Source organism: Nocardioides caricicola, assembly GCF_039541135.1.
GTDB classification, from domain to species: domain Bacteria; phylum Actinomycetota; class Actinomycetes; order Propionibacteriales; family Nocardioidaceae; genus Nocardioides; species Nocardioides caricicola.
Window position 1 is genome coordinate 55,216 of sequence record NZ_BAABFQ010000008.1, and the last position, 225,176, is coordinate 280,391.

224 protein-coding genes and 1 tRNA gene (2 of these 225 only partly in view) are annotated in these 225,176 nt (G+C 71.6%); 84 read left to right on the forward strand and 141 right to left on the reverse strand.

Going from position 1 to position 225,176, the window contains the following annotated elements:
• The 11 genes from ABD875_RS17845 to ABD875_RS17895 all read right to left on the reverse strand — a co-directional run.
• Window positions 1-6 carry the beginning of a uracil-DNA glycosylase gene (locus ABD875_RS17845; RefSeq protein WP_345180661.1) on the reverse strand. The gene continues 834 nt to the left of window position 1, outside the view, so only the first 6 of its 840 coding nucleotides appear in the window; the start codon lies at window positions 4-6; its stop codon lies off the left edge, out of view.
• Window positions 3-917, reverse strand: coding sequence for a Ppx/GppA phosphatase family protein (locus ABD875_RS17850; protein ID WP_345180664.1), 915 nt, complete (start codon window positions 915-917; stop codon window positions 3-5). The genes ABD875_RS17845 and ABD875_RS17850 overlap by 4 nt, the downstream gene beginning before the upstream one ends.
• Window positions 914-1,393, reverse strand: a complete 480-nt coding sequence (locus tag ABD875_RS17855; RefSeq protein WP_345180666.1) for a DUF501 domain-containing protein — start codon at window positions 1,391-1,393, stop codon at window positions 914-916. Before ABD875_RS17855 ends, ABD875_RS17850 begins: the two co-directional genes overlap by 4 nt.
• Window positions 1,394-1,424: 31 nt before the next feature.
• Window positions 1,425-1,886 (reverse strand): FtsB family cell division protein, encoded by a 462-nt coding sequence (locus ABD875_RS17860; protein ID WP_345180669.1) that lies wholly within the window; start codon window positions 1,884-1,886, stop codon window positions 1,425-1,427.
• Window positions 1,887-2,009: 123 nt separating this feature from the next.
• Window positions 2,010-3,287: a phosphopyruvate hydratase gene (eno, locus tag ABD875_RS17865; protein ID WP_345180671.1), complete on the reverse strand. Its 1,278-nt coding sequence runs from the start codon at window positions 3,285-3,287 to the stop codon at window positions 2,010-2,012.
• 92 nt (window positions 3,288-3,379) lie between these two features.
• Window positions 3,380-5,422 (reverse strand): ATP-binding protein, encoded by a 2,043-nt coding sequence (locus ABD875_RS17870; protein ID WP_345180674.1) that lies wholly within the window; start codon window positions 5,420-5,422, stop codon window positions 3,380-3,382.
• The gene (locus ABD875_RS17875) at window positions 5,419-5,799 is read right to left on the reverse strand and encodes a response regulator (RefSeq protein ID WP_345180676.1); all 381 of its coding nucleotides are present in this window, start codon (window positions 5,797-5,799) and stop codon (window positions 5,419-5,421) included. Before ABD875_RS17875 ends, ABD875_RS17870 begins: the two co-directional genes overlap by 4 nt.
• Window positions 5,800-5,835: 36 nt before the next feature.
• Window positions 5,836-6,432 carry a nucleoside triphosphate pyrophosphohydrolase gene (locus ABD875_RS17880; protein ID WP_345180678.1) on the reverse strand — a complete coding sequence of 199 codons (597 nt, stop codon included), beginning with the start codon at window positions 6,430-6,432 and terminating at the stop codon, window positions 5,836-5,838.
• Entirely contained in the window at window positions 6,432-7,103 is a 672-nt protein-coding gene (locus ABD875_RS17885) for a hypothetical protein (RefSeq protein ID WP_345180681.1), read from the reverse strand. The genes ABD875_RS17880 and ABD875_RS17885 overlap by 1 nt, the downstream gene beginning before the upstream one ends.
• A gap of 28 nt (window positions 7,104-7,131) precedes the next feature.
• Entirely contained in the window at window positions 7,132-10,677 is a 3,546-nt protein-coding gene (mfd, locus tag ABD875_RS17890; RefSeq protein WP_345180683.1) for a transcription-repair coupling factor, read from the reverse strand.
• Between the two features lie 85 nt (window positions 10,678-10,762).
• Window positions 10,763-13,342, reverse strand: coding sequence for a hypothetical protein (locus ABD875_RS17895; protein ID WP_345180686.1), 2,580 nt, complete (start codon window positions 13,340-13,342; stop codon window positions 10,763-10,765).
• A 216-nt stretch (window positions 13,343-13,558) separates the two neighbouring features.
• Between ABD875_RS17895 and ABD875_RS17900 the strand changes: the two genes are divergently transcribed.
• Window positions 13,559-14,194, forward strand: coding sequence for a hypothetical protein (locus ABD875_RS17900; protein ID WP_345180688.1), 636 nt, complete (start codon window positions 13,559-13,561; stop codon window positions 14,192-14,194).
• Here the strand turns inward: ABD875_RS17900 and ABD875_RS17905 are convergent.
• From ABD875_RS17905 to pstC, 8 genes are all read right to left on the reverse strand, one after another.
• Window positions 14,173-14,922, reverse strand: a complete 750-nt coding sequence (locus ABD875_RS17905; RefSeq protein WP_345180690.1) for a lytic transglycosylase domain-containing protein — start codon at window positions 14,920-14,922, stop codon at window positions 14,173-14,175. The genes ABD875_RS17900 and ABD875_RS17905 overlap by 22 nt on opposite strands.
• A gap of 6 nt (window positions 14,923-14,928) precedes the next feature.
• Window positions 14,929-15,732 (reverse strand): phosphate ABC transporter ATP-binding protein, encoded by an 804-nt coding sequence (locus ABD875_RS17910; RefSeq protein WP_345181415.1) that lies wholly within the window; start codon window positions 15,730-15,732, stop codon window positions 14,929-14,931.
• 128 nt (window positions 15,733-15,860) lie between these two features.
• Entirely contained in the window at window positions 15,861-17,396 is a 1,536-nt protein-coding gene (locus ABD875_RS17915) for an Ig-like domain repeat protein (RefSeq protein WP_345180693.1), read from the reverse strand.
• 70 nt (window positions 17,397-17,466) lie between these two features.
• Window positions 17,467-18,387 carry a sortase domain-containing protein gene (locus tag ABD875_RS17920; protein ID WP_345180695.1) on the reverse strand — a complete coding sequence of 307 codons (921 nt, stop codon included), beginning with the start codon at window positions 18,385-18,387 and terminating at the stop codon, window positions 17,467-17,469.
• The gene (locus ABD875_RS17925) at window positions 18,384-20,948 is read right to left on the reverse strand and encodes a hypothetical protein (RefSeq protein ID WP_345180697.1); all 2,565 of its coding nucleotides are present in this window, start codon (window positions 20,946-20,948) and stop codon (window positions 18,384-18,386) included. Before ABD875_RS17925 ends, ABD875_RS17920 begins: the two co-directional genes overlap by 4 nt.
• On the reverse strand, window positions 20,945-22,570 hold the full coding sequence (locus ABD875_RS17930) for a substrate-binding domain-containing protein (protein WP_345180700.1): 1,626 nt from the start codon (window positions 22,568-22,570) through the stop codon (window positions 20,945-20,947). The genes ABD875_RS17925 and ABD875_RS17930 overlap by 4 nt, the downstream gene beginning before the upstream one ends.
• Complete coding sequence (pstA, locus tag ABD875_RS17935; RefSeq protein WP_345180702.1) at window positions 22,567-23,790, reverse strand: phosphate ABC transporter permease PstA; 1,224 nt, start codon at window positions 23,788-23,790, stop codon at window positions 22,567-22,569. Before pstA ends, ABD875_RS17930 begins: the two co-directional genes overlap by 4 nt.
• The gene (gene pstC, locus ABD875_RS17940; RefSeq protein ID WP_345180704.1) at window positions 23,790-24,812 is read right to left on the reverse strand and encodes a phosphate ABC transporter permease subunit PstC; all 1,023 of its coding nucleotides are present in this window, start codon (window positions 24,810-24,812) and stop codon (window positions 23,790-23,792) included. The genes pstA and pstC overlap by 1 nt, the downstream gene beginning before the upstream one ends.
• A 376-nt stretch (window positions 24,813-25,188) precedes the next feature.
• On the opposite strand from pstC, the gene ABD875_RS17945 reads away from it, so the two are divergent.
• The gene (locus tag ABD875_RS17945) at window positions 25,189-25,653 is read left to right on the forward strand and encodes an FAD synthase family protein (protein ID WP_345180705.1); all 465 of its coding nucleotides are present in this window, start codon (window positions 25,189-25,191) and stop codon (window positions 25,651-25,653) included.
• On the opposite strand, the gene ABD875_RS17950 is transcribed toward ABD875_RS17945, so the two are convergent.
• Window positions 25,623-26,816, reverse strand: a complete 1,194-nt coding sequence (locus ABD875_RS17950) for a glycosyltransferase family 4 protein (protein ID WP_345180707.1) — start codon at window positions 26,814-26,816, stop codon at window positions 25,623-25,625. The genes ABD875_RS17945 and ABD875_RS17950 overlap by 31 nt on opposite strands.
• Before the next feature lie 186 nt (window positions 26,817-27,002).
• Here ABD875_RS17950 and ABD875_RS17955 point away from each other — a divergent pair, with 186 nt between their 5' ends.
• The 7 genes from ABD875_RS17955 to ABD875_RS17985 all read left to right on the forward strand — a co-directional run bounded on the left by ABD875_RS17955 (window position 27,003) and on the right by ABD875_RS17985 (window position 35,384).
• Complete coding sequence (locus ABD875_RS17955; protein WP_345180709.1) at window positions 27,003-27,770, forward strand: CDP-alcohol phosphatidyltransferase family protein; 768 nt, start codon at window positions 27,003-27,005, stop codon at window positions 27,768-27,770.
• A complete protein-coding gene (locus ABD875_RS17960) occupies window positions 27,767-28,915 on the forward strand; it encodes a DUF1972 domain-containing protein (RefSeq protein ID WP_345180711.1) in 1,149 nt (382 codons plus the stop codon). The genes ABD875_RS17955 and ABD875_RS17960 overlap by 4 nt, the downstream gene beginning before the upstream one ends.
• Window positions 28,916-28,923: 8 nt before the next feature.
• Window positions 28,924-30,171, forward strand: coding sequence for a hypothetical protein (locus ABD875_RS17965; protein ID WP_345180712.1), 1,248 nt, complete (start codon window positions 28,924-28,926; stop codon window positions 30,169-30,171).
• On the forward strand, window positions 30,168-31,388 hold the full coding sequence (locus ABD875_RS17970) for a hypothetical protein (RefSeq protein WP_345180714.1): 1,221 nt from the start codon (window positions 30,168-30,170) through the stop codon (window positions 31,386-31,388). Before ABD875_RS17965 ends, ABD875_RS17970 begins: the two co-directional genes overlap by 4 nt.
• Window positions 31,385-32,026 (forward strand): arsenate reductase/protein-tyrosine-phosphatase family protein, encoded by a 642-nt coding sequence (locus ABD875_RS17975; protein WP_345180716.1) that lies wholly within the window; start codon window positions 31,385-31,387, stop codon window positions 32,024-32,026. The genes ABD875_RS17970 and ABD875_RS17975 overlap by 4 nt, the downstream gene beginning before the upstream one ends.
• Window positions 32,023-33,522 (forward strand): glucosamine inositolphosphorylceramide transferase family protein, encoded by a 1,500-nt coding sequence (locus ABD875_RS17980; protein ID WP_345180718.1) that lies wholly within the window; start codon window positions 32,023-32,025, stop codon window positions 33,520-33,522. The genes ABD875_RS17975 and ABD875_RS17980 overlap by 4 nt, the downstream gene beginning before the upstream one ends.
• Window positions 33,523-33,677: 155 nt before the next feature.
• Window positions 33,678-35,384 (forward strand): right-handed parallel beta-helix repeat-containing protein, encoded by a 1,707-nt coding sequence (locus ABD875_RS17985; RefSeq protein ID WP_345180720.1) that lies wholly within the window; start codon window positions 33,678-33,680, stop codon window positions 35,382-35,384.
• A gap of 61 nt (window positions 35,385-35,445) precedes the next feature.
• On the opposite strand, the gene ABD875_RS17990 is transcribed toward ABD875_RS17985, so the two are convergent.
• From ABD875_RS17990 to ABD875_RS18000, 3 genes are all read right to left on the reverse strand, one after another.
• Window positions 35,446-37,068 carry a tyrosine-protein kinase domain-containing protein gene (locus tag ABD875_RS17990; RefSeq protein WP_345180722.1) on the reverse strand — a complete coding sequence of 541 codons (1,623 nt, stop codon included), beginning with the start codon at window positions 37,066-37,068 and terminating at the stop codon, window positions 35,446-35,448.
• Window positions 37,069-37,121: 53 nt separating this feature from the next.
• The gene (locus ABD875_RS17995; protein ID WP_345180724.1) at window positions 37,122-40,619 is read right to left on the reverse strand and encodes a PKD domain-containing protein; all 3,498 of its coding nucleotides are present in this window, start codon (window positions 40,617-40,619) and stop codon (window positions 37,122-37,124) included.
• A 203-nt stretch (window positions 40,620-40,822) separates the two neighbouring features.
• On the reverse strand, window positions 40,823-41,470 hold the full coding sequence (locus tag ABD875_RS18000; protein WP_345180726.1) for a hypothetical protein: 648 nt from the start codon (window positions 41,468-41,470) through the stop codon (window positions 40,823-40,825).
• Between the two features lie 187 nt (window positions 41,471-41,657).
• Between ABD875_RS18000 and ABD875_RS18005 the strand changes: the two genes are divergently transcribed.
• The 5 genes from ABD875_RS18005 (at window position 41,658) to ABD875_RS18025 (ending at window position 47,069) form a co-directional block, all read left to right on the forward strand.
• Window positions 41,658-42,689 carry an LCP family protein gene (locus ABD875_RS18005; RefSeq protein WP_345180728.1) on the forward strand — a complete coding sequence of 344 codons (1,032 nt, stop codon included), beginning with the start codon at window positions 41,658-41,660 and terminating at the stop codon, window positions 42,687-42,689.
• A 97-nt stretch (window positions 42,690-42,786) separates the two neighbouring features.
• Complete coding sequence (locus ABD875_RS18010) at window positions 42,787-43,488, forward strand: ANTAR domain-containing protein (protein ID WP_345180730.1); 702 nt, start codon at window positions 42,787-42,789, stop codon at window positions 43,486-43,488.
• 217 nt (window positions 43,489-43,705) lie between these two features.
• Window positions 43,706-44,395, forward strand: coding sequence for a response regulator (locus ABD875_RS18015; protein ID WP_345180732.1), 690 nt, complete (start codon window positions 43,706-43,708; stop codon window positions 44,393-44,395).
• A 112-nt stretch (window positions 44,396-44,507) separates the two neighbouring features.
• Window positions 44,508-45,962, forward strand: a complete 1,455-nt coding sequence (locus ABD875_RS18020; RefSeq protein WP_345180734.1) for a sugar transferase — start codon at window positions 44,508-44,510, stop codon at window positions 45,960-45,962.
• A 348-nt stretch (window positions 45,963-46,310) separates the two neighbouring features.
• Window positions 46,311-47,069: an AfsR/SARP family transcriptional regulator gene (locus tag ABD875_RS18025; protein ID WP_345180736.1), complete on the forward strand. Its 759-nt coding sequence runs from the start codon at window positions 46,311-46,313 to the stop codon at window positions 47,067-47,069.
• A 2-nt stretch (window positions 47,070-47,071) separates the two neighbouring features.
• Here ABD875_RS18025 and ABD875_RS18030 read toward each other — a convergent pair whose 3' ends face one another.
• Window positions 47,072-47,776, reverse strand: coding sequence for a helix-turn-helix transcriptional regulator (locus ABD875_RS18030; protein ID WP_345180738.1), 705 nt, complete (start codon window positions 47,774-47,776; stop codon window positions 47,072-47,074).
• Between the two features lie 569 nt (window positions 47,777-48,345).
• Here ABD875_RS18030 and ABD875_RS18035 point away from each other — a divergent pair.
• A complete protein-coding gene (locus ABD875_RS18035; RefSeq protein WP_345181418.1) occupies window positions 48,346-49,743 on the forward strand; it encodes a sensor histidine kinase in 1,398 nt (465 codons plus the stop codon).
• Complete coding sequence (locus ABD875_RS18040) at window positions 49,715-50,416, forward strand: LuxR C-terminal-related transcriptional regulator (protein ID WP_345180740.1); 702 nt, start codon at window positions 49,715-49,717, stop codon at window positions 50,414-50,416. Before ABD875_RS18035 ends, ABD875_RS18040 begins: the two co-directional genes overlap by 29 nt.
• 22 nt (window positions 50,417-50,438) lie before the next feature.
• Here ABD875_RS18040 and ABD875_RS18045 read toward each other — a convergent pair whose 3' ends face one another.
• The 4 genes from ABD875_RS18045 to ABD875_RS18060 form a co-directional block, all read right to left on the reverse strand.
• Complete coding sequence (locus tag ABD875_RS18045) at window positions 50,439-50,837, reverse strand: VOC family protein (protein ID WP_345180742.1); 399 nt, start codon at window positions 50,835-50,837, stop codon at window positions 50,439-50,441.
• A 104-nt stretch (window positions 50,838-50,941) separates the two neighbouring features.
• Window positions 50,942-51,721: a 3'(2'),5'-bisphosphate nucleotidase CysQ gene (locus tag ABD875_RS18050; RefSeq protein WP_345180744.1), complete on the reverse strand. Its 780-nt coding sequence runs from the start codon at window positions 51,719-51,721 to the stop codon at window positions 50,942-50,944.
• Between the two features lie 10 nt (window positions 51,722-51,731).
• Complete coding sequence (pth, locus tag ABD875_RS18055) at window positions 51,732-52,331, reverse strand: aminoacyl-tRNA hydrolase (RefSeq protein WP_345180746.1); 600 nt, start codon at window positions 52,329-52,331, stop codon at window positions 51,732-51,734.
• Between the two features lie 49 nt (window positions 52,332-52,380).
• Entirely contained in the window at window positions 52,381-53,049 is a 669-nt protein-coding gene (locus ABD875_RS18060; RefSeq protein ID WP_345180748.1) for a 50S ribosomal protein L25/general stress protein Ctc, read from the reverse strand.
• Window positions 53,050-53,221: 172 nt separating this feature from the next.
• On the opposite strand from ABD875_RS18060, the gene pepN reads away from it, so the two are divergent.
• Window positions 53,222-55,576: an aminopeptidase N gene (pepN, locus tag ABD875_RS18065; RefSeq protein WP_345180750.1), complete on the forward strand. Its 2,355-nt coding sequence runs from the start codon at window positions 53,222-53,224 to the stop codon at window positions 55,574-55,576.
• 6 nt (window positions 55,577-55,582) lie between these two features.
• Here the strand turns inward: pepN and ABD875_RS18070 are convergent, their stop codons facing one another.
• The 3 genes from ABD875_RS18070 to ABD875_RS18080 form a co-directional block, all read right to left on the reverse strand.
• A complete protein-coding gene (locus ABD875_RS18070) occupies window positions 55,583-56,563 on the reverse strand; it encodes a ribose-phosphate diphosphokinase (protein WP_345180753.1) in 981 nt (326 codons plus the stop codon).
• A gap of 19 nt (window positions 56,564-56,582) precedes the next feature.
• Window positions 56,583-58,058: a bifunctional UDP-N-acetylglucosamine diphosphorylase/glucosamine-1-phosphate N-acetyltransferase GlmU gene (glmU, locus tag ABD875_RS18075; RefSeq protein WP_345180755.1), complete on the reverse strand. Its 1,476-nt coding sequence runs from the start codon at window positions 58,056-58,058 to the stop codon at window positions 56,583-56,585.
• 1 nt (window position 58,059) lies between these two features.
• Window positions 58,060-58,138 (reverse strand) — tRNA-Gln (locus tag ABD875_RS18080).
• Between the two features lie 142 nt (window positions 58,139-58,280).
• On the opposite strand from ABD875_RS18080, the gene ABD875_RS18085 reads away from it, so the two are divergent.
• The 4 genes from ABD875_RS18085 to ABD875_RS18100 are packed head-to-tail and all read left to right on the forward strand — an operon-like array spanning window position 58,281 to window position 63,540.
• Window positions 58,281-59,378: an ATP-dependent DNA ligase gene (locus ABD875_RS18085; protein ID WP_345180757.1), complete on the forward strand. Its 1,098-nt coding sequence runs from the start codon at window positions 58,281-58,283 to the stop codon at window positions 59,376-59,378.
• Between the two features lies 1 nt (window position 59,379).
• A complete protein-coding gene (locus ABD875_RS18090; protein WP_345180759.1) occupies window positions 59,380-59,937 on the forward strand; it encodes a hypothetical protein in 558 nt (185 codons plus the stop codon).
• Between the two features lie 52 nt (window positions 59,938-59,989).
• Window positions 59,990-60,841, forward strand: a complete 852-nt coding sequence (locus ABD875_RS18095; protein ID WP_345180761.1) for a hypothetical protein — start codon at window positions 59,990-59,992, stop codon at window positions 60,839-60,841.
• Window positions 60,838-63,540 (forward strand): stealth conserved region 3 domain-containing protein, encoded by a 2,703-nt coding sequence (locus ABD875_RS18100; RefSeq protein WP_345180763.1) that lies wholly within the window; start codon window positions 60,838-60,840, stop codon window positions 63,538-63,540. Before ABD875_RS18095 ends, ABD875_RS18100 begins: the two co-directional genes overlap by 4 nt.
• Window positions 63,541-63,544: 4 nt before the next feature.
• Here the strand turns inward: ABD875_RS18100 and ABD875_RS18105 are convergent, their stop codons facing one another.
• Entirely contained in the window at window positions 63,545-64,402 is an 858-nt protein-coding gene (locus ABD875_RS18105; protein ID WP_345180765.1) for a sulfotransferase, read from the reverse strand.
• Window positions 64,399-65,502 carry a sulfotransferase family protein gene (locus ABD875_RS18110; protein ID WP_345180768.1) on the reverse strand — a complete coding sequence of 368 codons (1,104 nt, stop codon included), beginning with the start codon at window positions 65,500-65,502 and terminating at the stop codon, window positions 64,399-64,401. Before ABD875_RS18110 ends, ABD875_RS18105 begins: the two co-directional genes overlap by 4 nt.
• A gap of 90 nt (window positions 65,503-65,592) precedes the next feature.
• On the opposite strand from ABD875_RS18110, the gene ABD875_RS18115 reads away from it, so the two are divergent.
• Entirely contained in the window at window positions 65,593-65,994 is a 402-nt protein-coding gene (locus ABD875_RS18115; RefSeq protein WP_345180770.1) for a PGPGW domain-containing protein, read from the forward strand.
• Here the strand turns inward: ABD875_RS18115 and tsaE are convergent.
• The 4 genes from tsaE to ABD875_RS18135 are packed head-to-tail and all read right to left on the reverse strand — an operon-like array spanning window position 65,960 to window position 70,425.
• Complete coding sequence (gene tsaE / locus ABD875_RS18120) at window positions 65,960-66,907, reverse strand: tRNA (adenosine(37)-N6)-threonylcarbamoyltransferase complex ATPase subunit type 1 TsaE (RefSeq protein ID WP_345180773.1); 948 nt, start codon at window positions 66,905-66,907, stop codon at window positions 65,960-65,962. The two genes, ABD875_RS18115 and tsaE, sit on opposite strands and share 35 nt — an antisense overlap.
• On the reverse strand, window positions 66,904-67,947 hold the full coding sequence (locus ABD875_RS18125) for an alpha/beta fold hydrolase (RefSeq protein WP_345180776.1): 1,044 nt from the start codon (window positions 67,945-67,947) through the stop codon (window positions 66,904-66,906). The genes tsaE and ABD875_RS18125 overlap by 4 nt, the downstream gene beginning before the upstream one ends.
• A complete protein-coding gene (gene alr / locus ABD875_RS18130) occupies window positions 67,944-69,038 on the reverse strand; it encodes an alanine racemase (RefSeq protein ID WP_345180778.1) in 1,095 nt (364 codons plus the stop codon). The genes ABD875_RS18125 and alr overlap by 4 nt, the downstream gene beginning before the upstream one ends.
• Before the next feature lie 16 nt (window positions 69,039-69,054).
• Window positions 69,055-70,425 (reverse strand): NAD(P)H-hydrate dehydratase, encoded by a 1,371-nt coding sequence (locus ABD875_RS18135; protein WP_345180780.1) that lies wholly within the window; start codon window positions 70,423-70,425, stop codon window positions 69,055-69,057.
• Window positions 70,426-70,551: 126 nt separating this feature from the next.
• On the opposite strand from ABD875_RS18135, the gene ABD875_RS18140 reads away from it, so the two are divergent.
• Window positions 70,552-71,478: a hypothetical protein gene (locus ABD875_RS18140; RefSeq protein ID WP_345180783.1), complete on the forward strand. Its 927-nt coding sequence runs from the start codon at window positions 70,552-70,554 to the stop codon at window positions 71,476-71,478.
• Between the two features lie 34 nt (window positions 71,479-71,512).
• Here ABD875_RS18140 and ABD875_RS18145 read toward each other — a convergent pair whose 3' ends face one another.
• Both ABD875_RS18145 and glmS read right to left on the reverse strand, forming a co-directional pair.
• Window positions 71,513-71,863 carry a holo-ACP synthase gene (locus ABD875_RS18145; RefSeq protein WP_345180784.1) on the reverse strand — a complete coding sequence of 117 codons (351 nt, stop codon included), beginning with the start codon at window positions 71,861-71,863 and terminating at the stop codon, window positions 71,513-71,515.
• Window positions 71,860-73,704: a glutamine--fructose-6-phosphate transaminase (isomerizing) gene (gene glmS / locus ABD875_RS18150; protein WP_345180787.1), complete on the reverse strand. Its 1,845-nt coding sequence runs from the start codon at window positions 73,702-73,704 to the stop codon at window positions 71,860-71,862. The genes ABD875_RS18145 and glmS overlap by 4 nt, the downstream gene beginning before the upstream one ends.
• Before the next feature lie 41 nt (window positions 73,705-73,745).
• On the opposite strand from glmS, the gene coaA reads away from it, so the two are divergent.
• Complete coding sequence (gene coaA / locus ABD875_RS18155) at window positions 73,746-74,723, forward strand: type I pantothenate kinase (protein ID WP_345180790.1); 978 nt, start codon at window positions 73,746-73,748, stop codon at window positions 74,721-74,723.
• On the opposite strand, the gene ABD875_RS18160 is transcribed toward coaA, so the two are convergent.
• Genes ABD875_RS18160 through rplM form a run of 6 tightly spaced genes read right to left on the reverse strand, consistent with a single transcriptional unit; the run spans window position 74,709 to window position 79,317 of the window.
• A complete protein-coding gene (locus ABD875_RS18160; protein ID WP_345180792.1) occupies window positions 74,709-75,257 on the reverse strand; it encodes a DUF8017 domain-containing protein in 549 nt (182 codons plus the stop codon). The two genes, coaA and ABD875_RS18160, sit on opposite strands and share 15 nt — an antisense overlap.
• A 29-nt stretch (window positions 75,258-75,286) precedes the next feature.
• Window positions 75,287-76,090 carry an ABC transporter permease gene (locus ABD875_RS18165; protein WP_345180794.1) on the reverse strand — a complete coding sequence of 268 codons (804 nt, stop codon included), beginning with the start codon at window positions 76,088-76,090 and terminating at the stop codon, window positions 75,287-75,289.
• On the reverse strand, window positions 76,087-76,980 hold the full coding sequence (locus tag ABD875_RS18170; RefSeq protein WP_345180796.1) for an ATP-binding cassette domain-containing protein: 894 nt from the start codon (window positions 76,978-76,980) through the stop codon (window positions 76,087-76,089). The genes ABD875_RS18165 and ABD875_RS18170 overlap by 4 nt, the downstream gene beginning before the upstream one ends.
• Before the next feature lie 4 nt (window positions 76,981-76,984).
• On the reverse strand, window positions 76,985-78,331 hold the full coding sequence (gene glmM / locus ABD875_RS18175) for a phosphoglucosamine mutase (RefSeq protein ID WP_345180799.1): 1,347 nt from the start codon (window positions 78,329-78,331) through the stop codon (window positions 76,985-76,987).
• 11 nt (window positions 78,332-78,342) lie between these two features.
• Complete coding sequence (rpsI, locus tag ABD875_RS18180; RefSeq protein WP_345180801.1) at window positions 78,343-78,843, reverse strand: 30S ribosomal protein S9; 501 nt, start codon at window positions 78,841-78,843, stop codon at window positions 78,343-78,345.
• A gap of 30 nt (window positions 78,844-78,873) precedes the next feature.
• Window positions 78,874-79,317, reverse strand: a complete 444-nt coding sequence (gene rplM / locus ABD875_RS18185) for a 50S ribosomal protein L13 (RefSeq protein WP_345180803.1) — start codon at window positions 79,315-79,317, stop codon at window positions 78,874-78,876.
• Between the two features lie 279 nt (window positions 79,318-79,596).
• Between rplM and ABD875_RS18190 the strand changes: the two genes are divergently transcribed.
• Window positions 79,597-80,886, forward strand: coding sequence for a citrate synthase (locus tag ABD875_RS18190; protein WP_345180806.1), 1,290 nt, complete (start codon window positions 79,597-79,599; stop codon window positions 80,884-80,886).
• On the forward strand, window positions 80,886-81,518 hold the full coding sequence (locus ABD875_RS18195; protein ID WP_345180808.1) for an HAD family hydrolase: 633 nt from the start codon (window positions 80,886-80,888) through the stop codon (window positions 81,516-81,518). Before ABD875_RS18190 ends, ABD875_RS18195 begins: the two co-directional genes overlap by 1 nt.
• On the opposite strand, the gene ABD875_RS18200 is transcribed toward ABD875_RS18195, so the two are convergent.
• Window positions 81,490-84,042: a choice-of-anchor A family protein gene (locus ABD875_RS18200; RefSeq protein ID WP_345180811.1), complete on the reverse strand. Its 2,553-nt coding sequence runs from the start codon at window positions 84,040-84,042 to the stop codon at window positions 81,490-81,492. The genes ABD875_RS18195 and ABD875_RS18200 overlap by 29 nt on opposite strands.
• 106 nt (window positions 84,043-84,148) lie before the next feature.
• On the reverse strand, window positions 84,149-85,372 hold the full coding sequence (locus ABD875_RS18205; protein ID WP_345180813.1) for an MFS transporter: 1,224 nt from the start codon (window positions 85,370-85,372) through the stop codon (window positions 84,149-84,151).
• A gap of 61 nt (window positions 85,373-85,433) precedes the next feature.
• Here ABD875_RS18205 and ABD875_RS18210 point away from each other — a divergent pair, with 61 nt between their 5' ends.
• Window positions 85,434-85,955, forward strand: a complete 522-nt coding sequence (locus ABD875_RS18210; protein ID WP_345180815.1) for a MarR family winged helix-turn-helix transcriptional regulator — start codon at window positions 85,434-85,436, stop codon at window positions 85,953-85,955.
• 79 nt (window positions 85,956-86,034) lie between these two features.
• On the forward strand, window positions 86,035-87,270 hold the full coding sequence (locus ABD875_RS18215) for a S1C family serine protease (protein WP_345180817.1): 1,236 nt from the start codon (window positions 86,035-86,037) through the stop codon (window positions 87,268-87,270).
• A gap of 92 nt (window positions 87,271-87,362) precedes the next feature.
• On the opposite strand, the gene ABD875_RS18220 is transcribed toward ABD875_RS18215, so the two are convergent.
• The 3 genes from ABD875_RS18220 to ABD875_RS18230 are packed head-to-tail and all read right to left on the reverse strand — an operon-like array spanning window position 87,363 to window position 90,928.
• On the reverse strand, window positions 87,363-88,373 hold the full coding sequence (locus ABD875_RS18220; RefSeq protein ID WP_345180820.1) for a GNAT family N-acetyltransferase: 1,011 nt from the start codon (window positions 88,371-88,373) through the stop codon (window positions 87,363-87,365).
• Entirely contained in the window at window positions 88,370-90,055 is a 1,686-nt protein-coding gene (locus ABD875_RS18225; RefSeq protein ID WP_345180822.1) for an ABC-F family ATP-binding cassette domain-containing protein, read from the reverse strand. The genes ABD875_RS18220 and ABD875_RS18225 overlap by 4 nt, the downstream gene beginning before the upstream one ends.
• A gap of 42 nt (window positions 90,056-90,097) precedes the next feature.
• Window positions 90,098-90,928: a hypothetical protein gene (locus ABD875_RS18230; RefSeq protein ID WP_345180824.1), complete on the reverse strand. Its 831-nt coding sequence runs from the start codon at window positions 90,926-90,928 to the stop codon at window positions 90,098-90,100.
• 67 nt (window positions 90,929-90,995) lie between these two features.
• Between ABD875_RS18230 and ABD875_RS18235 the strand changes: the two genes are divergently transcribed.
• The 3 genes from ABD875_RS18235 to ABD875_RS18245 all read left to right on the forward strand — a co-directional run bounded on the left by ABD875_RS18235 (window position 90,996) and on the right by ABD875_RS18245 (window position 95,056).
• Window positions 90,996-92,120: an alpha/beta hydrolase family protein gene (locus ABD875_RS18235; RefSeq protein WP_345180826.1), complete on the forward strand. Its 1,125-nt coding sequence runs from the start codon at window positions 90,996-90,998 to the stop codon at window positions 92,118-92,120.
• A gap of 37 nt (window positions 92,121-92,157) precedes the next feature.
• The gene (locus ABD875_RS18240) at window positions 92,158-93,126 is read left to right on the forward strand and encodes a phosphatase PAP2 family protein (RefSeq protein ID WP_345180828.1); all 969 of its coding nucleotides are present in this window, start codon (window positions 92,158-92,160) and stop codon (window positions 93,124-93,126) included.
• Between the two features lie 82 nt (window positions 93,127-93,208).
• Window positions 93,209-95,056, forward strand: a complete 1,848-nt coding sequence (locus ABD875_RS18245; RefSeq protein WP_345180829.1) for an FG-GAP repeat domain-containing protein — start codon at window positions 93,209-93,211, stop codon at window positions 95,054-95,056.
• 13 nt (window positions 95,057-95,069) lie between these two features.
• On the opposite strand, the gene ABD875_RS18250 is transcribed toward ABD875_RS18245, so the two are convergent.
• The 5 genes from ABD875_RS18250 to ABD875_RS18270 form a co-directional block, all read right to left on the reverse strand.
• Complete coding sequence (locus tag ABD875_RS18250) at window positions 95,070-95,486, reverse strand: hypothetical protein (protein ID WP_345180831.1); 417 nt, start codon at window positions 95,484-95,486, stop codon at window positions 95,070-95,072.
• Between the two features lie 2 nt (window positions 95,487-95,488).
• Window positions 95,489-96,154: a GntR family transcriptional regulator gene (locus tag ABD875_RS18255; protein WP_345180833.1), complete on the reverse strand. Its 666-nt coding sequence runs from the start codon at window positions 96,152-96,154 to the stop codon at window positions 95,489-95,491.
• Between the two features lie 2 nt (window positions 96,155-96,156).
• Window positions 96,157-97,200 carry an L-glyceraldehyde 3-phosphate reductase gene (gene mgrA / locus ABD875_RS18260; protein ID WP_345180835.1) on the reverse strand — a complete coding sequence of 348 codons (1,044 nt, stop codon included), beginning with the start codon at window positions 97,198-97,200 and terminating at the stop codon, window positions 96,157-96,159.
• A gap of 76 nt (window positions 97,201-97,276) precedes the next feature.
• Window positions 97,277-98,446, reverse strand: coding sequence for an HNH endonuclease signature motif containing protein (locus ABD875_RS18265; RefSeq protein ID WP_345180837.1), 1,170 nt, complete (start codon window positions 98,444-98,446; stop codon window positions 97,277-97,279).
• An 881-nt stretch (window positions 98,447-99,327) separates the two neighbouring features.
• Window positions 99,328-99,933 (reverse strand): TetR/AcrR family transcriptional regulator, encoded by a 606-nt coding sequence (locus tag ABD875_RS18270; RefSeq protein WP_345180840.1) that lies wholly within the window; start codon window positions 99,931-99,933, stop codon window positions 99,328-99,330.
• A 7-nt stretch (window positions 99,934-99,940) separates the two neighbouring features.
• Here ABD875_RS18270 and ABD875_RS18275 point away from each other — a divergent pair, with 7 nt between their 5' ends.
• The 11 genes from ABD875_RS18275 to ABD875_RS18325 all read left to right on the forward strand — a co-directional run bounded on the left by ABD875_RS18275 (window position 99,941) and on the right by ABD875_RS18325 (window position 110,577).
• Window positions 99,941-100,732, forward strand: a complete 792-nt coding sequence (locus ABD875_RS18275; protein WP_345180842.1) for an SDR family oxidoreductase — start codon at window positions 99,941-99,943, stop codon at window positions 100,730-100,732.
• Window positions 100,732-101,520 (forward strand): SDR family NAD(P)-dependent oxidoreductase, encoded by a 789-nt coding sequence (locus ABD875_RS18280; protein ID WP_345180844.1) that lies wholly within the window; start codon window positions 100,732-100,734, stop codon window positions 101,518-101,520. Before ABD875_RS18275 ends, ABD875_RS18280 begins: the two co-directional genes overlap by 1 nt.
• Window positions 101,517-102,542: a phosphotransferase family protein gene (locus tag ABD875_RS18285; RefSeq protein ID WP_345180847.1), complete on the forward strand. Its 1,026-nt coding sequence runs from the start codon at window positions 101,517-101,519 to the stop codon at window positions 102,540-102,542. The genes ABD875_RS18280 and ABD875_RS18285 overlap by 4 nt, the downstream gene beginning before the upstream one ends.
• Before the next feature lie 3 nt (window positions 102,543-102,545).
• Window positions 102,546-103,775: an acyl-CoA dehydrogenase family protein gene (locus ABD875_RS18290; protein ID WP_345180849.1), complete on the forward strand. Its 1,230-nt coding sequence runs from the start codon at window positions 102,546-102,548 to the stop codon at window positions 103,773-103,775.
• On the forward strand, window positions 103,768-104,946 hold the full coding sequence (locus tag ABD875_RS18295; protein ID WP_345180851.1) for an acyl-CoA dehydrogenase family protein: 1,179 nt from the start codon (window positions 103,768-103,770) through the stop codon (window positions 104,944-104,946). The genes ABD875_RS18290 and ABD875_RS18295 overlap by 8 nt, the downstream gene beginning before the upstream one ends.
• Window positions 104,943-105,962 carry an acyl-CoA dehydrogenase family protein gene (locus ABD875_RS18300; RefSeq protein WP_345180853.1) on the forward strand — a complete coding sequence of 340 codons (1,020 nt, stop codon included), beginning with the start codon at window positions 104,943-104,945 and terminating at the stop codon, window positions 105,960-105,962. Before ABD875_RS18295 ends, ABD875_RS18300 begins: the two co-directional genes overlap by 4 nt.
• Window positions 105,963-105,966: 4 nt before the next feature.
• Window positions 105,967-107,118, forward strand: coding sequence for an acyl-CoA dehydrogenase family protein (locus ABD875_RS18305; protein WP_345180855.1), 1,152 nt, complete (start codon window positions 105,967-105,969; stop codon window positions 107,116-107,118).
• 9 nt (window positions 107,119-107,127) lie between these two features.
• Window positions 107,128-108,063 (forward strand): alpha/beta hydrolase, encoded by a 936-nt coding sequence (locus ABD875_RS18310; protein ID WP_345180857.1) that lies wholly within the window; start codon window positions 107,128-107,130, stop codon window positions 108,061-108,063.
• 422 nt (window positions 108,064-108,485) lie between these two features.
• Window positions 108,486-108,890, forward strand: a complete 405-nt coding sequence (locus ABD875_RS18315; RefSeq protein ID WP_345180859.1) for a hypothetical protein — start codon at window positions 108,486-108,488, stop codon at window positions 108,888-108,890.
• Between the two features lie 143 nt (window positions 108,891-109,033).
• Window positions 109,034-109,438 (forward strand): YciI family protein, encoded by a 405-nt coding sequence (locus ABD875_RS18320; RefSeq protein ID WP_345180860.1) that lies wholly within the window; start codon window positions 109,034-109,036, stop codon window positions 109,436-109,438.
• On the forward strand, window positions 109,438-110,577 hold the full coding sequence (locus ABD875_RS18325; protein WP_345180862.1) for an RNA polymerase sigma factor: 1,140 nt from the start codon (window positions 109,438-109,440) through the stop codon (window positions 110,575-110,577). Before ABD875_RS18320 ends, ABD875_RS18325 begins: the two co-directional genes overlap by 1 nt.
• Here ABD875_RS18325 and ABD875_RS18330 read toward each other — a convergent pair.
• The 3 genes from ABD875_RS18330 to ABD875_RS18340 are packed head-to-tail and all read right to left on the reverse strand — an operon-like array spanning window position 110,537 to window position 112,701.
• Window positions 110,537-111,229 carry an alpha/beta fold hydrolase gene (locus ABD875_RS18330; RefSeq protein ID WP_345180864.1) on the reverse strand — a complete coding sequence of 231 codons (693 nt, stop codon included), beginning with the start codon at window positions 111,227-111,229 and terminating at the stop codon, window positions 110,537-110,539. The two genes, ABD875_RS18325 and ABD875_RS18330, sit on opposite strands and share 41 nt — an antisense overlap.
• Window positions 111,230-111,277: 48 nt before the next feature.
• Window positions 111,278-111,493, reverse strand: coding sequence for a hypothetical protein (locus tag ABD875_RS18335; RefSeq protein ID WP_345180866.1), 216 nt, complete (start codon window positions 111,491-111,493; stop codon window positions 111,278-111,280).
• Window positions 111,493-112,701: a PucR family transcriptional regulator gene (locus tag ABD875_RS18340; protein ID WP_345180868.1), complete on the reverse strand. Its 1,209-nt coding sequence runs from the start codon at window positions 112,699-112,701 to the stop codon at window positions 111,493-111,495. The genes ABD875_RS18335 and ABD875_RS18340 overlap by 1 nt, the downstream gene beginning before the upstream one ends.
• 157 nt (window positions 112,702-112,858) lie before the next feature.
• On the opposite strand from ABD875_RS18340, the gene ABD875_RS18345 reads away from it, so the two are divergent.
• The 6 genes from ABD875_RS18345 to ABD875_RS18370 are packed head-to-tail and all read left to right on the forward strand — an operon-like array spanning window position 112,859 to window position 118,300.
• Window positions 112,859-113,632, forward strand: coding sequence for an ABC transporter ATP-binding protein (locus tag ABD875_RS18345; RefSeq protein WP_345180870.1), 774 nt, complete (start codon window positions 112,859-112,861; stop codon window positions 113,630-113,632).
• Window positions 113,629-114,336 (forward strand): ABC transporter ATP-binding protein, encoded by a 708-nt coding sequence (locus ABD875_RS18350; protein WP_345180871.1) that lies wholly within the window; start codon window positions 113,629-113,631, stop codon window positions 114,334-114,336. The genes ABD875_RS18345 and ABD875_RS18350 overlap by 4 nt, the downstream gene beginning before the upstream one ends.
• Window positions 114,337-114,347: 11 nt before the next feature.
• Entirely contained in the window at window positions 114,348-115,226 is an 879-nt protein-coding gene (locus tag ABD875_RS18355) for a branched-chain amino acid ABC transporter permease (RefSeq protein ID WP_345180872.1), read from the forward strand.
• Window positions 115,223-116,266: a branched-chain amino acid ABC transporter permease gene (locus ABD875_RS18360; protein WP_345180874.1), complete on the forward strand. Its 1,044-nt coding sequence runs from the start codon at window positions 115,223-115,225 to the stop codon at window positions 116,264-116,266. Before ABD875_RS18355 ends, ABD875_RS18360 begins: the two co-directional genes overlap by 4 nt.
• The gene (locus tag ABD875_RS18365; protein ID WP_345180876.1) at window positions 116,263-117,612 is read left to right on the forward strand and encodes an ABC transporter substrate-binding protein; all 1,350 of its coding nucleotides are present in this window, start codon (window positions 116,263-116,265) and stop codon (window positions 117,610-117,612) included. Before ABD875_RS18360 ends, ABD875_RS18365 begins: the two co-directional genes overlap by 4 nt.
• Before the next feature lie 22 nt (window positions 117,613-117,634).
• Window positions 117,635-118,300 (forward strand): maleylpyruvate isomerase family mycothiol-dependent enzyme, encoded by a 666-nt coding sequence (locus tag ABD875_RS18370; protein ID WP_345180878.1) that lies wholly within the window; start codon window positions 117,635-117,637, stop codon window positions 118,298-118,300.
• On the opposite strand, the gene ABD875_RS18375 is transcribed toward ABD875_RS18370, so the two are convergent.
• Window positions 118,297-118,905, reverse strand: coding sequence for a class I SAM-dependent methyltransferase (locus ABD875_RS18375; RefSeq protein ID WP_345180880.1), 609 nt, complete (start codon window positions 118,903-118,905; stop codon window positions 118,297-118,299). The genes ABD875_RS18370 and ABD875_RS18375 overlap by 4 nt on opposite strands.
• Entirely contained in the window at window positions 118,898-119,698 is an 801-nt protein-coding gene (gene truA / locus ABD875_RS18380) for a tRNA pseudouridine(38-40) synthase TruA (protein ID WP_345180883.1), read from the reverse strand. Before truA ends, ABD875_RS18375 begins: the two co-directional genes overlap by 8 nt.
• Before the next feature lie 41 nt (window positions 119,699-119,739).
• Here truA and ABD875_RS18385 point away from each other — a divergent pair, with 41 nt between their 5' ends.
• On the forward strand, window positions 119,740-121,395 hold the full coding sequence (locus ABD875_RS18385) for an NAD(P)/FAD-dependent oxidoreductase (protein WP_345180885.1): 1,656 nt from the start codon (window positions 119,740-119,742) through the stop codon (window positions 121,393-121,395).
• Here the strand turns inward: ABD875_RS18385 and ABD875_RS18390 are convergent.
• Window positions 121,392-122,264, reverse strand: coding sequence for a carbohydrate kinase family protein (locus ABD875_RS18390; RefSeq protein WP_345180887.1), 873 nt, complete (start codon window positions 122,262-122,264; stop codon window positions 121,392-121,394). The two genes, ABD875_RS18385 and ABD875_RS18390, sit on opposite strands and share 4 nt — an antisense overlap.
• A gap of 22 nt (window positions 122,265-122,286) precedes the next feature.
• On the opposite strand from ABD875_RS18390, the gene ABD875_RS18395 reads away from it, so the two are divergent.
• Window positions 122,287-122,634 carry a GntR family transcriptional regulator gene (locus ABD875_RS18395; RefSeq protein ID WP_345180889.1) on the forward strand — a complete coding sequence of 116 codons (348 nt, stop codon included), beginning with the start codon at window positions 122,287-122,289 and terminating at the stop codon, window positions 122,632-122,634.
• A gap of 126 nt (window positions 122,635-122,760) precedes the next feature.
• Here the strand turns inward: ABD875_RS18395 and rplQ are convergent, their stop codons facing one another.
• From rplQ to infA, 7 genes are all read right to left on the reverse strand, one after another.
• Complete coding sequence (gene rplQ / locus ABD875_RS18400; protein ID WP_345180891.1) at window positions 122,761-123,360, reverse strand: 50S ribosomal protein L17; 600 nt, start codon at window positions 123,358-123,360, stop codon at window positions 122,761-122,763.
• Window positions 123,361-123,434: 74 nt separating this feature from the next.
• Complete coding sequence (locus tag ABD875_RS18405) at window positions 123,435-124,451, reverse strand: DNA-directed RNA polymerase subunit alpha (protein WP_345180893.1); 1,017 nt, start codon at window positions 124,449-124,451, stop codon at window positions 123,435-123,437.
• Between the two features lie 112 nt (window positions 124,452-124,563).
• A complete protein-coding gene (rpsD, locus tag ABD875_RS18410) occupies window positions 124,564-125,172 on the reverse strand; it encodes a 30S ribosomal protein S4 (protein WP_345180895.1) in 609 nt (202 codons plus the stop codon).
• Window positions 125,173-125,204: 32 nt separating this feature from the next.
• The gene (rpsK, locus tag ABD875_RS18415) at window positions 125,205-125,612 is read right to left on the reverse strand and encodes a 30S ribosomal protein S11 (RefSeq protein WP_243058866.1); all 408 of its coding nucleotides are present in this window, start codon (window positions 125,610-125,612) and stop codon (window positions 125,205-125,207) included.
• Window positions 125,613-125,677: 65 nt separating this feature from the next.
• Window positions 125,678-126,052: a 30S ribosomal protein S13 gene (gene rpsM, locus ABD875_RS18420; protein ID WP_243058867.1), complete on the reverse strand. Its 375-nt coding sequence runs from the start codon at window positions 126,050-126,052 to the stop codon at window positions 125,678-125,680.
• 229 nt (window positions 126,053-126,281) lie between these two features.
• On the reverse strand, window positions 126,282-126,395 hold the full coding sequence (rpmJ, locus tag ABD875_RS18425) for a 50S ribosomal protein L36 (RefSeq protein WP_004008316.1): 114 nt from the start codon (window positions 126,393-126,395) through the stop codon (window positions 126,282-126,284).
• 29 nt (window positions 126,396-126,424) lie between these two features.
• Entirely contained in the window at window positions 126,425-126,646 is a 222-nt protein-coding gene (gene infA / locus ABD875_RS18430) for a translation initiation factor IF-1 (RefSeq protein ID WP_011757309.1), read from the reverse strand.
• Between the two features lie 263 nt (window positions 126,647-126,909).
• On the opposite strand from infA, the gene ABD875_RS18435 reads away from it, so the two are divergent.
• Together ABD875_RS18435 and ABD875_RS18440 are read left to right on the forward strand one after the other, a co-directional pair.
• A complete protein-coding gene (locus ABD875_RS18435) occupies window positions 126,910-127,956 on the forward strand; it encodes a glycosyltransferase family 2 protein (RefSeq protein ID WP_345180902.1) in 1,047 nt (348 codons plus the stop codon).
• Window positions 127,957-127,965: 9 nt separating this feature from the next.
• Window positions 127,966-129,009, forward strand: a complete 1,044-nt coding sequence (locus ABD875_RS18440; protein WP_345180904.1) for a glycosyltransferase family 2 protein — start codon at window positions 127,966-127,968, stop codon at window positions 129,007-129,009.
• Here the strand turns inward: ABD875_RS18440 and ABD875_RS18445 are convergent.
• From ABD875_RS18445 to rpsJ, 26 genes are all read right to left on the reverse strand, one after another.
• The gene (locus ABD875_RS18445; protein WP_345180906.1) at window positions 129,006-130,037 is read right to left on the reverse strand and encodes an LLM class flavin-dependent oxidoreductase; all 1,032 of its coding nucleotides are present in this window, start codon (window positions 130,035-130,037) and stop codon (window positions 129,006-129,008) included. The genes ABD875_RS18440 and ABD875_RS18445 overlap by 4 nt on opposite strands.
• A gap of 28 nt (window positions 130,038-130,065) precedes the next feature.
• A complete protein-coding gene (locus ABD875_RS18450; protein WP_345180909.1) occupies window positions 130,066-131,061 on the reverse strand; it encodes a TerC family protein in 996 nt (331 codons plus the stop codon).
• Between the two features lie 152 nt (window positions 131,062-131,213).
• Window positions 131,214-132,032, reverse strand: a complete 819-nt coding sequence (gene map, locus ABD875_RS18455; RefSeq protein WP_345180911.1) for a type I methionyl aminopeptidase — start codon at window positions 132,030-132,032, stop codon at window positions 131,214-131,216.
• Window positions 132,033-132,036: 4 nt separating this feature from the next.
• Entirely contained in the window at window positions 132,037-132,612 is a 576-nt protein-coding gene (locus ABD875_RS18460) for an adenylate kinase (RefSeq protein ID WP_345180913.1), read from the reverse strand.
• Window positions 132,613-133,926 (reverse strand): preprotein translocase subunit SecY, encoded by a 1,314-nt coding sequence (gene secY, locus ABD875_RS18465; RefSeq protein WP_345180915.1) that lies wholly within the window; start codon window positions 133,924-133,926, stop codon window positions 132,613-132,615.
• Between the two features lie 165 nt (window positions 133,927-134,091).
• Window positions 134,092-134,532 (reverse strand): 50S ribosomal protein L15, encoded by a 441-nt coding sequence (gene rplO / locus ABD875_RS18470; RefSeq protein WP_345180917.1) that lies wholly within the window; start codon window positions 134,530-134,532, stop codon window positions 134,092-134,094.
• A gap of 1 nt (window position 134,533) precedes the next feature.
• Entirely contained in the window at window positions 134,534-134,716 is a 183-nt protein-coding gene (gene rpmD / locus ABD875_RS18475; RefSeq protein WP_085873116.1) for a 50S ribosomal protein L30, read from the reverse strand.
• The gene (rpsE, locus tag ABD875_RS18480; RefSeq protein ID WP_243058874.1) at window positions 134,716-135,333 is read right to left on the reverse strand and encodes a 30S ribosomal protein S5; all 618 of its coding nucleotides are present in this window, start codon (window positions 135,331-135,333) and stop codon (window positions 134,716-134,718) included. Before rpsE ends, rpmD begins: the two co-directional genes overlap by 1 nt.
• A 34-nt stretch (window positions 135,334-135,367) precedes the next feature.
• Window positions 135,368-135,751: a 50S ribosomal protein L18 gene (gene rplR / locus ABD875_RS18485; RefSeq protein ID WP_345180923.1), complete on the reverse strand. Its 384-nt coding sequence runs from the start codon at window positions 135,749-135,751 to the stop codon at window positions 135,368-135,370.
• 2 nt (window positions 135,752-135,753) lie between these two features.
• Entirely contained in the window at window positions 135,754-136,293 is a 540-nt protein-coding gene (rplF, locus tag ABD875_RS18490; RefSeq protein WP_345180925.1) for a 50S ribosomal protein L6, read from the reverse strand.
• 28 nt (window positions 136,294-136,321) lie between these two features.
• Complete coding sequence (gene rpsH / locus ABD875_RS18495; protein WP_345180927.1) at window positions 136,322-136,729, reverse strand: 30S ribosomal protein S8; 408 nt, start codon at window positions 136,727-136,729, stop codon at window positions 136,322-136,324.
• 70 nt (window positions 136,730-136,799) lie between these two features.
• Window positions 136,800-136,985: a type Z 30S ribosomal protein S14 gene (locus ABD875_RS18500; RefSeq protein WP_011757321.1), complete on the reverse strand. Its 186-nt coding sequence runs from the start codon at window positions 136,983-136,985 to the stop codon at window positions 136,800-136,802.
• Window position 136,986: 1 nt separating this feature from the next.
• Window positions 136,987-137,559, reverse strand: coding sequence for a 50S ribosomal protein L5 (gene rplE, locus ABD875_RS18505; RefSeq protein WP_345180929.1), 573 nt, complete (start codon window positions 137,557-137,559; stop codon window positions 136,987-136,989).
• Window positions 137,559-137,921 carry a 50S ribosomal protein L24 gene (gene rplX, locus ABD875_RS18510; RefSeq protein ID WP_345180932.1) on the reverse strand — a complete coding sequence of 121 codons (363 nt, stop codon included), beginning with the start codon at window positions 137,919-137,921 and terminating at the stop codon, window positions 137,559-137,561. The genes rplE and rplX overlap by 1 nt, the downstream gene beginning before the upstream one ends.
• A 2-nt stretch (window positions 137,922-137,923) precedes the next feature.
• Window positions 137,924-138,292 carry a 50S ribosomal protein L14 gene (rplN, locus tag ABD875_RS18515; RefSeq protein ID WP_017932847.1) on the reverse strand — a complete coding sequence of 123 codons (369 nt, stop codon included), beginning with the start codon at window positions 138,290-138,292 and terminating at the stop codon, window positions 137,924-137,926.
• A 144-nt stretch (window positions 138,293-138,436) separates the two neighbouring features.
• Window positions 138,437-138,706 carry a 30S ribosomal protein S17 gene (rpsQ, locus tag ABD875_RS18520; protein ID WP_243058880.1) on the reverse strand — a complete coding sequence of 90 codons (270 nt, stop codon included), beginning with the start codon at window positions 138,704-138,706 and terminating at the stop codon, window positions 138,437-138,439.
• Window positions 138,703-138,945: a 50S ribosomal protein L29 gene (rpmC, locus tag ABD875_RS18525; RefSeq protein WP_345180937.1), complete on the reverse strand. Its 243-nt coding sequence runs from the start codon at window positions 138,943-138,945 to the stop codon at window positions 138,703-138,705. Before rpmC ends, rpsQ begins: the two co-directional genes overlap by 4 nt.
• Window positions 138,945-139,364, reverse strand: coding sequence for a 50S ribosomal protein L16 (gene rplP, locus ABD875_RS18530; protein ID WP_345180939.1), 420 nt, complete (start codon window positions 139,362-139,364; stop codon window positions 138,945-138,947). The genes rpmC and rplP overlap by 1 nt, the downstream gene beginning before the upstream one ends.
• A gap of 3 nt (window positions 139,365-139,367) precedes the next feature.
• Window positions 139,368-140,213, reverse strand: a complete 846-nt coding sequence (rpsC, locus tag ABD875_RS18535; protein WP_345180941.1) for a 30S ribosomal protein S3 — start codon at window positions 140,211-140,213, stop codon at window positions 139,368-139,370.
• Window positions 140,213-140,635 (reverse strand): 50S ribosomal protein L22, encoded by a 423-nt coding sequence (gene rplV, locus ABD875_RS18540; protein WP_345180943.1) that lies wholly within the window; start codon window positions 140,633-140,635, stop codon window positions 140,213-140,215. Before rplV ends, rpsC begins: the two co-directional genes overlap by 1 nt.
• The gene (gene rpsS, locus ABD875_RS18545) at window positions 140,632-140,913 is read right to left on the reverse strand and encodes a 30S ribosomal protein S19 (protein WP_343909183.1); all 282 of its coding nucleotides are present in this window, start codon (window positions 140,911-140,913) and stop codon (window positions 140,632-140,634) included. The genes rplV and rpsS overlap by 4 nt, the downstream gene beginning before the upstream one ends.
• A gap of 5 nt (window positions 140,914-140,918) precedes the next feature.
• Window positions 140,919-141,755 carry a 50S ribosomal protein L2 gene (rplB, locus tag ABD875_RS18550; RefSeq protein ID WP_345180946.1) on the reverse strand — a complete coding sequence of 279 codons (837 nt, stop codon included), beginning with the start codon at window positions 141,753-141,755 and terminating at the stop codon, window positions 140,919-140,921.
• 29 nt (window positions 141,756-141,784) lie between these two features.
• Window positions 141,785-142,090, reverse strand: coding sequence for a 50S ribosomal protein L23 (gene rplW / locus ABD875_RS18555; protein ID WP_243058887.1), 306 nt, complete (start codon window positions 142,088-142,090; stop codon window positions 141,785-141,787).
• On the reverse strand, window positions 142,087-142,668 hold the full coding sequence (gene rplD / locus ABD875_RS18560; protein WP_425576199.1) for a 50S ribosomal protein L4: 582 nt from the start codon (window positions 142,666-142,668) through the stop codon (window positions 142,087-142,089). Before rplD ends, rplW begins: the two co-directional genes overlap by 4 nt.
• 203 nt (window positions 142,669-142,871) lie before the next feature.
• Complete coding sequence (gene rplC / locus ABD875_RS18565; protein WP_345180951.1) at window positions 142,872-143,528, reverse strand: 50S ribosomal protein L3; 657 nt, start codon at window positions 143,526-143,528, stop codon at window positions 142,872-142,874.
• Window positions 143,529-143,539: 11 nt separating this feature from the next.
• A complete protein-coding gene (gene rpsJ / locus ABD875_RS18570) occupies window positions 143,540-143,848 on the reverse strand; it encodes a 30S ribosomal protein S10 (RefSeq protein WP_008360994.1) in 309 nt (102 codons plus the stop codon).
• 386 nt (window positions 143,849-144,234) lie between these two features.
• On the opposite strand from rpsJ, the gene ABD875_RS18575 reads away from it, so the two are divergent.
• From ABD875_RS18575 to ABD875_RS18605, 7 genes are read left to right on the forward strand one after another with little or no spacing between them, the layout of a single operon-like run.
• On the forward strand, window positions 144,235-145,359 hold the full coding sequence (locus ABD875_RS18575) for an NAD(P)H-dependent amine dehydrogenase family protein (protein ID WP_345180954.1): 1,125 nt from the start codon (window positions 144,235-144,237) through the stop codon (window positions 145,357-145,359).
• Window positions 145,356-145,847: a carboxymuconolactone decarboxylase family protein gene (locus ABD875_RS18580; protein WP_345180956.1), complete on the forward strand. Its 492-nt coding sequence runs from the start codon at window positions 145,356-145,358 to the stop codon at window positions 145,845-145,847. The genes ABD875_RS18575 and ABD875_RS18580 overlap by 4 nt, the downstream gene beginning before the upstream one ends.
• Window positions 145,848-145,870: 23 nt before the next feature.
• Window positions 145,871-146,992 (forward strand): hypothetical protein, encoded by a 1,122-nt coding sequence (locus ABD875_RS18585; RefSeq protein ID WP_345180959.1) that lies wholly within the window; start codon window positions 145,871-145,873, stop codon window positions 146,990-146,992.
• Window positions 146,989-147,588, forward strand: a complete 600-nt coding sequence (locus ABD875_RS18590) for a DUF4129 domain-containing protein (protein ID WP_345180961.1) — start codon at window positions 146,989-146,991, stop codon at window positions 147,586-147,588. The genes ABD875_RS18585 and ABD875_RS18590 overlap by 4 nt, the downstream gene beginning before the upstream one ends.
• Complete coding sequence (locus ABD875_RS18595) at window positions 147,585-148,682, forward strand: DUF4350 domain-containing protein (RefSeq protein ID WP_345180963.1); 1,098 nt, start codon at window positions 147,585-147,587, stop codon at window positions 148,680-148,682. The genes ABD875_RS18590 and ABD875_RS18595 overlap by 4 nt, the downstream gene beginning before the upstream one ends.
• On the forward strand, window positions 148,679-149,644 hold the full coding sequence (locus ABD875_RS18600) for an AAA family ATPase (protein WP_345180965.1): 966 nt from the start codon (window positions 148,679-148,681) through the stop codon (window positions 149,642-149,644). Before ABD875_RS18595 ends, ABD875_RS18600 begins: the two co-directional genes overlap by 4 nt.
• Window positions 149,641-150,933, forward strand: coding sequence for a DUF58 domain-containing protein (locus tag ABD875_RS18605; RefSeq protein ID WP_345180968.1), 1,293 nt, complete (start codon window positions 149,641-149,643; stop codon window positions 150,931-150,933). Before ABD875_RS18600 ends, ABD875_RS18605 begins: the two co-directional genes overlap by 4 nt.
• Here ABD875_RS18605 and ABD875_RS18610 read toward each other — a convergent pair.
• Window positions 150,930-151,925: a stage II sporulation protein M gene (locus ABD875_RS18610; RefSeq protein WP_345180970.1), complete on the reverse strand. Its 996-nt coding sequence runs from the start codon at window positions 151,923-151,925 to the stop codon at window positions 150,930-150,932. The two genes, ABD875_RS18605 and ABD875_RS18610, sit on opposite strands and share 4 nt — an antisense overlap.
• Window positions 151,926-151,947: 22 nt before the next feature.
• Between ABD875_RS18610 and ABD875_RS18615 the strand changes: the two genes are divergently transcribed.
• The 6 genes from ABD875_RS18615 (at window position 151,948) to ABD875_RS18640 (ending at window position 157,988) form a co-directional block, all read left to right on the forward strand.
• Window positions 151,948-152,679, forward strand: a complete 732-nt coding sequence (locus ABD875_RS18615) for an alpha/beta fold hydrolase (RefSeq protein ID WP_345180974.1) — start codon at window positions 151,948-151,950, stop codon at window positions 152,677-152,679.
• Between the two features lie 5 nt (window positions 152,680-152,684).
• Complete coding sequence (locus ABD875_RS18620) at window positions 152,685-153,494, forward strand: RDD family protein (RefSeq protein ID WP_345180976.1); 810 nt, start codon at window positions 152,685-152,687, stop codon at window positions 153,492-153,494.
• Window positions 153,491-154,192, forward strand: a complete 702-nt coding sequence (locus ABD875_RS18625) for a tetratricopeptide repeat protein (protein ID WP_345180979.1) — start codon at window positions 153,491-153,493, stop codon at window positions 154,190-154,192. The genes ABD875_RS18620 and ABD875_RS18625 overlap by 4 nt, the downstream gene beginning before the upstream one ends.
• A gap of 329 nt (window positions 154,193-154,521) precedes the next feature.
• Window positions 154,522-155,922, forward strand: a complete 1,401-nt coding sequence (locus tag ABD875_RS18630) for an ABC transporter substrate-binding protein (RefSeq protein WP_345180981.1) — start codon at window positions 154,522-154,524, stop codon at window positions 155,920-155,922.
• A gap of 186 nt (window positions 155,923-156,108) precedes the next feature.
• A complete protein-coding gene (locus ABD875_RS18635; protein WP_345180984.1) occupies window positions 156,109-157,071 on the forward strand; it encodes a carbohydrate ABC transporter permease in 963 nt (320 codons plus the stop codon).
• Window positions 157,071-157,988, forward strand: coding sequence for a carbohydrate ABC transporter permease (locus tag ABD875_RS18640; RefSeq protein WP_345180986.1), 918 nt, complete (start codon window positions 157,071-157,073; stop codon window positions 157,986-157,988). Before ABD875_RS18635 ends, ABD875_RS18640 begins: the two co-directional genes overlap by 1 nt.
• A gap of 9 nt (window positions 157,989-157,997) precedes the next feature.
• Here the strand turns inward: ABD875_RS18640 and ABD875_RS18645 are convergent, their stop codons facing one another.
• Complete coding sequence (locus ABD875_RS18645; protein WP_345180989.1) at window positions 157,998-159,338, reverse strand: GH1 family beta-glucosidase; 1,341 nt, start codon at window positions 159,336-159,338, stop codon at window positions 157,998-158,000.
• A gap of 47 nt (window positions 159,339-159,385) precedes the next feature.
• On the opposite strand from ABD875_RS18645, the gene ABD875_RS18650 reads away from it, so the two are divergent.
• A complete protein-coding gene (locus ABD875_RS18650) occupies window positions 159,386-160,405 on the forward strand; it encodes a LacI family DNA-binding transcriptional regulator (protein ID WP_345180991.1) in 1,020 nt (339 codons plus the stop codon).
• Here the strand turns inward: ABD875_RS18650 and trmB are convergent.
• On the reverse strand, window positions 160,377-161,102 hold the full coding sequence (gene trmB, locus ABD875_RS18655; protein WP_345180993.1) for a tRNA (guanosine(46)-N7)-methyltransferase TrmB: 726 nt from the start codon (window positions 161,100-161,102) through the stop codon (window positions 160,377-160,379). The genes ABD875_RS18650 and trmB overlap by 29 nt on opposite strands.
• A gap of 18 nt (window positions 161,103-161,120) precedes the next feature.
• Between trmB and ABD875_RS18660 the strand changes: the two genes are divergently transcribed.
• On the forward strand, window positions 161,121-162,461 hold the full coding sequence (locus ABD875_RS18660) for an aspartate aminotransferase family protein (protein WP_345180994.1): 1,341 nt from the start codon (window positions 161,121-161,123) through the stop codon (window positions 162,459-162,461).
• On the opposite strand, the gene ABD875_RS18665 is transcribed toward ABD875_RS18660, so the two are convergent.
• The 8 genes from ABD875_RS18665 to ABD875_RS18700 all read right to left on the reverse strand — a co-directional run bounded on the left by ABD875_RS18665 (window position 162,458) and on the right by ABD875_RS18700 (window position 170,798).
• Complete coding sequence (locus ABD875_RS18665; RefSeq protein WP_345180996.1) at window positions 162,458-162,835, reverse strand: DUF4190 domain-containing protein; 378 nt, start codon at window positions 162,833-162,835, stop codon at window positions 162,458-162,460. The two genes, ABD875_RS18660 and ABD875_RS18665, sit on opposite strands and share 4 nt — an antisense overlap.
• A gap of 210 nt (window positions 162,836-163,045) precedes the next feature.
• Window positions 163,046-164,239 (reverse strand): elongation factor Tu, encoded by a 1,194-nt coding sequence (tuf, locus tag ABD875_RS18670; RefSeq protein ID WP_345180998.1) that lies wholly within the window; start codon window positions 164,237-164,239, stop codon window positions 163,046-163,048.
• A gap of 68 nt (window positions 164,240-164,307) precedes the next feature.
• Window positions 164,308-166,368 carry an elongation factor G gene (fusA, locus tag ABD875_RS18675; protein WP_379187277.1) on the reverse strand — a complete coding sequence of 687 codons (2,061 nt, stop codon included), beginning with the start codon at window positions 166,366-166,368 and terminating at the stop codon, window positions 164,308-164,310.
• A gap of 135 nt (window positions 166,369-166,503) precedes the next feature.
• Complete coding sequence (gene rpsG / locus ABD875_RS18680; protein WP_243058911.1) at window positions 166,504-166,974, reverse strand: 30S ribosomal protein S7; 471 nt, start codon at window positions 166,972-166,974, stop codon at window positions 166,504-166,506.
• Window position 166,975: 1 nt separating this feature from the next.
• On the reverse strand, window positions 166,976-167,350 hold the full coding sequence (rpsL, locus tag ABD875_RS18685) for a 30S ribosomal protein S12 (RefSeq protein WP_345181002.1): 375 nt from the start codon (window positions 167,348-167,350) through the stop codon (window positions 166,976-166,978).
• Window positions 167,351-167,513: 163 nt separating this feature from the next.
• Window positions 167,514-168,815 (reverse strand): MFS transporter, encoded by a 1,302-nt coding sequence (locus ABD875_RS18690; protein WP_345181003.1) that lies wholly within the window; start codon window positions 168,813-168,815, stop codon window positions 167,514-167,516.
• 12 nt (window positions 168,816-168,827) lie between these two features.
• Window positions 168,828-169,262, reverse strand: coding sequence for a MarR family winged helix-turn-helix transcriptional regulator (locus ABD875_RS18695; RefSeq protein ID WP_345181006.1), 435 nt, complete (start codon window positions 169,260-169,262; stop codon window positions 168,828-168,830).
• A 93-nt stretch (window positions 169,263-169,355) separates the two neighbouring features.
• On the reverse strand, window positions 169,356-170,798 hold the full coding sequence (locus tag ABD875_RS18700) for an NCS2 family permease (RefSeq protein ID WP_345181008.1): 1,443 nt from the start codon (window positions 170,796-170,798) through the stop codon (window positions 169,356-169,358).
• A gap of 48 nt (window positions 170,799-170,846) precedes the next feature.
• Here ABD875_RS18700 and ABD875_RS18705 point away from each other — a divergent pair, with 48 nt between their 5' ends.
• A complete protein-coding gene (locus ABD875_RS18705) occupies window positions 170,847-171,128 on the forward strand; it encodes a DUF2530 domain-containing protein (protein WP_345181010.1) in 282 nt (93 codons plus the stop codon).
• Here the strand turns inward: ABD875_RS18705 and ABD875_RS18710 are convergent.
• Entirely contained in the window at window positions 171,125-171,919 is a 795-nt protein-coding gene (locus ABD875_RS18710; RefSeq protein WP_345181012.1) for a DUF3027 domain-containing protein, read from the reverse strand. The genes ABD875_RS18705 and ABD875_RS18710 overlap by 4 nt on opposite strands.
• A gap of 41 nt (window positions 171,920-171,960) precedes the next feature.
• Here ABD875_RS18710 and ABD875_RS18715 point away from each other — a divergent pair, with 41 nt between their 5' ends.
• Window positions 171,961-173,304: an MFS transporter gene (locus ABD875_RS18715; protein ID WP_345181014.1), complete on the forward strand. Its 1,344-nt coding sequence runs from the start codon at window positions 171,961-171,963 to the stop codon at window positions 173,302-173,304.
• A gap of 4 nt (window positions 173,305-173,308) precedes the next feature.
• Here ABD875_RS18715 and ABD875_RS18720 read toward each other — a convergent pair whose 3' ends face one another.
• From ABD875_RS18720 to ABD875_RS18765, 10 genes are all read right to left on the reverse strand, one after another.
• A complete protein-coding gene (locus tag ABD875_RS18720; protein ID WP_308194137.1) occupies window positions 173,309-173,701 on the reverse strand; it encodes a cold-shock protein in 393 nt (130 codons plus the stop codon).
• Between the two features lie 56 nt (window positions 173,702-173,757).
• Complete coding sequence (gene larE / locus ABD875_RS18725) at window positions 173,758-175,167, reverse strand: ATP-dependent sacrificial sulfur transferase LarE (protein WP_345181019.1); 1,410 nt, start codon at window positions 175,165-175,167, stop codon at window positions 173,758-173,760.
• Between the two features lie 4 nt (window positions 175,168-175,171).
• The gene (locus ABD875_RS18730) at window positions 175,172-176,446 is read right to left on the reverse strand and encodes a TolB family protein (RefSeq protein ID WP_345181021.1); all 1,275 of its coding nucleotides are present in this window, start codon (window positions 176,444-176,446) and stop codon (window positions 175,172-175,174) included.
• On the reverse strand, window positions 176,443-176,925 hold the full coding sequence (locus tag ABD875_RS18735) for a SigE family RNA polymerase sigma factor (RefSeq protein ID WP_345181024.1): 483 nt from the start codon (window positions 176,923-176,925) through the stop codon (window positions 176,443-176,445). Before ABD875_RS18735 ends, ABD875_RS18730 begins: the two co-directional genes overlap by 4 nt.
• An 80-nt stretch (window positions 176,926-177,005) precedes the next feature.
• Entirely contained in the window at window positions 177,006-178,607 is a 1,602-nt protein-coding gene (locus tag ABD875_RS18740) for an AMP-binding protein (RefSeq protein WP_345181026.1), read from the reverse strand.
• 9 nt (window positions 178,608-178,616) lie between these two features.
• A complete protein-coding gene (locus tag ABD875_RS18745) occupies window positions 178,617-179,174 on the reverse strand; it encodes a dihydrofolate reductase family protein (RefSeq protein ID WP_345181028.1) in 558 nt (185 codons plus the stop codon).
• A 64-nt stretch (window positions 179,175-179,238) separates the two neighbouring features.
• Entirely contained in the window at window positions 179,239-179,652 is a 414-nt protein-coding gene (locus tag ABD875_RS18750) for an SRPBCC family protein (protein WP_345181030.1), read from the reverse strand.
• 50 nt (window positions 179,653-179,702) lie between these two features.
• Complete coding sequence (locus ABD875_RS18755) at window positions 179,703-180,692, reverse strand: RDD family protein (RefSeq protein WP_345181032.1); 990 nt, start codon at window positions 180,690-180,692, stop codon at window positions 179,703-179,705.
• Window positions 180,689-181,621 (reverse strand): FHA domain-containing protein, encoded by a 933-nt coding sequence (locus tag ABD875_RS18760; protein ID WP_345181034.1) that lies wholly within the window; start codon window positions 181,619-181,621, stop codon window positions 180,689-180,691. Before ABD875_RS18760 ends, ABD875_RS18755 begins: the two co-directional genes overlap by 4 nt.
• A complete protein-coding gene (locus tag ABD875_RS18765; protein WP_345181037.1) occupies window positions 181,618-182,373 on the reverse strand; it encodes a PP2C family protein-serine/threonine phosphatase in 756 nt (251 codons plus the stop codon). Before ABD875_RS18765 ends, ABD875_RS18760 begins: the two co-directional genes overlap by 4 nt.
• A gap of 24 nt (window positions 182,374-182,397) precedes the next feature.
• Here ABD875_RS18765 and ABD875_RS18770 point away from each other — a divergent pair, with 24 nt between their 5' ends.
• The 5 genes from ABD875_RS18770 to ABD875_RS18790 all read left to right on the forward strand — a co-directional run bounded on the left by ABD875_RS18770 (window position 182,398) and on the right by ABD875_RS18790 (window position 189,746).
• Window positions 182,398-184,644, forward strand: a complete 2,247-nt coding sequence (locus ABD875_RS18770) for a helicase-associated domain-containing protein (protein WP_345181039.1) — start codon at window positions 182,398-182,400, stop codon at window positions 184,642-184,644.
• Between the two features lie 16 nt (window positions 184,645-184,660).
• Window positions 184,661-185,188 carry a CGNR zinc finger domain-containing protein gene (locus ABD875_RS18775; RefSeq protein WP_345181041.1) on the forward strand — a complete coding sequence of 176 codons (528 nt, stop codon included), beginning with the start codon at window positions 184,661-184,663 and terminating at the stop codon, window positions 185,186-185,188.
• 33 nt (window positions 185,189-185,221) lie between these two features.
• Window positions 185,222-186,862, forward strand: coding sequence for a DNA repair helicase XPB (locus ABD875_RS18780; RefSeq protein ID WP_345181044.1), 1,641 nt, complete (start codon window positions 185,222-185,224; stop codon window positions 186,860-186,862).
• 178 nt (window positions 186,863-187,040) lie between these two features.
• Complete coding sequence (locus ABD875_RS18785; RefSeq protein ID WP_345181047.1) at window positions 187,041-188,210, forward strand: RtcB family protein; 1,170 nt, start codon at window positions 187,041-187,043, stop codon at window positions 188,208-188,210.
• 183 nt (window positions 188,211-188,393) lie between these two features.
• The gene (locus ABD875_RS18790; RefSeq protein ID WP_345181049.1) at window positions 188,394-189,746 is read left to right on the forward strand and encodes a TrpB-like pyridoxal phosphate-dependent enzyme; all 1,353 of its coding nucleotides are present in this window, start codon (window positions 188,394-188,396) and stop codon (window positions 189,744-189,746) included.
• Here ABD875_RS18790 and ABD875_RS18795 read toward each other — a convergent pair whose 3' ends face one another.
• A complete protein-coding gene (locus ABD875_RS18795) occupies window positions 189,747-190,424 on the reverse strand; it encodes a hypothetical protein (RefSeq protein WP_345181051.1) in 678 nt (225 codons plus the stop codon).
• Between the two features lie 65 nt (window positions 190,425-190,489).
• On the opposite strand from ABD875_RS18795, the gene ABD875_RS18800 reads away from it, so the two are divergent.
• Complete coding sequence (locus ABD875_RS18800) at window positions 190,490-190,870, forward strand: hypothetical protein (protein WP_345181054.1); 381 nt, start codon at window positions 190,490-190,492, stop codon at window positions 190,868-190,870.
• Here ABD875_RS18800 and ABD875_RS18805 read toward each other — a convergent pair.
• Window positions 190,867-193,587 (reverse strand): alpha/beta hydrolase, encoded by a 2,721-nt coding sequence (locus tag ABD875_RS18805; protein WP_345181056.1) that lies wholly within the window; start codon window positions 193,585-193,587, stop codon window positions 190,867-190,869. The two genes, ABD875_RS18800 and ABD875_RS18805, sit on opposite strands and share 4 nt — an antisense overlap.
• Window positions 193,588-193,664: 77 nt before the next feature.
• On the opposite strand from ABD875_RS18805, the gene serA reads away from it, so the two are divergent.
• Window positions 193,665-194,879, forward strand: coding sequence for a phosphoglycerate dehydrogenase (serA, locus tag ABD875_RS18810; protein ID WP_345181059.1), 1,215 nt, complete (start codon window positions 193,665-193,667; stop codon window positions 194,877-194,879).
• Between the two features lie 56 nt (window positions 194,880-194,935).
• Window positions 194,936-196,237 carry an MSCRAMM family protein gene (locus ABD875_RS18815; RefSeq protein WP_345181061.1) on the forward strand — a complete coding sequence of 434 codons (1,302 nt, stop codon included), beginning with the start codon at window positions 194,936-194,938 and terminating at the stop codon, window positions 196,235-196,237.
• Here ABD875_RS18815 and ABD875_RS18820 read toward each other — a convergent pair.
• Window positions 196,227-196,601, reverse strand: a complete 375-nt coding sequence (locus ABD875_RS18820; RefSeq protein WP_345181063.1) for a nuclear transport factor 2 family protein — start codon at window positions 196,599-196,601, stop codon at window positions 196,227-196,229. The two genes, ABD875_RS18815 and ABD875_RS18820, sit on opposite strands and share 11 nt — an antisense overlap.
• A gap of 69 nt (window positions 196,602-196,670) precedes the next feature.
• On the opposite strand from ABD875_RS18820, the gene ABD875_RS18825 reads away from it, so the two are divergent.
• A complete protein-coding gene (locus ABD875_RS18825; RefSeq protein ID WP_379187057.1) occupies window positions 196,671-197,279 on the forward strand; it encodes an HD domain-containing protein in 609 nt (202 codons plus the stop codon).
• 54 nt (window positions 197,280-197,333) lie between these two features.
• On the opposite strand, the gene ABD875_RS18830 is transcribed toward ABD875_RS18825, so the two are convergent.
• Together ABD875_RS18830 and ABD875_RS18835 are read right to left on the reverse strand one after the other, a co-directional pair.
• On the reverse strand, window positions 197,334-197,591 hold the full coding sequence (locus tag ABD875_RS18830; RefSeq protein ID WP_345181066.1) for a DUF4031 domain-containing protein: 258 nt from the start codon (window positions 197,589-197,591) through the stop codon (window positions 197,334-197,336).
• Window positions 197,588-198,295: a copper homeostasis protein CutC gene (locus ABD875_RS18835; RefSeq protein ID WP_345181068.1), complete on the reverse strand. Its 708-nt coding sequence runs from the start codon at window positions 198,293-198,295 to the stop codon at window positions 197,588-197,590. The genes ABD875_RS18830 and ABD875_RS18835 overlap by 4 nt, the downstream gene beginning before the upstream one ends.
• A gap of 73 nt (window positions 198,296-198,368) precedes the next feature.
• On the opposite strand from ABD875_RS18835, the gene ABD875_RS18840 reads away from it, so the two are divergent.
• A complete protein-coding gene (locus ABD875_RS18840; protein WP_345181071.1) occupies window positions 198,369-198,713 on the forward strand; it encodes a hypothetical protein in 345 nt (114 codons plus the stop codon).
• Here the strand turns inward: ABD875_RS18840 and ABD875_RS18845 are convergent.
• Complete coding sequence (locus ABD875_RS18845) at window positions 198,710-199,429, reverse strand: GntR family transcriptional regulator (RefSeq protein WP_345181072.1); 720 nt, start codon at window positions 199,427-199,429, stop codon at window positions 198,710-198,712. The genes ABD875_RS18840 and ABD875_RS18845 overlap by 4 nt on opposite strands.
• Window positions 199,430-199,582: 153 nt before the next feature.
• Between ABD875_RS18845 and ABD875_RS18850 the strand changes: the two genes are divergently transcribed.
• The 4 genes from ABD875_RS18850 to ABD875_RS18865 all read left to right on the forward strand — a co-directional run bounded on the left by ABD875_RS18850 (window position 199,583) and on the right by ABD875_RS18865 (window position 204,507).
• Entirely contained in the window at window positions 199,583-200,359 is a 777-nt protein-coding gene (locus ABD875_RS18850) for an ABC transporter ATP-binding protein (protein ID WP_345181075.1), read from the forward strand.
• A 10-nt stretch (window positions 200,360-200,369) separates the two neighbouring features.
• Complete coding sequence (locus ABD875_RS18855; protein ID WP_345181078.1) at window positions 200,370-202,910, forward strand: ABC transporter permease; 2,541 nt, start codon at window positions 200,370-200,372, stop codon at window positions 202,908-202,910.
• 38 nt (window positions 202,911-202,948) lie between these two features.
• Complete coding sequence (locus ABD875_RS18860) at window positions 202,949-203,557, forward strand: alpha-ketoglutarate-dependent dioxygenase AlkB (protein ID WP_345181081.1); 609 nt, start codon at window positions 202,949-202,951, stop codon at window positions 203,555-203,557.
• Window positions 203,558-203,652: 95 nt separating this feature from the next.
• On the forward strand, window positions 203,653-204,507 hold the full coding sequence (locus tag ABD875_RS18865; RefSeq protein WP_345181082.1) for an aldo/keto reductase: 855 nt from the start codon (window positions 203,653-203,655) through the stop codon (window positions 204,505-204,507).
• A 96-nt stretch (window positions 204,508-204,603) separates the two neighbouring features.
• On the opposite strand, the gene ABD875_RS18870 is transcribed toward ABD875_RS18865, so the two are convergent.
• Window positions 204,604-205,164, reverse strand: a complete 561-nt coding sequence (locus ABD875_RS18870; RefSeq protein WP_345181084.1) for a LemA family protein — start codon at window positions 205,162-205,164, stop codon at window positions 204,604-204,606.
• A gap of 37 nt (window positions 205,165-205,201) precedes the next feature.
• Window positions 205,202-206,968: a DUF2207 domain-containing protein gene (locus ABD875_RS18875; RefSeq protein ID WP_345181086.1), complete on the reverse strand. Its 1,767-nt coding sequence runs from the start codon at window positions 206,966-206,968 to the stop codon at window positions 205,202-205,204.
• 67 nt (window positions 206,969-207,035) lie between these two features.
• On the opposite strand from ABD875_RS18875, the gene ABD875_RS18880 reads away from it, so the two are divergent.
• Window positions 207,036-208,379, forward strand: a complete 1,344-nt coding sequence (locus tag ABD875_RS18880) for an MFS transporter (RefSeq protein WP_345181090.1) — start codon at window positions 207,036-207,038, stop codon at window positions 208,377-208,379.
• Here ABD875_RS18880 and ABD875_RS18885 read toward each other — a convergent pair.
• From ABD875_RS18885 to ABD875_RS18965, 17 genes are all read right to left on the reverse strand, one after another.
• The gene (locus tag ABD875_RS18885; RefSeq protein WP_345181092.1) at window positions 208,360-209,040 is read right to left on the reverse strand and encodes an SRPBCC family protein; all 681 of its coding nucleotides are present in this window, start codon (window positions 209,038-209,040) and stop codon (window positions 208,360-208,362) included. The genes ABD875_RS18880 and ABD875_RS18885 overlap by 20 nt on opposite strands.
• Window positions 209,040-209,894, reverse strand: coding sequence for an FAD binding domain-containing protein (locus ABD875_RS18890; RefSeq protein ID WP_345181094.1), 855 nt, complete (start codon window positions 209,892-209,894; stop codon window positions 209,040-209,042). The genes ABD875_RS18885 and ABD875_RS18890 overlap by 1 nt, the downstream gene beginning before the upstream one ends.
• The gene (locus ABD875_RS18895) at window positions 209,891-212,320 is read right to left on the reverse strand and encodes a xanthine dehydrogenase family protein molybdopterin-binding subunit (RefSeq protein ID WP_345181096.1); all 2,430 of its coding nucleotides are present in this window, start codon (window positions 212,318-212,320) and stop codon (window positions 209,891-209,893) included. The genes ABD875_RS18890 and ABD875_RS18895 overlap by 4 nt, the downstream gene beginning before the upstream one ends.
• The gene (locus ABD875_RS18900; protein WP_345181099.1) at window positions 212,317-212,787 is read right to left on the reverse strand and encodes a (2Fe-2S)-binding protein; all 471 of its coding nucleotides are present in this window, start codon (window positions 212,785-212,787) and stop codon (window positions 212,317-212,319) included. Before ABD875_RS18900 ends, ABD875_RS18895 begins: the two co-directional genes overlap by 4 nt.
• 40 nt (window positions 212,788-212,827) lie before the next feature.
• Window positions 212,828-214,138 (reverse strand): FAD/NAD(P)-binding protein, encoded by a 1,311-nt coding sequence (locus tag ABD875_RS18905; protein ID WP_345181101.1) that lies wholly within the window; start codon window positions 214,136-214,138, stop codon window positions 212,828-212,830.
• A gap of 31 nt (window positions 214,139-214,169) precedes the next feature.
• Window positions 214,170-215,399 (reverse strand): transcriptional regulator, encoded by a 1,230-nt coding sequence (locus ABD875_RS18910; RefSeq protein ID WP_345181103.1) that lies wholly within the window; start codon window positions 215,397-215,399, stop codon window positions 214,170-214,172.
• A gap of 34 nt (window positions 215,400-215,433) precedes the next feature.
• Entirely contained in the window at window positions 215,434-216,267 is an 834-nt protein-coding gene (locus tag ABD875_RS18915) for an alpha/beta hydrolase family protein (protein ID WP_345181105.1), read from the reverse strand.
• A 212-nt stretch (window positions 216,268-216,479) separates the two neighbouring features.
• Entirely contained in the window at window positions 216,480-216,809 is a 330-nt protein-coding gene (locus ABD875_RS18920; protein ID WP_345181107.1) for a cupin domain-containing protein, read from the reverse strand.
• On the reverse strand, window positions 216,806-217,978 hold the full coding sequence (locus ABD875_RS18925) for an XdhC family protein (protein ID WP_345181109.1): 1,173 nt from the start codon (window positions 217,976-217,978) through the stop codon (window positions 216,806-216,808). The genes ABD875_RS18920 and ABD875_RS18925 overlap by 4 nt, the downstream gene beginning before the upstream one ends.
• Window positions 217,971-219,068, reverse strand: coding sequence for a vWA domain-containing protein (locus tag ABD875_RS18930; RefSeq protein ID WP_345181112.1), 1,098 nt, complete (start codon window positions 219,066-219,068; stop codon window positions 217,971-217,973). Before ABD875_RS18930 ends, ABD875_RS18925 begins: the two co-directional genes overlap by 8 nt.
• Entirely contained in the window at window positions 219,065-219,937 is an 873-nt protein-coding gene (locus ABD875_RS18935) for an AAA family ATPase (RefSeq protein ID WP_345181114.1), read from the reverse strand. The genes ABD875_RS18930 and ABD875_RS18935 overlap by 4 nt, the downstream gene beginning before the upstream one ends.
• Window positions 219,938-219,951: 14 nt before the next feature.
• Window positions 219,952-220,494 (reverse strand): nucleotidyltransferase family protein, encoded by a 543-nt coding sequence (locus tag ABD875_RS18940; RefSeq protein ID WP_345181117.1) that lies wholly within the window; start codon window positions 220,492-220,494, stop codon window positions 219,952-219,954.
• Entirely contained in the window at window positions 220,491-221,126 is a 636-nt protein-coding gene (locus tag ABD875_RS18945) for a hypothetical protein (protein ID WP_345181119.1), read from the reverse strand. The genes ABD875_RS18940 and ABD875_RS18945 overlap by 4 nt, the downstream gene beginning before the upstream one ends.
• Entirely contained in the window at window positions 221,123-221,638 is a 516-nt protein-coding gene (locus tag ABD875_RS18950) for an RNA polymerase sigma factor (RefSeq protein WP_345181121.1), read from the reverse strand. Before ABD875_RS18950 ends, ABD875_RS18945 begins: the two co-directional genes overlap by 4 nt.
• Before the next feature lie 150 nt (window positions 221,639-221,788).
• Window positions 221,789-223,414 (reverse strand): chaperonin GroEL, encoded by a 1,626-nt coding sequence (gene groL / locus ABD875_RS18955; protein WP_345181124.1) that lies wholly within the window; start codon window positions 223,412-223,414, stop codon window positions 221,789-221,791.
• A 229-nt stretch (window positions 223,415-223,643) separates the two neighbouring features.
• The gene (locus ABD875_RS18960; protein WP_345181126.1) at window positions 223,644-224,522 is read right to left on the reverse strand and encodes an ATP-grasp domain-containing protein; all 879 of its coding nucleotides are present in this window, start codon (window positions 224,520-224,522) and stop codon (window positions 223,644-223,646) included.
• A gap of 24 nt (window positions 224,523-224,546) precedes the next feature.
• A protein-coding gene (locus tag ABD875_RS18965; RefSeq protein ID WP_345181129.1) for a LacI family DNA-binding transcriptional regulator crosses the window boundary here: on the reverse strand, window positions 224,547-225,176 show its 3' portion. It continues 390 nt past the right edge of the window; 630 of the gene's 1,020 nt are visible here — the last part of the coding sequence; the start codon falls outside the window, past its right edge — the gene reads right to left on this strand; the stop codon is at window positions 224,547-224,549.

Here is a 225,176-nt window from a genome sequence, read left to right on the forward strand (position 1 = left end):
GCTCACGGGCGCGCCCTGAGCGACCAGGCGATCCCGTCGAGGATGTCGGACTCGGAGACGACCAGCTCGGACGCGCCGGCGCGGCGCAGGACCTGCGCGAGGATCAGCGCGCCGGCGCCGATCACGTCCGCGCGACCGGGGTGCATCGACGCGATCGCGCGCCGGGAGTCGTGGGTCATCGAGAGCAGCAGGTCGACGGTGGCGAGCACCAGCCAGGTCGGCAGCACCACCTGGTCGACGGCGGCCCGGTCGTACGCCGGCAGGTCGAGCGCGACCGCGGCCAGCTGGGTCACGGTGCCGGCGACCCCGACCACCGTGGTGGCCGCGGACGGGTCCACCCCCGCGGCGTCGAGGTGCTCGTCGATGTCAGCCCGGCACGCCGCGACCTGCCCGGCGGTCGGCGGGTCGGCGTGCAGGTGCCGCTCGTGGAGCCGGACCGAGCCGATGTCCATCGAGACGCTCGCCCCGGGTCCGCTCCGGCCGAGGATCAGCTCCGTCGACCCGCCGCCGATGTCCACGACCAGCACGGGACCGGTGGGCGCGTGCCGGAGGTTGCGGATCGCGCCGTCGAACGCGAGCGCGGCCTCCTCCGCCCCGGACACCACCTCGGGCTCGACGCCGAGCCGCTCGCGGACGCCGGCGACGAAGACGTCGGCGTTCGCGGCGTCCCGGGTCGCCGACGTCGCGACGAAGCGCACCCGCTCCGGAGGGACGTCGTACGACCGGATCAGCTCGGCGTACTCGTCGATCGCGCCGAACGCCCGCTCCAGCGCCGCCTCGGCGATCACCCCGGTGCGGTCGAGGTCCTGGCCGAGCCGGACCATCCGCATCTCCCGGACGTCGACGTCGGGCAGCGCGCCGATCAGCAGCTTGACGGTGTTGGTGCCGCAGTCGATGGCAGCGACCCGGCCGCTCATACGCAGGGCCCGGACTCCCACCAGGCGCCCAGCCGGTCCAGCACCTCGTCGCCGAGCGGGTTCACGCCGCGGCCCATCGCCAGGGACTGCCCGGCCAGCACGTGCAGGCACTTCACCCGGTCGGGCATGCCGCCCGCGGAGATGCCCTCGATCTCCTCGACGTGGCCGAGCGTGGCCCGGAACTCGAGGTAGGCCTCGTGCGCCGTGCGGTACGCCGCCGCCAGCTCGGGGTCCTCGGCCAGCCGGTCCTGCATCTCCTTCATCACCCCGGTGCCCTCGAGGGTGCCGATCCGAGACGCCGCCCGCGGGCAGGTCAGGTAGAACGTCGTCGGGAACGGCGTGCCGTTGGGCAGCCGCGGCTCGGTCGTCGCGACGTCGGGGTTGCCGCACGGGCAGCGGTGCCCGATGGCGTGGATGGCGCGCGGCTCCCGGCCGAGCTGGGCTTCGATGGCGGAGACGTCCTGCGGGTCGATCACCCGCCGATTCTCGCAGGCCGGCCTGGCAGCCTCAGTCGGTGCCGTCGATCCGGTTGAGTCGCGTCGCGGGCTCCGGGTCCGGCTTCGGCGGGTGGCCGGCCAGCTCGACCGACTCCCAGGCGGTGTCCCACCACGCGGTCGGGGGCTTCTGCGCGACCGTGGACGGGTCGGTCAGCGAGGTCTCCTGCTCGAGCGGCTCGCCGTTCTCGTCGAGGACGACGTACGCCGTCTCCCCGGGCATCACGAAGTTCAGCTCGCGCGCCTGCTGCCGGACGTAGGCCGGGTCCTCCCAGCGCCGCTTCTCGCGCTCGAGCTCGCTGATGCTCGCCTGGCGCAGCGCGATCTGGTCCTTGAGGTCACCGATGTGGTCCCGCTGCTGGAGGTAGGCGCGCATCGACGACGCGTAGCTCACCGCCAGCACGGACACGACGAGGACCAGGATCGCCGCGCGGCCGGTCAGCCGGGACCGGCGCGGGGCGTCCGCCGGGGCCACCGCCGCCGCTGCGACCGGGTCGGGTCGCTGCGGCGTGCGGCGGGGCCCACGGCGTCCATGGGGTCCTCGGGGTCCGCGCGAGGGCGTACGACGGGACTCGGAGGGCATGCCTCCTAGGTTCGCTCAGGCACCGTACCGAGGGAACGCCGACGCGCCGGAGTAGCGCGCTGCATCTCCGAGCTCGTCCTCGATCCGCAGCAGCTGGTTGTACTTCGCGACCCGGTCCGAGCGCGCCGGGGCGCCGGTCTTGATCTGGCCGCAGTTCACCGCGACCGCGAGGTCGGCGATCGTGGTGTCCTCGGTCTCACCCGAGCGGTGGCTCATCATGCAGCGGTAGCCGCTGCGGTGCGCGAGCTCGACGGAGTCGAGGGTCTCGGTCAGCGTGCCGATCTGGTTGACCTTCACCAGCAGCGCGTTGGCCTGGCCACCGTCGATGCCGCGCTGGAGCCGCTCGACGTTCGTGACGAACAGGTCGTCGCCGACCAGCTGGGTCTTGGTGCCGAGCTGGTCGGTGATCGCCTTCCAGCCGTCCCAGTCGTCCTCGTTGAGCGGGTCCTCGATCGAGACGATGGGGTACGACGCCACCAGGTCGGCGTAGTAGGCGGTCATCTCCTCGGCGGACTTGGTGCCGCCCTCGAAGGAGTACGCGCCGTCGTTGTAGAACTCCGACGCGGCCACGTCCATCGCCAGCGCGATGTCCTTGCCGAGCGTCAGGCCGGCGGCCGAGACGGCCTCGGCGATCAGGTCGAGCGCGGCGCGGTTGCTGTCGAGGTTCGGCGCGAAGCCGCCCTCGTCGCCCAGGCCCGTGGAGAGGCCCTTCTTCTTCAGCACCGACTTCAGCGCGTGGTAGACCTCCGCGCCCTCGCGCAGCGCCTCACGGAACGACGGAGCACCGATCGGGGCGATCATGAACTCCTGCACGTCGACGTTCGAGTCGGCGTGCGAGCCGCCGTTGAGGATGTTCATCATCGGGACCGGGAGCAGGTGGGCGTTCGGGCCGCCGACGTAGCGGTAGAGCGGCAGCTGGGCCGAGTCGGCCGCGGCGCGGGCGACCGCGAGCGAGACGCCGAGGATCGCGTTCGCGCCGAGGTTGGCCTTGTTGGGGGTGCCGTCGAGCTCGAGCATCGTCTGGTCGAGCAGCCGCTGGTCGTCGGCCGCCAGGCCCTCGACCGCGGGGGCGATCGTCTGGATGACCGCGTTCACGGCCTTCTCGACGCCCTTGCCGCCGTAGCGGTCGGCACCGTCGCGCAGCTCGACCGCCTCGAAGGCGCCCGTGGACGCCCCGCTGGGGACCATGGCGCGGGCGAACGCGCCGTCGTCGAGGAGCACCTCGACCTCGACCGTGGGGTTGCCGCGGGAGTCGAGGATCTCGCGCGCGCCGACTGCTTCGATGGATGCCACGTCTGTGCTCCTCCGGATGGGAATCTCAGGCCGTCACTCAGCCTAGTGCGCGGCGGTGGCGGCCCACACGCGGCGTCCGTACGAGACAGCGCTCAGGCCGGGTCGGCGGCCGGGAAGCTGACGCACATCGTGGTGCCGCCGCGGTCCTCGTTGTCGCGGGCCAGGGCGGTGCCGCCGTGCCGCTCCACGATCCGCTTCACGATCGAGAGGCCGAGCCCGCTGCCGCGGTAGCCGTCCTGGTGCGCGCGGTGGAACGTGTCGAACACGCTCTCGTGCTGCCCGTCGGGGATACCGATGCCGTTGTCCGAGATCTCGACCTCGACCATCGGGGCGACCTCGCCGTCGACCCGGCGCGCGTGGACCTCGATCCGCGGCTGCACCCCGGGCGCGACGTACTTGACGGCGTTCCCGATCAGGTTGTCGACCACCTGGCGCAGCAGCACCGGCTCGGCCAGCACCGCCGGCAGGTCCGGGTCGACGGTGATCACCGGCTCCGGCAGGTCGCGCACCCGGCTCGCCTCGATCCGGCCGCGCGCGACGTCGGTCGCGACGGCAGCCAGGTCGACGCGCACCGGCGTGATCGTGAGGTCGCGGGCGGTCGTGTAGGCGAGCAGGTCGCTGATCAGGTGCTGCATGCGTTGCGCCGCCCGCTGGATCCGGTCCAGCCGCTGCACCTGGGTGTCGACGTCGACCTGCGCGCCGGCCCGGGCCTCCTCGAGGAGCGCCTCGGACCAGCCGTCGATCACCGTCAGGGGGTTGAGCAGGTCGTGGGCGACGACGCCGGCGAACGACGCCAGCTCGTCGCGCTCGCGGCGCTCGGCCGTGACGTCGTGGAACAGCACCACCACCAGCGGCGGGTCCGTGCCCGGCAGCGGTCGCGTGCTGACCTCCATCTGGCGCACCCCGCCCGCCTGCGGGTTGCGCAGGACGACGTCCACCTTGTCCAGCGAGCTGCCGGTGCGGGCCAGCTCGAGGGGGCTCTCCTCGGGAGTGATCGGGCTGCCGTCGGCGTGCCGGAGGCCGTAGGCGTCCACGTCGATGTGACCGTCCGCGTCACGCCGCGGGTCGCCGAGCAGCGTCTGCGCCGCCGGGTTGCGCAGCACCATGGTGCCGTTGGCGTCGATGACGGTGACCCCGTCGGTCATGGTGTCCACGATCGTGGTGACCATCGTCGCCTGCTCGGTCGCGTTGCGCTCCGAGCGCACCAGCCGGTCGCTCAGCTGCAGGATCTCCCCCCGGCCGACCGAGAGCGCGAGGGTGAGCACGACGATCATCGCGACGTACGACTGCAGTGCGAGGGCGCGGGTGTGCGGGTCCTCGATCGGGACGAACGGGCCCTCGTTGAGCACGGTCGCCACGGTGACCGCGGCGCTCAGCAGGAGCGCGTGGGCGCTCGCGACCCCCAGCGCGTAGCGCGCGCCGGCCCACACGCAGACCGACAGGACCAGGAACGGCAGGGGCACGTCGGTGCTCACGAGGAAGACCAGCCAGAGGGCGACGGCGCTGAACGCCGCCAGTGCGACCAGCTCCACGGGACCGTGGCCCCGGATCGGGCCGACGGCGTCCGGCGCCTGCTCGGGGGTGCTGGAGCGGACGTGGTGGCGGGCGAGCAGCGCGAGGGGGAACACCGCGACGATGCCGGTGCCGTTGCGCAGCACCCACGAGGCGACCGACTTCCAGCTCGCGTCCGTGATCGAGGTGACCGCCGCCGGGCCCAGCGCGGCGGACACGAGCGCCGAGAGGTACGCCGCGGCGAGCAGGTAGCCGAAGTCGCGGAGCCGGTCGATGCCCGGCGGAGGCTCCTCGCCGAACCCCCACCACTGCGGGCACCACCGGGCGATGAGGACGCCGAAGACCACCACCTGGACCACGTTGGCCAGGCCGAAGCCGAGCGCCAGCGACGCGCTCGCCCCGGTCGCGGCGTTGACGGCGACCGCGAGCACGAACAGCACGGCGAGGTCGAGCGTCGCCCACCGGGACCAGCCATTGACCGCGAGCCACGCCGCGGCGACGCCGGCGGCCGGCCACACGAGCGCGGTGTCGGTGCCCTCGAGGACCGCCTGCCGGCCCAGGGCGGCGGCGATCAGGAAGTAGCACGCGAACCCGAGGAGGTCGAGGAGGCGGACCCGGGTCACTCCGGGCTGCCTTCCGTTCCGAGGGCTCGTCGTACGGCGGCACGGAGGTCGTCGGCGTCGAACGGCTTGGCGACCCGTTCGTGCCCGGTCCTCGCGATCCGCTCGATGACCTGGCCGGTCCACTGCACGGTCACGAAGACCGCGGGGACGCCGGGCCACTCCTGGACGATCTCGTCGAGCAGGGTGACGCCGTCGGTGTCGGGGAGCGCGTAGTCCATCAGCACCAGGTCCGGACGGTAGTCGGGCTCCCCCGCGCGCAGGTCGGTGAGCCGGGCCCGGTCCGGGACGCCGCGGAGCTCGTGGCCCTCCCGCAGCAGGCAGTGCGCGATCCAGTCACGCACGTCCTCGTCGTCCTCGACGATCAGCACCCGGGCCACACGACGACCCTAGGGCAGAAGTAAAGAACCCGCCCGCTACAGCAACCGGCGGACGGCGTCGCGCAACGCCTGCTCCGGGTCCACCCCGCTCACGCGGGCCTCGGCGACCAGCGCGAGCAGCCGGTCCCCCAGGTCGTCCCCGGGATGCACCTCGGTCCCCGCCCGCTCCAGGCGGTCGAGCACCTTGTCGGCGTACAGCAGCGCGGGCAGCGTCGGCGGGATCCCGTCGGTGACCGAGGAGCGCTGCTTCTCGCTCGCCTTGATCGCCTCCCACGCCTCGTTGATCTCGTCCGGCGTGCCGCCCGCGGCTCTCTGCTGACCATCGGGGGCGAATACGTGCGGGTTGCGGCGGTGCATCTTCGCCGTGACGTCGGCCGCAACGTCGTCGATCGTGAACTCGCCGGCCTCCTCGGCGATCACTGCGTGGAAGTAGACCTGCAGCAGCAGGTCCCCGAGCTCCTCGCGCAGGTGCGCGGGGTCACCGGTGTCGATCGCCTCGAGCGTCTCGTGGGTCTCCTCGAGCAGGTAGCGCGCGAGCGAGCGGTGAGTCTGTCCGGCCTTCCAGCTGCACTCGGCCCGCAACCGGCGCATCACCTCGAGGAACTCGAGGAGCGGCTCGCCGGACCCGGGCATCAGCCGCAGCGCTGCGACACCGGGAGCGCGGCGCCCGCGGCCGGGTCCGCCTCGGCGGCCTGGCCGGCCTTGGCCACGTCGCTGACGGCGAACGAGATCGTGGTGTCCGCGGGCGCCATGGTGCCGTCCTCGATCGACACCGCGTAGCGCGGGTCGATGCGCACGTCCTGGTCGTCCAGCCAGCTCGCGAACGCCTCGTGGCCGGCGGCCGCAGCGGCCTCCGGGTCGTCGTCGCCGACTTCCTCGATGCCGACGGCCAGCTCCACGGCGGCGACGTACGGCCGGGCGAGGTTCACGCGGCGCACGGCGTCCTGCTGCTCGGGCGAGAGGCCGGCGATGCTCTGCTCGAGCGAGTCCGCCGCGTCCTGGTACGACGGGTCGGGCTCGACCCCCTGCGCGGCCGCGAACTGCTCGCCGGCCTCCTGGAGGGCGAGTGAACCGGCGACCTGGGTGTCCACGACGGAGTTCGCGACCGCCTGGCCCTCCTCGAGCTGGGTCTCGACCGCGGAGCAGTAGTCCGCCGCCGTGTCGTCGACCTCGTTGGTGGTGATCGTCGTGTCGGCGACCCGGGCGGCGACACCCGGGTTGAACGCCGGGACGGAGCCACAGCCGGTCAGCAGCAGCGCGGCCGCGGCCAGTCCGGCCAGGCTGCGCACACGGGTCGGGGTCACGCGTTCTCCTTCAGTCGGTCACTCGGTCCTACGTCACGGGGTCGATGACACTGTCGATCACCTGCCGGGCCCATTCAAGCAGGGCGATGCCCGTGATCGGACGCCCTCCCACCACGGCCGTCTGCGGACGCGGCACGAGGATGGTGCTGACCGGCGCCTTCACGATGGACTTCGGGTACATCCGGTTCAGGCGCACGACCCGCGACTCGGGCAGGTCGACCGGCGCGAACCGCACGTTCTTGCCCGCGATCGTCACCTCGCCGACGCCGGCCTTGCGGGCCCGGGCCCGGAACCGGGCGACGAGCAGCAGCGAGGTGACCTCCTGCGGCGGGTCGCCGTACCGGTCCTGGAGCTCCTCGTTGATGAGGTCGACGTCCTCGTCGGAGCGGACCTCCGCCAGGCGCTTGTACATCTCCAGCCGCAACCGCTCGCTGGGGATGTAGTCGTGCGGCAGGTGCGCGTCGACGGGGAGCTCGATGCGGACCTCGTCGAGCTCGGGCTCGGCGTCGCCGCGGAACTCGTGCACGGCCTCACCGACGAGCCGGACGTACAGGTCGAAGCCGACGTCGGCGATGTGACCGGACTGCTCGCCTCCGAGCAGGTTGCCGGCGCCGCGGATCTCGAGGTCCTTCATCGCGATCGCCATGCCGCCGCCGAGGTCGGAGTGCTGGGCCAGCGTCGCGAGGCGCTCGTGGGCGGTCTCGGTCAGCGGCTTCTCCGGCGGGTAGAGGAAGTAGGCGTAGGCGCGCTCGCGCGAGCGACCGACGCGGCCGCGCAGCTGGTGCAGCTGCGAGAGGCCGAGCATGTCCGCGCGCTCGATGATCATTGTGTTGGCGTTCGAGACGTCGAGGCCGGACTCGACGATCGTCGTGCAGACGAGCACGTCGAAGCGCTTCTCCCAGAAGTCCAGCATCACCTGCTCGAGCTGGTGCTCCCCCATCTGCCCGTGCGCGGTCGCGACCCGGGCGTCGGGCACCAGCTCGCGGATCCGCGCGGCCGCCTTCTCGATCGAGTTCACCCGGTTGTGGATGAAGAAGACCTGTCCCTCGCGCAGCAGCTCCCGGCGTACGGCGGCGATGACCTGGCGGTCCTCGTAGGCGCCGACGTAGGTGAGCACCGGGTGGCGCTCCTCCGGCGGCGTGGTGATCGTGGACATCTCGCGGATGCCGGTGATCGCCATCTCCAGGGTCCGCGGGATCGGGGTCGCGGACATCGACAGCACGTCGACGGAGGTGCGGAGCCGCTTCATCTGCTCCTTGTGCTCCACGCCGAAGCGCTGCTCCTCGTCGACGATGATCAGCCCGAGGTCCTTCATCCGGATGTCGGGGTTCAGCAGCCGGTGCGTGCCGACGACGATGTCGACGGTGCCGTCCTGCAGGCCCGCGATCACCTCGCGCGCCTCGGCGTCGGTCTGGAACCGCGACAGGCCCTTGAGCACGACCGGGAACCCGCTCATCCGCTCGGAGAACGTGCTGAGGTGCTGGGTCACGAGCAGGGTCGTCGGCACCAGCACGGCGACCTGCTTGCCCTCTTGCACCGCCTTGAACGCCGCGCGCACCGCGATCTCGGTCTTGCCGTAGCCGACGTCGCCGCAGACGAGGCGGTCCATCGGGACCGTGCGCATCATGTCGCCCTTGACCTCGTCGACCGTGGTCAGCTGGTCGGCGGTCTCCTGGAACGGGAACGCGTCCTCCAGCTCACGCTGCCACGGGGTGTCCGGCCCGAACGCGTAGCCCTTCGTGGCCTGGCGCGCGGCGTACAGCTTGATCAGCTCGGCCGCGATCTCGCGGACCGCCTTGCGCGCCTTGTTCTTCCGCTTCGTCCAGTCGGCGCCGCCGAGCCGGTCGAGGGACGGCTGCTCGCCGCCGACGTACCGCGTCACCTGGTCGAGCGCGTCGGCCGGGACGTAGAGCCGGTCCGGCGGGCCGCCGCGCTTGGAGGCGCCGTACTCGAGCACGAGGTACTCGCGGACCGCTCCCCCGACCTCGCGCTGCTTCATCTCGACGAAGCGGCCGACGCCGTGCTGCTCGTGGACCACGAAGTCGCCGGCGCTCAGCTCGAGCGGGTCGATCTGGCGCTTGCGCCGGGTCGGCATCTTGCGCATGTCGCGCGTGGATGCCCGCTGGCCGGAGATGTCCTCGCCGGTGAGCACGACCAGCCGGTTGGTCTCGTCGACGAGGCCGTGGGCGATCGCGCCGCAGCTGATCGTGACCACCGCGTCGTCGAGGTCGGCGGCGGCGCCGATGTCGTCGACGACGCGCGCCGGGACGTCCTGCTCGCCGAGCACCTCGCGCATCCGCTCGGCCGGACCGTGCCCGGAGTGCAGCACCACGACGCGGTGACCCGCGCGCCGCCAGCGGTCGATGTCGGCGATCGCGCGGTCGACCTCGCCGCGGTAGGGCTCGACGGACGTGGCCGCGACCGGGCGCGAGGGCACGGCGCCGACGTCGTCGGCCTCCAGGACGCCCTCGGTGTCGATGCCGAACGGGCTGATCGTCCACCACGGCTTGCCCTGCGCGATCGCGTGGCCACGCACGTCGGCGATCTCGCGGTACGACGCCGCGCCCAGGTCGATCGGCGCCTGGCCACCGCCGGCGGCCGCCGCCCAGCTGGCACCCAGGAACTCCTCGCTGGTCGCGACCAGGTCGTGGGCGCGGGTGCGCACCCGCTCGGGGTCGAGCACCAGCACGTGGGTGTCGTCGGGCACCAGGTCGACCAGCAGCTCCATCTCGTCGACGAGGACCGGCGCCAGCGACTCCATGCCCTCGACCGCGATGCCGGCGGCGATCTTGTCGGTGAGCTCGAGCAGCTGCGGGTGGGCGCGGCCGATCTCGGCGGCGCGCTCGCGGACCTCGTCGGTCAGCAGCAGCTCGCGGCACGGCGGCGCCCACAGCCGCTCCTGCTTCTCCAGCGTGCGCTGGTCGGCGACCGCGAACGAGCGGATCTCCTCCACGTCGTCGCCCCAGAACTCCACGCGCAGCGGGTGCTCCTCGGTCGGCGGGAACACGTCGACGATGCCACCGCGGACGGCGAACTCGCCGCGCTTCTCCACGAGGTCGACCCGTGAGTAGGCGGCGGCCGACAGGCGTCGTACGACGTCCTCGAGCGGAGCGGTGTCGCCCGGCTCGAGCTCGACGGGCTCGAGGTCGCCGAGGCCGCGCACCTGGGGCTGGAGCACCGACCGCACCGGCGCGACCACGACCTTGAGCGGGCCGTTGGTGGGGTCGGTGCCCGGGTGCCGGAGCCGGCGGAGCACCGCCAGCCGGCGGCCGACGGTGTCGCTGCGCGGGCTGAGCCGCTCGTGCGGCAGCGTCTCCCAGCTCGGGTAGTAGGCGACCAGCGCAGGGTCGACGAGGTCGCCGAGCGCCTCGACGAGGTCCTCGGCCTCGCGGGAGGTCGCGGTCACCGCCAGCACGGTCCGACCCTCGCGGACCAGGCCGGCGACGACGTACGGCCGCAGCGCCTCGGGTCCGGTCAGGTCCAGGGCGCGGACCGACCCGTCACGGGCGTCGGCCATCGCCTGGGTGAGGGTCGGGTCGGCGAGGACGGCGTCGGCCAGGCCGGAGAGGTGCATGGAGGCTCCCAAGGACAACACGAGTGCCCCCAGCCAGGTGTGGCAGGGGGTAGCCCGACGAGTCTACGGCCGCTCGCCGACAGCCTCACTCGTGCGTCTGAACCCCGCCGGCGTCCTCGTTGCACTCGATCTGCGGCGGCTCCTCGCCGGGGAACGCCATCAGCGACATGGCGGGCAGCTGTGGGCCGCTCATGTCGAACGACAGCGCGGAACGGCGGCGCTCCTGGCCGCCCCGCGTGCGGTAGACGTATCCCGGCGCGCTGGTCACACCGACCGTGAAGAGGCACTCATCGAACCGGGCGATCTCGTCCACCGGCTCGGCGAGGTCTTCGACGTCCTCACGCAGGGAGGCGATGTCCTGGCGGAGCTCGCGCCCCGGGCGGTCGGCGTCCTCGCCCGGGTCGGTGCCGCACTCGCCCGGCCCGAACGGATGGTCGCGCCCACGGAAGGCGAGCACCTGGTAGTCCGGGTCGTCCCACTCGCTGTGGTCGAGGTCGACGGCTGGGTAGTGGACCCGCACGAACGGCCACAGCCCCTGGTCGACCAGGTAGCCGAGGTCCTGCTCGTCGTCACCGGACTCGGTCAGCGGCAGCCAGGAAAGGCAGGACTCCCACGCGTCGAAGCGCTCGGTGCGGGCTTCGACGACCTTCGCCAGGCGCTGCAGGCGGCGCACCTGGGCCGCCAGGCTCCGGTGGCCGGGGCGGGCGTCGTCCCCGGCGCCGTTCGGGTCAGCCGGCGCGCTCAGGCACCGGCGTGCGGTCGACAGGCGGAGCACGTACCACCGGGGCCGCTGCTTGCCGCTGTGCCGGACCAGGGCGGACCGGGCGTGGAGCCCGGTGCCGTCACGCTCGTCGTACAGGAATCCCCACCGGTTCCTCGCGTCTCCGGCCCGGTCGACACCGACCCGCGTGGTGCAGCCGAGCAGCACCTCGAACCGACGCGACTCGCGGTCGAGCTGCCGGAGCCGGCGACCGAGCCGATCCAGTGCTCCGCGCGTCCCGCGAGGTCGCTCCAGCCGCACCGCAGGTCGCTCCGACGCCGTCGCCTTGGCAGGCGGAGCCTCCGGCCCCAGCGGCGGTACGTCGGGTCTGCGCACCGACGGTGTCACCGCGCCGGACTGCACTGCGCCGGACTGCACTGCGCCGGACTGCACCGCGCCGATGTCGCACGCGACCCCGTCGTCCCGCACGGCGCCCAGGGCGTCGCGCCGCAGCACCTGCTCCCAGTCGACCCAGCCGTCCAGCAGCTGGCCGGCGGGCAGCGGGTCGGGCAGCTCGCCGACGCACGACCCGCTCGGGATGCGGTCGATGACCGGGCTGCCCGGCCGAGGCACCAGCACGTAGCCCAGCGGGTGGGCGTCGACCTGCTCGACCTGCGGGTCCTCGCCCACGACGTCCGTGGGATGGTCCAGCTCGCACGAGCTCGTGGCGGAGAAGTGGTTGTACCCGCGGGAGACGGCTCCGTAGACCCGGCAGCTGCGCGACGTCGGGATCGTGTCGCCGGTGACACCCTCGGTGGTCGGCGGGCCGATGATCGAGGCGAAGCTGTCGAGCCGGCCGGCCGATCCGATGTCGCCGCCGACCGAGGCGATGTTGCCGAGGAGCGTGGACCCGATGATCGTCGTCCGGCCGGCCGAGAGCGTGCCGCCGCCGTCCCCCTCGGCGTAGTTGCGCGACACCGTCGAGTTGACCAGGACCAGGTCGCCGCGCGCCCAGATGCCACCGCCGGCGTGCGCCACCGCCAGGTTGCGGCCGACGGTCGAGTTCACGACCAGGACGTCGGCCTCGCCCGAGATCGCACCGCCGCGGTCGTCGGCGCGGTTGCCGTTGAGCGTCGAGTCGTAGACCGCGACGTCGCCGTCCAACGTGAAGATCGCACCACCCGGGCCGTCCGCGTCACTGCCGTCGATGATCGAGTCGACGACCGTCACGTCGCCGTCCTCGTCTGCGTACAACGCCCCACCGTCGCCGTCGGTCGTGTTCCCGTCGACCCACGAACGGACCAGCAGGATGTCGCCGGTCGTGGCGATGGCGCCGCCGGATCCGTCGACGAGGTTCGTGCTCAGCACCGAGTCGTAGACCTGGACGCCGCCGCGGCGCGCGTAGACGGCGCCACCGTCGTCGTTCGCCAGGTTGCCGTTGATCCGGCAGCGGTGCACGGTCACCCGCCGCATCGAGAACACCCCGCCGCCGGGCTCCTCGGCCAGGTTCTGCTTGATCACGCAGTCCTGCAGCACGATCTCGCCGCGCGAGGTGAGCGCGGCGCCCGGACCGTCCGAACCGCCGCGGGTCAGCGTGACGTCGCGGATGTCGAGCCAGCCGGTCCCATCCTGGCGGAGCACCCGCTTCTCGAAGCAGGTCTGCCGGATCGTGTGGCCGTGGCCGTCGAGCAGCATGGGGTACGGCGACTCGCGCATCGGGTCGCCCCGGACGCAGTCGCGCAGCGCGATGTCCGCGCCGAGGTCGATGCGGGTGCGGGTGGGGTCGGCCCAGGCTCGGCGGAGCTGCGGCTCGGTGGTGACCACGGCATCAGACCGCGCAACCGCCGCTCGCGCCGCGGCACCCGGCTCCGAGCGTGCCGCCTCGGTGCCGTCCACCGGTCCCAGGACCACGAGGGCGACACACGACAGGACGATCCCGAGGACGCCCACCAGGCGCCACAACACTGATTCAACATAGGTCGGGGGCGTCCCGATGTGCTTCAGCCACGCGGGTCGGCCGGACGGCCCGGGCGACCTTCGCGTCGGCGAGGTCCTCGATCGCACGGGTCAGCGCGTTCACGAGACGCGGACGCCGGACCTACGGTTCCGACTACTGATCGGTTAGTAAGTCCAGCTGTGGATGGACGCGGCCGGACGCTGCGGGCCGGGTATCGATGGCGCATGACCACGTCACCGGACGCGCGCATCCCCTCACCGAGATCGCCGTTCCTCATTCCGGACTCCGCGCACCCGTTCGACATCTACACGGACGCGGTCGTGCACCTGCTCGCCGACCGCGGGATCGATCGACTCAGTGTCCGCGCCATCGCGCGCTGGATGGGGGTGACGCCTGCCGCAGTCCTGCAGCGACACTCGCAGGCGCAGATCCGCGAGATCGTGGTCGCCCGCTTCGGCTGGCGCTGGGTGGAGTGGAGCTGTCCGCGGCGCGACAGCGGCCTTCCTGCGAGGCTGCCGACGTCCGCGGACGAGTGCCACGGGGTCCGCGTCTGGCAGGCACTCGGTGAGATCTCACGGGGCGCCGCGCTCGCCGGCCACCCGGCACCGCAGTCCCGACTCGAGCAGGCCCGACGTGACGAGGCGGAGGCCGTCGCGGTCTCGCTGACACGGCTGATCCGACGTCGACCGGACCCGCGCGAGACCGCCGGCGTCCTCGCGCTCGTGTCCGGACTACGCGCCGAGATCGCGGCGGCCGGCTCGGTTGTCACCAGTGATGTCGCGGCCGGCATCCTCCGCGACCACGTCGAACGACTGCGTCAGGACGGCGGTGTGCCCGGTCAGCCGGTTCGCTCGGCGTAGGCCGTGGCGGCGGTGTGGACGGCGTCGATGTACTCCTGGGCGTGGTTGTAGGAGAACACCGCGTCCGCCCAGCCCTGGCCGCTGGTGAGGTCGTGGCCGTCGGCGCAGAGGTAGCCGACCGCGGCCATCGCGGCGTCGTCGAGGTCGTTGGGGTCCTCGGCGCCGTCGCCGTCACCGTCCGCCGCCCAGGTCTCCCAGCTCGACGGGATGAACTGCAGCGGCCCGACGGCGTGGTCCCACGCCGGGTCGCCGTGCCACTGGGTGCTGGACGGGCTCGCGGGGATCGCCGCGAAGCCCTTGCCGTTGAGAGCGGGCCCGAGGATCGGCTCCGAGGAGTGCCCGTCGTCCCCGAGCGTGCGCCCGTCGATGGTCCCGTGCTGCGACTCCACCCAGCCGATGCCGGCGAGCGTGGTCCAGCCGATGTCACACCCGTTCGGAGCGGCCAGCTGGGCGTTCGCATAGGCGCGTACGGCGGGCGCGGGGATCCCGGCCTTCTCGGCGGTCTGCTGCACCCACTGCGGGTCGACCTGCGCGGGGCCGGACCGCTGCGCCGGCCGCGAGCTCCCCGCGGAGCCCTGCTGGAGGCTGGGCGAGGGTGCCGCGACGTACGGCTGGTCGGCGACGACCACCGCCCGCGACGACAGGATCGTCTGCGAGGCGAGGTAGCCGAGACCGGAGACCAGCAGCAGCGCCGTGGCGAGCGACGCGATCAGGCGAGCAGAGACCATCCCTGCTTATCCGAACCGGCCGTGCACGTAGTCGCTGGTCCGCGGGTCCTGCGGGTTCTGGAACATGGCATCAGTATCCCCGTGCTCCACAATCACGCCGGGGGTGCCCTGCGAGGCCAGGAAGAACGCGCACTGCGTGGAGACCCGCGCCGCCTGCTGCATGTTGTGGGTCACGATCACGATGGTGACCTCGTCGGCGAGCTCCTTCATGGTCTCCTCGATCACCCGGGTCGAGGTGGGGTCGAGCGCCGAGCAGGGCTCGTCCATGAGCAGCACGCGCGGCTTGATCGCCAGCGAGCGGGCGATGCACAGCCGCTGCTGCTGTCCGCCGGAGAGACCGCCGCCGGGGGCGTCCAGACGGTCTTTGACCTCGTTCCAGAGCCCGCCCTTGCGCAGGCAGGACTCGACCAGCTCGTCGCGCGCCGAACGTGACGCCCGGGTGCCCGTGAGCTTGAGGCCGGCCAGCACGTTCTCGCGGATCGACATCGCCGGGAACGGGTTCGGCTTCTGGAACACCATCCCGATCGCGCGACGGGCGTCGATCAGGCGCTTGTCGGGGTCGTAGATGTCCTCGCCGTCGAGCAGCACCTCGCCGGCCAGCTGGGCCGACGGCACCAGCTCGTGCATGCGGTTCAGGATCCGCAGGAACGTCGACTTGCCGCACCCGGACGGGCCGATCAGGGCGGTGATGCCGCCGGCGGGCATGGTCAGCGACACCCGGTCCAGGACCTTGTGGGTGCCGAACCACGCGGTGATGTCGCGGGCCTCGAGCTCGGCCAACCGGCCGGGCGTGCCGGGGACGCCGGGCATCACCGTGGTGTCGTCGGTCGCAGTGCTCATAGTCGTTCCTCTGGGCTCATGGTCGTTCCTCCGGGCTGCTCCGGAAGAGTGCCGCGCGCCGGCCCGCCTGGGAGGAGGCGGACCGGCGCGGCAGGGTGCTACTTCTTGGTGATCGTGAAGCTCTTGCTCGCGCCGGCCACGGCGGCACCGCCGTTGTAGACCGCCTTGAGCTTGTTCTTGCCCTGGGCGAGCTTCACCGTGAACGTCGCCTTGCCGCCGGACAGGGCGGTGGTCTTGAGCTCGGTGCTGCCGCGCATCAGCGTCACGGTGCCCGTGGCGGTCGCGCCGTCACCGGTGACGGTGATGGTGCCCTTGACGCTCTTGGCCTTGGTGCTCGCCGGGAACGACTCCGAGACCGACGCCGAGGTCTTCACCGTCACGGTCGCCTCGTCCTGCGAGGGCTCCAGGGTCGAGTCCGGGCCCGGGTCGAACACCGCGGTGTAGGTGTGCGCACCGGGCGAGACGCCGGTGGCCGTGTAGGTCGCGGCCCCCGAGACCAGCGGGACGTTCGACGCGATCTCGGTCGCGCCCTCGAAGAAGTCAACCGAGCCGGAGGGCGAGGTGGAGGCCGAGACGTTCGCGACGAGCTTCGCCGAGTTCGCCTTGGTGCTGGTCGCCTCCAGGACGGTCTCGGTGGCGACCTGCTCGTTCAGCGTGAAGTTCGACGTCGCGTCACTGGTGGCCTGGCCGCAGACGCCGCCGTCCGCCGGCGTGGCGAGCTGCTTGAAGCCGGCCGCCTCGATCAGCGGGCGCATCTCGGTGGAGCACAGCGCGCCGTTCTCGCCGAACGCCTCCTGGATGAGGGCGTTGCCGAGGTCGGCGCCGCGGACCACGTTGTACAGCGCGCGCTTGGCGCTCCACCCGGTCTCGAGCCGCAGGGTGGTGCCCAGCAGGCCGGCGCGACCCTCGGAGAACGGCGCGATCGCGTTCGGGTCGCTCTTGATCTTGGAATCGTCGTGCTCCTGGACCTCCTGGACGCTCGCGGCCAGGGTGACCGCGGTGCCACCGTTCATGGCGGTGAGCTGGGAGGTGAAGAACGACCGCGTGCCGGAGCCCGACTGCGGGATCTTCGGGGCGATCACGCCGGACTTGCTCGGGTCGATCTGCGACCAGTTGGTGATGTCGCCCTTGTAGATGCCGACGATCTGCGCCGGGGTGAGGCTGGCGGGCGCGTTCGACGGGGTGCTGTTCGAGACCGCCATCACGAGGGTGTCGAGTGCGAACGGGAAGGACTTCAGGCCCGCCTGGGTCTCGCTGGCGCTCTGCGCGGACGACGACCGCGCGAAGTCGACGTCGGTGTTGTTGCCCGCACCGAAGAGCGTGGCCTTGCCCGCGCCGGACCCGTTCGGGCGCGGCTTCGCGCCACTGGGCAGCGGGATGTTGCCGCCACCCGTGGCCGCGAACGTCGCGATCTTGGCCGAGTGACCGCCGGTGTTCCAGGCGTCCGCGAACAGCTTCATCGCGTGCTGGCTGGTGTCCGACCCGACGCCGATCAGGTCACCGGTGGTCGCCACGAAGGTGGTGTCGTCGGGGTCGACGACGTCGGCGGCGTGAGCGGTGCCCGCCGAGAGGGAGATGGCGCTCGTTGCGAGGGCCGCCGAGGCGACGCCCGCGAGGATCTTGCGTACAGACATCCTGTTTCGCTTCCTGTGATGGGTGATGCGGGTTGATGGGTGTAGCGGCAAGCAGGTGCTATCGGTGTGGTCAGATCAGGTTGGGCAGCAGACGCATCACCACATCCGTGGTTGCCCAGGACAGCGCGAGCGCGAGCGGGCATGCGACCACCCACACGAGCGCCGTCGACCATCGCTGACGTGCGGCGACGACCCCGAGGGTCAGCGCCAGGAGCAGGGCGAGGCAGAGGGCAAGCAGCGGCAACGCGCTCTTGTCCGTCCCCATGGCCAGCTCCGACTCGGGTACCACCGCGGGCCGGCCCGGTGGTGCGGGGAACGCCTTCTTCGTCTCGGCGTCCACGTACACGGTGTTCTCGGGCGCGATGGCGCCGAAGCGGCCGCTGCCCTCGGCGGTGACCAGCGTCAGCCGGCCCGCCCCTTCGGCCACCGGCTGCGGCAGCGGGTCCCCGGCCCGGCGGACCCCGAGGACCTCGAACACCTTCGTCCCCTGAGCGTTGACGACGGTGATCTCGTCGCCGGTCTGCAGGTCGGTGATGTCGGCGAACGGCCCGCCGTACGTCGCCGCGCGGCCGTAGACGACCGAGGTGCCGGCCTGTCCGGGCAGCACCGTGTCGCGCCGGTGACCGGGTCCCACCAGGGTGTCCCCCGACGCGGTGCCCTCGACCACGACCTGCTCGAGCCCGATGCTCGGGATGGTCAGCAGCGCGACGGGGTCACCGACCGGCACCACGGGCCCGATGGGCGGCGCCTTGTCCGGCGGGCCGGCGAGCACGTGGCGCAGCTCGTCGTACAGCAGGTCCTGGGCACGGTGCTGCGAGATCGAGCCCAGGAACAGCAGCTGCGCGGCCATCCAGAGGCAGACGATGGCGATCATCGTGAACGCCGACGACATCACGGCCGCGGCGGCGTCCGCTCCCCGCGGCGGTCCGGCCGGGGCCTGCGGGGACCGGCGCTTGGGCGACGCCTTCGGCTTCTCGATCGTCACGGTCATCGCCGCCACCTCAGGACCGGCCCGGCGACGCGCAGCACGGTCGCGACCACGCAGCCGACCGCGCCGAGCAGGATCAGCAGCGGCAGCAGGCCGCCGGCCAGCGTGGAGTCCACCGGCTGTGTCGCCGGCATCGCGATCGGCTCGGCCGGCCCGGTCGGCACCGCCGACGGGCTGGCCTCGGCCGACGGCACGTCGTCGATCGGCACGTCGCCCGGCGGGACGACCGACCCGTCGGATCCGCCCTCGCCGCCACCACCGCCGGTCGGGCCGGTCGGGGTCGGCTCCTTCTGCTCCTCCACGGCGTCGGCCACGTCCTGCGCCTCGTCGTAGAGCTTTGCGGTGACGCCCGTCTTCTCGATCGGGAGGTAGCCACCCGGGAGCTGGCCGTTGCCGCTGCCGGGACGCTGGCCCTCGGAGACCGAGACCCGGATGAACTGCGCCACCTTGGCCGCGTCCTCCTCCGGGAGGTTCTGCAGCCTGGCCGCGGTGTAGACGATCATCGTGCCCGGGTAGGCCTCGCTCGACCGCCGTACGTCGGCCTGGTCGATCGCGAACGGGTGCGCGGGCTTCGACTGCTCGGCGAGCTTGACCGCGGCGCCAAGCGAGCGTTGGTTGGGCGCGACGTACGTGCCTGGCTCGGTCTCCAACGCCGCGGAGCGCAGACCGTAGCGCGCCGCGTCGCCGAGGCTGACCAGGCCGAGCATGAACCGGGAGCCGAACGACTGCCGGTCGATGCGGCCGAGCTTGTAGGTGCCGGTCCCGGTGTCGAACTCGCAGCGCGTCGAGACGTACGGCCAGGCGTCGAGCAACGCCTCGGCGATCTTGCGCAGCGTGGTCACCGGCGCCGCGAGCTGGCTGAAGTAGACGCCGGGGTTGTTCTGCCGGCAGTCGCTCTCGGTCTTCGGGACGTAGGTGTCGAGCAGCGGCCAGTCCGCACGCGGGAGCTCGAGGTTCTTGTACCGGGGGTTGACCACCATCCCCCACGGGTCCTTCTCGCCACGCATGAAGGCCATCGCGTCCCGGTCGTGCGCGATGTAGTCGGTGACCTGCTCGATGATGTCGGAGTCGTTGGACAGCGACAGCAGCGTCGCCGCCGCCTCCTGGCTGGTCTGGCTGAGCCCGGGGTTCAGCTTGATGAACTCCGGGTCGTTGACGATCGAGAGTGGGTTGTCGCCGATCCCCGGGTGGCCGCGGCCGAGGTCAGATCCCAGATAGGACTGGGACATCAGCTTCGCGAGCAGCCGCGCGTTGAGCTTCAGGTCGGTGAGCTCGCCGGCGTTGTCGGGCTTGTCGATCTGGTAGCCGATGGCGAAGCCGGTGACCGCAGTGGGCGCGTAGCCGACCGGGTCACTGCCGCGCTGCTCGTGCTCGGACGAGACCACGGCGGCCGCGCCGCCGCCGGACTCCATCAGGTTCCAGCCCGCCGCGTCGGACATCTGGTTGAGCTGGAACTTGAAGCGCGACTTGTCGAGGCAGTACGCCGGCGCCCACTGCAGCGCGGCCTGCGCCAGCAGCTCGGAGCCGTAGAAGCCCGTGGGCGGTCGGGGGTCGAGGACGTCGCAGGCGTCCGGCGGCAGGCCGAACGTGATCGGGATGGAGAACCGGTTCTTCCAGTTCGAGGCCGACCACCACAGCGCCGGCGATACCGCCTGATCGACGCCCTCGTTGGCGAAGTTGCTCGAGCCGGCCGGGAAGCGGCCGCCCTTGCGGCAGGCCTGGTCCGAGCGGGTCATCGGCTCCGACGGCCGGTCGCAGCTGAGCCCGACGATCGGGATGACGACGACCGAGCAGGCGACCTTGTGGCTGCAGCCGAGGGACTCGTTCTCGACGTCGCTGCGGACCTCGAACTGGACCTCGCCGGTGCCGTCGGTGTCGGTGAAGGCCGCGATCTCGGCAGGCGGCGCCGCCGTACCCACCGCCGCCTCGGGCGGCATGTTGCCCGCATCGCAGGCGGGGAACGTGGTGCCCTTCGCGGCGACGAACGGCGTCAGGCGGGTGTAGTAGCCGGTGACGTCCGCGGTCGGGCACACCGCAGCGCCCGGGAACGGGTCCATGCCGGAGAGTCGACCCTTGTCGGCCGGGTCGGCGGCTGCGTCGTGGATCCACGACGCCTCGCCCTCGGCCCGGGTGATCTGCGAGCGCTGCGCGACCGACCCGGTCCAGCAGGTCTCGGGGCGCAGCCGCTTGGCCTTCGGGAGCGACGGGTCGTCGACACCGCGGCACTGCATGATGACGACCGGGTACTCCTGGTTGAGCCCGTTCTCGCCGTACGGGTTGCCGGCTCGGCCACCGCTCGGCTGCGCGCCGCTCCAGCTGATCTCGATCCGCTGGCGCCCCCGCAGGTTCTTGGTCTGGTCGGCCTCGACGGTGACCTCGTAGCTCGGGAAGGAGTACGTCGAGCCGTCCGCCTGCACGAACGTGCGGGTGAGCGTCTTGGTCTGGCTCCAGCCGTCGGCCTTGGCCCGGGCCGGGACGTCCGGCGCACCGGCCTGGCTCGCAACGGCGCCGGACGGGACGGCGATCGCCGTGGCCAGCAGCACCAGGGCCAGCAGCCGCTTCACGGCCGGACCACCTTCGCGGCCGCCGACGCACGCCTTCGGCGCAGCGTCATCACGTACATGCCGGGCAGCAGCACCAGCGCCACCAGCTCGAGCACCGCCAGCCATCCGAACGTGCGCTGGTCGACCGCGCGGTTCGCGGCGAGCTCGGTCGGGTTGGCGTAGATCGCCTCGCCCGACGTCGAGCCGTCCGCCGCGCCCACGACCTCGCCGGTCTCCGGGTCGATCGCACCGGGCGCGTCCCCCGCGGCGGCTCCACCACCCGTGCCGCCGGCGCCCCCGGAACCGCCGTCGCCGGCCGGTGCGTCCGGGTCGTCGGTGGACGGCGTGTTGGTGCCGGTGGCGGTGCCGCACGGCCCCTGGCCCACCTTGTCGCACGCGGCCGGCTGCGGTGCCGTCTGGGCGAGCACGTTGTTGTTGAGGTTCTTGCCGTCGAACGTGGGGTTGTTGCACGACCGCACGTCCCGGTTGTTCAGGTCGACGTCCGGGTCCGCCGCCCTCAGCTTCGCGAGCTGCTCGAAGCCGGCCTGCACGAGGTTCAGCGGCAGCGGCGAGTAGCCGTACGACCCGGCCTTGCTCTGCCCGGCGCACAGCGAGTAGTACATGAAGTCCGCGAGCGTCTGACGCTTCGCGGTCGACATGCGCGGGTCGTCCTCGCCGGTCGGGATGATCATGTAGGAGTACGACGAGATCGGGTACGCCCGCGGGTCCGGGTTGTCGTAGACGCCGTCGAGGATCTGGGTGAGGTACAGCTGGCTGTTCTTGTCCCGGTTGATCTGCGCCTTCGTCAGCGCGACCGCGGTGTTGTACTGCGTCGGCTCGACGAAGTAGCCCGCCTTGTTGAGCACCTTGACGACCGGGTAGTCGGCGTTCAGCGGGTAGGAGTACTCGACGTACCCGATCATCCCGTTGCCGGCGAAGCCCTTGATCGTGTTCATCACCTGGTCGGAGCCGGCCTGGCTGACCATCCGGGTGCCGCTCTTCTTCGGGTAGTACGACGTGAGCCCGGAGCGACCGAAGTACGGGCGCCAGATGCTGGGGTACTGCTTGTCCATCCAGGTCGTCAGCTGCGCGGTCGTGCCCGAGCCGTCGGAGCGGACGACCGGCGTGATCGCCAGCGACGGGAACTCGCGGCCGTTGTTGTCCTTGGTGATCGCCGGGTCGTTCCAGTTGGTGATCTTGTTGGTGAAGATCTTCGCGATCGTCTCGCCGGACAGCCGGAGGTTGCGCACCAGCTGGCCGCCCACCTTGAGCTGGTAGGTGAACGCCGTACCGCCCGCGACGATCGGCAGGTAGGCGAACTCGCGCCCGTTGCTGGTGTCGGCCTGGCCCTGCTCGTCGGTGCCCTGGTACGGGATCTCGGAGATCGCGAAGTCGGTGCTGTCCTGCGAGAAGTCCTTGCGCCCCTTGGTGGAGCCGCCGCCGGTGTAGACGACCTTCATGCCGTTGGCGTCCACGTCGGCGATCCACTGCTGGACGATCAGCTCGGACCAGGTCGAGCCGGTCCCCTCGATCTGGGCGTACACCGTCGCGCGCGCCGTGCCGGGCATGGAGACGATGCAGGCCAGGGACAACACGAAGGCCACGAGGGTGCGCAGCGTCGAGCTCCTGGAAGGGCGGGTCACGGGTTCTCCTCGGTTCGGGCTGCAGGCTGGACCGGACCCATCTCCACGAGCGGGTCGGCCATCACGAGGTCCACGGCCGGGCGCGAGCGCCGGCCACGTCGGCTCTTGGTGCGGCGCGGCCGGGCGACCAGGCGGGCGGTGATGAAGAGGATCAGGACGATCGCCATCAGCACGGTCGCGGCCGCGAAGGCACGCGTGATGGCGTTGGGCTCGCCGCTGCGGACGGTCGTGTAGATGAACAGCGGCAGCGAGTTCATGACGCCGTCGGTCGGGCTGGTGACCAGGAACGGCGCGGCACCCGACGTGAGCAGGACCGGGCTGGTCTCGCCGATGCCGCGCGCGACGCCGAGGATGCAGGCGGTCGCCAGACCGGGCCGCGCGGTCGGGAGCACGACGGTCCAGACGGTCTTCCAGCGACTGGCGCCGAGCGCGAGGCTGGCCTCGCGCAGGCCGTCGGGCACCACGCGCAGCACCACGTCCGCCGCGCGGGCGATGATCGGCAGCATCATCACCGCGATGGCCAGGCTGGCGGCGAGGCCGGAGCGGGGGAAGCCGAGCGCGACGATGAACGTCGTGTAGATGAAGAGGCCGGCGACGATGGACGGCAGTGCGGTCATGGCCTCGACGACCGTGCGCACGATGCGGGCGAACCTGCCGCCGACCTCGGTCATGAACACCGCGGTCCCGATGCCGAGCGGCAGGGTGATCGCGATGGCGATGCCGAGCTGCATGAGGGAGCCGACGATCGCGTGCGCGATGCCGCCGCGGTCGAACGGGTCCTTGGGGCCCACCCCGGACATGTCGTCGAGGTAGAAGTTCAGGTGCAGCAGCGGCCGCCAGCCGCGCATCACCACGAACACCATCGCGCTCACGAGCGCGGCTCCCACCACCACGGCGCCCGCGGTGAGGATCGCGCCGGCGAGCCGGTCGCGCACGTCGACCAGTCCCCCAGTCATGGCCGCGGTGACCGCGGTGACGAACAGGCCGAAGCCGAACCACGTGATCACGAACCACGCCAGGCCCGGGAGCGGCAGCAGCTGCTGGGTCACCAGCCAGGCCATCCCGAACGCGGAGACCCAGGAGCCGATGCGGACGAACTTGTCGTCGACGGTCATCCGCCCCAGCGAGCCGCGCGGTACGGCGGGTGCCGCGTCCTCGTCGTACCGGGGCAGGTGTGTCGTGCCGACGACACGAGCGCCGGCGGGAGTCGTGAGAGTCATCAGGCGTCCGTCCCGGCGCCCGAGCGGCTGCGGTTGACGATGACGGCGGCGAGCGTGTTGATCAGCAGCGTGAGCAGGAAGAGCACGAAGCCGGCGGCGAGCAGGGCCGAGAGCTGGGTCCTGCTCGCGTCGCCGAAGCGGCCGGCGATCAGCGCGCTGATGCTGTTCGTGCCGAGCTCGAGGAAGTTCAGCTTGAGGTCGAACGACGGCGAGATGATCAGGAGCACGGCGATGGTCTCGCCGAGCGCGCGGCCGAGGCCGAGCATCGTGCCGCCGATGATGCCGCCGCGACCGAAGGGCAGCACGACCGAGCGCACCATGCCCCACTTGGTCGCGCCGAGCGCGAGCGCCGCCTCCTTCTCACCTGGCGGGGTCTGCGAGAACACCTGCCGCATCACCGCGCACGACATCGGCAGCACCATCATCGCGACGGCGATGCCGGCGCAGAAGGCGCTGGCGGTGTAGCGGCTCGCGTCCCACACCGCGGCGTCCGGGTCCGCGCTCGGGACGTCGAAGATCGGGATCCACCCGAGGTTGCGGTGCAGCCAGAGCGCGAGCTCCGCGGCGTGCGGCATGACGAGGAAGAAGCCCCACAGTCCCCAGATGATCGAGGGCACGGCGGCCATCAGGTCGACGAGCGAGACCAGCGTGGCCTTGACCGACGCGGGTGCGTACTCACTGATGTAGAGCGCGGTCGACAGTGCGAGCGGGAACGCGATCGCCATCGCGACCAGGGCGACGGTCACGGTGCCGGCCAGGACCGAGGCGATGCCGACGACGTCGGCCTCCGGGTTCCACTGCGTCTCGGTGAGGAAGCCGATCCCGTAGTTCTTCCAGGTCGGGTACGCCTGCCACCCGAGGAACAGGCCGACCCCGCCGATGATGACGAGGACGGTCGCGCCGACGGCGCGGGCGGAGTGCACGAAGACCGCGTCGGCGCCGGTCGCCTTGCGCGAGATCTTGCGCGGACGGACGGTGTCGACAGCCGGATCGGCGGCGTCGGCCACAGGCAGGGTGGTCACTCGGTACTTCCTGGCGATGTGCTCTGGTCGAGCGGGTGGGCGAATCGCCTGAAGTTTCAGGAGGGTTCCGAAACGATTGGCCCTGCCTCGGTGAACGAGGCGCGAACAGCGCCGCCTCCTTTGCCCAACACATCGCCCGCGCTCGGCGCCGGTAGCCCGAACGGGCCATGCCGGCCGCTGATCCGTAGTCAGGCCGGGCCACGTGGCGTCGTTCACCCACCGTTCACGAGCCGCGAGGAGCGCCGGGATCTCCTCATCTGTCTTGGGTATCTGCCGCCGTGGGCGACCGACCCGGTCCTGACGGTTCCTACGTTCGGGTGCGGGAGCCCGGGCTCCATCGCCTGCACGGGCCACCCCGGGTTGGAGGGAACGACCGATGACCAGAGTGGTGGGGTATGCCCCCGGTGCGTACGACCTGTTCCACGTGGGGCACCTCAACGTGCTCAAGCACGCCCGAAGCCGGTGCGATCACCTGATCGCCGGGGTCGTGTCCGACGAGATGTGCCAGCTCACGAAGGGGATCACCCCGTTCGTCAGCCTGGCGGAGCGACTGGAGATCGTCCGCCACATCGACTTCGTCGACGAGGTGCACGCCGAGACCGTCCCCGACAAGCTGGACACCTGGCGGCTGCTGCGCTTCGACCGGATCTTCAAGGGCGACGACTGGCGGGGCACGTCGAAGGGCGAGCGGCTCGAGCACGACTTCGCGTCGGTCGGGGTCGAGGTCGTGTACTTCCCCTACACGGTCCACACGTCGAGCACTCGGCTGCGACGCGCCCTGCAGGGCCTCGGTGACGAGCTCGAGCTCTCCTACACCGCGGCCGACGCCGGACGCGGCTGACCGGACCGTTCGCCGATGGCCTCGCGGACGACCGCGTCGATGTCGGACCGGTAGCGGTCGGATCCGAAGTGCGCCACCGCCGAGCGCCGCCCGGCGTCGGCGAGGCGGTCCGCTCGCGCGATGTCGCCGAGGAGCTCCTCCAGCGTGTCCGCGAGGGCCCCGACGTCCTGGGGCGGGACCAGCAGTCCGGTCTCACCGTCGGCGACGGTCTCGCAATGGCCCTGCACGGCGGTCGCGACGACGGGACGTCCGGCGAGCTGGGCCTCGACGACGGCGTTGCCGAAGGACTCGCCGAGCGATGGGGCCACCAGGACGTCCGCGCCCTCGAGCGCGGACCAGATCGGCGCGCAGTACCCACCGAAGCGCACGGCACCGCGGAGGTCCGGCTGGTCCGCGCGCGCATGCAGTCCGGCCACGTACGTCTCCTGCCCGGGACCGGGGGTGCCGTACAGGCTGACCTGGACGTCGTGGCCGCGGCGGCGCAGCAGCGCGACGGCCTCCAGCGCGACGTCGGGTGCCTTGCGTGCGGAGAGCCTGCCGACGACCGCGAGCTGCCAGGGCGAACCCTCCCGGCGCGTGCGCGGCGCGGCCGGAAGCGCTGCAGGGGGACCGTCGACGCCGTTGTGGATCACCCGGACGCGTGCACCCAGCCGCGGTACCGAGCCCAGCACCACGTCCTCGGTCGACCGGCTGTTGGCGACCACGGCGTCGGCCAGCAGCAGCGGCAGGGCCAGCGCCTTCCGGACGAGCGGTGGGTCCGCGGCCTCGGCCTCGTGCACGTGGCAGAGGGTCGGGACGCCGGCCAGCCGGCCGGCGAGCAGCCACCACGGGAGCGTCACCGTGTTGACGTAGACGATGGCGGGTCGCTCGCGGCGCAGCAGGGCCCTCATCCGGGGCAGCGCCCGCACACAGGCCAGCGCGAGCGCGGTCAGGCCCGAGGGCGACGCGGCCGCGCGTCGCAGCACCGGGAAGTCGAGCACCCGTACCTCGGCCCCCAGGTCGAGCAGCGGCTCGACCAGCGGGCCGTCGGAGGGCGCCGCGACGACGACCCGCCAGCCGTGCTCGACAAGGCCGGCGACGCTCTCCTTCATCTGGAGGTCCGAGCCGTACCGGTCGGCTGACGGGTTGGCGACCAGGACGGTCCCGCGGTGAGGGGGGTGCACTCACCCATGAACCACGCCGCCCGGCCGACGCCGCCCGGGAGATCCGGTCCTATCCCCAATTCTGGCTACCTCCTCCGTCATCGGCGTGGACCGGCCTCGGCTCGACCTACGTTCCGTCGACGAGCCAGTGGGCGCCTCCGTGCGCCCCGAGCCGTCACCGAGCCCTCGACCTGACAGGACACCCACGTGACCGCCACGACCACACCGAACCGGGTCCGACCCCGGCGTGGCTATCGTGCCGACCTCGCAGCGCTGGCGGCCGCCCAGAAGCCGTCCCAGGGCACCGCCGCCTACTCGCGTCTCGTGAACCGGCCGGTCGCCCGCCGGGTCGCGGCGGCGGCGCACCAGACCGGCCTGACGCCCAACTCGGCGACCGCGATCAGCGCGACGCTCTCGGCGGCGGCGCTCGCGCTGGTCGCGCTCCAGGAACCCAGCTGGCCGTTGGGCATCGGGGTCGCCGTCCTGCTGGCAGCCGGGTACGTCATGGACTCCGTGGACGGTCAGCTGGCGCGCCTGCGCGGGCGCGGGTCGGTGGCCGGAGAGTGGCTCGATCACACCGTCGACTGCGTGAAGACCTGCGCCCTGCACCTGGTGGTGCTCATCTCGGTCTATCGGTTCGTCCCTGCGGCACCGGACGTCGTGCTCCTGCTGCCGTTGGCCTTCCTGGTCGTCGACGTGACGTGCTTCTTCGGGATCCTGCAGCTTCCGCACCTCCGGGCGCAGAACGGCGGCACGAGCTCCGGACCGGCACGCGTCGAGGGACCGTGGCGGACGTGGCTCATCCTGCCGACCGACTACGGCACGTTCTGCTGGATGTTCGTGCTGCTCGGAGCACCTGCGGCCTTCCTGACCGTGTACGGGCTCATGTTCGCGGCCAACGCCGCGCTGCTCGCGCTGGCCTGCCGCAAGTGGTGGCGCGAGCTGCGCGCTCTCGACCTGAGAGCGTCGGCATGAGGATCGCGCTGCTGGGGACGCGTGGTGTGCCGGCGCACTACGGCGGGTTCGAGACCGCTGTCGAGGAGATCGGCCGGCGTCTGGTCGACCGAGGTCACCAGGTCACGGTGTACTGCCGCGGGGCCGAGGACACCCGTCGGCGCAGCCACCTCGGCATGGACCTGGTCCACCTGCCGGCCTTGCACCGGCGGTCGTTGGAGACGCTCAGCCACACGGCGCTCTCGGTGGGTCACGTGCTCACGCACCGGACGTACGACGCCGCCATCGTGTTCAACGCGGCCAACGCCCCGTTCCTGCCGGCCCTCCGGGCGCGTCGGATCCCGGTCGCGGTGCACGTCGACGGCCTGGAGTGGCAGCGCGCGAAGTGGGGACGCGGAGGTCGCGGCTACTACCGCTGGGCCGAGGCTCTGTCGGTCCGGTGGGCCGACACCCTCATCGCGGACGCGCAGGGCATCGCCGACTACTACCGGCACGAGTTCGGCGCGAGCAGCGAGCTGCTGGCCTACGGCGCCCCGATCCAGAGTGCCCCGCGCGCGCACCGCCTGGCCGAGCTCGGGCTGGCCGCCGGTGGCTACCACCTGGTGGTCGCTCGCTTCGAGCCCGAGAACCACGTCGCCGAGATCGTCGCCGGCTACCGCCGGTCGGCGGCCCGGCTCCCGCTCGTGGTCGTCGGGTCCGCGCCGTACGGCGACCACTACACGGCGCTGGTCCGTGAGCAGGCGGCCGACGACGCCCGCGTGCGCATGGTCGGCGGCGTCTGGGACCAGGAGCTCCTCGACCAGCTCTACGCCGGGTGCGCGACGTACCTGCACGGGCACAGCGTGGGCGGGACGAACCCCTCGCTCCTGCGCGCCATGGGCGCGGGTGCGGCCGTGATCGCGTTCGACGTCGTCTTCAACCGTGAGGTGGTCGGGCCCGACGGCACGTTCTTCGCGTCCCCCGACGACCTGCCGACGGCACTGCTCCAGGCCGAGTCGTCGCCCGAGGCACGTAGCGCGCGCGGCGAGCGGCTCCGCTCGCGCGCCGCCACGCGGTACCAGTGGGGCGAGGTCGCCGACGGCTACGAGGCGCTCCTCAAGCGGCTGGCCGCCGGTGAGTCCGTGCGAGGAGAAGCGAGTGGACGACGTGGCCGGACAGACCGATGAGGCTCCGGATGCCCCGCTCGCTGGGTGCGGTAGCCGGCCAGGTGACGCTCGCGTTCGGCAGCTTCGTCGTCCAGCTCATCGCCGCCCGGGCCCTCGGACCCGAGGGGTTCGGGGTGTTCGCGCTGCTGTTCGGCGCCATGGTGATGGCCACGGCCCTGTCCACCGGACTCGTCGGTGACTCGCTCACGGTGCTGGACCGGCACGATCCGGTCCTGCGCTCCGCGCTCGCCAGGACCGCGGCGGTCGTCGTCGCAAGCGCCACGGTCGCCGGCGTGCTCCTGGGGTCGTTCCTGGTCGGCCTCTCGACTGGCGACTGCGCAGCACTGGCCGCCGCGACCGGGGCCTTCCTGACGGCCGATCTCGGGCGCCGCATGCTCATGGCCGTCCTGCGGTTCTGGCACCTGGTCGTCGTCGACGGCCTCGGCTTCCTGGCGGCGATGGTGGCGCTGACCGCCTTCGCGGCGGCCGGGACCGTCTCGCTCGGCGACGTGCTCCTCGCCCTGGCCGCCGGCCAGGCCACGGCGTGCGGCGCCGCCCTGGCCTGCCTGCCGGCCAGGGAGCGCGCCCGACCGGTGCTCCGGCGGGGCGGCGGCGTGCGCGAGGTCTTCGGCTTCGGCGGCTGGCGTGCCGCCCAGCAGTTCGTCCGCCCCACGACCCTCAACGCGACCCGGGTCGTGGTCCTCGCCGCGGCCGGGGCCGTTGCCGTCGGTCAGCTCGAGGCCGCCCGCCTGCTGGTGGCACCGGCGATGCTGCTGGTGCAGGGCCTGGGCTCCTACCTCTTCGCGACGTACGCCGCGGACCGTTCGCTCCCGCTCGCCGCGTCGCTGCGCCATGCCGACCACGGTGCCGCCGCCATGCTCGCCGGCGCGGCCGCCGTCACCCTCGCCGTCACGTCCGTGCTTCCCGCCGTCGGGCCGCTCCTCGCGCCCGGCTACGACCTCTCGATGCTGGCCGTCCTCGGCTGGGGGACGTACGCCGCCTCCTGTGCCGCGGTCCTCCCCTACGGCAGCCTGGCGGCGGTGCGGGGCCGCCCCGCCGCCGTCCTGCTGGTGCGCGTGGTCGACTCCGTGCTCGCACTCGTGGCGGTCGCCCTCGCCCTGCTCGTGCTGGGCGCTCCCGCCGGAGCCGTGCCGTGGCTGCTGGCCGCGGGCTCGTTCGTGGGCGGGGTGTTGTGCCGCCAGCTGCTGCTGGTCCCGCGCCTGCCCGCGTCCGTCGAGTCGGCCCGGGCGCCTGCCGCGATCGCGAACGCGCCATGACGACCACCCTCACCGTCGCTCCGCCCGCCACGCTCCCGGGCCAGGTCCTCGTCTCGCCCTTCCGGCGCCCGCCGCTGCGGTTGCTCGTGGCCCTGTTGATGATGCTGGTCTCCTGCGTCGCCTGGCGGCGCGGGGTCTACTACTCCGGCGGCCTGGACGTCGTCGTGGCCGCCAAGGGTGCACTCGGCATGGTCGCCCTGCTGCTCGCGTGGACCGCACCCCGCACGGGGCCGCCCTGGTCCCAGCTGCGCGCCGGTCCGGTGCCCTGGCTGTGCCTGTACCTCGGCGTCTCCTCCGTCGGCGCGCTGATGCACGGGACCACGCTGCCCACTGCCGTCCTCGCGGCCCGTGTCGTCCTGCTCACCGTGACGATCGTGCTGCTGGTGCGCGCCTACCCCTGGGCGACGTTGCTCAGCACCCTCACCTCCGCGATGCTCCTGCTCGCGGGCGTCGGCGCCGTCACGGGTGTCGGCTCGTTGGCGTCCGGGCGTCTGTACGGCGGCATCCCCCCGCTGAACGCCAACGAGATCTCGCTCCTGATCGGCGTCCCCCTGGTCTGCATCGTCTGGCGCTGCGTGAACCACGCGGCCACGGTGCTCGAGATCGTCTCGGTGCTCCCGCTCCTCGGCGTGATCTGGTTGACCGGGACCCGGACCGGGCTGGCCGCGCTGGTGCTGTCGTTCCTGCTCCTGGCCACGATGGCCCCGCGGATCCCGGCCTGGTTGCTGTCGGTCTGTGTCCTGTGCCTTCCGGCGGTCCTCTACGTCATGTTCTTCACCCCCCTCGTGTCGACCTACGCGACCCGGGGCGACGCCGCGAGCACCTTGACGCTGAACTCGCGCACGGTGGCCTGGCAGGCCGCCCTCGACTACGCCGACAGCGGTACCACCCAGCTCGTGGGTGTCGGGCTCTCGGTGAAGGAGATCCCGGTCTCGGCGATGTACCGCAGCACCCAGATCCTGGACAGCACCTGGGTGTCCGCGATCGTGCAGGCCGGTTGGGCCGGGACCGCCGTGCTCGTCGTGATGACGTTGCTGACGCTCGCGCGATCGCTCACCCTGCCGAACCCGCAGCGCGCCCTCGTCTTCGCCGTGCTCGTGCTGCTGGTCGTCCGCAGCGTGCTCGAGAGCGGCCTGTTCGACGCCTCGGCCGCGTTCATCCCCTTCCTCTGCTTCAGCCTCGCCATCCAGAGACCACCGCCCCCGGAGGGACCATGACGTTCACCATCCTGATCGCCTGCTCGGCCAACGTGTGCCGATCGCCGCTCGCCTCCGCCGTGCTCGCCCACGCTGTCGCGCTGGAGCAGGTCGACCGGTCGGTCTCCGTCGTCACCGGCGGGCTCGAGGCCATCGCCGGGCAGCCGGCCTGCCCGGAGATCGCGCGCATGGCGGAGGCACGAGGGCTCCACTCGAGAAGCCTGGTCCGGCACGAAGCCAGCATCTTGACGCCGGACGAGATCGGGGCGGCCGACCTCGTGCTCACCGCCGACCGGCGGGCCCGGTCGGGGGTCATGAAGCGGATGCCGTTCGCGACCGGCCGCACGTTCACGATCCGCGAGGCCGCCCAGCTCGGGGCGGCCGCCCTCCCCGAGGTTCGCGGCCACACGCTCGACGACCGGCTGCGGTCGTACGTCGCCGCGATGAACGACGTGCGCGGGTTGAGCGAGCTGCCCCGCACCCGCCGCATGGTCGTGCTGACCAGCCCGTGGCGGCGGCTGGCGGTCCACGCCCACGACATCCCGGACGCGCACCAGGGCGAGCGCGCCCCTCATCGCGCCGTCTACTCACTCACCGCCTCGAGCTCCAAGCAGGTCGCCCGCGATCTCTCCACGTGCGCGCAGGTCTCGGTGGGGTGAGCCCGATCGACGTCGAGATCCTGCTCCAGGCCGAGGCCGTCCGGGCCTGGCACGTCGACGCCGTCGACGCGCTCCCCGTCGACGAGGTCCGGGTGACCCTCGTGACCGACGGGTCGACCTGGGGCCGCGACGTCGACAGCCTGTTGCGCCGCGAGCGACGTCTGGGCGACCTCAGCGCCCGAGGTTCGGACCTCCTACCGCCGGGCTCGTCCCCGGGCAGGCACGCCGCCGAGGACGCCGTCGTCACCCAGGAGGTCCGGTCCGGCACCCGGATCGACCTGAGCGGCGGGCCGGTCCGGCCGGGCTGCTGGACCCTGACCTTCGACGACCGTCCGGGCGAGGACGCCGCCGTCCAGGCCCTGCTGGCGAACCGGTTCCCGGTGGTCCGCGTCGTCGACGAGCACGGGCGGGTCATCGTCGAGGGCCGGCCCGGCAGTGAGGTCCCCGGCCTGCTGGCCGCGGCGCTCGACGACGTGCTCGCCGGCTGCGTCCAGCTGCTGGTCGCCGCCGTCGCCGGCCACCCACTGCGGTTGCCTGCGGAGCCCGGCGGTCACGACGCCCCCGGGACCGGCGGCGTGCCCACGCCGAAAGCGCGAGCCCGCCGGGCCTGGGCGGCCGCGGTCGCCCGGCGGGTCTACCGGAGGCTGTACCGCAGCCCGCACTGGCGGGTCGGGTGGCGGTTCACGGAGGGCCCCGGCGTCCTGGCCACCGGGGGCCTGGCCGGGGAGCGGTGGCGCGACCTCCCGGACGACGGCCGGCACTTCTACGCCGACCCCTTCCCCATCGAGGTGGACGGCCGGACCTACCTGTTCGTCGAGGACTACGACCACCGGCTCGGCCGGGGGGTGATCTCGGTCCTCGAGTTCGACGGCCAGGGCCCGGTCGGCACGCCCCGCCCCGTGCTGGAGCACGACGTCCACCTCTCCTACCCCGTCGTGCTGGAGGACGACGGACAGCTGTGGATGATCCCCGAGACGTCGGCCGCCGGCACGGTCGAGCTGTACCGGGCCACCGAGTTCCCGGACCGGTGGGAGCTCCACTCGGTCCTGCTGAGTGACCTCGACGCCAACGACACGACCCCGTTCCGCCACGAGGGGCGCTGGTGGCTCTCGGCGACGGTCCGCCACGGCGGGTCCTGCTCGGACGCGCTGCACCTCTGGTACGCCGACCGGCTGGCCGGTCCCTGGGTCGCACACGCCGGCAACCCGGTGCTCGTCGACATCGCCAGCGCCCGGCCGGCAGGCCGGCCCGAACGCCACGGCGGACGTCTGCTCCGGCCCGTGCAGGACGGCCGCCGGGGGTACGGCGCAGCCCTGGCCGTCGCCGAGGTCGTGACCCTCGATCCCGCCACCTTCGTCCAGCGCGTCGTCGCCCGGATCCCGCCCGACCCGTCCTGGCCCGGGTCCCGGTTGCACACACTCAACCGAGCCGGCCGGCTCGAGGTCGTCGACGGCTCGGCCCGCTCGTCCCGGCTGCGCCACCGGAGCCGCCGCTGAGCAGTCCTGGACGAGCACCGGTTTGACAAGCCGGGACCAGCGGTGAAAGGTTCCCCGAGTCCTGGGGGACATGCATGCCGCCACCTGCTCGTTCTGAGGTGTGCTCAATGTCGGTATCGAACTCGTCGACGTCTCCTGTCCTGCTCGGGTCCATCGTGAGTGGGGCCCTTCTCGCGCTCGTTGCCTCGACGCTGCCGCCCGCGGCCGCCCAGGCATCCGCCCCCGACTCGCCCCGGGCCCGCACCCTCGTCGTCGGCCCGCACGGCAGCGACTCCGCCGCCGGCACGCCGAGCGCACCGCTGCGCACGATCGGCGCGGCGATCTCCCGCGCAGGCTCGGGCAGCACGATCGTCGTACGCGGTGGCCAGTACCACGAGTCGTTGACCATCCCCTCGGGCAAGCGGCTCACCATCGAGGCCGCACCCGGCGACCGGCCGTGGATCGACGGATCCCAGCCGGTGCACGGCTGGCGGGCCACGGCGGACGGGTTCGTGCACCACGGGTGGCGCGCGTCGTTCGACTCCAGTCCGACCTACACCTGGGGTGCGTCGGACGGGACCGACCCGGGCTGGTCGTTCGTCAACCCGCAGCGACCGATGGCCGCGCACCCGGACCAGGTCTGGATCGGTGGGGCAGCGCAGCGCCAGGTCTCGTCACGTGCGCAGCTCCGGCCGGGCGCCTTCTTCGTCGACGAACGCGCCGACCGCCTCTACCTCGGGTCCGACCCGGCGGGGCGGGACGTGCGTGCCAGCACGCTGGCCACGGCGCTGGCCATCCGGGCCTCCGGCACCACGATCCGGGGCATCGGCGTACGCCGCTTCGCTCCGTCGGTCCCGCACATGGGAGCGGTCACCGTCGAGGCCAGGGACGTCACGCTCGCGCGCGTCTCCGTGCGCGGCAACGCGACCACCGGCGTGCACGTCATGGCTCCGGGCGTCGCGCTGCGTCACGTGTCGCTCGTCGACAACGGCATGCTCGGGCTCAGCGCGACCTACGCCGACGGCCTGCGGCTCATGCACGTGCGGGCCCAGGGCAACAACACCGAGGGCTTCAACCACGCCCCGGTCGCAGGCGGGATCAAGATCGGCCGGACCCGCGGGGTCCGCGTGGTCGGTGCGACGGCCACGGGGAACGACGGGACCGGGCTGTGGTTCGACGAGTCCACCCAGGGGATCCGGGTCCTCGACAGCGTGGTGCGGGACAACGACCACCACGGCATCTCGCTGGAGATCTCGGACAACGCGCGCGTCGTCGACACCGTCATCGCGGGCAACACCGACGACGGCGTCAAGGTGAACAACACCAGCCGCGTCGGGCTGTGGAACAACACCATCGTCGACAACGGGCGACCGGTGAACATCGTCCAGGACGAGCGCGACGGCTCCGACCCGGACGTGCCGGGGCACGACCCGCGCCGGCCCGTGCCGGCGCCGGGGCTCACCTGGATCAACTCCGACGTCAGCGTGCACAACAACATCCTGGGACGCGGGCAGGCCGACGCGAACTGCCTGCTGTGCGTCGAGGACTACTCGGGCCGGTTCAGCGCCGCCGAGCTGGGCGTGCGCGCGTCCGGCAACGTCTACGCCCGCGCCAACCGCTCGGCCCCGAACTGGGTCGTGGTGTGGTCCCGCGGTGCCGGCAACCCGGCGGTGTTCACGTCGGTCTCCGAGTTCGCTCGCACGACCGGCCAGGAGCGGCCGCACCTGGCCGTCGTCGGCCGGCCGGCGGTCACGCGTGACCTCGGCGCGACCGCAGTGGTGAGCAGGGCCGCCGAGCGGGTCGCCCAGCCGCTGCCCGCCGCGCTCGCCCGGTCGCTGGGCCGGCCGGCCGGCGTACGCCATCTCGGCGCGTGGGTCGGCTGACCTCGGCTCGCGCTTCCGCCTGACAGTCCGATCCACCGCCGGTGCTCCTCGTGGTCGACGTTCAGGCCCCGCAGCAGCACGATCCGCCCGTCGACACGCAGGCGGACGTCGGCGAGATACCGGTTCGCGTTGGCCAGCACCCGCGGGCCGACGCCGAGACGGACGCCGAGCCCGCGCTGGGCAGCACGAGCCGACCGTGGCCGTCCCCGAGCCAGAAGCCCGAGCCCTTCCCAGCGCGGTCGGCCTCGACCACCACGGGCTCGACGAGTGTCTCGACCGCCGGCTCTACCGGAGCCTCGGAGGTGAGGGGCGCCAGCTCGACCCGGTCGTTGCCGAGGTCGGAGGTGTAGTCGTGCTCGACCTCGCGACGGCGCCTCCGCTCGTTGGTGACCACGCTGCCGAGCAGGGCGAGCCGTGAGCGGCGGAGCGTCTCGAGGCACTGGATGACCTGGTCCCGACGGGTGACCGACGACCGGATCACCAGCACGACGCCGTCGACGTGGCGGCCGAGGACCACCGCGTCGGTGACCGACAGCAGCGGTGGGGTGTCGTAGATGACGACGTCGAAGCGGTCCCGGAGGATCCCGGCCAGGCTCGCCATCGGGGCGGACCCGAGCAGCGCCGCCGGGTCCGGTGGGAGCGAGCCGGCCGGCAGCACCGTCAGCATGTGGTGGTTCCACGGGACCAGGACCTGGTCGAGGTCACGCTCGCCGACCAGCACGTCGGAGAGGCCGACGCTGCCGTCGAGACCGAGGAAGCGCGCCACGGCGGGACGACGGAGGTCGGCCTCCACGAGGCAGACCGACGCGCCGGACTGCGCCCAGCTGATCGCCAGGTTGCAGGCGACCGACGTCTTGCCCTCGCCGGCAAGGGAGGAGGTCACCGCGAAGTGGCGCAGCTCGCGGTCGACGGTCGCGAACTTCAGCGCCGTCCGAACGGTGCGGTACCGCTCGGCCGCGGCGGAGCGCCAGTCGAGGGCCACCAGCGGGCGCCGCCGTACGGAACGCTGGTACAGCGTGGAGCCGAGCGGCGACATGTCGGTGAGCGCGCGGACGTCGTCCGCGGTCTTGATCCGCTTGTCGAGGTAGTGACGCAGCACGGCGAGCACCAACCCGATCGCGAGGCCGGCGACTCCCCCGAGCAGGAGGTTCAGCAGCACCCGCGGCGACGACGGTTCGGTGGGGACGGCGGCCGGTCGCGCCAACGACACGGTGACGTTGGAGACACCGCTGTCGCGGGGGGTCTCGAGCTGCTCGATCACCAGCCCGAGGCGGACCGAGATCGCGTCCGCCAGCTGGCGGGCCAGCTCGGGGTCGGCGTCGGTGACGGAGACGTCGAGCAGCACCGTCTCCGGCGCGCTGCTCACCGTCACCTGCGCGCCCAGCTCGGCCACCGAGCGATCCAGCTCCAACCGGGTGATCACCGGCTGGAGCACGTCGGGGCTCCGGACCAACGGGGCGTAGGACTTCACGCGCTGCACCGCGAACTGAGACCCCTGGAAGATCTCGCCCTGCCCGCTCCCGTCGACCCGCTCCGCGACCGTGACGAAGGACTGCGCGGTGGCGGTGTACCGGGTCGGCGCCAGCGCGCTCACGACGCCGGCGGCGAGCAGCCCGAGCAGCAACCCGGCCACCCAGATCCGCCACCGGCGTTGGAGCAGGACGAAGTACTCCGCGAATGTCATGCCGACAACCCCTTGATCCCCATGGTGTTCCTCACTTCCGCGTGCCGGTGCTCCTACGCCGGTCCGGCGACCAGGTCGTCGAAGAGGCCGAAGACCGGAGCGTTGGTGGCCGATCCGGACAGGTAGGTCCGCAACCCGATGTGGCCGGCGCTCTGCAGAGCAGCGGCGCTGTCGTTGACGGAGACGTTCCACCCGGCCGGCTCGGTGCTCCCGATCGCCCACACCTTGGCGCGGACCGTGGTCGGCGAGGTGCCGGTGGCCTGCACCCGCAGGTTCACCAGGTCACCAGCTCCGACGGTCAGCCCGGCCACGGTCTGGCTCTGCAGGAACGTGTCGGTGCCACCGACGTTCCGGCCGAGGGTCACGGACACGGCGCCGCTCGACAGGAACCGGACGTCGGTGAAGTACCGGTCACCGTTGGCGAGCCGCCGCGGCTGAGCGGTGAGGTAGATCCCACCACCGGTCGCGGCCTTGTCCGCCCCGACCTTCACCCGGAGGTCGGTGCTCGTGGACGAGACACCGGTCAGGGCCATCGCCGGCCCCGAGCCGGCAGAGCCCATCCGGATCCGTCCGGACCCGCCGGTCACCGAGAAGTTCGTCGCGGTGCCGGACCGGGTCCAGGCGCCACCGGTCTCGGCGCTGCCCCACCCGTCGACGACCGTGCGACCGAAGGCGTCGACCGCGAACGGCGTCGGCCCGGACGTCACCAGGACCTGCTTGGTCACGGTGCCGGTGGCGCCGCCGTCGTCGGTCACGGTCAGCGTGACGTCGTACGTGCCCCCCGTTGCGTAGGCATGCGACGGATTCGGCTCCGTCGAGGTGTCGCCGTCACCGAACGACCAGGCGTACTCCTCCACCGTGCCGTCCGCATCCGTCGCGCTCGACGTGAAGCTCGCGGTCAGTCCAGCCGCCGACGAGCTGAAGTCGGCCACCGGCGCCTGGTTGGGAGCTGGCGCGACCGTGACCTGCTTGGTCACGGTGCCGGTGGCGCCGTCGTCGTCGGTCACGGTCAGCGTGACGTCGTACGTGCCTCCCGTTGCGTAGGCGTGGGACGGATTCTGCTCCGTCGAGGTGTCGCCGTCACCGAACGACCAGGCGTACGACTCCACGGTTCCGTCCGCATCCGTCGCGGCGGCCGTGAACTCGGCGCTCAGGTTCGTGACCGCAGCGTTGAAGTCCGCGACCGGCGACTGGTTCGGCGGCGGCACGTTGGACCCGGCGGCGTGGTGCGCGGCGATCTCACCGGCACTCAAGGCCCGGTAGTACACCGCGATCTCGTCGAGATCGCCGTTGAAGAACGCGTTCGTCGGGGCGGTCGGCCAGTTGTTCAGACCGTCACCCCCGATCCGCCAGTACCCGAGGGCGAGGTGCTCGCCGACCTTGACGTCGGCCCGCTCGGCGACCACGGCGCCGTCGAGGTACAGCTTCATGCCGGCCGGGGAGAGCGAGGCCGCCACGTGGTGCCAGAGGCCGTCGTTGTAGCTGGCGGGGCTGGTCACGACCTGGCGTGTCGCGTTGGGCTTGACCCCGAACAGGACCTGGCCGGCGTTGTTGAGATAGATCTGCCGGTCCATCTTGCTGGAGTTGCGGTCGCTGCGGTTGCCGCGACCGATGATCTTGCCGCCACCCACCGTGGTCTTGAACCAGCCCTCGAGCGTGAACACGTCGGGCGGGCTGTCCTGCACGGTCGTGTAGGCGCGCGTCGTGCTGGTTCCCGGGAACCGCGTCGCCGTTCCGGTGTCGGCCGCCAGCGCGCTGGGCACGCCGAGGGTCGGGCCGGCGGTGATCGTCAGCGGCTGGAAGCCGGCCGAGTCCGCCAAGGTCGTGCCCGTGGTGTCGTCGAGGCGCCACCAGTGGGTGGGCTCGCTGTTGTCCACGGCCTGCACGTACGGTCCGTCGCTGCCGGCGGACGCGACCGTGACGTCGGTCCACGGGGAGTTCGCGATGTTGCCGAACGGGTCGGTCACCGCCACGCGGTAGCGATGGGTCGAGCCGGGTGCCAGACCGGTGTCGGTGAAGCCCATGCCGTACGGGTTCCACCAGTGCGCCCGGACCGAGCGGGTGTGGATCAGCCCGGCGCCGCTCTGCACGTCACGGTAGACCCGGTAGGTGAGGTAGTCGTTGTCGATGTCCTGGTTGGTCGCCCAGCTGATCCGGACCTTGCCGGCCTCGGTCGAGCGCAGGTTCAGCGGGTAGGTCGTGTTGAACAGGCTCGGGCCCTGGTCGTTGGGCGCCAGGCCGGGTCGGGCGAAGCGCACCAGGCCCTGCTGGTTCTGCCCGTTCACCCGAGTGAACTCACCGGCCATCGAGATGAAGTCGGCGTTGCCGGTGACGCTCCACGGCCCCTGGATCTGGCCGGTGTAGGTACCGGCGTTCAGGTTCGGGTACCAGGTGAGCATCGAGGAGCGCGGCTGGCCCTCGAAGTTGTAGTAGCGGCCCTGGTCGGGCTCCCACGTCGCGGTGCCCGTGACGTCCCGACCGAACGCGATGCCACGGAAGTACGGATAGTCCCCGACCCCGCCCGCGCCCTGCCGGACGCCGTCGATGTTCTCGCAGTAGTGGGCGTGGCTCGCGGCGTAGATCACGTCACCTTGCGCGTGCAGCGAGTAGGTGTCGCCGTGGCAGTCGTTGGCCCAGTGCACAGCGCCGTCGTTCCACGACGCCGCGAACGTGCCCTCCCAGGTGCCGCCCGCGCGGCCGAACGTGTAGCCGCCTCCGTAGATGTAGTCGTCGTCGGCGGTCAGCGTGGTGATCGCACCGTTCTCCGTGCCGTTGCGGACGATGTTGTTCGCGAGGAACGGCAGGCTGGCGCCGGTCGAGGCGTCGACCATGCCGAGGCCGTAGCCCGGGTTGGAGGAGCCGTTGAGCGCGGTGAACGCGCCACCCACGGCGAGCTTCGTGCCGGCCGGGTTCAGCGCCAGCGCCCAGACGTCGCCGCCGGTCGCGGCCGGTGTCCAGTTGAGCAGGGCGCCGTTCGAGGCGTTGAACGCGGCCAGGCCCTGCCGGATCTGGGTGCCGACGTCTTGGAACTCGCCGCCGGCGTACACCGTCGTGTTGGTCGCGACCAGCGCGTTGACGTGGTAGTTCACCGGCGGGTTGAAGGTCTCGAGCAGCGCTCCGGTGGTGGCGTTGAACGCTGCGATGCGGCGGTGGGAGAGCCCGTTGACGGTCGTGAAGTCGCCGCCGACGTAGATGCGTGACCGGTCAGGCGAGACCGCTACGGCCTTGACCTGGGCGTTGAACGACGGCGCGAACGAGGTCACCAGCGCGCCGGTCCGGATGTTGTACGCCAGCATGTTGTTGCGGGTGACACCGGTCCCGCCGGCCCCGGCCGGCCGAGCGGTGGTGAAGCTGCCGCCCGCGTAGACGATGTCCCCGACCATCGCCTGGGACCAGACGACGCCGTTGATCTGGACCGTCGGCAGGGCGTCGGCTGCCACCGTGACCGGAGTCTCCGGGCTCTGCGGGTCCTGCGGTGCCGAGTCCGCCCACGCCGGACTCGGCACGACGCCGACCCCGGCCAGGAGCAGGGCCGCTGCAAGCAGCGGCAACAGCAGCAACCGCCTCCACCCCTGACCGGGACGCTTCTCCCCGGCAGCACCACGAACTCGATCCATCTCCGCCACCATCCACTCAGTTGTCGCCCGCGAACGTGAAGGAGGGCATTGACCCCCCACGTCGAGGAACGTAGGAACCTGCGACCCCGCGGACCGTCCGTCGGCGTCGCCGTACTCGAAATTGGGGGTACCGCCGCTCATCGGACGGAGCCCTCGAAGGAGACCGCCGGAGCGGTGCCGGTGTAGCTCACGACGGCCCGGACCCGACCGCGCGCCTCGACCGGGATCGCGAACACGTACCGCGCCTCGGCCGTCGCGCCGGGCTCGAGGGTGCCGCCGAACACCTGTTCTCCCGGTCCGCTCAGGGTGACCGCCGGAGTCTCCGCGGCGCCGTACGTCACGGCGACCACGACGGTCTCGAGCGAGATCGGCTCGGCGCCGTCGTTGTCGAGCGCGAAGCTCAGCCGGACCGCCGGGCCGGCGATCTCGCCCGGCCCATGTGCGACGCCGGCGACGTCCTCCACCTGCGTCACGCTCAGGGTGAGCCCGGACCCGAAGTTCCCCGTCGCGTCGAAGGGCACCGGGGCTCGCGTGCGCATCTCTCCTGCCGGCACGACCTCGAGCGATCCCGGCTCGGGAGCTCCGGTCGGGCCCGAGGACGGGGCGGCGCCCGGGGTGGGCGCCGACGCGGCGGCGCTCGGCGACGCGGTCGTCGTCGGCGCCTCCGGCGACGACGACGGCTCCGCGGAAGCCGCCAGCGCCAGGACGGCGACGACACCTCCCAGGAGCACGACTGCAACGGCGACGGTCCACCACCGTCGGTCACGTCCGGCGATCAGCTGCATGTGGCTCTCCTTTGACGAGCGGCCGCACCCCGGCGGCCGTCTCGCCTCCACCACAGCCCCAGCCCGGTCGACGCGGCCCGGACCCGCCGCGACATCCCCAACCTTGGGGATGGCTCCGATCGAGTGACGCAGCAGCGCCCGACGCACCCCATCGTCCGAGACGGGAGGACTACCGACGGGGGGACCCATGGCCACACGACTGGCTCGCACCATCCGCCGCGGCCTGGTCGCCCTGGTCGTCTGCGTCGCGCTGACCACGCTGCTGGCCGTCACCGCCATGGGCTACCTGCACCACCGGATCGACGAGGTCGACCGGATCGACGGGGTCTTCGACGACCTCGGTCCGCGGCCCGAGCGGGTCACCACCGGCCCGGCCGTCGAGGCGATCAACGTGCTGCTGCTCGGGACCGACCGGCGCTCGGAGGTGGCGACCACGGGTGACGCAGCCCGGGCTGCCGACTGGGTCCCGGGGGCGCAGCGATCCGACGCGATGATGCTGGTCCACATCAGCGCCGACCGCGACCACGTCCTGGTGGTCTCGCTTCCCCGCGACTCGTGGGTCGAGGTGCCCGGCCACGGCATGGCCAAGATCAACGCGGCGTTCTCCTGGGGCGGCCCGTCGCTCGCCGTCCAGACCGTCGAAGGACTGACCGACGTTCGCATCGACCACGTCGCCGTCATCGACTGGGAGGGCTTCCGGGAGCTGACCGACGCGGTGGGCGGCGTGACCGTAGAGGTGCCTCAGACGGTGCACGACTCCGCACGGGGTGTCACCTGGACCGCGGGCGAGCACCTGCTGGACGGCCAGGAGGCGCTCGACTACGTCGGACAACGCTATGGCCTTCCCGGCGGTGACCTGGACCGGGTACGCCGGCAGCAGGCCGTTCTCGCGACGCTGGCCGAGGAGTCGCTCGAGCTGCGTCGCAGCCCCACGCTGGTCCTCGACTTCGTCGGCATGATGACCCGACACGTCTCGGTGGACGACGACTGGAGCACGAGCGAGCTCACGTCGCTCGCGTGGTCGCTTCGCGGCGTCGGTGCCGACGACGTCCAGTACCTGACCGCGCCCGTCAGCGGCGTGGGGTGGGCCGGAGACCAGAGCGTCGTCTGGCTCGACCACCCGGCAGGCGCCGAGCTGTGGCGCGCGATCAAGCTCGACCAGGTGGACCGCTCGACGGGCCGGAACGGGAGCTCGGACCCGTCTAGCGGCGTTCGTTGAAATCTCACGTTTCACCGACGAGCGAGCTCTGCGCGGTATAGGAAGTGACCAAAGGTCGGGGGACCTTCGGGGGCGGGGAACGACAGTGGCGACTGCCATGTCACAAGGCGACTCTGATGCACTGCTCGAGCTCCATCGCGCCCTGGGGGAGGTCGTCGCAGACCTTGCGGACGCGGGCGGGTTCGCGCACGCCGGACGGCTGGTTGCCGACTTCGGCGTCCAGCATCTCGGTGCCGACATCGCTGCCGTGTCGCGGCATCTCCGCCGGGGCGGGCTCGACCTCGTCGCTGCCACCGACGACATCGGCGCCGAGCTCGTCGCCCTGCGCGTGCGAGACCCCGACCTCCCGGGCGGGAGGCCGCTGGCGGAGGGCGAGATCGTCCAGGTGCCGCGGGCCTGGCATCCGCTCGCCGCCGACCTGGGCCTCGAGTCGGCCCTCCTGGTCGGTCTGCCTCAGCTCAGCAGCGGGCCGGCCGCCCTCGAGCTGTACTCCTCCGAGCAGGACGCGTTCGCGAAGACCAGGTCGGAGATCTCACGCCTTGCTCGCGTGGCCGGCACTGCGCTGCGCTTCGCCGAGCGACGGGTCAACCTCGAGGACGCCCTGCACACGCACGACATCATCGGCCGCGCCCAGGGCCTGCTCATGGAGCGGTACCGCCTCACCGGCGACCAGGCGATGTCCTACCTCCGCCGCCACTCCCAGCAGTCGCAGCAGCCGATCCGCGAGCTCGCCGCCCACCTCGTCGGGCAGCACGAGACCGAGGCCGGAACGGCGCACCACGGCGCCGAGGCCGACTGACCGCACCTGGATTTGACGGTTCTTTCACACTTTTTTCGCGCGTCGGTGCCTGAATGGAGCGGCACCAAGGGGGAGGCGTGATGCACATCGATCTCAGGACCATCCATCGAGCACCGGCCTGCGCGCATGCGGAGGGGCCGCACGACGCCGAGCCGCACCCACTGCTGGCCGGCGAGGAAGCCGCAGGCGCGCTGCCCCGGCCTCGAGGAGCGGCATCGTGCCTCGCGGTTCCGGACTGACCCGCATCACGATCGTCGAGGACCACGACCTGTTCGCCGAGGCGCTCGAGATGGCGATCGTCCTCCAGGGACACGACGTCCGGCGGGTCTCAACCGCGGGGGCATCGACCGAGGCTCTGCTCAGGTCCGTCCTCCGACAGCGTCCGCAGATCGCCATCCTCGACCTCGACCTGGGTGCGGCGGCCGACGGCGTCGACCTCGTCAGGCCGCTTGCCGGTGCCGACGTCGCCGTCATCGTCGTGTCGGGGACGACGGAGGACTCCCGGCTGGGCGAGTGCCTGCAGCTGGGCGCCCGCGGTGTCGTCGCCAAGTCATCAGCTCTCAACGCGATCCTCGGCGCCATCCGGCGGGTCGCCACAGGCCTCCCGGCGATGCCCCGCGAGGAACGAGACCAGCTGCTGGCGACGTACCGGCACGAGTGCGCCGACGTCCGGGACACCCGTGCCGCGCTGGCGACCCTCAGCCGTCGCGAGAGCGAGGTGCTCGGCGCGCTGATGACCGGCGCCACGGTCACCGACATCGCACACACGTCGTACGTGTCGGATGCGACGGTCCGCACCCAGGTGAAGGCCATCCGCAGCAAGCTCGGAGTGTCGTCGCAGCTCGCCGCCGTCGGTGCGGCGAACCGCGCCCGCTGGCAGCCTCCGCCGCGTCCGCGCACCGGCTGACTCCCCCATTTGGTGGATTCTCCCGTCGGGACCGGGCCGGTGACGGCCCGCGTTCCTACGGTGTGGGCACGCCCGCCGGCCGTGCGGCTGCGCCAGCGCGAGAGAGGTGTCCATGGTCTCCACCGCACCGTCGCCCACCACCGAGTGGCCGGTCCCGCACGAGGCCGCGATCAGGGTCGTCGACGGTCTGCGGAGGCCCCTGCTCCGTACGGCGGGCCGGGCCCGGCCGCGCACGCGCCCCACCCGTCTGGGCCAGGTCGCGGCAGCGCTCGTCGTCGACACGACGGCCGGCGTGCTCGCCGCCGTCGCTCTCGGGTGGACCGACCTGACCCTCGCCGCGTTGTGGGCGGTCGTGGTGGCGATCGCGACCCGGAACGCCCGGCACCCCACCACGTCCGTCCGCGAGGTCGCCCGGCAGGTCGCCGGAGCGGGCCTGGTGCTCGTGTTCCTCGCGGTCGCCCTTGCCGGTGCGCTGGGCCGTGACGTCACCCCGGACACGCTGGTCGCCTTCGCGGTCCTGACGAGCGCGGTGGCGCTCGCGTACCGCGGGCTCGCGAAGAGGATCGATGTCCGGGACCCGTCCCGGACCTTGCGCGTCGTGGTGGCCGGACACCGCCACGGTGTCGAGCAGATGCTCGCCGAGCTGGACGACGCGGGCTCGCCGGTCACGGTCGTCGCGGTGTGCCTGACTGGGCACAAGGGCGGCACCGGCCTCGGCGTGCCGGTCTCGGCCGGCCTGGACGCGTTGTCGGACTGCGTGGAGGAGCACGGCGCCGACGCGGTCATCGTGGTGCCGTGCCGCCAGGTCGATCCTGCGCAGCTGCGACGGCTCGGGTGGCAGCTCGAGCGGGAGCGGACCCAGCTGTTCGTCGGCGCCGGGATTCGCGACCTCGGGCCCGCCCGGGCCCGTCTCGGGCACGCCGGACCCATGCCCTTGATCCAGGTGCGTCCTGCCTGCCTGTACGGCGGCCGTCGCCTCGCGAAGCAGCTGTGGGAGCGGTCGACGGCGGCCCTCGCGCTGGTCGCGCTCGCGCCGCTGCTGCTCGCGATCGCGGTGCTGGTGCGCCTCGAGTCCCCGGGGCCGGCGCTGTTCCGGCAGACCAGGGTCGGCCGCGACGGGAGGCAGTTCACGATGCTGAAGTTCCGGACGATGTGCGTGGACGCCGAAGCTCGCCTCGCCGCGCTCACCGACCAGCAACCCGGGGACGGCGTGCTCTTCAAGCTGCGCTCGGATCCTCGGGTGACCGCGGTCGGACGGGTGCTGCGCCGCTACTCGCTGGACGAGGTGCCTCAGCTCGTCAACGTCCTCCGCGGCGAGATGGCGCTGGTCGGTCCGCGCCCGCCCTTGCCGAGCGAGGTCGACCAGTACGACGTGGACGCCCACCGGCGGCTGGCCGTGACCCCTGGCCTGACCGGTCTGTGGCAGGTCAGTGGACGGTCCGACCTCTCGTGGGACGAGTCGGTGCGCCTCGACCTCCGTTACGTCGAGAACTGGTCGCTCGGCCTGGACATCGCGATCGTCCTGCGCACCTTCGGCGCGGTCCTCGGCCATCGCGGCGCCTACTGACGACAGCGCCGATCCTCAATCCTGGGGATGCGGCCACCTGTCGCCAACGGCGATGGTGAAGGTGTCGAAGGAGGGAGTCCCGACACCCGAGTCGGCTCACCAGTCGCGCAGCAGACAGGGTTTCTGTCCGGCTGCCCGAAGCGGCACCGGCATCCGCGCCGGCATGTCCCCCACTGGCGGCGGGCGGAGGGATCGGTGGCGACTGGTGAGTCCCGTCTGGGCCGTTGGTCCTAGTACCTACGGGCAAACGGTCTCGCCCAGAAGGGTTACCCGCATCCTCCGATACGGGTACACGATGAAGTGCGGTCAGAAAGGTGCTGCGTTCTACAACCCTGTGGGGGGCGCACCATGCTCATCTCTCAATCGATCCGCATTCGCCTGCTCGGCGGTCTCACCGTCGTCAGACCGGACGGCACGACCGTCCCCACCGACCAGTGGCGCACCGGCAAGACGATGGATCTGCTGCGCCTGCTCGCGCTGGCCGACGGCCGGCCGGTGCGTCCGCAGACCCTGGTCGAGCTGCTGTGGCCTGCTGCCACGCCCGAGCGCGGCAGGGGCAGCCTGCGGACGGCCAGCAGCCAGATCCGCCGGACCATCGGGACGAACTGCGTCGTACGGCAGCCCGATGGCCTGCGCCTCCTGGACGCATGGGTGGACGCGGTTCGCTATCTCGAGGCCACCGCCCGCGTCGCCCACGCGGCCCGGTCGCAGCAGCACGCTCGCGTCCTCGAGGTCGCCCGTGCCGCCGAGCAGCTCTATGCCGGAGACTTCCGGGCCTACGACGACGACAGCGCCTGGGCCGTCGCCGAGCGCGACCGGATCGCCGTGGCCAGGCACGAGCTGCTCTGCGACGCCGCGTCCAGCGCCCTCGCCCTCCGCCTCACCCGCGAGGCCGCGGCCCTGTCCACCGAGGCCATCCGCGTCAACGAGACCTCGGAGACCGCGCATCGGCTGCTGATGGCCGCGCAGGCCGGACTCGGCGAGACGGGGACCGCCCTCCGCGTGTTCGAGACCTACCGGGCCAGGCTGGCGACCGAGCTGGGCGCGGACCCGTCCCGCCAGACCCAGGAGCTGCACCTGCGGCTGCTCCGGGGGGAGACCGCCTGAGCTCAGCTGCCGCCCGGCCAGTCGTCGGCGTCACCGTCGGCGTCACCGTCGATGCCCGCACTCGCCGCCTCGAACTCCGCCACAGCAGCCAGCTGCGTCCGGACGTCGAGCTTGCGCAGGACCGCGCGGACGTGGCTGCGCACCGTCGACTCGCTGACGTCCAGCTGGGCCGCAATGCCCTGCACCGGCTCGCCCGCGTGCATGAGCTCGAGCACCAGGAACTCCCGCGGGCTCAACGACCGCACGCTGCGAACGGCGGTGAGGCGAGCCCGCTCAGCGGTGTGCCAGGCCGCACGCAGCGCGGCCATCTCGCCGGCGTCCATCAGGCTCTCGCCGGCCACGACCCTGCCCACCATCAGCCGCACCTCGTTGAGGGTGGACGCGCTGGGGTACACAGCCACGGCGCCGGCATCGAGCATCGCTCCCCACAACGGGCCCCGAGGCGCCCCGGTCAGCACCAGCCACGGTGCGCGGACGGAGTGGATCATCCACCGGGCCTGGACGAGCCGCCAGCGGGGCTGGAGGTCGCAGAGCATGACTCCCACGTCGATGGGGTCCTCGACGCGGGGAACCGGTACCCACGGCGCCGGCTCCGTCCGCCACCGGACGCCGGTGACGCGCATGCCTGGAGTGACCAGCGCCGCGCTGACGGTGTCGGCGATCAGCGACTGGTCTGCCGCTACCGCAACGTGACACTGGGTTGGCATGTGCCAAGCCTCTCTACTGACGCGCACACGCTGCGTCGAAGGCGCTCTCCCGGATGGCATGACCCCGTCATCCTCTGGTGACCGGTCGGTTCTGTCGGCGGTTCGGCTGCGCTCCCCCTGAAATTGGGGACCGGCCGGCCGAATCGGCCCCCGGCGCCTCCCGGTCGCCGATCGTGGGTCTCGTCGCCGGCCCCGGCGGTCACGGCGTGCTTCGACCCGTGAGGCGTAGCGCCTCGGACCTGCCCCCATCAGGTGCCGTCGAGGTCCCCGAGGTCGAGATCGACCGGGTCCGGCGACACCACGACACCGGCTGTCGGACGGCCGTCACCAATTTGGGGTAACGAGTCCGGGACCTCCGCAGACCCCCGCCCACCCGAATTTACGGTCGCTGCGATGGGGTGCACGACGCGGTCGAGCCGAACGGGACGGCCACCGGTCGCGGGCGAGGACACCCAGGGGGCACGTGGTGTACGACGGGGGTGAAGTGCATGACGCACGGAACAGAAGGTCGACAACGTCCGGACGGGATCTGGTGCTGGGGGGCGATCGCCGCCGCACTCCTGGTGACGATGGTTCCTCAGCTCGCCGTCCAGGCCATCGTGCCCTCGGCGCGCAACGCCGGGGACGCGGCGGCTACGGCCGCGCTGGTCGTCAACATCGTCGTGGTGACGAGCGGCGTCTACATGTACCTGCACCACCGGTTGACGAGATCTGACAGCACCGCCTGGCTCGCAGCCGGGCTGATCTTCGTGGGCGGTTACGGGCTCACGGTCACGGGCCTGGAGACCTCGCTGACCGGCGGGCGGCCGCTCGCGGCGCCGCTCGTCGTTGCCGACATCGTCCTCGCCCTGGCCCTTCTCACCATGGTCCTGATCTCGGAGCGGATCACGCTCTCCGTCGACCCGGCCGCTCTCGGACTCGTCCTCGGCTCGGCGGGATCCGCGCTGGCGATCGTCATCGGCGCGGCGGCCAGCCAGTTCACGGTCTCGCGCAACGCGACCGCGCTCCTCACGATCCCGCTGGTGGTGGCAGGAGTGCTCCTCGCCACCGAGGTACGACGGCTGGCGACGTTGCCCCGGTGGGCGCGGAACCGCCTCGCGGTCGCGATCGCTGCCCTGTTCCTCGGCCGCGCGTGCCTGGTGGCGGCCAACCCGAGCGACACGGCCGTCAACCTCCTCGCGGTGCTCGTGTCGACCACGGCCGCCGTGCTGTTCATGAGCACGTCCATCACCACGCTCGGCACGGCCATCAACGACGACCGCCTGGTGATCACGGCCCTGCAGGACCAGCTCGCGAGCACGGCAGCCCACGCTCGGGTGGACCGCGAGCGGCTGCACGAGGTGCGCGGCACCATCGCGGGCATCGCCTCGGCGTCGCGGCTCATCCACCACGAGCCGCCCCTGCCTGGTCCCAGCCGAGAGATGCTCGAGGAGATGCTCGAGCGGGAGTCGGCACGCCTGCAACGACTCGTGCACGACGCGACACCGGGACCGCTGGGGCTGGTGTCCGTCGATGACGTGATCCGGCCGCTCGTGGTCGCCCGGCGTGCCCAGGGCCAGACGGTGACCTGGCGCCCGAGTGGTCTCCAGGTCTGGGCGCGCGAGGACGACCTGACGGCGGTGCTCAACATCCTGCTCGAGAACACCGCGAAGCACGCGCCGGATGCGACCGTGGACGTCTTCGTCCACCAGTCCGACGGCACGGTGGACGTGGTCGTCGCCGACACGGGACCGGGGGTGCCGGAGGGACAGCGAGAGACGCTGTTCCACCGCGGCGTCCGAGGCCCGGAGTCCTCCGGGCACGGTCTCGGTCTGCACGTCGCGCGACGGCTGATGGTGCGCGGCGGCGGATACCTCCGGCTCGACCCCACCTGGCGCTCGGGCACCGCGTTCGTCGTCGGGGTCCGGCAGGTCACCCACCTGGCCGAAGGGTCCTGTGATGACACAGCCCGCGTCGTCGCGCAGTAAGGTCCGGATCCTCCTCATCGAGGACCATGCCCTCTTCGCCGAGTCGCTCGACCTCAGCCTCACCATGGAGGGGTACGACGTCCGCCGGTACCCCGTGCCGACCAAGCCGAGCTCGACCGGACCGCTGATCTCCACGGTGCTCCGGCTCCGCCCGCGGGTCGTGCTCCTGGATCTCGATCTCGGGGGTTTCGGCGACGGCGCCGAGCTGATCAACCCGCTGGCCCGGACCGGAGCGAACGTCGTGGTGGTCACGGCGTCGACCGACCTCGCCCGGTGGGGAGAGTGCATCCGCAACGGCGCTCGCCGGGTGATCTCGAAGACCCAGCCCCTGAACGAGATCATGTCGGTCGTCCGGAAGATCTACCAGGGGCTCCCGGTCATGAACCACGAGGAGCGGGAGGACCTGCTGCGGATCTGGCACGCCGAGCGCAGTCAGCAGCAGCTGGTCCGCAACCGGCTCGCCATCCTCACGACCCGCGAGCGCGAGGTGCTCGGCCAGCTGATGGAGGGCCGGCAGGTGCGCGACATCGCGCGCGAGCGGTTCGTCTCCGAGGCGACGGTCCGCACCCAGGTCAAGTCGATCCTCGCCAAGCTCGAGGTGAGCTCCCAGCTCGCGGCCGTCGGGCTCGCCCGCGGCGTCGGGTGGCTGCCGCCGAAGGTCGACGCGGACTGACGCTCGCCGCCGGACGTACGGGTCAGCCCTGTGCCGCGAGCTCGGCCGTCGACCGCAGGATGCAGAACTCGTTACCATCCGGGTCGGCGAGCGTCACCCAGCCGGAGCCCGGGCCGTGGATGCCGCGGTGGTCCTCGACGACCGTGGCGCCGTGGGCGAGCAACGTCTCGAGCTCGGCGTCGCGGGACTCCACCCGCGGCCGGATGTCGAGGTGCACCCGGTTCTTGACCGTCTTGTCGTCCGGGACCTCGATGAACAGCAGCTGGTGGCCGGTCTCGGGGTCGCGGATCATGCACTCCTCGTGGCCCGGCAGGTTCGGGTCGCCCTCGATGTCGACGTACCCGAGGACGGGCTTCCACCACTCGGAGAGCTCGTAGGCGTTGCGGGCATCGATGGTCGTGTGCGAGATGAAGGCAGTCATGCCGCCAGCCTGTGGGCCGGTCGGGAGGGGATCAACCGGATATCGGTCGGGCGCGGGCTGGCCGAGGCGGCCGCCGGGGCGCGCGGCCCGACCCCGGTGGGGCACTACTCGTACCCGTGCTCCTTGACGAACGCCACGATCCGCTCGGCCAGCTCGGGCCTGCAGACGATGAGGTCCGGGAGGTAGACGTCCTCCTGGTTGTACTCCAGCGGCGTGCCGTCGATCCGCGAGGTGAACAGGCCGGCGGCGCGGGCGACCGCGACCGGGGCGGCGGAGTCCCACTCGTACTGGCCGCCGGCGTGCACGTAGGCGTCGGTGATGTCGCGCGCGACCGAGATGACCTTCACGCCGGCCGAGCCCATCGGCACCAGCTCGGCGTCCAGCTCCTTGGCCAGCGCATGCACGAACGCCGGCGGGCGCGAGCGGGAGACCGCGATGCGCGGGCGCTGCGCGGTCGAGGGGGGTACGACGGGCGGCGTACCGGTGTTGAACGTCTCGCCGAGCGCGGGCTGGGCGACGGCGCCGGCGACCAGGTCGCCGTCCTGCCACAGCGCGACGTGCACGGCCCAGTCGTCGCGGGGCACCTCGGAGAACTCGCGGGTGCCGTCGAGCGGGTCGACGATCCACACCCGGCTGTTGTCCAGACGGGCCTTGTCGTCCTTGCCCTCCTCCGACAGCACGGAGTCGCTCGGCCGGTGCTCGGCGAGCAGCTCCATCAGCAGCTCGTGCGCGGCGCGGTCGCCGGCGTCCTTGAGCTCGCGCCCCTCGAGGCCCTCGCCCCGGACTTCGAGCAGCCGCTCCCCGGCGACGGTCGCCAGCCAGGAGGCGAGCACGTGGTCGTCGGTGGCGGCCTCGGCCGGCGGGGTTCCAGGGGCGAACGTCATGAGGGAGACCTTACGAGTTGAAGTTCTGCTGCGTGCGCTCGAGTCCATCGGTGATCAGCGACTCGACGGCGTCGGCGGCCTTGTCGACCTGGAACGGCAGGATCTTGCGCTCGGCCGAGGAGTAGTCGGAGAGCACGAAGTCGGCGACGTCCTGGCGGCCCGGCGGCCGGCCGATGCCGACGCGGACCCGGTAGAAGTCGCCGGTGCCGAGCGACGACCGCATCGAGCGCAGCCCGTTGTGCCCGTTGTCGCCGCCGCCGAGCTTGACCCGCATGGTGTCGAACGGGATGTCGAGCTCGTCGTGCACCGCGACGATCCGCTCGGGCGGGACCTTGTAGAACGCGGCGAGCTGCTTGACCGGGCCGCCGGTCTCGTTCATGTAGCAGCGGGGGCGCGCGAGCACGACCCGCGGTCCCGGCGTCCCGGGCGCGCCCAGGCGGCCCTCGACCACGTCGGCGCGGCCGGACTTGTGGGCGCGGAACGGCGAGCCCATCCGCGTGGCGAGCTCGTCGGTGACGAGGTAGCCCACGTTGTGGCGGTGGCCGGCATAGGTCGGGCCGGGATTCCCCAGCCCGACCACCAGCCACACGGATGCAGCAGCGTCGGTCACGGAATCCCGGCCCTCTCTACGAAACAGGTGTGCCCAAGAGACCACGGAGCTACTCCGCGGCGGGCTCCTCCGAAGCAGCCTCCGCGGCGGGCTCCTCGGCAGCCTCGGCCTCGGGGGCGTCGTGCTCGATGCCGGCCTCGGCCTCGGCCTCCTCCAGCTCGGCCTCGAGAGCCTCGGCGGAGATCTGCTCGGTGATGTTGACGATCAGCGTCTCCGGGTCGAGGAGCAGCGTGCTGCCCGACGGGAGCTTCAGGTCGGAGGCGTGGATCTGGGTGCCGGCGGCGGCGCCCTCGATGTCGACCTCGATGAACTCGGGGATGTGGGTGGCCTCGGCCTCGAGCTGGATGGTCGTGGTCTCGGTGACGACCAGGGTCTCCTTGGCGGCGTCGCCGTTCAGGTGGACGGGGACCTCGACGGTGACCTTCTCGCCCTTGACGACGGCGACGAAGTCGACGTGCTCGAGCACGCGGCGGATCGGGTCGACCTGGACCTGCTTGGTCAGCGCGAGCTGGGTCTTGCCGTCGATGTCGAGCTCGAGCAGCGCGTTGGCGCCGCCGTGCTTGAGCGCCATCATCGTGTCGTGGCCCGGCAGGGTGAGGTGGATCGGCTCGTTGCCGTGGCCGTAGACGACCGCGGGGATCTTGTTCTCGCGACGGATGCGGCGGGCCGCGCCCTTGCCGAACTCGGTGCGGGTCTCGGCCTTGATCTTCTCGGACATGGGGAATGCTCCTCGTTCGGTGCTGGCTGCTTCGAATGTCTCGGGGCCTCGGCACTGCAGATCGCAGGAGGCGCACCCGGAGGTTCAGCCAGCCCTGTCGATCACGGAGCTCTCACTCCCTCGCCGAGGCAACTGCAGAAGCCTACTGGGCATCCGCCCGTAGGGTCGAATCGTGAGCCTCACCCTCGACGAGGCCCGGGCCCGGGCCGCTGTCATCTCGGACGTCTCGTACGCCGTCGACCTCGACCTCACCGATCCGTCGGCGGACCGGTTCGGCTGCCGCACCACCGTCCGCTTCAGGGCCAGCGCCCCCGACACGTTCCTCGAGCTGACGGCGGCCACCGACCTCGAGGTGACCCTCGACGGCGCGCCCGTGGATCCGGCGTACGACGGGCGCCGGCTGCACCTCACCGGCCTGGACGGTGCTCACGAGCTGACCGTGCAGGCTCGGCTGCCGTTCGTGACCGACGGCGAGGGCCTGCACCGGACCGTCGACCCCGCCGACGGCGAGACCTACCTCGGCGCCTACCTCGGGCTCGACGTCGCGCAGCGGCTGTTCGCCTGCTTCGACCAGAACGACCTCAAGGCACCGGTGACGATCAGCGTCGCGGCGGACCCGTCGTGGACGGTGCTCGCCAACGGGCGCGCGGTCAGCGAGAGCGGCGGGCACTGGGAGTTCGCGCCCACACCGCCGATCCCGGTCGCGCTGGTGTGCGTGGTCGCCGGGCCGTGGCGGTCGGTGCGCTGGGAGCACGCCGGGCTGCCGTTCGGCTGGCACGCCCGCGCCTCGCTGGCGACCGAGCTGGCCCGCGACGCCGACGAGCTGCGCGCGGTCACCGAGGCCTGCTTCGACCACTACGCCGAGATCTTCGAGGAGCCCTACCCGTTCGACTCGTTCGACCAGGTCCTGGTCCCCGGCCTCAACTGGGGTGCCCAGGAGCAGCCGGGTTGCGTGATCTACCGCGACGAGATGCTGCCGGTCGGCCGGGTGCCCGAGGACCTGCGGCTGCTGCGCGCCTCCGTCGTCGCCCACGAGATGGCGCACATGTGGTTCGGCGACCTGGTGACGATGACGTGGTGGGAGGACTCCTGGCTCCAGGAGTCGTTCGCCGACTACCTGGGCTACCGGGTCGCCGAGGAGGCGGGCGGGTACGTCGGCGCCCTGCTCGGCCACGAGGCCGGCCGCAAGCCCGCGGCGTACGACGCCGACGAGCGCCGCTCGACCCACCCGGTCGCGGCGCACCCCGAGGACGTGCCCGACGTCGCCGCGGCGGCCACGATCTTCGACTCGATCTCGTACGCGAAGGGCAACTCCGTGCTCCGCCAGCTGGTCACCTGGCTCGGCGACGAGACGTTCCTGCGCGGCGTGAACACCTACCTGACCCGGCACCGGTTCGCCAACGCCACCCTCGCCGACTTCGTCGCCGCCCTCGACGAGGCGTCCGACCGCGACGTGCGCGCCTGGGTCGAGGTGTGGCTGCGGCAGAGCGGCTTCGACACGATCCGCGTCGAGCGGGACGGCGACGTACCGGTCCTGCACCGCGACGGCGTGCGCCCGCACCGCTTCCGGGTCACCGCGCTCGACGGCACCAGCACGTACGTCGACCTCGCGGACGACCCCGTCCCGCTACCGCAGCTGGCCGGGCTGGCGGTGGTCCCGAACAGCCACGGCGAGACGTTCGCCCGGATCGTGCTCGACGAGCAGTCCTGGGACGCGGTGGCCACCGGGCTCAGCGGGATCGAGGACGACCTCACCCGCAGCGTGCTCTGGACGATGCTGTTCGACCAGGTCCAGACGCGTGACCTCGCGCCGCAGGACTTCCTCGCGCTCGTCGAGCGGCACCTGCCCGCCGAGCGCAGCCCGTCGCTGGTGTCGACGATCGTCACCCGCACGCTCGGCCGGGTGCTGCCGCTGCGGGTGCCCCACGAGTCGGTGGCCGAGGCGCATGCGCTGATCGCGGCGGCCTGCGCGACACCGACCGACGACCCGGACCTCGCGCAGGCGTTCGCGGGCGGCTTGGTCGCGACCCAGAGCGACCCGGCGCTCCTGCGGGGGTCGCTCGGCTCCCTCACGCCCGCGCTCCGGTGGCGCGCGGTGCGCCGGCTGGCCGAGGTCGGCGCCGCCGACGTCGAGCTCATCGAGGCCGAGCGGCGGCGGGCGCCCGGCCTGGCCGCCGACCTCGGCGCGGCCGCAGCGCTCGCCGCCCGGCCGACCCCGGCCGCGAAGGCCGAGGCGTGGGCGGTCGCTTCCGACCCGGCGGTGGGCAACCGGATGTTCACCGCGGTGCTCGGCGGGCTCTGGTCGGCGCAGCAGGCCGACCTCATCGCGCCGTACGTCGACCGCTACCTGCGCGAGGCACCCTCCTGGAGCGAGCGCGGCGCGGGTTTCGCGCAGGTCGTCGGGCAGGCGCGTCCGACGCTGCTGCTCACCGACGCGCAGCGCGCGCTGCTGCACGAGCAACTGGCGGGCGAGCTGCCGACCGTGCTGCGCCGGCAGTGGTCCGACTGGGCGGACGACCTCGGCTGACCCGGGCTAGGAGGCCCCGTCGAACATCGAGGTGACCGAGCCGTCCTCGAACACCTCGCGGATCGCGCGCGACACCAGCGGGGCGATCGACAGGCAGGTGAGCTTGTCGAACTCGCGGTCGGGCGTGAGCGGCAGCGTGTTGGTGACGACGACCTCGGCGGCCGGGCTGTTCTTCAGCCGGTCCACGGCGGGGTCGGAGAGGATGGCGTGGGTCGCGGCGATGATCACGCCGGCGGCGCCGTCGGCCATCAGGGCCTCGGCGGCCTTCACGATGGTGCCACCGGTGTCGATCATGTCGTCGACGAGCACGCACATCCGACCGGTGACGTCACCGACGACGCGGTTCGCGACGGTCTCGTTCGGGCGGTCGGTACGCCGGGTCTTGTGGATGAACGCCAGCGGCGCACCGCCCAGGCGGGCCGACCAGCGCTCGGCGACCTTGATCCGGCCGGCGTCCGGGGAGACCACGGCGAGCGGCTGGTTGCCGTACTTCTCCTTCACGTAGTCCGCGAGGATCGGCAGCGCCATCAGGTGGTCGACCGGGCCGTCGAAGAAGCCCTGGATCTGGTCGGCGTGCAGGTCGACCGTGATCAGCCGGTCGGCGCCGGCGGTCTTGAACAGGTCGGCCATGAGCCGCGCCGAGATCGGCTCGCGGCCCTTGTGCTTCTTGTCCTGGCGGGCGTAGCCGTAGAACGGCATGACCACGGTGATCCGCTTGGCGGAGGCGCGCTTGAGCGCGTCGACCATGATCAGGTGCTCCATGATCCACTCGTTGATCGGAGCGGTGTGGCTCTGGATCACGAACGCGTCACAGCCGCGTACGGACTCCTCGTAGCGCACGTAGATCTCGGAGTTCGCGAACTCGTACGCCGACTGCGGCACCAGGTCGGTGCCGAGCAGCGCGGCGACCTCGTCGGCGAGATCAGGGTGGGCCCGACCGCTGAAGACCATCAGATTCTTCTCGGTGGTCTTCTTGTATCCCGTCACGGTAGGGATTCTGCCCCCGTCAGCCCGGGTTGCCCAACTCTGTCCGTTCGTGAGTCGTGTCTCGTTCACCCGACGCTTGTGCGGCAGCCGCCTCGGCGGCGTTCGCCTGGGCGGTGCCGGCCCGCTTGGCCTGGGCCCAGCCCTCGATGTTGCGCTGCGGGCCGCTGGACACCGCGAGCGCGCCCGGGGGCACGTCCTGGCGCACGACGGTGCCCGCTCCGGTGCCCGCCCCGTCGCCGATCGTGACCGGCGCGACGAACGTGTTGTTGGAGGCCGTGCGGGCGTGCTTGCCGACGGTCGTGCGGTGCTTGTTGACCCCGTCGTAGTTGGCGAAGATCGTGCCGGCGCCGATGTTGGTGCCCTCGCCGATCTCCGCGTCGCCGACGTACGACAGGTGCGGCACCTTGGCGCCGTCGCCGATCGCGGCGTTCTTGGTCTCGACGAAGCCGCCGATCTTGCCGCGTGCGCCCAGCAGGGTGCCGGGTCGCAGGAACGAGAACGGCCCGACGTTGGCCTCCTCGCCGATCACGGCGAGCTCGCCATGGGTGCGTACGACGCGGGCCCCCGCGCCGATCTCGCAGTCCTTGAGCGTGCAGTCGGGCCCGACCACGGCGTCCTCGGCGACGACCGTCGTGCCGAGCAGCTGCACGCCCGGCAGGATCGTCACGTCCTGGGCCAGCACGACGTCGGCGTCGATCCACGTCGTCGCCGGGTCCATCACGGTGACGCCCTCCTGCATCCAGCGCTCCACGATCCGGCGGTTCAGCTCCGCGCCCATCTTGGCGAGCTGCACCCGGTCGTTGACGCCCTCGGTCTGCATCACGTCGTCGATCGGGTAGGCGCCGACGGTCAGGCCGTCCTCGCGGGCGATCGCGATCACGTCGGTCAGGTAGTACTCGCCCTTGGCGTTGTCGTTGCCGATCCGCGGCAGCGCGGCGAGCAGGAACTCCGCGTCGAACGCGAGGATCCCGGAGTTGATCTCGCGCACCTCACGCTGCTGCGGGGACGCGTCCTTCTCCTCGACGATCGCCTCGACGTCGCCCTCCGCGTTGCGCAGCACCCGGCCGTAGCCGAACGGGTTGTCGACGATGCCGCTCAGGATGCTCACCGCGCCCTGCGACGCCTCGTGCTCCGCGACGAACCACCGCAGCGAGGCCCCGGTCAGCAGCGGGGTGTCGCCGTACGCCACCAGGACGGTGCCCGACAGCTGCCCGGCCGCCTCGGCCGCCATCCGCACCGCGTGCCCCGTGCCGAGCTGCTCCTCCTGCACCGCCAGCACCAGGTTCGGCTCCAGCGTCAGGATGTGCGCCTCGACCTGCTCGCGCTGGTGCCCGACCACGGCGACGATCCGCTCGGGCTCGGTGGCCCGGGCGGCGGCGAGGACGTGCCCGATCATGGTGCGCCCGCCGATCCGGTGCAGGACCTTCATGGTCTTCGACTTCATGCGGGTGCCGCCGCCAGCAGCGAGCACGACGACCGTCAGGTTGTTCACCATGCTCCCCGGGTAGGAGTCGAACCTACGTCGCTAGTCCTGATTCAAAGTCAGGCGGGCCCTGCCGGCAGACCAACCGGGGAATGTTGCGGCTACAGGCTAGAGGGTGGTTTCGAGGCTCGCTCCGCTCGCACCTCAACCACCGTCCACCCACGGTGGTTGAGGTGCGAAGGCGCCCTGGCGCCTGAGCCTCGAAACCACCACCGGTACGGCTAGCCTCGGAACGTGGACCTCCCCGTCATGCCTCCGGTTCAGCCCATGCTCGCGAAGTCGGTCAAGGGCATCCCGGACCCGGCCAAGTTCGGCGGCCTGAGCTTCGAGCCGAAGTGGGACGGCTTCCGCTGCCTGGTGTTCAAGGACGGCGACGAGGTCGAGCTGGCCAGCCGCAACACCAAGCCGCTGACCCGCTACTTCCCCGAGGTCGTCGCGGCGATGCGGGAGCAGCTCCCCGAGCGCTGCGTGCTCGACGGCGAGCTGTTCGTCGCGGTCGGGGACCGTCTCGAGTTCGAGGTGCTGCAGGAGCGCATCCACCCGGCCAAGTCCCGCATCGACATGCTCAGCGAGAAGACGCCGGCGTCGTACGTCGCCTTCGACCTGCTGGCCCTCGGCGACGAGTCGTACGCCGACCGGCCGTTCGCCGAGCGGCGGGCGGCGCTGGAGCAGGCGCTCGCCGGACTCGACGGCCCCTGCTACCTCACCCGCACCACGACCGACCCCGCGCAGGCCGAGGAGTGGTTCCACCAGTTCGAGGGCGCCGGCCTGGACGGCGTGGTGGCCAAGCCGCTCGGGGCGGCGTACCAGCCCAACGCCCGCACGATGCTGAAGATCAAGCACGAGCGGACGGCCGACGTGGTGGTCGCCGGCTACCGCGAGCACAAGACCAGCACGCCCGAGCGGCCGCTGCTGGGCAGCCTGCTGCTCGGGCTGTACGCCGACGGCGACCTCCAGCACGTCGGGGTCAGCGCCAGCTTCACGGAGAAGCGCCGGGCCGAGCTGTTCCAGGAGCTGCAGCCGCTGGTCGTCGACATCGCCGACCACCCGTGGGGGCGCTGGCAGGAGTTCCTGACCGCGAACCCGGACCGGGTCCCGGGCACCCAGAGCCGCTGGAGCCAGGGCAAGGACCTGTCGTTCACGCCGCTGCGCCCCGAGCTCGTGCTCGAGGTCGCCTACGACCACATGGAGGGCCGCCGGTTCCGGCACACCGCCCAGTTCCGGCGCTGGCGCACCGACCGAGACCCGGAGTCGTGCGGCTACGAGCAACTGGACGAACCGGTCTCCTACGACCTCGCTAGGATCCTGGGCGTCGACCAGGGAGGTCAGTGAAATGTCCGAGAACAGCACCGAGGACTACGCCGTCGTCCTGCTCATCGAGCAGGCCCTCACCGCGCAGGACGCCGCCCAGGTGCACTCGCTGCACGAGGGCCTGGACGGGCCGGTGGTCTACCACGTGCTCCTCCCGCTCGAGGACGCCGCGACCCGGGTCGAGTCCGCGATGGGCTCGCTGACCGCCGGCGACATGCTCGCCACGCCGACGATGCCGATGAGCGAGGCCGACCTGGAGGCGGTCCGCAAGGACTGCCAGGACCGGTCGACCGCCGAGCTCGACCAGACCCTCGCGGCCCTGCGCGCCAGCGGTGCGACCGCTCGCGGGGAGGTCGTGACGGACCCGCCGATCGACGCGCTTGCGGCGAAGGTCACCGAGGTCGACGGCCGCGAGGCGATCATCCTGACCCGCCCGCACGTCGTCGCCGAGTTCTTCCACGTCGACTGGACGTCGAAGGCCCGCCGCCGGCTCGGGGTCCCGATCCTGCACCTGCTCGAGCACGAGACCTTCGACGAGCAGGCCGAGGGCTACGGCAACGAGGGCATCACCGGACTCTGAGGACCTGCTCCGCGCCGCTACCATCGCTGGGTTGCTGGCGGATGGAGGTCCGGTGAAGTTCACCCAACGTCTCGGGGACGGGGCACGCGCGGTCAACCGCGCGACCCGCAGCCTCGGCCGTGATCTCGTCGGCGGCCCGGAGGCCGTCTACGCGCGCGTGCTCGACGGCGAGCACCTCTGGGTCGCGGTCGACGCCGCCACCGGCCGCCCCGCGCTGCGCGATCCCGCGTCCGGGGAGATCGTCGAGGCGACCGCCCTGCCCGGCGAGGACCCGGCGTACGCCTCCGCGCGCTGGCGCCTCGACGACGTGCTGCCGCCCGCCGAGGACGCCGAGCTGCAGCTCGTCGCGCTCACCGGCGACGGTGCGAAGCCGACCCGGCTGCGCCCCGCCCCGCCGCACCCGGAGGGCAACCTGCGGGTCCCGCCCACGCCGGACGGCCGCTGGCGGTTCCTCGTCGAGCCCGACGCGCGCGGCCTTCTGCGGGTACGCCGCAGCAGCGCCGCCCACGTCGCCAGGCTGACCCACATCTCGGTGGACGGCGACGCGGTGCGCGTGGTCGTCAGCCCGCCGGTGGCGGGCCTCGAGCCCCGGCTGCACTTCGTGGCGAAGGACGACCTGGTCGCCCACAGCGTCCCCGCCGAGACCGCCGGCGGCGAGATCGTCGCCCACGTCCGGGTGACCGACCTGCCGGCCACCGCCGGTGGCTACCGGGTCGCGGTCGGCCCGCTCACCGAGCCGGTCACCGTCGTCCGGCTGCGCAACGACATCCACATCACCGAGCCGGCCAACGTGCTGCTCCCCCATCTCCTCGACCCGGAGACCGAGGCGATCGCCGGCCGGTTCCTGTACACGACCCAAGGGGTGCTGCGCCTGATGCGCAAGGACGCGGAGACCGTCTCGTGAAGGTCACGTTCTTCCTGCTCAACCTCGACGGCGTCGGCGGCACCGAGCGCTCGGTGATCACCCAGGCGAACGCCCTCGCCGGTCTCGGTCACGACGTCACGATCCTCAGCGCCCTGCGCACCGCCGACTCGCCCCACTACGCCGTCGACGCCGCCGTGCGGATCCGGCAGCTCGTCGACGCCCGGGACCCCGAGGCGCCTCGCGTCGAGGCGGCCGGCATCAACGGCGCGCTCGCCGCGACGCTCCACCTCACGCCGTCGCTGCTGGTGCCGGCCCGGTGGGACGTCCAGTTCAGCGCCCTGACCGACGCGATGTACGAAGCCGTCGTCCCGACCCTCGACGCCGACGTCGTCGTCACGGTGACGCCCGGGCTGCTGGCGATCGCCGTCCAGCTGCTCCCGGACCGCGTGGGACTCGTGCACCAGGAGCACCGGTCCTCGTCCGACCGGACGTCCGGCCTGGAGCCCCTCCTCACGTTCGCGCCCCGCGCCGACGTGGTCGCGCTGCTGACCACCAGCGCGGCCGACTGGCTGACCGAGACGCTCGGCCCGGTCGCGCCCCGCACGGTCGTCGTGCCGAACCCGCTCCCCCAGGGCTTCAAGCCCCGCTCCACCCTCGAGACCAAGCTGATCGTGGCCGCCGGGCGCTTCGTGTGGGAGAAGCAGTTCGCCAAGCTCGTCGAGGCGTTCGCGGAGATCGCCGCCCAGATCCCCGAGTGGCGGCTGCGGCTCCTCGGCACCGGGCCGCAGCGCCTCGAGCTGATCCGGCTGATCCGGCGGCTCGGGCTCTGGGACCGCATCGAGCTGCCCGGGCAGAGCGCCGACATGCCGTCCGAGTGGGCGGCGGCGAGCATCTCGGCCCTGACGTCGCGCAGTGAGGGCCTGCCGCTGGTCGTCCAGGAGGCGATGGCCGCCGGGGTCCCCGTGATCTCGTTCGACAGCCCGTCCGGCTCCCGCGCCGTCATCCGGCACGAGGCCAACGGGTTGCTGGTCGGCCCCGACGCCCGCGCCGGCATCGCGACGGCCCTGCTCCGGCTCGCGACCGACGACGAGCTGCGGCACCGCCTGGGCGCCGGGGCGCTCGCGAGCTCGCAGCAGTACGCGCCGGAGACGGTCGCCCGGCAGTGGGAGCAGGTCTTCGCCGACGTCGTGGCCCGGCGCTCGCGCGGCCCGCAGCGCGTGACGCAGCGCGCGACCGAGCTCGCCACGTCGCCCCACACCGGCCGCCCCGCGCCGACCGCGTCCACCGACCTCACCCCCGCCCAGGCGCGCCACCGCGCGATGTCCTGGGCCGTCGAGGTGGCCCAGCGCGCCTCCGGCCGATGGTTCGCGATCCCGGCCCACGGCGACTCGCCGGCCACCGTCGTGGTGCCGATGGCCGACCGCGCGGCGTACCTGACAGAGCTGGGCGGCAGCGGCGCGCCCGGCGAGCTGAGCATGGTCGACTCCGCGGGGCACGGGTGGCCGGAGCGGCGCGGCCGGCTCGACGAGCTGGCGGCGAGCCTGGTGGGCGAGCGCACCGGGCGGGTCAGCCTCGAGCCGTGGCCGCTGCTCGCCGACGGGCTTCCGGGACTGCTGTCGAGCGGGTGCCGGATCGACGTCGAGTTCTGGGAGGACGGCCCGGACGGCAGCCTGGTCGCGGCCGGGCAGAACCGGTACACCAACCAGCTCCCGCCCGCCTACGAGACCGTGCCGATCGAGATCGAGGGCGTCCCCGCCCGGACCCTGCCGCTCATGGCCGAGCCGACCGTGCACGACTGCACGTTCCCGATCGACGCGGTCTACACCTGGGTCGACGGGAACGACCCGGAGTGGAACGCCGCCCGCGAGGCACGGCTCGCCCAGCTCAGCGGTACGGCGCTCACCCGGCAGTCGAGCGGACGGGCGAGGTTCATCAGCCGCGACGAGCTGCGCTACTCGCTGCGCAGCCTCCACCTGTTCGCGCCGTGGATCCGCCGGATCCACCTGGTCACCGCCGGCCAGGTCCCCGGGTGGCTCGTGGAGCACCCCCAGGTCAACGTCGTCGACCACCGCGACATCCTGCCCGCCGACGCGCTGCCCACGTTCAACTCGCACGCGATCGAGAGCAGCCTGCACAAGATCCCCGGGCTCGCCGAGCACTTCCTCTACCTCAACGACGACTTCCTGCTGGCCCGCCCCCAGCAGCCGCAACGGTTCTTCGACACCGCCGGGCACACCGCGGTGTTCCTCTCCGGCGGCAACCTCGGCCTCGACGACATGCCCGGCGCGGCGCCGTGGCTGAAGGCGGCCTGGAACAACCGGCGGCTGCTGCGCGAGACGTTCGGGGTCGTGAGCACCCACAGCCTCCAGCACGCGCCGTACGCCCACCGCACGTCGGTGCTCGAGGAGATCGAGCGGCGCTTCCCCGAGGAGATCGCCCGCACCGCGCGCTCGCCGTTCCGCTCCGACGACGACATCTCGCTGCTGTCGTCGTTCGCCCAGCACTACGGCCTGATGACCGGCACCGCCGTCCTCGGCACCCCCGAGACGACGTACGTCAACATCAGCGCGAACGACGTGGTCCGCCGGCTGCGCGCGCTGAAGGACCGCGACCGCGACTTCATCTGCTTCGGCGACCACCACGACCACGCCCTGCACCCGGCGGCGCTGCAGGAGGTGCTCGAGGAGTTCTACTCCTTCTACCTGCCGGTCCGGGCGCCGTGGGAGAAGCCGGACTGACGGCTCAGAGCACGAAGCGGCTGCTGGGCCACAGCCGGGCCAGGTCCGTGTCCGGAAGCCGCTCGGCGACGGCGTGGTACGTCGCCTCGAAGTACGTCGCCACGCGCTGGACGACCGCGTCGGGCAGCGCCTCGACGGCCTTGCCCGAGGACACGTTCGCCACCTTGCCGAAGTCCGGCGGGCGGAACTGCATGCCCAGCAGGTCGCAGATCGCGCGCACCTCCTCCTCACGGAACAGCTGCTCGTACAGCCCGTAGTGGATCGCGTCGCGCTCCCACACCGCCTCGAGGCGCTCCATGGTGCTCTCGTAGCGGGTGAAGCGCTCGTACCTCGGGTCGTCGTAGAGACGCTCGACCATCTGGTCGGCCGGGTGCTCGAAGCGCGCCGGCCGGCGCCCCTCCTGCATCCGGATCTGCGACCAGATCCGGTCGACCGGGTCCCGCAGCAGGAACACCGCGACGGTCCTGACCCGTCGGCGTGCGAACCCGTCCCGGATCGCGGCGAACCGCTCGGCGGAGAGGTCGGCGTACTCCGGCGTCACGTCGCCGGTGACGCGGAACCGCGGCCGGCTGTGCAGCAGCCCGGTGAAGTAGTCGAAGTAGAACTCGTCGTCGGCGATCATCGCCGCCCGGTGCAGGTGCGCCGGATCGGCCGGCTCGCCGGCGCGCAGGTGGTCGAGCTCGGCCTGCGCCATGTCGAGGTTGCGCTCGCGCCAGGGCTCGTCGGCGAGGTCGCTGCTGTCGAAGACGTGGTACTCCTTGCGGTACCCCGGGACCATCTCCCGCGAGTCCGCGAGGTAGCGGTGCAGCCAGGTGGTGCCTGCCTTCTGGGCGCCGACGCCCAGCAGGAACGTCTTCCTCACCGTTTCCAGGGCAGCCGCGACCGGCCACCGTCCGACCCGGCCCGCGCGAGCTCGGCCTTGAGCTGCTTGACCTCCTCGCGCCGGCGGGCGAGCCGGGACTTGAGGTCGGCGGTGTTCTCGAGGTGCTTCTCCCGCAGCTTCGCCTGCAGCTGGCGACGCTCCGTCGCGACGGCCACGTTGGTGTGGTCGAGCGTGACCGCCTCGGCGAACTGGTGCAGGACGACGTAGCGGTCGTGCACGCGGTCGAGGGTCGCGATCGCCTCGGCGTCGTACGGCGCGTCGACGAGCGCGTTGCACGCCTCCCAGGCCTCGTCGCCCTGCGCCTGGAGCTCCGGGAGCGTGTCGACGTCGTCCCAGGTGACCTTGTTGCGGTGCAGCTTCACGTCGATGAAGTCGTCGACGTCGTGGTGCTCGCGGCTGGCGAGGTCGGTGTTGAACGTGATGCCGAGCTGGGCCTGCGCCCGCGACATCGCCTCGCGCCAGTCGGCGAGCAGGTCGGTGTACCGCACGAACGTCCGCGGCCGGGCCCGGGTCGCGACCTCGGTCTCGTAGGCCGAGTTCACCCAGCCGGCGAGGTTCGCGGTCTGGCGGGTACGGCGGAACTCGTCGGTCTGGTTGGAGAGGTAGTGCGTCTCGCGGGACTGCACGACCTCGGCTGGGTGCCGGAGCATCGTCAGGAAGCTGAGGTCGATGTCCAGCTCGTCGGCGACCGACGTCCACAGCTCGTGCACCCAGAACGTGCGCGGGTCCTTGATCGCGAGCTGCCCGCCCGGCCCGACCTCGGCGACCTGCTCGGCCAGCCAGGTGCGCAACTCCTCGCGGATCTCGGGCGTCGACGACGCCGCCCGGATCTCCTCGGCGGCGTGCGGGCGGGCGTCGTTCGTGCGGGCCGGGATGCTGTTGAGGATCCGCTTGTGGAAGTCGACGACCCAGATCGGCTCGTAGAAGCCGCGCGGGTTGGTCTCGTCGGCCGGCATCTCGGGCTGCGGCACGTAGAGGCCGAGCCGCTTCAGCGTCCCCGCGACGGTGCTGGTGCCACTGCGTCCGGACCCGGTGACGATGACGAGGCGGACGCGGTCCTGGGGTGTTGCTTCGGGCACGGGATTCCTCGCGGATCGGGGGAGAACGACGCCCTAGCGTAGCCGCCGCGGGCTCAGGAGGCTCTCAGGCCGGTCGGTCACCATGAGGCGGTGACGAACCCCTCCCCCACCTCGCGCTCCCAGGCCCTGCTCGACCGTGTCGACGCCTGGGCGAACGCCGGCCCGGTCCGTGCCGTGGCGGTCAAGGTGGGCGTCACGATCGTCGGACCGCTGCTCGTCGTCGCCGGGATCGCCATGCTGGTGCTCCCGGGTCCGGGCCTGGTGGTCATCGGCCTCGGCCTGGCGCTGCTCGCCGCGGAGTACGCCTGGGCGCGCCACGTCCTCGGCCTGCTGGGCCGCACCCTCTCCTGGCTGCGCCGCCTGGCGTTCCCCACCGGCGGCTCCCCCGCGCGCAAGGTCACCGGCGCCCTGGCGACCGGCGCCGTTCTGGTCTCCACGACGGCGCTGACCGGCGCGGTCACGGCCCTGGTCGGCTCGCAGGCCTTCCTCTGAGCCCGAGGGCGGCGTACGACAGCACGTGCCAGCGCGGCCCGACCGGCGTGATCTCCACCCGGCGCGGGTCCAGCCCGTCGTGCGGTGCGTCGCCGCGGACGATCGAGACCTCGAGCCGCGACTCCGAGAGTCCCTCGGCCAGCCCCTCGCCCCACTCGACGACGGTGACCGCCTCGTCGAGCGACGCGTCGAGGTCGAGGTCGTCGAGCTCGTCGAGGCCGCCGAGGCGGTAGGCGTCGACGTGCACGAGGTCGGGCCCGCCGACCAGCGACGGGTGCACCCGGGCGATCACGAACGTCGGCGAGGTGACGTCGCCGCGGACGCCCAGCCCCGCGCCGAGACCCTGGGTGAAGGTCGTCTTGCCCGCGCCCAGCTCGCCGCTCAGCACGAGCAGGTCGCCCGGGGCGAGCTGAGCGGCCAGGGCGCGGCCGAGGTCGCGCATCGACTCGGCGTCGGGGACCTGGAACGCATGGGTGCGCAGCGGCCGCCGCAGCTCGACGTTCGGCGACTCGCGGCTGATCTCGCGGAAGCCCTGCCGCTCCCAGAACCGCACCGTCTCGGGCAGCTCCTCGCGCGCGACGACCGTCAGGTCGTGCGATCCGTCCGACGCCTCGACCGCGGCGTCGATGAGCGCGGCGGCCACACCGTGGCCCTGGGCGGCGGGGAGCACGCCGAAGCGGCGGAGGTACGTCGTGGTCCCGACCGGGTCCAGCAGCAGCGCGCCGACCACCTCGCCGTCGACGCAGGCCAGCAGACCGCCGTGGGCCGCGAGCTTCGCGGCGAGCGACTCCTCGGTCTCGGTGAGGGCCGCGGCCGGCGGGTCCAGGGGCGGGCGCGCCTCGAACGCGGCGCGCACCACCGTCAGCACGTCGGCGGCGGCCTCGGGGCCGACGCGCCGGATCTCGACGCTCACCGCTCGTCCACCGCGCCGGTCGTGCCGAGCAGGCGATCCAGCTCGCCGTTGACCTCGTCGGGACGCTCCAGCAGGACCATGTGGCCCGCGCCGTGGCACTCGAGGAGCGTCGACCCGATGATGCGCGAGGCCAGCTTGCGGCTGTGCCCGATCGAGGTGAGCTTGTCGTCGGTCCCGCAGATCACCGCGGTCGGCACCTTCGCCAGCGGCTCGACGTGGTCGAACTTGTCGAGGGTGCTGAAGCCCGGGAAGAACTCCGCGACGACCTCGAACGGCGTCGCCGCCAGCATCCGGTCGACGAACGCGACGTAGCTCTGCGGCACGTCGTCGCCGAACGCGAGCTGCTCGGTGGCGACCAGCGCGACGTCGCGGCCGAGCCGGCGCAGCCGGTCGACCGCGCGGTGGCCGCGGGCCAGCGCCGCGACGCTGCGGTGCACGGCGCCGGAACCGGCCCAGGTCGGCACCATCGGGAACAGGATGCGGCTGGGGTCCAGCCCACCGGCCGTCGTGGCGATCAGCGCCGTGCCGACCACGCGGTCACCGAAGAGCTCGGGGTGCTGCTCGGCCAGGGCGACGATCGTCATGCCGCCCATCGAGTGCCCGACCAGGACGACCGGGTCCTCGGGCGCGACAGCGTCGAGGATCGTCATCAGGTCCGCGCCGAGGTGGTCGATCGTGGCGTTGCCCATCGGGGAGCGACCGGACCGGCCGTGGGAGCGCTGGTCGTAGTAGACCGCGCGGATCCCCCGGGCGCGGTAGTGCTCGCGCTGGAAGTGCCAGCAGTCGAGGCTCAGGGCGTACCCGTGGCAGAAGACCAGCGTGAGTCGCGTCGGCACCTCCGGCTCGTCGACCTCGACGTACAGCGGGGTGCCGTCGTCGGCGACGACGGTGCGGCCCTTCGAGCGCAGCGAGCCGAACGCCGGACCGGGCTCGTCCTCGCGCCGCGCCAGCACCCGGCGGCGGTGCGCCAGTCCCGCCCCGGCCGCGCCGGCGGCGGCGAGGCCGACGGCTCCGGCGACAGCGGCTCTGCGAATGCTCATGCGTCGACGTACCTCCGGGGCAACCGGCCTCCGATGCGGGTGACGATCTCGTACGAGATCGTGCCGGCGACCTCAGCCCAGTCCTGCGCGGTCGGCTCGCCGTGGGCGCCGCGGCCGAACAGCACGACCTCGGTGCCCGGGTCGGGCAGGTCGCCGCCGAGGTCGACCACGAACTGGTCCATGCAGATCCGGCCGCGGACCGCGCGCTGCTTGCCGTCGACCAGCACGCGGGCCGCGTTGCTGGCCGAGCGCAGCACGCCCTCGGCGTACCCGATCGGCACCAGGCCGACGGTGGTCGGCGTGTCCGCGACCCAGGTGTGGCCGTAGGAGACGCCGGCGCCGGCGGGGATCGGCTTGGCCAGCGCGAGCGGTGCGCGGACCGTCATCGCCGGGACCAGGCCGAGGTCGGGTGTGTGGCCGGGGGCGGGGTCGAGGCCGTACGACGCCAGCCCGAAGCGGACCAGGTCGAAGCGGCTGGAGGGCCGCAGGATGCCGGCGGCGGAGTTCGCGAGGTGGCGGACCTCGGGGTCGAGCCCGTCGGCGAGCTCCAGCGCCTCGAGGAAGGCCTGCTCCTGGGCGTCGTTCGCCGGGTGGTCGGGCTCGTCGCTGGCCGCGAAGTGCGACCAGATGCCGGTGATCCTCCAGCTGCCGTCCCGCTCGCCCTGCTTCGCCCGCTCGACGACCGCGGGCCAGCTGTCCCGCGTGGCGCCGCCGCGGGACAGGCCGGTGTCGATCTTGAGCTGCACGCGCGCGGGCCGCCCAGTCGCGGCGATCTCGTCGAGCTCGGCGACCGTGTACGCCGTGACGTCGACGTCCGCGTCGATGGCGGCCGCCCAGTCGGCACCGGGGAACGTCAGCCAGCACAGCAGCCGGCCCCGGTCGCCGGCGCTCCGCAGCGCGAGCGCCTCGTCGAGGGTGGCGACCCCGATCCACTCCGAGCCGGCCTCGCGGGCGGCGCGGGCGACCTCGACCATCCCGTGCCCGTAGCCGTCGGCCTTGACGACCGTCATCGAGGCGACGCCGGTGTGCTCGCGGAGGGCGCGCACGTTGTGCCGGACCGCCGCGAGATCGACGACGATCTCGGGGAACATGTCCCCGATTCTCCCATCACGCGTCCGGGAGCCCCCGGACGGCCACCGGAATGGACGCGGCGACCTGGCCCGCGGTGATCGGTCCGCCGGCGCTGGCGAGCGTTGCGGCGGCACCGTGCAGCCAGGAGCCCGCCGAGGCCGCGTCGTACGGATCGAGACCGGCGGCGAGCAGCGCACCGATCAGCCCGCCCAGCACGTCGCCCGCGCCGGCGGTCGCCAGCCACGGCGTGCCGGTCGTGGTCGCACGCACCCGGCCGTCGGGGTCGACGACCAGCGTGTGGCGGCCCTTGAGCAGCACGACGGCGCCGTACGTCGCCGCCGCGCGGCGGGCGTGCGCCAGCGGGCGGTCCTCGACGTCTCGGCGCTCGACCTGGAGCATCGCGGCGAGCTCCCCGGCGTGCGGCGTGAGGACCGCGGGCACCGAGACCGGTCCGGCGACGTACTGCAGGGCGTCGGCGTCGATGACGGTCGGCACGCGGTCGGTCAGCGCCTCGGCGAGCTCGTCGCCCGCGCCCGCGCCGCCGCCGGAGCCGACGACCCAGGCCTGGACCCGGCCGGCGCCGACGACCTCGGGATGCGTCGCCCGGACCTGGTCGGCCACCTCGCCGACGTACCGGACCATCCCGCAGAGCCCGCTGGCGGCTCCGGCCACGCTCAGCAGGGCGGCGCCCGGGTACTGCGCGGAGCCGGCGCGGACGCCGACCACGCCGCGCGCGTACTTCTGCGCGTCCGGCTCGGGGCGCGGGAGCAGGGCGGCGACGTCCTCGGGCTGCAGCGCCTCGACCACCGGGTCGGTCAGGTCCAGGCCGATGTCGACCAGGTGGACCACCCCGCAGGCCCGCGCCGCGGGGTCGACGAGATGGGCGACCTTGTGGGTGCCGAACGTGACCGTGACGTCCGCGCGCACGTGGGCGCCGTCGACCTCGCCGGAGTCGACGTCGACCCCGCTCGGGACGTCGACCGCCACGACCGGGACGCCCCGGAGCGTCCTCAGCGCCGCCTCGGCGTCCGGCCGCAGCCCGGCGCGCCCGCCGATCCCGACGATCCCGTCGACGACGACGTCGGGCCGAGCGGGGTCGGTCGTGAGGCGTCCGCCTGCCCGGCGCAGCGCGCGCACCCCGGCCTCGTGGGCCCGGTCGGACATCAGCCACGCCTCGACCTGCACGCCGCGCCGGGCGAGCAGCGCCCCGGCGTACAACGCGTCCCCGCCGTTGTCCCCCGACCCGACGAGCAGCAGCACCCGCCGTCCGTACGCCGTACCGAGCAGGTCGATCACGGCGTACGCCAGCCCGGCCGCAGCGCGCTGCATCAGCGCCCCCTCGGGAAGCCGGCTCATCAGCTCGGCCTCCGCCGCCCGCACCTGCTCGACCGTGTGCGCGGATCTCATGGGGCCGACGTTAGCGGCGAACGGGTCGTGTGCCTGAGACCGCGGCATAGCGCGTGCTCAGGCACACGACCCAACGCCTGTGGAGAACCTCCAGCGCCCCTCCCCGATCAGGGAAGACGTTCTCGCATGAACGACGTCCTTGATGCACTCATCGCGTCGCAGCACGGCATGGTCGCTCGCAGGCAGCTGACCCGGCACGGGGTCGACTGGGACAGGGTCCGTGACCACAGCTACGCACGGCGCTGGGTAGAACGCACTCCGCGGGTGATCAGCACCGTCACCGGTGACCTGACCCGCGCCCAGCGCGAGTGGCTGGCGGTCCTGCACGCCGGTGAACGCAGCATGCTCGGGGGCCTGAGCGCAGCCGCACGGCACGGGCTGTCCGGTTGGGAGCGCGATGTCGTGACGGTCTACGTCGACGACGAGCTGAGCTTCGAGCCGGTCGACGGTGTTCGCTTCTTCCGCAGTCGCCGGCCGTTCGACTTGCTCCAGCACCCCCGGAGCGGCATCCCGATGAGCCGGCTGGAGCCGGCCGTCCTGCTCTTCGCCGCGTACCAGACGAGTCCGCGGCCAGCTCACGGCGTGATCGCGGCCAGCATCCAGCAGCGGCTCACGACGGTCGAGCGCATGGTCGAGTGGGTCGACGTGTTGCGCCCCCTCCGATGGGCCAAGCCGTTCAAGCGCACCCTCGGGGACATCGCCGGAGGCGCACACTCCGGCGCCGAGCTCGACGTGCGCCGCATGTGTCGACGATTCGGGATGCCGCTTCCCGACGGGCAGCGACCCCGGCTCGACCGCGCCGGCAAGCGCCGGTGGACCGACTGCGAGTGGCGACTCCCGTCGGGCACCACCGTGTTTCTCGAGGTGGACGGCGCGTTCCACCTCGACGTGACCGAGTCGATGATCGACCACCGCAGGGCTCGAAGGATCATGACCGCGAACCGCATCGTCGTGCGCTGCTCGGCCTACGAGGTTCGCCACGAGCCCGAGCAGGTCGCCCTCGATCTCATCGCCCTCGGCCTGCCGGGTCGTGTGCCTCAGAACGCGGCATAGCGCGTGCTCAGGCACACGACCTGCACCTGCGACGCTACGACTCCAGGACGACGACCGCGGACGCGATGCCGGCGTCGTGCGAGAGCGACACGTGCACGGAGGCGACGCCGAGGTCGTTGGCGCGCGCGAGCACCGAGTCGCGCATCTCCAGCACCGGGCGGCCCGACTCCTCCGACACGATCTCGGCGTCGTGCCAGTGCATGCCGACCGGCGCGCCGAGGGCCTTGGCGAGCGCTTCCTTCGCGGCGAAGCGGGCGGCCAGCGACGCCAGCGGACGAGAGGCCTCCGACGGCGTGAACAGCCGCGCCGACAGCCCCGGCGTGCGGGTCAGCGACTCCCCGAAGCGCTCGATGTCGACGACGTCGATGCCGACCCCGATGATCATTCGACCGTGACCGACTTGGCGAGGTTGCGCGGCTGGTCGACGTCGTGGCCGAGCGCGGTGGCGAGCTCGCACGCGAACAGCTGCAGGGGTACGGCGGCCACCAGCGGCTGGAGCAGCACCGGCACCTGGGGCAGCCGGATGACGACGTCGGCGTACGGCGTGATCGCGTCGTCGCCGTCCTCGACCAGGCAGATGGTGCGGGCGCCGCGGGCGCGCACCTCCTGGATGCCGCTGACCATCTTGTCGCGCAGCTGGTCCCGGCCGGCGGGCGGCACGACGCAGAACACCGGCAGACCCTCCTCGATCAGTGCGATCGGGCCGTGCTTGAGCTCGCCGGCCGCGAAGCCCTCGGCGTGGATGTAGGCGAGCTCCTTGAGCTTGAGCGCGCCCTCGAGCGCGACCGGGTAGCCCGCGTGCCGGCCGAGGAACAGCACCGACCGGGTCCCGACGTGCTCGCGCGCCAGCGCGTAGATCGCCTCCTGGTCGGCGAGGACCCGCTCGATGTGCGACGGCATCGCCTCGAGCTGCTCGACGACCTGGCCGATCTCGTCGCCGTACCGCGTGCCCTTCACCTGCGCGAGGTAGAGCGCGAGCAGGTAGCACGCGACCAGCTGGGTCAGGAACCCCTTGGTCGAGGCGACCCCGATCTCCGGGCCCGCGTGCGTGTAGATGACCGCGTCGGACTCGCGCGGGATCGTCGAGCCGTTCGTGTTGCAGATCGCGAGCACCTTCGAGCGCTGCGTGCGCGCATGCCGGATCGCCTGCAGGGTGTCGGCGGTCTCGCCGGACTGGCTGATCGCGACGACGAGCGTGGAGTAGTCGAGGATCGGGTCGCGGTAGCGGAACTCCGACGCGAGCTCGACCTCGACCGGCACCCGGCACCAGTGCTCGATGGCGTACTTCGCGACCATGCCGGCGTAGAACGACGTGCCGCACGCGATGATGATGACCTTGTCGACGTCGCGCAGCTCCTGGTCCGACAGCCGCATCTCGTCCAGCTGCAGGTGCCCCTCGGGGGTACGTCGCCCGAGCAGCGAGTCGGCCACCGCGCGGGGTTGCTCGAAGATCTCCTTGCGCATGAACCAGTCGTGGCCGTCCTTCTCTGCGGCCGACAGGTCCCAGGTCACGTGGTAGCGCTGTCCCTCGGCGGGCGTGCCGTCGAAATTGGTCACGGTCACGCCGGACCGGGTGATCGTCACGACCTGGTCCTGGCCGAGCTCCAGGGCCTCGCGGGTGTGCTCGATGAACGCGGCGACGTCCGACCCGAGGAAGTTCTCGCCCTCACCGATGCCGACGACCAACGGCGAGTTCCGCCGGGCGGCGACCACCCGTGACGGGTCGAGGGCGTCGACGGCCACGAGCGTGAACGCGCCCTCCAGCCGGCGTACGACCCGCAGCATCGCCTCGGTCAGGTCGGCGCCGGCGAGCACCTCGAGCTCGAGCAGCTGCGCCGCGACCTCGGTGTCGGTCTCGGAGAGCAGGTGGTGGTCGGCGGCCTCGAGCTCGGCGCGCAGCTCGGCGAAGTTCTCGATGATCCCGTTGTGCACGAGCGCCACCCGGCGCGACTCCCCCGCGTGCGGATGGGCGTTCACGTCGTTGGGCGCGCCGTGCGTCGCCCACCGGGTGTGACCGATGCCGGTGGTGCTGTCGGGGAGCGGGGTGTCGGCGATGGCCTTCTCGAGGTTCGCGAGCTTGCCCGCCCGCTTGTCGGCGGCCAGGGCGCCGTCGGCGACGAGAGCGATCCCGGCCGAGTCGTAGCCGCGGTACTCCAACCTCCGCAGCCCCTCGACCACGACGTCCTGGGCTCGCTTGTGACCTACGTAACCAACGATCCCGCACATGGGTCTCACTGTAGTGAGCGCCCTTTGCAACAATCGCATCCATGTCTTCCCACGGCGAGGTGCACGCCGCCGACGCCACCCGGGAGTCCTCGCCCTACGTCGAGCTGGACCGCTCGGCCTGGGCGGCGCTCGCCCACGAGGTCGAGAACCCGCTCAACGCCGACGAGATCCGCAGCCTGCGCGGCCTCGGCGACCAGCTCGACCTCGACGAGGTCCAGCAGATCTACCTGCCGCTGTCGCGCTTGCTCAGCCTGTACGTCGAGAGCGCCGGCGGGCTGCACCGCAAGCAGGAGGAGTTCCTGCACCAGGTCCAGCCGCAGCGCACGCCGTTCGTCATCGGCCTGGCCGGCTCGGTCGCCGTCGGGAAGTCCACGACCGCCCGCGTGCTCCGGCAGATGCTCGCGCACTGGCCCGAGCACCCCAACGTGGCGCTGGTGACCACCGACGGCTTCCTGTACCCGAACGCCGAGCTCGAGCGCCGCGGCCTCCTGCAGCGCAAGGGCTTCCCCGAGTCGTACGACCGGCGCGCGCTGCTGCGCTTCGTCGTCGACATCAAGTCCGGCAAGGACGAGGTCGAGGCGCCGGTCTACTCCCACCTGACCTACGACGTCCTCCCGGACGAGAAGGTCGTGGTCAAGCGCCCCGACATCGTGATCATCGAGGGCCTCAACGTCCTCCAGCCCGCGCGGGTCCGCGAGGACGGCCGCACCGGCCTGACGCTGAGCGACTTCTTCGACTTCAGCGTGTACGTCGACGCCGGCACCGGCCACATCCGGGACTGGTACGTCGAGCGCTTCCTGCGGCTGCGCGAGACCGCGTTCCGCGACCCCGACTCGTACTTCTCCAAGTACGGCGCGCTCTCCCGCGAGGAGGCGGTCGCCGAGGCCCAGCGGATCTGGGACACGATCAACGGGCCGAACCTCTCGCAGAACATCCTGCCGACCCGCTCCCGCGCGACCCTGGTGCTGCGCAAGGACCGGGACCACTCGGTGCGGTACGTGCGGCTACGAAAGCTCTAGGGAGAGCAGCACGTCGTCGTCGGGGAGCGCACCGGCGTCGCGCACCAGCACCGCCCGCACGCCGCCCACCTCGAGCATCGACACCTCGACCCGCGACGCGCTGCACGGCGCGGCGGAGTCCACCTCGACGTCCACCCGGGACAGCCGCGCGACGGTGCCGTCCTCGAGGACGACCGCCTCGCGGTCGACCGGCCCCGCCTCGCCCAGGGCCCCCGTCCACGCGCCCAGTGGCTCGCGCGTGAAGCCCGCGAACGCCTGGTTGGAGTCCTTCCCGCAGTACCCCGCACGGAACACCGCGGGGCCGTGCACGACGGCGACCGGCCGGCCCTGCTCGTCGGCGTAGAAGACCCGCACGTCCGCGTCCTCGACCTTCCACCCGTCCGCGGGCACCTCGAAGGAGCCCTCGGGCCCGGCCACGGTCAGCGTCGGCGCGTCGGGTGCCGTGTCCTCGCGGGTCAGCGCGACCGCGGCCGTCGCCACCACGCACAGGACCGCGACGACGCCGAGGACGGCGGCGACGCGGGCTCGGGTCATGCGGAGGGTCTACCCGGCCCCGCAGCGCGTCAACCGATGTCGCGGCGCAGGGTGGTGAACCGCCCGACGCCGGCCAGGATCCCGGCGTACGCGAGCATGACCAGCAGCGCCGCCCAGCGCGGCAGCAGGTCGGCTGAGCCGCCGTCCATCGAGCCCAGGAAGCTGGCGCCGATCAGGCCGTCGGCGGCCGCGCCGGGCAGGAACTTCGCGACACCGTCGAGCGCGTCGAACGCCCCCAGGGCGACGCGGGCGATCGGCTCGACGAACTGGGTGAACGCGAGGATCACCACGATCGCGGCGACCTGGTTGGTCAGCACGCTGCCGAACGCGACGCCGATCATCGCCCACAGCGCCGTGACGACCACGCTGAGCAGCAGCACCTCGATGATGTCGGGCTCGGTGAGGAACGCGCCGTCGCCGAGGACGGCGAGCACCGGCGCACTGGCCAGCACCACCGCCGCGGTCGCGACCACGCCGTACAGGAGCCCGAGCGGGAGCGTCGCGAGCAGCTTCGCGCCGAGGAACACCCCGCGCCGCGGCTCGACCAGCAGCGACTGCGTGATGGTCTGGTGCCGGAACTCCGTGGTCATCGCGAGGCTGCCGATCACCAGCGGGAACACGTATCCGATCGCGTTCGTCAGCCCGTAGATCGAGGCTGCGGCGTCGACGCCGCTGAGCATCAGGTCGCCCTCCTCGTTCTCGGCCGCGACCACGATCGAGAACGCCAGCGCGACTCCGATGAACGCGAGGTACGCCGCCAGCGCGAGCAGCAGGACCCACCACATCCGGGTGGTGACCAGCTTGCGGTACTCCGCGACCACGGCGTCCCTCACGAGGCACCACCCGTCAGTCGCAGGAACACGTCCTCGAGGCCGACCCCGCGGCTGGCGAGCTGGTGCAGCTCGACGCCGGCGGAGTACGCCGCAGCGCCCACCTCGGCCGCGACCACGCCGGTCACCACCAGTCCGCGGTCGCTCGCCTCCGCCGTCCACCCGCGCGCCTCGCAGAGCCGCTGCAGCGCGGCCTGGTCGGGCGACTCGACGTACGTCTGGGGCTCGGCGAGGTCGGCCAGCGCCGCGAGCGACGACGCGTGCACCAGCTTGCCGCGGGCGATGATCACCACGTCGTCGACGGTGTGCTGCACCTCGGTGAGCACGTGGCTGGAGATCAGCACGGTGCGGCCCTCGTCGGCGAACGCGCGCAGCAGCCGGCGCAGCCACACGATGCCCTCGGGGTCCAGCCCGTTCGCGGGCTCGTCGAGCACGATCGCGGGCGGGTCGCCGAGCAGCGCCGTCGCGAGGCCGAGGCGCTGGCGCATGCCCATCGAGTAACCGCCCACCCGGCGGTCCGCGGCCGGCCCGAGGCCGACGAAGTCGATCAGCTCGCGGCAGCGCTGCCGCGAGACGCCGACCTGCGGTGCGAACACCTCGAGGTGCGCGAGCCCGGTGCGCCCGGGGTGGAAGCTCGACGCCTCCAGTGCGGCGCCCACCACGCGGGCGGGCCGCTCGTGCTCGGTGTAGGGCCGGTCACCGACCAGCGTGCGCCCTGTGGTCGGCCGGGTCAGGCCGAGCAGCATCCGCAGCGTCGTGGTCTTGCCGGCGCCGTTCGGGCCGAGGAAGCCGGTGACCGCGCCCGGCCGGACGGTGAACGACAGGTCGTCGACGGCGCGCACGGCGCCGAACGTCTTCGCGACGCCCTCGACCGCGAGAGTGGGACCGGTCATGGGATCAGAGTGCCAGCTGCTGCTTCACGACCGCGGCCAGCCGCTCCGCGACCGCCGTGGCCTCGTCCTGGGTGGCGGCCTCGACCATCACCCGCACCAGTGACTCGGTGCCCGAGGGCCGCAGCAGGATCCGGCCCGAGTCGCCGAGCGCGGCCTCCTCCTCGGCGACGGCGGCGGCGAGCACCGCGTCCTCGTCCGCGCGCGACTTGTCGACGCCGGGGACGTTCACCAGCACCTGCGGCAGCCGGTGCACGACCGACGCCAGGGACTGCAGGCTCTCGCCCGTGGCAGCCATCCGCTGCAGCACGTGGAGGGCGGTGAGGATCCCGTCGCCGGTGGTGGCGTACTCGCTCATGATCACGTGGCCGGACTGCTCGCCGCCGAGGGAGTAGCCGGACACCTTCATCGCCTCGAGCACGTAGCGGTCGCCGACCTTGGTCTGGCGCACCCCGATGCCCGCGGCCTTCATCGCCTGCACGAAGCCGAGGTTGCTCATCACGGTGGCGACCACGGTGTTCTTCGCGAGGTGCCCGGTCTCGGACATGCCGATCGCGAGGATCGCCATCAGCTGGTCGCCGTCGACGTCGTTGCCCTCGTGGTCGACCGCGAGGCAGCGGTCGGCGTCACCGTCGAGCGCGAAGCCCACGTCGGCCCCGTGCTCGAGCACGGCCGCCTGCAGCGGCCCGAGGTGCGTGGAGCCGCAGCCGTCGTTGATGTTGAGGCCGTCGGGCTCGACGTTCAGCGCGATCACGTCGGCGCCGGCGGCCCGCAGCGCGGCGGGGCCGGCTTCGTACGCCGCGCCATGGGCGCAGTCGAGGACGACCTTGATGCCGCTCAGCGGCTTGTCGAGGGTGGAGACGAGGTGCTCGACGTACTCCTCGACGGGCGTGGCGTACGGCGTCACGCGGCCGACCGCGCCGCCGAGCGGGCGGTCCCACTCCTCGTCGAGGTGCTGCTCGATGAGCTTCTCGACCGCGTCGTCGAGCTTGAGCCCGCCGCCGGCGAGGAACTTGATGCCGTTGTCGGGCATCGGGTTGTGCGACGCGCTGATGACCACGCCGAGGTCGGCGCCCAGCGCGTGCGTCATGTACGCGACGGCCGGGGTCGGCAGGACCCGCAGCCGGAGCACGTCGACGCCCGCGGACGCGAGCCCGGCGACGACGGCGTGCTCGAGGAACTGGCCGGAGATGCGCGTGTCCCGGCCGACCACGGCGAGCGGGCGGTGCCCTTCGAACTCGCCACGGTCGGCCAGAACCCGTGCGGCAGCAACGGAAAGGTCCAGGGCCAGCTCCGCGGTCAGCTGACCGTTCGCCAGGCCCCGGACCCCGTCCGTGCCGAAGATGCGCGGCATGCGCTCTCGGATCAGCGCTTGCTGAACTGAGGCGCCTTGCGGGCCTTCTTGAGACCAGCCTTCTTGCGCTCGATGACGCGGGCGTCACGCGTGAGCAGCCCGGCCTTCTTGAGCGACGGGCGGTTGGCCTCGACGTCGACCGCGTTCAGGCAGCGGGCCACGCCGAGACGCAGCGCGCCGGCCTGGCCGGTGATGCCGCCGCCGTGGATGCGGGCGATGACGTCGAAGCGGCCCTCCAGCTGGAGGTTCGCGAACGGCTCGTTCACGACCTGCTGGTGCAGCTTGTTCGGGAAGTAGGAGTCCAGGGTGCGACCGTTGATGGTCCACACGCCGGTGCCCGGGACGATCCGGACGCGGGCAACCGCCTCCTTGCGACGACCGGTCGCGGCAGCCGGGGCGATGGTCGCCGGGCGCGCGGGGGTGTCGGCGGACGGGGCGCTCTCCGAGCTGTAGGCGATGCCCTGCTCGTCGACCTCGTAGGTCTCCTCGACCTCAGTGGTGGTGTCAGCCATGTCTCTCAAACTCTCTCGGTACGCGACGGATTACTGGGAGATCTGGGAGATCTCGAAGGGAGTGGCCTGCTGGGCCTGGTGCGGGTGGTTCGGCCCGGAGTAGACCTTCAGCTTCTTCAGCATCTGACGGCCGAGCTTGTTCTTGGGCAGCATGCCCCACACGGCCTTCTCAATGGCCTTGCGGGCGTCCTTGTCGAGGATCTCGCCGATCGGGGTGGCCGTGAGGCCGCCCGGGTAACCGGAGTGCCGGTAGGCGAGCTTGGTGGTCTTCTTGGTGCCGGACAGGGCGACCTTCTCCGCGTTGACGATGATGACGAAGTCACCGGTGTCCATGTGCGGGGCGAAGATCGGCTTGTGCTTGCCGCGCAGGAGGTTGGCGGTCTGGACGGCGAGCCGGCCGAGGACGATGTCGGTGGCGTCGATGACGTGCCACTCGCGCTGAATGTCAGCGGGCTTCGGGCTGTACGTGCGCACGGAGGAACTTCCTTCGTTCGTGGTGGCCCGCGGGGACCCTTTGTCACCGCGGGTTGTGGAGCCACGCCTTCTGACGAACACTGCCCGGTCTCTCAGCTGGCTGCTGGTCCGGGTCTGCACCCCGATCCCGTGGCTGGGTCGGAGCGCGGCAGGAGGCGCGACTGACAAGACTACGGGGCCGCTCCCGGCAGGGTCAAAAGCGCGCGAGCGCCGCCTCGGGCGCTGTCCACGGACGGACCTGGTTTCACACGCGCGTGCCCGGCCGACTAAGTTGGGCGGGTGACTGATTCTCTCACCGTGCGTGACAACCGCACCGGACTGGAGTACGACGTCCCGATCCTCGACGGCGCCATCAAGGCCGCGGATCTGGGCAAGATCAAGGCCGGGGACGACACTCCGGGCCTGGCGGTCTACGACCCGGGCTTCGTCAACACCGCGTCCTGCCGCAGCTCGGTGACCTACATCGACGGCGAGAAGGGCATCCTCGAGTACCGCGGGTACCCCATCGAGCAGCTGGCCGAGAAGTCGAGCTTCCTCGAGGTCGCCTACCTGCTGATCAACGGCGAGCTGCCGTCGAAGGCGGAGTACGACGCGTGGGTGCACGAGATCACCTACCACACGTTCGTGCACGAGAACGTCAAGTCGTTCATGCAGGGCTTCCGCTACGACGCGCACCCGATGGGGATGCTGATGGCGTCGGTGGGGGCCCTCTCGACGTTCTACCCCGACGCGCGCAACATCAGCGACGCCGACAACCGGCACATGCAGATCGTGCGGATGATCGCCAAGATGCCGACCCTCGGCGCCTGGGCGTTCCGCCACGCGCAGGGCAAGCCGTACGTCTACCCGGACAACGACCTCGGGTACACCGCGAACTTCCTCTCGATGCTCTTCAAGATGAGCGAGTCGAAGTTCGAGGCCGACGAGCGCCTGGTGCGCGCCCTCGACGTGCTGTTCATCCTGCACGCCGACCACGAGCAGAACTGCTCGACCAACGCGGTCCGCTCGGTGGGCTCCTCGCAGGTCGACCCGTACTCCGCGGTCGCGGCCGGCGTCGGCGCGCTCTACGGCCCGCTGCACGGTGGCGCCAACGAGGCCGTGCTGCGGATGCTGCGCCGCATCGGCTCGAAGGAGAACATCCCCTCCTTCATCGAGGGCGTGAAGAACGGCAACGAGAAGCTCATGGGCTTCGGCCACCGGGTCTACAAGAACTACGACCCGCGCGCCACGATCATCAAGAAGGCCTGTGACGACGTCTTCGAGGTCACCGGGGTCAACCCGCTGCTCGAGATCGCCCAGGAGCTGGAGAAGATCGCGCTCGAGGACGAGTACTTCGTCAAGCGCAAGCTCTACCCGAACGTCGACTTCTACTCCGGCCTGATCTACGAGGCCTTCCAGTTCCCGCCGGAGATGTTCACCGTCCTGTTCGCGATCGGCCGGACCCCGGGCTGGCTGGCCCAGTGGTCCGAGCTGGTGCAGGACAAGGAGCAGAAGATCGCCCGCCCGAAGCAGATCTACACCGGGGACCGCCAGCTCGACTTCACGCCCGCCTCGGAGCGCTGGGCCTGATGCCCGAGGCCGTGGTCTTCGACCTCGGCAACGTCCTCATCGACTGGCAACCGGCCCTCGCCATCGCGGCGGGGGTCGGTGCCGTTGAGGCCCAGAGGTTCCTGGACGCCGAGGACTTCGACTTCCTGGCGTGGAACCACCTCCAGGACAGCGGCCGGCCCTGGGCCGACGGCGTTGCCGAGGTGCGGCGCACGCACCCGCACTGGGCCGAGCACGCCGCGGCGTACCTCGACCACTTCCCCGCCTCGCTCGGCGAGGTGCCCGGCACGGCGGAGATCGTGCGCGAGCTGCACCAGGCCGGGGTGCGGCTGCTCGGGCTGACGAACTGGTCCGACGAGCTCTACTACCCGTACGCCGCCGGCCGGTTCGAGGTGCTCACGCTGCTCGACCACGTCGTGGTGTCCGGCGAGGTCAAGGTCGCGAAGCCGGACCCGCGCGCTTTCGAGATCGTCGCCGACCGGGCGGGGCTCCCGCTCGACCAGCTGGTGTTCATCGACGACAACCGCGCCAACATCGACGCCGCGGCCGCGCTCGGCATGGACGCGATCCTCTTCACCGGGGCGACGCAGCTGCGTGAGCAGCTGCGCGCCCGCGGCTACCGGCTCAGCGCCGGACCTGCACGCTCCGCGTGACGGTCCGGCCCCGGGTCGGGTCGACGCTCACCGAGACCTTGTCGAGCTTGGCGAGCTGCCGCTTCCCGGCGGCGGTCAGCTGCAGCCGCGCCGTCGACGCCTGGCCCGGCCGCAACGCGACCTGACCCTTCGCCAGCACAGCGCCGCCACCGCGGACCACGAGCGCGCCCTTGCCGGGCATCGACGAGACGACCTTCATCGAGAACGTCGAGCCGCTCACGAGGCCGCTGCCGCCCGTCCCGGTGGTCGACGAGCCCGGCAGCACCGTGATCGTCGCGGTCGAGGAGTTGTTGAACGGGTTGGCGTCCACCGACGTGGAGGTCACCGTCGCCGTGTTGGGGACGACGACCGGGTCGTCGGTGCCCATGCCCTCGGTCTTGGTGCGGTCGTGCAGGCAGATGAGGTCGAGCGTGGCCTGCTGCGCGACCCCGGTGTCGTTGAAGATCCGGAACGCGCGCTCCTTGAGCCGCGGGTCGTTGCCGAAGTGCTTCAGGCCCGGCGGCAGGTGCCAGGTCGCCACGACGCCCTTGGCGTCGTCGGGGCAGACGACCTTGAACTCGTCACCCTCCTTGGCCGTGTGGCCGGGGACCGTGAACGTCTCCACCACGTGGCTGAACTTCAGGTCGTGGGTGTGGCCGTGGACGGGCCCGACGGTCGTGCGCAGGCAGCGCGCGCTCACGGTCACGGTGGTCGGGGCACTCACGCTCAGCGAGAAGACCCAGTCCCGCGGCTGACCCTGGCTCCACTCCGACCCGGTCAGCACCACCCCGCCGGCGGGCGCGTCGAACCCGGGCGCGATCGGCATCGTGCCGGTCGGGCAGGTGAGCGTCGCGGTGTGCGAGCCGGCGGCGTACGTCGCGGTGTGCGTGACCGGTGCCGGGTCGACCGACAGCGGGTGCTTGTGGCTGTCGTTGTAGCCGGTCTGGCGGTCCGCGGCCTCGGTCTGCTTCGGCAGGCAGACGATGAACGCCTTGGCCTGCGCGCGGCCGTCGGCGTCGTTGCGGATGATGCCCTTCCACGAGCCGACACCGAGCCCGGTCGCCTGCGAGCTGAGGATCGTGACGTCGTCGCCGATCGTGCCGGTGTCCTGGTCGACGTGGTCGATGCGGAAGTGGCCGTCGCTCAGGATGTCCCCGGCGTTGCAGCTCAGCGTCACGCTCTTCTGCTCACCGGGCTGCAGGTCGACCTGCATCTCGGCCTTGTACGGCGTGAGCCAGTGGTGGGCCTGCGGGTGCGACGACGGCCCGGCGCCGGCGACGGGGTTGGCCACGACCTTGATCCAGAGCGTGGTCGAGGCGTGCGCGGCGAGCGTGCCGAGGTTGCACGTCACGGTGCCGGACGCCTGGGTGCACGGCGCCTGTGCCGAGTCGAACGTGACGCCGGCCGGCAGCACGTCCGTGACGACCACACCGGTGGCCGGGCTGTCGCCGACGTTCTCGACGAGCAGCGTGTAGGTGACCAGGTCGCCGCCGTGCGGGCTCGGGTCGGACGCCGTCTTGGTGATCTTCACGTCCGAGTCACCCACCGGCGGAGGCGGACCCGGGAGGCAGGCCGACGACGGGAACAGGTTGAAGTGCGTCTCCTTGCCGGAGACGAAGCTCTTCGCGATCATCTGGCCGATCGTGTGGCCGGCGCTGCCGACCGTGACCGCGGCGTCAGGCGCCAGGACCGTGCCGGCGAACGCGGAGCCGCTGTTGATCTGGAGCGAGGTCGCCTGCGGGAAGTTCCAGAGGATGCCGGGCCAGCCCGTCGCGGTCATCTGGCCGGGCTTCACGACGGAGTCGCTGGCCTGGTCCCAGTTGCCGTTGCCCTGGTTCTTGATCAGGAGGTTGTTCTGGAACGCCGGGGCGGAACCGCTGACGTTGACGAGGACCGTCGAACCCTGCGGCACGTCGATGCCGACCTGCTTGGTCCCGAGGTCGGACGCGGCGATGTTGAAGACGTTGAGGTCCGCGTTCGAGCCCGAGAGCACCAGGGTGACCTGGCCGCCGGGCAGCGGGTTCGAGGTCACGGTGGTGACCGTGCCGGTCTGCGCCGCGCCGGCCCACTCGGCGGACTTGCCGCGCAGGTAGGTGAACGCCGGGCCGAAGCTGACCGGGTTGCTCGCCAGGTAGCTGCCGCCGCCGTTGAAGTTCACGCCGCTCTGCGGGTTCACGTAGGCGCTGCCGCGCTGGAGGTTGAAGGTGCCGTGCGACCCGGCGACCACGAGGGTCGGCGTCGAGGCCGGCGTCGAGACGGGCAGGTGCGACCCGACCGTGAAGCCGCTGCCCGCGAAGCTGCCGCCGTACGCGATCGAACCCTCGGACTCGGCGCCTCGGGTGCCGTCGGTCTCGATGAACTCGGTCCATCCGGTGGCGTCGCCGAGCGGGTTGCTCACCGTCGTGCAGACCGCAGGGGTCTGGGCGCCGGCGCCGGCCCCGGAGAGCTGGAGCACCGTGACCGCGCTACCGGCGCACAGGAGCGCGGCGATGGCGAGCGGAAGACGGGCCGCGCGGCGCGCGCGACGAGGTACAGACGTGCTCATATGACTAACCCCCCAGTTGGTCTGCACCGCTGACGGTGCCACGAAGCAGGCTCCCATCGTCGCGAACGCCCGATATTCGGGCCCGCTGGACTGGACCAGGGCCGGGTCAGGTGGTCGTGCGCTCGAGGTGCCGGACGTCCGGCGAGAGCAGCGCCAGCAGTGCCGAGACGCCCATGATCGTGCCGACCACGAGCAGCCAGGTGTCGAAGCCGACGGCCGCGGCGACCGGGCCGGTGAGCGCGAGGCCGATCGGGCGGGCCACGAAGGAGCCGACGAGGTCGAACGAGTAGACCCGCGCCAGCTTGTCCTCGGCGATGTTCTGCTGGATCGAGAGGTCCCAGTTGACGCTGAAGATCTCGAGCCCGAGACCGTGCAGGAAGGCGCCGACGAGGATCGGGAGCAGGTGGTCGCTGAGCGCCATCGCGATCGGGAACGTCGCGGTCAGCGACAGCAGGATGGTCCCGGCGAACAGTCCGTGCCGCGGCCGCCAGCGCAGGCAGACGAGACCGCCGACGACGAACCCGACCATCAGCGCGCCGAGCGCGAAGCCCCAGGCGGACCGACCGAACTCGTCACCGACCACGATCGGCCCGAGCACGCCCTGGGCGCCGCCGTAGAACAGGTGGTAGAGCAGCGCCTGGGCGATCAGCAACCACAGCCAGGTGTGGCGGAACACCTCCTGGAGGCCCTCCGCCAGGTCGGCGCGCAGCGAGGGCCGCACACCTTCCGGCCGGGTGTGCGGGACGCGCAGGCGGGCGAAGGCGAGCGCGGCGACGACGAACGTCGCACCGTCGACCGCGATCGCCCATCCGGACCCGACGGCAGCGACCAGGATGCCGGCAAAGGCGAAGCCGACGACCATCGCGCCGGTCTCCAGCACCCGGCGTACGGCGACCGCCGACGGCAGCTCCTCGGCCGGGACGGTCAGCCGGGTCATCGCCGAGGACGACGGCTTGCTCAGCGCCCCGAGGCAGCCGGTGACCATGCCGATGAGGGCGAGCACGGGCAGGGTCGCCCAGCCTCCGACCAGCAGCACGGCGAGCAGCCCCTGCGTCACCGCGCACGCGGCCGAGGAGCCCTCCATCATCAGCTTGCGCGAGACCCGGTCGCCGAGCACGCCCCCGAACAGCACGGTGGCGACGTCGGCCAGGGCGAAGAGGGCGATGACCAGTCCGAGGTCGGTCGCGGAGCCGCCGAGGTCGAGGACGGCGAAGGCGAGCGCGACGGGATAGATCGCGTTGCCGAGCGCACTGGTGGTGGTGCCGATGACGAGGTTGCGGAAGTCGGGGTACCGCCAGGGCCCGGTCCGGACGCTCGTCGTCGTGCTCACGCCCGCAGATTAATTCGCTGGCGAACTATTCGTCAAAGTAGTTCGTCCCTACGATGGCGCCATGGCCGAGACCACCGCCGGGGAGGACTGGGCGGACCGGCACGTCGCCCGCTGGCGCGACCACTGGATCGACGTGCCGTTCGACGACGACATCGAGGCGATCGTGGTCCGGATGGGCAGGCTGGTGCGGCACTTCAAGGCCGCCATGCAGGAGGCGGTCGCCGAGGTGGGGCTGCAGGACTTCGAGTACGAGACGCTGCACCTGCTGATCGTCCGCGACACCCCGGGGCACGCCAGCCCGTCGGCGCTGGCGACCGACCTGGGGATCAGCAACGCGGGCATGACCGGGCGGCTCGACGCGCTCGAGCGCGGGGGTTGGATCCAGCGCCGGGCCGACGCGAACGACCGGCGCCGGGTCGGGATCGAGGTCACCCGGGCGGGCATGGACGTCTGGCGGCGAGCGATGGCGTTGCGCGGTCGCGCCGAGGAGGACCTCGTCCGGACGCTCCCTCCGCAGGAGCGGGTCCGCCTCGCGCAGCTGCTCAAGGTGCTCACCCTCCAGCTCGAGTCCGACGACTCCTAGCGGGCCTCGGCCGGGTTTCTTCGTCGCCGCCCAGCACTCTCTCAGGGAACCCACAGTCACCCCGAGCACTGTGGTGTGCATGGACGAGCAGCCGACCACCCCGTACCCGATCCAGCCTCCTCAGGGTGCTCCGCTGGGGCCCCCGCCGGAGGGCCCGCCGGTCATCGCGCAGCCGTCGTCGCTGCCGAGCTCGCGCAAGCACCGGCACACCGGCCTCGCCGTCGCCGTCCTGGCCACCGCACTGGTGGTCGGCGGTGCGGCGGGCGTCGGCGGTGCCGCCGCGTGGAACACCGCGACGGACGAGTCCGGTTCCACCGGCCCGGACACCGTCTCGACCGCACAGGTCGTGGACACCCCCGACTCCCCCGCCGCCGACGGCTCCGTCGAGGCGGTCGCCGAGAAGGTGCTGCCGTCGGTCGTGAAGCTCAACGTCACCGGCGCGCAGGGCGCGGGGTCCGGCTCCGGCATCGTCTTGAGCTCGGACGGCGAGATCCTCACCAACAACCACGTGGTCGAGGTCGCCGCCGACGGCGGCGAGATCACCGTGCTCTTCAACGACGGCACGACGGCCCCGGCCGAGATCCTCGGCACGGACCCGCTCACCGACACCGCGCTGATCAAGGCCGAGGGCGTGTCGGGCCTGACCCCGGCGACGATCGGCAAGTCCAGCGACCTCGCGGTCGGCGAGGGCGTCGTGGCGATCGGCTCGCCGTTCGGCCTCGAGTCCACGGTGACCAGCGGCATCGTCAGCGCGCTGAACCGGCCGGTCGACGTCGGGTCGGACGCGGAGAACAACAGCACGACCTACCCCGCGATCCAGACCGACGCGGCGATCAACCCCGGCAACAGCGGTGGCGCGCTGGTCGACATGAACGGCAACGTCGTCGGCATCAACTCCTCGATCCGCTCCGCCAGCAGCTCCGAGGAGGAGGCAGGCTCGATCGGCCTCGGGTTCGCGATCCCGATCGACTTCGTGCTCCCGATCGTCGACCAGATGAGCAACGGCGAGACGCCGACCCACGCCCGGCTGGGCATCTCGGTCTCCCCGGTGACCGACCAGACCGGTGCCGAGGTCGACAGCGGCGCGCAGGTCCAGGAGATCAGCGACGGCTCGACCGCAGCGGACGCCGGCCTCGCCGAGGGCGACGTGATCACCAAGGTCGACGACCAGCTGGTCAGCAGTGCCGACTCGTTGGTCGCCACGATCCGGTCCTACCGGCCCGGCGACGAGGTGACCGTGACGTACCTCCGCGACGGCGAGACCCGGACCGTCACCCTCACGCTGGACTCGGACGCGGACACGTCCACCTCCTGAGCCCGGCGCTCCCAGGCTCCTTCTCTCCCCCGAGAAGGAAGCGGGCCCCACTGGACGGAACCGTCTCCTGCCCGGTGGGGCCCGTGGTGCGCCTAGAGCCGCTTCTGGAACTCGCCGAGCCGGCCGACGGCTGCGAAGCCGAGGCGCTCGTTGACACCGATCATGTGCGCGTTGACCTCGGCGTTGTACGTCGTCAGCTCCACGATGTCGGGCCGCTCGGCCTGGAGCAGTCGCAGGTTCGCGACCTTCACCGCCAGCCCGAGCCGGTGCCCGCGGGCGTCGCCGCGCACCAGCGTGCCCCACTGGTAGGCCTTCCCGGGCTCGTGGACCGTGGTCGCCAGGTCGGAGTACGCCACGATCTCGCCCGCCGGGTCGAACGCCACGGTGTTGTACTTCGTGCGGCCCTGGGCAGCGATCAGCGCCTCACCCTCGCGCAGGGCGCCGACGTCGGCCTTCTCGGGCTCGAAGTCCATGTCGCCGACCGGCGCCTCGGTGATCAGCGTCGACGTCAGGCGCACCCAGCCCTCCGCGAGCTCGTCGGGCACCGGCCCCACCCAGGAGCGCAGCTCGTAGCCGCGGTGGTGCGGGGCGACCTCGGCCGCCAGCTGCTCGAGCAGACCGGCCTCGACCGGGAGCGTCAGCCGGCGCTTCACCTCCGCCAGGCCGAGTGCGTAGCCGTGGGCGCGGGCGAACTCGGCGCCCGCCTCGCCGGCGCCATCCGGGCCGGCGTCGTAGCGCCAGGTCACCAGCGTCTGCAGCACCGAGCGCCCGCGGCCGGCGGCCTCGCGCTCGAGCCCCGCGAGCATCGCGGACCCGTGGCCGAGCCGCCGGTCCTGCGGCCCCACGTGGACCGCGACCTCAGCGGTCTCCAGGTTGTCGAGCATCGGCGTCTCGAGACGGCCCGCCGCGACCACGCGACCGCCGACCCTCCCGACGAAGGCGTCGGCGCGGCGCGCGGCCCTCGGCCGGAGGGCAGCGCGCATCTCGTCGCGCATCCACGGCGTCGCCTCCTCGTCGGTCCGCTCGGCGGCGAGGTAGACGTCGTAGAACGCGTCGTACGACGCCGCGTCGTCCGGGTCGACGGGCTCGATCACCAGGCTCATCGGACGCGCTCGACCCGGCCCTCGTCCCACACCGGGCCGTCGGACTCGTAGACCTCACCGTCCGCGCCGTACACGAGGAAGCGGTCGAAGCCGCGGGCGAACCAACGGTCGTGGGTGACGGCGAGGACCGTGCCCTCGAACGCTGCGAGCCCGTCCTCGAGTGCCTCCGCGGACTGCACGTCGAGGTTGTCGGTCGGCTCGTCGAGGAGCAGCAGCGTGGCGCCGGACAGCTCGAGCAGCAGGATCTGGAACCGGGCCTGCTGCCCGCCGCTGAGCGACTCGAACCTCTGCTCACCCGCGTGCGCGAGCTCGTAGCGGTCCAGGACCCGGGCCGCCTGCTCGCGCCCCATGCCCTCGCGCCGGCCGTCGCCTCGGTGCAGGATCTCCAGCAGGGTCCGGCCGATCAGCTCGGGGTGCTCGTGGGTCTGCACGAACCACCCCGGACGCACGCGCGCGCCGAGCTTGGCCTTGCCGGAGTGGAGCACCGGCTTGATCTCGATGTCCTCGACCGGCCGGTGCTCGACGTCGGGGTCGCTGCCCCCGATCGCCAGCAGGCGCAGGAAGTGCGACTTGCCGGAGCCGTTCGAGCCGAGCACGGCCACCCGCTCGCCGTACCAGACCTCGAGGTCGAAGGGCTTCATCAGCCCGGTCAGCTCGAGGTTCTCGCAGACGACCGCGCGCTTGCCGGTGCGGCCGCCCCGCAGCCGCATCGTCACCTGCTGCTCGCGCGGCTGCTCGGTCGGCGGGCCGGCCTCCTCGAACTTGCGGAGCCGGGTCTGCGCGGCGCGGTACTGCGACGCCATCCCGTCGTTGTACTCGGACTTGATCTTGTAGTGCAGCACCAGCTGCTTGAGCTTGGCGTGCTCCTCGTCCCAGCGCTTGCGCATCTCCTCGAAGCGCAGGAACCGGTCGCGCCGAGCCTCGTGGTACGACGCGAACCCGCCCGGATGGGTCCACACGGTGTTGCCCGCGTGGCCGAGCTCGACGGTGACCACGCGGGTGGCGGTGTTGTTGAGGAGCTCGCGGTCGTGGCTGATCATCAGGATCGTCTTGTCGGACTCGCGGATCCGGCCCTCGAGCCAGATCTTGCCGGGGACGTCGAGGTAGTTGTCGGGCTCGTCGAGCAGCAGCACCTCGTCCGGCCCGCGCAGCAGGAACTCCAGCACCAGCCGCTTCTGCTCGCCGCCCGAGAGGGTGCTGAGCGTGCGGTACTTCGCGCGGTCGTAAGGCAGCGAGAACGCCGCCATCGTGCACACGTCCCAGGTGACCTCGACGTCGTACCCGCCGGCGTCGGCGAACTCCGACAGCGCGTGGGCGTACGCCATCTGGGTCTTCTCGTCGTCGGTCTCCATCAGCGCCAGCTCGAGGCGGTCGACCTCGGCGGCCGCCGCCCGGATCCGAGGCGGCGAGACGCTGAGCAGGAGGTCGGCGACGGTCGGGTCGTCTCCGAGCCCGGCGCCGACGGCCTGCCGCATCACGCCCAGCCCACCCGAGCGCGTCACCGCGCCGGCGTGCGGCACCAGGTCGCCGGTGATGATCCTGAGCAGCGTGGTCTTGCCGGCGCCGTTCGCGCCCACGAGCGCGACCTTGGCGCCCTCGCCGACCCGGAACGACACGTCGTCGAGCAGCACTCGACCGTCCGGCAGCTCGTACCTGACTCCAGCGACGTCCACGTGTCCCACGTCGAAGGATTGTCCGTCATCGCCGAGGCGGGGTCACGTCGTTTAACCGATGCGCTCCACGACCATGGACGCGGCGACCGCGTGGGTCGACGGCTGTTCCACGAGCACCAACGAGTCCGACACGTTCACCAGCTCGATGATGTCGTCGACGTGGAGCTCGCCGAGCACCTCGCCGGTGATCGTCCGGGCACCCACGGGAGCGCCGAACACGACCCCCGGGTCGGTGGAGTCGTTGACCGAGATCGCGAACTGGGTGCCGGTCAGCCGCTCGCTGAAGTTGACCGTGAACCGGATCGAGTAGGTCCCCGCCTCGTCGATCGTCACCTCGTCCATGCTCGCGCTGACGCCCTCCGCCACGGGCGCACCGCCGCTGAAGAACACCGCCGTGCCCGGAGGCACCGCCATCAGGCCGCTGGCCCAGAGGTAGGCCGCACCCGTCGGCACGTCCGCACCGGGAGCACCGGTCGGACCGGGAGGGCCGCTCGGTCCCGGCGATCCGCTCGGTCCGGGCGGGCCGCTCGGTCCGGGCGAACCGGGAGCGCCGCTCGCGCCCGCCGCTCCCGCGGGGCCCGGTGGACCGGCCTTTCCGGGCTCGCCCTGTGGTCCCGGGGACCCGGACGCACCGGCCGGACCGGCCGGACCGGCCGGACCCTCGGCGTTCCAGGAGATCCGGTCCCAGCCGCGCGGGCAGCGCGAGCCTGGATCGGAGAACCGCATCACCTGGGTCATCTGGTTCACGCAGGCACGGATCACCGACGTGGCCCGGTCGTCGGACCGCGCGACGCCGTACCCGGTGGCGGCGCCCCCGGTGACCAGCACGAGCACGAGGACGGGAGCCGCGGAGCGCCGGAGGGACGGAAGCGATCGCGGCATGGAGCGAGACTAGGACGTGTTCTCGTTTTCCATCGCGAGATCGCCCGAACGGTCTAGCGTGCAAACCGTGACCACCCTCCGCCGCGCCGCCGCGGTCGCCCTGACGACCGCGACCCTCGCCGCCACGTTGCTCGCCCCGACCTCGACCGCGTCCGCCGAGCAGGTGCCGCTGCCCGTGGGGCCGACCAGCTACTCCGCCGACGGCAGGTACGCCGTGGGCGAGCGCACCATGACGCTGCCGTCGGGCGTGAAGGTGGAGGTCTGGTACCCGGCGCGGAAGAAGGACGTCGTCGGTCAGCCCGAGGGCAGCTACGACGTCGTCGACTGGATCCCGAGCATCTACAACATCCCGGACGGCGCGTCGGTGCCCTACCCGAGCGGCGGCGTGCGCGGCGTGCCGGTCGCCAAGGGCCGGTTCCCGCTGGTGGTCTTCAGCCACGGGTACGCCGGCTTCCGCACCCAGTCGTCCGCGCTGACCGCGGCGATCGCCTCGTGGGGCTTCGTCGTCGCCGCGCCCGAGCACCCGAGCCGGAACCTGACCCGGGTGCTGCCCTCCAACGCCCCGCCGGCGACGACCACCGACGTCGAGGACCTGCAGCAGGCGATCTCCATGGTCGGCAAGGCGAACGGCGCCAAGCGGTCGTGGCTCTTCGGGCACGTGAACATGAAGCAGATCGGCGCACTCGGCCACTCGGCCGGCGGCCGCGCCGTCGAGAGCCTCGCGTCGGTCGACAAGCGCGTGGACACGTTCATCGGGATGGCTCCGGGCCACGACGCGGAGCTGGCACCGGTCCAGAAGCCCAGCCTGGTCCTGGCCGCGACCGACGACGAGATCATCACGCTCGACCGGATCGAGGCGGCGTACGACACCTTCGCGGCGCCGAAGCGGATCGTGCTCTTCGGCGGCGGCCACCTGCTCTTCAGCGACCTGTGCGACATCGGGGAGTCCGACGGCGGGCTGCTCGCCGTCGCCGAGCTGTTGGGCTTCCCGGTCCCGCAGAGCCTCATCCGGCTGGCGACCGACGGCTGCATCGCCCCGGCGCTCGAGCCGTCGGTCGCGCTGCCGGCGGTCCAGCACACGGTGATCGCCCAGCTGCGCCGGGTCTTCGGCCTCGACCCCACCGACGCCGCGTTCGACGGTCTGGTCGAGGCCTACCCCGGCGTCGTGTCCGACAGCCGGAGTGCCCAGTAGGTCAGGCGCAGGAGGGCTGCCTCCTAGAATCCCCCGCATGACCCGGGGAGCGGAGGACGAGGCGCAGGCGCCTGTCGTGGCACCAGCGCGACCACTGCCGTACCCGCGCACCCGGCGCAAGGTCCGCGCGGTCGCGATGGGGGCGTACGCCGCGGCACTCGTGGCGTGGTCGCTCACGCTGGGCCTGCCCAACGACACCGTGCAGGTGTTCCTGTGGCTGTGGCTCGGCACCGTGGCCTGGAACGTCGAGGCCCGCCCGCGCTACCACCTGAACTTCCTGAAGGACTGGTGGCTGCCGGTACTCGGGCTGGTCATCTACTTCTTCAGCCGCGGACTGACCGACGAGCTCGGGCTGCCCGTGCACGTCTACATGCCGATCCACGTCGACGAGTGGCTCGGCGGCGGCATGACGCCGACCGAGCGGCTGCAGGATGCGTGGTGCGGCGACCCGTGCCTCAAGGAGAGCGAGCCGCGCTGGTACGACGCGCTCTTCACGACCGTGTACGCGACCCACTTCGTGACCGGGCTGACCATCGCCGCGGTGCTCTGGGTGCGCAACCGGGCCGAGTGGATCAAGTGGATGCGGCGCTACCTGCTGATCAACTTCGGCGCGCTCGTGGTCTACATCCTCTACCCGATGGCGCCGCCGTGGATGGCGTCCGAGGAGGGCTGGCTGGGCGCCGACGTCGCCCGGCTCACCAGCCGGGGCTGGCGCGACATCGGCCTGGACCGCATCGACCTGATCCTGCACGGGGTCGGCAACCCGGTCGCGGCGATGCCGTCCCTGCACGCCGGCATCACGTTCCTCATCGCGATCTACGGCATCCAGCGGCTGCGCTCGCCGTGGCGCTGGCTGCTCGCGCTCTACCCGCTGGCGATGTCGACCGCGCTGGTCTACATGGGCGAGCACTACGTGATCGACATCGTCGCCGGGGCGATCCTGGCCGGCGCGGTGCTGGTGGTCTGCCAGCTCTGGGAGAACAGCCGGGATCGCATCCGTATCTGATATACGAAATGTTTCGCAAAATCCTTCCAGATTGTGCGAAATGCTGACACGGTGAGGGCCCCGATCCCGTGAGGAGTCCTCCGTGAGTGGTCTCATGACCCGCCGTCGTCGCGTGCGCGCGATCGCCGTCGCGGCCGTCGCCAGCCTGGCCGCCGTACCCGCCGTCACGTCCCTCGGCACCGCCGACGCCGTCACGGCGCCGGCGCTCGCCGCCGGTGACACGACGGGGACCGACCCGACGTTCACGCGCTACGACGTGGACACCGCGGCCACCGGAGCGGCGTTCACGTCGGTCGGCACCGTGTTCGCCGGCGAGCACGACATCGTCACCAGCGTGTGGGGCCCGTTCGACGGGAGCCGCCCCAAGGGTCCGGGCTCGCTGAACATCTACCGCCCCGGCGCGACCCTCTCCGACTGGTCGAAGGTCACGGTCTTCGGCCCCGAGGCCGGCATCACGATGCCGAACGCGACGACGATCACCGACGTGGACGGGGACGGGGACAACGACCTGATCGTGCCCGCCGGCCACTTCTTCGGCACCGACCCGGGCATCGCCGCCGAGCTGCGCGTGCTGAGCGGCAGCATCACGTGGTGGGAGAACAAGGGCACCGACCAGTTCACGCGCCATGACGTGATCACCGACCAGGCCGGTGCGTACCACGGTGTCCAGTACGTCGACTTCGACGGCGACGGCATCAAGGACATCCTCAGCGTGTCCGAGGAGGCCAAGGCGCCGGGCAACCAGTCCGACGACGTCCTCGCGACCCAGTTCTTCAAGGGTCGCGCCGACCACACGTTCGCCGCCCCGGTGCAGCTCGCCGACGTCGGCGGCAGCCAGCCGGTGATCGCCGACGTCGACGAGGACGGCGACCTCGACGTCATCACGGCGCGCTACTTCGACCCGCTGCGTGGTGCCGGTGGCGGCGACTTCCCGGCGCCCAGCTACCTGTGGCTCGAGAACAGCGACACCGACGGCACCCTGACGTCCGCGGACTTCGCGGTCCGGACGATCGCCACGGTCAGCGAGACCAGCTTCGGTTTCCAGATCCAGCCGGTCGTCGGGTTCCGCGAGCCCGGCAAGGTCTCGTGGATCGCGACCAACCACGCCAACCGGTGCACGTTCGCGCTCCTCTTCCCGGCGCTCGCCGACCGCGAGCAGGTCATCGAGTTCGTGCCCGGCGACGACATCCGCGAGCCGTGGGAGCGGACGACGCTCTCGGACCCGGACACCGTCGTACCCCCGTGCCCGGAGGACTACGGCACCAACCGCGACAACTACCCGACCTGGAGCGACGCGATCACCTCGCGCTACGGCCCCGGCCAGGGCTCCCCGGGCACGTTCGGCTACGGCGACATCGACGGTGACGGCGACATCGACCTCGGTGTCTCCGGCGACGGCGACCGCCGGCTGTGGTGGATCGAGCAGCAGGCCGACGGCGACACGACCCTGCACCGGCTCACCGCCGAGGGCGAGCACTTCGGCCAGTCCGGCGGCGGCTGGGTCCAGGACTTCAACGGCGACGGCGTCAACGAGCTGGTGTTCAGCTCGTGGGACGAGAACACCGTGGCGCTCTGGAGCCGCACCGGCACCGTGGACGTGCCCGTGACCGTGGACAGCACGCTGTCCGTCACGCCGGCGAGGTCGACGATCAAGGCGGGCAGGAGGGGCACCTGGACCGTGAAGCTGAACGCGGCCGCCGACGGCCCGAAGCGCTCGGTCACGGTCACGTTCGACCCCGCCAAGGGCAAGAACGTCTCGCTCGGCAAGGTCGTGGTCGGCCCCGCCGGTGCCGCCACCCTGAGCGGCAAGCTGACCTGGAAGCCGCGTGCGAACGGCAAGCTCGTGTTCGCGTACGCCGGCACCACCGTGTCCGAGATGCTGAGCGACACCGCCGCACGCACGACCGCGAAGGTGACCGTCAGGAAGTAGCAGGTGCGAGGCGCTACGCGGCCCGGCGACGGGCCGCGTAGCGCGCACCGAGCAGGATGTGCACGGCGATCCCGGCGAACATCAGGATCGTCGTCCAGGTGTGCAGCGGCTCGTTGTCGAGGTTGGTCTGCGACACCCAGATCACCACGCCGAGCGCGTAGCCGAAGTAGATGTGGAACACCTTCAGCGTGCGCCGCGGCCGGACCAGTCCGAAGACGTACACGGACAGCACCAGGTGCACGGTGTTGAGACCCACCACCAGCACGACCAGGACGGCGGCGAGCGCCGTACGGTCGTCGGCGAGGTAGTGGACCGCGGTCGCCGCCACCATCACCGGCAGCAGCACCCAGCCGACCTTGCGGTTGATCGCGCCCGCCCGCTGACGCCGGCGCAGGGCCAGCACCGAGGGGTGGGACACGACGGTGGTCATCGTCAGCTCCCGAGCACGTCCGACCCGAGATCGTCGACCAGCCGGGCGACCTGGGCCCAGATGGAGGCGAGGGCGACGACCGCGCTCTCGATGTCGCGGTCCTGCGCGGAGGCGACCAGCGCGGACTGGAGCGAACCCTGGAGCGCGAGGTACTCCAACGGGTCGAGCAGGCGCACCAGGCGCTGCAGTCGCGGCAGCAGCGCGAGCAGCGCGTGCGCCAGCTCCGCGCTGCCGCATCGGTCCAGGAGCTGGCTGCCGAACCGGTCCGACTCCGCGAACGCGAGCACGAGGTCACCGCTGCGGTAGGCCAGCTCGAAGTCCAGCGCCGTACGGCGCAAGGTGGCGACGTCGCCAGCGGCGTAGTGCGGCATCCCCCAGCGCAGCACCTGCTCCATGAGCATCCCGCCCACGCGCAGCATGTCGGCCGCGGCGGCCCGGGTCAGGGGCGCGACGGACGCGCCCCGGTTGCGCTCGACGACGACCAGTCCCTCGGTGGCGAGCTGGGCGAACGCCTCGCGCAGCGGCGAGTTCGAGACCCCGAAGCGCGCCATGATCGCCTCGGTGCGCAGCGGCTCCCCCGGCGCCAGGCGGCCGGCCATGATGTCCTCACGCAGCGCGACGACGACGTTCTCGCGCAGCGCGCCGTGCTCCCGCGCGACGGATGTCATGGCTACTCCTCGGTCTGTTTCGCCCACAGGTTGATGCCGGCCTCCACCGCATCCTCGTCGATCAGGCGCAGCTCGTCAGCCGAAAGCGGCGGGAACGCCAGCGCGTCGAGGTTCGTGTCGAGCTGCTCGACCGAGCTCGCGCCGAGCAGTGCGCTCGTCACGCGCGGGTCGCGGACCGCCCACTGGATCGCGAGCTGGGCGAGCTTCTGGCCACGCCCCTGGGCGATCTCGTTGAGCCGACGCACGTGGCGCAGCCGCGACTCCTCGAGGTGGTCCTTGTCGAGCGACGAGCCCTCGCGCGCGGCGCGGGAGTCGGCCGGGACGCCGTCGAGGTAGCGGTCGGTGAGCAGGCCCTGCGCGAGCGGGCTGAACACGATGCAGCCCATCCCCTGCGCCTCGAGCTCGTCGAGCAGGTCCTCCTCGATCCAGCGGTTGAGCATGGAGTACGACGGCTGGTGGATCAGCAGCGGCGTCCCGAGCTCGCGCGCGATCGACGCAGCCTCCTTGGTCTTCGCCGCCGAGTACGACGAGATGCCGGCGTACAGCGCCTTGCCCTGCCGCACCGCGTGGTCGAGCGCCATCATCGTCTCCTCGACGGGCGTCTCGGGGTCGAAGCGGTGGCTGTAGAAGATGTCGACGTACTCCAGGCCCATCCGGGCCAGCGACTGGTCGAGCGAGGCGAGCACGTACTTCCTCGAGCCGCCGCCCTGCCCGTAGGGCCCGGGCCACATGTCGTAGCCGGCCTTGGTCGAGATCACCAGCTCGTCGCGGTACGGCGCGAAGTCGTCCTTCAGGTAGCGCCCGAAGTTCTCCTCCGCCCGGCCGTACGGCGGGCCGTAGTTGTTCGCCAGGTCGAAGTGCGTGACGCCCCGGTCGAACGCCCGACGCAGCACCGCGCGCTGGTTCGCCTCCGACCGGTCGTCCCCGAAGTTCTGCCACAGCCCCAAGGAGATCGCCGGCAGCTTCAGGCCGCTGCGCCCGGTGAACCGGTACTCCATCCCGGTCGCCTCGGTGTCGTAGCGGTTCTCGGCTGCCTCGTAGCTCATGCTCCGATCCTGCCAGGGCCGGGTGAGGCCGATCGCATGGCCATGGCCCCGCCGGCCGTGGTCGGCGGGGTGTGGGTCAGTGGGTATGTCGGTCGGTGTCGACGAGGTAGGTGTGGCCGTGGGGGCTGGTCCACACGAACGTGGTGGGGCCGATGCGGTGGTAGGTCCAGGCGGTGTGGGTCTTGAGCCGGTGGTGTCCACGGCACAGGGGCGCGAGATTGCGGGTCTCGGTGCGACCGGTCGGGTACGCGGTGATGTGGTCGGTGTCAGCGGTGCGTGAAGGCCGGCTGCAGCTGGGGAACACGCACGTCGGGAACGTCAGCGTGACTTGTTCCTGCTGCCGCTCGGTGGGCGGGTAGGAGTCGGTCGACAGGTTGTCGTTGAGGTCGAGCACCGGCCGCACGGTCACCGTGGTGCCGGCCTGTTGGCACCAGTGCTTGATCTGGTCGGGGGTGACGACGGTGCGGGTGTGCTCGACCTCGACCATCGACTGGTCGGGGCGGGTGTGGGTGTGGATCACGACCTCGCGGTGGCCGTCGGCGGCGAGCATCCCGGCGGCGATCGAGCGGCGCACGTCCAACGGCAGCGCCGGGTCCTGGGCGGCGGCCTTCGCGGTGATCGCCTCGTCGAGGGCGACCGCGTCGGCCAGGTCCAGCACACCGGCGACGGGGACCTGCCCGTCGACCACGTTGCGCCAGTGGAACGTCAGGTGCCGCTGCTCGGCCGCCGCGACCCGCCGCTCCTCCGCAGCGGTCGGGTCGAACTCGGCGCGGGCGGCTTCCACGGTCCGCTCGATCTGCGCGAACGAACACCGGTGCAGCACCGGCGCGAGGGCCCGGTCCACGAACCCGGCGGCGTCGGCGGGCAGGGACCGGGTCTGCTGGGCGACCTTGCGGGCCTTCCACGCCAGCACCTCCCCGGCCAGCACGCGGGTCCAGGTGGACGGGAGCCGGTGGCGCAGCTCGACCGCGTCACCGATGAACACCCGACCCGCATCAGACGACAGTCCGAGTGCGAGGGCGAACTCCGCGATGCAGAACTCCGCGACCGTTGGTGCGCCGTCGCCGGCGACCTCGAGGTCCCGCTCACCCCACGACCGGGTCGCATCGACCTCGTCGCCGGGGTGCAGGTCGGCCCACTCCAGTGCGAGGAGCAGCCGTTCGATCTCCAGCTGGGTGGCGGCGTCCAGGTTGTTGCGGGCAGCCGCGAGCACCATCTCGGTGCGGGTGGTCGTGGTGGCTGCCATGGATCAACTCAACCAGGGACCACCGACAGTCAGGGCCCGGAATCCCTTGTTTCGACCGGGATGTGGACACTTTCGCGAGAAAGTTCTGAGAACTATTCGGTGGTGGTTTCGAGGCTCGCTAGCGCTCGCACCTCAACCACCGGAGGAGCGGCCGGAAAGCCGGGAAGCAGCGCCAGCCCGAACCCACCCCGTCCGCGTAGAAGCCCTGTCGGCGAGCAACCACGGCGGACCCGCAGCCAACCGACGGTCGGGTGGTTTCGAGGCTCGCTAGCGCTCGCACCTCAACCACCGCAGAAGCGGCCGGTGAGCCGGGAAGCAGCGCCAGCCCGAACCCACCCCATCCGCGTAAAAGCCCTGACGGCGAGCAACCAGGGCGGACCCGCAGCCAACCGACGGTCGGGTGGTTTCGAGGCTCGCTAGCGCTCGCACCTCAACCACCGCAGAAGCGGCCGGTGAGTCGGGAAGCAGCGCCAGCCCGAACCCACCGCGCCCGCGTAAAAGCCCTCACGGCGAGCAACCGCGGCGGACCCGCAGCCAACCGACGGTCGGGTGGTTTCGAGGCTCGCTAGCGCTCGCACCTCAACCACCGCAGAAGCGGCCGGTGAGTCGGGAAGCAGCGCCAGCCCGAAACCCACCCCGCCCGCGTAGAAGCCCTAGCGGCGGCCAACCACGGCGGACCCGCAGCCAACCGACGATCGGGTGGTTTCGAGGCTCGCTAGCGCTCGCACCTCAACCACCGCAGAAGCGGCCGGAAAGCCGGGAAGCAGCGCCAGCCCGAACCAACCCCACCCGCGTAAAAGCCCTAGCGGCGGCCAGACCGAAAGAACCCGCAAGCCACAGACACCAACGCACGTGGTTTCGAGACAGCGCCCACCCGCACCTCAGCCAGCGACAGCGGCACCGACCATCCGCAGCGCCAACAGCCGGTAGTGCGCGGCGACCTCGTCAGGGGACCAGCGGCCCTCGTCGCGGAACCAGCGGGCGACGTCGATGCCCAGGGACAGGATGGCCAGCGAGGTCATCTGCGGGTCCGGGGTGGCGAAGACACCGGCGGCGACGCCGCGGGAGACGACGTCGCGGACGACCACGTCGATGTCGTGGCGGACGGCGAGGATCACGGCCAGGCGCTCCTCGCTGAGCGCGGCGAGCTCGTAGTTGATGACCCGGGCGCCGGTGTGCGAGACCGCGTGGTCGCGCACGAAGTCCTCGACCAGGTCGCCGAGCTGGGTGACCGGGTCCGAGGAGCGAGCGACGGACGCACGCACGAGCGACAGCACCCGCTCGTGGCCGACCAGAGCGAGCTCGAAGAGCAGCTCCTCCTTGGACCGGTGGTGCACGTACAACGCAGCCGGCGACATCCCCGCGGCGGTGGAGATGTCGCGCGTCGTCGTCCCGTGGAACCCGCGCGCGCCGAACGCCTCGACCGCCGCGAGGGCGAGCCGGGTCCGGGCATCTCCGGACGGGGCGGAGGGGGTGGACGCACTCATCGGGAGCATGGTAAGCAAGCGCTTAGTCAGTCGGCAAGGAGGAGATGTGGTGCAGGGAATCGCCGGAAAGGTCGCGCTCGTGACCGGGGCCAGTCGGGGCATCGGGCTGGGCATCGCCCAACGGCTGGTCGACGAGGGTGCGAAGGTCTGCATCACCGCGCGCAAGCAGGACGTGCTCGACGAGGCGGTGAACCAGCTGGGAGCGGCGAACGCGATCGGCATCGCCGGCAAGGCCGACGACCCCGCGCACCGCGAGGACGCCGTACGCCGCACGGTCGAGACGTTCGGCAGCCTGGACCTGCTCGTGAACAACGCCGGCATCAACCCCGTCGCCGGTCCCCTTATCGACTTCGACCTCGGCGCGGCCCGCAAGACCGTCGAGGTCAACGCGCTCGGCGCGCTCGCGTGGACGCAGGAGGCGTACCGCGCCTGGATGAAGGACCACGGCGGATCCGTCGTGAACATCTCCTCGGTCTCCGGCGTGAAGCCCGCCCCGATGATCGGCATGTACGGCGCGTCCAAGGCGATGCTGATCAGCCTCACCGAGACCCTCGCCGTCGAGCTCGGACCGACGATCCGCGTGAACGCCGTGGCGCCGGCGATCGTCAAGACCGCCTTCGCCGAGCCGCTCTACCAGGGCAACGAGGACGGGGTCGCCGCCAAGTACCCGCTGCGCCGGCTCGGCGTCCCCGAGGACGTCGCCGGCTCCGTGGTCTTCCTGCTGTCCGACGACGCCGCCTGGCTGACCGGCCAGACCATCACGCTGGACGGCGGCATCACGCTCGCCGGCGGCCACTGATGCCCGCCCTGCAGGGCAAGGGCGTCGTCGTCACCGGCGCCGGCCGGGGCATCGGGCGAGCCCTCGCGACGAGGGCGGCAGCCGAGGGAGCCCGCGTGGTCGTCAACGACCTCGACGAGGCCAACGCCCACCAGGTCGCAGCCGAGATCGGCGGTACGGCGATCGCCGGTGACGTGACCGCGCCCGAGGCGCTGATCGACGCAGCGACCGAGACGCTCGGCCGCGTCGACGTCTTCTTCGCCAACGCCGGCATCGACGGCGCCGGTGGCGCGAACAGCCTGCAGACCGAGGACGACGTCTGGGACCGGGTCCTCGACGTCAACGTGATGGCGCACGTCCGCGCCGCCCGCGTGCTGGTCCCCCGCTGGCTCGACGACGGGCAGGGCGGCCGGTTCGTGGTCACCGCGTCCGCGGCCGGCCTGCTCACGATGATCGGCAGCGCGCCGTACTCCGTCACCAAGCACGCCGCGGTCGGCTTCGCCGAGTGGCTGTCCGTGACGTACGGCGCCCGCGGCATCGACGTGCACGCCATCTGCCCCCAGGGTGTGCGAACGCAGATGCTCGAGGAAGCAGGACCCTTGCAGGCACTGCTCTCCCGCGACTCCGCGCTCGAGCCCGAGCAGGTCGCCGACGCGGCGGTCGCGGCGATCGAGGACGGCCGGTTCCTCGTGCTGCCCCATCCCGAGGTCGCGGGCTACTACGTCGCCCGCGCGACCGACACCGACCGGTGGCTCGCGGGCATGCGCCGGCTGCAGCAGAAGGTCGACGACGCAGGAGGATCGAGTTGAACGACACCCCCGGACTGGACCTGACCGCCTTCCGTGGCTGGTACGACGGCCAGCGCCCCGGCGAGATCACCGGCGAGCTCAGCGGCCAGGTGATCGCCGGCGGCAAGTCCAACCTGACCTACGAGGTCACCGACGGCGAGCACCGGTGGATCGTGCGCCGGCCGCCGCTCGGGCACGTGCAGGCGACCGCGCACGACATGGGCCGTGAGTACACCGCGATGAGCGCGCTGCGCGACACCGACGTACCGGTGCCGACGACGTACGCCCACTGCGCCGACCCGGACGTGATCGGTGCGCCGTTCTACGTCATGGAGCGCATCGACGGGGTCGCCTACCGCTCGGCCAGCCAGCTCGAGCCGATCGGCCCGGAGCGCACCGCCGCGATCGCCGACCGGATGGTCGACGTGCTCGCGACCCTGCACGCGGTCGACCCGGCGGCGGTCGGGCTCGCCGAGTTCGGCCGGCCGCACGGCTTCCTGGAGCGCCAGGTGCGCCGCTGGGGCCAGCAGCTCGAGGGCTCGAAGACCACCGAGCGGCCGAACGCCGAGGAGCTGCACCGTCGGCTCACCGCACGGGTCCCCGTGGGCGACGACGAGTGGGCCGGGATCGTGCACGGCGACTACCGCCTCGACAACCTGCTCACCGGGCCCGACGACCAGATCAAGGCGGTCGTGGACTGGGAGATGGCCACGCTCGGCGACGTCCGCACCGACCTCGCGCTGCTGCTCGTCTACGACCAGATCGCCACGATCGCGGGTGGCGCGCTGGTGGCCGACGTCGCCACGGCGCCGGGATACCCGGAGCCGCAGCAGCACCTGGCGCGGTACGCCGCGACCAGTGGCCGCGACCTCGGCGACATGGGGTTCCACCTCGGACTCGCCTACTTCAAGCTCGCCGTGATCCTCGAGGGGATCCACTTCCGCTTCCTGCAGGGCGCCACGGTCGGCGAGGGGTTCGACCAGATCGGCGCCGGATTCGACCCACTCATCACCGCGGGCCTCGACGCCCTGGGAGAGGACTGACCGATGCACTTCGCACACGACGACAAGACCCAGGAGCTGATCGACCGGCTCGAGGCGTTCATGGCCGAGCGGATCGTCCCGTCCGAGCCGACGTTCCACGCCCAGCTGAAGGAGCTCGACGACCGCTGGGCCTGGACCGAGGCGCCGGTGCTGAAGGAGCTGCAGGCCGAGGCCCGCGAGCGTGGCCTCTGGAACCTCTTCCTCCCGAAGGAGCACGCCGACTCCCCCGGCCTCACCAACCTGCAGTACGCGCCGCTCGCCGAGATCACCGGCCGCTCCGGCCACCTCGCGCCCGCCGTGCTCAACTGCGCCGCGCCCGACACGGGCAACATGGAGGTGCTCTCGCTGTTCGGCACACCCGAGCAGAAGGAGCGCTGGCTGAGGCCCCTGCTGAACGCCGAGATCCGCTCGGCGTTCGCGATGACCGAGCCGGACGTCGCCTCCTCCGACGCGACCAACATCGCGACCCGCATCGAGCGCGACGGCGACGAGTACGTCCTCAACGGCCGCAAGTGGTGGATCACCGGCGCGATGAACCCGCACGCCGAGATCCTCATCGTGATGGGCAAGACCGACCCGTCGGCATCGCGGCACCAGCAGCAGAGCATGATCCTCGTCCCGCGCGACACCCCGGGACTGACCGTCGTCCGCGGGATGGAGGTCTTCGGGTACGACGACCACGAGCACGGCGGCCACGCGGAGCTGCTGTTCGAGGACGTGCGCGTCCCGGCGTCGAACCTGATCGGCCAGGAGGGCTACGGGTTCGCGATCGCCCAGGCCCGCCTGGGTCCTGGCCGCATCCACCACTGCATGCGGGCGATCGGCGTGGCCGAGGCCGCCATCGAGCTGATGTGCCGGCGCGCCACCGAGCGCGTCGCGTTCGGCCGTCCGATCGCCAACCAGGGCGTGGTCCGTGACTGGATCGCGGAGTCTCGGGTGCGCGTCGAGCAGCTGCGGCTGCTGGTGCTCAAGACCGCCTGGCTGATGGACACCGTCGGGAATCGCGGCGCGCACACCGAGATCCAGGCGATCAAGATCGCCACCCCGCAGACCGTGCAGTGGATCCTCGACAAGGCGATCCAGGTGCACGGCGCCGGCGGCCTGTCGCAGGACTTCCCGCTCGCCTCGGCGTACGCCGGCATCCGCACGCTGCGCTTCGCCGACGGCCCGGACGAGGTGCACAAGAACTCGCTCGCCAAGGCCCAGATCGCGAGGTACTCCGACGATGGATGAGTCCGAGCTGCAGCAGCGCATCGACGCGCTGCTCGCCGAGCACCCGCCGGCCAGCACCGACCGGCTCGACTTCCTGCACGCCCGCTTCGACGCCGGACTGGCCTGGGTGCACTTCCCCGAGGGCCTCGGCGGCCTCGGGCTGCCGCGCAGCATGCAGCCGGTCGTCGACAAGGCGCTCGCCAGGGCGGGAGCGCCCGACAACGACCCGCAGCGGATCGGCATCGGTCTCGGCATGGCCGCGCCGACGATCCTCGCGTTCGGCACCGAGGAGCAGAAGCGGCGCTACCTGCGGCCGCTGTGGTGCGGCGAGGAGGTCTGGTGCCAGCTGTTCTCCGAGCCGGGCGCGGGCTCCGACCTCGCCGGACTCGCGACCCGCGCGGTCCTCGACGGCGACACCTGGACCGTCAACGGCCAGAAGGTGTGGACGTCGTCGGCGCACATCGCCGACCGCGCGATCATCGTCGTCCGGACGGACCCGGACGTGCCCAAGCACGCCGGACTGTCGTACTTCATGCTCGACATGCACGACCCGGGCGTCGAGGTGCGTCCGCTGCGCCAGATCACCGGCGAGGCGGAGTTCAACGAGGTCTTCCTGACCGACGCGCGGATCCCTGACTCCGACCGGCTCGGCGAGGTCGGCGAGGGCTGGAAGGTCGCCAACGCCACGTTGAGCAGCGAGCGCGTCGCGATCGGCGGCCACGCGTTCCCGCGCGAGTTCGGCATGGTCACGAGCGTCGCGAAGACCTGGCGCGAGCGGCCCGAGCTGCGCACCCCGGAGACCCACGAGCGGTTGATGCGCGGCTGGGTCGACACCGAGGTCGCCCGGATCACCGCCACCCGGCTGCGCCAGAAGCTCGCGGCCGGCGTACCCGGCCCCGAGGGCTCGGCGATGAAGCTGACGTTCGCCAAGATCAACCAGCAGCTCTCCGGGCTCGAGGTCGACCTGCTCGGCGACGAGGGACTGCGGTACGGCGACTGGACCATGCGACGCCCGACGTTCGTCGACTTCTTCGGCCAGGACGCCGGCTTCCGGTACCTCCGCGCCAAGGGCAACTCGATCGAGGGCGGCACCTCCGAGGTGCTGCGCAACGTCGTGGCCGAGCGGATCCTCGGGCTGCCGACCGAGCCGCGCGTCGACAAGGACATCCCCTGGAAGGAGCTGCCGCGATGACCACCACTCCTGCGGACGTGAACCTGCTGCCCGACGACGTCGAGCTCGACCTGCGCGGCTCCGTGCGCAAGGTGCTCGAGAAGCACGCGCCGGTCGAGAAGCTCAACGCGATGTACGACGACACCGACGACGTCACCGCACCGCTGTGGTCGGCGTTCAGCGACCTCGGCCTCCCCGGGCTGCTCGTGCCCGAGGACCTCGGCGGCGCCGGTGCGTCGGCGCGCGAGGCCGCCGCGGTGCTGGAGGAGATCGGCCGGGCGGCCGCGCCCTCGCCGTTCCTCACGTCCTCGGTCGTCGCCACCACCGTGCTCGCCGCGCTGGGCGACACCACGGTCCTCCCGGCCCTGGCCAGTGGTGAGCAGACGGCCGCGCTGCTGGCCGGTGCGCCCGTCGGGCTGCCCGCCGACGTACTGCTGGTGCCGGAGGGCGACGCGCTGTACGCCGTACGTGGCGCCACCTCCACGACCGTCACCTCGCTCGACATGACCCGCCCGCTCGCCGACGTCGACCTCGCCGGCGCCGAGCGGACGCTGCTGTCCGAGGACGCCCGCGCGGCGATCGACACCGGTCTGCTCATGGGCGCCGGGCTGCTCGCCAGCGAGCAGGTGGGCGTCGCCCGCTGGGCGCTGGAGACGACGATCGCCTACCTCAAGGAGCGCCGGCAGTTCGGCCGGGTCGTGGGCGGGTTCCAGGCCCTCAAGCACCGGCTCGCCGACCTGTACGCCGAGGTGGAGCAGGCCGACGCCGCCGCGCGGTACGCCGCCGCCACGCTCGCCGCCAGCGACCCCGACGCGCCGGTCGCCGTGCACGTCGCCGCGTCGTACTGCAGCGAGGTCGCCGTGCACGCCACCGAGGAGGCCGTCCAGCTGCACGGCGGCCTCGGCATGACGTGGGAGCACCCGGCCCACCTGCACCTCAAGCGGGCCAAGGCCGACGCGCTGCTGCTCGGCTCCGCGGAGTCGCACCGTGCCGCGCTGGCCCTGCTCGTCGATCTCCCAGCACCGGCGGCAGGATGAGCCCATGGACCTGAGCCTGAACGACGAGCAGCAGGCGTTCCGCGACCTGGCGCGCGACTTCCTCGACCGGGAGGCGGTGCCGCACCGCACCCAGTGGGACCGCGACGAGCAGGTGGACCTCGCGATCATCCCGAAGATGGCCGAGATCGGGTTCTTCGGCCTCACCATCCCCGAGGAGTACGGCGGCCTCGGCGGCGACTACCTCACCTACGTGCTCGGCATGGAGGAGCTCGGCCGCGCGGACTCCGCGCTGCGCGGGATCGTGTCGGTGTCCAACGGCCTGTTCGGCAAGTCCGTGCTGGGCTTCGGGACCGAGGAGCAGAAGCAGGAGTGGCTGCCGCGGATCGCCGCCGGCACCGCACTGGGCTGCTTCGGCCTGACCGAGCCCGGCACCGGCTCGGACGCCGGCAACCTCACGTCGAGGGCGCGCCGCGACGGCACCGACTACGTCCTCAACGGCCAGAAGCTGTTCATCACCAACGGCACCTGGGCCGACGTCGCGCTGGTCTTCGCGCGCACCAGCGACGACGGCGCCCGCGGGGTGACGGCCTTCCTCGTCCCCACCGACGCCCCCGGCTTCGAGGCCCGCGAGATCAAGGGCAAGCTCGGGCTGCGCGGCCAGGCGACCGCGGAGCTCTTCCTCTCCGACGTCCGCGTCCCGGAGTCCGCGCGCCTCGGCGACGAGGGCCAGGGCTTCAAGATCGCGATGACCACGCTGGACAAGGGCCGCGTCTCGGTCGCGGCCGGTTGCGTCGGGATCGTCCAGGGCTGCCTGGAGTCCTCGGTGTCGTACGCGAAGGAGCGCACCCAGTTCGGCCGGCCGCTCGCGGGATTCCAGCTGGTGCAGGAGCTCATCTCCGACATGTCCGTCGACGCCGACGCCGCCCGGCTGCTGGTGTGGCGGTGTGCGGACCTGATCGACCGCGGCGAGCCGTTCGGGGTCGCCGCGTCGAAGGCGAAGCTGTTCGCGTCCGAGGCCGCCGTACGCGCTGCCAACAACGCGATCCAGGTATACGGCGGCGCCGGGTACGTCGACGAGCACCCGGCCGAGAAGTACCTCCGCGACGCCCGCGTGATGACGCTCTACGAGGGCACCAGCCAGATCCAGAAGCTGCTCATCGGTCGTGCCGAGACCGGCATCGCCGCCTTCGTGTAGGAGACCACGTTGCCTGTCGATCCCCAGCTCGCCGCCCTGCTCGAGTTCCTCGCCGCTTCAGGGAAGCCGATGTCCGAGGGCACGCCCGAGGAGGCGCGGCGCAGCTTCCGCACCCTCACGGTGGACCTCCGCGACCCGGCCACGCTGCCGGCCGTCGACGCGGTCGAGGACATCACGATCCCCGGCGCCGAGGGCGACCTCGCCGGGCGCGTCTACACGCCGGGGACGCCCGGACCCCTGCCGACGGTGGTGTTCTTCCACGGCGGCGGCTTCGTGATCGGCGACCTGGACACCCACGACCTGGTGGCGCGCACGATCGCGACCGCATGCGACGCCGTCGTCCTCTCGGTCGCCTACCGCCTCGCTCCCGAGCACCCGTGGCCGGCCGGTCTCGACGACGCGCTCGCCGCTACCCGCTGGGCCGCCGCACACCTCCCGGACCTCGGTGGCGACGACCGGCTCGCCGTCGGCGGCGACAGCGCCGGCGGCAACCTCAGCGCGATCGTGGCCCAGGCCTGCCGGGACGAGGGCCTGGCGCTGGCCGGCCAGCTGCTGATGTACCCGGTCACCGACACCGGGTCCGACCACCCGTCGATGACCGAGAACGCCGAGGGCTACCTGCTCGACCTCGCCACGATGATGTGGTTCCACCAGCAGTACACCGGGCACCTGCCCGAGCTCGACCTCGCCGACCCGCGGCTGTCCCCGCGCCACGGCGACCTCTCCCGCCTGGCGCCGGCGGTGATCGTGGTCGCGGAGTTCGACCCGCTGCGCGACGACGGCCTGGCGTACGCCGCCGCCCTCATCGACGCCGGCGTACCGGTGGAGGTGCGCAACTTCCCCGGACTGATCCACGGCTTCGCCGACCTGGGCCGGCACTCGCCCGCGGCACAGGCGGCGGTCGAGGAGACGTTCGCGCTGTTCCGGAAGGTCCTGCACGGGTAGGCAGGCCTTCCCCACTTCCCCGCCCTCCCGCACCGGCCTACATCACTCCACCTCGAGCGCGCCCTCGTCGGACTGCGCCGCGTTGCGCATCGCGAGGACGGCCCGGACGTTGGGTGCTGATCGCGTGACCTGACAACGTGGCGAACGGCTTCGAGGTGCCTCACCGGCCGCACTCCCCTGTGCGGCGGATAGACGCAGCTCGACAACCGCACTCATCGCGGCAGATGCGGATGCGTGCGCCATCCCGTCGGGTCGTGTGCCTGAGGCCGCGGCATAGCGCGTTGTCAGGCACACGACCCATCGGCCTGGTGCTGCATGGCACCCGGTCATCGGCGTGAGCGGATCGCGGTATATGCGGACGGTATCGGGCAGTGCGCGTGCCACCATGACGCTTCAGCAGATCTGAGCAACCAGGAGAGCCCGTGTCACTGCGTCGTGTGACTCCCGTACTCGCGCTCGCGGTCATGCTGACTTCGTGCGGCGATGAGAGCTCTTACGACGCCGCGAAGACCGGTTTGCGCGTCTGGCTCGCTGCCGCGCACAAGGGTGACGAGGAGGCATGCGGTCACATGACGGCTGAGTATCGTCGCCTGCTGTCTGCAGCGACCTCTGCCGACGCTCTTGCGACCGAATGCGACCTCGTCCTGGCAGCGGTCGCTTCCGATGCGATGCCAGCGCTGCCTCCTGCGAACGCGGCCATGAACGTCCCGGCATGGGATCCGTCCGGAGAGGCACTCATCGAAGTGACGAGCGATGACTCGAAGCGCGCCCGGTTCTGGATGCAGTGGGATGGCGACCGATGGCTGGTGGCAGGCCGAGAAAAGTGACTCACGTACGCGACCGCCAGTCACCTCTACCTGCAGCCACCGCTGCGGAAGATTCCTCCCGACCGATGTCGAGAACCGTCTGACGGCTTCGTCCTCGGGGTGTGCGACCACAATGGAGCACCGGAACCGAGGAGAGATCCACCATGGCGAAGTACCTGCTGCTCAAGCACTACCGCGGCGCGAAGGAGATCCCCTGCGCGCCGATGGACCAGTGGACGCCGGAGGAGGTCGAGGCGCACCTCGCGTTCATGGGCCACGTGGCGAACACCTTCCGCGAGCGCGGCGAGTTCGTCGACGCCCAGGCGCTGTCGCCGGAGGGCACGTTCGTCCGCCACGACGGCGCGGGCAAGCCACCGGTGACCGACGGGCCGTTCGCGGAGACCAAGGACCTGATCGCCGGCTGGATGGTGATCGACGTCGACTCCGTCGAGCGTGCGCACGAGGCGGCGGCGTTCCTGTCGTCCGCACCCGGCCCGGGCGGCGAGCCGATCAACGAGTGGATCGAGGTGCGCCCCTTCCTGGAGCACACCCACACCGACGTCGAGTGATGGACGCCGTCGTCCGGGACCTGACGCCCCAGGTCCTGGGTGTCCTCGTCCGCCGCGGAGCCGACTTCGCGGCGGCCGAGGACGCCGTCCAGGAGGCGCTGGTCGAGGCGGTACGCCGGTGGCCGGACGACCCGCCCGACGACCCGAAGCCGTGGCTGATCACCGTCGCCTGGCGCAAGTTCATCGACGCCAACCGACGGGAGTCCGCACGGCGCACCCGTGAGGTGCGGCTGCACGACGAGCCCGAGCCCGGACCGGCCGAGGAGCACGACGACACCCTGCAGCTGCTGTTCCTGTGCTGCCACCCGGCGCTGACGCCGGCGTCCGCGGTCGCGCTCACGCTGCGCGCGGTCGGCGGGCTCACCACCGCGCAGATAGCGGAGGCCTACCTGGTGCCGGAGCCGACGATGGGCCAGCGGATCAGCCGCGCGAAGCGCACGATCGCCGACGCCGGTGTCGGGGCGCCGGGCGACCTGTCGCGCGTGCTCAAGGTGCTGTACCTGATCTTCAACGAGGGCTACTCCGGCGACGTCGACCTGGCCGCGGAGGCGATCCGGCTCACGCGGATGCTTCGGGGCGCGAGTGACGAACCCGAGGTCGCGGGCCTGCTCGCACTGATGCTGCTCCACCACGCGCGGCGTACCGCCCGCTGGACGGAGGACGGTGCGCTCGTCCCGCTCGCCGAGCAGGACCGGTCCCGCTGGGACACCGCGCTGATCACGGAGGGCGTCGACATCCTGCAGGACGCGCTGGCGAAGGACCGGCTCGGCGAGTACCAGTGCCAGGCCGCGATCGCGGCGCTGCACTGCGACGCGCGCTCGACCGAGGAGACCGACTGGACGCAGGTCCTGGAGTGGTACGACGAGCTGGCGCGCCTCACCGACTCACCGGTGGTCGCCCTGAACCGGGCGGTCGCGGTGGGCGAGGCGGATGGTCCGCTGGCCGGGCTGCGCGCGCTGGAGACGGTGCCGGCCGACGTACCCCGCCGCGTCGCGGTCGAGGCGTGGCTGCGCGAGCGCGTTGGCGACACCGTCGTTGCGGCTGACCTCTACGTGCAGGCGGCGACAGCCGCCCGCAGCACGGCAGAGCGCGACCACCTCACGAAGCAGGCCGCGCGGCTGCGGCACGCACCAGGCTGACCACCGCGGCCGGATCCTCCACGTGCGCGTTGTGGCCGAGGCCGGGCAGGGTGACCGGGGCGGCGGCCACCATCGGGTCGTGCTCGCCGCGGGCCAGCACGACCGGGCAGGCAGCGCGCGCGAGCAGGCCCGTCATGTCCGGCACACCGACGCCGAACGTCGCCGGGTCCTGGGCGACCCGCCAGCCGTCGGATGTCTCGACCACCCCGGCGTCGGTCTCCCCGTCGACCAGTCCGGCCAGCTTGAGGTAGCGCGCGACGGCCTCGTCCCGGGTCTCGTAGAACGTCACCGGCCGCTCGGCCATCCTCCGCGCCGACGCGACGTGCTCGTCCGGCCAGTCGACCTTCACCCCGAACGCGACCACCGCGCTCGCCACGTCGGCGAGCTCCAGGGCCACCACGCCGCCCATCGAGTGACCCAAGACGACGACCTCCCGGCCCGACGGCAGCAGCGGGCGTACGGCGTCGGCGTGCCGCGCGAACGTGTACGGCGGGTCCCAGTCGCTGCGCCCGTGTCCCGGCAGGTCGACCGCCAGCCAGCCGCCGCCCCAGGCCCCCTGCACGCCCGCCCACACCTCGGCGGTCGCGCCGAGCCCGTGCAGCAGCACGAGCAGCGGTCCCTCGTCCGAACCCCCGGATCGCGACCAGATCATGGGCGCACGCTAGTCGCTACCCTCCGGATCAGGACGGGCAGTCGATCATCAGCTCCTGAGCACCGCGATCACGGCGCCCACCAGGACGGCACCGCCCAGCAGCGCCAGGGCGAAGCGGCGCCAGTCCGACGCGCCGGCCACGGCCGCGACCAGGCCGAGGAACACCGCGGTGACCGCCAGCGCCACGTCCCAGGCGCCGTACGCCCAGATCGCGCCGAGCAGCAGCCCGGCCAGGACACCGAGGACGCCGCCGGCCGGCACCATCAGTCGGCCCGGGCGGCCAGCAGCCCGAGCTCGAGCAGCAGCTTGTCGCGCGGCGTCGAGAGGGACCGCCCGGTGAGCTCCTCGATCTGCTTCGCGCGGTAGATGACGGTGTTGCGGTGGCAGTACAACGACTCGGCGGCGTGCTTGGCGGAGCCGTCGTGCTCGAGCAGCGCGACCAGCGTCTGGCGCAGGGTGTCGGCAGCGTGCGGCGGCTGCGCCAGGATCGGCGCGACCGTCTCGCGCACGAGCAGCGCCGCGACCTCCGGGCTGCCGGCGAGCAGCACCTCGGGCAGCCGCTGGCTGACCGCGACCACGCACGGCTCCCCGGCCGGCAGCGTCTCGGTCGCGCGGGTGGCGAGCTGGAACGCGGTGGCGAACCCGGCCATGCCGTCGGGCGACGACGCGACCGCGGCCCGCCCCGTCGCCAGCGGCGCCAGGTGCTCGGCGAGCTGGGCGTCGCGCGGCAGGTCGCCGGCGAGCAGCCCGAAGTACAGCCCGCCGCGCACGTGCCAGTGCGAGACGATCCCGAGCCGCTCCAGGCGGTCGGTGGACGCGATCAGCGGCTCGTCGAGCGACCCGTCGTACGGCGCCACCACGCACGCGACCGACATCTCACCACCGATGCCGAGCGCCTCGCGGGCCTCGGTCGCGAAGTCGGGGTCGGCGCCGCGCCCCTCGACCAGCGCGTCCAGCGTGCTCTGCTGGCGCTGCAGGTCGCGACGCTGCAGCCGCGCGCTCTCGCGCCGGTAGGCCTCGATGAACACGGCGTTCTGCACGTCGAGCGCCGACCAGACCTGCTGGCCCGCGATCAGCAGCACCTGCTCCTCGACGTTGTCGACGGCGCCCTGCGCGAGCAGCGCCTCCCAGAGCACGCGGGTGCCGAGCGTGTAGGCGTTGAGCACCAGCTCCATCGGGATCCCCTGCCGGGCCCGCCGGCGACCGGTCTCGCGCCACAGCTCGGCCGTCACGTGGGTGGCCTCGGCGACGCCGGCCATCGCCTCGATCCCGTGCCGCACGTGGTCGCGGGTGCTCGCCCGGACGTCGACCTGGAACTCCGGGCCGGTCCGCTCGTAGAGCTCGGCGTCCTTCTCCAGCAGCGACAGGCAGATGTCGTCGGCGACGGCGTCGGCCTGCCCGAGGACGGACATCCACGCCTCCGCAACCTGGGCCTCGAGAGCAGGCGTCACCTCCCCGGCGAACGGACGCATGCAGGCACCATCGCACCCGGAGCACAAAATGCGCCAGACCCACCCCCAGGACATGGCGCTCCGCCCGAGACCTGTTGGGCGCAGCGCCCAATGCGCTTCCTGTGCGCTCCGACCAAGGTGGTGCCCGTCACAGTCCGGGCCGTGAGGGAGGAACGCCGTGCCGGGTTCCACCACCGGGTTCGCGATCCGCGGGGTGACCGTGCGGTTCGGCGGCCTGACGGCGCTGTCGGAGGTCTCGCTCACCGCCGCCCCGCACGAGGTGCTCGGTGTCATCGGACCGAACGGCGCCGGCAAGACCACGCTGTTCAACGTCGCGTGCGGCTTCGTCCGCCCCGACGAGGGGACGCTCCACTGGCGCGGCGAGGACCGGCCGGCCCTGCGGCCGCACGACCTCGCCGGGCTCGGCATCGCGCGCACCCTGCAGGGCCTCGGCCTGTTCGACAAGATGACGGTGCTCGACAACGTGCTCGTCGGCGCCGACCGGGCCGCGGCCGCCGGCTTCTGGTCCGGGCTCCTCGGGCTGCGCCGGTCGACCCGCGACGAGGCCGCGCTCCGTGGTCGCGCGATGAGCGCCCTCGACGAGCTGGGCGTGGCGTCGTACGCCGCCCGCTACCCCGGCAGCCTCCCCTACGCGCTGCGCAAGAAGGTCGCGCTGGCTCGGGCGCTGGTCGCCGAGCCCGACCTGCTGCTGCTCGACGAGCCGGCCAGCGGCCTCTCCGACGAGGAGATGGCCGAGCTCGGTGAACGGCTGCGGGCGCTCACCGACCGGATGGCGATCATGCTCGTCGAGCACCACATGGACCTGGTGATGTCGGTGTGCGACCGGCTGGTCGTGCTCGACTTCGGCAAGGTGATCGCCACCGGCACACCCGCGGACGTCAAGGACGACCCGGCCGTCCGCGCCGCCTACCTCGGCGAGGCCGTCGGATGATCGAGGTCCGCGAGCTCTCCGCGTCGTACGGCGCGGTCCACGCGCTGCGCGACGTCAGCTTCACCGCGCCGACCGGCGAGGTGACCGCGGTGCTCGGCGCCAACGGCGCCGGCAAGACCACCCTGCTCCGCACCATCACCGGCCTGGTGCGCGCCCGGGCCGGGAGCGCGACGTACGACGGCCGAGAGCTGACCCGCACCGCGCCGGAGCTGATGCCGCGGCTCGGCATCGCGCACGTGCCCGAGGGCCGCGGCGTGATCACCGAGCTGACGGTCGAGGAGAACCTCCGCCTCGGAGGCCTCGGTCGCGGCCGCGGCAAGGCGGGCGCCGAGCAGCTCGACCGGATCTACGCGCTGTTCCCCGCGGTCGCCGACCGGCGCTCCGCGCTCGCACACACGCTGTCCGGCGGCGAACGGCAGATGCTCGTGCTCGGTCGCGCGCTGATGGCCGAGCCCACCGCGCTGCTCCTCGACGAGCCGTCCCTGGGCCTCGCGCCACGCATCGTCGCGCAGCTCTTCGAGCTCGTGCAGACGCTCGTGGCCGAGGAGGGCCTGACCGTGCTGCTGGTCGAGCAGAACGCCCGCAGCGCCTTGTCGATCGCGCACCGCGGCGTCGTGCTCAGCCTCGGCCGCGTGGTCGTCGACGACCGCGCCGACGTGCTCGCCGGCGACGACCAGCTCCGACACGCCTACCTCGGGTTCTGACAGGAGGAACCGTGCAGCAGCTCGTGAACACCCTCCTCGGCGGCCTGACGCTCGGCATGGTCTACGCCGCCTTCGCGCTGGCGCTGGTGCTGATCTGGCGCTCGACGCGCATCGTGAACTTCGCCCAGGCGCCGATGGCGATGGTCACGACGTTCGTCGCGCTGCGGATCATCGAGGGCGGTCACTCCTACTGGCTCGCCTTCGCCGCCGCCCTGCTGGCCGGCCTCGTGCTCGGCGCCGTCGTGGAGCGGGTGCTGGTCCGGCCGGTCGAGGGCAAGGCCGAGCTCAACGCCGTCATCCTCACCCTCGGGCTGTTCATCGTCCTGCACGCGCTCGCGTCGGTCGTGTTCGGCAACCGCTACCGATCGTTCCCGGCCGCGTTCGGCATCCGCGGCATGGAGGTCGGCGACATGACGATCGCGCTGACCGGCTTCGGGATCTTCACGATCCTCGCGGTGCTCGCGGTGATGGGGCTGCTCGTGCTGCTGTTCCGGTTCACCGACCTCGGCCTGCGGATGCGCGCGGCGGCGTACAACCAGGAGGTCGCCCGGCTGCTCGGCGTCCGCGTCGGGCACATGCTCACCCTGGGCTGGGCGCTGGCGTCGTTGGTGGGCTCGCTGGCCGGGCTCCTCATCGCCGGCGGCAGTCTCGTGCACCCCGCCTACATGGACGCGGTCGTCGTCTACGGCTTCGTCGCCGCCGTGCTCGGCGGCCTCGACAGTCCCGCCGGCGCGGTCGTCGGCGGGCTGCTGCTCGGTGTCTCGCTGAGCCTGGTGTCGGGGTACGTCGGATCCGAGCTGGTCGCCCTCGCCGCGCTCGCGATCCTCATGGTCGTGCTGCTGCTGCGGCCCCGGGGGCTGTTCGCCCAGGCCCGGGAGCGGCGCGTATGACCCGGGTCAGCGCGCTGCTGCGCAGCCATCTCGTCCTGGCCGCCCTCGGGGTGGTCGTGATCGTGCTGGTGCTCACGTCGGTCAACGACTTCCGCGCCGTCCAGCTCACCCAGATGGCCTACCTCGGCATCGCCGCGGGCGGCCTGACGATCCTCACCGGGCTCAACGGCCAGATCTCGCTGGGCCACGGCGCGCTGATGGCGATCGGCGCGTACACGACCGCGCTCCTCCTCCAGGACGAGGACCCCGCCCTGCCGCTGCTGGCGGTGCTCGTGGTCGCGACGGTGGTCACCCTCGCGGTCGGTGCCGTGATCGGGATCGCCGCCGCCCGCCTGCACGGCCCGTACCTCGCCGGTGCCACCCTGGCGCTCGCCGTCGCCGTCCCCGGCATCGCGCTCTACTTCGGCGACACCCTCGGCGGCGAGCAGGGCCTGCGGGTACGGGTCCCCGACGCACCGGACTGGGTGCTCGACGCGGCGTACTTCGTCACCGGCCAGGACCTCACCCCCAGCAAGTACGTCGCCTTCCTCGGCTGGTTCACGCTCGTGGTCGCCTACGTCGGCCTCGCGAACCTCTCGCGCAGCCGGGTCGGCCGCCGCTGGCGCGCCGTCCGCGACGACGACGTCGCGGCGGAGGTCGCCGGCATCGAGCTCGGCCGCGCGCGCGTCTCGGCGTTCGTCGTGAGCGCCGCCGCGGCCGGCGCCGCCGGCTTCGTGATGGCGGTGTCGGTGCGGCTGGCCGCACCGAGCGGGTTCTCCCTCACGCTCAGCCTCACCCTGCTGACCGCCGTCGTGCTCGGCGGCCTGGGGAGCCTGGCCGGCGCGCTCGTGGGCGCCGCGCTGCTGACGTTCCTGCCCGGCGTCATCACCGACGCGGGTGTCGCCGCCGGCCTCGACGACATCCGGGCCGCGGAGCTCGCCCCGCTGGTCTACGGGGTCGTGCTGGTCGCGGTCATCCTGCTCGCCCCCTCCGGTCTCGTCGGCAGCCTGCGATCCGTCTGGCTGCGCCACCGCACCACCGTCAAAGGAGAAACGCCATGAGGACACGACACAGGAGGTTGGCCGGCGCGGTCAGCATCCTCACTTCCCTGCTCCTGGTCGCCGCCTGCGGCGCCGGCGGGCGCTCCGACGACGACGGCGCCGGTGACGGCGGCAGCGCGTCCGACGTCGGCGTCACCGCGGACTCCATCACGGTCGGCGGCACGTTCCCGCTCACCGGCGTGGCCGCCCCCGGCTACAGCGAGATCCCCACCGGTGCTCAGGCGTACTTCGACTGGGTCAACGACAACGGCGGCGTCTACGGCCGCTCGATCGACTTCGAGGTCAAGGACGACGGCTACGACCCGACCAAGACCAGCAGCCTCACCAACGAGCTCGTGCTCCAGGACCAGGTCTTCGCGACCGTCGGGTCGCTCGGCACGCCCACCCACAGCGCGGTCGTGGACTTCCTCAACGACGAGGGAGTGCCCGACCTGTTCGTGTCCTCGGGCTCGCTGGGCTGGGGCGACGACCCGGAGGCGCGGCCGATGACGTTCGGCTGGCAGCCCGACTACGAGATCGAGGGCAAGATCATCGGGCAGTACGTCGCCGAGGAGATGCCCGACGCCAAGGTCGGCCTCTTCCTGCAGGACGACGACTTCGGCGCGGACGCCGAGAAGGGCGCCCGCCAGTTCCTCGACTCGCAGATCGTCGACGTGCAGCGCTACACGTCGGGCAACACCGACATCGGCCCGCAGATCGCCGGGCTCCAGGCGAGCAAGCCCGACATCGTGCTGGCGTTCACGACCCCGTCGTACACGGCGCTCGCCCAGCTGGTCTCGCTCAAGCTCGGCTTCGCACCGCAGTGGTACGTGTCCAACGTCGGCTCCGACCCGGCGCTCGTGGGCTCGCTGCTCGAGCAGTTCTCGGAGGGTGCCGTGCCCGGTGACGCCTCGGCACTCAACGGCGTGATGACGTCGGAGTACATCCCCGGCATCGACGCGCAGGACGACCCGTGGGTCCAGCTGTGGCAGCAGGTCTGGGACGCGCACGGCGCCAAGGGGGAGCTGACCAACTACCGGATCTACGGCATGTCGTGGGCCTACACGTTCGTCCAGGCGCTGCAGGCGGCCGGCGAGGACCTCACCCGCGAGGGGCTCGTCGACGCGCTCGAGGAGGTCGGCTCGTCGCTCGAGGGCCCCAACCTCGCGCCGTACCGCTACAGCGAGGACAGCCACCTCGGCATCTCCGGCCTGCAGCTGGTGGAGCTGGAGAACGGCGCCGGCCAGCCGCTGACCGACGTCCTCGTCACCGACATCGGCGACGCGGAGATCGCGACCGACGACTCCGGCCAGGCCGACGACGGACCGCCGGAGGACGGCATTCCGGACGTCGACGCCGTGGAGTAGCCGGATCCACGAGAATCCGGTCGTGACCCACCACGACTGGACTGCCCTCCTGACGGCGGCGACCGACGACTTCGCCCGCATCACCGGCGAGGTCGACCCGGTCGCCGCCGTACCCGCCTGCCCCGGCTGGACGGTCGCCGACCTGGTCGACCACCTCGGCGGCGTCCACCAGTGGGCGCGGCACGCGGTGGTCGCGGGCAACCCGGACGGGAAGCCGGCGCCGCTCACGGGCGACCCGGCGCGGTGGTACGCCGGCCACGCCCGCGCGCTGGTCGACGCGCTCGCCGAGCCCAGCGCGCCCGCCTGGACCTTCGGCACCGAGCAGACCGTCGCGTGGTGGCTGCGCCGGCAGACCCACGAGACGCTCATGCACACCCGGGACCTGCTCGACGCGGCCGGCCGGGTCGACGAGTGGCTGATCGACCCGGAGCTCGCGTGGGACGGCGTCCGCGAGGTCGCGACCGAGTTCTACCCGCGCCAGGTGCGGCTCGGCCGCACCGAGCCGGTCCCGGGCACGCTGAGGCTCGTGGCCACCGACCTGGAGGTCGACCCGGTCGTCGTGGGCGACGCGCTTCCGGAGGTCGAGGTGCGCGCCCCGGCGACGGACGTGCTGCTGATGCTCTGGCACCGCACGGTGTCCGACGACCCGGCGGCGGCCGCGCTGCTGGCGCTGCCGATCGCTCCCTAGCCTGCGGCGCGGGTCTCCAGCACCCGGAACCCCTTGGCGCTCGCGAGCCGCTCGGTCGGCCAGCCCTGCTCGCCGAGCCAGCGCTGCAGCGAGTCGGCGCCAAGGTTCTTCCCGACGACCATCACCATCCGCCCGTCCGGGGCGAGCCGCGGCAGCCAGGTCAGCAGCAGCTCGTGCAGCGCCTGCTTGCCGATCCGGATGGGCGGGTTCGACCAGATCTCGTCGTACACCTCGTTGGTCGGAACCTGCTCGGGACGGCAGGCGATGAACCGGCCCTGCACGCCCATGGCCCTCGCGTTCTCGTTCGCGAGCAGGAGCGCGCGGTCGTTGACGTCGACGGCGGTGATCGAGGCGAGCGGCACCGCGGCGGCGATCGCCAGCCCGATCGCGCCGTACCCGCAGCCCAGGTCGAGGAAGCGGCCCTGCACGGGCGGCTCGGTCTCGCGGAAGAGGATCGCGGTCGCGTGGTCGAGGTGCCCGCGGCTGAACACGCCCGACCCGCTGACCAGGGTCAGCTCGTGGCCCCACACCTCGCAGGTGAACGTCTCGCGCTCGAACGGCACCGCCGGGTCCGCGCTGAAGTAGTGGTCCTGCTCGTCACTCACCGGCAATCCTCTTCGCCCTCGTCTGTACGGCGCGCGCCTCGAGCTCGGCGTCGGCCGGGTAGGCGACCTCCTCCAGGGTCAGCCCGTGTGCGTGCACGACCGCCACCGCGGGGTTCCGCGCCTCCGCCGACAGGATCTCCCCCGCCCACGACACCGGTTGCCGGCCCTCGCCGATCGCGATCAGGCAGCCGACCAGGGAGCGCACCATGCTGTGGCAGAACGCATCGGCCCGGACCGTGCCGACGAGCACGCCGTCCTCGCCGCGGACCCAGAACAGCTCCTCCAGGGTGCGGATCGTGGTCGCGCCCTCCCGCTGCTTGCAGAACGACGCGAAGTCGTGGCGGCCGACCAGCAGCGCCGACGCCGCGTTCATCGCGTCCAGATCCAGCGGCCGCGGCCAGGCCAGCACGTGGTTGCGGGTCAGCGGGTCCACGGACTCGGCGCGGTCGGCGATCCGGTAGGCGTAGCGCCGCCACAGCGCACCGAAGCGGGCATCGAACCCGCCCGGCGCCTCGACCGCGCGGTGGACGCGCACGTCCGCGGGCAGGATCCCGTTGAGCCGGCGCACGAGTGGCGCGGGGTCGATCGGCTCCTCCACGTCGAGATGCACGACCTGCCCGCGCGCGTGCACGCCCGCGTCGGTCCGCCCTGCGCACACCACCGCCACCGACTCGACGCGGAGCAGGGTCGCGAGCGCCGCCTGCAGCTCGCCCTGCACGGTCCGCAGCCGCGGCTGGGCGGCCCAGCCGTGGAAGGCCGAGCCGTCGTAGGCGAGGTCGAGGCGGATGCGCACGACTCGGAATCCTATTGCGGGCCACTCCTAGGCTGTTCATCGTGAGTGCTGCCCCCGCCATCGTCCTCATCGCACCCGCGCACCCCGACGAGATGCAGGCCGGGTTCGGCCGCTACGTCGCGGAGTACGACGTCCGCCTCGCGCGGTCCTGCCACGACGCACTCCAGGTCACCCACGACATCGTCCGCGCGGGCGGCACGGTCGCCCTGTTCGCGAGCGAGTCCGTGCTGCCCGACGCCGAGGTCCTGGTCTGCTTCCACAAGCTGCGCGAGAAGGTGCCGACCGCGCGCCGCGTGATCGCCGCGCACTGGGACCGGTTCATCACCGACGCGCCCGGCCTGCGTCCCGGCATGGCGAAGGGCAAGTACGACGCGTTCCTCCTCATGCCGCGCGGCACCCGCGACGAGGAGTTCCACAACGCGATCACCGACCTGCTCTCCGACTGGGGCTCGACGGTCGCGGACCCGGAGGTCGTCTCGGTCAAGATCGTCAGCCCGGTGCGCGACGGGCTGACGCTGGCGATCCAGGACTTCTTCGACCGGATGGGCATGCCGAACAAGGTCTACGAGCCCGACTCCGACGGAGGTCGCTACGTCCTCGATCAGTGGGACGGCGAGCCGGCGTACCCGCTCGTGTGCGCGATCAACCGGCCGGTCGTCCACGCGACCAGCGTCCGCGACGTCGCGGTCGCGATGTACGGCGCCCCGACCGAGCTCGACCTCGACCACGTCGTCGACCTCGCGGTGGTCGGTGGCGGGCCGGCCGGGCTCGCCGCCGCGGTCTACGCCGCGTCCGAGGGCCTGTCGACGGTGGTCCTCGAGGCCGAGGCGATCGGCGGGCAGGCCGGCACCAGCTCGATGATCCGCAACTACCTCGGCTTCCCGCGGGGCATCTCCGGGATGCGGCTGGCCCAGCGCGCCCGCAACCAGGCGCTGCGCTTCGGCGCGCAGTTCTTCACCGGCCAGGTCGTCGACGAGCTGCGGCCCGGGACCGGCGGCGACCCGCACGTGCTGTGCACCGAGACCGGCGAGGTCCGCGCCCGCGCGGTCGTCGTCTCGAGCGGCGTCGCCTACCGCAAGCTCCGCGTGGACCCGGTCGAGGAGCTGGTCGGGATGGGCGTCTACTACGGCGCCGCGATGACCGCGGCCCGCGAGATGGAGGGCCAGGACGTGTACGTCGTCGGCGGTGGCAACTCCGCCGGCCAGGCCGCCGTCCACCTGGCCCGGTTCGCCCGCTCGGTGACGATCCTGGTCCGCCGGCCCAGCCTCGCGGAGACGATGTCGGCGTACCTCATCGGCGAGATCGAGTACAACAGCCGCATCCACGTCCGCACCTGCACCGCCGTCGTCGACGGCGGCGGCGACGGCCGGCTCGAGTGGCTGGCGCTGGAGGACGTCCAGACCGGCGAGCGGGAGCGGGTGCCGGCGTACGGCCTGTTCCTGCTGCTCGGCGCCGAACCGCGCTGCGACTGGCTGCCCGGCGCGGTCGCGCGCGACGCGCGCGGCTTCGTGCTGACGGGGCGCGACGTGCCCCAGGACTTCTGGGCCGACGGCCTGCCGCCGGAGCCGCTCGCGACCACGGTGCCCGGCATCTTCGCCGCCGGCGACATCCGTGCGGGCTCGATGAAGCGGGTCGCCTCGGCGAGCGGAGAAGGCGCGTCGGTCGTGCCGCTCGTGCACGCCTACCTGGCGCCCTAGAGCTCCGAGCGGTACGGCGGGTCCGCGCCCGGTCGCGACACCGTGACCGCGGCGGCCCGGGCCGCGTGGGCGAGGACCTCCTCGATCTCGGCGGTCGTCAGGCGGTCCGGCGAGCGGTCCCAGAGCGCGTCGATCACGGCCGCGCCGAACGTGTCGCCCGCCCCGATGGTGTCGGCGACGTCGACCGGGAGCGAGGCGACCTCGACGGTGTGCTCGGTGCTCACCCACGTCGCGCCGTCGCCGCCGCGGGTCACGACGACCGCGGACGGCCCGAGCGTCAGCACGTGCCGGGCCGCAGCCGTCGGGTCGAGGTGCGGGTACAACGCCTCCAGGTCCTCGTCGGACGCCTTGACCACGTCGGCCGCCGCGGCCATCCGCTCGACCCGGGCGACCAGGTCCGGCCCGGTGCCCGTGATCGCGGGCCGCACGTTGATGTCGTAGGTGACCGTCGCCCCCTCCAGCCCGCGCAGCACCTCGAGCACCTGACCGGCCCCGGGCTCCAGCACCGCGCCGATCGAGCAGACGTGCACGACGACGGGCTCGGCCACCTCGACCTCGCCGATGCGCCAGCTGAGGTCGAACTCGTACGACGCCGACCCGTCGACGCCGATCGTCGCCGCCGCCGTCGCGGTCCGCTCGAGCACGACCGGGTCGCTGGCCAGGTCGACGCCCGCGTCCGCCAGGTGCCGGGCCAGCACCCGGCCCCGGGCGTCGTCGGCCCACGCGGTCACGAACCGCACCGGCCGGCCGAGGCGCGCGAGCGCGACGGCGACGTTGGCCGCGCTGCCCCCGGCGTACTCGACGCTCCGACCGTCCGCGCGGTGCACGATGTCGATCAGCGACTCACCGATGACCAGGACGCTCTGCATGGGACGTCTCTACCATGCCCGCATGGACGTGCACCCGCTCGACCCGGCCTCCGGCACCGCCCCGTACGAGCAGCTGCGCAGCCAGATCGCGCGGCGGGCGGCGTCCGGTGACCTCGTCGCCGGTACCCGGCTGCCGACGGTCCGCGCCCTCGCCGAGACCCTCGGCGTCGCGGTGAACACCGTCGCCAAGGCCTACCGCGCCCTCGAGACCGACGGCGTGATCACCACCGAGGGCCGCCGCGGGACCTTCATCGCGTCAGCCACCCCGGGCGCCGACGTCCGCGACGCCGCCGCGACGTACGTCGACACCGCCCGCCGCCAGGGCCTCACCCTCCCCGAAGCCCTCCGCCTCGTCGAGAACGCCTGGTGACCACCACGTTGAATCGGGACTTCCGGTCCGTTCAATCGGGAGTTCTGGTCACGACTCGACGTCGTCCGAAATGACACCGACCCGCCGGATCGCTCCGGCGGGTCGGTGGTGAAGCAGGGGCCTGGATCAGGCCTTGTCGTCGGTCTCCTCGGCGGGGGCCTCGTCGGCGACGGGCTCCTCCTCGGCGACGACGCTCTCCTCGGTCGACGCCTCGTCGGTCTGCGCCGTGGGCGCCTCCTCGGTGGCGGTCTCCTCGGCAGCGGTCTCCTCGGCAACGTCCTCCACGAGAGCGTCCTCGGCGACGACCGGCTCCGGGGCGGCAGCGGCCGGAGCGGCCTTCTTCTTGGTGCTCGCCGGCTTCGGCTTGTAGGCCTCGGTCACCAGCTCGATCACGGCCATCGGCGCGTTGTCGCCCTTGCGGGGACCGATCTTGGTGATCCGGGTGTAGCCACCCGGACGCTCCGCGAACGTCGGCGCGATGTCGGTGAAGAGGGTGTGGACGACCGACTTGTCGCGGATGGTCTTGAGGACCTCGCGACGGTTGTGCAGGTCGCCCTTCTTCGCCTTGGTGATCAGCTTCTCCGCGTGCGGGCGCAGGGCACGCGCGCGGGACTCCGTCGTGGTGATCCGGCCGTGCTCGAAGAGCTGGGTGGCCAGGTTCGCCAGGATCAGGCGCTGGTGGGACGGGCTACCGCCGAGGCGGGGACCCTTGGTGGGCTTGGGCATTGTCTCTCTCGATTCTCTCCGGCCGTATCAGGTACCGGGGTAGACGACCCGTCAGGCGACGGGTCGATTTGATTTCAGTACTGCTCGTCCTCGACGAAGGCGTCGTCGTCGTCATCGCCGTACGCCGCGAGAGCGGCGTGCGGGTCGAAGCCGGGCGCGCTGTCCTTGAGGGACAGGCCCATCTCGACCAGCTTGGCCTTGACCTCGTCGATCGACTTCGCACCGAAGTTGCGGATGTCGAGCAGGTCCTGCTCCGAGCGGCTGATGAGCTCACCCACGGTGTGGATGCCCTCGCGCTTGAGGCAGTTGTAGGAGCGGACGGTCAGCTGCAGGTCCTCGACCGGGAGGGCGAGGTCGGCAGCCAGCTGCTCGTCGACCGGCGACGGGCCGATGTCGATGCCCTCGGCCTCGACGTTCAGCTCGCGCGCCAGACCGAACAGCTCGACCAGGGTCTTGCCGGCCGAGGCGATCGCGTCGCGAGGACGGATCGACGGCTTGGTCTCGACGTCGATGACGAGCTTGTCGAAGTCGGTGCGCTGCTCGACACGGGTGGCCTCGACCTTGTAGGTCACCTTGAGGACCGGGCTGTAGATCGAGTCGACCGGCATCCGGCCGATCTCGTTGTCCGCGCCCTTGTTCTGGACGGCCGACACGTAGCCGCGGCCACGCTCGACGACCAGCTCCATCTCCAGCGTGCCCTTGTCGGACAGCGTGGCGATCTTGAGGTCGGGGTTGTGGACCTCGACGCCGGCCGGCGGAGCGATGTCCGCGGCGGTGACGTCACCGGCACCCGACTTGCGCAGGTACATGGTGACGGGCTCGTCGTGCTCCGAGGAGACGACCAGGCCCTTGAGGTTGAGGATGATCTCGGTGACATCCTCCTTGACGCCCTCGATGGTCGAGAACTCGTGGAGGACGCTGTCGATCCGGATGCTGGTGACCGACGCACCGGGGATCGAGCTCAGCAGGGTACGGCGCAGCGAGTTGCCGAGCGTGTAGCCGAAGCCGGGCTCGAGGGGCTCGATGACGAACCGCGAGCGGAACTCGTCGACGGTCTCTTCCGACAGGGTGGGGCGCTGTGCGATGAGCACTTGTTCTTTCCTTTCCGGGTCCGACCGCTATTTGAAGGGCCCGAATGTGCTGAGTGACGGAAGGATGGTCGGCGCCCCGATTCCCTTGCGGATGATCGGGGCGCCTCCCGGATTACTTCTTCGAGTAGTACTCGACGATGAGCTGCTCCTGGACGGGCAGGTCGATCTGCGCCCGGACGGGAAGCTGGTGCACCAGGATGCGCATCCGCGAGGGGATGGCCTCGAGCCACGCCGGAACGACGCGCTCGCCGTGGGTCTCGCGAGCCACGATGAACGGGGTCATCTCCAGCGACTTCTCGCGCACGTCGATCACGTCGTGGGCCGACACCTGGTACGACGGGATGTCGACCTTCTTGCCGTTCACCTTGAAGTGACCGTGCACGACGAGCTGACGCGCGTGGCGGCGGGTCCGGGCGAAGCCGGCGCGGTACACCACGTTGTCGAGACGGCACTCGAGGAGCTGCAGCAGGTTGTCACCGGTCTTGCCGGAACGACGCGAGGCCTCGACGTAGTAGTTGTGGAACTGGCGCTCGAGGATGCCGTAGGTGAAGCGAGCCTTCTGCTTCTCCTGCAGCTGCGAGCGGTACTCGCTCTCCTTGATGCGGGCGCGGCCGTGCTGGCCGGGAGGGTAGGGGCGACGCTCGTAAGCCTGGTCGCCACCGACGAGGTCGACGCCGAGACGGCGCGACTTCTTGGTCATGGGGCCGGTGTAACGGGCCATTTTCTACAAGTCTCCTGTTCTCGGTCGCGTGATCAGACGCGGCGACGCTTGGGCGGGCGGCAGCCGTTGTGCGGCGTGGGCGTGACGTCCTGGATGGTGCCGACCTCGAGGCCGATCGCACCCAGGGAGCGGATCGCCGTCTCGCGGCCCGAACCCGGGCCCTTCACGAAGACGTCGATCTTCTTCATGCCGTGCTCCATCGCCCGGCGACCAGCGGCCTCAGCAGCCATCTGCGCGGCGAACGGGGTGGACTTGCGCGAGCCCTTGAAGCCGACGGTGCCGGCCGAGGCCCACGAGATCACCGCACCGGTCGGGTCGGTGATCGTGACGATCGTGTTGTTGAACGTGCTCTTGATGTGAGCTTCGCCGATGGCGACGTTCTTCTTCTCCTTGCGGCGCACCTTCTTGGCGCCGGCCGCGGTGCGGCTCTTGGGAGGCATGCAGTTATCTCCTGAAGTAGCTGGTCTGTGGGTGAGAGCTCAGTGACTCGCGCGAACGCGAAGGGTCACTTCGCCTTCTTCTTGCCGGCAACCGTGCGCTTCGGGCCCTTGCGGGTACGAGCGTTGGTCTTGGTGCGCTGACCGCGGACCGGAAGGCCCTGGCGGTGGCGGCGACCCTGGTAGCTGCCGATCTCGATCTTGCGGCGGATGTCGGCCTGGACCTCACGACGGAGGTCACCCTCGATCTTGAAGTTGGCTTCGATCTCATCGCGGAGCTTGACCAGCTCTTCGTCACCCAGCTGGTGGACGCGCAGGTCCGGGTTGACCCCGGTGGCGGCCAGGAGCTGCTGGGCGCGAGTACGGCCGATGCCGTAGATGTAGGTGAGTGCGATCTCGATGCGCTTGTCGCGCGGGAGGTCAACACCAACGAGGCGTGCCATGTGGCTTGTCCTTCTTGTTGTTCGCAGCGGTTTCGGTCGTGTCGCGTCCTGTCCTCGTGTGTCCAGGCCCCAGCCATCTGCTCCGGGGGTGATTCGCAGGTCTTCCTGCTAAGCGATCACGTTGTGTTTTCTTCAGTTGTTGCTCTTCAAGCGGTAGGAGCCCGCTTCGCGGCCTCCTACTGATCTCGCCTCGTTCGGCCCCGACTCCGTCGGGTACGAACGTGCGAGATCAGCCCTGGCGCTGCTTGTGGCGCGGGTTCTCGCAGATGACCATGACGCGGCCGTGGCGACGGATCACCTTGCACTTGTCACAGATCGGCTTGACGCTCGGGTTGACCTTCACGGTCAGTCCTCTTTTCGGCTGCTCGGCGGTTACTTGTACCGGTAGACGATCCGACCTCGCGTGAGGTCGTACGGCGAGAGCTCCACCACCACGCGGTCCTCGGGGAGGATCCGGATGTAGTGCTGGCGCATCTTGCCGCTGATGTGGGCGAGAACCTTGTGCCCGTTGCTCAGCTCGACGCGGAACATGGCATTCGGCAGGGCCTCCACGACGGTGCCCTCGATCTCGATCACGCCTTCTTTCTTCGGCATGTCCTCCACAATCTGTCGGTTGGTTGTCTACCGTGTGGCCCGGGAACCTCCACCGCTGGTGCGGTGGTGGACCTCGTGCAGCCGCCTGGTGGACCTCTTCCCAGGCGCACGGCCGAAGCGCTGTCTCCAGCGATTCAGGCGTACATCTGGGCAGCCGCGAGGCACCACGAAGCAGACCCACGTTGGGCCGACACGCCAGTCTAGCCGGAGCGGGACCCGAATCCACAATCCGCCCGCGCGGACCCGGCCGCTAGCCTGACCGGGTGAGCGAGCCCTACCGCGTGTCCCTGGCGATGATCGTGCGGGACGAGGCCCGCTGCATCACCCGGTGCCTGGAGAGCGTGCGCGACCACGTCGACGAGATGGTGGTCGTCGACACCGGGTCGACCGACACCACGGTACAGCTCGCGCGCGACGCCGGCGCCATCGTCCACCACACCGCGTGGGTGGACGACTTCGCCGCCGCCCGCAACGTGTCGCTCGAGCACTGCTCGGGTGACTGGATCCTGATGCTCGACGCCGACGACTGGCTCGAGGACGGCGCGGAGGTGCTGGAGGCGCTGCGCTCCACCGCCCCGACGTACGCCGGCATCGTGGAGATCGTCGGTCGCACCCGCGGAGACGTCGTGAGCACCAGCCCGTCGATCCGGGTGTTCCCCGCCGGCACCCGCTACGCCGGTCGCGTCCACGAGCAACCCCAGCTCGAGGTCGAGGAGCGGGCGCTCGCGATCCGCATCGCCACCGACGGCTACCAGGCCGAGCAGCTGGAGCGGAAGGTCGGCCGCAACCAGCGGCTGCTCGAGATGGCGCTCGTCGAGGACCCCGAGAACGCCTATCTCTGGTACCAGCTCGCCCGCGAGCACGGGCACGCCGGCGCCCACGCCGCCGCCTGCCTGGGCTTCGAGCGGGCCAACCAGCTCGACGGTCCGACCCGGCCGGACTCCCCGCCCTGGCGGCACGGCCTGGTGGTGCAGTACGTCGCCAGCCTGCTGCTGGCGGGTCGCACCCAGGACGCCGTCGACCTCGCCGCCGACGAGCTCCCCCACTGGGAGCACTCCTCGGACTTCCTCTACGTGCTGGGGCACGCCCTGAACCAGCACGCGCTCGCCCATCCCGAGATCGCCGAGCAGGTCCTGCCCATGGCCGAGGAGGCCTGGCAGACCTGCCTCGCCCTCGGCGACGCCAGGCTCGTCGGCTCGATCGAGGGCCACGGCAGCTACCTCGCGGCGCGCGAGCTCGTCGGGCTGTACGAGCGCCAGGGCCGCGAGCAGGACGCGGAACGGGTCCGGCCGCTCGCCGTACGGCAGTAGGCTCCGCGGGTGACAGCCACGTACCGGGTCTCCCTGGCGATGATCGTGCGCGACGAGGCCCGCTGCATCGAGCGGTGCCTCGAGAGCGTGCGGGAGCTGGTCGACGAGATGGTCGTGGTCGACACCGGCTCCACCGACGACACCGTCGCGCTGGCCGAGGCGGCGGGCGCGACCGTCCACCACGTCACGTGGGCCGACGACTTCGCCGCGGCGCGCAACGTCGCGCTCGGCCACTGCACCGGCGACTGGGTGCTGGTCCTCGACGCCGACGAGTGGCTCGTCTCCGGCGCGGAGGTCGTCACGTCCCTGCGCTCGGCGGAGCCGGTGTTCACCGGGGCGGTCGAGATCGCCAGCCCGACCAGCGACGGCACCGTGACGATGATCCGCCAGGTCCGGGTGCTCCCCAGCGGCGCCCGTTACACCGGTCGGATCCACGAGCAGCCGGACGTGATCGGCGAGGAGCGCGCCCTCGACGTCCGCCTGGAACACGACGGCTACCTCGCCGAGCAGCTCGCGAGCAAGGCGGGGCGCAACCGCCGCCTGCTCGAGATGTCCCTCGCGGAGGATCCGGAGAACCCGTTCCTCTGGTTCCAGCTCGCCCGCGCCCACGACGTCGCGCGCAGCCCCGCCGCTGCGTGCCTGGGGTTCGAGCGCGCGTACCAGCTGACCGGACCGACCGGCCCGACCCCACCGCCGTGGCGGCACCCGTTCGTCGTCCGGTTCCTCGCCTGCCTGGTGATGACCGGGCGCACCCAGGACGCGATCGACTTCGCGGTGTCGGAGCTGGAGCACTGGCAGGGGTCGGCGGACTTCCAGTTCATGCTGGGTCATGCGCTGCACCAGCATGCGCTGGCACACCCCGAGCTGCAGCCGGAGGTGCTGCCCCTCGCCGAGGACGCCTGGCTGACCTGTCTGAGCCTCGGCGACTCGAGCCTCCCGGGCGCGACCATCGGCCACGGCACCTTCCTCGCCGCCCGCCAGCTGGTGAGCCTCTACGAGAGCCTGGGCCGGGAGCCGGACGCGGCTCGGCTGCGACCGCTCACGCAGCCCTAGACCAGAAGGCGCAGCGTCTCCTCGCGCGCCGGGCTGGCACCCGGCTCGGTGCCGGCGTAGGCACCCGCGACCGGGTGCACCATCACCTCGTCCACGCCGTACGCCGCCGCGAGGTCGTCGATGCGTCGCTTCGCCTGGTCGGGCGCGCCGATCACCCAGCGCTGCGCCATCGCCTCGACGACCTCGACGTGCGCCGGCGGGAGCTCGACCTTCTCGGCCTCCTCGACGAGCCGCTGCGGACTCAGCTCCTGGCCCGTGCGCAACGCCAGCATCGCCTGCAGCTGGGGCAGCGCGAGGCGGGCCGCCTCCTCCTCGGTCTCAGCGACCACCGCGTTCACGGTGAGGAACGTCCTCGGCTCGGCGAGCTCCGGCGACGGCTTGAACGTCGACCGGTAGAGCGCGAGCGCCTCGGCCGTGCCCGAGCCGGAGAAGTGGTGGGCGAAGACGTAGGGCATGCCCTTCTCGGCCGCCAGCCGTGCGGAGTAGTCCGACGACCCGAGCAGCCAGATCATCGGGACACCCCGGGCGCCGGGCGTGGCCTTGAGCGGGTAGGTCCGCCCCTGGATGCTGAGGCCGACGCCGTCGGGCTCCATCATCGCGAGCACGTTGTCGACGTACTCGGGGAACCGCGTCACCGCCTCGTCGCTCACTCCCCCGGCGCCGTGCCGCAGCGCGTACGACGTCACCGGGTCGCTGCCGGGCGCGCGCCCGATGCCGAGGTCGATCCGTCCCGGGAACGCCGCCTCGAGCAGCGCGAACTGCTCGGCGACCACCAGGGGCGCGTGGTTCGGCAGCATCACGCCCCCGGAGCCCACCCGGATCCGCTCGGTCGCACCGGCGACCAGCCCGATCAGCACCGGCGGGTTCGTGGCCGCGACCGCCGGCATGTTGTGGTGCTCGGCGAGCCAGTAGCGCTGGTAGCCGAGCTGGTCGGCGACCCGCGCCAGGGACAGGGTCGAGGCGAGCGCGTCGCCCGTCGCCTGGTCGGAGCGGACAGGGACGAGGTCGAGGACGGAGAGCTGAGGCATCGTCGGGTGAACGACGATCCCCGGAGCGCTATTCCGCCGCCGCCTCCTCCTTGGCGCGGTCCCGGCCGTCCTTGATCAGGCTGGCGACCGCGGTGACGACCAGCGTCGTGATGATCACCGCGAGGCTGAGCAGCGACGAGATGTCCGGGACGTGCACCGGGTGACCGTCGTTGATGAACGGCAGCTCGTTCTCGTGCAGCGCGTGCAGGACCAGCTTGACGCCGATGAACGCCAGGATGAACGCCAGCCCCAGCGAGAGGTACACGAGCCGCTCCAGCAGGCCACCGAGCAGGAAGTACAGCTGGCGCAGACCCATCAGCGCGAACACGTTGGCCGTGAACACGAGGTACGGCTCCTGCGTGATGCCGAAGATCGCCGGGATCGAGTCGAGCGCGAACAGCAGGTCCGTGGTGCCGAGCGCGATGATCACGATCAGCATCGGGGAGACGACGCGGGCGCCGTTCTGGTGGTACCAGAGCTTGAGGCCGTGGTACTCGTCGCCCACGTTGAGGTGCGACTGGGCGAACTTCACGATCCGGTTCTCCTCCGGATGCTCGTCCTCGTGGCTGCGATAGCTCTTCACCAGCGAGACCGCGGTGTAGACGAGGAACGCACCGAAGGCGTAGAAGACCCAGCTGAAGTTCTCGATCAGCTGGTAGCCGAGCGCGATGAAGATGCCGCGGAAGACCAGCGCCAGGATGATGCCCACCATCAGGGCTTCCTGCTGGTACTCCCGGGGGACGCGCAGCGCGGCCATCAAGATGATGAAGACGAAGAGGTTGTCGATCGAGAGTGAGTACTCGGTCAACCAGCCGGCGTAGAACTCGATGCCGTAGTCGTGGCCATGGAACGTCCACACCCAGACGCCGAAGGCGATCGCCGCACCGATGTAGACGCTCAGCGCGACGGCGCACTCGCGGAAAGACGGCTCGTGGGGGTCACGCGCGATGACGATGACGTCGAACGCGAGCACCGCGACCGTGATCGCGATGGTGATGCCCCATTCGAGGGACGTTACTTCCACAGACAGCTCCTGGGGTGAGGGGACACGAAGTCGTCAGGAGTCTCTTCCGCCGTCCTGGTGACGACCCACGGCCCCGGAGCTGGTAGCTCGTACTGACGAGACCGCAGCGAAGGAATACTCCCCCCTGCGGTGCCCATCCAAGCACATCTCAGTCAACGGCCACCGAACGGGACACCCAGCGCGGACAGCGCGGCCTCCCCGCCGTCGAGGGCGGTGAGCACCCACGTGCCCGTCGAGGTGAGCGTGAAGGTGTGCTCGAAGTGGGCCGCCCAGCTGCCGTCCTCGGAGACGACGGTCCAGTCGTCCTCGAGCAGCTCGGTGTGCTTGCTCCCGAGCGTGAGCATCGGCTCGACCGCGAGGGCGATGCCCTCGACCAGCTTGGGGCCCTTGCCGGGGCGGCCGTAGTTCGGCACGTTCGGCGCCATGTGCATCTCCGAGCCGATGCCGTGGCCGGTGTAGTCCTCGAGGATCCCGTAGCGGCCCTGACCGCGGACGTGGCGCTCGACGGCGTGGGAGATGTCGGTGACCCGGCCTCCGAGCCGGGCGGCGGCGATGCCGCGCCACATGGACTCCTCGGTGACCCGCATCAGCTCGGACACCTCGGGAGGCACGGCGCCGACGGCCACCGTGATCGCGGCGTCCCCGTGCCAGCCGTCGACGATCGCACCGCAGTCGATGGAGATGACGTCGCCCTCGGCGAGCACACGCCCGCCGGGGATCCCGTGGACGACCTCGTCGTTCACGGACGCGCAGATCGAGCCCGGGAAGCCGTGGTAGCCCTTGAACGACGGGGTCGCGCCGGAGCTGCGGATGTTGTCCTCCGCGATCGCGTCGAGCTCGCCGGTGCTGATGCCGGCGCGCACGCTTGCGCGCAGCAGCTCCAGGGTCTGGCCGACCACGAGGCCGGCCCGGCGCATCAGGTCGATCTGCTCGGGCGACTTGATCTCGACCCCGCGGTCGAGGAGCCCCATCGGCTCAGGACTCCGGGATGATGTCCAGCGCGGCGAAGATGCGCTGGGTGACCTCGGCGACCTCGCCCATGCCGTCGACCTCGACCACGAGCCCGCGGCTGCGGTAGACGGCGATCAGCGGCTCGGTCTGCTCGAGGTAGACCTCCTGGCGCCGGCGGATGACATCCTCGGTGTCGTCGGCGCGGCCCTCGACCTGGGCGCGCTGCAGCAGCCGGCCCACGATCTCGTCCTGGTCGACGGTCAGGACCACCACGGCGTCGAGCCGATGTCCGGTGAACCGGATCATCCCGTCGAGCTCCTCGACCTGCGCGAGCGTGCGCGGGTAGCCGTCGAGGAGGAAGCCGTTGGCGGCGTCGGGCTCGTCGATGCGGTTGCGCACCATCAGGTTGGTGACCTCGTCGGGGACGTAGTCACCGGCATCCATGTACCGCTTGGCCTCGAGACCGAGCTCGGTCCCCTGCGAGACGTTGGCGCGGAAGATGTCCCCCGTGGAGATCGCGGGGATCTTGAAGTGCTCGGCGATGAACTTCGCCTGGGTGCCCTTGCCCGCCCCCGGCGGGCCCATGATGATCAGACGCATTTAGCGGAGGAATCCTTCGTAGTTGCGCTGCTGGAGCTGGCTCTCGATCTGCTTGACCGTGTCGAGGGCCACGCCGACCATGATCAGGATGCTGGTGCCGCCGAACGGGAAGTTCTGGTCGGCCCCGATCATCGCGAACGCGATCAGCGGGATGAGCGCGATGATGCCGAGGTACAGCGCGCCGGGCAGCGTGATGCGGGAGAGGACGTAGGACAGGTAGTCCTGAGTCGGCTTGCCCGCCCGGATCCCGGGGATGAAGCCGCCGTACTTCTTCATGTTGTCCGCCACCTCTTCAGGGTTGAAGGTGATGGACACGTAGAAGTAGGTGAAGAAGATGATGAGGACGAAGAAGATGCCCATGTAGACGGGGCTGCCCGTCTGCACCAGGTAGTCGTTCACGAAGTTCGACCACCAGGTGTCCGCCTCCGGGTTGAACGACGCCAGCATCGCCGGCAGGTACATCAGCGACGAGGCGAAGATGACCGGGATGATGCCGGCCTGGTTCACCTTGAGGGGGATGTAGGTCGAGCTGCCGCCGAACATCTTGCGGCCGACCATGCGGCGGGCGTACTGCACCGGGATCCGGCGCTGCGCCTGCTCGACGAAGATGACCGCGGCGATGATGACCAGGCCGATCAGCAGCACGATGCCGAAGACCCACCAGCCCTGTTCCTTCTGGACCTTCCACAGGGAGGCCGGGAACGTCGCGACGACCTGGGTGAAGATCAGGATCGACATGCCGTTGCCGATGCCGCGCTCGGTGATCAGCTCGCCCAGCCACATGATCACGGCGGTGCCGGCGGTCATCGTGACGACCATGACCAGGAACGTCGCGGTGCCGTCGTTGTGCAGCAGCGGGTACAGCTCGGGGTCACAGCCCTGGAGCAGCTGGCCCGAGCGGGCCAGCGCCACGATCCCGGTGGCCTGCAGGACCGCGAGGCCGAGCGTGAGGTACCGGGTGTACTGCGTGATCTTGGTCTGGCCGGCCTGTCCCTCCTTCTTCAGCGCTTCGAGCCGCGGGATGACCACGACGAGCAGCTGGAGGATGATGCTCGCGGTGATGTACGGCATGATGCCGAGCGCGAACACCGTGAGCTGGAGCAGGGCTCCGCCGGAGAACAGGTTCACCAAGCTGTAGAGCTCAGCGTTGGCGCCGGAGTTGACGACGTCGACACAGGTCTCCACGTTGGCGACATTGACGCCCGGGGTCGGGACCTGGGACCCGAACCTGAAGATCGCGATGATCATCAGGACGAACAGCAACTTCCGTCGCAGGTCCGGGGTCCGGAAAGCGTTCGCGAACGCGCTCAGCACGAGATCCTCTTTCTCCAAGCATGAAGCGGCCCCTGCGACTCGCTCGCAAGGACCCGTGGAAGCCTAACAGGCAGGCCGCAACCCCCAGAATGCGCATCGGGCGCGGACGGTCCTGCCTCAGACAGGACCGCCGCGCCCGGAGCGCTGGAGCGGGTCACCCGTGGCTCACACCAGGGTGGTGGTGCCGCCGGCGGCCTCGATCTTCTCCTTGGCGGAGGCCGAGAACGCGTTGGCGGAGACCTGGACCTTCACCGAGATGTCGCCCTGGCCGAGCACCTTGACCGGGTGCCCGTCGCGGACGGCGCCCTTCGCCACGAGAGCGTCGACGTCGACCGTGCCGCCCTCGGGGAACAGGTCGCTGATCCGGTCGAGGTTGACGACCTGGAACTCCACCTTGAACGGGTTCTTGAAGCCCTTGAGCTTCGGAAGCCGCATGTGGATCGGCATCTGGCCACCCTCGAAGGCCGAGGGGACCTGGTACCGGGCCTTGGTGCCCTTGGTACCGCGACCGGCCGTCTTGCCCTTCGAGCCCTCACCGCGACCCACGCGGGTCTTCGCGGTCTTGGCGCCGGGGGCAGGCCGCAGGTGATGCAGCTTGACCGTCATGTCACTCCACCTCCTCGACCGTCACGAGGTGACGGACGGTGTTGACCATGCCGCGGATCTCCGGGCGGTCCTCCTTGACGACGACATCGCCGATGCGCTTGAGACCGAGCGTGCGCAGGGTCTCGCGCTGGTTGGCCTTGATGCCGACGGTGCCCTTCTTCTGCTGGACCTTGAGCTGCGCCATCAGGACGACACCTCCGCCGACACGCCGGCCGGGACCTCGACGCGAGCCTTGAGCAGGGCCGCCGGGGCGACCTGCTCGACCGGGAGGCCACGGCGGGCCGCAACAGCCTCGGGCTGCTCCAGCATCTTCAGGGCCTCGACGGTCGCGTGCACGATGTTGATCTGGTTCGACGACCCGAGCGACTTGCTCAGGATGTCGTGGATGCCGGCGCACTCGAGTACCGCACGCACCGGACCACCGGCGATCACACCGGTACCGGGAGCGGCCGGGCGCAGCATGACCACGCCGGCGGCCTTCTCGCCCTGGACCGGGTGCGGGATCGTGCCCTGGATGCGGGGGACGCGGAAGAAGTTCTTCTTCGCCTCCTCGACACCCTTGGCGATCGCTGCCGGGACTTCCTTGGCCTTGCCGTAGCCGACGCCAACGAGACCCTCACCGTCGCCGACGACCACGAGGGCGGTGAAGCTGAAGCGACGACCACCCTTCACGACCTTGGCGACACGGTTGATCGCAACGACGCGCTCGATGTAGGCGGTCTTGTCAGCACCCTGGCCGCGACGGTCGTCGCGTCCACCACGGCGCTCGCCACCACGCTGTCCGCGCTGGGCTCCGCTCATGAGACTTCCTCTTCTCTCTTACTTGTCTGTGCGATCAGAAGGTCAGGCCGCCGGCGCGAGCGCCGTCGGCCAGGGCCGCGATGCGACCGTGGTACTTGTTGCCGGCGCGGTCGAAGACGACCCCGTCGACACCAGCGGACTTGGCGCGCTCGGCGACGAGCTCGCCGACCTTCTTGGCCTTGGCGGTCTTGTCACCCTCGAAGCCGCGCAGGTCCGACTCCATGGTGGACGCGGACGCGAGCGTCTTGCCCACCAGGTCGTCGACGACCTGGACGCTGATGTGCTTCGAGGAGCGGGTGACGACCAGGCGCGGGCGCTCGGCGGTGCCGTGCAGCTTCTTGCGGCCGCGGACCTGCCGACGCAGACGGGACTTGACCCGCTTGGCAGTGTGCTTGTTGTTCGAAAGCGAGATCGCCATGGTCACTTACCAGCCTTTCCGACCTTGCGGCGGATGTGCTCACCCGCGTAGCGAACGCCCTTGCCCTTGTAAGGCTCAGGCTTGCGCAGCTTGCGGATGTTGGCGGCAACCTCGCCGACCAGCTGCTTGTCGATCCCCTGGACGCCGAGCTTGGTCGGACCCTCCACCGCGAAGGTGATGCCCTCAGGAGCGTTGAACGTGATCGGGTGCGAGTAGCCGAGCTGGAACTCCAGCTGGGTCGGACCCTTGGACAGGACGCGGTAACCCACGCCCACGATCTCGAGCTTCTTCTCGTAGCCCTCGGTGACACCGACGACCATGTTGTTGACCAGCGTGCGGGTCAGGCCGTGGAGCGCCTTGCTCTGGCGCTCGTCGTCGGGGCGCTTGACGTCGAGGACGCCGTCGCCCTTCTCGACCGTGATCGGCGCGGCAACGGTGTGCGACAGCGTGCCCTTCGGGCCCTTCACGGTCACCTGCGCGCCGTCGATCGCGACGTCGACACCGGACGGGACCGCAACGGGGAGCTTGCCAATACGCGACATGCTTGTGTTCTCCTTCTCGGTCTCGTCGTTACCAGACGTAGGCGAGGACTTCCCCACCCACGCCCTTCTGGTTCGCCTGGCGGTCGGTCAGCAGGCCCTGGCTCGTCGAGATGATCGCGACGCCCAGGCCGCCGAGCACCTTCGGGAGACCCGTGTGCTTGGCGTACACCCGGAGACCGGGCTTGCTGATGCGGCGGACACCTGCGATCGAGCGCTCGCGGTTGCGGCCGTACTTCAGGGTGATGGTCAGCGTCTTGCCGACCTCGCCCTCGGCCGGGTCCTTCACGTCGAACGACGTGATGTAGCCCTCCTGCTTGAGGATCTCCGCGACGCCCTGCTTGAGCTTGCTGTACGGCATGGAAACCGCGTCGTGGTACGCCTGGTTGGCGTTGCGCAGACGAGTGAGCATGTCTGCGATCGGGTCAGTCATCGTCATGATGGGTTTTCTTTCTCGCCGTGGTTTCGACAGTCACGGTGGACTGCCGACCTTCAACGTGTGTGAGGGATTACCAGGAGGACTTGGTGACGCCGGGCAGCTCGCCGCGGTGCGCCATCTCCCGCAGGCAGATGCGGCACAGGCCGAACTTGCGGTAGACGGCCTTCGGCCGGCCGCAGCGCTGGCAGCGGGTGTAGCCGCGGACAGCGAACTTCGGCTTGCGAGCGGCCTTGACCTTGAGCGCGGTCTTCGCCATGTCAGTTCTCCTTGAACGGGAAGCCGAGCTGCTTCAGCAGCGCGCGACCCTGCTCGTCGTTGGTGGCGGTGGTGACGATCGTGATGTCCATACCGCGCGAGCGGTCGATCTTGTCCTGGTCGATCTCGTGGAACATGACCTGCTCGGTCAGACCGAAGGTGTAGTTGCCCCGGCCGTCGAACTGGTTCGGGTTCAGGCCCCGGAAGTCGCGGATACGCGGCAGCGCGAGCGACAGCAGGCGGTCCAGGAACTCCCACATCCGGTCGCCGCGCAGCGTGGTGTGCGCACCGATCGGCATGCCCTCACGCAGCTTGAACTGCGCGATGGACTTGCGGGCCTTGGTCACCAGCGGCTTCTGGCCGGTGATCGCGGTGAGGTCCTTGACCGCGCCCTCGATCAGCTTCGAGTCGCGAGCCGCCTCGCCGACGCCCATGTTGACCACGATCTTGGTCAGGCCGGGCACCTGCATGACGTTGGCGATGTCGAACTCGGAGCGGAGCGCGGGGAGGATCTCCTCGCGGTACCGGGTCTTGAGACGCGGGGTAACCGCGGCAGACGCAGTCGTCTCGGTCATCAGATTTCCTTACCGGTCTTGCGGGAGATGCGCACGGAGCGCTCCGCCTTGTAGGTCGAGCCGTCCGGGCGGCGCTTGGTGACCTCGTCACGGCGGAAGCCGATCCGGGTCACGCCGTCGCCCTCGACGAGCATCACGTTCGACACGTGGATCGGCGCCTCGGCGGTGATGATGCCGCCGGTGGTGCCGGCGCGACCGCCCTGGTTCACGACCTTGGTGTGCCGCTTGATGCGGTTCACGCCCTCGACGATCACCCGCTGCTCCTCACGGAGCACCTGGATGACCTTGCCCTCGGCGCCCTTGTCCTTGCCGGCGATCACCTTGACGGTGTCGCCCTTCTTGATGTTCACGCTCTTGGCCATGTTCAGAGCACCTCCGGTGCGAGCGAGATGATCTTCATGAACTTCTTCTCGCGCAGCTCGCGACCGACGGGGCCGAAGATGCGGGTGCCCCGCGGCTCGCCGTCGTTCTTCAGAATGACGGCGGCGTTCTCGTCGAAGCGGATGTACGAACCGTCCGGGCGGCGGCGCTCCTTGACGGTGCGCACGATGACGGCCTTGACGACGTCACCCTTCTTCACGTTGCCACCGGGGATCGCGTCCTTCACGGTGGCGACGATGACGTCGCCGATACCGGCGTAGCGCCGACCCGAGCCACCGAGAACACGGATGCAAAGGATCTCCTTCGCACCGGTGTTGTCGGCGACCTTGAGTCGCGACTCCTGCTGAATCATTTCTTCTCCTGCTTGTCGTGCCGGTTCTCATCGCCTCGCGGGCGCTGAGCCTGGCCGAACGGGTGGATTACTTGGCCTTCGGCCGCCTTCGGCGGCTAAAGCTTGTGCGCTCGGGTGACACGAGCGAGCTCGGTCACCGCTCGCTTACTTCGCCTTCTCGAGGACCTGGACGACGCGCCAGCGCTTCGTGGCCGACAGCGGGCGGGTCTCCATGATCAGGACTCGGTCGCCGATGCCGCACTCGTTCTGCTCGTCGTGTGCCTTGAGCTTGCTCGTGCGGCGCATGACCTTGCCGTAGAGCGCGTGCTTCACGCGGTCCTCGACGGTCACGACCACGGTCTTGTCCATCTTGTCGGAGACGACCAGGCCCTCACGGGTCTTGCGGGCGTTCCGCTCTGCGGTCTGCTCGCTCATGCGTCACCATCCTCGTTGCTGTCCTGACCCGGGGTGGTCCGGATGCCGAGCTCGCGCTCACGCACCACGGTGTAGATCCGGGCGATGTCCTTCTTGACCGTGCGGAGCCGGCCGTGGCTCTCCAGCTGGCCGGTGGCCGCCTGGAAGCGGAGGTTGAAGAGCTCCTCCTTGGCCTCACGCAGCTTGGCCTCGAGGTCGACGGCGTTCAGCTCGTCGAGCTCGTGAGCAGTGGTAGCCATCAGAATTCACCTGCTTCGCGGGAGATGAACCGGCACTTCATCGGCAGCTTGTGCATCGCACGGCGCATGGCCTCGCGGGCAACAGCCTCGTCCACACCGGAGAGTTCGAACATGACACGGCCCGGCTTGACGTTGGCGACCCACCACTCCGGCGAACCCTTACCGGAACCCATGCGGGTCTCGGCAGGCTTCTTGGTCAGCGGGCGGTCCGGGTAGATGTTGATCCAGACCTTGCCGCCACGCTTGATGTGACGGGTCATGGCGATACGGGCCGACTCGATCTGCCGGTTGGTCACGTAGTGACCCTCGATCGCCTGGATACCGAACTCACCGAAGGCGAGCCGGGTGCCGCCCTTGGCCGCACCGGTCCGCTTGGGGTGGTGCTGCTTGCGGTGCTTGACACGACGGGGCATCAGCATGGCTCAGGCCTCCTTCGGAGTCTCAGCGGCCGGCGCTGCGGACTCGGCCGGAGCGTCAGCGGTCGGAGCGGCGTCGCCACGGTCCGAACGCGTCGGACGGTCGCTGCGCGAGCCACGGGTCGGACGGTCGGCGCCACGGGCACCGCCGCGGGCGCCGTCACGCGCACCGCCGCGGCCGGGGACACCGGCGCGGGCAGCGGCCTGAGCCTGGCGCTCGGCACGGGTGCCGGCGACCTCGCCCTTGTAGATCCAGACCTTCACGCCGATGCGGCCGAAGGTCGTGCGGGCCTCGTAGAAGCCGTAGTCGATGTCGGCACGCAGCGTGTGCAGCGGGACGCGACCCTCGCGGTAGAACTCGGTGCGCGACATCTCGGCGCCGTTGAGGCGGCCGGAGCACTGGATCCGGATGCCCTTGGCACCCGAACGCATCGAGGTCTGCATCGCCTTGCGCATGGCGCGACGGAACTGCACGCGGCCCGACAGCTGCTCGGCGACACCCTGGGCGACCAGCTGCGCGTCGATCTCGGGGTTCTTGACCTCGAGGATGTTCAGCTGGACCTGCTTGCCGGTGAGCTTCTCGAGCTCGCCGCGGATGCGGTCGGCCTCGGCGCCGCGGCGGCCGATGACGATGCCCGGGCGGGCGGTGTGGATGTCCACGCGGACCCGGTCGCGGGTGCGCTCGATCTCGACCTTGGAGATGCCGGCCCGCTCCATGCCCTTGGAGAGCAGCTTGCGGATCGCGACGTCCTCACCGACGTACGACTTGTAGAGCTTGTCGGCGTACCAACGGCTCTTGTGGTCGGTCGAGATGCCCAGGCGGAAACCGTTCGGGTTGATCTTCTGACCCATTACTTCTTTCCACCCTTCTTGGCAGCGACGTCAGCCGGCTGCACGACGAGCGTGATGTGGCTCGTCCGCTTGTTGATGCGGGTCGCGCGGCCCTGGGCCCGGGGGCGCCAGCGCTTCATGGTCGGACCCTCGTCCACCTGCGCGTTGGAGATCACCAGGTCGCCGCGGTCGAGACCCTCAGTGGTCTCGGCGTTGGCGATGGCGCTCTCCAGCACCTTGTAGACGGTCTCCGAGGCGGCCTGCGGCGCGAACTGCAGCAGGGCCAGGGCCTCGTCGACGGGGAGGCCGCGGACCATGTCGACGACACGGCGGGCCTTCATCGGGGTGATCCGCTGGTAGCGGGCACTCGCGTAGGCGCCCGGCTGGTCGCCCAGGAGCGACTCGCGACGCGCGCTGGTGCGCATGCGCTCAGTGGTGCTCATCGACGGCGTCCCTTCCGGTCTTCCTTGACGTGTCCGCGGTAGGTGCGGGTCGGGGCGAACTCCCCGAGCTTGTGACCGACCATCGCGTCGGTCACGAACACGGGAACGTGCTTGCGACCGTCGTGCACGGCGATCGTGTGACCGATCATGTCCGGCACGATCATCGAGCGGCGCGACCAGGTCTTGATGACGTTGTGGGTGCCCTTCTCGTTCTCCGCGTCCACCTTCTTCTGAAGGTGGTCGTCGACGAAGGGGCCCTTCTTCAGGCTGCGAGGCATCTCAGTTACTTCCTACCCTTGCCGGTCTTGCGACGGCGGATGATCTGGGAGTCGGAGGCCTTGCGCTTGCGCGTGCGGCCCTCGGGCTTGCCCCAGGGGGAGACCGGGTGGCGACCACCGGAGGTCTTGCCCTCACCACCACCGTGCGGGTGGTCGACCGGGTTCATGACGACACCGCGGACGGTCGGGCGCTTGCCCTTCCAGCGCATACGGCCGGCCTTGCCCCAGTTGATGTTCGACTGCTCGGCGTTGCCGACCTCGCCGACGGTGGCGCGGCAGCGCACGTCGACGTAGCGCATCTCGCCCGACGGCATGCGCAGCGTGGCGCGCGAGCCCTCACGAGCGACCAGCTGGGCGCTGTTGCCGGCCGAGCGGGCGATCTTCGCGCCGCCGCCCGGACGCAGCTCCACGCAGTGGATGGTGGTACCGACCGGGATGTTGCGCAGCGGCAGGTTGTTGCCGGGCTTGATGTCGGCGTTCGGGCCGGACTCCACGCGGATGCCCTGCGCCAGGTCCTTCGGCGCGATGATGTAGCGCTTCTCGCCGTCGGCGTAGTGCAGGAGCGCGATGCGCGCGGTGCGGTTGGGGTCGTACTCGATGTGAGCGACCTTGGCCGGAACGCCGTCCTTGTCGTAGCGACGGAAGTCGATGATGCGGTAGGCGCGCTTGTGACCGCCACCCTGGTGCCGGGTGGTGATCCGGCCCTGGTTGTTGCGGCCGCCCTTCTTGGGCAGCGGACGCGTCAGCGACTTCTCCGGAGTGGTCCGGGTGATCTCGACGAAGTCGGCGACCGACGAGCCGCGACGGCCCGGGGTAGTCGGCTTGTACTTACGGATAGCCATGTCTCAGTCCTCGTTATCCAGCTGCCCGGTCAGGAGACCGGACCTCCGAAGATGTCGATGCGGTGGCCCTCGGCGAGGCTGACGATCGCGCGCTTGGTGTCCTTGCGCTTGCCGAGACCGTTGCGGGTCCGGCGCGTCTTGCCCTGGCGGTTGATCGTGTTGACCGACGTCACCTTGACGTTGAACACCTTCTCGACCGCGATCTTGATCTCGGTCTTGTTCGCGTCCGGGTGCACCAGGAAGGTGTACTTGTTCGCGTCGAGGAGCGAGTAGCTCTTCTCGGACACGACCGGCGCGAGCAGGATGTCGCGGTGGTCCTTGTGCAGGGTGCTCACTTGGCAGCCTCCTCGGTCTTGGCGGTGCCGTTCACGAAGGCGTCGTAGGCGCCCTGCGTGAACACCACGTCGTCAGCGGCCAGCACGTCGTAGGTGTTGAGCTGGTCGACGGCCACGATGTGCACCTGCGGCGCGTTGCGCAGCGAGAGCCAGGTGACCGAGTCGGTCCGCTCGAGCACGACGAGGAAGCGGTCACGCTCGGCGAGCGTCGACAGCGCCGCGAGCGCGGTGCGGGTCGACGGCTTCTCCGCGGCGATGATCGAGTCCACGACGTGGATCCGGTCGTTGCGGGCCCGGTCGGAGAGGGCACCGCGCAGGGCGGCGGCCTTCATCTTCTTGGGGGTGCGCTGGTCGTAGCTGCGCGGCTGCGGGCCGTGGACGGTGCCACCGCCGGCGAACTGCGGCGCGCGGGTCGAGCCCTGGCGGGCGCGGCCGGTGCCCTTCTGCTTGTAGGGCTTGCGGCCACCACCGCGGACCTCGCCGCGGGTCTTGGTGGCGTGCGTGCCCTGGCGAGCAGCAGCCTGCTGGGCCACGACGACCTGGTGGATCAGCGGGATGTTGAGCTCCACGTCGAAGATCTCGGCGGGGAAGTCGACCTTGACGGCCTTGGGGGCGGCCGGCTTGGCGGCAGCCTTCTTGGCGGGGGTCTTCTTCGCGGCGGGCTTCTCAGCAGCCGGCTTCTCGGCCGTCTTCTTCGCAGCGGTCTTCTTGGCCGCGGTCTTCTTGGCGGGCTTCTCGGCCGCCGTCTCCTCGGCAGTGGTCTTCTCGTTCTCAGCCATGATCAGACCTCCGTCTTCTTGGCGGCCGAGCGCAGGACCACGAGACCACCCTTGGGGCCGGGGACGGCACCCTTGAGGAGGATCAGGCCCTTCTCGACGTCGACGGCGTGCACGGTGACGTTCTGGGTCGTGACGGTGTCAGAACCCATCCGGCCGGCCATGCGGACGCCCTTGAACACGCGACCGGGCGTGGCGCACGCGCCGATCGAGCCCGGCTTGCGGTGGTTGCGGTGCGCACCGTGCGACGCGGAGACACCCGCGAAGCCGTGGCGCTTCATCGTGCCCGCGAAGCCCTTGCCCTTGCTGGTGCCGGTCACGTCGATCTCGTCGCCGGCGGCGAAGGTGTCGACGGGCAGCTCCTGGCCGACGGTGTACTCCGGCGCGGTGGCGGTGCGGATCTCGACCACGTGGCGGCGCGGGGTGGTCCCGGCCTTGCCGAAGTGGCCGGCCTGCGGCTTGTTCACCTTGCGGCCGTCGATCTCACCGAAGCCGACCTGGATGGCGTTGTAGCCATCGGCGGCGGGGGTGCGGACCTGGGTCACCACGTTGGTGCCGGCCGCGATCACGGTCACGGGGACGACGCGGTTGTTCTCGTCCCAGAGCTGGGTCATGCCGAGCTTGGTGCCCAGCAGGCCCTTCACATTGCGTTCGAAAGTCATGTCAGGCGACCTCAGAGCTTGATCTCGATGTCGACGCCGGCAGGCAGGTCGAGGCGCATCAGCGAGTCGACGGTCTTCGGCGTGGGGTCGATGATGTCGATGAGGCGCTTGTGCGTGCGCATCTCGAAGTGCTCGCGGGAGTCCTTGTACTTGTGCGGCGAGCGAATGACGCAGTAGACGTTCTTCTCGGTCGGCAGCGGCACCGGGCCGGCGACCTTGGCACCCGTGCGGGTGACCGTGTCCACGATCTTGCGCGCCGAGGTGTCGATCACCTCGTGGTCATAGGCCTTGAGCCTGATGCGGATCTTCTGTCCCGCCATAGGTAGCTCGTCCTTCTCCATCAGTACCGCGTGCTTGTCCCGGGACGTCCTCCGAATTGAGTCGGTCCCACCCCGTGCTTCCCATCCCGCCCCGGCTCCGACCCCCGCGGTCGGGCGTGTCGTGCTTGTTTCGCACAACACGAGACCGGGATCTCGCTGGTGTTGGATGGCGCCCGACGGTTCGTCGAGCAGATCGGGTCTCCAGGTTCGGTGCGGCACATGCCGACGACTGACCTGTCAGGAGACGCGATTCAGAAGTCAAGATGTGGTGCACCCCGGCAACCCAGCCGAAGCAACCGGACTATCTTGGCAGAGATCCCGCAGCAGGCCAAATCGAACCGACCGATGCCATTCCGGGGCCCGCCGCGCTCGGCTATGGTCCCTGCATGGCGGACGAGAACACGTTCTATTCCGGTGCCTCCGGGGCGGGTACGACGGTACCCGTCGCGGTGTGGGGCACCGGCAACATGGGTCGCGCGGCGATCCGCTCGGTGGCGGCCCACCCCGGCCTCGAACTCAGCGCGGTCATCACGTCCTCCCCCGAGAAGGCCGGCCGCGACGCCGGCGACCTGGCGGACCTGGGCCGCGACCTCGGCGTCCTCACCACCACCGACGTCGACGCCGCACTCGGCGGTGCGCGGGCCGTCGCCTACATGGCGTCGGGAGACATCCGGCCGGACGCCGCCCTGGAGGACGTGGCGCGCTGCCTGCGGGCCGGGCGGGCCGTGGTCACCCCCGCGCTGTACGCGCTCTACGACCACCGCAGCGCCCCGGACGAGGTGACCGCTCCCCTGCTGGACGCCGCCAAGCAGGGGGCGTCCGCGTTCTTCGCCAGCGGGGTCGACCCGGGCTGGGGCAACGACGTGCTGCCGGTGCTGCTCAGCGGGCTGGCCGGCACCGTCGAGGAGGTGCGTTGCCAGGAGATCTTCGACTACTCGACCTACGACCAGCCCGACTCGGTGCGGTTCCTGGTCGGGATGGGCGAGGCGATGGACTACGAGCCGCCGATGGTGGCGGCCGGCGTGCCCACGATGGTCTGGGGCGGGCAGGTCCGGATGATCGCCCGCGCGCTCGGGGTCGAGCTCGACGAGATCCGCGAGACGCTCGAGCGGCGCCCGCTGGACACCGACGTCACCAACGGCATGGGCCTGTTCGGCGCGGGCACCCAGGGCGCGCTGCGCTTCGAGGTGCAGGGCCTGGTGGCGGGCGAGCCGCGGATCGTGGTCGAGCACGTGACCCGCATCGACCCCGGCTGTGCACCCGACTGGCCGGTGCCACCGGACGGCGGCGCGGGCGCGCACCGCGTCGTCATCGAGGGCCGGCCACGCATCGAGGTGAGCCTCGAGGCGACCGACGAGGGCGGCAACAGGGCCGCCGGCGGCAACGCCACCGCCGCCAATCGCCTGGTCAACGCGATCCCGTGGCTGACCACCGTCGAGCCGGGCCTGTACGACGGCCTCGACGTACCTCTCTCGCCCGCCCACGGGCGCATCGGAAGGAGCACCTCGTGATCGTCGACGTCCCGGAGGGCAAGGACCCGATCATGTACGTCTGGGGCGAGATGGTGCCGGGCATCGGCGTCCCCGCCTCGAAGTTCTCGATGGCCGTCTACGAGCACTCGACGCTCGGGCTGCGCGAGTTCGAGGCCGCGCGGCTGCGCATCGCCCAGATCAACGGCTGTCTGTTCTGCCAGGACTGGCGCACGGAGCGGGACGGCACCAAGGTCGAGGAGACGTTCGCCGACGCGGTCACCGACTGGCGGATCACCCCCGACTTCGACGAGCGCACCCGGCTCGCGGCGGAGTACGCCGAGCGCTACGCCGAGGACCACCACGGCCTCGACGACGGGTTCTGGACCCGGATGAAGACGCACTACACCGACAAGGAGATCGTCGAGCTGTCGATGTGCCTGGGCTCGTGGCTGGCCTTCGGCCGGCTCAACCACGTGCTCGGCCTGGACGCCGCGTGCGTGCTCCCGAGTCACCTGGCCAGCCACTAGCGTCCAGCCACTAGGTTGGGCCCATGTCGGGCGACCAGGGGTACCCGCCGCCGGGGCCTCCGCCGCCCGGCTGGCAGCCCCCGCCTGCGCCGGCCCGGGCACCCTGGCCGCTGCCGCAGTGGGCCGCGCCGTCGCCGCCGCCCGGTGTCCCACCCGGTGTCCCACCCGGTGTCCCGCCCGGGTTCGCCCCCGGGATGCTCGGCGCCGCCCACAAGCCCGGCGCCATGCCGCTGCGCCCGCTGGCGCTCGGTGACATCTACGACGCGGCGTTCCGCATCATCCGCTTCAACCCGAAGGCGACCGTCGGGTCCGCGGTCCTCGTGACCGCCGCGGCCATGGCGGTCCCGATCGTCGTCACCGCGATCTTGACGGTCCTGGTCGACTTCACCGCCGACGCCGGTGGCGAGATCACCACGGCCGAGCTGATCGCGGTGGTCGGCAGCTTCGGCTCGCTGACGATCGGCGCGCTCCTCCAGTCGGTCGGCATCGTCCTGGTGACCGGGATGATCGCCCACGTCACCGCCGCCGCGGCGATCGGGCGCCGGCTCACGCTCGGCGAGGCGTGGTCGGCGACGCACGGGTCGCGCTGGCGGCTGATCGGGCTCACCCTCCTGCTCGCGCTGGCGACCCTCGCGCTCGTCGTGGCGTACGTCGTGCTGTGGATCCCGGTCGTGCTGCTGCTGCCGACCTGGGCGATCGTGGTGTTCGGGATCGTGTCCGTGCCGGCGTTCACGGTGCTCATGCTGTGGTTCTGGATCCGCGTCTACTACCTGCCGGTCCCGGCGCTGATGATCGAGCGGACGACGGTGTTCCGGGCGATCGGTCGCGGCTACCGCCTCACGTCGCGGCAGTACTGGCGCACGTTCGGCATCGGTGTCCTCACGTTGGTCATCGTGCAGATCGCCGGCGGCATGCTGTCGTTCCCCTTCACGCTGGCGGCCCAGATCGTCGGCGCCGGCGTGGTGTCGTCGCAGTGGGCGCCGCTGCTCGTGGTCGTGCTGTCCGCGGTGGGCTCGGTGCTCGCGGCGGCCTTCACCGCGCCGTTCACGGCCGCGGTCACCTCCTTGCAGTACCTCGACCAGCGGATGCGCAAGGAGGCGTACGACGTCGAGCTGATGGCCCAGGCCGGGATCACCTCCTCGTGACCGAGCCCCCGCTCGACCCGTCGGGAGACGAGGCGCGCTCGCTGTTCGAGCGCGAGCTGGTGCGTCCGGAGTACCACGACCGCGACGTCTTCCAGCAGCTCCTCGACTGGATCGGCCGGGCGATCGACGACACCGTCAACGCCGCGTCCGACGCGCCGCCCCTCTCGACCTTCGCCGCGATGGTCGCGTTCCTCGCGCTCGCCACCGCCCTCGCGCTGTTGCTGTCGCGCGCGCGGCGTACCGCTCGGGTGGCGAAGGAGCGGCGCGCGGTCATCACCGACGAGACCCTGACCGCGCGCGAGCTGCGTGAGCGCGCCGAGCGCGCCCTGGCCGAGGGCCGGAACGCGGACGCGGTCGTCGACGGCTTCCGCGCGCTCGCCGTCCGCCAGGTCGAGCACGGCCTGCTCGACGACCTGCCCGGCGCGACCGCGCACGAGGTCGCGACGGCGGTCGGCGCCGCGCACCCCGGGCAGCGCCAGCGGGTGGACGTCACCGCAGCGCTCTTCGACTCCGTCCGGTACGGCGACCGGCCGGCGACCAGCGCCCAGGCCCGTGGCGTGCTGGAGCTCGACGACGTCCTGGCGGGCCGGCCATGAGGCGGCACCGCTCGGCCCTGCTGATCGTCGCCGGCCTGGTGGTCGCGGTCGTCGTGGTCCTGGTCGGCGGCACCGCCGACCGGCGCGCGGGCTACCTCGACCCGGCCAACCCCGACCCCGACGGCGCCCAGGCGCTGGCGCGGGTCCTGGCCGACCAGGGCGTCGACGTCACGGTGGTCCGAGACGCGGACGCACTCGAGGCGACCGACGCCGACGGCGCGACGGTGCTGGTCACCTCCACCGACCAGCTCGGCGAGAGCACGATCGGCCGGCTCCGGACCCACGCCCGCGACGCTCGGCTGGTGCTCGTCGAGCCCGGACCGGGCACGACCGGCGCGTTCGGGATCGCCGACCTCCCCTTCTCCGTGGCGATCGACGAGCCCCGGCCGGCGCGCTGCACCGACCCGACGTACGCCGGGCTCTCGATCGAGGTCGACGAGGCGTCGGAGTACCCCGCCGACGGTGGCTGCTTCCCCGGGAAGTACGGCGCGCTGCTGGTGGAGCCGCGCGACGGGCTGGTGCTGATGGGCGCCGGCGAGGCGCTCACCAACGACCAGGTGCTGCGCGCCGAGAACGCGGCCGTCGTGCTCCGGCTGCTCGGCCAGCAGCAGCGGCTGGTCTGGTACGTCCCGACGGTGGAGGACCTGGTGGCCGACGACGGCGTCAGCCTGACGACGCTGCTGCCGGACTGGCTGCGGCCCACGCTGTGGCTGCTCGTCATCACGAGCCTGGTGCTGCTGCTCTGGCGCGCTCGGCGGCTGGGCGCGCTCGCCCGCGAGCCGCTGCCGGTCGTCGTGAAGGCGATCGAGACCACGCGGAGTCGCGGCCGGCTCTACCGCAAGGCCGGCGACCGGGCACACGCCGCAGCCGCGTTGCGCTCGGCGGCGCGCGTGCGCGCGGCGGACCGGCTCGGTCTCGGGCCGCAGGCCGACACCGCGACCCTCGTGCGCGACCTGGCGCGGCACACCGGGGTGCCGCTCGAGGAGGTCGACATCCTGCTCGGCGCGAGCGCGCCGGTCCCCGCCACCGACCACGACCTGATCACCCTGGCCAACCGACTGGCCGAGCTCGACAGAGAGGTACGCCGACCATGACCGAGATCCCTGCAGGTGACGCGCGCGAGCGGCTGGCCGCCGTACGCACCGAGGTGGCGAAGGCCGTGGTCGGCCAGGAGGCCGCCGTCTCCGGGCTGCTCGTCGCGCTGCTGTGCGGCGGGCACGTGCTGATGGAGGGTGTGCCGGGGGTGGCGAAGACGCTGCTCGTGCGCACCCTGGCGGGCGCGCTGTCCGTCGACACCCGGCGGGTGCAGTTCACCCCCGACCTGATGCCCGGCGACATCACGGGCTCGATGGTGATCGACAGCAAGCAGGGCGAGCTCCGCTTCCGCGAGGGCCCGCTGTTCACGAACCTGCTGCTCGCCGACGAGATCAACCGGACGCCGCCGAAGACGCAGTCGGCGCTGCTGGAGGCGATGGAGGAGGGGCAGGTCTCCGTCGACGGCGTCTCGCGACCGCTGCCCCGGCCGTTCCTCGTCGCCGCCACGCAGAACCCGGTCGAGTACGAAGGGACGTACCCGCTCCCCGAGGCGCAGCTGGACCGGTTCCTGCTCAAGGTCGTGCTGCCGATCCCGGACCGGCAGGCCGAGCTGGAGATCCTGCGCCGGCACGCCGCCGGCTTCGACCCGCGCGACATCACCGGCGCCGGAGTGACGCCGGTCGCCGGGGCGGCCGACATCGAGGCCGGACGGGCCGCGGTCGGGCAGGTGCAGGTGTCGCCCGAGGTGGCCGGCTACATCGTCGACATCGCCCGCGCGACGCGGGAGTCGCCGTCGCTGAGCCTGGGGGTCAGCCCGCGTGGCGCGACCGCCCTGCTGCGATCGGCGCGCGCGTGGGCCTGGCTGACCGGCCGCGACTTCGTCACGCCGGACGACGTGAAGTCGCTGGCGCACGCGACGCTCGTGCACCGGCTCGGCCTGCGCCCCGAGGCCGAGCTGGAGGGTGTCGACGTCGCACAGGTGCTGGCCTCCGCCCTCGGATCGGTGCCCGTGCCTCGATGAGCATCTCCGGTCGCGTCCCGCTGCTGCTGCTCCTCGGAGTGGTGGCGGTCGTGCTGCGCCCGGGCATCGGCACCATGTGGCTCTGGGTGCTCGCGGTCGCGCTGCTGGTCGGGCTGGACCTGCTGCTCGCCCCTTCCCCCGCGGCCCTGACGATCGTCCGGTCGCCGGCGGGCACGGTGCGGCTCGGCCAGCCCACCGAGACCCGGCTGCTGGTCACCAACACCTCCCGCCGCCGGGTGCACGGGCTGCTGCGCGACGCCTGGCAGCCGTCGGCCGGCGCGACCGGGAACCGGCACCGCCTCCAGCTCGACGGCGGCGGCCGGGCCGTCCTGCGGACTCCGCTGCTGCCGCGCCGGCGCGGCGACCTGCGCGCCGTCGGCGTCACCGTGCGCCTGCGCGGTCCGCTCGGCCTGGCGGCCCGGCAGCGCACGCAGGTGGTCGAGGGGACGGTCCGCTCGCTGCCGCCGTTCGAGTCGCGCAAGCACCTGCCGAGCCGGCTGGCCCGGCTCCGCGACCTCGACGGCCGGGCGGCGATCCGGGTGCGCGGCCAGGGGACGGAGTTCGACTCGCTGCGCGAGTACGTCCGCGGCGACGACGTGCGGTCCATCGACTGGCGGGCGAGCGCCCGCAACCGCAACGTGGTGGTGCGCACCTGGCAGCCCGAGCGCGACCGCCGCGTCGTGCTGGTGCTCGACACCTCGCGCACCTCGGCCGGCCGCGTCGGCGACGTACCCCGTCTGGACTCGGCGATGGACGCGGCGCTGCTGCTGTCGGCGCTCGCCGCGCGGGCCGGCGACCGGATCGACTTCGTGGCCGGGGACCGGCGGGTCCGCGCCCGGCTGCGGTCGGCGGGCGCCCGCGACGTCGCCGCGAACCTGCAGGAGGTGATGGCCGACCTCGAGCCGGTGATCGCCGAGGCCGACTGGGGCTCGCTGGCCGGCGCGGTCACGGGCTTCGGCCGCCAGCGCGCACTGGTCGTGCTGCTGACCCCGCTGGAGCCGTCGGCGGTCGAGGAGGGCCTGCTGCCGGTGCTGCCCACGCTGACCCACCACCACCGCGTGGTGCTCGCGTCCGTGCGCGACCCCGCGCTCGAGGAGCTCGCGGCCCGCCGGTCGACCGTCGACGAGGTGTACGACGCCGCCGCGGCCGAGCAGGTCATCGACCGGCGCCGGCACACCGCGGGACTGCTGCGCGCGCTCGGCGTGGACGTGGTCGACGCCGACGCCGAGAAGCTGCCGCCGGCGCTGGCCGACCACTACCTGGCGCTGAAGGCGCGGGGACTTCTCTAGGCCTGGGTCGCGACTCGGTCCTCCAGCAGCGACGCGTCGACGTCGCCGGTCTGGCCGCGGTGGAACGCCTGGCGGCCGAGCACGAACACGTACGCGAAGAACACGGCCTCGGCGAGGATCCCGATGCCGACGCGGGCCCAGGTGGGCAGGCCGGACGGGGTCACGAACGCCTCGATGACGCCGCTGACGAACAGCACCGCGACCAGGCCGAGCGCGACCGTGCCCGCCGTCCGGCCCTCGCGGGCGATCGACTGGGAGCGGGTCAGCTCACCCGGCTCGACCCACGACCAGAACAGCTTGAGCCCGACGCCGGCGGCGACGAAGACCGCGGTCAGCTCGAGCAGGCCGTGCGGCAGCAGCAGCCCCCAGAAGTGGGCGCCGTGGTCGTGCCGGATCATGATCGAGCCGAGGATCGCGACGTTCGCCATGTTCGTGAAGAGCAGGTAGACGATCGGGAACCCGAGGATCCCGAGCGCCAGGCAGAGCGCGGCGACCCACGCGTTGTTGACCCACACCTGCGCCGCGAAGTGACTGGCGGCGTACTCGCTGTAGTAGTCCTCGAAGTCGTGGTTGACCAGCTGGTCGACCTCGGCGGGCGAGAGCAGGCTCTGCTCCACGAGCGGGTGGTCGAGCAGCCACCAGATCATCACGCCGGTCACGACCACGTTCACCACGAGCGTGGTGATCCACCACCACCGCAGCCGGTACAGCGCGGCCGGGAAGCGGTCGGTGAAGAACAGCTGCACGCCGCGCCAGGTTCCCGTGCGGCCGCCTGCGGCGCGGTTGCGCGCTCGCGAGAGCAGCGACGACAGGTGCGCGACCAGTGACGGGTCGGGCGCCGAGGTGCGGACGACGGAGAGGTGCGTCGCGACCTGCTGGTAGCGCTCGACCAGCTCGTCGGCCTCGGCCCCGGTGAGCCGGCGCTTCTTGGTGAGGGCCTCGAGGCGTTGCCACTCGAACGCGTGCGCGGCGACGTACGCGTCGAGATCCATGACGAGAGCCTAGGGTGCGCAGGTGACCGCGAGCGACCTCCTCCGGCTGCCCGACGGCAGGTCCGCGCAGTTCTGGGACAGCGGGGGCGACGGGCCGGTGGTGCTGTTCTTCCACGGCTGCCCTGACACGCGGCACGCCGCGATGACCGGCGCCGACGCGGCCGCCCGGACCGGTGCGCGGCTGGTCGCGGTGAACCGCCCTGGATACGGCCGCTCGGACCGGCACGCGTCCTCCCACGCCACCGTCGCCGACGACGCGGTCGCCGCCGCCGACCTCCTGGGCATCGGCCGCTTCGCGGCGCTGTCGATGTCGGTCGGCGCGCCGTACGCCCTGGCGTGCGCGGCGCGCCACCCCGACCGGGTCCGCACGCTCGGGCTCGTGGCACCACCGGAAGAGCGGCCCCGCGAGGACGACGGACGCGTCCGGCCCGAGTTCGAGGCGTGGGTCGCGCGCCTCGACCCGGCCGACCCGGACGACGCGGCCCTGGCCGCGCGGTTCCTCGCGGAGCTCCCGCCGACCGACGCGGCCCTGCTCGCGTCGCGTCGTACGCCGGAGCAGGTCGCGGCCTCGGTCCGCGAGGCACTGACGGACCACGACGGCTACCTGCGGGACGCGGCCCTGCTGTTCCGGCCCTGGGACGCGACGCTCGCCGACGTCCGCTGCCCGGTGCACACCTGGCCGAACGACCCGGCGGCCCACTTCAGCACGCTGCTGGCCGGCTGGGATCAGATCCTGCGGACGCTCCTAGACTGAGCGCGATGGCCGGCCCCGAGTTCGCGACGCTCACGACCGACGACCTCGTCACCGGCGAGGCGGTCGCCCTCGACCTGCCCCCGGCCAGCCTCGGCACCCGCATCGCGTCCGGCCTGATCGACGTCACCGTGACGGTCCTGCTGCTGGTCGCGCTGGTCATCGGCCTCGCGATCGCGGCCGTGCAGACGTCCGAGGCGCTGATCGAGGTCGCGATGCTCGCGTCGGTCATCGTCTCGTTCCTGGTCTTCCCCACCACGATCGAGACGCTGACGCGCGGCAAGTCCCTGGGCAAGCTGGCGTTCGGGCTGCGCACCGTCCGCGACGACGCCGGTCCGATCTCCTTCCAGCACGCGTTCGTGCGGGCGCTGATCGGCGTGGTCGAGATCTACGTCTTCATGGGTGGTCCGGCGTTCTTCTCCGCGCTCGTCAGCTCGCGCGGCAAGCGGCTGGGCGACTACGCCGCCGGCACCTACGTCGTCCGCGAGCGGGTCCGGCTGCGGCTCGACCCGCCCGCCCCGATGCCACCCCAGCTCGCCGCCTGGGCCGCGAGCGCCGACCTCGCGTCGCTGCCGACCGGGCTCGCGCTCGCCGTCCGTCAGTACCTCGGGCGGCTGCCGCAGATCGACCCCGCGTCGCGCGCCGCCATCGGCGCCCAGCTGGCCTCCGCCGTCAGCGAGTACGTCGCTCCCCCGCCGCCGCCCGGCACGCCGCCCGAGGTCTTCCTCGGCGCGGTCGCCGCCGCCCGGCGCGAGCGGGACGCGGCGCGCCTCGCGCGTGAGGCCGACCTCCGCCGCCGGCTGACGGCACGCCGATGACGAACGTCAACGCCCTGTGGGACTTCGACGACCCGGCCGGCTCCGAGCAGCGGCTCCGCGAGGCGGCCGACGTCGCCGAGGGCACCGAGCGGCTGGTGCTGCTGACCCAGGTCGCCCGCGCGCTCGGCCTGCAGGAGCGGTACGACGACGGCCACGCCCTGCTCGACCACCTGGCCGTCGGTGACCACGAGGTGGCCGCCCGCGTCTCCCTGGAGCGCGGGCGGCTGCTGCGTTCCTCGGGCGACCCCGACGCGGCGCGACCGCACTTCGACGCCGCTGCGGCGCACGAGGGCAACGACGCGCTCCGCATCGACGCGATGCACATGCAGGCGCTGGTCGCTCCTCTCGAGCAGCGGGTCGCGATCAACGAGCAGGCGCTGGAGGTCGCGCTCGGCTCGGACCAGCCCGAGGCCCGCGACTGGGACGCCTCGCTGCTGAACAACATCGGCATGGCGCACGCCGACGCGGGTGACCTCGAGGCCGCGCTCGCGACGTTCGAGAGAGCCCTCGCGGCCCGTGAGCGGATCGGCGACGACGCGCGGACCCGGGTGGCCCGGTGGATGGTCGGCTGGGCGTTGCGCCGACTCGGCCGGACCGCCGAGGCGCTCGCCGTCCAGCGCGCCCTCAAGGGCGAGCTCGACGCCATCGGCGCCACCGACCCGTACGTCGACGAGGAGCTGGCCGCTCTGGGCGGCTGACGGGCCGGTCGGCGGCGGTCCGCGCCGTCCGGATTCCGCAAGTTATGCGGCGCTCCAGCCTGTTCGCCGGACTCTGAGAGCGCTCAACCGGATCAGACCGGGGAGATTGCGGTTTCAAAGAGGTGGAGATCGTCCGGTTGAGGGCCGTTCCCTGATACTTTCGTCCGGCGGTGGGAGCGTTCCCACGTAAATGTGACTCGCGTTACAGAAACGTTATTGCGATCGCTTGACGCCGTTCCGCGTAAACGTTTGCATCATCATCGACGGAGCGGGTTACGGGCACGCGGACCCAGGACGGACCTGCTACAAACGCAGAGAGGAATGCACGCATGCGATCACGCAACACGCGCCGGGGAATGGCCGTTGCTGCCGTTCTCGTGAGCGCCGGGCTCGTACTCGCCGGTTGCGGTGGGAGTGACGACGACGGCGACACCGAGGCTTCTGGCACCTCGCCGGGCGAGGGCAAGGCGGGCTGCGAGCAGCTCACCCAGTTCGGCGACCTGACGGGCAAGGAGGTCACGCTCTACACCTCGATCGTGGCTCCCGAGGACCAGCCGTACAAGGACTCCTTCAAGCTGTTCAGCGACTGCACCGGCGCGGAGGTCGTCTACGAGGGCTCCAAGGAGTTCGAGACCCAGCTCCCCGTGCGCGTCGAGACCGGCAACCCGCCGGACATCGCGTTCATCCCGCAGCCCGGCCTGCTCCAGTCCCTCGTCCGCGACTACCCGGACGCGGTCAAGGAAGCGCCGCAGGAGGTCTCCGACAACGTCGACGAGTTCTACGGCGAGGACTGGAAGACCTACGGCACCGTCGACGACGTGTTCTACGCGCCGCCGCTGACCGCGAACGTGAAGTCGTTCGTCTGGTACTCCCCGAAGGTGTTCGCGGACAACGGCTGGGCCATCCCGACCACGTGGGACGAGATGCTCGCCCTGTCCGACGAGATCGCGGCCACCGGCATGAAGCCGTGGTGTGCGGGCATCGGCTCCGGCGAGGCGACCGGATGGCCGGCCACCGACTGGCTCGAGGACGTGCTGCTGCGCACCGGCGGCGCGGACGTCTACGACCAGTGGGTCAGCCACGAGCTGCCGTTCAACGACCCGGCCGTGGTCGAGGCGCTGGACACCGTCGGCGGCATCCTGAAGAACGACGACTACGTCAACGGCGGCTTCGGCGACTTCAAGTCGATCGCGAGCACCGAGTTCACCGACGGCGGCCTGCCGATCGCGCCGGAGAAGGGCGAGCCGGAGTGCGCCATGCACCGCCAGGCGAGCTTCTACGCCGCGAACTGGCCCGAGGGCACCGAGATCGGTGAGGACAAGGACGTCTTCGCGTTCTACCTGCCGCCGATCGACCCCGCGCAGGGCAGCCCCGTCCTCGGCGGTGGCGAGTTCGTGACCGCGTTCAGCGACAGCATCCAGACGCAGGCGCTGATGACCTACATCTCCGGTGGCGAGTGGGTCAACGAGAAGGGCAAGGCGACGCCGAACGGTGGCTTCGTCAGCGCGAACAAGAACCTCGACATCGCCAACGTCGCGAGCCCGATCGACAAGGCGTCCGTCGAGATCCTCCAGAACCCCGACGCGGTCTTCCGCTTCGACGGCTCGGACCTGATGCCCGGCGAGGTCGGCGCAGGTTCGTTCTGGAAGGAGATGACCGCGTGGATCGGCGAGGACCAGGACACCCAGTCCACGCTCGACAACATCGAGGACTCCTGGCCCGAGTCCTGACGTAGCGCTCCGGGGCCGGCCACCGGCCGGCCCCGGACCTACGCACCGGCTCCGTCTCGCCGGGCCGCGACGCCCCGCCCTTCCCGGGCCCCGCGTCGCGGCCCGTCGGGACGTGCACCATCGTCTGACCCGTCCACCCCGGCCAGGGAGCCGCCGCTCGTTGGCCCGAGTCCACCGGGAGTACCTGTGTCCACAGGTGAGAAGTTCGTCCAGATGTTCATCGCGATCGGCCTGTTCTTCGGCGTGGTCGCACTCATCCTGCTGCTGACGTCGCGACTGCGCTCGCGCAAGGGCGAGCTCGTGCAGTCCGCCACGTTCGTCCTGCCCGCGGTCCTCATGGTCGCGTTCGGCCTGCTCTACCCGGCCCTGTCCACGGTCAAGCGCTCCTTCCAGGACCGGCTCGGCCAGGAGTGGGTCGGATTCGAGAACTACTCGCGGATCTTCACCGACGACGAGCAGGTCCGGGTCCTCATCAACACGGCGCTGTGGGTGATCCTCGTGCCGACCCTGGCCACGCTGATCGGCCTCGTGTACGCCGTCCTCGTCGACCGCGCGCGCTTCGAGAAGTTCGCCAAGGCCCTGATCTTCATGCCGATGGCGATCTCGCTGGTCGGCGCCTCGATCATCTGGCGCTTCGTCTACGACTACCGCGACAGCGAGCGCGACCAGATCGGCCTCGCCAACGCGATGCTCAAGTTCCTCGGTTTCGACACCTACCGCTTCCTGCAGGACGCGCCGTGGAACACCTTCTTCCTGATCGTGATCATGATCTGGGTCCAGGCCGGGTTCGCGATGACCATCCTCGCGGCCTCCATCCGGGCGATCCCCGACGACATCGTCGAGGCCGCCCGTCTCGACGGCGTCGGTGGTCTGAAGATGTTCCGGTACATCACCGTGCCGAGCATCCGCCCGTCGCTGATCGTGGTGCTCACGACGATCAGCATCACCACCTTGAAGGCGTTCGACATCGTGCGCACCACCGTCGGTGGGAACTTCGACACCAGCGTGATCGCGTACGAGTTCTACCGCCAGAGCTTCGTGACCCGCGACAAGGGACTCGGCGCCGCGCTCGCGACGCTGCTCTTCGCGCTCGTCATCCCGATCGTCGTCTACAACGTCCGTCAGATGCGCAAGCTGGAGGCCCGCTGATGAGCACCGCCGTCACCGATGTCGAGCAGACTGTCGCCAAGGAGTCCGTCTCGAGCAGTGCGCACCGGGCGCTGTCCTCGCCGTTCGCCTCGCTGGCCGCGATCGTGCTCGCGGTGCTGTGGACCATCCCGACCGTCGGCCTCTTCATCACGTCGTTCCGCGAAGAGGGCGACATCAACGACAGCGGTTGGTGGACCGGTCTGACGGGACCGTTCACGCTCGACAACTACGACCAGGTCCTGCACGGCTCGGACACGAACTTCGCGACCTACTTCGTGAACTCGATCGTGATCACGATCCCCGCGGTGCTGATCCCGATCAGCATCGCCACGATGGCGGCGTACGCGTTCGCCTGGATGAGCTTCCCGGGCCGGAACCTGCTGTTCGTCGCGATCTTCGCCCTGCAGATCGTCCCGATCCAGGTCACGATGATCCCGCTGGTCACGACCTACGTCGACTGGGGTCTGGCGGGGCCGGAGGCTCCCGGCGGGGGCTTCTACACGATCTGGCTGTCGCACTCGATCTTCGCGCTACCGCTCGCGATCTACCTGCTGCACAACTTCATGAGTCAGATCCCGGGCGAGCTGATCGAGTCGGCACGCGTCGACGGCGCCGGCCACGTGCAGATCTTCAGCCGCATCATGCTGCCGCTGATGGCGCCCGCGATCGCGGCGTTCGGCATCTTCCAGTTCCTGTGGGTCTGGAACGACCTGCTGGTCGCGCTGGTCTTCAGCGGTGGCAGGCTCGAGGTCTCGCCGCTGACCGTCCGGCTCGCCGAGCTGTCCGGCACCCGCGGCCAGGACTGGTTCCTGCTGTCCGCCGGCGCGTTCGTGGCGCTGGTCGTGCCGCTGATCGTGTTCCTGTCGCTGCAGCGCTTCTTCGTGCGCGGCCTGCTCGCAGGCTCCGTCAAGGGCTGACGGCAGCCGCTAGTGGCCGGCGAGGTGCTCCGCGAGCCAGTGGTAGGAGGCCTTCGGCGTCCGCGTCTGGTCCTCGGGGTTCACGTGCACGACGCCGAACGTCTTGGTGTAGCCCTCGGCCCACTCGAAGTTGTCCAGCAGGGTCCACACGAAGTAGCCGCGGACGTCGGCACCGGCCGCGCGAGCGCGCTCGGTGGCGGCGATGTGGTCGCGCAGGTAGCCGATCCGGTCCTGGTCGTCGAGCGAGGTGTCGGGGTACGCCGCGCCGTTCTCGGTGACCACGATCGGCAGGCCGGTGGCCTTGTGGGCGTCGATCAGCTGCTCCTCGAGCCCGCGGTCGTCGACCTCCCAGCCGATGTCGGTGCGCGGCTCGCGGACGACGAAGGACACCGGCGTGACGCCCGGGTAGGCCTCGACCTCGGGGTGCACCGACAGGCTCGGGTCGGCGAGCGTCGGGCGGAACGGCGTGTAGTAGTTGACGCCCATCCAGTCGGCGGAGCCCTTGACCAGGTCGAGGTCGCCGTCGCGGACCAGCGTCGAGTCGGCGAGCACCGGAGCGACCCGGAGCAGGCCCTCGTCGTACTCGCCGTGCGCGAGGGGGCCGGTCCAGATCCGGTTGCGGACCGCGTCGAGCTCGTCGGCGGCCGCGGCGGCCTCCGGGGTCTCGGGCCAGAACGGCGCCAGGTTGTGGACGATGCCGAGGTCGGTCACGCCGGCCTCGTGCAAGCGGGCCGCGGCCAGGCCGTGACCGAGGTTGAGGTGGTGGGCCGCGCGGTGGCCGGCGGCGCCCTCCTTGCGGCCGGGGGCGTGGATGCCGGCGGCGTAGCCGAGGTAGGCCGCGCACCACGGCTCGTTGTGGGTCGCCCACACCTTCACACGGTCGCCGAGGCGCTCGTGGACCACCATGGCGTAGTCGGCGAACGCGTAGGCCGTGTCCCGGTTGAGCCAGCCGTCGCGGTCCTCGAGGGCCTGCGGCAGGTCCCAGTGGTAGAGCGTGGCGGTCGGGTTGACGCCACGCGCGAGGGCGGCGTCGACGAGGCGGTCGTAGTAGTCCAGCCCGCGCGGCTCGACGCGGCCGGTGCCCTCGGGCACGATCCGCGGCCAGGCGATCGAGAAGCGGTACCAGCCCGCGTTCATGCCCGCGACCAGGTCGAGGTCCTCCTCGAAACGGTGGTACGAGTCGCAGGCCACCCGGCCGTCGAGGCCGTCGCGCGTGGCGCCCGGGACCTGGGCGAACGTGTCCCAGATGGACGGGGCTCGGCCGTCCTCGGCGATCGCGCCCTCGATCTGGTACGCCGCGGTGGCGGCGCCGAACGCCAGGGTGGATCCGTCGGGAAGGTGCTGGGTCATGGGCACCACCGTAGTCGTTCGCGAGCAAAAGTGGGAGCGCTCCCGCGATGACGGGCATCAAGGACGTGGCGCGCGAGGTGGAGATGTCCACCGCGACCGTCTCGCGCGCCCTCCGGGGGCTCCCCGGCGTCTCCGAGGAGACCCGGGACCGGGTCCGGGAGACCGCGCGGCGGCTGGGGTACGTGCCCTCCCCCAGCGCGGCGGGGCTGGCCACCGGCCAGACCCGGACAGTTGCGGTGATCGTGCCGTTCGTGACCCAGTGGTTCTTCGCCGCCGTGGTCCAGGGCGCCGAGGAGGAGCTGCGCAGCCGCGGCTACGACCTGCTGCTCTACAACCTCGCCGGCGACCCGGCTGCCCGGCACCGGGTGTTCAGCACGAGCTTGCTCACCAAGCGGGTCGACGCGATCCTCGTGCTCAGCCTGACCCCCAGCCGAGACGAGCTGGCCAGCCTGGAGGCGCTCGGGAAGCCGGTGACGATCGTGGGCGCCGACCTGCCGGGCTGGGCGACCGTGCGGATCGACGACCACCTCGCCGCGAGCACCGCGACCCAGCACCTGCTCGACCTCGGCCACCGCCGGATCGCCTACATCGGCGGCTCGACCGAGGGGGCGCTCGACTTCACCGCGCCGGTCGAGCGGGTCGCCGGCTACCGGGCCACGCTCGCCGCGGCCGGTGTGCCCCACGACCCGGCGCTGGAGGCCGACGGAGACTTCACGGTCGCCGGTGGGATGCGCGCGGCCGCCGAGCTGCTCGAGCTCGCGGACCGGCCCACCGGCATCTTCGCGGCGTCCGACGAGATGGCCATCGGCGCGCTCCGTGCCGCGCGCGACCGCGGGCTGCGGGTGCCCGAGGACCTGTCGGTGATCGGCATCGACGACCACGAGATGGCGGACTTCTTCGACCTCACCACCGTCGCCCAACCCGTGCACGAGCAGGGGCGGGTGGCCGCGCAGCTGGTGCTCGGCGCGCTCGGCAGCGACGACTGGGACCCCGAGCAGGTGGTGCTGCCGACCGAGCTGGTCGTGCGCCGTACGACCGCTAGACCCTGCGGTACGCCAGGTCCGTGATCGCGCGGTCCTTGGCGAGGCCCTTGCGCTCGAACTTGGTCACCGGGCGCTCGGCCCACCGCTCGACGACCCCGCCGGTCAGCAGCGGCTCCGCGTCGAGCACCTCGACCATCTGCTCGGCGTAGTCGGCCCAGTCGGTGGCCAGCCGCCACTCGGCGCCCGGCGCGAGCCGGCTCGCGGCCAGCGCCGCGAACTCGGCGGTGACCAGCCGGCGCTTGTGGTGCTTCTTCTTGTGCCACGGGTCGGGGAAGAACACCCAGAGCCCGGCGAGGCTGTCCGGCTCGACGAGGTGCTCCATCGACCAGACCGCGTCCACGCTGAGCATCCGCACGTTCGTCAGCCCGGCCTCGGCGATCCGCCCGAGGGTGTCGGCGACGCCGGGGCGCCAGACCTCGAACGCGACGACGTCGTGGTCGGGCCGCGTGGACGCGAGCGCGACCGTGGACTCACCGATACCCGAGCCGATCTCGACGACCAGGGGCGCCGTACGGCCGAACATGCCCGCCAGCGAGAAGCCCGGCTCGTCGACGGCCTCGTCGGGGAGCCAGAAGCGCTCGGCGTGCTCGTCCCAGGCCTGCGCCTGCTTCGGGGTGAACCGGCTGCCGCGCCGCGAGTAGGTGAGCACCTCACGCATCCGCCGGCCGTCGTCGGTCAGCTTGTGGTGCGGGCGCGCTGGTCGCACGCGTTCTTCGGCCATTGCTCTATCTTCCCAAGCATGATCTCCCGCGATCGAATCGCCGCCCTCCGCGCCACCGAGGAGGACCGCTTCGCCGAGCTGCACCCGCGCTCCGCCGAGCTCGCCGACAAGGCCCGCGGGCCGCTGCTCGCCGGCGTGCCGATGCCGTGGATGACCCGGTGGCCGGGCCGGTTCCCGCTGTTCTTCGAGTCGGCCTCCGGCGCGCGGCTGACCGACGTGGACGGCCTGGAGTACGTCGACCTCTGCCTCGGCGACACCGGCGCGATGACCGGGCACGGCCTGCCGCAGGTGGCCGACGCGATCGCCGCGCGGGCGCGGACCGGCATCACGACGATGCTCCCGTCCGCCGACGCGGTGTGGGTCGGCGAGGAGCTGGCCCGCCGGTTCGGCCTCCCGTCGTGGCAGCTGGCGATGTCGGCGACGGACGCCAACCGGTTCGTGCTGCGCTTCGCCCGCCACCTGACCGGTCGGCCGCGGATCGCGGTCATGGACTGGTGCTACCACGGCACCGTCGACGAGACCCTCGCCGTGCTCGACGGCGATCGCGTCGTACCGCGACCGGGCGCGCTCGGTCCGCAGGTCCCGGTGGCGGAGACGACGGCCGTGGTGCCGTTCAACGACCTCGACGCGCTCGACCGGCGCCTGGCCGAGGGCGACGTCGCGTGCCTGCTGATGGAGCCGGCACTCACCAACATCGGCATCGTGCTCCCGGACCCGGGCTACCTCGACGGCGTCCGCGAGGTGACCCGGCGCCACGACGTGCTGCTGGTCATCGACGAGACCCACACGCTGTGCGCCGGCCCCGGCGGGGCCACGGCAGCCTGGGGCCTCGAGCCGGACTTCGTGGTCGTCGGCAAGCCGATCGGCGGCGGCATCCCGTGCGCGGCCTACGGCATGTCGGCCGCGGTCGCCGACCGGCTCTCGGGTCCGATGCTCGGCCACGAGATCGACGTCGCCGGTGTCGGCGGCACGCTCACCGGCAACGCGCTGGCCCTCGCCGCGATCAAGGCGACCCTGTCCAGCTTCCTGCGCGAGGAGGACTTCGCCGTCGCGATCCCGCTCGCGGAGCGCTTCACCGACGGCGTGGCCGGGGTGATCGCCGAGCACGGGCTGCCCTGGCACGTGCAGCGGCTGGGCTGCCGGGCGGAGTACTGGTTCTGCCCTCCCCCGCGCGACGGCGCCGCGGCCGCGGCGGCGGTCGACGAGGAGCTCGAGGGCCTGCTGCACCTGTGGTGCCTCAACCGGGGCGTGCTGCTGACGCCGTTCCACAACATGGCGCTGTTCAGCCCGCACCACACGGCCGACGACGTCGACCGTCACACCGAGGTGTTCGGCGAGGCGATCCGGGCGTTGCTCTAGGCGGTGCCCATCGACGCGATGCCGATGACCACGAACAGCAGCACGAACGCCAACGAGATCGCGAGCAGGACGGTGCCGACGATCCCGCAGATCCGGCCGGCGTTGGCGGTGCTCCGACCGCCGAGCTGGCCGCCGCTGGCGTCGATCTCCTTGACGACCCGGTTGCCCATCACCCAGGCGAACACCGAGAGCACCTGGCAGGCGACCAGGCCGATGATGCCGAGGACCAGGATCACCGTCGCCTGCGGGTGGTCGCGCGGTCCGTAGTACTGCGGCTGCTGGCCGTAGGGCTGGTACGGCGGCTGGCCGGGCGGCTGCTGGCCGTAGGGGTTGGGCGGCTGCTCGCCGTACGGCGGCGGGGCGTTGTCGCTCATGGCCGATATCCAACCACGTAGGAATGCAGGAACCCCCGCCGGCCGAAGCCAGCGGGGGTTCCTGTGCGTTGCTAGGTCAGATCACTTGGTGATCTTGGTGACCCGGCCGGCATCGGGCGGAGCCGGCCACCCCGGGCGGCCGCACAAACGCCGAGGGCCCCGAACCTTGCGGTTCGAGGCCCTCGGTGAGTGCTACTGGATCAGGTCAGATCACTTGGTGATCTTGGTGACCCGGCCGGCGCCGACGGTGCGGCCGCCCTCGCGGATCGCGAAGCGCAGACCCTCGTCCATGGCGATGGGCTGGATCAGCTCAACGGCCATCTCCGTGTTGTCGCCCGGCATGACCATCTCGGTGCCCTCGGGGAGGGTCACGACGCCGGTCACGTCCGTGGTACGGAAGTAGAACTGCGGGCGGTAGTTGTTGAAGAACGGCGTGTGACGGCCGCCCTCCTCCTTCGAGAGGATGTAGACCGAGGCCTCGAAGTTGGTGTGCGGGGTCGTGGTGCCCGGCTTGATGACGACCATGCCGCGCTCGACGTCCTCGCGCTTGGTGCCACGAAGCAGCAGACCGACGTTCTCACCGGCCTGGCCCTCGTCGAGCAGCTTGCGGAACATCTCGACGCCGGTGACGGTCGACTTCTGCGAGGTCTCGCGGATGCCGACGATCTCGACCTCCTCGCCGACCTTGACGATGCCGCGCTCGATACGACCGGTGATGACGGTGCCACGACCGGTGATCGTGAAGACGTCCTCGACCGGCATGAGGAACGGCTTGTCCGTCTCACGCTCGGGGGTGGGGATGGCCTCGTCGACCGCGTTCATCAGCTCGAGGATCGAGTCGCCCCACTTGGCGTCGCCCTGCAGCGCCGGGAAGGCGGCAACGCGCACGACCGGGATGTCGTCGCCCGGGAACTCGTACTCGGAGAGGAGCTCGCGCACCTCCATCTCGACGAGCTCGATGAGCTCCTCGTCGTCGACCATGTCGCACTTGTTGAGCGCCACGACCAGGGCCGGCACGCCGACCTGGCGGGCGAGCAGCACGTGCTCACGCGTCTGCGGCATCGGGCCGTCGGTGGCGGCGACCACGAGGATCGCGCCGTCCATCTGAGCCGCACCGGTGATCATGTTCTTGATGTAGTCGGCGTGACCCGGGCAGTCGACGTGCGCGTAGTGGCGCGCCTCGGTCTGGTACTCGACGTGCGCGATCGAGATGGTGATACCGCGCTGGCGCTCCTCGGGAGCCTTGTCGATCTCGTCGAACGCCGAAGCGGCGTTCAGGTCCGGGTACTTGTCATGCAGCACCTTGGTGATCGCCGCGGTCAGCGTCGTCTTACCGTGGTCGATGTGACCGATGGTGCCGATGTTGACGTGCGGCTTGGTCCGCTCGAACTTCGCCTTAGCCACTGGGGCTCCTCCTGTGTGGGTTTGTTACTTGACTCGTAGAAAAGTGGTGCAGCCGAGGGTCCGGACGATTACTCGCCGCGAACCTTCTTGATGATCTCGTCGGCGATGTTCGTGGGAACCTCGGCGTACGAGTCAAACTCCATCGAGTACGACGCCTGGCCGGAGGTCTTGGACCTCAGGTCGCCAACGTACCCGAACATCTCGGACAGCGGCACGAGGGCGTTGATGACCATGTCACCGTGACGCTCCTCCTGTGCCTGGATCTGGCCGCGGCGGCTGTTGATGTCGCCGATGACGGTGCCGAGGAACGACTCGGGGGTCGTCACCTCCACCGCGAACATCGGCTCCAGCAGCACGGGCTTGGCCATGCGGGCGGCCTCCTTGAAGGCCTGGTTGCCGGCGATCTTGAACGCGAGCTCGGACGAGTCGACGTCGTGGTAGGCGCCGTCCTCGAGGGAGAACTTCACGTCGACCATCGGGTAGCCGGCGAGGACACCGAACTCCATGGCCTCCTGGCCACCCTGGTCGACCGACGGGATGTACTCGCGCGGGACGCGACCACCCGACACGTTGTTGACGAACTCGTAGCCCGCGCCGGTCCCGGTCTCGGGGTCGATGTTGGGGCCGAGCGAGACGACGACCTTCGCGAACTGACCCGAACCACCGGTCTGCTTCTTGTGCGTGTAGCTGTGGTTCGTGACCTCCTTGCGGAGGGTCTCGCGGTAGGCGACCTGCGGCTTGCCGACGGTGGCCTCGACGCGGAACTCGCGCTTCATCCGGTCGACGAGGATCTCCAGGTGGAGCTCGCCCATGCCGGCGATGATCGTCTGGCCGGTCTCTTCGTCGGTCTTGACCGTGAAGGTCGGGTCCTCGTCGGAGAGGCGCTGGATCGCGATGCCCAGCTTCTCCTGGTCACCCTTGGTCTTGGGCTCGATCGCGACCTCGATCACCGGAGCCGGGAACGTCATCGACTCGAGGACGACCTGGTTGTTCGGGTCGCACAGGGTGTGACCGGTCTTGGTGTCCTTGAGGCCCATGACGGCGACGATCTGGCCGGCGCCGACCGACGCGATCTCCTCACGCTTGTTCGCGTGCATCTGGTAGACCTTGCCGATCCGCTCCTTCTTGCCGTTGACCGAGTTGACCACGGTCGAGCCGGCCTCGAGCTTGCCGGAGTACACCCGGACGTAGATCAGCTTGCCGAGGTGCGGGTCCGAGGCGATCTTGTAGGCCAGGCCGGAGAACGGCTCGTTGTCGGCGGGCTTGCGGGCGATCTCGGTCTCCTCGTCGCCCGGCTTGTGGCCGATGATCGCGTCGATGTCGAGCGGCGACGGCAGGTACTTCACGACCGCGTCGAGCAGGGGCTGGACGCCCTTGTTCTTGAACGCGGTGCCGCAGAGGACCGGGTTGACCTTGTCGGCCAGGGTCGCGCGACGGATGGCGTCCTCGAGCTCCTCGACGGTGAAGTCCTCGCCCTCGAGGAACTTCTCCATCACGGCGTCGTCGGCGTCAGCCAGCGTCTCGAGGAACTTCTCGCGGTACTCGGCGGCCTGCTCGGCCATGTCCGCGGGGATCTCCTCGACCTCGTAGTCCTCGCCCATCTTGGTCTCGCCGCGCCAGGTGAGGGCACGCATGCCGACCAGGTCGATGACACCGAGGAAGTCGGACTCCGCGCCGATCGGCAGCTGGAGCACGAGCGGGGTGGAGTTGAGGCGCTCGACCATCATGTCGACGCAGCGGAAGAAGTCCGCGCCGGTCCGGTCGAGCTTGTTGACGAAGCACATCCGCGGGACGGAGTACTTGTTCGCCTGGCGCCACACGGTCATGGTCTGGGGCTCGACACCGGCGACACCGTCGAACACGGCAACGGCGCCGTCGAGGACGCGCAGCGAGCGCTCGACCTCGGCGGTGAAGTCCACGTGACCCGGGGTGTCGATGATGTTGATCTGGTGGTTCTTCCACCAGCAGGTCGTCGCGGCCGACGTGATCGTGATGCCGCGCTCCTGCTCCTGCTCCATCCAGTCCATCGTGGCCGCGCCCTCGTGGACCTCACCGATCTTGTAGGTGATGCCGGTGTAGAAGAGGATGCGCTCGGTGGTGGTGGTCTTACCGGCGTCGATGTGCGCCATGATGCCGATGTTGCGGACCTTGTTGAGGTCCGTGGTGATGTCGACAGCCACTGTCGTTGCGTCCTTAGAAAGTAGGAAGGACTGGGGAGCCGGGGAGGAACGGCGACGGGGTACGTCGCGTCCCTCCCCGCGCGATCACCAGCGGTAGTGGGCGAAGGCCTTGTTGGACTCGGCCATCTTGTGGGTGTCCTCGCGCTTCTTCACAGCGGCACCGAGGCCGTTGGAGGCATCGAGGATCTCGTTCATCAGTCGCTCGGACATCGTCTTCTCGCGACGGTCCTGGGCGTAGCCGACCAGCCAGCGCAGCGCGAGCGTGGTGCCACGCGTGCCCTTGACCTCGATCGGGACCTGGTAGGTCGCACCGCCGACGCGGCGGGACTTGACCTCGATCGCCGGCTTCACGTTGTCGAGCGCACGCTTCAGCGTGAGGACCGGGTCGGTGCCGGTCTTCTCGCGGCAGCCCTCGAGGGCGCTGTAGACGATGCGCTGGGCAACCTGCTTCTTGCCGTCCTGGAGGACCTTGGACACCAGCTGGGAGACCAGCTGCGACCCGTAGACGGGGTCGATGTCGATAGGCCGCTTGGGAGCGGGACCCTTGCGCGGCATATCAGCTCTTCTCCTTCTTGGCGCCGTAACGGCTGCGGGCCTGCTTGCGGTTCTTGACGCCCTGGGCGTCGAGGGTGCCGCGGATGATCTTGTAGCGGACGCCGGGAAGGTCCTTCACACGGCCGCCGCGCACGAGCACGATCGAGTGCTCCTGGAGGTTGTGACCGACACCCGGGATGTACGCCGTGACCTCGACGCCGCTGGAGAGGCGCACACGGGCGACCTTGCGGAGGGCGGAGTTCGGCTTCTTCGGGGTGGTGGTGTAGACGCGGGTGCACACACCGCGTCGCTGGGGCGAACCCTTGAGGGCAGGTGTCTTGCTCTTGGACACCTTGTCCTGGCGGCCCTTGCGGACCAACTGCTGAATGGTGGGCACCGGGTGGTTCCCCTTCGTCTTACTCTCAGTACGCGCACTCTGCACGCACGGGATCTGCTGGGTGTCTGGGTGGTGCTAGGTCGACCGAACCGCTCGCCCCCGAGGTCGGGCGTGTCGCCCGTATTTCGGTCTGGCAGGCGCGCCGGAGACGAGGACTGGATTCCTACGACTGGGTCCGGGCACGCGCAACGGCCTGGTTGTCCCAGACACGAGGAAAAAGGTTACCCGCGCCGGATACACCGGTCAAAACGCGCCGACGCCTCAGGTACCAACCCGCGGACAGCGCGACGCCGGCCATGGTGAGCAGGCCGCCGAGCAGGAGCGTCCAGCGGGCGCCGAAGGCCTCGCCGATCCAGCCGATCACCGGAGCTCCCAGCGGCGTACCGCCCATGAAGATCATCATGTAGAGCGCCATCACCCGGCCGCGCAGCGCGGCGTCGGTGGACACCTGCATGAGCGTGTTCGCGGCCGTGACCATCGTGAGCGAGGAGAGCCCGATCAGCGGCATCCAGAGCGCGAACAGGGTGTACGTCGGGAGCAGCCCGGCCACCACCTCGAGGGCGCCGAAGGCCATCGCCGCGCCCACGACCAGCCGCAGCGGGACCACCGGCCGGCGTGCGGCGAGCAGCGCGCCGGTGAGCGAGCCGACGGCGAGGAACGTGCCGAGCAGTCCGTACGCCGCGGCACCGCGGTGGAAGACGTCGGTCGCCATCAGCGCGGACGTCATCTGGAAGTTCATGCCGAACGTGCCCGCGCAGAACACGATCATCAGGATCAGCATCAGGTCGGGTCGACCCCGCACGTAGCGGACGCCCTCGCGGATCATGCCCTTGCCGCGCGCGGCCGGGACCGGGGTGCGGAGCAGGTCGGGGTTCATCCGGCGCAGGGCGAGCACGGGCCCGACGTAGCTCACCGCGTTGAGCACGATGACGTAGCCGGTCGCCTCGGCCCCTCCCCCGAACGCGCCGATCAGCAGGCCGGCGATCGCCGGGCCGACGATCCGGGCCGCGTTGAACGACGCCGAGTTCAGGCCGACCGCGTTGGTGAGCTCGTCCTTCGTGACGATCTCGCTCACGAACGACTGCCGCGCCGGCCCGTCGAAGGCGGTGCCGATGCCGAAGACGAACGCGAGGACGTAGACGTGCCACACCTCGGCCTGGCCGGTGACGGCGAGCACGCCGAGCAGCAGCGCCGGCAGCGCCATCATCAGCTGGGTCACCTGCAGCAGCGTCCGCTTCGGGACCCGGTCGGCGATCAGGCCGGCGTACGGCGACAGCAGCAGGATCGGGAGGAACTGCAGGCCGGTCGTGATGCCGACCGACGTCCCGCCCTGGCTCCCCGGCACGTGCAGCACCAACCAGTCCTGCGCGACCCGCTGCATCCAGGTGCCGGTGTTCGACACCAGGGCGCCGGCGGCGTACAGGCGGTAGTTCGGGTTGGACAGGGCGCGGAACGTGGGACTCATGAAGCGGTGAGGTCAGTCCTTCTGAGCGAGCTGCTCGATGATCGGGGCGGCGGCGCGCAGGGTCGCGCGCTCGTCGGGGGTCAGGTCGGCCAGCCGGCGGGCCAGCCAGGCGTCACGTCGGTCCCGGTCGGCCAGGACGCGGGCGCGGCCGGTGTCGGTGAGCTCGACGACGACCTGGCGGCCGTCGGTCTCGTGCGGGCGGCGTACGACGTCGCCGCTCTCCTGCAGGCAGTTCACGGTGCGCGTCATCGACGGCGGCTGGACCCGCTCCCAGGCGGCCAGCTCGCCGATCGTGAGCGCACCGTTGCGGAACAGGCAGCCGAGCACCGCCATCTGGTTGAGGCTCAGCTCGTTGTCCGGGTGCCGCTCGTTGGCGAGCCGGCGCCGCAGGCGCATCACGCTGAGACGCAGCTCCGCCGCGAGTCCGGCGTCGGTCGTGATCGGCATATCGTTAGCATAACTCATTACCTTTGCTAAGCATTCCTGCGAAGAAGAGGCCCGGCGCCGACGCCGGGCCCCTCCCTCTGGCACGCCTCCGGGCTAGGTCAGCCAGCCGGTGATCGGGCCGATCGCGAAGTACACGACGAAGGCGACGGAGACGCCCCACATGAGCGGGTGGATGTCGCCGGCCTTGCCGCGCACCAGCTTGATGAACGCGTAGGAGATGAAGCCGGCGCCGATGCCCGCGGTGATGGAGTAGGTGAACGGCATCAGCACGATCGTGAGGAACGCCGGGATCGCGATCTCGAGGTCGTCCCAGTCGATGCCCTTGACCTGCTGCATCATCAGGAAGCCGACGAGCACGAGCGCAGGCACGGCGGCCTGGAGCGGGATCATCTCCACGAGCGGGGCGAGGAAGATCGCGCCGAGGAAGAGGACGCCGGTGACCACCGACGCGAGCCCGGTGCGGGCTCCCTCGCCGACGCCCGAGGCCGACTCGATGTAGGACGTGTTGGACGAGACGCCGCCCGCACCACCTGCGGCCGCGGCGACCGAGTCGACCATCAGGATCCGGCGGGTGTTCGGCGGGGTGCCGTCGTCCTGGAGCAGTCCGGCTTCGGCGCCGATCGCGGTCATCGTGCCCATGGTGTCGAAGAAGTCGGCGAGCAACAGGGTGAAGATCAGCAGCAGCACGGTGACGACACCGGCGTTCTCCCACGAGCCGAGCAGGCTGAACTCGCCCAGGGTGCCGAAGTCGGGGGACTTGATGACGTCCTCGGGCCACACCGGCGAGATGTTGCCCCAGCTCTTCGGGGAGCCGATGGCCTCGACGACGAACGCGAGCGCCGTGGTCACCGCGATCGAGATCAGGATCGCGCCCCGGACGTGGCGGACCCACAGCGCGATGACCAGCAGCAGGCCCAGGCAGAAGACGAGGACGGGCCAGCCGGCGAGCTCGCCGCCGACGCCGAGCTGGACCGGGACGGTCGACTGGGCAGCGTCGGGGATGCGGGTCACGAACCCGGCGTCGACGAAGCCGATCAGCGCGATGAAGAGGCCGATGCCGACGGAGATCGCGATCTTGAGCTGCGCGGGCACCGCGTGGAAGACGGCCTCCCGGAAGCCGGTGAGGACGAGGACGAAGATCACGAGACCCTCGATCACGACCAGACCCATGGCGTCGGCCCAGGTCATCTGGCTGGCGATCGACAACGCGACGAACGCGTTCAGGCCCAGGCCGGTGGCCAGGGCGAGCGGGAAGTTGGCGACGACGCCCATCAGGATCGTCATCAACCCCGCGACCAGCGCCGTGCCGGCCGCGATCGTGGCGAGGTTCGAGCCGTCGCCGACGCCACCCCCGAGGTAGTTGCCGTCCTGGTCGGGCGCGAAGCCGAGGATCAGCGGGTTCAGCACGATGATGTAGGCCATCGTGAAGAACGTGACGAACCCGCCACGGATCTCGGTTCCGAGCGTGGATCCACGCTCGGAGATCTTGAAGAATCGATCGAGGCCGCCCACCGAGGGCGCTGTCTGAGTGCTCACGGCGCGAATGATCGCAGAGCCTGGACCGCGTCGACTAGCGTGGCCCCCGTGGAACTTCGCGACGACCAGCCGATGCAGCACGACTTCGGCAAGCGGACGTTCTTCGTCGCCGACGTGGAGCCGCTCGACGTCGACGGCGTGCGCACGGTGGAGGTCGGTACGGCGCTCTGGCTGGTCGCCTTCATCGCGCTGCTGCCGTTCTACGGACGCCTCGAGGAGTCCGGCAACGAGTGGTGGCTGTGGACCTGCCTCGCGGGCGTCGGGCTGGGCCTGTTCGGCCTGGAGTACTGCCGCCGGCGGCGCAAGGCGCGCGCCGAGCGCGAGGGCTAGAGCGTCTCGATCTCGTCCGGGGTGAGGGTGTCGAACACCGGCTCCGGCAGCGGCACCGGCTCGTGCTTCTTGGCCAGCCGGACCTCGGAGTGCGCACCGCAGCCGTGGTCGAACGACACGACCCGACCGTCGTCGTTGGCGTCACCGTTGGCGCAGACGCCGAACATCTCCGACAGCGGGCCGGCGATGCGGAGCAGGAAGCCGCACGTGGTGCAGCTGTCCGGGGCCGACTTGGCCAGCGGCGCCTCCGGCCCGGCGTCCCCGTCGTACCACCGCTGCGCGGCGAGCTCGCGGCCCTCGAGCGAGAGCGTGCGGACCCGGCCGAGGCCGAGGTCCTTGGCGACCTGGCGGACCTGGGCCTTGTCGTCGGCGTCGAGCGGGTCGTCGCCGACGAGGTACGTCGGGACCAGCCGCGGGTCGTCGTCGTCGACCGGGAGCAGGTCACCGGGTGACAGGTCGCCCGGCTTGATGCGCTCGCGGTAGGGGACCCACGGCGGGGCGACGATCGCCTCGTCGCCCGGGATCAGCACGACCTCGTCGACGGTCACGACCTTCTGGCGCGGCGCGCGGGTGACGGTCACCGACCAGCGCCAGCCGACGTACCCGGCGCGCTCGCAGGCGAACAGGTGGGTGACGACCCGCTCGCCCTCGACCACGTGGCCGAGGTGCTCCCCGACGTCCGCGGCCGGGACGTCCTCGAGGAGCGCGGCGCGCGCCACGTCGACGGCTGCGACGGTGGCGGAGTCGGGCTTGGTGCGCGCGGTCGTGATCACGGCGTGATCATCCCTCATCAGGGCCGAGGCTGTCAGGTCGGGTGCGGCAGGATGGGCCCATGGCCGCGCCGAACCCCGACTCGCCGACCGCCGAGCGAGGCGGCACGGTCTCGCGCGGGTTCGGCGCGTTCCGGCGCGCCGGCGCCTTCACGATGCGCCAGGCCCGGCGCGCGTCGGAGGCGCAGGGCGCCGGCGAGTCCGGGCTCTCCCGGCTGATCCACATGCACTTCTTCAACACCGCCGGCGACGCCGCGGTGGCGATCTCGCTGGCCGGGACCCTCTTCTTCACGGTCCCGTCGGGCGAGGCGCGCGGGCAGGTGGCGTTGTTCCTCGGCCTGACGATGCTGCCGTTCGCGATCGTGGCCCCGTTGATCGGGCCTTTCCTCGACCGCTTCGCCCACGGCCGGCGCTGGGCGATCGGCGCGACCATGGCGATCCGCGCGTTCCTGTGCTGGGTGCTCGCAGGCGCGGTGATCACCGAGTCGAACCTGCTGTTCCCCGCCGCGCTCGGCGTGCTCGTCGCGTCGAAGGCGTACGGCGTGACCCGCGCGGCCGCCGTACCCCGCCTGCTGCCGCAGGAGTTCACGCTCGTGAAGGCCAACGGCCGGGTCTCGCTGTCCGGGATCGTCGGGGTCGCGGTGTCGGCGCCGATCGCGGGGCTGGCGTCGCTCGCGGGGCCCGAGTGGGTGCTGCGGTACGCCTTCCTGCTCTTCGTCGCCGCCACGATCGCGGCGATCCGGCTCCCGTCCCGGGTCGACTCCAGCGAGGGCGAGGGCGACCTGCTGCTGCGCGGCGAGGACAAGGGCCGCACGGGCAGCGTGCGGATCCCGCCGGCCGTCGCCTACGCGCTGCGGGCGAACTGCGGTCCGCGGTGGATGTCGGGCTTCCTCATCATGTTCATGGCGTTCCAGCTGCGCGAGAACCCCATCGACGGCTGGAGCGTCGAGCTCCTCACTGCGCTGGTCGTCGGCGGGGCGGCGTCCGGCAACTTCCTCGGCGTCGTGCTCGCCTCCGGGCTCAAGAAGATCAAGCCGGCGATCACCGTGTCGGCGGTGCTGGTCGCCGACGTCACCGTCGTCGTGTTCGGCTTCCTCTTCTACGGCGTGCTCGCGCTCGCGCTGCTCGGCCTGGTGGCCGGGCTCGGCCAGGCGCTGGCGAAGTTCTCCCTCGACGCGACCATCCAGCGCGACGTACCGCACCGGGTGCAGGCCAGTGCGTTCGCGCGCAGCGACACGACGCTCCAGCTCGCGTGGGTCATCGGCGGGTTCACGGGCATCGCGATGCCGCTCGACCCGCCGCGGCTCGGCCTCGGCGTCGCGGTGGTGGTGCTGGCCGCGTGGAGCGTGTTCGCGTTCACCCGTCGGCCGCAGCGTGCGCCGCGGACCGTGCAGACGGGGAACTGACTCCCTAGAGCTCGAGCTCGTCGGCGAGCGCGCGGAGCAGCTTCGCGACCGGCTTCGCGGTCTTCGGGTCCGGGCGCCGGTCGTGGCGGTAGGCCTCGCCGATCCCGTCGAGCACGCGGATCAGGTCCTCGACGATCGGCGCCATCTCGTCGGGGCGCTTGCGCTTGGCGTCGCGCTGGTTGCGCGAGACGGACGCGGGCGCGTCGAGGACGCGGACCTGCAGGGCCTGGTCGCCGCGGCGACCCTGGGCGATACCGAACTCGACACGAGTGCCGGGCTTGAGCGCCGTACCACCGGGGAGCGCGTCGGCGTGCACGTAGACGTCGGGACCGCTCTCCTGAGAGAGGAAGCCGAAGCCCTTCTCAGCGTCGAACCACTTCACCTTGCCAGTCGGCACCGTCTGACCTCTTCTTGCGTCTACTCACGTGGCCCGGCGCCACGGCGACCAGAAGCCTACAGAGCCTCGTTCATGGAGCCCGACCGGAATCCACGCGGGTCGACCTCGGCCGCGTCGAACCCCGCTCCGCGCACGGCGTCGAGCAGCGACCGCTCGGTGTCGGCGGGCAGCGGCAGCAGGGCCGCGTCGACCTCGACGGACGCGCGGTCGCCGAGGTCGCGGACCCGCAGGTTCACCACGTCGCTGAGGACCGAGCGCACGGCGACCTCGGCGCGCTCCACGCGGCCCAGGCGGAACGGCGTCACCTCGACGCCGTACGCGACCCGCGAGGAGAGGCAGGCGGCGGCCGGCTTGTCCCAGGTGGGCAGGTCCCAGCGGCGTGAGGCCTCGCGGATCTGGGCCTTGGTCAGCCCCGCGTCGCGCAGCGGTGCGATCGCGCCGCGCTCGGCGGCGGCGCGGATGCCGGGGCGGAAGCCCGCGACCGCGTCGTCGGCGTTGGTGCCGGTGGCGACGTGGGCCAGCCCGTGCGCGGCGGCGAGCGGGCCGAGCACGTCGAGGAGCTCGGCCTTGCAGAAGTAGCAGCGGTCGGCGCCGTTGGCGCGGTAGCCCTCGCGCTCCATCTCGTGGGTCTCGGGCGTGAGCACCTCGACGCCGAGCGACTCGGCGAACTCGCGGGCCGGATCGCGCTCGGCGATCGGGAGCGAGTGGGAGTAACCGGTCGCCGCACCGACGTTGTCGGCGCCCAGCGCGCGCACGGCGGCGGCGAGCAGGAACGCGCTGTCGGCGCCGCCGCTGTAGGCGACCAGCACCGACCCGCGCTGCTCGAGGTCCGTCTCGAGCGCGGCCAGCCGCAGCTGCAGCAGGTGCTCGTCGAGCCAGGCCGGGAAGTCGTGGAGGGTGTCGAGGACGACGTGGGTGCCGGCCGCCTCCAGCTCCTCGCGGGTGCAGCCGCCGGTCAGCACCGAGACGCTGACCGCGTCCGCGGCGAGCGCACCCTCGACGTCGTGGACGTGGTCGCCGACGTAGATCGTCGCGCCCTCCTGGCGCAGCACGTCGGCCTTGCCGACACCCCACACCTGGCCGGCGAGATGGTCGACGTCGAAGGCGAGGTGGTCGAGGTGGAGGCGCGCGTTCGGCGCGAACTTCCCGGTGACCACGACGTTGCGGCCGCCGTGGCGGCGTACGGCGGCGAGCGCCTCGTGGGCGCCGTCGAACGCCGGTGTGCCCGCGATCGCGTGGTCGGGGTAGAGCGCGCGGAACCGGTCGATCGCCCCGGCGATCGCGTCCTCCGCGAGGTGCGGCTCGAGCAGCATGTCGAGCGGCGGGCCGAGCTTCGCGGTCATCTCCTCGACCGGGAACTCGATCCCGAGCTCGGCGCCGAGCGCCGCCAGCACGTCGCGGAAGCCGGGCGCGGTGTCGATCAGTGTCATGTCGAGGTCGAACCCCACGACGAGCTGATCTGGCATGCACTCAGCCTAGGCGGTGCACCCTCCTGCGCCGATTCCTGATCACGAGCAGCACGACCCCGGCGACCACGACGCCTCCCACCGCGATCGCCACGGCGAGCGGGAGGTTGAAGGCCACCCAGCCATCGCCGAACCAGCGCTGCGCCAGCCCGACGTGACGCTCACCCGCGAGCGCCCCGGGCGCGGCCATCGCACACACCACCTCCAGCCGCGAGTCGAAGGCAGTGAGGACCTCACCGGAGTGGCCGACCAGGGTGCTCGTGCGGACGAGGGCAGGGAAGTCGTCCTGCCAGGACGGCAGACACGTGTCGCTCGTCGGCACGAAAGATCTGCTGCGCCGGGCGCCGTCTTCGGTCGAGAAGACGTAGACCTGACCGTCATCGGCGACGAAGGCAAGGAACTCTCCATCCGGCGACACCGAGGAGCTCCACTGGCTCGTCCAGGCTGCCGCCGCGCGTGGTAGCGCGAGCGTGATGCGACGCTCGACGGCGCCATCCACCCGGACGAGGACCAGTTCCGCCGGTGGCTTGCCGTCGAGCTCGGCGCGGTCCTGGACGAAGGCGAGGGTGTCGTCGTCCACCCAGCCGGCCGGGAAGCCGTCCGTCTCCAGCTCGGTCACGGTTCCATCGACGTCCAGCACCAGCGCCGTCGTCGGCGAGTCACGCGACCAGCTGCTGCCGCGGACCAGGACCCGGCTCCCGTCGGGTGACCAGAACGACGGGTTCTGCGGGCCGAGCACCCACTCTCCCTGGCCCTCGCGACTCTCCAGGCCGTCGGTGATCGAGTCGAAGGTCGTCGAGTCGCCGGTGGTCAGGTCTCGGATCACGTACGTCGTCGGGGTGTGCAGGTACGCAAGCATCCGACCGTCGGCCGACAGCGCCGGCGGGTAGCTGTCGATCATGTCCTGCTGGGGCACCGGCCACGCATGGCCTCGAGGGCTCGCCACCCACCATCCGTAGATGTCCTCACCGTTGCGCTGGAAGACCATCGCCATCGGGCCGGGCGCGAGGGGAAGGTCCCGGGCGACCAACGGCTTCAGGACCCGTGCCGGGTAGCCACCGACGCCCTCGCCGTCCGCCGGCTGCGGCTCGACGGTCCGCGGCAGCCAGGTGACCGCGCCGGCCACCAGGGCGACCACGACGGTGACGGCAGCAGCCACGCCGACGCGGCGGCGGGTCCGCCGCCGCGCACCGGCCGCCCAGGCGGCGCGTGCATCGGGGACGACGTACGTCGGCACGTCGGAGAGCAGGTCGTCGAGCGGGTCGCGCAGGTCACTCATCGGAGCACCTCCTCGGGCGCGATGCGGCGCAGCCGCGCCAGGGCGTCGCGGGTCTGGGACTTGACGGTGCTGACCGAGCAGCCGAGCACCGCGGCGGTCTGCACCTCGGTGAGGTCCTCGTAGAAGCGCAGCGAGACGACCGCCCGCTGCTTCGGGGTCAGCTGGGCGAGCGCGTCGCGCAGCACCATCCGGCGCTCGACGTCGGGGCCGCCGTGGCCGATCTCGGGGTGGCTGTCGGTGAGCAGCTCAGGAGGCCGCACGCTCCGTCGGCGCCAGCGGTCGATCGCCAGGTTGTGCATCACCTGGCGGGCGTACGCGTCCGGGTTGCCGCGCCGCGAGACCCGCTTCCAGTGCTGCGCGACGCGGGCGAGCGTCTCCTGCACCAGGTCCTCCGCCAGGTGCAGGTCGCCGGTGAGGAGGTACGCCGACCGGGCGAGCGCGCCGCCGCGGGCGTGCACCCACTCCTCGAAGTCCTCCACGCCCCTATTCACGCAGCGCTCGGTCGTCTCGGGTGGGTGGTCTCGAGGCTCGCTTCGCTCGCACCTCGACCACCGCGACGTCAGGCGAGACCGAGCCGCCGCGCGGACTCCTCGCGCATCTCGACCTTGCGGATCTTCCCCGTGACGGTCATCGGGAACTCGTCGACCACCAGCACGTAGCGCGGGATCTTGTAGTGGGCGAGCCTGCCGGTGGCGTACTCCCGCACCGCAGCGGCGTCGAGCGGCGCGGCGCCAGCGCGCACCTTGATCCACGCGCAGAGCTCCTCGCCGTACTTCTCGTCGGGCACCCCGATGACCTGGACGTCCTCGATGTCGGGGTGGGCGTAGAGGAACTCCTCGATCTCGCGCGGGTAGATGTTCTCCCCGCCGCGGATCACCATGTCCTTGATCCGGCCGACGATGTTGCAGTAGCCGTCCTCGCGCATCTCGGCGAGGTCGCCGGTGTGCATCCAGCCGTCGGCGTCGATCGCCTCGGCGGTCTTCTCCTCGTCCTGCCAGTAGCCGAGCATCACGGAGTACCCACGCGTGCAGAGCTCTCCCGGCTGCCCGCGCTCGACGGTCTCCCCGGTCACCGGGTCGACGACCTTGACCTCGACGTGCGGGTGGGCGCGGCCGATCGTGGCGGTACGGCGCTCGAGGTCGTCGTCGACGCGGGTCTGGCACGAGACCGGCGAGGTCTCGGTCATGCCGTAGGCGATCGACACCTCGGCCATGTGCATGTCGTTGACGCAGCGCTTCATCACCTCCACCGGACAGATCGAGCCGGCCATGATCCCGGTCCGCAGCGAGGACAGGTCGTGGTCGGCGAACGACGGGTGGTGCTGCATCGCGATGAACATCGTGGGCACGCCGTACACCGCGGTGCAGCGCTCGGCGGCGATCGCCTGCAGGGTGACCTCGGGGTCGAAGCCCGGCGCCGGGATCACCATCGTCGCGCCGTGGGACGTGCAGCCGAGGTTGCCCATCACCATCCCGAAGCAGTGGTAGAAGGGCACCGGGATGCAGAGCCGGTCCTCGGCGGTGAAGCCGATCAGCTCGGTCGTGAAGTAGCCGTTGTTGAGGATGTTGCGGTGGCTGAGGGTCGCACCCTTCGGGAAGCCCGTCGTGCCGGACGTGTACTGGATGTTGATCGGGTCGTCCGGAGACAGCGACCACGACATCGCGTCTCCGAGCGCTCCGCCGGCGCCGCTCAACGCGCTCCACTCCGGGGTGCCGAGGTAGACCACCGTCTCCACCGGGGTCTCGGCGACGACCTCGTCGACCATCGCCCGGTAGTCGCTGGTCTTGAACGACGGAGCCGAGATCAGCAGGCGGGTTCCGGACTGGTTGAGGACGTAGGCGAGCTCGTGGGTCCGGTACGCCGGGTTGATGTTGACGAGGATCGCGCCGATCTTCGCGGTGGCGTACTGCACCAGGGTCCACTCGGCGCAGTTGGGCGACCAGATGCCGACGCGGTCCCCCTTGCGTACGCCGGCGCCGATCAGCCCGACGGCCAGCGCGTCGACGTCGCGGTCCAGCTCGGCCCAGGTCCACCGTCGCCCGGTGGCGACCTCGACCAGCGCCTCGCGGTCGGCGTACGTCGCGACGGTCCGCTCGAGGTTCGCGCCGATGGTCTCGTCGAGGAGCGGCGGGTCCAGCTCGCCGGCAGCGTAGGACTCCATGCGGCGAACCTACGCCTGGACGCGGAGCACCTGGTACTGCACGCCGTTGGAGTACGTCGTCGAGTCGACCAGCGTGAGCTTCACCTTGTCCTCGGCGTCGGTGGGGAACGGGCCGCGGCCGCTGCCGAGGACCACCGGGAACACCATCAGCCGCATCTCGTCGACCAGGCCGGCCTTGAGCAGGTTCTGGGTCAGCAGCATGCTGCCCTGGACGAAGATCGGGCCGCCCTCGGTCCGCTTCAGCTCCGCGACGTCGTCGAGCGAGCGCAGCACGGTGGTGTTGTTCCACTGCGGGTCGGTGACCGTGCTCGAGACGACGTACTTCGGCATCGCGTTCCAGCCCGCGAAGTAGTCCATCGTCGGCCAGACCTCGGAGAAGGCGTCGTAGGAGCGGCCGCCCATGAGGAAGGCGGTCGCCTCCTCCTGCTCACGGCCCTTCGGCTCGTACTGCGCGGGGTCGGGCTCGACGTCGGTCGTCCAGCCGGTGTGGCGGTAGCCCTCCTCGCCTCCGGGCGCCTCGGCGACGCCGTCGAGGGAGACGAAGTGGGTGGTGATCAGCGAGCGCATGGTGGTTCCTCTCGTGGGTCAGTGGATGTCAACACCACGAACGGGCAGCGCCCGGTACGACAGGTCAGGCCGGCTTCTTCTCGGCCATCTGGACCAGCGCCTCCAGCGCCTTCGGGCTGTCGGCCGCGACCATCGGCCCGATGTCCTTGGCGCCCGGGCCCGAGACGTGGGTGCGCACCGTGATCTCGGAGCCGGTGTCGGTCGCCTTCACCTCGTGGTCGATGTGGATGACCAGCTCGCCCATGGTGACCCGGTCGAGGAAGCGGGCGCCGGGCTCGACGATCTCGAGCACGAACGGCGCATCGATGCCTCCGTTGAGGGTCATGGTGCCGGCGGCGCCTTCGGCGAAGTGCCCCTCCAGGGCCACCTGTTGCACGGACGGGTCCCAGCAGTGCCAGCTGCCGACGTCGCTCCACAGGGCCCACACGTCGGCAGGGGAAGCGGTCGTGGTGACAGTGCCTTCGTACTCGAAGCTCATGCCAGCAAACCTAGGCGCTCGGAACGGCCCCGTGAAGGTCTCCGCCGACGTCACGCTCGGGCGACGGTCATCTCCCGGTCGCCGAACCGCACCCGATCGCCGTCGAGCAGGGTGGTGGCCCGCCCGGGCGCGAGCTCGCGGGCCGCGCCCTGGCGGATCAGGTAGGAGCCGTTGGTGGAGCCGCGGTCGGTCACGACCAGCGTCCCGTCGGCGCCGACGTGCAGTCGGGCATGGGTCTTCGACAGCGACATGTCCTCCGACCGCAGCGGCACCAGGTGGCGTACGGCGTCGTCGTTCCCGGCGTCCGGCCTGCGGCCCACCAGCGCCGGTCCCTCCAGGACGAGCGACTCGCCGGAGTCGAACGTCACCCGCCAGGTGGTCGGCTCGGCGGGCGGCTCGGGCACGAGGGGGTAACCGAGCTGCTGGCGCGGCGGGGCGGGCGGCGGCGCGGGCACCGGTGCCGGTGCCGGTGTCGCGGGGAGTGCGGAGGGTGGTGCGGACGGTGGTGGCAGCGTGGGCGGCGGTGGCAGCGGCGGGGCCGGGACCAGCCGCATGGCGGTGAGGTTCACGACCGGCTGCGGGCCGGCGACCGGCTCCGGCTCGGCCGGGACCGGCCGGACGTCGACGACCTCCGACCCGGAGACCCGGTCGTGCCATCCGTGCCGGCGCCCGGACGGGTCCATCGCCGCGGTCCAGGCGAGCGTCGCGACGCCGAGGCCGAACGTCGGCAGCGTGGCGACACCGAGGATGAGCTGACGCTGCAGCGCCCGGCCGACCCCGATGGGCGCCCCGGTCCCCGCGTCGAGGACGCGCACCCCGAGCAGCGCGTTGCCGGGCGAGGTGCCGGTCAGGCCGAGGACGACCGCGAACGCGGCGCCGACCACCAGCATGACCGCGACCACGATGCCGATCGCGGCTGCGGCGCCGTCGACGTACTGCCACACCAGCAGGGCGGCTACGGCGTCGATCGTCCAGGCGATGCCGCGGTCCACCGCGAACGCGTAGAAGCGCCGGTCGAGGTCGGCGGCCGGCGCGCTCACGGGTTGACGACCTGGATGGTCACCCCGTCGCCGAGGTCGAGGACGGCGCCGGGGAGGAGCTGGACGGGGACACCTGCCTTGAGGTCCTCGGGCGGCAGGCCGGGCTGGACGAGCAGGGTGCCGTTGGTGGAGCCGAGGTCGGTCACGACCGCCGAGCCGTGGTCCGCGCCGGACCCCGGACGCACCTCGAGGTGGGTCGAGGAGATCTCGTGGTGCGGGCTGCTCACCTCGACCAGGTGGGGTACGCCGGCGGTGTCCGCGCGCCGCGGCTCCGGTGCCCGGCCGACCAGCACGACCCGGTCGACGTCGACGACGTCTCCCTCGGAGACCACCAGCCGGGCGACCGGACGGGAGATCACCGGCGGTGCCGCCGGCTGGCCCGGGAGACCGGGCGGTGCGCCGAGGAGAGCGGGGTCGAGCTCGCCGATCCTGGTGGCGTCGTCCGGCTCGGGCTCGGGCTCGGCCGCGGCCGGCCGCGGGACCACCACCCCCGCGGTGCTCGGCGGCTGCTCGGCCGAGGACATCCGCACCAGTCCCGTGGCGACCGCGAGCTCGCCGGGTGCGTCGTCCTCGGCGACGTCGATGCGCATCCGCGTGACGCCGGTCAGGGTGCGCTCCACCCAGGTCAGGTCGCCCGAGCCGTCGAGGTGCACGACGTCCTCCGCGGTCGCGAAGTGGGCGCTGACCGACCCGCGCAGCAGCACGCGGGTGACGTCGCCCTTGCGGCTCACCAGCACGAAGTCCGGGACCGCGCGCAGCCCCGACGACAGCAGCACGTCGAGGATCTGCTCGTACCCGGCTCCGCCGTCGACGAGCTCCCACAGCACCGCGGCCTGGGACTTCTCGGACGGCGGCAGCACGACGGCGGTGTCGGCGCCGAACACCCCGAGCCACTCACCGCCACGGAACGACCAGGCGAGGTCGGTCATGGCACCCCCACGACGTCGATGACGACCGCGGTCGCGTTGTCCTCACCACCGGCGGCGACCGCCGCGGCGACCAGCTGGTCGGCGGCGTCCCTCGGGTCCGCGGCCTCGCGGAGGACGGCGGCGACCTCGTCGTCCGCGAGCATCCCGGTCACGCCGTCGCTGCACAGCAACAGCCGCTCGGCGGCGTCGACGGGGAGCACGAAGAAGTCGGCCTCGGCGCCGTCGGGGTCGCCGAGGGCGCGGGTGATCACGTTGCGCTTCGGGTGGGTGGCGGCCGCGGCCGGGTCCAGCCGCCCGGTGTCGACGAGCTCCTGGACCAGGCTGTGGTCGACGCTGACCTGCTCGAGGACACCACCCGCGAACCGGTAGATCCGCGAGTCACCGAGGTTGGCGAGCAGCCACATCGGCCCGTCGTCGTCGGCGAGCAGCGCGACCACCGCGGTCGTGCCGGCGTGCCGACGGCGGCCGATGCCGCCCTGGCGCTGCGCCTCGGAGTAGGCGCGGATGCGTTCCTGGCTGGCGGTGAGCGCCGAGCGGACCGCCTCGACCGCGTTGCGCGGGTCGTACCCGGCCTCGGCGAGCCGCGCGAACTCCTCGACGACGATCGCGCTCGCGACGTCCCCGCCCTCGTGGCCGCCCATGCCGTCCGCGACCACGAAAACCGGAGGAGCGGCGAGCAGCGCGTCCTCGTTGACCTCGCGGACCAGCCCGACGTCGGTGGCCGCTCCGTGCTGGAGCTCGACCTGGCTCATCGCGAGCCCGGTAGCGTTGGAGGGATGGCCACGACCGGGTACCGCACGCTCGCCGACCAGCTGCGCAGCTGGCCGGACTCGCGTCTGTCCCTGTTGCTCCACGAACGTCCCGATCTCGCCACTCCGGCCCCTCACGACTCAGGCCAGCTGGCGTCGCGTGCGGCCACCCGGTCCTCCTTGCTGCGTGCGCTCGACCAGCTCACGCGGGCCGAGCTCTGTGTCCTTGATGCCCTCGTCGTCGTCGGCCAAACCACCGAAGCCGCGCTGTCCACCGTCGTGAACGCGCGACCCGACTCGGTCGCCGACGCCGTACGCCGGCTGCTCGACCTGGCGCTCGCGTGGCAGACGCCGCAGGGCATCCGCGCGCTCAGCGCCGTCGCCGAGCTGGTGACGATCAGCGGCCTGCACCCGGTGTCCCCCGACGCGCCGACGGCCGAGGTCGTGCAGCAGCGGCTGGAGGAGCTCTCCCCCGCGGCCCGGGCGCTGCTCGAGCACGTGCTGGAGGCGGGCGGTGAGGCCACGGCCGGCTCGTCCCGCCACACCGTGCTGCCGGAGGACGCCCAGACGCCCGCCGAGGAGCTGCTCGCCCGCCGGCTGCTGGTGCCGCGCAGCGGCGGCGTGGTGGTGCTGCCCGGCGAGGTCGGGATCGCCCTGCGCGGTGGCCACACGACGACCGAGCCCGTCGACGTCGTCCCCGAGCTCGCGACCAGCGAGCGCAGCCAGGACCTGGTCGACCGGGCGGCCTCGGGCGCGGCCTCCGAGGCGGTACGCCGGGTCGAGCTGCTGCTGGACGGGTGGGGCCTGACGCCGCCCAACGCCCTGCGCAGCGGTGGGCTCGGCGTGCGCGACCTCAAGGCGACCGCGACGTCGCTGCACGTCGACGAGCCGACCGCCGCGCTGCTGGTCGAGGTGGCGTCCGCCGCCGGGCTGCTGGCCACGTCGGCCGACCGGGACGGCAATCCGGTGTGGATCCCGACCGACGCGTTCGACGCGTGGTGCGCCAAACCGGACGCGGAGCGCTGGACCGCGCTGGTCCAGGCATGGCTCGCCAGCCCGCGGATGGCCGGGCTGATCGGGTCCCGGGACCCGCAGGGCAAGGTGTGGAACGCGCTCGCACCGGAGCTGGCCGGCGCCTTCCAGGTCGAGAGCCGCCGAATGGCGCTGGAGGCGATCGCGGCCCTCCCACCCGGTCAGGTGCTGGCGACCGGCACCGGCGTCCCGTCGCTGGTGCAGCGGATCGTGTGGCTGCGGCCCCGCCGGCCGCGCACCCGGGCCGACCAGGTGGCCTGGGCGGTCGACGAGGCCTCGGTCCTCGGACTGGTCGGCGCCGGTGGGATGGCGACGTACGCCCGGTCGTTGCTGACCGGCGACGACCCGACCGCGGCGCTCGCGGCGCTGCTGCCGGAGCCGGTGGACCACGTGCTGCTGCAGGCCGACCTCACCGCGGTGGCTCCTGGCCCGCTCGAGTCGCAGCTGGCCCGGCGGCTGCAGCTGGTGGCCGACGTCGAGTCCCGAGGCGGCGCGACCGTCTACCGCTTCTCGTCGGGCTCGGTCCGCCGAGCCCTGGACACCGGCTGGTCGGCGGCGGAGGTGCACGAGTTCATCGGCTCGGTGTCGCGCACGCCCGTCCCGCAGCCGCTCACCTACCTCGTCGACGACACGGCGCGGACGTTCGGCAGCGTCCGGGTCGGGCACGCCGAGGCCTTCCTGCGCGCCGACGACGAGAGCGCGCTCGCCGAGCTGCTGCACCACCCGAAGGCCGCGCCGTTGGGGCTGCGCCGGATCGCGCCGACCGTGCTGATCAGCTCGACACCGCTCGACGTGCTGCTCCCCCGGCTGCGCGACCTCGGCGCGGCGCCGGTCGTCGAGGCCGCGGACGGGACCGTGCACGTCGCCCGCCCGGACCTGCTGCGCGCCCGCACCCCGCGCGAGCACCGCGGCGGCGCCGCCGTACGCACCGCGCGCGAGACCGCGCAGGCCGCGCACGCGGTCACCGCGATCCGCGCCGGCGACCGGGCCGAGTCCGCGCGGCCGGACACCCCGGTGGAGACGCTCTCGCCGAGCGGCTCGATGGCGGCGCTGCGGGAGGCGGTCGAGGCCGGGGACACCGTGCTGATCGGCTACGTGGACAACCAGGGCACCAGCTCCGAGCGCCTGGTCGACCCGATCCGCGTCGAGGGCGGCTCGCTGACCGCGCACGACCACCGCAGCGACGACATCCGAACCTTTGCCGTGCATCGCATCACTACGGTGCGTCCGGTCACCGGCTGATCCGTACGATTGAATCGTGGACTTCATCCGGTACGCCGAGGCCTCGGCCGCGCTGCTGAACGCCGACCTCTCCGAGGTCGACGGTCTGGTGGCGTACCTGCACGACCGCAGCTGGCTGGTCGACCAGGCCAGTGACCGGGACTGCATGCTGCTGCGGAAGTTCCAACGCGAGCTGCGCCCGGTGTTCGAGGCCGGCGAGGCCGACGACACCACCGACGTAGTGGGCCGGCTCAACGAGCTGATGGTGCGGCACCCGATCACGCCGCGGATCTCCGGGCACGACGAGCACGACCTGCACCTGCACGTCGCGACCGAGAACGCCAGCGTCGCCGACCTGCTGATCGGCGAGTCCCTGCTGGGCCTGGCCACGCTGGTGTGCGACCTCGGGCCGGACCGGCTCGGCGTCTGCTCGGCGAGCCCGTGCACCCAGGTGTTCGTGGACACCTCCCCGAACCGGTCGCGTCGCTACTGCTCCGAGCGCTGCTCGTCGCGCGCCAACGTCGCCGCCTTCCGTGCGCGACAGAAGGCGGTCGCGTCGGCCTGACGACCTGCTGGGGCTGGTCCGTAGTCTTGTGCGGTGAACGACGGCCCCCTCATCGTCCAGTCGGACAAGACGCTCCTGCTCGAGATCGACCACGAGCGCGCCGCGGAGTGCCGCAAGGCGATCGCGCCGTTCGCGGAGCTGGAGCGCTCGCCGGAGCACGTCCACACGTACCGGCTGACCCCGCTCGGTCTCTGGAACGCCCGCGCCGCCGGTCACGACGCCGAGCAGGTCGTCGACACCCTCCTCGAGTACAGCCGGTACGCCGTACCGCACGCGCTGCTGGTCGACGTCGCCGAGACCATGGCCCGCTACGGCCGGCTCCGCCTCGACAAGCACCCGATCCACGGCCTGGTGCTGGCCTCGTCCGACCGGCCGGTGCTCGAGGAGGTGCTGCGGGCCAAGAAGGTGCAGGGCATGCTCGGCGAGCGGATCGACGACGACAGCGTCGCGGTGCACCCCTCCGAGCGCGGGAACCTCAAGCAGGCGCTGCTCAAGCTGGGCTGGCCGGCCGAGGACTTCGCCGGGTACGTCGACGGCGAGGCGCACCCGATCTTCCTGTCCGAGGAGGACTGGCACCTGCGCGCCTACCAGCGTGAGGCGGCCGACTCCTTCTGGCACGGCGGCTCCGGCGTCGTGGTGCTGCCCTGCGGCGCCGGCAAGACCATCGTCGGCGCCGCCGCGATGGCCGAGGCGAAGGCGACCACGCTGATCCTGGTGACCAACACGGTGTCGGCGCGGCAGTGGAAGGACGAGCTGGTGCGCCGCACGACGCTGACCGCCGACGAGATCGGCGAGTACAGCGGGTCGGTGAAGGAGGTCCGGCCGGTCACGATCGCGACGTACCAGGTGATGACGACCAAGCGGAAGGGCGTCTACAGCCACCTCGAGCTGCTGGACGCGCGGGACTGGGGCCTGATCGTGTACGACGAGGTGCACCTGCTGCCCGCGCCGATCTTCCGGATGACCGCGAACCTGCAGGCCCGCCGTCGCCTCGGGCTGACCGCGACGCTGGTGCGCGAGGACGGCCGCGAGGGCGACGTGTTCTCGCTGATCGGCCCGAAGCGGTACGACGCACCGTGGAAGGACATCGAGTCGCAGGGCTGGATCGCGCCCGCCGACTGTGTCGAGGTACGGGTGACGCTGCCGTCCTCCGAACGGCTGGCCTACGCGACCGCCGAGCCCGAGGAGCGCTACCGGCTCGCGGCGTGCACGCACCACAAGGTCGACGTCGTACGGTCGCTCGTGGCGTCGCACCCGGGCCAGCCGACGCTGGTGATTGGGCAGTACCTCGAGCAGCTCGACGAGCTGGCTCTTGCCCTGGATGCTCCGGTGATCAAGGGCGAGACCCCGGTCAACGAGCGGCAGCGGCTGTTCGAGGCGTTCCGCTCCGGCGAGATCGGGCTGCTGGTGGTGTCGAAGGTCGCGAACTTCTCCATCGACCTGCCCTCGGCCGAGGTGGCCATCCAGGTGTCCGGCTCCTTCGGCTCCCGCCAGGAGGAGGCGCAGCGGCTGGGTCGTCTGCTGCGGCCCAAGTCGGAGGGCAAGACCGCGCACTTCTACACGATCGTCTCCCGCGACACCGTCGATGCCGAGTTCGCCCAGAACCGGCAGCGGTTCCTCGCCGAGCAGGGGTACGCGTACCGGATCGTCGACGCGGAGGACGTGGGGGCGTAGGGCCGCAGGTTTCCCCGGTGGGCCGGGGAAACCTGACGTTCTGGGCCGAAGCTTCACCCGAGAACGTCAGGGATTGCCCGGGAAGCACGTCGGAAACCTGGTGTGCAAGGCGTTTCGAGGTACCTAGCCTGACGCGGCCGTCGTCACCCGACGACGGAGACGTAGACAGGAAAGGACCATGGAGAAGATCAGCGCGAAGCTCGTCAACTGGGCTTCGATCCTCGAGCAGGGCACGCGCGAGCAGGCGGTGACGACGGCGACGATGCCGTTCATCCACCCGCACGTCGCGCTGATGCCCGACGCCCACCTGGGTCTGGGGGCGACCGTCGGGTCGGTCATCCCCACCCTCGGCGCGATCATGCCCGCGGCGGTCGGTGTCGACATCGGCTGCGGGATGATCGCCGTCCGCACCCAGTACACCCGCGACCAGCTGCCGGAGGACCGCCGGCCGCTGCGCGAGGCGATCGAGCGGGCCATCCCGCTGTCGGCCGGTGCGCAGAACCGCACGGTCAGCCGGGAGCACACGCGCGAACGGCTGGAGCGGCTGACCGTCGAGGCGGAGCGGACCGGCTTCGATCCGGCGGCGTACGCCAAGCGGTGGGAGCTCCAGCTCGGGACGCTGGGGTCGGGCAACCACTTCATCGAGGTGACCGTCGACGAGCAGGCGCGGGTCTGGCTGTTCCTGCACTCCGGGTCCCGCGGCGTGGGCAACAAGATCGCGCAGACGCACATCCGGGTCGCGCGCGACCTGTGCGCGAAGCGGTGGATCGAGCTGCCCGACCGCGACCTGGCCTACCTGACCGAGGACACCGACGAGTTCTGGGACTACATCGGCCAGATGCGCTGGGCGCAGTCCTACGCGCTGCTCAACCGCGAGGAGATGATGGACCGTGTCGTGCGCCAGTTCTCGGAGTGGGTGCAGGGGGATGTGGAGCGGCAGGAGGAGATCAACTGCCACCACAACTACACCGAGCAGGAGACCCACTTCGGCAAGCAGGTGTGGCTTTCGCGCAAGGGTGCGATCAACGCCGAGCGCGGACGACCGGGGCTGATCCCCGGCTCGATGGGCACGGCGTCGTACGTCGTCGAGGGGAAGGGCAACCCGGTCTCGCTCAACTCCGCGCCGCACGGCGCCGGCCGGGAGTACTCCCGGTCGCGGGCCCGCAAGACCTTCACGCGCGAGCAGCTGCGTGAGGCGATGGCGGGCATCGAGTACCGCGACACCGACGCGTTCATCGACGAGATCCCGGCGGCGTACAAGGACATCGACCGGGTGATGGCCGACGCCGCCGACCTGGTCGAGGTCCGGCACACGCTGCGCCAGATCGTGAACGTCAAGGGGGACTAGCGCCCATTGGAAGTGTCGGTTTCCCCGGTGCACCGGGGAAACCGGCACTTCTCGGCCGATGCAACGCCTGAGAAGTCACCGGTGCACCCGGTCGTCTCCGGCTTTCGCGGGCGGACGGACCGGAGGCGGTCGAGGGCCGGGAAGGCCCTTCCCGCCGTCTGCCCTGATCGCTAGCGTCGGGCCATGAGCGACCAGGTGATGTTCACCCTCGACGAGTCCGAGCAGGTCACGCACTGGTACAACGTCGTGGCCGACCTGCCCACGCCACCGCCGCCGCCGCTGCACCCGGGCACGCGGGAGCCGGTGGGGCCGGACGACCTCGCGCCGCTGTTCCCGATCGAGCTGATCATGCAGGAGGTCACCGGGGAGCGGTACGTCGAGATCCCGGAGGCGGTGCGCGACGTCTACCGGCAGTACCGGCCGAGCCCGTTGATCCGCGCGCGCCGGTGGGAGCAGAAGCTCGGGACGACGGCCCGCATCTACTACAAGTACGAGGGCGTCTCGCCGGCCGGGTCACACAAGACCAACACCTCGGTGCCGCAGGCGTACTACAACTCCCTGCACGGGATCACCCGGCTGACGACCGAGACCGGCGCCGGCCAGTGGGGTACGGCGCTGTCCTACGCCTGCGCGCTCTTCGGCCTCGAGTGCGAGGTCTGGCAGGTCGGGGCGTCGTACGACACGAAGCCGCAGCGCCGCACGCTGATGGAGGTCTTCGGCGGCACGGTGCACCGCTCCCCCAGCCGGCTCACCGAGGCCGGGAAGTCGTTCCCGGAGGACCACCCCGGCTCGCTCGGCATCGCGATCTCCGAGGCGGTCGAGGTCGCGGCGCAGAGCGAGAACACCAAGTACGCGCTGGGCTCCGTGCTCAACCACGTGCTCCTGCACCAGACCGTGATCGGTGAGGAGGCGCTGCGCCAGCTGGCCAACGCCGGCGAGCCCGGCGCCGACATCGTGGTCGGCTGCGCAGGCGGCGGCTCGAACTTCGCCGGCCTCGCGTTCCCGTTCCTGCGCGAGAAGCTGGCGGGCGCGCAGAGCCCCCGGATCCTCGCGGTCGAGCCGAGCTCGTGCCCGAGCCTCACCCGCGGCGAGTACCGCTACGACTTCGGCGACACGGTCGGGATGACCCCGCTGCTCAAGATGTACACGCTCGGCCACGACTTCGTGCCGTCCACGATCCACGCCGGCGGGCTGCGCTACCACGGCATGGCGCCCCTGGTCTCGCACGTGTACGACGAGGGCCTCATCGAGGCGACCGCGCTGCACCAGAGCGAGTGCTTCGAGGCGGCCCTGGAGTTCGCCCGCACCCAGGGTGTCGTCCCCGCGCCGGAGTCGTCCCACGCCCTCGCGCAGGTACGCCGGGAGGCGCTGGCCGCGGCCGAGTCGGGCGCGGAGCCGGTGATCGTCGTCGGCCTGTCCGGCCACGGCCTGCTCGAGCTCGGCGCGTACGACACGTTCCTCAGCGGCCGGCTCGAGGACGACCCGCTGTCGGACGAGGCGCTCGCCGCGGCGCTCGCAGGTGTGCCCGAGGTCTAGCTAGCCGACCTCGAGGATGTCGTTCTCCAGCCAGGAGGCGGCCGGGTCGCCGCCGACCGGATGGCAGCGCACGACGACCCCGGTCTGCACGTCGAGGGCGACGTCGTAGTGGTCGGGGTAGTCGCGCTGCGGGGGCTCGTCGTACTCGTAGCTGTCGGAGATGGCCGACCAGACCAGGGCGCAGCACGCGCACCGCGGGTCGTAGTCCTCCAGCGCCCGCACCGACGCCCACCAGGCCGTCCGGCCCGCGACCTCGCCCGCGCGCAGGTCGAGCACCTCGACGTGGTGGCTGAGCTCCACCGGGTCGAGCATCGCGACCCAGCTGTAGTTCTGGTACATCGGGTCGTCGTAGTCGACCTCGAACGTCCGCTCGGGCCGTTCGAGCACCAGGCCGTCCGGCCGCCGCACGGGCGTCGCCTCGTGCGGCAGCACCGGCGCCGGGGGCAGCACGAGCTCCGCGCCCTCGGCCACCGCGCTCATCGGCGCCGACCGCGTGTACGGGAGACCGGACTCCCGCACCTCCCGCCCGTCCGACGTCCGCACCACGAGCTCGCCGGGCCGGCGCACCCACGCCTCGCAGTCACCCGCGAACCTCGACCGGTGCCTGAAGTGCAGGGTCGACCACAGCCACGGCGAGCTGCGCGCCAGGGCTTGGAAGTCGTCGACGGTCGGGGTCATCCGGACGACCGTAGGTGCTCCGAGCCGCGGTTTGCCAACCGGTTTCCGGGGCAAGGCTCGAGCCCGTGACAGAGCAGCCGGTCGGATGGATCCGACTCACGACGCAGGGCAACTGGTTCACCAGCAACGCGATCACGCCGTACGTGCGTCTCAACGGCTACCAGGTCGCGAACCGGTACGGCGAGAACGTCCACCCGGTCCCGCCCGGCCGGTGGCACGTCGAGGCGCACTGCCAGTGGTTGCGCGAGTACGGCCAAGCGTCGTACGACGTCGACGTGGCGGCGGGCCAGACCGTCGACGTCTTCTACGCGCCGCCGTTCCACCAGTTCGCGCGCGGCCGGATGGGTCCGACCAGCCAGCCCCGTCGGGGGCTGGCCACCTTCGTGCTGCTGATGGTGCTCGTCGTGCTCGTCGTCGGCGCCACCAGCGTCCTGATGACCCGTTAGCGCGACCTCTCCACGAACACGGTGCGGGTGTAGGTGTTGCCGAACTGGCGGAACTTCAACGTCAGCGACTCGCGCCCCTCGGTCCGGTCGTCGCGGCGGATCGGCACCTTGATGACCATGGAGCGGTTGCCGGCACGCAGCTGCTCGTAGACCATCGCGTGGTAGGTCCACAGCTTCTTGTCCGGGTCGGTGTCCGGGCCGAGGTACCGCTCGAGCCACTCCTCACCGACGTCGCCGGCCGTGAGGTCGTTCCCGGGGCCACGGACCACCTTCCCGACCATGAACAGGTCGTAGTCGATGCCGCGCGCCAGCGTGATCTTCCACTCGGCGAAGCCTCCCTCGCGCACCCGCTTGTCGACCGCCTCGACCGTCATCCGGGGCGTCGGGTCGTCGTCCTTCACCGTGAGCTGGGCGGCGTACTGGTCGGTCATGACGTCGTGGATCGCCCACGCGGCCACCTGCGTCTGCGCGCGCGGGTAGTCGTCACGGTCGTCGGGCAGGTAGGAGACCGGGATGCTGCCTGACGTCTGGCCGGGCGCGAGGTCCAGGGTGAAGCGCTGCTTGTCGCCACGGCCCTGCCCCGTCGTCATCACGATGACCGTGGCGGGCTCGGTGAGCTCGCCGACGACGTCGAACGGCACCGCGGCGGTGACCGGCTCGTTGCCGTTGCCGTCGCCCTCGTCGATCGTGACGCTGTGCAGGTCGATGGTGGCCAGCCGGCGGTCGGGGACCGGCGCGAGCTCGGCCGGAGCCGCGGCCAGGTCGGCGACCCAGACGCGCCCCTGCGCGGTGACGGGCACCAGGTCCACCTGCACGACGTGCGCGAGGTCGACACCGGTCGCGGCGGCCGGGTCGACGTACAGCGTCTGCGCCCAGTACTTCGCGGTGTCCGCGGCGCCGGCGAGCGCCGGCAGCACGTCGCCGAGCGCGCCGAGCACCGCGCTGTCACCGTTCTCGTCGGTGATCCGGACGTCCAGCTCGACCGGCCCGTTCTCGGGGTCGACGATCGTGCGCAGCTCGAGCCGGTCGGAGCTCAGGTCGATCGGGTCGTCGAGCAGCAGCCCACCGGACTGGCCCGGCGCGGTCCACCGCATCTCGAAGAACGTGCGCGTCGGGGCGGAGTCCCACGCGTCGACCCAGTGCGGCCACACCCAGCCGTAGTCGACGCCGTTGGCGCACGAGGCGACCTTGTTCGGCGCGACCGAGCTGCTGCAGAAGCGGGTGCTGGCGCCGTCGGGCAGCGACCGGGCCGCGCTCACGCCGGGTGCGCGGACGTCGCGCCCGCCCCCGATCGCGTGGCTGAGCGCCTGGGCGTCACCGATCGAGTCGACGCGGGCACGGGAGCCGTCGAAGAGCGGCAGCAGGTCCTGCTCGTCGTCGGCGAAGAGGTGCACGGCGCCGGCGACGTACGCCGTCCCGACCGCCTGCTGCTCCTCGGGGCTCAGCCGGTCGGCGTGGTCCGGGTGACACGTGCTGGTCTCTTCGCCGCCCCAGTCGTCCCAGGCCGGCGCCTGGGCGATGTCAGGGGTCCACTCGGTGTTGAAGTAGTTGTGGTTGGCGCCCATCACCAGCACCGAGCTCTTCAGTGAGGTGTCGCCGGCGACCAGGTCGCGGGCCACGTCGGTGAACTTCTGGCCCTGCAGGTCGCTGACGTCGCCGTCGCAGTACGGCAGCAGCGTCACGGTCGGGACGTAGGCCGCCGTCTGCACGCCGAAGTTCGTCGGGGCGATCAGCACCTGCCCGGCGATCCGGTACGGCGCCGACAGCGGGATCTGCAGCGCGGCGCGGTCGACGCCCTCGCCGCCGCGGCTGTGACCGACCAGCACGACACGGTCGAGGTCGAGCTGGTGCTCGGCGGCCAGCGTGGTCCAGTGGTCGAGGTGCTGCTCGACGATCTCGGCCCGGGCGTCGGCGCCACCGTCGGCGAGCCGGTAGTCCTGGGCGTTGATGCCGTTCACGCGCACCGACACGGTCGCGTAGCCCTGGGAGGCGAGCACCCGCTGGACGTAGTCGTAGCCGAGCTGGCTCGGGATCTCGAGCTGGGGCGCCTCGCACGGCCAGGTGCCGTCGCCGCCGTTCTCGTCGTCCGGGTCGTAGCAGACGCTGTGCCGGCCGTGCAGGAACAGCACCAGCGGCCGCGGGCCGGTCGCGGACCCCGCGGCGGGCTCGACGACGTGCCCGACCATCTCGATCGGCTCGGGCATCCCCTCGATCTGGACCGGCGGGAGCGTGTAGTCGCTGGTCTCGGTGTCGAACGGCCCGGGCGTGCCGGGGTCGTCGGGCAGCGTGACGGTGCCCGGCAGGTCGAAGGCGCGCTCGGGGGCGGTGCCCGTCCTCAGCCGGTCGTCGCCCGGGGCGTCGAGCCGGTCGCCGGAGAGGACCACGTCGAAGTCGGCCGGGTCGGGCCGGGTCGCCGAGGCGACGTCAGCGCGGACCGTGCGGCCGTCGGCCGCGATCGTGGGAGCGCCGACGACGATCCCCGACGGGCCGACGATCGTGGGCCGGTCGGAGGTGAGCGGGAACCGGGTCGGAGACGTCCAGGAGACGACGTACTGCCCCACGCCGACCTGGCGCACGTCCCATGCGCCGGGCGCGCCCTTCACCACCTGCGCGGAAGCCCCGGGCGCGGAGACCGCGGACGTGGTGGTGGCGGTGGCCGTCCCGGCTGCGAGCAGCGCGGCGACAGCGACCCAGCCGAGCGTACGACGAGTTCCCATGCGCGCATCATGCCGGAGAAGACCGACATCCGGTCCCGGTTCGGCACACCGCGCCGGCCGACCTAGGCTGGTTGACCGTGAAGGTGCTGCTGCTCGAGAACATCCACCCGGTCGCCGTCGAGATCCTGGAGGCGCGCGGGTTCGACGTCGAGCTGCGCGCCGGCTCGCTCTCGGAGGACGAGCTGGTCGCGGCGCTCTCCCCGCAGGACGGGCCGGGCGTCAACCTGCTCGGGATCCGCTCGAACACCCACATCACCCCGCGCGTGCTCGACGCGGCGACCGACCTCCAGGCGATCGGCTGCTTCTGCATCGGCACCAACCAGGTCGATCTCGCCGCGGCGACCGAGCGCGGCGTCGCCGTGTTCAACGCGCCGTTCTCGAACACCCGCAGCGTGGTCGAGCTGGTGATCGGCGAGATCATCGTGCTCGCCCGCCGGCTCGCCGAGAAGACCGAGAAGATGCACGCGGGCGTCTGGGACAAGTCCGCGAAGGGCAGCCACGAGGTGCGCGGCCGCACGCTGGGCATCGTGGGCTACGGCAACATCGGCACCCAGCTGTCGAACCTCGCCGAGTCCATGGGCCTGCGGGTGATCTTCTTCGACACCGCCGACCGCCTGGCGCACGGCAACGCCCGCCGGATGCGGTCCCTGGACGACCTGCTCGCCGAGGCCGACGTCGTGAGCATCCACGTCGACGGGCGGCCCGGGAACGCCGGCATGTTCGGCGCGGAGCAGTTCGCGAAGATGAAGCCCCGCAGCCTGTTCATCAACGCCTCGCGCGGCATGGTCGTCGACGACGTGGCGCTGCGGGAGAACATCCTCTCCGGCCACATCGCCGGCGCGGCGCTCGACGTGTTCCCCGTCGAGCCCAAGGCCCAGGGCGACGCGTTCGAGTCGGTGCTGCGCGGCCTCGACAACGTGATCCTGACGCCGCACGTCGGCGGCTCCACGCAGGAGGCGCAGGAGGAGATCGGCTACTTCGTGTCCGGCAAGTTCGTCGGGTTCGCGCTCGAGGGCCGCACCGAGCTGTCGGTGAACCTGCCCTCGGTGCAGGCGCCGCAGCTGCACTCGGGGCACCGGATCGGCTACCTCCACCACAACGTCCCGGGCGTGCTCGCGGGCATCAACGGCATCCTCGCCGACAGCGGCGACAACATCACCGCGCAGTACCTCTCCACCCGCGGCGAGCAGGGGTACGTCGTCACCGACACCCCCGACCCGCTGCCCGACGAGGCCCTCGCGAAGCTCGCCGAGTCCGAGCACACCATCTGGCTGCGCACCTGGGAGTCTTGAGGAAAGGCTGATGCAGCCTTAAGGAGACCTCAAGGCTGCGCACCTACGATCGAGGTATGCCTTCCCCCGCCCGCAGGACCTCCGCAGCGCTGCTGCTCGTCGTCGGCCTGCTCGCCTCGCTGCTCGCCGCCACGGTGGGCTCGACGGCGGTCGCCGCGACCGAGAAGGGCATCGCCAATGGCGGCATCACCTGCCCCCGGGTCACCAAGTGCCCCGGCCTCACGATGCTGTGGTTCGACAAGGACTGGAACTACATCAACCAGCGCAAGCTGGGCGCCGGCGCCCGGGGCTACTCGCTGACGCTGCCGGCCGGCACCTACCACCTGCAGTTCGTCGACCAGCGTCCGTCGTACGACGTGTCGAAGTACGCGCCCACCGACGTCAAGGTCACGGTGCGCGCCAACGACCTGACCGTGCGGAACCTGACGATGCAGCGGGGCTCGGCCATCACCGGCACCGTCAAGGGCGGCGGCAAGCCGATGGGCGGTGCGACCCTGCGCGCGGCGAACCAGGCGGGGCAGTCCTACGCCACCACCGCCAACGACAAGGGCCAGTTCGCGATCGGCGGGCTGCCGGCGGGCAAGTACTCCGTCTTCACGTGGGACAAGCGCAAGGTCTGGGTCGGCAAGAGCACGTGGGCCGGCGCGGTCTCGCCCAGCAAGTTCAAGAACGTCAAGATCCGGCTGGGCAAGAAGGCCGGGCAGATGTCGCTCTACCTGTTCACCCCGGACGGCCTGCTCACCGTCAAGAACACCCTCACGGTCACCAGCAAGGAGACCGGACAGTGGTGGAGCGCCACCTCGGGCAACGGCACGTTCTCGTTCAAGGGCCTCTACCCGGGCCGCTACACGGCGAAGTTCGAGGGCGCGGGCGTGTGGTTCCCGAAGACCGGCGCCGTGGAGAAGGCCGTCGTGCGGTCGAACGGCTACACGTCCGGCAGCTTCCGCCTCACCAAGCGCGGTGGCTGGCTCCGGGGCCACCTCGTCGACGGGGACGGGCAGCGGATGGTCGCGCTGAAGCCCGGCTACACCAACGGGCCGGGCGCGACGGTCCGGCTGTTCAACGCGGCCGGCGACCAGATCGCGACCGCGACCAGCGACAGCGAGGGCCAGTTCATCCTCAAGGGCCAGCTGGCCACCCAGGACGGCCTGACCATCGTGGTCGAGCCGCCGCCGGGCGGGTACCTGCGCGGCGAGGGCTACTGCCAGTTCGACCGCGCCGAGTTCGACGGCTACAGCCTCGTCACCGGCAAGGAGTGGTACATCGGCCAGCTCGCGATCCCGCGCACCGAGGGCCAGAAGGACCCGGCGTGCGCGACGATCGGCGCCGACCGCGCCCGGGAGCGGGCTAGGAGATGACCATGTCGTCCCCGGACCAGAAGGCCCGCATGGACGTGATCTTGCCGTCGTCGTCGAAGGCCATGACGTCGATCGGCGTCACCGTGTACGTCGCGTCGCCCGCCTTCGTGACGAGCTCGAAGTGGAAGGCCGCCTGACCGCCGGCGATCCGGGCGGTCACCAACCGGGTCTCGGTGTCGAGGCCCTCGAGACCGCCGTAGAACGCGCGGATCTCCTCGGCGGTGGTCAGGACGTCGGACCCGACCGGGTCCTCGACGGTCGCGCCGTCGGCGTACAGCGCGACGATCTCGTCGGCGGTGCCGGTCGCGACCAGCCGGACGTACTCGTCGATGACCTCACGGATGCGCTCGTTGCTCGCGGCCACGGCTCCTCATTTCTGTAACACGTTCTCGTTTTGCGCTCACCGTAGCGCTTCCCTGGAAGGACCGCTTCAATGTCCGGCGTGGACCTGCTGCTCGCGTGGCCCCTGCCCGGCGCCCGCGCGCTCGGCGCCCAGCTGGTCGCGGCGTACAACCATCCGAACCGCCGCTACCACGACGCCCGGCACCTCGAGGAGGTCCTCGAGCGCGTGCACGAGCTCTCCGCCGACGGCGTGGAGTTCGACCGGATGGCGGTCGTGCTGGCCGCGTGGTTCCACGACGGCGTGTACGACGGCGAGCCGGACGCCGAGAAGCGCTCGGCCGCGTGGGCGGCGGAGGCGCTCGACACGCTGGTGGACCCGGGGACCGTCGACGAGGTGGTGCGGCTGGTGCTGCTCACCGAGCAGCACCGGCCCGCGGACGACGACCCCAACGGCTGCGCACTGTCGGACGCCGACCTCGCGATCCTGGCCGCGCCGCCCGAGCGGTACGCCGAGTACGTCGCCGCGGTGCGCGAGGAGTACGCCCACGTCCCCGACGACCAGTTCGCCCTCGGCCGCTCGGCGGTCCTGCGCGACCTGCTCGCCAAGCCACACCTGTTCCACACGTCGTACGCCCAGACCTCCTGGGAGGCCGCCGCCCGCGCCAACGTGGAGGCCGAGCTGGTGGACCTGGCGCGATAGTCCCTCACGTTCTGGCTGGCGACACGCCGTGGACGGCAACCAAAACGTTAGGGACTATCGCTCCTTGCGGCGCCGGAGCCCGGCCGCGACCAGCCGGGCGACCAGCTCACGGGACCGGACCGGGACGGCGCCGGCGGCGACCATCTGGTCGTAGTACTCCGCGGGCACGTCGTAGTGGTCGCGGTCGAAGCCGCGCTCGGGGATGCCGAGGCTCGCGGCGAACGCGTGCAGCTCCTCGTAGGAGGTGTCGCTGGCCAGGTGCGACCACAGCCGCCCCCGGGACGGGACCTGGGGCGGGTCGATGAGGATCATCCAGCGCTGCGCGCCGCGCGCTCGACCGCGGAGTCCAGGAGCAACCGCCACGACCGCACGTGACCGGCGTCGACGTAGGCCTTGTACGACGCACCCGGGCGCGCCTGGCGCCCGAGGTGGAACTGCCGCACGCCGGCGCGCACGAACCACGGCACCTGCTCGGCGAGCAGGCCGCCGCCGGGCATCAGGCGGCGCGCGACGGCGGGGTCGGCGGCCAGGCCGAGCAGCTCGTCGTACCCGCTGTCGAGACCGCGCGGCGACCCCGCGGTGCAGACCGCCACCAGGTCCGGCAGGTCGGCGAGCCGCCGCCACGAGCGGCGCAGGTCGAGGGTGTCGTCGACCGCGCGGCCGAAGGACCAGGGCACACCCGGCAGCTGGCCGGCGAGGTAGGCGCAGGTGTCGGTGTCGACCTCGAGGTCGGCGTCGAGGAAGCCGAACGACACCCCGGCGGCGCCGGAGCCGAGGTAGTCCTCGGCGAGCCCGACCAGGCGGGTCATCTCGCCGCCGGTGGTGCTCCAGGTGTCGTTGAGGCGCAGGGTGACGAACACGGGCAGGTCGGTGTCGCGGCAGACGCCCGACACGAGCGCGGGCTCGGGCGAGAGGCCCGCGGGGGTCGCGAGGTGCAGGCGGTCAGCGCCGCCCTCCTCCGCGCCGGGAGCGTCGCGCGGGTCGAGGACGGCCACCTCGAGGAGCGCCGGTCCCATACCGCCACTGTAGGACCGCCAGCACGCCGTACGGCGGCGGCGCGCCCCTTGTCCGGCGGGCCATGATGGGGGAATGGACAACGGCCTGCTGTTCGACGCACGCGCTCGGGTGCTCGCCGACCTCCAGGCTCGGCAGCACGCCACGGCCGCCGCGGTCTCCGCGCTCGAGGACGCCGTGGCCCAGCGCAAGTGGTGGGCCGAGCAGTGGCCCGAGGGCGAGGCGTACGTCGCCGGCCTGGTCGCGCAGGACGTCCAGGACGCGCTGTTCGAGACCGTGGGCCGCTGGCCGCTGTGCACCGACTGCGGTGCGGACGCGCCGGTGCACACGCTGTACATCCAGCCCGACCTCGGCGGCCCCGACCCCGTGTGGGTGTGCGAGGAGTCCGGGGACGTGATCGCGCCCCTGGGTGGGCTCTAACCCTCGGCCCCCACCTGGAGCCACATGGTGTACCGGTCGGCCCGGTAGACGGTGCGCGAGACCTCGATGATCTTCTCGCCGACCAGGCCGCGGCGCGAGTGCCGCAGCACCGGTACGCCGGGATCGACCTCGAGCAGCTGGGCCTCGTCCGCCGAGGCGATGTCGGCGTTGATCGAGTCCTCCGCCCACGTCGGGCGCAGGCCGCGGACCTCGAGCGCGTCGTACAGGCTCGTCGGCATCCCGCTCTGCAGGAAGCCGGGGATCAGCACCTCGTTGAGGTAGGCGTCCTCCAGGCACATCGGCACCCCGTCGGCCCGGCGCAGCCGGCGCCAGTGGATGACGGCATCGCCCTCGGTGAGGTTCAGCGCCCGGGCCACACCCGGACCCGCCTGCTCCCGCCGCGCGAGGAGCGTCTGCGACTCGGCCAGCAGGCCGCGTCGCGCCATCTCCTCGGTGAAGCTCGTCAACCTGCTCGCGGCGCGCCGCGGGCGGGCCACGAAAGTGCCCCGCCCGGGAATCCGCTCCAACAGCCCCTCGACCACCAGGGCATCCATCGCTTGCCTCACCGTCATGCGGGCGACCCCGAAACGATGCACCAGCTCACGCTCAGAAGGTGCAGGTGAACCGGGTGCCGCCCCCGTGACGAGAGTGCGCACGTACTCACGCACCTGGACGTGCTTCAGCGCACGCCCCTCAGTCACCAGCAACTCGTCCACGTAGCGAACTCTAGGCAGGATTAGACCAGCGTGTCGCCAAATCGGGAGGAACGTTGACGTACTGAGTAAATCCTCAATTCGGCAACGAGCCTCTCCGCGGCCTCAGGGGTCTCCCCGATGGCGGCCGTCGGCGACCTCCGGCAGGCTGGTGCCATGACCAGCGTCTCGCCCTCCGCCGCGGCCCCGGCCGCGCGCGCCATCGACCTGCGTAAGACCTACGGATCCGGCGACTCCGCGGTGCACGCCCTCGCCGGCGTCACCCTCGACCTGGAGGCCGGCCGGTTCACCGCGATCATGGGCCCGTCCGGCTCGGGCAAGTCCACCCTCATGCACTGCATGGCCGCGCTGGACACTCCCACGTCGGGTGCCGTCGAGGTCGGCGGGACCGACCTGGGCCGGCTCAAGGACAAGGAGCTCACGGCCCTGCGCCGCGAGCGGATCGGGTTCGTCTTCCAGGCGTTCAACCTGATCCCGACCCTGACCGCGGCGGAGAACATCCTGCTCCCGCTCAACCTGGCCGGGCACAAGCCCGACCAGGCCTGGCTGGACACCGTGATCGACGCCGTCGGGCTGCGCGACCGCCTCGGCCACCGGCCGACGGAGCTGTCGGGCGGTCAGCAGCAGCGGGTGGCCTGCGCGCGGGCGCTGGCCAGCAAGCCGTCGATCGTGTTCGCGGACGAGCCCACCGGCAACCTCGACAGCACGTCCGGGGCCGAGGTGCTGTCGTTCCTGCGCCGCAGCGTCGGCGAGTTCGGCCAGACCGTCGTCATGGTCACCCACGACGCCGTCGCCGCGTCGTACACCGACCGGGTCGTCTTCCTGGCCGACGGCCTGGTGGTTGACGAGATCCGGGACCCGCAGCGCGAGCAGATCCTCGAGCACATGACCCGGCTGCAGGACCTCGCGGCCGCCCGGTCGACCCAGGCCTGAGGGGCGCACCGTGCTCAAGCTGACCCTGCGCAACCTGCTCGCCCGCAAGGTGCGGCTGGTGATGAGCGGCCTGGCGATTGTGCTGGGTGTGGCGTTCCTGTCCGGCGTCCTCGTCTTCAGCAACGGCCTGTCGTCGACGTTCGACAGCATCATCTACAGCTCCACCCCCGACGGTGTCGTGCGCGCCGAGCAGACCGGCTCGTTCGAGGCGGGACCGACGCAGACCACCCAGACCCTCTCCCCCGAGGTCGTGGCCGAGCTCGGCGACCTGCCCGAGGTCGCCCGCGCCGACGGCGACGTCGTCGGCATCGGGATGAGCCTGCTCGCCTCCGACGGGACCCTCGTCGGCGGCACCGGCGCGCCGACGCTCGCCTTCAACCACACCGACGGCCCGAACATGGCCGGCGATCCCCCGATGCTGCTGAGCAGCGGCCGCTGGCCGACCGCCCCCGACGAGATCGTCCTCGACGACGCGGCGGCCGACAACGGCGACTACGAGCTCGGCGACGAGGTGAAGCTGCTCGCGCCGTTCGGCGAGTCCGAGCGCACGGCGACGCTGGTCGGCACCGCCGAGTTCAACGGCGGGGGTACGGCGGGCGCGACGCTGCTGGTGTTCAGCACCGAGGGCGCCCAGGACCTCTTCCTCGACGGCGAGGACGCCTACCACCAGGTCTCGCTGACCGCGGCCGACGGCGTCACCCAGGAGGAGCTCGCCGCGGCCGCTGCGGCAGCCGCGCCGGAGGGCTTCGAGGCCGTCACCGGCGACCAGGTCGCCGAGGAGTCCCAGGACGCCGTCGGGCAGTTCCTCGACGTGATCTCCACGTTCCTGCTGGTGTTCGCGATCATCGCGGTGATCGTGGGCGGCTTCATCATCGTCAACACGTTCACGATCCTGGTGGCGCAGCGCAGCCGCGAGCTGGCGCTGCTGCGCGCCCTGGGCGCCTCGCGCCGCCAGGTCACCCGGTCCGTGCTGTTCGAGGCCCTGGTGATGTCGGCCGTGGCCGCGACGGTCGGCATCGGGCTGGGCTGGCTGCTCGCGCGCGGCCTGGCCGCGCTGTTCCGCGCGGTCGGGCTCGACATCGCCGGCGACGCGCTGACGCTCGACGCGGGCTCGGTGGTCATCAGCTACGTCGTCGGCATCGGCGTCACGCTGGTCGCCGCGTTCCTGCCGGCCCGCCGGGCCGGCAAGGTCGCACCGGTCGCCGCGATGCGCGCCGACGCCGCCCCCGTGCGCGACTCGCTGCGCCGGCGCACGATCGTCGGTGCGGTGCTGATCGCCGTCGGCGTCGTGCTCGCGGTCGTCGGCATCACCGGCGCTCCGGGACCGGACTCGCTCTGGGTCGGCGTCGCCGCGGGCATCTGGATCCTGACCGCAGCCGCGATCAGCTCCGTGCTCGGCCGTCCGGTGCTGGTGCTGTGCCGCGGGCTGTTCGGCCGGCTGTTCGGCACCACCGGGCGTCTCGCAGGAGAGAACGCCCTGCGCGACCCCCGGCGTACCGGCGCGACGGCGTCGGCGCTGATGATCGGCCTGGCCCTCGTCTCCACGATCGGGGTGCTCGCCACGTCCCTCAACGCGTCGGTCGACGACGTCGTGGACGAGGAGTTCACCTCCGACTTCCTGGTGCAGAGCACGAACTTCCTGCCGTTCTCGACCACGGTGGGCGACGACCTCGAGGCGGTCGACGGGGTCGCCGTCGTGAGCCGGCAGCAGTGGACCGGCGCGCAGGTCGACGACTCGACGGTCTTCGTCAGCGGCAACGACGCGGCGTTCGACGACATCTACGACCTCGACGTCGTCGACGGGCGCCAGGAGCTCCAGGGCAGCGAGGCCTTGGTGACCACGGGCTTCGCCGACGACCACGACCTCGAGGTCGGCTCACCGCTGACCCTGACGTTCCTGGCCGGGAAGGCGCTCGACCTCGAGGTCGCCGGCATCATCGAGGGCAGCGAGACCACCGGGGACGTGACCGTCCCGCTCGACCTGCTCGCCGATGCCGGCGTCCCCCGCCAGGACACCAGCCTCAGCATCATGCTCGAGCCGGGCGCCGACGCCGTCGCGGTCGGCGCGGCGCTCGACGAGGCCGCCGAGGCGACCCCGATCGTGGCCGTCTACGACAAGCAGGAGTTCGCCGAGTCGATCCGCGACCAGATCAACCAGCTGCTCTACATGATCTACGGCCTGCTGGCGCTGGCGATCGTCATCGCGGTCATCGGCATCGTGAACACGCTCGGGCTCTCGGTCATCGAGCGCACCCGCGAGATCGGCCTGCTGCGCGCGATCGGCATGAGCCGGGCGCGGCTGCGCCGGATGATCACGCTGGAGTCCGTCGCGATCGCGGTGCTCGGCGCCGTCCTCGGCATGGTGATCGGCGTCGTCATCGGCGTGCTGCTGCGCGAGGCGCTCAAGGAGGACCTCACCAGCCTCGGGCTGCCGCTGGGCCAGCTGCTGGTATTCCTCGTGATCGCCGTCGTCGTCGGCGTGCTCGCCGCGATCCTGCCGGCGGTCCGCGCCTCGCGGCTCAACGTGCTGGAGGCGATCGCCACCGAATAGGTCTCGAACATCTGTTCGATTCCGCGTAGGGTCGGGGCATGGACTTCCAGGGCACGCTGTTCGAGGCGCCGCCGGCGCCCGAGGTCGGATCCATCGAGCGCACGCCGCTCACCCGAGGGGCCTGGATCGACGTCGCGCGCTCGTGGCTGCCGGAGGCCGACGAGGTGTTCGAGACGCTGGTCCGTGACGTCCCGTGGCGCGCGGAGCGGCGCCAGATGTACGACCGCGAGGTCGACGTACCCCGACTCCTGCACACGTACGGCGTCGGCGACCCGCTCCCCCACCCGGCCCTGGCCCGGGCTCGGGGTGCGCTGACGGCGCACTACCGGCCCGAGTTGGGCGAGCCGTTCGTGACCGCGGGCTGCTGCTACTACCGCGACGGGCGCGACAGCGTGGCCTGGCACGGCGACACCATCGGCCGCGGCAAGACCCAGGACACGATGGTCGCGATCGTCTCGCTCGGGGACCCCCGCCGGCTGGCGCTGCGACCGCGCGTGGGCGGTGCGTCGATCTCGGTCGAGATGGGCCACGGCGACCTGGTGGTGATGGGCGGGTCCTGCCAGCGCACGTGGGAGCACGCGGTCCCGAAGGTCGCGCACGCCGGGCCACGCATCTCGGTCCAGTTCCGGCCGCTGAACGTGTTCTGAGGGTCGGTGGTTGAGGTGCGAGCGAAGCGAGCCTCGAAACCACCTTCGTCGGGCCTGTCGACGATTCCCTACCGAGTGCCTGCTAGGCATGAGGCATGACAACTGCACAGGCTTCCGGCACCTTCGCCATCGCGGGGGACCTCCCCGTCGTCCGCCTCGGGTACGGCGCGATGCAGCTCACCGGCCCCGGCATCTGGGGCGAGCCCCGCGATGCCGACGAGGCGATCCGGGTGCTGCGCCGGGCCGTCGAGCTCGGCATCACGTTCATCGACACCGCCGACTCCTACGGCCCCGAGGTGTCCGAGCGGCTGATCCGCGAGGCGCTTCACCCGTACGCCGACGGCGTCGTGGTCGCCACGAAGGCCGGCCTGACCCGGCAGGGCCCGGACGTCTGGACCCAGCTCGGGCAGCCGGCGTACCTGCGCCAGCAGTGTGAGATGAGCCTGCGCCGGCTCGGCCTCGAGCGCATCGACCTGTTCCAGCTGCACCGCATCGACGCGAACTACCCGCTCGAGGACCAGGTCGGTCTGCTGCTGGAGCTGCAGCAGGAGGGCAAGATCCGGCACATCGGGCTGTCCGAGGTCAGCGTCGAGGAGATCGAGGCGGCCCGGAAGATCGCGCCGATCGCCACCGTGCAGAACCTCTACAACCTCGCCGAGCGCCGCTCCGAGGACGTGCTCGAGTACTGCGAGCGCGAGGGCATCGGCTTCATGCCGTGGTTCCCGCTGGCGACCGGCGAGCTGTCGAAGGAGGACGGCCCGCTGGCCGACGCCGCCCGCGAGCACGGGGCGACGCCCTCCCAGCTGGCGCTCGCGTGGCTGCTCCGGCGCTCGCCGGTCATGCTCCCGATCCCCGGCACGTCCCGGGTCGCGCACCTGGAGCAGAACACCGCGGCGGCCGAGATCGAGCTGACCGACGCGGAGTACGACGCGCTGTCGGCGCTCGGCTGAGTGGTGGTTTCGAGGCTCGCTGCGCTCGCACCTCAACCACCGTGTCGGTGGTTGAGGTGCGAGGAGCGCTAGCGACGAGCCTCGAAGCCACCCAGCTCAGAACTCGACAGAAGGGGCGACATCGTGGCCCTCGGGGGCCTCGTAGAAGTCGCGCTTGTGCACGTTGGCGATACCGGTGAGGAACATCCACGGGATCGTCTGCGTGAGCTTGTTCAGCGTCGCGACCGCGTCGTTGTAGTACTGCCGGGCGAACGAGATCTGGTTCTCGGTGTCGGCCAGCTGCTTCTGCAGGTCGAGGAAGTTCGTGTTCGCCTTGAGGTCCGGGTAGGCCTCGGCGACCGCGTTGACCTTCACCAGCGCCTGGCTCAGCTCGGCGTCGGCGGCGGCCTTGGCGGGGACGTCGTCGCCCTTCGCGGCGGCGGCGACCGCGGCGCGGGCCTTGGTGACCTCCTCGAACACACCCTTCTCGTGGGCGGCGTAGCCCTTCACGGTCTCGACCAGGTTCGGGATCAGGTCGGCGCGACGGGTGAGCTGCACGTCGATGCCACCGAGCGCCTCCTGGGCGCCGATGTCGGTCGTGCGGAGCTTGTTGAAGCCGACGACCACGAAGCCCACCAGGGCGACGACCACGACGATGACGATGATCCAGACGATCATGTGAACCTCTCAGTTGGGTTGAGCGAAGTGTGCGGGACTACCAGGACCCGCCGCCACCGCCGCCTCCGCCGCCACCGCCGGAGAACCCGCCGCCCCCGCTGGAGGAGGACGACGACTTCTGGGTGGCTTCGTAGGACGAGATGGCGGAGCTGACGGTCGACTCGAACGAGCTGACCATCGAGGAGACGGCGTTGCCGGCGTACGCACCGCCGTAGGCGTGGCCGAAGTACGACGGGACCGGCGGCTCGGCGCCGGTCTCGACGCGGTACTTGCCGGCCCACTCGTCGGCGCAGCCGAACGCGACGGCCCACGGGATGTAGGCCGTGTAGAGCTCCTGACGGCCGGAGAAGTCGAAGCGAGCCTCGGCCGACGGGGTCGCGAGGATGCGGCGGAAGCCGCCCGCCTTCGACCACACGTCGCGGCCCGCGCGGGTGCGCCGGGTCGACGCGCTGGTCCGCGCCATGCCGGCGCCGAAGACCGCGAACAGGCCCGGGATCAGCGCGATCGCGCTCATGTTGAGCGGGTTCCAGAACGCGATGACCGGCACCAGGATGAAGGACCCGATGATGACCAGGGTGCCCTTGCTGCCCAGGCCGCTGTGCTCCATCAGGCCCTCGCTGACCGCCCAGGAGCGGGTGCTGCTCTCGAAGTCCGAGATCTCGTCCTTGAGCCGCTTGCCACCCGTGACGTCGTTCGGCCGCGCGCTGAAGGACGAGCCCGGCCCGCCCAGGATGTGGGCGGTGCCGGCGGTGACGGTGTCGAGCCCGGCCCAGCCCGCCGCGCCGTTCTTGTCGGTGATCGTCCAGCCCGCGTTGTCCTGCTTCAGGTCGATCGCGCCCTTGTCGGCGGCGTACATCAGCGTGGCGACGTACTGCTCGGCGTCCACGCTCTCGGTGACGAGGTACGCCGCCTGCGCGGGGCCGATGCCGTCCGGCGGCGTGTACATCAGCGGGAACTGCGGATCGGACTCGTGGGTACGACGCACCAGCACGAAACCGAGCACGCCGGCCCCGACCGAGAGTGCCAGCACCAGTCCGAGCAGCACGATGTTGGTGCCGAGGACCGGGTCGAGGGGAGCCTCCCACGGCAGCTCCTTGCCGGGCGGCGGGGTCGGCATGTCGAGGCCGACCTTGACCGTGACCGGGGTGTTCGGCTCCAGCGCGCCGGTCTGCACGTGGAGTGTGTCCGTGCCCCCGCCCTGCGCCTCGCAGCCGCCGGTGCTGCCGGCACCGACCGCGCACCGGACCGGCTCTTCGGCAGGCACCGGGAGGTGCACGGTGAGGTCGCCCTCCTGGATCGGCTGCAGCCAGCCGGTCGGGATGAGGTTCCAGTAGAACTGGGTCTCCGCCCCGGTGGTGCCCTCCTCGAGGACGCCGTCGATGCGGTAGCTGATCTCGTAGACGTGCTCGCCGGTCGAGACGGTGGCGTCCGGGTCGCCGATGCGCGCGAGGACGTAGCGGCCGCCGCGGTCGTTCTCGGCGATCTCGACCGGGACGTCGCGGCCGTCCATCGTGACCTGGATGTCGTGCGGGATCCGTCGGGCGTTGGGGGCGGTCGTGTCCGACTTGTCGAAGAACCGGAAGATCCCGTGCCGGTCACTGACCGGGAAGTCGACGGTCAGCGTCTCGACGACGCTCATGTCGCCCTCGTCGTCGACGTCGAAGACCGCGACGTACGACGTGATCGAGGTGGGCTCGTCGACCGGTCCCTCGTCCTCCAGGTTCTCGCCCCACAGCATCGCCGGGATGAACACGACGAAGGCGACCAGGAGCAGGGCGAGGATCGTGCCCACGAGACGCTTCATGGTCCGGAGCCTAGGGTGTCGGATATCCGCGTGCGTCCGGTGGATGGCGCTTGGGACACTGGTCCAGATGTCCTCGCAGCCCGCCGCCAAGCCCACCCTCCGCTCCTTCTGGCACGACCTCCCCCGCGAGGGGAAGCTGCTGCTCTCGGTCGTGGTGTTCGAGTTCATCGGCACCGGGCTGGTGCTGCCGTTCCACGTGGTCTACCTGCACGAGATGCGCGGCTTCGACCTGGGCGTGGTCGGCCTGATGCTCGGGTTGTCGCCGTTGATCGGGTTCCTGGTCACCGGCCCGGGCGGGTGGGCGATCGACCACTACGGCGCCCGCCGGATCCTGATGGCCGCGCTGGCACTGCAGGTCGTGGCGAACACGCTGCTGGCGTTCGCGGCGACCGAGGCGGCGGTGGCGGTCGCGCTGATGCTCGCGGGCGCGGCGTTCGGCGTCACCTGGCCGGGGTTCCAGTCGCTGATCGCGACCGTCGTGCCGGTCGAGCTCCGGCAGCGCTACTTCGGCGTGAACTTCACGCTGCTCAACCTCGGCATCGGGATCGGCGGCATCGTCGGCGGGATGTTCGTCGACGTGGAGCGGCTGGCGACGTTCCAGGCGATCTACCTCGCCGACGCCGTGAGCTACGTGCCGGCGCTCTTCCTGATGGCGGTCCCGCTGCGGCACGTCGCCGGCCGGGCCGTCCACGACCACGCGGACGGCCCGCCCGAGAAGGTCTCCTACCTCGCCGTCGCCCGCCGGCCCGCGGTGGCCAGCCTGATGCTGCTGAGCTTCGTGTCGTCGTACGTCGGCTACTCGCAGCTCAACGCCGGCATGCCGGCGTACGCCCGCGCCGTGGGCGAGGTCTCGACGCGCGGCCTCGGGCTGGCGTTCGCGGCGAACACCCTGGTGATCGTGGTGCTCCAGCTGTTCGTCCTCCAGCGGATCGAGGGCCGTCGCCGTACGCGCGTCATCGCGGTGATGGGTGTCGTGTGGGCCGGGTCGTGGCTGCTGCTCGGCTCGACCGGGCTGGTGTCCGGCACCATCGGCGCCACGCTGCTGGTCGCCGCGTGCGCGTCGGTCTTCGCGTTCGGCGAGACGCTGCTGCAGCCGACGATCCCGGCGCTGGTCAACGAGCTCGCGCCCGACCACCTGCGCGGGCGCTACAACGCGCTCAGCTCCGGCACGTTCCAGCTCGCCGCGATCATCGCCCCTCCGGTCGCCGGGCTGATGGTCGACCACGACCTGGGCGCGCTCTACATCGGCACGCTCGTCCTCGGCTGCCTGCTCTGCGGCGCGATCGCGGTCTTCCGGCTCGAGCCGCAGCTGACCCCGGAGGTCAACGGCGTGCGCCGTCGTACTCCCGAGCCCGGGCCGGGCGAGCTCCCGCCGGAGTCCGCCAAGACGATCAGCGCCGCGACCGACTGACCACCCACCACAGCAGCAGGAGGACCCCCAGCGCGCCGGCCGCCGGCTTCCAGTAGCTCCTCGCCAGCACCGGCAGCACCGTGGCGCCCAGGTCGAGCGAGTCGTCCGCGGGTGGGTCGGCCAGGTGCTTGGGCGTGCTCGGCTCGGATGGTCCCTCACGTTCTGGCTGCTCCGGCGGCGTTTCGGCCACCGAAACGTGAGGGACTGTCGGCTCGGCCTCACCGCCGAGACGCTGCTCGAGGCAGTCCACGAACTGGCCGAGGAGCTTGTCGGAGACGTCCTGCATGACCCCGCGGCCGAACTGGGCGGGCTTGCCGGTGATGGACAGGTCGGTGACCACCTCGACGTCGGTGCCGGTGCCGGCGGACGCCATGGTCAACGTGACCGTGGCGCCCGCCGTACCGTTCCCCCGCTTGTCCTTGCCCTTGGCGTCGACGACGAAGCGGTGCGCGGTGTCGTCCTTCTCCACGAACGTCCCGGACCCGTTGTAGACCAGGGCGATCGGGCCGAGCTTGACCTTCACCGATCCCGCGAAGGTGTCGCCCTCGACCGAGGTGACGGCAGCGCCCGGGAAGCACTCGGCGACCGACGCGATGTCGGCGAAGTGCGCCCAGGTCTGCTCGACCGGGGTGGGGACCGTGAAGCGGTGGGTGAGGTCCATCAGGATCCCGCGGCGGCCAGGACGGCGCGTCGGGTCAGGACGCCGACCACGTGCTTCTTGTACTCCGCGTCGCCGTTGAGGTCCGAGGGTGGGTTCGTGCCCTCGGCGGCGCGCTCGGCGGCGGCGCGTACGCCGTCCTCGGTCGCGGGCTGGCCCGCCAGCGCCTCCTCGACACCCCGCGCCCGCAGCGCCGTCGAGCCCATGTTGGCGAACCCGACCCGGGCCTCGGCGATCGTGCCGCCGTCCATGCGGACGGTCGCCGCGACCGAGACGATCGGCCACTGGTGCGCGACCCGCACCATCTTCTCGTAGTGCGCTCCCCAGCCGGTGTGCTTGGGGATCCGCACCTCGGTGAGGATCTCGTCGTCGCCGATCGCGGTCTCGAAGAGGTCGACGAAGAAGTCGTCGGCCGCGACCGTGCGGGTGCCGCCCGACCCGGCGATCACGAACTCCGCGCCCAGGCAGAGCACCGGGGCGCCGAGGTCGCCCGCGGGGTCGGCGTGCGCGAGCGCTCCGCCGAACGTGCCGCGGTGCCGGATCTGCGCGTCGGCGAGGTGCCCGACCGCCTCGCTGATCAGCGTCGCGTGCTCCCTGACCAACGGGTCGGAGCCGACGACCGAGTGCGGGGTCATCGCGCCGATGACGATCGCGTCGCCGTCGTCGCGGATCCCGCGCAGGGACTCGATCTTCCTGAGGTCGATGATCCACTCCGGCGCGTTGAGCCGCATCCGGAGAACCGGGAGCAGGCTCTGCCCGCCGGCGATGATCTTGGCGTCGTCGCCGTACTGCGCCAGCGCGGCCAGCGCCTCCTCGACCGAGGTCGGTGCCACGTAGTCGAACGCTGCGGGGATCATGAGCCCTCACCTTCGTCGAAGTGCGGCATCGCCGCTTCTGTCGTGGCGCCGCCCTTGCCGCCGGTCTGGATCGCCCGCCACACCCGCTCCGGCGTGCACGGCATCTGGATGTCGTTGACCCCGAACTGGCGTACGGCGTCCACGACCGCGTTGACGACCGCGGGCGTGGAGGCGATGGTGCCGGCCTCGCCGACGCCCTTGGTGCCGAGCGAGTTCGTGGTGCTGGGCGACGTCGTGTGGTCGATGTCGAACGTGATCGTGTCGGCCGCGGTCGGCAGCAGGTAGTCGACGAACGAACCGGACACCAACGTGCCGGAGTCGTCGTACACCGCCTCCTCCCACAGCGCTTGGGCGATGCCCTGCACCAGCCCGCCGTGCACCTGCCCGGCGACGATCAGCGGGTTGATGATGGTGCCGATGTCGTCCACGCAGACGTACTTGCGCATGTTGAGTGCACCGGTCTCGGTGTCGACCTCCATCGCGCACAGGTGGGTGCCGTGCGGGAACGAGAAGCTCGTCGGATCGAACGCCGCGTCCGAGTCCAGCGTCGGCTCGACGCCGTCGGGCAGGTTGTGGGCCGTGAACACCGCGGTCGCGATCTCCGCGATGCCCAACCCCTGGTCGGTGCCGCGCACCGAGAACCGCCCCGCCGAGAACTCGAGGTCGTCGACCGACGCCTCCAGCAGGTGCGCCGCGATCGGCTTGGCCTTCTCGACGACCTTGTCGGCGGCGCGGACGATCGCCTCACCCCCGACGACCAGCGACCGCGAGCCGTAGGTGTCGAGACCGCGCGGCGCGACCTGGGTGTCGCCGTGCAGCACCTCGACGTCCTCGAACGGCACGCCCAGCCGATCGGCGACGATCTGGCTGAACGCCGTCTCGTGGCCCTGGCCGTGCGCGGACGCGCCGGTCACCACCTCGACCTTGCCCAGCGGCGTCATCCGGACGGCGGCGTGCTCCCAGCCGCCCGCGCCGTAGTCGAGCGACCCGAGCACGCGGCTCGGCGCCAGGCCGCACATCTCGGTGAACGTCGAGATGCCGATGCCGAGCTGCACCGGGTCGCCGGCCTCGCGGCGCTGCTGCTGCTCGGCGCGCAGCGCGTCGTACCCGAACATCTCCTTGGCCTTCTCGGTCGCGGCCTCGTAGTTGCCCGAGTCGTACTCCAGCCCGCAGACCGTGGTGAACGGGAACTCCTCGTGCTTGATCCAGTTCTTCTCCCGGATCACCAGCGGGTCGACCCCGACCTCGACGGCGAGCTCGTCCATGATCCGCTCGATCGCGTACGTCGCCTCCGGCCGGCCGGCGCCACGGTAGGCGTCGGTCCAGGTCTTGTTGGTCAGCACCGTCTGCACCGCGAAGTGGTACGCCGGGAACTTGTAGATCGAGTTGAACATGAAGGCGCCGAGGACCGGCACGCCGCCGCCGACGATCGCGACGTACGCGCCGAGGTCGGCGAGCAGCTCGACCTTGAAGCCGGTGACGGTGCCGTCCTTCTCAGCCGCCAGCGTGAGCTTCTGCCACTGGTCACGGCCGTGGTGGCCGCTGACCAGCGACTCGGAGCGGGTCTCGGTGTACTTCACCGGCTTGCCGATCCGTCGGCCGACCGCCCAGGCGATCCACTCCTCCGGCGTCACCTGGAGCTTGCCGCCGAAGCCGCCACCGACGTCGGGCGCGATCACCCGGATCTTCGACTCCGGGACGCCGGTCGTCGCCGCGAGCGCGAACCGCACGATGTGCGGGATCTGGGTGGCGGAGTACATGACGTACTGCTCGCCGGTCGGATCGACCACGACCGAGCGCGGCTCCATGAACGCGGGGATCAGCCGCTGCTGGCGGTACTCCCGCTCGATCACGATGCCGTCGGTGCGGGCCTTCGCGATCGCGTCCTCCACGTTGCCGCCGGTGCCGGCCTCGGCGGAGTCGAACACCCAGTACGCCGACTTGTTCGTGCCGAGGTCGGGGTGGGCGATGACCTCGTCGGCTGCGGCCTTCTTGAGGTCGAGCGCGGCCGGCAGCTCGTCGTACTCGACATCGACGAGCTCGGCCGCGTCGCGCGCCTCGGCGGCGCTGCGGGCCACCACGACGGCGACGATCTCGCCGGCGAACGCGACCCGGTCGCTGGGCATCGGCGAGTGCCCGGGCGTGACCTGGTCGGGCGTGATCGGCCAGGCGTTGATGCAGACGCCGAGCTCCTCGCCGAAGTCCGCGCCGGTGAGCACGGTGACGACGTTCGGCGCGGCCTTGGCGGCGCTGGTGTCGATCGAGGTGATGGTCGCGTGGGCGAAGGGGCTGCGCACCATCGCGAGGTGCAGCATGCCGGGGAGCACGATGTTGTCGGTCCACCGGGTGCGCCCGGTGATCAGGCGCTGGTCCTCCTTCCGGCGCCGGTCCCGGCCGATCTCGTTCTCGACCTCGGTGGCGGTCACGACGGCGCCCCCTGCCCTGCTGCGTGCTGCACCGCGCGCACGATGTTGTGGTAGCCCGTGCACCGGCAGAGGTTGCCCTCGAGGCCCTCGCGGATCTCGGCCTCGGACGGGTTCGGGTTGGTGTTCAGCAGGTCGATGCTCTGCATGATCATCCCGGGCGTGCAGTAGCCGCACTGGAGGCCGTGGCACTCGCGGAACGCCTCCTGCACGGGATGCAGCTGGCCGTCCTGCGCCAGGCCCTCGACGGTGGTGACCTCACTTCCGTCGGCCTGCACCGCGAGGACGTTGCACGACTTCACGCTCGTGCCGTTGAGGTGGACCGTGCACGCGCCGCAGTTGCTGGTGTCGCAACCGATGACGGTGCCGGTCTTGCCGAGGCGCTCCCGCAGGTACTGCACCAGCAGCAGGCGGGGTTCGACGTCGTCGGAGACCTGGGCTCCGTCGACGGTGAGGGTGATCCGGGTCATGCACCCGCACGCTAGGAGCGCGGGGTTGGTACGCGGTTGGTCACACGTTGGCCCGCAGCACCAGCCGCGCGACCTCGGCCGCCTGGGTGCGGATCTCCGGGATCGCCGTGGACTCCCAGAGCACGCCCTTGCGCGGCGGGCCGACGGCGTACAGGCCCGGCACGACCACGCCGTCCGCGCCGATGACCTCGCCCTCGGGCGTCGCGTCGAGACCGAGGCGGAGCGGGTCCGGCGCGACCAGGCCGCGCGTCTGGAGGGCCTGCAGCAGCGGGTCCGTGGAGCGGCTGATGTCGGTGAGCGGGCCGGTGCAGTTGACGACGGCGTCGGCGGTGTCGACGTCCGCGGCGGCGAGCCCGCCGTCGAGCACCGTCAGCCGGCCGTCCCGGCGGTACGCGCGGATCCGGTCGGCGACCTCGGGTGCCATCCGGTGCCGGCGTACCTCCCAGTCGCGGGCGTACGTCGACAGGAACCGCTGCCGCTCGGCGTGGTCGAGCCGCTGCCAGACCGACTGGGTCTGCGGCCGCAGCCCGTCGACCACGTTGCGCCAGTCGACGCCGTGCGCGCGGGCCGCGTCGATCTGACGGCGCACGAGCACCGCCAGCGCGTCGGCGGTCAGCGGCCCGTCGGGCACGTCGGTGACCCACGCGGTGGACTGCTGCTCGATGTGCGCGAACGGCAGCAGGCCGTGGCGGCTGACCATCACCGCGCGCCGGCCCGGCTCGTCCTCGAGCAGCGTGATCACCGTGTCGATGGCGGTGAGGCCGGTGCCGACCAGCACCACGGTCGCGTCGCCCGGGAGCGCGCGGATCGCGGCGAGGTCCCACGGGTTGGCGAGGTAGCCCGGGTGGCCGGCCAGCTCGCCGAGCTCCTGCGGGGTCTGGTTGCCGTAGGCGAGCACGACGGTCCCGGCGGTGGTGACCCGGTCGCGGGTGCGCACCTCGAAGCCACCGGCGACCGGCACGACGTCGTCGACGCGGCCGGCGCTGATCGAGAGCCGGTGGTCGGCGACGTCGGCGAGGGTGTCCTGGAGGTAGTGCGCGTACTCCATCCGGGGCAGGAACCCGAGCGGGTCGGGGTCGCGCCCGGCGCGGACGGTCCAGTCGAGCAGGTCGGACGGGACGTCGGCGTACGCGCTCATGTGCCGCGCACGCACGTTGAGCAGGTGCCGCGGGTCGGAGGTGCCGTAGGCGATGCCGCGCCCGAGGACGCCGGTCGCCTCGTGCACGGTGACGCTCAGCGCCTCGTCGGGCCGGGCGAGCAGCTGGAACGCGGTGAGCACGCCGCTGGCGCCGCCGCCGACGATCGCGATCGAGTCGCGGCGGGCGGTGGGGACCTGGTCGACGAGCTTCATGCGGTAAGTCTAGAGAACAAGTTGGATTAACTCACTGCCGGGCCGCGGCGAGCCGCCCCTTCAGCAGCGGCACGGCGGGGTGCGGGGTGCCCGCGAGCCGCGCCAGGCAGACCTCGACGACCTCGGTGTCGTACGGCGCCCGCTCGACGTAGCGCACCACGGCGTCGGGCTGCGGGTCGGCCAGCAGGGCCTCGCGGACCGCGACCGCGACGTACTCCGCCAGCTCGGTGAGCGCCGGCGAGTTGGTGCCCGGCAGCAGGTCACCGCCGTACGCGTCGACCGCCGCGGCGACCCGGCCGCTGCGGAGCAGGTCGAGGACCAGGTCGACGTCGGTGGCGACCGGCATCATCAGCCGGTAGGGGCGCGAGCTGAGCTGGCCACCGAGCGCCGAACGCAGGTGGGAGACCTCGGCCTTGAGGGTGGACAGCGTGACCGCCTGGTCGCCGTACACCAGCGCGTGCAGGTGCTCCAGCGAGAGGCCCTCGGGGTGCATCGCGAGCAGCGCGAGCACCTCGGTCTGACGGCGGTTGAGCAACAGCCGCTGGCCGTCCAGCCAGGTCTCGGCGGTGCCGAGCAGGCGCATCGACAGCCCGGGCTCGGCGCCCTCGTCGAGCAGGCCCGCGCCGTGGTGGCCGCTGGGCATCGCGGCCTCGATGAGCCGCGCCATCACCCGCGCCGTCGCCAGCCCGATCGGGTGGGTGCGGTCCCACGTCGTCGACAGGTCGATCACGCCGAGCTGGGCGCCCGTGACCGGGTCGTGCACGGGGGCGGCCCAGCAGACCCAGTTGTGCACGATCGGCGCGTAGTGCTCCGCGCTGAACACCATCGCGGGCGCGTCCAGCCGGGTGGCGAGGTCGAGCGCGTTGGTGCCCACGCTCTGGTCGTCCCAGCGGCCGCCGGCCACGAAGTTCACGGTCTCGGCCTTGCGGCGCATCACCCGGCCGCCGTACGTCCAGAGGATCCGGGTCTGCGGGTCGGTCACCGCGACGACGAGGTCGCCGTCCTCGGCGGTACGGCGCAGCTCCGCCTCGACCCGCTCGACGGCGGTCTGCAGCGGGGAGCCGCGCCAGAACGCCGCGGTCTCCGACTCGTCGGCGAGCGGGGCCTCGCGGACGTCGGTCGAGATCGCGGCCTCCGAGCGGGTCCAGCTGTGCAGGATCTCGGGGCGGACCAGCGGCTCGGCCTCGTCTCCGTGCTCGACGAAGGTGCTCCAGGCGCGCACGGCGTCCATCCTGCGGGTCTGCAGCTCGCTGCGCGCCATGGCGTCGAAGGTAGCACCGGGTGCGTGACGCGGGTCACACTCCCAGCTCGGCGCGGAGAAACTTCACGGTCCGCACGATCGAGTCCTGCCAGCGCGCGTAGAACGTGTGGTCCTCGCCGGCGTACTCGACCAGGGTGCTGTCGACGTCGGCCCTCTCGAGGAGCCGCTGGGTGGTGCGCGACCAGACCGGTGGGCAGGTGCCGTCGACCTCGCCGTGGTGGATCAGCACCGGCTCGGTGATCCGGTCGAAGTAGGTGCGCGAGGAGAGCTGCCGGTAGACGGGCTGCGGAGGTCGGCCGAACCGGTCGTACAGCGCCGTGACCGCCTCGGGACGGTTCGGCTCGGTGAAGTGCCGCAGGTTGTCGAGGTAGCGCGAGCTGACGCTGGCGTAGATCACCGCCGCGTCGACCAGGCCGGGCGCCGCGACCAGCGCGTTGAGGGTGACCCCGCCGCCCATCGAGCGCCCGACCATCGCGGTCTTGTCGTCGTCGACGTACGGCAGCTTCTCCAGCGCGAGGACGGCGTTGATGCTGTCCTGGGCGTAGGCCAGCCGCAGCTCGCGCTCGAGGTCGGTGGCCGGGTCCCCGGCGGCGTGCCCGCGGTAGTCGGTGTGCAGCACCACGAACCCGGCGCGCGCCAGCCAGTCCTGCTCGCGCGCCATGCCCTGCCCGGTCACGTAGATCGACGGCTCGATGTAGCCGTGGTTGAGCACGACCGCCGGGAACGGCCCGCGGCCCTTCGGGCGCAGCAGCACCCCGGAGACCAGCGTGCCGTTGCTGCGGTAGGTGACGGCGTAGCGCGTGTAGGCGTCGGTGGCGTACTCCGTGCGCAGGATCCGCAGGCCGCGGCCGTCGAAGTCGGTGCGCATCAGGTTCGGCAGCGAGGGAGTGTCGGTGCGCGGTGGCAGCGTCGGCTCTTGCTCGGTGGGGGTGGGGGGCTGGGTGGGGCCCGAAGAGGGCTCCGACGGTGCCTGTGTCGGACTCGCCGAGGGCGCGGGCTCGGCCGTCGGCTCGCCCTCGGACGACGTACACCCGGACAGCAGCAGCGTCAGCGCGACCGCCACCCCGAGGCACCGCATCGTCAGTCGGCCAGCCGGTTCGCGACGGTGAGCAGGACGGCGGCGTCCTCGAGCGCCTCCAGGTCGTGGCGCTGCGGCGGGATCAGCAGGAAGTCGCCGGCGCCGCCCTCCCACGTGTCGTCGCCGGCGTGCAGCCGCACCCGGCCGCGCAGCACCTGGAGCGTGGCCTCACCGGGGCTCTCGTGCTCGCCGAGCGACCGGCCGGCGGCCAGCGCGATCAGGGTCTGGCGCAGGTGGTGCTCGCGGCCGCCGTGCACGGTGATCGCGCTGCGCCCGCTCGTGTGCTCGCGCGCGGTCGCGAGGTGGTCGTCGACGAGGTTCGAGAGGTTCATGTCAGGTCCTTGTGGATGCGTCCGGGAAGGGTGCCGAGCCGTTCGCCGGTGCCGCCCCAGCGGCCGGCGATGATCTCGGCGGCGATGCTGATCGCGGTCTCCTCCGGCGTACGGGCACCGAGGTCGAGACCGATCGGGCTGGAGAGCCGCTCGATCTCCTTGTCGTCGACGCCGGCCTCGCGCAGCCGCGCCAGCCGGTCGTCGTGCGTGCGGCGCGAGCCCATCGCGCCGACGTACGCCACCTCGGGCAGCCGGAGCGCGACCTCGAGCAGGGGTACGTCGAACTTGGGGTCGTGGGTCAGCACCGTGATCACGGTCCGCCCGTCCACGCGGCCGGCCTCGGCCTCGGCGGCGAGGTAGCGGTGCGGCCAGTCCACGACGACCTCGTCGGCCTCGGGGAACCGGCTGGTGGTCGCGAACACCGGCCGGGCGTCGCACACGGTCACGTGGTAGCCGAGGAAGCTGCCGACCCGCGCCACCGCGGCCGCGAAGTCGATCGCGCCGAACACCAGCATCCGCGGCTTGGGCGCGAACGCCCACACGAACACCCGCATCCCCTCGCCGCGCCGCTCGCCGTCGGGCCCATAGGTCAGCGTCGCGTTGGACCCGGACGCCAGCAGCCCGAGCGCGTCGTCGTGGACGGCGTCGTCGGCGCGCGCAGAGCCGATAGTCCCTAACGTTTTGGTTGCCGACACGCCGGTCGACGCCGCCGAAACGTGAGGGACTATCGGCTCGGGACGGACGACGAGGCGGCGCCCGAGCCAGGACGGGTCCGGGTGCTCGATCACCGTGGCCAGCGCGACGGGCCGGCCGGCCTCGATGTCGTCGGCGATCTCGCCGAGCTCGGGGAACGTCTCGCGGTCCACCTTCTCGACGTACACGTCGAGGATCCCGCCGCAGGTCAGCCCGACGGCGAACGCGTCGTCGTCGGAGACGCCGTACCGCTCCAGCACGGGTACGCCGCTCTCGACCACCGACTCCGCCAGGTCGTAGACCGCGCCCTCGACGCAGCCGCCCGACACCGAGCCGACGGCCGTGCCGCCCGGGCCGACCAGCATCGAGGCGCCCGCCGGGCGCGGCGCGGACTGGAACGTCGCGACCACGGTGCCGACGCCGACGGTCTCGCCGGCGCGCCACCACTGCATCAGCTCGGGCAGCACGTCACGCACGGGCGATCACCTCCGACAGCTCAGCGAACGTCGCGAGCGAGTGCCCGGCGACGAAGTCGTCGCAGTGCGGCAGCGCCGCCAGGACGCCCTGCTGCACCGGCTCGTACCCGCTCTTGCCGCGGTGCGGGTTGACCCAGACGACACGGTGCGCGATCCGCTGCAGCCGCGCCATCTGCTCGCCGAGCAGCACCGGGTCGCCGCGCTCCCAGCCATCGCTGAACACCACGACGACCGCGCCCCGGGCCAGCCCGCGCTGGCCCCAGCGGTCGAGGAAGAACCGCAGCGTCTCGCCGAGCCGGGTGCCGCCCGACCAGTCCGGCACGGTCTCGCCGGCCGCGATCAGCGCCCTCTCGGGGTCGCGCAGCCGCAGCGCACGCGTCACGTGAGTCACGCGGGTGCCGACCGTGAACGTCTCGACCCCCGCGTAGGCCTGGGTGAACCGGTGCGCGAGCCGCAGCAGCGCGTCGGCGTACCCGCTCATCGAGCCGGACACGTCCACCAGCAGCACGACCCGGCGCGGGCGTGTCCCACGGCGGCGCCACGCGATCTCGGCCGGCTCGCCCATCCGGCGCAGCGACGAGCGCAGCGTGCGGGTCGCGTCGACCTGGCCGCGGCGCCAGCGCTGGTGCCGGGCGGTACGCCGCAGCGGTGGTCGTGGCCGCAGCGTCGCGAACATCGCCGCGAGCCGGTGCCGCTCCCCCGCGGTCATCGACGCGACGTCGCGGTGCCGGAGCACCTCGGCCGCGCTGGCCATCGCGCGGACGACCTCGGCGTCGCTGCCGTCGCCCGCGCCGTCCTCGTCGGTCGCCGGCAGGCTGGAGACCACCGGGGCCGTCGCCTGCGCCGGCCGGGCGCGTGGCAGCCCGTCGCGCTCGTTGAAGTACGCCTGGAACACCTGGTCGTAGCGGGCCAGGTCGTCCGGACCGGCGCAGAGGGTCGCCCGGCCGGCGAGGTACGTCGCGCGCGGGTCGTCGGCGCCGAGCTCGGCCACGGCCGCGACGTACCCCTGCGCCCGGTCCTGCGTGACCGGGACACCGGCCGCGCGGAGTGCGCGGGCGAAGCCGAGCAGGAGCTCGTCCGGGTCCCTCATGGCCGCAGCATCTGGTCCAGGGCGTGCCGGACCCGCTCGGAGTCCTCGCGGTACTTCACGAGCGCGCCGAGCGTGGCCGCCGCGGCCTCGAGGTCGATCTCGGTCGTGCCGAGGTGGTGCAGCGACCGCGCCCAGTCGAGGGTCTCCGCGACCCCGGGCGGCTTCTGCAGGTCGTCGCGGGCGCGCAGCTGCTGCACGAGCTCGACCACCTGGCGGCGCAGGGTCTCGGCGACCTCGGGCGCGCGGGAGCGCAGGATCTCGACCTCGCGCTCCGGGCCCGGGTGGTCGATCCAGTGGTAGAGGCAGCGGCGCTTCAACGCGTCGTGCAGCTCGCGGGTGCGGTTCGACGTGAGCACCACGATCGGCGGCGTCGCCGCGCGCACCGTGCCGAGCTCGGGGATCGTCACCTGGTACGTCGACAGCACCTCGAGCAGGAACGCCTCGAACTCGTCGTCGGCCCGGTCGACCTCGTCGACCAGCAGCACCGCGGGGCTGTCCTGCAGCGCGCGCAGCACCGGGCGGGCGAGCAGGAACCGGGCGTCGTACAGGCTCTTCTCGGCCTCCTCCACGTCGGTGCCCCCGGCGGCCTCGAGCGCGCGCAGGTGCAGGATCTGCCGGGGGAAGTCCCAGTCGTAGAGCGCCTGCGTGGCGTCGATGCCCTCGTAGCACTGCAGTCGCACCAGCGGCAGGTCGAGGCTCTGCGCGAGCGCCTCGGCGAGCGCGGTCTTGCCGGTGCCCGGCTCACCCTCGAGCAGCAGCGGGCGCTGCATCCGCAGCGCGAGGAACGCGACGGTCGCCAGCGCGTCGTCGGCGAGGTAGCCGGTCTCGTCGAGGCGGGCGGCCACGGCGGCGGGTGACGCGAGCTCCATGGAGCCCAGGCTACTCAGGGGGTGTCGGCGTCCCGCCCGGTCGCGAGGTCGACGCACTCGACGAGCTCGACGTCGCGGGCGGCGAGGTAGGCCCGGGCCCCCTCGTCGCCGGTGCTCTCAGCGGCGACCGCGGCCCAGTGCTCGCGGCCGAGGACGACCGGGTGGCCGGGCTTCCCGGCGTACGTCGCGCGCCGCAACGTGCTCGCGACCGGCGGTGGGTCGAGCAGCCGGCGCACGACGTCGGCGCCGACGTCCGGGAGGTCGACCAGCATCAGCAGCACGGCGTCGGCGTCGGAGGTCTCCGCGGCCGCGAGCCCGGCGCGCAGCGAGGCGGACATGCCCTCCTTCCAATCGGCGGCGACCACGGCGCTCGCGCCGGTGCCCTCGAGCAGCGGGAGCGCGTCCTCGGCGCCCGCGCCGAGGACGACCGTCACGGGAGCGCAGCCACCGTCGGTCAGCACCTGCACGCCGCGGGCCAGCCACCCGGGCACCAGCGCCTTCGGCATGCCCATCCGCGAGCCCGCGCCCGCGGCCAGCAGCAGTCCGTCGACCGTCACCCCGCGAACGCCTGGGCGTACATCGACGCGAGGTCGTCGGAGTACGCCGCGCTGAAGCCGCACAGCGTGACCCGGCCGTCGGTCGCGGACACCAGGTAGCGCCCGCCCTGCTCGAAGCTCACCGCGCTCAGCAGCTGCTGCATCTCCGCGGACGGCGCCTGCACCTCGACCAGGTCGGTCGGGTCACCGGCGTACCACGTGGTCGGCGTCAGCGTGACGAGGGTGCCGTCGATGCTGGTCACCGTCGCGTCGAACGCCACGGTCTGCTCGGCCAGCACCTCGGGGTTGGGCACCATGCACTTGGCGGCGTACGCCGCAGCGTCGGGCGCGGACAGCTCGGTGACCGTGGGGTCGCTCGCGGCCGGGGTGTCGATCGCGGTCGGTGTCGCCGAGTCGTCGTTGAGGTTCATGACCGCGAAGATCCCGGCCCCGGCGATGATCACGGCCGCCGCTGCGGCGACCAGCCAGGTGAGCGGGCTCCGGTCGTGCGTGCCGGTCTCACGGTTCTCGGTGGTGAGCTCCGTGCTCATGACGTCCTCCAGGAGTCGGGCCGCCCGGTCGGGGTCGGCCGGCGGCAGGGAGGAAGCCGGGTCGGACGCCTGCAGCCGGTGCAGCAGCTCGTCGTCGTTCATGACCTTCTCCCCTCTCTCGACTCCTCATGTCCGGCTCGGGCCGCACTCTTTCGCAGCAGGTCGGACAATTTCTTCTTCGCGCGGGTGAGCCGGGTGCTCGCGGCGTTCGGCGAGATGCCGAGGACCACCGCGATCTCGGCCGGCGTCAGCTGCTCCCACGCCCACAGCCGCACCAGCTCGGCCTCCTCGGGGCGCAGCGCGGCCAGCGCCTCGTGCAGCGCCTGGTCGTCGGGCGGGCCGGGATCGTCCGGCTGCGCCATCAGCCGGGCGGCCACCCGGTCCTGTCGGCGCGCGGCGCGCTCGGCGTTGTGGAGGCAGTTGCGCGCCACGGCGTACACCCACGGCAGCGGCAGGTCGGGCACCTCCTCGACCCGGCGCCAGCACACCAGCAGGGTCTCGGCGAGCACGTCCTCGGCGGTCTCGGGGTCGGTGCGGCGCGCGAGGAAGCGGCGTACCGGCTCCATCAGGCCCGGGGCGATCTCCTCGAAGCGCTCGCGTCGCGACTCGTCCATGCCCACGCCCGTAACCCTGCCACGCCCGCTCTCATGCGTCCGCGCCCGCCCGCCGCCACGTTCAGTCGGGGCGAGACGGGGTGAGACGGCCGAACGGCCCCAGTCCCGGAGGACTGGGGCCGTTCGCGTGCTACGTGGAGCGGGTGGGACTCAGAAGTCCATGCCGCCCATGCCGCCGGACGGGTCGCCCATCGGGGCGGCCTTCTCCGGCTTGTCGGCCACGACGGCCTCGGTGGTGAGGAAGAGCGCCGCGATGGAGGCGGCGTTCTGCAGCGCGCTGCGGGTCACCTTGGCGGGGTCGATGATGCCGGAGGCGATCATGTCGACGTACTCGCCGGTGGCCGCGTTGAGACCGTGACCGGCCTCCAGGTTGCGCACCTTCTCCGCCACGACGCCGCCCTCGAGACCGGCGTTGACCGCGATCTGCTTGAGCGGGGCCTCGGTGGCATAGCGGACGATGTTGGCACCGGTGGCCTCGTCGCCCGACAGGTCCAGCTTGTCGAACGCGGTGGCCGAAGCCTGCACCAGGGCGACGCCACCACCGGCGACGATGCCCTCCTCGACGGCCGCCTTCGCGTTGCGAACGGCGTCCTCGATGCGGTGCTTGCGCTCCTTGAGCTCGACCTCGGTGGCCGCGCCGACCTTGATGACCGCAACACCGCCGGCCAGCTTGGCCAGGCGCTCCTGCAGCTTCTCGCGGTCGTAGTCGGAGTCCGACTTCTCGATCTCGGCACGGATCTGGTTGACGCGACCGGCGATCTGGTCGGCGTCGCCCGCGCCCTCGACGATGGTGGTCTCGTCCTTGGTGATGACGACCTTGCGGGCCTGGCCGAGCAGCTCGATGCCGGTCGACTCGAGCTTGAGGCCGACCTCCTCCGAGATGACCTGGCCGCCGGTCAGGATCGCGATGTCCTGCAGCATGGCCTTGCGGCGGTCACCGAAGCCCGGAGCCTTGACGGCGACGGACTTGAAGGTGCCGCGGATCTTGTTGACGACCAGGGTCGACAGCGCCTCGCCGTCGGTGTCCTCGGCCAGGATCAGCAGCGGCTTGCCGGACTGCATGACCTTCTCGAGCAGCGGCAGGAGGTCCTTGACCGACGAGATCTTCTGGTTCGCGATCAGGATGTACGGGTCCTCGAGGACCGTCTCCATGCGCTCCGGGTCGGTGACGAAGTACGCCGAGATGTAGCCCTTGTCGAAGCGCATGCCCTCGGTGAGCTCGAGGTCGAGCCCGAAGGTGTTCGACTCCTCGACGGTGATGACACCTTCCTTGCCGACCTTGTCCATCGCCTCGGCGATGATCTCGCCGACGGTGGTGTCAGCGGCGGAGATCGACGCGGTCGCGGCGATCTGCTCCTTGGTCTCGATGTCGATCGCCATGTTCGAGAGCTGCTCCGACACGGCGGCGACAGCGGCCTCGATGCCGCGCTTCAGACCCATCGGGTTCGCACCCGCGGCCACGTTGCGCAGACCCTCACGGACCATCGCCTGGGCGAGCACCGTGGCGGTGGTGGTGCCGTCACCGGCGACGTCGTCGGTCTTCTTGGCGACCTCCTTGACGAGCTCGGCACCGATCTTCTCGTACGGGTCCTCGAGCTCGATCTCCTTGGCGATGGAGACACCATCGTTGGTGATCGTGGGGGCGCCCCACTTCTTCTCGAGCACGACGTTGCGGCCCTTGGGACCGAGGGTGACCTTGACGGCGTCGGCGAGCGTGTTCATGCCACGCTCGAGACCGCGCCGGGCCTCCTCGTTGAAAGCAATCAGCTTGGGCATAACTCCTGCGATTCCTCACGCTTAGAGTTCGGGGATCCGGCTCGATGGGTTGCCCGCGACGGACGACCCTGCTGACCCGGCGAACCCTTCTCGCCGGCGCGGTGGGCCTCAACTGGCACCGATCCGGTTGTCACTCTCATGTCGAGAGTGCCAGCATCATGTTTAGCACTCGACCCCTGCGAGTGCAAGAAGCGGGGGTGGGCCCGCGGCCGGGGCCGGGGCGCCAGCCTCACCAGGTCCGCGGCAGCGCGCGGTTCGCGATCGCCTCGGCGAACGGCAGCGCGTTGAGCGGCAGGACGTCGAGGTAGAGGCCGGGCTCGGTGAGCTCGACCTCGCTCACGACCAGTCGTCCTTGGTGGCGCATCATGTCGACGCGGCCGTAGACGACCTCGGCGCCGAGCAGGTCGACGACGGTCGCGATCGCCTCCGCGGCGAGCATGGCCGCCTCGTCGGTCAGCTCCACCGAGCGCGCCGTACCGCCGAACTGCTCGTGCACGCGGATGTCGGTGGTGCTGGGCAGCTTCTCGACCTGGCTGACCGGGTGCCCGCCGATCACGAACACCGACGTCTCCCCGTCGTGGTGGATCGACTCGACCAGCGGCTGCACGATCCACGGCCCCTGGTGCCCGTCGGGCTGCGGCAGCCAGACGCGGCCGTCGGAGACCACCTCGATGTGCCGCCCGCCGGCGCCGACGCGCGGCTTCACCACCGACAGCCCGAACCGGTCGGCCGCGGCGCGGACGTCGAACACGGTGTCCGCGGCGACCGTCGGCACGACCGGGAGGCCGGTGTCCTGGAGCTCGACGAGGTAGTGCTTGTCGGTGTTCCAGCGGAAGACGTGCGCGCCGTTGAGGAGCGCCGGGCCGACCCCGGACGCCCAGCCCAGGAACTCCCCGAGCCGGGAGTCGTAGTCCCACGTGGACCGTACGGCGATCACGTCGGCCGCGCCCCAGTCGACCGACAGGTCGTCCCAGACGACCCAGCGGCTCTCGAGGCCGTTCGCGTCGAGCGCGCGGTCGAGGGCCGCGTGCCCGGGTTCGCCCTCGGCCCATTCCTTGCTGGTGACGAGCAGCACCAGCGGTGCCGTCGCCTCGCCGATCTGCTCCACGAACCGAAACCCTAGGGGCCCGGCTCAGCTGCTGTCGCGGATGACCAGATAGGTGGGCAGCATCCGTCCCGGCCGGTCCTCGGGGCCGGCCATCGTCTCGAGCAGCAGCGCGACCATCTCGCGCCCCATCTGCTCCGGCGACTGGTGCACGGTGGTGAGCGGCGGGTGCGCCGACAGTGCGACCGGGGCGTCCTCGAAGCCGACCACCGCGACGTCCTCGGGGACCCGGCGCCCGGCCTCGCGCAGCGTCTGGAGCGCGCCGAGCGCCATCAGGTCGTTGGCGCAGAAGACCGCGTCCACGTCCGGCGAGCGGTCGAGCAGCGCGCGCATCGCGGCGGCGCCGCTCTCCTGCCCGAAGTCGCCGCGCTCGACGAGCCGCTCGTCGAGCTCGCGCCCGGCCGCGGCGAGCCCGGCGACGTACCCCTGGAAGCGGGAGGAGCCGGCGACCATGTCCGCGGGCCCGGCGATCGTGGCGATGCGGGCGCGCCCGCGCTCGACGAGGTGCGCGACCGCGAGCCCGGCGCCCTGCACGTTGTCGACGTCGACGAAGCCGTGCTGCACCCCCTCGTTCGCGCGCCCCCCGACCACGACCGGCAGGCCGTGCGCGCGGATCCGGTCCGGCAGCTCGTCGTCGTCGTGCAGGGAGAGCAGGAG

Bases quoted from the DNA above. Each gene is read 5' to 3' on its own strand.
- ABD875_RS17850 (WP_345180664.1), bottom strand. From the start codon at position 917: ATGAGCGGCCGGGTCGCTGCCATCGACTGCGGCACCAACACCGTCAAG.
- ABD875_RS17880 (WP_345180678.1), bottom strand. From the start codon at position 6,432: ATGCCCGGGTCCGGCGAGCCGCTCCTCGAGTTCCTCGAGGTGATGCGC.
- mfd (WP_345180683.1), bottom strand. From the start codon at position 10,677: ATGCACCTCTCCGGCCTGGCCGACGCCGTCCTCGCCGACCCGACCCTC.
- ABD875_RS17900 (WP_345180688.1), top strand. From the start codon at position 13,559: ATGACCACGTCACCGGACGCGCGCATCCCCTCACCGAGATCGCCGTTC.
- ABD875_RS17905 (WP_345180690.1), bottom strand. From the start codon at position 14,922: ATGGTCTCTGCTCGCCTGATCGCGTCGCTCGCCACGGCGCTGCTGCTG.
- ABD875_RS17910 (WP_345181415.1), bottom strand. From the start codon at position 15,732: ATGCCCGGCGTCCCCGGCACGCCCGGCCGGTTGGCCGAGCTCGAGGCC.
- ABD875_RS17915 (WP_345180693.1), bottom strand. From the start codon at position 17,396: ATGTCTGTACGCAAGATCCTCGCGGGCGTCGCCTCGGCGGCCCTCGCA.
- ABD875_RS17920 (WP_345180695.1), bottom strand. From the start codon at position 18,387: ATGACCGTGACGATCGAGAAGCCGAAGGCGTCGCCCAAGCGCCGGTCC.
- pstA (WP_345180702.1), bottom strand. From the start codon at position 23,790: ATGACTCTCACGACTCCCGCCGGCGCTCGTGTCGTCGGCACGACACAC.
- ABD875_RS17945 (WP_345180705.1), top strand. From the start codon at position 25,189: ATGACCAGAGTGGTGGGGTATGCCCCCGGTGCGTACGACCTGTTCCAC.
- ABD875_RS17960 (WP_345180711.1), top strand. From the start codon at position 27,767: ATGAGGATCGCGCTGCTGGGGACGCGTGGTGTGCCGGCGCACTACGGC.
- ABD875_RS17965 (WP_345180712.1), top strand. From the start codon at position 28,924: ATGCCCCGCTCGCTGGGTGCGGTAGCCGGCCAGGTGACGCTCGCGTTC.
- ABD875_RS17970 (WP_345180714.1), top strand. From the start codon at position 30,168: ATGACGACCACCCTCACCGTCGCTCCGCCCGCCACGCTCCCGGGCCAG.
- ABD875_RS17975 (WP_345180716.1), top strand. From the start codon at position 31,385: ATGACGTTCACCATCCTGATCGCCTGCTCGGCCAACGTGTGCCGATCG.
- ABD875_RS17990 (WP_345180722.1), bottom strand. From the start codon at position 37,068: ATGACATTCGCGGAGTACTTCGTCCTGCTCCAACGCCGGTGGCGGATC.
- ABD875_RS18000 (WP_345180726.1), bottom strand. From the start codon at position 41,470: ATGCAGCTGATCGCCGGACGTGACCGACGGTGGTGGACCGTCGCCGTT.
- ABD875_RS18005 (WP_345180728.1), top strand. From the start codon at position 41,658: ATGGCCACACGACTGGCTCGCACCATCCGCCGCGGCCTGGTCGCCCTG.
- ABD875_RS18010 (WP_345180730.1), top strand. From the start codon at position 42,787: ATGTCACAAGGCGACTCTGATGCACTGCTCGAGCTCCATCGCGCCCTG.
- ABD875_RS18020 (WP_345180734.1), top strand. From the start codon at position 44,508: ATGGTCTCCACCGCACCGTCGCCCACCACCGAGTGGCCGGTCCCGCAC.
- ABD875_RS18025 (WP_345180736.1), top strand. From the start codon at position 46,311: ATGCTCATCTCTCAATCGATCCGCATTCGCCTGCTCGGCGGTCTCACC.
- ABD875_RS18030 (WP_345180738.1), bottom strand. From the start codon at position 47,776: ATGCCAACCCAGTGTCACGTTGCGGTAGCGGCAGACCAGTCGCTGATC.
- ABD875_RS18035 (WP_345181418.1), top strand. From the start codon at position 48,346: ATGGTTCCTCAGCTCGCCGTCCAGGCCATCGTGCCCTCGGCGCGCAAC.
- ABD875_RS18040 (WP_345180740.1), top strand. From the start codon at position 49,715: ATGACACAGCCCGCGTCGTCGCGCAGTAAGGTCCGGATCCTCCTCATC.
- ABD875_RS18045 (WP_345180742.1), bottom strand. From the start codon at position 50,837: ATGACTGCCTTCATCTCGCACACGACCATCGATGCCCGCAACGCCTAC.
- ABD875_RS18050 (WP_345180744.1), bottom strand. From the start codon at position 51,721: ATGACGTTCGCCCCTGGAACCCCGCCGGCCGAGGCCGCCACCGACGAC.
- ABD875_RS18060 (WP_345180748.1), bottom strand. From the start codon at position 53,049: ATGTCCGAGAAGATCAAGGCCGAGACCCGCACCGAGTTCGGCAAGGGC.
- glmU (WP_345180755.1), bottom strand. From the start codon at position 58,058: ATGGTGAACAACCTGACGGTCGTCGTGCTCGCTGCTGGCGGCGGCACC.
- ABD875_RS18090 (WP_345180759.1), top strand. From the start codon at position 59,380: ATGTCCGAGAACAGCACCGAGGACTACGCCGTCGTCCTGCTCATCGAG.
- ABD875_RS18125 (WP_345180776.1), bottom strand. From the start codon at position 67,947: ATGAGCATTCGCAGAGCCGCTGTCGCCGGAGCCGTCGGCCTCGCCGCC.
- alr (WP_345180778.1), bottom strand. From the start codon at position 69,038: ATGTTCCCCGAGATCGTCGTCGATCTCGCGGCGGTCCGGCACAACGTG.
- ABD875_RS18135 (WP_345180780.1), bottom strand. From the start codon at position 70,425: ATGAGATCCGCGCACACGGTCGAGCAGGTGCGGGCGGCGGAGGCCGAG.
- ABD875_RS18140 (WP_345180783.1), top strand. From the start codon at position 70,552: ATGAACGACGTCCTTGATGCACTCATCGCGTCGCAGCACGGCATGGTC.
- ABD875_RS18145 (WP_345180784.1), bottom strand. From the start codon at position 71,863: ATGATCATCGGGGTCGGCATCGACGTCGTCGACATCGAGCGCTTCGGG.
- glmS (WP_345180787.1), bottom strand. From the start codon at position 73,704: ATGTGCGGGATCGTTGGTTACGTAGGTCACAAGCGAGCCCAGGACGTC.
- coaA (WP_345180790.1), top strand. From the start codon at position 73,746: ATGTCTTCCCACGGCGAGGTGCACGCCGCCGACGCCACCCGGGAGTCC.
- ABD875_RS18160 (WP_345180792.1), bottom strand. From the start codon at position 75,257: ATGACCCGAGCCCGCGTCGCCGCCGTCCTCGGCGTCGTCGCGGTCCTG.
- ABD875_RS18170 (WP_345180796.1), bottom strand. From the start codon at position 76,980: ATGACCGGTCCCACTCTCGCGGTCGAGGGCGTCGCGAAGACGTTCGGC.
- glmM (WP_345180799.1), bottom strand. From the start codon at position 78,331: ATGCCGCGCATCTTCGGCACGGACGGGGTCCGGGGCCTGGCGAACGGT.
- rpsI (WP_345180801.1), bottom strand. From the start codon at position 78,843: ATGGCTGACACCACCACTGAGGTCGAGGAGACCTACGAGGTCGACGAG.
- ABD875_RS18195 (WP_345180808.1), top strand. From the start codon at position 80,886: ATGCCCGAGGCCGTGGTCTTCGACCTCGGCAACGTCCTCATCGACTGG.
- ABD875_RS18200 (WP_345180811.1), bottom strand. From the start codon at position 84,042: ATGAGCACGTCTGTACCTCGTCGCGCGCGCCGCGCGGCCCGTCTTCCG.
- ABD875_RS18210 (WP_345180815.1), top strand. From the start codon at position 85,434: ATGGCCGAGACCACCGCCGGGGAGGACTGGGCGGACCGGCACGTCGCC.
- ABD875_RS18215 (WP_345180817.1), top strand. From the start codon at position 86,035: ATGGACGAGCAGCCGACCACCCCGTACCCGATCCAGCCTCCTCAGGGT.
- ABD875_RS18220 (WP_345180820.1), bottom strand. From the start codon at position 88,373: ATGAGCCTGGTGATCGAGCCCGTCGACCCGGACGACGCGGCGTCGTAC.
- ABD875_RS18230 (WP_345180824.1), bottom strand. From the start codon at position 90,928: ATGCCGCGATCGCTTCCGTCCCTCCGGCGCTCCGCGGCTCCCGTCCTC.
- ABD875_RS18240 (WP_345180828.1), top strand. From the start codon at position 92,158: ATGACCCGGGGAGCGGAGGACGAGGCGCAGGCGCCTGTCGTGGCACCA.
- ABD875_RS18250 (WP_345180831.1), bottom strand. From the start codon at position 95,486: ATGACCACCGTCGTGTCCCACCCCTCGGTGCTGGCCCTGCGCCGGCGT.
- ABD875_RS18255 (WP_345180833.1), bottom strand. From the start codon at position 96,154: ATGACATCCGTCGCGCGGGAGCACGGCGCGCTGCGCGAGAACGTCGTC.
- mgrA (WP_345180835.1), bottom strand. From the start codon at position 97,200: ATGAGCTACGAGGCAGCCGAGAACCGCTACGACACCGAGGCGACCGGG.
- ABD875_RS18265 (WP_345180837.1), bottom strand. From the start codon at position 98,446: ATGGCAGCCACCACGACCACCCGCACCGAGATGGTGCTCGCGGCTGCC.
- ABD875_RS18270 (WP_345180840.1), bottom strand. From the start codon at position 99,933: ATGAGTGCGTCCACCCCCTCCGCCCCGTCCGGAGATGCCCGGACCCGG.
- ABD875_RS18275 (WP_345180842.1), top strand. From the start codon at position 99,941: ATGGTAAGCAAGCGCTTAGTCAGTCGGCAAGGAGGAGATGTGGTGCAG.
- ABD875_RS18280 (WP_345180844.1), top strand. From the start codon at position 100,732: ATGCCCGCCCTGCAGGGCAAGGGCGTCGTCGTCACCGGCGCCGGCCGG.
- ABD875_RS18290 (WP_345180849.1), top strand. From the start codon at position 102,546: ATGCACTTCGCACACGACGACAAGACCCAGGAGCTGATCGACCGGCTC.
- ABD875_RS18295 (WP_345180851.1), top strand. From the start codon at position 103,768: ATGGATGAGTCCGAGCTGCAGCAGCGCATCGACGCGCTGCTCGCCGAG.
- ABD875_RS18300 (WP_345180853.1), top strand. From the start codon at position 104,943: ATGACCACCACTCCTGCGGACGTGAACCTGCTGCCCGACGACGTCGAG.
- ABD875_RS18305 (WP_345180855.1), top strand. From the start codon at position 105,967: ATGGACCTGAGCCTGAACGACGAGCAGCAGGCGTTCCGCGACCTGGCG.
- ABD875_RS18320 (WP_345180860.1), top strand. From the start codon at position 109,034: ATGGCGAAGTACCTGCTGCTCAAGCACTACCGCGGCGCGAAGGAGATC.
- ABD875_RS18325 (WP_345180862.1), top strand. From the start codon at position 109,438: ATGGACGCCGTCGTCCGGGACCTGACGCCCCAGGTCCTGGGTGTCCTC.
- ABD875_RS18330 (WP_345180864.1), bottom strand. From the start codon at position 111,229: ATGATCTGGTCGCGATCCGGGGGTTCGGACGAGGGACCGCTGCTCGTG.
- ABD875_RS18335 (WP_345180866.1), bottom strand. From the start codon at position 111,493: ATGGTGCCGGCCGGCGGCGTCCTCGGTGTCCTGGCCGGGCTGCTGCTC.
- ABD875_RS18340 (WP_345180868.1), bottom strand. From the start codon at position 112,701: ATGCGTCCGTTCGCCGGGGAGGTGACGCCTGCTCTCGAGGCCCAGGTT.
- ABD875_RS18350 (WP_345180871.1), top strand. From the start codon at position 113,629: ATGATCGAGGTCCGCGAGCTCTCCGCGTCGTACGGCGCGGTCCACGCG.
- ABD875_RS18360 (WP_345180874.1), top strand. From the start codon at position 115,223: ATGACCCGGGTCAGCGCGCTGCTGCGCAGCCATCTCGTCCTGGCCGCC.
- ABD875_RS18365 (WP_345180876.1), top strand. From the start codon at position 116,263: ATGAGGACACGACACAGGAGGTTGGCCGGCGCGGTCAGCATCCTCACT.
- ABD875_RS18390 (WP_345180887.1), bottom strand. From the start codon at position 122,264: ATGCAGAGCGTCCTGGTCATCGGTGAGTCGCTGATCGACATCGTGCAC.
- ABD875_RS18395 (WP_345180889.1), top strand. From the start codon at position 122,287: ATGGACGTGCACCCGCTCGACCCGGCCTCCGGCACCGCCCCGTACGAG.
- rplQ (WP_345180891.1), bottom strand. From the start codon at position 123,360: ATGCCCAAGCCCACCAAGGGTCCCCGCCTCGGCGGTAGCCCGTCCCAC.
- rpsD (WP_345180895.1), bottom strand. From the start codon at position 125,172: ATGGCCCGTTACACCGGCCCCATGACCAAGAAGTCGCGCCGTCTCGGC.
- rpsK (WP_243058866.1), bottom strand. From the start codon at position 125,612: ATGCCTCCCAAGAGCCGCACCGCGGCCGGCGCCAAGAAGGTGCGCCGC.
- rpsM (WP_243058867.1), bottom strand. From the start codon at position 126,052: ATGGCACGCCTCGTTGGTGTTGACCTCCCGCGCGACAAGCGCATCGAG.
- infA (WP_011757309.1), bottom strand. From the start codon at position 126,646: ATGCCGAAGAAAGAAGGCGTGATCGAGATCGAGGGCACCGTCGTGGAG.
- ABD875_RS18445 (WP_345180906.1), bottom strand. From the start codon at position 130,037: ATGCCTCAGCTCTCCGTCCTCGACCTCGTCCCTGTCCGCTCCGACCAG.
- map (WP_345180911.1), bottom strand. From the start codon at position 132,032: ATGGGGCTCCTCGACCGCGGGGTCGAGATCAAGTCGCCCGAGCAGATC.
- ABD875_RS18460 (WP_345180913.1), bottom strand. From the start codon at position 132,612: ATGCGTCTGATCATCATGGGCCCGCCGGGGGCGGGCAAGGGCACCCAG.
- rplO (WP_345180917.1), bottom strand. From the start codon at position 134,532: ATGACGGTCAAGCTGCATCACCTGCGGCCTGCCCCCGGCGCCAAGACC.
- rpmD (WP_085873116.1), bottom strand. From the start codon at position 134,716: ATGGCGCAGCTCAAGGTCCAGCAGAAGAAGGGCACCGTCGGCATCAAG.
- rpsE (WP_243058874.1), bottom strand. From the start codon at position 135,333: ATGAGCGGAGCCCAGCGCGGACAGCGTGGTGGCGAGCGCCGTGGTGGA.
- rplR (WP_345180923.1), bottom strand. From the start codon at position 135,751: ATGGCGATCTCGCTTTCGAACAACAAGCACACTGCCAAGCGGGTCAAG.
- rplF (WP_345180925.1), bottom strand. From the start codon at position 136,293: ATGTCGCGTATTGGCAAGCTCCCCGTTGCGGTCCCGTCCGGTGTCGAC.
- rpsH (WP_345180927.1), bottom strand. From the start codon at position 136,729: ATGACGATGACTGACCCGATCGCAGACATGCTCACTCGTCTGCGCAAC.
- ABD875_RS18500 (WP_011757321.1), bottom strand. From the start codon at position 136,985: ATGGCGAAGACCGCGCTCAAGGTCAAGGCCGCTCGCAAGCCGAAGTTC.
- rplE (WP_345180929.1), bottom strand. From the start codon at position 137,559: ATGACCGAGACGACTGCGTCTGCCGCGGTTACCCCGCGTCTCAAGACC.
- rplX (WP_345180932.1), bottom strand. From the start codon at position 137,921: ATGGCCAAGAGCGTGAACATCAAGAAGGGCGACACCGTCAAGGTGATC.
- rplN (WP_017932847.1), bottom strand. From the start codon at position 138,292: ATGATTCAGCAGGAGTCGCGACTCAAGGTCGCCGACAACACCGGTGCG.
- rpsQ (WP_243058880.1), bottom strand. From the start codon at position 138,706: ATGAGCGAGCAGACCGCAGAGCGGAACGCCCGCAAGACCCGTGAGGGC.
- rpmC (WP_345180937.1), bottom strand. From the start codon at position 138,945: ATGGCTACCACTGCTCACGAGCTCGACGAGCTGAACGCCGTCGACCTC.
- rplP (WP_345180939.1), bottom strand. From the start codon at position 139,364: ATGCTGATGCCCCGTCGTGTCAAGCACCGCAAGCAGCACCACCCCAAG.
- rpsC (WP_345180941.1), bottom strand. From the start codon at position 140,213: ATGGGTCAGAAGATCAACCCGAACGGTTTCCGCCTGGGCATCTCGACC.
- rplV (WP_345180943.1), bottom strand. From the start codon at position 140,635: ATGAGCACCACTGAGCGCATGCGCACCAGCGCGCGTCGCGAGTCGCTC.
- rpsS (WP_343909183.1), bottom strand. From the start codon at position 140,913: ATGCCTCGCAGCCTGAAGAAGGGCCCCTTCGTCGACGACCACCTTCAG.
- rplB (WP_345180946.1), bottom strand. From the start codon at position 141,755: ATGGCTATCCGTAAGTACAAGCCGACTACCCCGGGCCGTCGCGGCTCG.
- rplC (WP_345180951.1), bottom strand. From the start codon at position 143,528: ATGACTTTCGAACGCAATGTGAAGGGCCTGCTGGGCACCAAGCTCGGC.
- rpsJ (WP_008360994.1), bottom strand. From the start codon at position 143,848: ATGGCGGGACAGAAGATCCGCATCAGGCTCAAGGCCTATGACCACGAG.
- ABD875_RS18575 (WP_345180954.1), top strand. From the start codon at position 144,235: ATGGCGGACGAGAACACGTTCTATTCCGGTGCCTCCGGGGCGGGTACG.
- ABD875_RS18585 (WP_345180959.1), top strand. From the start codon at position 145,871: ATGTCGGGCGACCAGGGGTACCCGCCGCCGGGGCCTCCGCCGCCCGGC.
- ABD875_RS18595 (WP_345180963.1), top strand. From the start codon at position 147,585: ATGAGGCGGCACCGCTCGGCCCTGCTGATCGTCGCCGGCCTGGTGGTC.
- ABD875_RS18600 (WP_345180965.1), top strand. From the start codon at position 148,679: ATGACCGAGATCCCTGCAGGTGACGCGCGCGAGCGGCTGGCCGCCGTA.
- ABD875_RS18605 (WP_345180968.1), top strand. From the start codon at position 149,641: ATGAGCATCTCCGGTCGCGTCCCGCTGCTGCTGCTCCTCGGAGTGGTG.
- ABD875_RS18610 (WP_345180970.1), bottom strand. From the start codon at position 151,925: ATGGATCTCGACGCGTACGTCGCCGCGCACGCGTTCGAGTGGCAACGC.
- ABD875_RS18620 (WP_345180976.1), top strand. From the start codon at position 152,685: ATGGCCGGCCCCGAGTTCGCGACGCTCACGACCGACGACCTCGTCACC.
- ABD875_RS18625 (WP_345180979.1), top strand. From the start codon at position 153,491: ATGACGAACGTCAACGCCCTGTGGGACTTCGACGACCCGGCCGGCTCC.
- ABD875_RS18630 (WP_345180981.1), top strand. From the start codon at position 154,522: ATGCGATCACGCAACACGCGCCGGGGAATGGCCGTTGCTGCCGTTCTC.
- ABD875_RS18640 (WP_345180986.1), top strand. From the start codon at position 157,071: ATGAGCACCGCCGTCACCGATGTCGAGCAGACTGTCGCCAAGGAGTCC.
- ABD875_RS18645 (WP_345180989.1), bottom strand. From the start codon at position 159,338: ATGACCCAGCACCTTCCCGACGGATCCACCCTGGCGTTCGGCGCCGCC.
- ABD875_RS18650 (WP_345180991.1), top strand. From the start codon at position 159,386: ATGACGGGCATCAAGGACGTGGCGCGCGAGGTGGAGATGTCCACCGCG.
- trmB (WP_345180993.1), bottom strand. From the start codon at position 161,102: ATGGCCGAAGAACGCGTGCGACCAGCGCGCCCGCACCACAAGCTGACC.
- ABD875_RS18660 (WP_345180994.1), top strand. From the start codon at position 161,121: ATGATCTCCCGCGATCGAATCGCCGCCCTCCGCGCCACCGAGGAGGAC.
- ABD875_RS18665 (WP_345180996.1), bottom strand. From the start codon at position 162,835: ATGAGCGACAACGCCCCGCCGCCGTACGGCGAGCAGCCGCCCAACCCC.
- fusA (WP_379187277.1), bottom strand. From the start codon at position 166,368: ATGGCGCACATCGACGCCGGTAAGACCACCACCACCGAGCGCATCCTC.
- rpsG (WP_243058911.1), bottom strand. From the start codon at position 166,974: ATGCCGCGCAAGGGTCCCGCTCCCAAGCGGCCTATCGACATCGACCCC.
- ABD875_RS18690 (WP_345181003.1), bottom strand. From the start codon at position 168,815: ATGAGTCCCACGTTCCGCGCCCTGTCCAACCCGAACTACCGCCTGTAC.
- ABD875_RS18695 (WP_345181006.1), bottom strand. From the start codon at position 169,262: ATGCCGATCACGACCGACGCCGGACTCGCGGCGGAGCTGCGTCTCAGC.
- ABD875_RS18710 (WP_345181012.1), bottom strand. From the start codon at position 171,919: ATGAGGGATGATCACGCCGTGATCACGACCGCGCGCACCAAGCCCGAC.
- ABD875_RS18715 (WP_345181014.1), top strand. From the start codon at position 171,961: ATGGCCGCGCCGAACCCCGACTCGCCGACCGCCGAGCGAGGCGGCACG.
- larE (WP_345181019.1), bottom strand. From the start codon at position 175,167: ATGCCAGATCAGCTCGTCGTGGGGTTCGACCTCGACATGACACTGATC.
- ABD875_RS18730 (WP_345181021.1), bottom strand. From the start codon at position 176,446: ATGAGTGACCTGCGCGACCCGCTCGACGACCTGCTCTCCGACGTGCCG.
- ABD875_RS18740 (WP_345181026.1), bottom strand. From the start codon at position 178,607: ATGGAGTCCTACGCTGCCGGCGAGCTGGACCCGCCGCTCCTCGACGAG.
- ABD875_RS18745 (WP_345181028.1), bottom strand. From the start codon at position 179,174: ATGCGCTCGCTGATCACCACCCACTTCGTCTCCCTCGACGGCGTCGCC.
- ABD875_RS18750 (WP_345181030.1), bottom strand. From the start codon at position 179,652: ATGAGCTTCGAGTACGAAGGCACTGTCACCACGACCGCTTCCCCTGCC.
- ABD875_RS18760 (WP_345181034.1), bottom strand. From the start codon at position 181,621: ATGACCGACCTCGCCTGGTCGTTCCGTGGCGGTGAGTGGCTCGGGGTG.
- ABD875_RS18765 (WP_345181037.1), bottom strand. From the start codon at position 182,373: ATGAGCCAGGTCGAGCTCCAGCACGGAGCGGCCACCGACGTCGGGCTG.
- ABD875_RS18770 (WP_345181039.1), top strand. From the start codon at position 182,398: ATGGCCACGACCGGGTACCGCACGCTCGCCGACCAGCTGCGCAGCTGG.
- ABD875_RS18785 (WP_345181047.1), top strand. From the start codon at position 187,041: ATGGAGAAGATCAGCGCGAAGCTCGTCAACTGGGCTTCGATCCTCGAG.
- ABD875_RS18790 (WP_345181049.1), top strand. From the start codon at position 188,394: ATGAGCGACCAGGTGATGTTCACCCTCGACGAGTCCGAGCAGGTCACG.
- ABD875_RS18795 (WP_345181051.1), bottom strand. From the start codon at position 190,424: ATGACCCCGACCGTCGACGACTTCCAAGCCCTGGCGCGCAGCTCGCCG.
- ABD875_RS18805 (WP_345181056.1), bottom strand. From the start codon at position 193,587: ATGGGAACTCGTCGTACGCTCGGCTGGGTCGCTGTCGCCGCGCTGCTC.
- ABD875_RS18815 (WP_345181061.1), top strand. From the start codon at position 194,936: ATGCCTTCCCCCGCCCGCAGGACCTCCGCAGCGCTGCTGCTCGTCGTC.
- ABD875_RS18825 (WP_379187057.1), top strand. From the start codon at position 196,671: ATGTCCGGCGTGGACCTGCTGCTCGCGTGGCCCCTGCCCGGCGCCCGC.
- ABD875_RS18830 (WP_345181066.1), bottom strand. From the start codon at position 197,591: ATGATCCTCATCGACCCGCCCCAGGTCCCGTCCCGGGGGCGGCTGTGG.
- ABD875_RS18835 (WP_345181068.1), bottom strand. From the start codon at position 198,295: ATGGGACCGGCGCTCCTCGAGGTGGCCGTCCTCGACCCGCGCGACGCT.
- ABD875_RS18840 (WP_345181071.1), top strand. From the start codon at position 198,369: ATGGACAACGGCCTGCTGTTCGACGCACGCGCTCGGGTGCTCGCCGAC.
- ABD875_RS18850 (WP_345181075.1), top strand. From the start codon at position 199,583: ATGACCAGCGTCTCGCCCTCCGCCGCGGCCCCGGCCGCGCGCGCCATC.
- ABD875_RS18860 (WP_345181081.1), top strand. From the start codon at position 202,949: ATGGACTTCCAGGGCACGCTGTTCGAGGCGCCGCCGGCGCCCGAGGTC.
- ABD875_RS18865 (WP_345181082.1), top strand. From the start codon at position 203,653: ATGACAACTGCACAGGCTTCCGGCACCTTCGCCATCGCGGGGGACCTC.
- ABD875_RS18870 (WP_345181084.1), bottom strand. From the start codon at position 205,164: ATGATCGTCTGGATCATCGTCATCGTCGTGGTCGTCGCCCTGGTGGGC.
- ABD875_RS18875 (WP_345181086.1), bottom strand. From the start codon at position 206,968: ATGAAGCGTCTCGTGGGCACGATCCTCGCCCTGCTCCTGGTCGCCTTC.
- ABD875_RS18880 (WP_345181090.1), top strand. From the start codon at position 207,036: ATGTCCTCGCAGCCCGCCGCCAAGCCCACCCTCCGCTCCTTCTGGCAC.
- ABD875_RS18885 (WP_345181092.1), bottom strand. From the start codon at position 209,040: ATGGACCTCACCCACCGCTTCACGGTCCCCACCCCGGTCGAGCAGACC.
- ABD875_RS18890 (WP_345181094.1), bottom strand. From the start codon at position 209,894: ATGATCCCCGCAGCGTTCGACTACGTGGCACCGACCTCGGTCGAGGAG.
- ABD875_RS18900 (WP_345181099.1), bottom strand. From the start codon at position 212,787: ATGACCCGGATCACCCTCACCGTCGACGGAGCCCAGGTCTCCGACGAC.
- ABD875_RS18905 (WP_345181101.1), bottom strand. From the start codon at position 214,138: ATGAAGCTCGTCGACCAGGTCCCCACCGCCCGCCGCGACTCGATCGCG.
- ABD875_RS18910 (WP_345181103.1), bottom strand. From the start codon at position 215,399: ATGGCGCGCAGCGAGCTGCAGACCCGCAGGATGGACGCCGTGCGCGCC.
- ABD875_RS18915 (WP_345181105.1), bottom strand. From the start codon at position 216,267: ATGCGCACCGACTTCGACGGCCGCGGCCTGCGGATCCTGCGCACGGAG.
- ABD875_RS18920 (WP_345181107.1), bottom strand. From the start codon at position 216,809: ATGAACCTCTCGAACCTCGTCGACGACCACCTCGCGACCGCGCGCGAG.
- ABD875_RS18930 (WP_345181112.1), bottom strand. From the start codon at position 219,068: ATGAGGGACCCGGACGAGCTCCTGCTCGGCTTCGCCCGCGCACTCCGC.
- ABD875_RS18935 (WP_345181114.1), bottom strand. From the start codon at position 219,937: ATGGAGCTCGCGTCACCCGCCGCCGTGGCCGCCCGCCTCGACGAGACC.
- ABD875_RS18945 (WP_345181119.1), bottom strand. From the start codon at position 221,126: ATGAACGACGACGAGCTGCTGCACCGGCTGCAGGCGTCCGACCCGGCT.
- ABD875_RS18950 (WP_345181121.1), bottom strand. From the start codon at position 221,638: ATGGACGAGTCGCGACGCGAGCGCTTCGAGGAGATCGCCCCGGGCCTG.
- groL (WP_345181124.1), bottom strand. From the start codon at position 223,414: ATGCCCAAGCTGATTGCTTTCAACGAGGAGGCCCGGCGCGGTCTCGAG.